The sequence below is a fragment of the Mucilaginibacter sp. OAE612 genome (assembly GCF_041806395.1).
Classification (GTDB): Bacteria; Bacteroidota; Bacteroidia; order Sphingobacteriales; family Sphingobacteriaceae; genus Mucilaginibacter; species Mucilaginibacter rubeus.
The window spans coordinates 5420541-5651226 of record NZ_JBGMUW010000001.1 but is presented as its reverse complement, the minus strand read 5'-3'; the positions used below and the strand labels follow the sequence as shown (position 1 = coordinate 5651226).

At 43.1% G+C, this 230686-nt stretch carries 206 protein-coding genes, 1 tRNA gene, 4 pseudogenes and 1 riboswitch (2 of these 212 only partly in view); of the genes and pseudogenes, 113 read left to right on the top strand and 98 right to left on the bottom strand.

Features of this window, described 5'->3' with window-relative positions; translation table 11 throughout:
• The 3 genes from ABID99_RS23520 to ABID99_RS23510 all read left to right on the top strand — a co-directional run.
• On the top strand, positions 1 to 3026 hold the 3' portion of the coding sequence (locus ABID99_RS23520; protein WP_373615274.1) for a SusC/RagA family TonB-linked outer membrane protein. 286 nt of this gene lie to the left of the window's left edge; 3026 of the gene's 3312 nt are visible here — the last part of the coding sequence; its start codon lies beyond the left edge, outside the window; it ends in the stop codon at positions 3024 to 3026.
• A gap of 18 nt (positions 3027 to 3044) precedes the next feature.
• Complete coding sequence (locus ABID99_RS23515) at positions 3045 to 4613, top strand: SusD/RagB family nutrient-binding outer membrane lipoprotein (protein ID WP_373615273.1); 1569 nt, start codon at positions 3045 to 3047, stop codon at positions 4611 to 4613.
• Between the two features lie 220 nt (positions 4614 to 4833).
• Positions 4834 to 6213, top strand: coding sequence for a serine hydrolase (locus ABID99_RS23510; RefSeq protein ID WP_373615272.1), 1380 nt, complete (start codon positions 4834 to 4836; stop codon positions 6211 to 6213).
• A gap of 19 nt (positions 6214 to 6232) precedes the next feature.
• On the opposite strand, the gene ABID99_RS23505 is transcribed toward ABID99_RS23510, so the two are convergent.
• The 3 genes from ABID99_RS23505 to ABID99_RS23495 all read right to left on the bottom strand — a co-directional run bounded on the left by ABID99_RS23505 (position 6233) and on the right by ABID99_RS23495 (position 8163).
• Positions 6233 to 6847: a YdeI family protein gene (locus ABID99_RS23505; RefSeq protein WP_090530852.1), complete on the bottom strand. Its 615-nt coding sequence runs from the start codon at positions 6845 to 6847 to the stop codon at positions 6233 to 6235.
• 91 nt (positions 6848 to 6938) lie between these two features.
• On the bottom strand, positions 6939 to 7841 hold the full coding sequence (locus tag ABID99_RS23500; RefSeq protein ID WP_354484486.1) for a helix-turn-helix domain-containing protein: 903 nt from the start codon (positions 7839 to 7841) through the stop codon (positions 6939 to 6941).
• 234 nt (positions 7842 to 8075) lie between these two features.
• A tRNA-Ser gene (locus tag ABID99_RS23495) sits at positions 8076 to 8163 on the bottom strand.
• A gap of 260 nt (positions 8164 to 8423) precedes the next feature.
• Here ABID99_RS23495 and ABID99_RS23490 point away from each other — a divergent pair.
• The 4 genes from ABID99_RS23490 to ABID99_RS23475 all read left to right on the top strand — a co-directional run bounded on the left by ABID99_RS23490 (position 8424) and on the right by ABID99_RS23475 (position 11807).
• Complete coding sequence (locus tag ABID99_RS23490; protein ID WP_090530846.1) at positions 8424 to 9395, top strand: polyprenyl synthetase family protein; 972 nt, start codon at positions 8424 to 8426, stop codon at positions 9393 to 9395.
• A 79-nt stretch (positions 9396 to 9474) separates the two neighbouring features.
• Positions 9475 to 9945, top strand: coding sequence for a group II truncated hemoglobin (locus tag ABID99_RS23485; RefSeq protein WP_373615271.1), 471 nt, complete (start codon positions 9475 to 9477; stop codon positions 9943 to 9945).
• 102 nt (positions 9946 to 10047) lie between these two features.
• Entirely contained in the window at positions 10048 to 10839 is a 792-nt protein-coding gene (gene cdaA / locus ABID99_RS23480) for a diadenylate cyclase CdaA (protein WP_090530839.1), read from the top strand.
• A 137-nt stretch (positions 10840 to 10976) separates the two neighbouring features.
• Positions 10977 to 11807, top strand: coding sequence for a sterol desaturase family protein (locus ABID99_RS23475; protein WP_188834303.1), 831 nt, complete (start codon positions 10977 to 10979; stop codon positions 11805 to 11807).
• On the opposite strand, the gene ABID99_RS23470 is transcribed toward ABID99_RS23475, so the two are convergent.
• Complete coding sequence (locus tag ABID99_RS23470; protein WP_090530833.1) at positions 11797 to 12186, bottom strand: hypothetical protein; 390 nt, start codon at positions 12184 to 12186, stop codon at positions 11797 to 11799. The two genes, ABID99_RS23475 and ABID99_RS23470, sit on opposite strands and share 11 nt — an antisense overlap.
• Positions 12187 to 12337: 151 nt before the next feature.
• Between ABID99_RS23470 and frr the strand changes: the two genes are divergently transcribed.
• Both frr and ABID99_RS23460 read left to right on the top strand, forming a co-directional pair.
• Positions 12338 to 12901, top strand: coding sequence for a ribosome recycling factor (frr, locus tag ABID99_RS23465; protein ID WP_090530830.1), 564 nt, complete (start codon positions 12338 to 12340; stop codon positions 12899 to 12901).
• 73 nt (positions 12902 to 12974) lie between these two features.
• Entirely contained in the window at positions 12975 to 14735 is a 1761-nt protein-coding gene (locus ABID99_RS23460) for an ABC transporter ATP-binding protein (RefSeq protein ID WP_176625483.1), read from the top strand.
• 172 nt (positions 14736 to 14907) lie between these two features.
• Here ABID99_RS23460 and ABID99_RS23455 read toward each other — a convergent pair whose 3' ends face one another.
• From ABID99_RS23455 to ABID99_RS23445, 3 genes are read right to left on the bottom strand one after another with little or no spacing between them, the layout of a single operon-like run.
• The gene (locus ABID99_RS23455) at positions 14908 to 15642 is read right to left on the bottom strand and encodes a LytTR family DNA-binding domain-containing protein (protein ID WP_090530824.1); all 735 of its coding nucleotides are present in this window, start codon (positions 15640 to 15642) and stop codon (positions 14908 to 14910) included.
• A 54-nt stretch (positions 15643 to 15696) separates the two neighbouring features.
• Positions 15697 to 17031, bottom strand: a complete 1335-nt coding sequence (locus ABID99_RS23450; protein ID WP_175490034.1) for a DUF1080 domain-containing protein — start codon at positions 17029 to 17031, stop codon at positions 15697 to 15699.
• An 18-nt stretch (positions 17032 to 17049) separates the two neighbouring features.
• A complete protein-coding gene (locus tag ABID99_RS23445) occupies positions 17050 to 18105 on the bottom strand; it encodes a sensor histidine kinase (RefSeq protein ID WP_090530821.1) in 1056 nt (351 codons plus the stop codon).
• A 241-nt stretch (positions 18106 to 18346) separates the two neighbouring features.
• Between ABID99_RS23445 and ABID99_RS23440 the strand changes: the two genes are divergently transcribed.
• Genes ABID99_RS23440 through ABID99_RS23430 form a run of 3 tightly spaced genes read left to right on the top strand, consistent with a single transcriptional unit; the run spans position 18347 to position 20256 of the window.
• Entirely contained in the window at positions 18347 to 18559 is a 213-nt protein-coding gene (locus ABID99_RS23440) for a hypothetical protein (RefSeq protein WP_090530816.1), read from the top strand.
• Positions 18553 to 19452 carry an ABC transporter ATP-binding protein gene (locus ABID99_RS23435; RefSeq protein ID WP_090530812.1) on the top strand — a complete coding sequence of 300 codons (900 nt, stop codon included), beginning with the start codon at positions 18553 to 18555 and terminating at the stop codon, positions 19450 to 19452. The genes ABID99_RS23440 and ABID99_RS23435 overlap by 7 nt, the downstream gene beginning before the upstream one ends.
• A gap of 3 nt (positions 19453 to 19455) precedes the next feature.
• A complete protein-coding gene (locus ABID99_RS23430; protein ID WP_090530810.1) occupies positions 19456 to 20256 on the top strand; it encodes an ABC transporter permease in 801 nt (266 codons plus the stop codon).
• A 28-nt stretch (positions 20257 to 20284) separates the two neighbouring features.
• Here ABID99_RS23430 and ABID99_RS23425 read toward each other — a convergent pair.
• The 5 genes and pseudogenes from ABID99_RS23425 to ABID99_RS23405 all read right to left on the bottom strand — a co-directional run.
• Positions 20285 to 20599: pseudogene (locus tag ABID99_RS23425) on the bottom strand (RES family NAD+ phosphorylase); the annotation flags it as partial.
• Positions 20600 to 20708: 109 nt separating this feature from the next.
• Positions 20709 to 21116: an antitoxin Xre/MbcA/ParS toxin-binding domain-containing protein gene (locus ABID99_RS23420; protein ID WP_373615270.1), complete on the bottom strand. Its 408-nt coding sequence runs from the start codon at positions 21114 to 21116 to the stop codon at positions 20709 to 20711.
• A gap of 56 nt (positions 21117 to 21172) precedes the next feature.
• Positions 21173 to 21895 carry an SGNH/GDSL hydrolase family protein gene (locus ABID99_RS23415; RefSeq protein ID WP_373615269.1) on the bottom strand — a complete coding sequence of 241 codons (723 nt, stop codon included), beginning with the start codon at positions 21893 to 21895 and terminating at the stop codon, positions 21173 to 21175.
• A complete protein-coding gene (lipB, locus tag ABID99_RS23410) occupies positions 21895 to 22650 on the bottom strand; it encodes a lipoyl(octanoyl) transferase LipB (protein ID WP_373615268.1) in 756 nt (251 codons plus the stop codon). The genes ABID99_RS23415 and lipB overlap by 1 nt, the downstream gene beginning before the upstream one ends.
• Complete coding sequence (locus tag ABID99_RS23405; RefSeq protein WP_090530799.1) at positions 22650 to 23291, bottom strand: 4'-phosphopantetheinyl transferase superfamily protein; 642 nt, start codon at positions 23289 to 23291, stop codon at positions 22650 to 22652. Before ABID99_RS23405 ends, lipB begins: the two co-directional genes overlap by 1 nt.
• Before the next feature lie 211 nt (positions 23292 to 23502).
• Here ABID99_RS23405 and dcd point away from each other — a divergent pair, with 211 nt between their 5' ends.
• Together dcd and ABID99_RS23395 are read left to right on the top strand one after the other, a co-directional pair.
• On the top strand, positions 23503 to 24039 hold the full coding sequence (gene dcd, locus ABID99_RS23400; protein WP_090530796.1) for a dCTP deaminase: 537 nt from the start codon (positions 23503 to 23505) through the stop codon (positions 24037 to 24039).
• Between the two features lie 159 nt (positions 24040 to 24198).
• Complete coding sequence (locus ABID99_RS23395) at positions 24199 to 26916, top strand: TonB-dependent receptor (protein WP_373615267.1); 2718 nt, start codon at positions 24199 to 24201, stop codon at positions 26914 to 26916.
• A gap of 152 nt (positions 26917 to 27068) precedes the next feature.
• On the opposite strand, the gene ABID99_RS23390 is transcribed toward ABID99_RS23395, so the two are convergent.
• Positions 27069 to 27968, bottom strand: coding sequence for a hypothetical protein (locus ABID99_RS23390; RefSeq protein WP_373615266.1), 900 nt, complete (start codon positions 27966 to 27968; stop codon positions 27069 to 27071).
• 69 nt (positions 27969 to 28037) lie between these two features.
• On the opposite strand from ABID99_RS23390, the gene ABID99_RS23385 reads away from it, so the two are divergent.
• Both ABID99_RS23385 and ABID99_RS23380 read left to right on the top strand, forming a co-directional pair.
• Positions 28038 to 28319 (top strand): ATP-dependent Clp protease adaptor ClpS, encoded by a 282-nt coding sequence (locus ABID99_RS23385; RefSeq protein WP_090530789.1) that lies wholly within the window; start codon positions 28038 to 28040, stop codon positions 28317 to 28319.
• A gap of 19 nt (positions 28320 to 28338) precedes the next feature.
• Positions 28339 to 28887 (top strand): histidine phosphatase family protein, encoded by a 549-nt coding sequence (locus ABID99_RS23380; protein WP_373615265.1) that lies wholly within the window; start codon positions 28339 to 28341, stop codon positions 28885 to 28887.
• A 203-nt stretch (positions 28888 to 29090) separates the two neighbouring features.
• Here ABID99_RS23380 and ABID99_RS23375 read toward each other — a convergent pair whose 3' ends face one another.
• Together ABID99_RS23375 and ABID99_RS23370 are read right to left on the bottom strand one after the other, a co-directional pair.
• Positions 29091 to 30161, bottom strand: a complete 1071-nt coding sequence (locus tag ABID99_RS23375; protein ID WP_373615264.1) for a branched-chain amino acid aminotransferase — start codon at positions 30159 to 30161, stop codon at positions 29091 to 29093.
• 128 nt (positions 30162 to 30289) lie between these two features.
• Positions 30290 to 31244 (bottom strand): annotated as a pseudogene (locus tag ABID99_RS23370) (tryptophan 2,3-dioxygenase family protein).
• An 84-nt stretch (positions 31245 to 31328) separates the two neighbouring features.
• On the opposite strand from ABID99_RS23370, the gene ABID99_RS23365 reads away from it, so the two are divergent.
• Positions 31329 to 31811, top strand: coding sequence for a universal stress protein (locus ABID99_RS23365; RefSeq protein WP_373615263.1), 483 nt, complete (start codon positions 31329 to 31331; stop codon positions 31809 to 31811).
• Here the strand turns inward: ABID99_RS23365 and ABID99_RS23360 are convergent.
• A complete protein-coding gene (locus ABID99_RS23360) occupies positions 31808 to 33097 on the bottom strand; it encodes an HAD-IB family phosphatase (RefSeq protein ID WP_373615262.1) in 1290 nt (429 codons plus the stop codon). The two genes, ABID99_RS23365 and ABID99_RS23360, sit on opposite strands and share 4 nt — an antisense overlap.
• A 69-nt stretch (positions 33098 to 33166) precedes the next feature.
• Positions 33167 to 34135: an NAD-dependent epimerase/dehydratase family protein gene (locus ABID99_RS23355; protein ID WP_373615261.1), complete on the bottom strand. Its 969-nt coding sequence runs from the start codon at positions 34133 to 34135 to the stop codon at positions 33167 to 33169.
• A 166-nt stretch (positions 34136 to 34301) separates the two neighbouring features.
• On the opposite strand from ABID99_RS23355, the gene ABID99_RS23350 reads away from it, so the two are divergent.
• The 3 genes from ABID99_RS23350 to ABID99_RS23340 all read left to right on the top strand — a co-directional run bounded on the left by ABID99_RS23350 (position 34302) and on the right by ABID99_RS23340 (position 37960).
• Positions 34302 to 35483 carry a formimidoylglutamase gene (locus ABID99_RS23350; RefSeq protein ID WP_091167431.1) on the top strand — a complete coding sequence of 394 codons (1182 nt, stop codon included), beginning with the start codon at positions 34302 to 34304 and terminating at the stop codon, positions 35481 to 35483.
• A gap of 57 nt (positions 35484 to 35540) precedes the next feature.
• Complete coding sequence (locus ABID99_RS23345; RefSeq protein ID WP_090530765.1) at positions 35541 to 36728, top strand: TlpA disulfide reductase family protein; 1188 nt, start codon at positions 35541 to 35543, stop codon at positions 36726 to 36728.
• A gap of 101 nt (positions 36729 to 36829) precedes the next feature.
• Positions 36830 to 37960: a redoxin domain-containing protein gene (locus tag ABID99_RS23340; protein WP_373615260.1), complete on the top strand. Its 1131-nt coding sequence runs from the start codon at positions 36830 to 36832 to the stop codon at positions 37958 to 37960.
• Positions 37961 to 38058: 98 nt separating this feature from the next.
• On the opposite strand, the gene ABID99_RS23335 is transcribed toward ABID99_RS23340, so the two are convergent.
• A complete protein-coding gene (locus tag ABID99_RS23335; protein WP_373615259.1) occupies positions 38059 to 38835 on the bottom strand; it encodes a hypothetical protein in 777 nt (258 codons plus the stop codon).
• A 251-nt stretch (positions 38836 to 39086) separates the two neighbouring features.
• On the opposite strand from ABID99_RS23335, the gene ABID99_RS23330 reads away from it, so the two are divergent.
• Complete coding sequence (locus ABID99_RS23330) at positions 39087 to 41165, top strand: TonB-dependent receptor (RefSeq protein ID WP_373615258.1); 2079 nt, start codon at positions 39087 to 39089, stop codon at positions 41163 to 41165.
• A 262-nt stretch (positions 41166 to 41427) separates the two neighbouring features.
• Here the strand turns inward: ABID99_RS23330 and ABID99_RS23325 are convergent, their stop codons facing one another.
• Both ABID99_RS23325 and ABID99_RS23320 read right to left on the bottom strand, forming a co-directional pair.
• Positions 41428 to 43986: a family 20 glycosylhydrolase gene (locus ABID99_RS23325; RefSeq protein ID WP_373615257.1), complete on the bottom strand. Its 2559-nt coding sequence runs from the start codon at positions 43984 to 43986 to the stop codon at positions 41428 to 41430.
• A gap of 132 nt (positions 43987 to 44118) precedes the next feature.
• Positions 44119 to 45045 (bottom strand): cobalamin-binding protein, encoded by a 927-nt coding sequence (locus ABID99_RS23320; RefSeq protein WP_373615256.1) that lies wholly within the window; start codon positions 45043 to 45045, stop codon positions 44119 to 44121.
• Between the two features lie 168 nt (positions 45046 to 45213).
• Between ABID99_RS23320 and ABID99_RS23315 the strand changes: the two genes are divergently transcribed.
• Entirely contained in the window at positions 45214 to 45837 is a 624-nt protein-coding gene (locus ABID99_RS23315; RefSeq protein WP_373615255.1) for a LysE family transporter, read from the top strand.
• Positions 45838 to 45921: 84 nt separating this feature from the next.
• Here the strand turns inward: ABID99_RS23315 and ABID99_RS23310 are convergent, their stop codons facing one another.
• The 5 genes from ABID99_RS23310 to ABID99_RS23290 form a co-directional block, all read right to left on the bottom strand.
• Positions 45922 to 46848: a bifunctional riboflavin kinase/FAD synthetase gene (locus ABID99_RS23310; RefSeq protein WP_373615254.1), complete on the bottom strand. Its 927-nt coding sequence runs from the start codon at positions 46846 to 46848 to the stop codon at positions 45922 to 45924.
• Between the two features lie 75 nt (positions 46849 to 46923).
• Positions 46924 to 47655 carry a tRNA pseudouridine(55) synthase TruB gene (gene truB, locus ABID99_RS23305; RefSeq protein WP_373615927.1) on the bottom strand — a complete coding sequence of 244 codons (732 nt, stop codon included), beginning with the start codon at positions 47653 to 47655 and terminating at the stop codon, positions 46924 to 46926.
• A gap of 146 nt (positions 47656 to 47801) precedes the next feature.
• On the bottom strand, positions 47802 to 48596 hold the full coding sequence (locus ABID99_RS23300) for an undecaprenyl-diphosphate phosphatase (protein ID WP_090530738.1): 795 nt from the start codon (positions 48594 to 48596) through the stop codon (positions 47802 to 47804).
• Positions 48597 to 48691: 95 nt separating this feature from the next.
• Positions 48692 to 48976, bottom strand: coding sequence for a DUF3098 domain-containing protein (locus ABID99_RS23295; RefSeq protein ID WP_090530735.1), 285 nt, complete (start codon positions 48974 to 48976; stop codon positions 48692 to 48694).
• Between the two features lie 92 nt (positions 48977 to 49068).
• Positions 49069 to 49947 (bottom strand): ABC transporter permease, encoded by an 879-nt coding sequence (locus tag ABID99_RS23290; protein ID WP_091167461.1) that lies wholly within the window; start codon positions 49945 to 49947, stop codon positions 49069 to 49071.
• Positions 49948 to 50316: 369 nt separating this feature from the next.
• Between ABID99_RS23290 and ABID99_RS23285 the strand changes: the two genes are divergently transcribed.
• The gene (locus ABID99_RS23285; protein ID WP_091167464.1) at positions 50317 to 50517 is read left to right on the top strand and encodes a hypothetical protein; all 201 of its coding nucleotides are present in this window, start codon (positions 50317 to 50319) and stop codon (positions 50515 to 50517) included.
• Positions 50518 to 50596: 79 nt separating this feature from the next.
• Here the strand turns inward: ABID99_RS23285 and ABID99_RS23280 are convergent, their stop codons facing one another.
• The 3 genes from ABID99_RS23280 to ABID99_RS23270 form a co-directional block, all read right to left on the bottom strand.
• Positions 50597 to 52345, bottom strand: coding sequence for an ABC transporter ATP-binding protein (locus tag ABID99_RS23280; protein ID WP_188834377.1), 1749 nt, complete (start codon positions 52343 to 52345; stop codon positions 50597 to 50599).
• A 209-nt stretch (positions 52346 to 52554) separates the two neighbouring features.
• Positions 52555 to 53337, bottom strand: coding sequence for a tRNA pseudouridine(38-40) synthase TruA (gene truA, locus ABID99_RS23275; protein ID WP_373615253.1), 783 nt, complete (start codon positions 53335 to 53337; stop codon positions 52555 to 52557).
• 55 nt (positions 53338 to 53392) lie between these two features.
• Entirely contained in the window at positions 53393 to 53914 is a 522-nt protein-coding gene (locus tag ABID99_RS23270; protein ID WP_167516312.1) for a DUF892 family protein, read from the bottom strand.
• Positions 53915 to 54043: 129 nt separating this feature from the next.
• On the opposite strand from ABID99_RS23270, the gene ABID99_RS23265 reads away from it, so the two are divergent.
• Both ABID99_RS23265 and ABID99_RS23260 read left to right on the top strand, forming a co-directional pair.
• The gene (locus ABID99_RS23265; protein ID WP_373615252.1) at positions 54044 to 54511 is read left to right on the top strand and encodes a DUF4293 domain-containing protein; all 468 of its coding nucleotides are present in this window, start codon (positions 54044 to 54046) and stop codon (positions 54509 to 54511) included.
• Between the two features lie 375 nt (positions 54512 to 54886).
• Positions 54887 to 56722, top strand: a complete 1836-nt coding sequence (locus tag ABID99_RS23260; RefSeq protein WP_373615251.1) for a DEAD/DEAH box helicase — start codon at positions 54887 to 54889, stop codon at positions 56720 to 56722.
• Between the two features lie 236 nt (positions 56723 to 56958).
• Here the strand turns inward: ABID99_RS23260 and ABID99_RS23255 are convergent, their stop codons facing one another.
• The 10 genes from ABID99_RS23255 to ABID99_RS23210 form a co-directional block, all read right to left on the bottom strand.
• Positions 56959 to 57279 carry a hypothetical protein gene (locus tag ABID99_RS23255; RefSeq protein ID WP_188834324.1) on the bottom strand — a complete coding sequence of 107 codons (321 nt, stop codon included), beginning with the start codon at positions 57277 to 57279 and terminating at the stop codon, positions 56959 to 56961.
• A 48-nt stretch (positions 57280 to 57327) separates the two neighbouring features.
• Positions 57328 to 57639 (bottom strand): hypothetical protein, encoded by a 312-nt coding sequence (locus ABID99_RS23250; protein WP_188834325.1) that lies wholly within the window; start codon positions 57637 to 57639, stop codon positions 57328 to 57330.
• A 30-nt stretch (positions 57640 to 57669) separates the two neighbouring features.
• Positions 57670 to 58677, bottom strand: a complete 1008-nt coding sequence (locus ABID99_RS23245) for an NAD(P)H-dependent glycerol-3-phosphate dehydrogenase (protein WP_354484435.1) — start codon at positions 58675 to 58677, stop codon at positions 57670 to 57672.
• 270 nt (positions 58678 to 58947) lie between these two features.
• A complete protein-coding gene (locus tag ABID99_RS23240) occupies positions 58948 to 61104 on the bottom strand; it encodes a DUF2231 domain-containing protein (RefSeq protein WP_373615250.1) in 2157 nt (718 codons plus the stop codon).
• 25 nt (positions 61105 to 61129) lie between these two features.
• Positions 61130 to 62155 carry a 6-bladed beta-propeller gene (locus ABID99_RS23235; protein WP_112651206.1) on the bottom strand — a complete coding sequence of 342 codons (1026 nt, stop codon included), beginning with the start codon at positions 62153 to 62155 and terminating at the stop codon, positions 61130 to 61132.
• 190 nt (positions 62156 to 62345) lie between these two features.
• Complete coding sequence (locus tag ABID99_RS23230; protein ID WP_091167486.1) at positions 62346 to 63803, bottom strand: DUF1501 domain-containing protein; 1458 nt, start codon at positions 63801 to 63803, stop codon at positions 62346 to 62348.
• Positions 63804 to 63807: 4 nt separating this feature from the next.
• A complete protein-coding gene (locus tag ABID99_RS23225) occupies positions 63808 to 66126 on the bottom strand; it encodes a PSD1 and planctomycete cytochrome C domain-containing protein (protein WP_373615249.1) in 2319 nt (772 codons plus the stop codon).
• Positions 66127 to 66361: 235 nt separating this feature from the next.
• On the bottom strand, positions 66362 to 66718 hold the full coding sequence (locus ABID99_RS23220; protein WP_373615248.1) for a hypothetical protein: 357 nt from the start codon (positions 66716 to 66718) through the stop codon (positions 66362 to 66364).
• Between the two features lie 193 nt (positions 66719 to 66911).
• Positions 66912 to 67586 carry an energy transducer TonB gene (locus tag ABID99_RS23215; RefSeq protein WP_373615246.1) on the bottom strand — a complete coding sequence of 225 codons (675 nt, stop codon included), beginning with the start codon at positions 67584 to 67586 and terminating at the stop codon, positions 66912 to 66914.
• Between the two features lie 193 nt (positions 67587 to 67779).
• Entirely contained in the window at positions 67780 to 68202 is a 423-nt protein-coding gene (locus ABID99_RS23210) for a VOC family protein (protein ID WP_373615245.1), read from the bottom strand.
• A 176-nt stretch (positions 68203 to 68378) separates the two neighbouring features.
• Here ABID99_RS23210 and bshA point away from each other — a divergent pair, with 176 nt between their 5' ends.
• The 3 genes from bshA (at position 68379) to ABID99_RS23195 (ending at position 71441) form a co-directional block, all read left to right on the top strand.
• Positions 68379 to 69533 carry an N-acetyl-alpha-D-glucosaminyl L-malate synthase BshA gene (bshA, locus tag ABID99_RS23205; protein WP_090530693.1) on the top strand — a complete coding sequence of 385 codons (1155 nt, stop codon included), beginning with the start codon at positions 68379 to 68381 and terminating at the stop codon, positions 69531 to 69533.
• Positions 69534 to 69627: 94 nt separating this feature from the next.
• On the top strand, positions 69628 to 69819 hold the full coding sequence (locus tag ABID99_RS23200; RefSeq protein WP_090530691.1) for a hypothetical protein: 192 nt from the start codon (positions 69628 to 69630) through the stop codon (positions 69817 to 69819).
• A 109-nt stretch (positions 69820 to 69928) separates the two neighbouring features.
• Positions 69929 to 69993: riboswitch (Fluoride riboswitch) on the top strand.
• A gap of 188 nt (positions 69994 to 70181) precedes the next feature.
• Complete coding sequence (locus tag ABID99_RS23195) at positions 70182 to 71441, top strand: voltage-gated chloride channel family protein (RefSeq protein ID WP_373615244.1); 1260 nt, start codon at positions 70182 to 70184, stop codon at positions 71439 to 71441.
• A gap of 3 nt (positions 71442 to 71444) precedes the next feature.
• Here the strand turns inward: ABID99_RS23195 and ABID99_RS23190 are convergent, their stop codons facing one another.
• Positions 71445 to 72191, bottom strand: a complete 747-nt coding sequence (locus ABID99_RS23190; RefSeq protein WP_373615243.1) for a class I SAM-dependent methyltransferase — start codon at positions 72189 to 72191, stop codon at positions 71445 to 71447.
• A 195-nt stretch (positions 72192 to 72386) separates the two neighbouring features.
• Between ABID99_RS23190 and ABID99_RS23185 the strand changes: the two genes are divergently transcribed.
• The 4 genes from ABID99_RS23185 (at position 72387) to ABID99_RS23170 (ending at position 76093) form a co-directional block, all read left to right on the top strand.
• Positions 72387 to 73235 (top strand): helix-turn-helix domain-containing protein, encoded by an 849-nt coding sequence (locus tag ABID99_RS23185; RefSeq protein ID WP_373615242.1) that lies wholly within the window; start codon positions 72387 to 72389, stop codon positions 73233 to 73235.
• Between the two features lie 95 nt (positions 73236 to 73330).
• Positions 73331 to 74026, top strand: a complete 696-nt coding sequence (locus ABID99_RS23180; RefSeq protein WP_373615240.1) for an alpha/beta hydrolase — start codon at positions 73331 to 73333, stop codon at positions 74024 to 74026.
• Positions 74027 to 74132: 106 nt separating this feature from the next.
• On the top strand, positions 74133 to 74990 hold the full coding sequence (locus tag ABID99_RS23175; protein WP_373615239.1) for a helix-turn-helix domain-containing protein: 858 nt from the start codon (positions 74133 to 74135) through the stop codon (positions 74988 to 74990).
• A gap of 308 nt (positions 74991 to 75298) precedes the next feature.
• The gene (locus ABID99_RS23170) at positions 75299 to 76093 is read left to right on the top strand and encodes an alpha/beta hydrolase (RefSeq protein WP_373615237.1); all 795 of its coding nucleotides are present in this window, start codon (positions 75299 to 75301) and stop codon (positions 76091 to 76093) included.
• Between the two features lie 284 nt (positions 76094 to 76377).
• On the opposite strand, the gene ABID99_RS23165 is transcribed toward ABID99_RS23170, so the two are convergent.
• Complete coding sequence (locus ABID99_RS23165) at positions 76378 to 77001, bottom strand: polysaccharide deacetylase family protein (RefSeq protein WP_373615235.1); 624 nt, start codon at positions 76999 to 77001, stop codon at positions 76378 to 76380.
• A gap of 101 nt (positions 77002 to 77102) precedes the next feature.
• On the opposite strand from ABID99_RS23165, the gene ABID99_RS23160 reads away from it, so the two are divergent.
• Together ABID99_RS23160 and ABID99_RS23155 are read left to right on the top strand one after the other, a co-directional pair.
• Positions 77103 to 78548, top strand: coding sequence for a TolC family protein (locus ABID99_RS23160; RefSeq protein WP_373615234.1), 1446 nt, complete (start codon positions 77103 to 77105; stop codon positions 78546 to 78548).
• Positions 78549 to 78584: 36 nt separating this feature from the next.
• Positions 78585 to 79922 carry an efflux RND transporter periplasmic adaptor subunit gene (locus ABID99_RS23155; protein ID WP_090530676.1) on the top strand — a complete coding sequence of 446 codons (1338 nt, stop codon included), beginning with the start codon at positions 78585 to 78587 and terminating at the stop codon, positions 79920 to 79922.
• Positions 79923 to 80203: 281 nt separating this feature from the next.
• On the opposite strand, the gene ABID99_RS23150 is transcribed toward ABID99_RS23155, so the two are convergent.
• Positions 80204 to 80764 (bottom strand): RNA polymerase sigma-70 factor, encoded by a 561-nt coding sequence (locus ABID99_RS23150; protein ID WP_091167536.1) that lies wholly within the window; start codon positions 80762 to 80764, stop codon positions 80204 to 80206.
• A 241-nt stretch (positions 80765 to 81005) separates the two neighbouring features.
• On the opposite strand from ABID99_RS23150, the gene ABID99_RS23145 reads away from it, so the two are divergent.
• The 5 genes from ABID99_RS23145 to ABID99_RS23125 all read left to right on the top strand — a co-directional run bounded on the left by ABID99_RS23145 (position 81006) and on the right by ABID99_RS23125 (position 91085).
• Positions 81006 to 82070: a FecR family protein gene (locus tag ABID99_RS23145; RefSeq protein WP_373615233.1), complete on the top strand. Its 1065-nt coding sequence runs from the start codon at positions 81006 to 81008 to the stop codon at positions 82068 to 82070.
• 220 nt (positions 82071 to 82290) lie between these two features.
• Positions 82291 to 85791 (top strand): TonB-dependent receptor, encoded by a 3501-nt coding sequence (locus ABID99_RS23140; protein ID WP_373615232.1) that lies wholly within the window; start codon positions 82291 to 82293, stop codon positions 85789 to 85791.
• Between the two features lie 23 nt (positions 85792 to 85814).
• Positions 85815 to 87596, top strand: coding sequence for a RagB/SusD family nutrient uptake outer membrane protein (locus ABID99_RS23135; RefSeq protein ID WP_373615231.1), 1782 nt, complete (start codon positions 85815 to 85817; stop codon positions 87594 to 87596).
• 172 nt (positions 87597 to 87768) lie between these two features.
• On the top strand, positions 87769 to 88896 hold the full coding sequence (locus ABID99_RS23130; RefSeq protein ID WP_373615230.1) for an acyltransferase family protein: 1128 nt from the start codon (positions 87769 to 87771) through the stop codon (positions 88894 to 88896).
• A gap of 281 nt (positions 88897 to 89177) precedes the next feature.
• Complete coding sequence (locus ABID99_RS23125; protein WP_373615229.1) at positions 89178 to 91085, top strand: beta-N-acetylhexosaminidase; 1908 nt, start codon at positions 89178 to 89180, stop codon at positions 91083 to 91085.
• Between the two features lie 305 nt (positions 91086 to 91390).
• On the opposite strand, the gene ABID99_RS23120 is transcribed toward ABID99_RS23125, so the two are convergent.
• The 3 genes from ABID99_RS23120 to ABID99_RS23110 form a co-directional block, all read right to left on the bottom strand.
• Entirely contained in the window at positions 91391 to 93007 is a 1617-nt protein-coding gene (locus tag ABID99_RS23120; RefSeq protein WP_373615228.1) for an aminopeptidase P N-terminal domain-containing protein, read from the bottom strand.
• 318 nt (positions 93008 to 93325) lie between these two features.
• Positions 93326 to 94321 carry a glycoside hydrolase family 43 protein gene (locus ABID99_RS23115; protein WP_373615227.1) on the bottom strand — a complete coding sequence of 332 codons (996 nt, stop codon included), beginning with the start codon at positions 94319 to 94321 and terminating at the stop codon, positions 93326 to 93328.
• Between the two features lie 203 nt (positions 94322 to 94524).
• Complete coding sequence (locus ABID99_RS23110; protein WP_175490032.1) at positions 94525 to 95754, bottom strand: DEAD/DEAH box helicase; 1230 nt, start codon at positions 95752 to 95754, stop codon at positions 94525 to 94527.
• Positions 95755 to 95917: 163 nt separating this feature from the next.
• On the opposite strand from ABID99_RS23110, the gene ABID99_RS23105 reads away from it, so the two are divergent.
• A complete protein-coding gene (locus ABID99_RS23105; RefSeq protein WP_373615226.1) occupies positions 95918 to 96448 on the top strand; it encodes a GNAT family N-acetyltransferase in 531 nt (176 codons plus the stop codon).
• Positions 96449 to 96484: 36 nt separating this feature from the next.
• Here ABID99_RS23105 and ABID99_RS23100 read toward each other — a convergent pair whose 3' ends face one another.
• From ABID99_RS23100 to ABID99_RS23075, 6 genes are all read right to left on the bottom strand, one after another.
• Positions 96485 to 96925 carry a low molecular weight protein-tyrosine-phosphatase gene (locus tag ABID99_RS23100; RefSeq protein ID WP_373615225.1) on the bottom strand — a complete coding sequence of 147 codons (441 nt, stop codon included), beginning with the start codon at positions 96923 to 96925 and terminating at the stop codon, positions 96485 to 96487.
• 93 nt (positions 96926 to 97018) lie between these two features.
• Positions 97019 to 97813 carry a S1/P1 nuclease gene (locus ABID99_RS23095; RefSeq protein WP_373615224.1) on the bottom strand — a complete coding sequence of 265 codons (795 nt, stop codon included), beginning with the start codon at positions 97811 to 97813 and terminating at the stop codon, positions 97019 to 97021.
• Entirely contained in the window at positions 97813 to 98253 is a 441-nt protein-coding gene (locus ABID99_RS23090) for a fumarate hydratase (protein ID WP_176625408.1), read from the bottom strand. The genes ABID99_RS23095 and ABID99_RS23090 overlap by 1 nt, the downstream gene beginning before the upstream one ends.
• Positions 98254 to 98439: 186 nt before the next feature.
• Positions 98440 to 99837, bottom strand: coding sequence for a class II fumarate hydratase (gene fumC, locus ABID99_RS23085; RefSeq protein ID WP_373615222.1), 1398 nt, complete (start codon positions 99835 to 99837; stop codon positions 98440 to 98442).
• 542 nt (positions 99838 to 100379) lie between these two features.
• Complete coding sequence (locus ABID99_RS23080) at positions 100380 to 101039, bottom strand: DUF6624 domain-containing protein (RefSeq protein WP_373615221.1); 660 nt, start codon at positions 101037 to 101039, stop codon at positions 100380 to 100382.
• 39 nt (positions 101040 to 101078) lie between these two features.
• Positions 101079 to 101684: a hypothetical protein gene (locus ABID99_RS23075; protein ID WP_090530639.1), complete on the bottom strand. Its 606-nt coding sequence runs from the start codon at positions 101682 to 101684 to the stop codon at positions 101079 to 101081.
• A gap of 196 nt (positions 101685 to 101880) precedes the next feature.
• On the opposite strand from ABID99_RS23075, the gene ABID99_RS23070 reads away from it, so the two are divergent.
• The 5 genes from ABID99_RS23070 (at position 101881) to ABID99_RS23050 (ending at position 106387) form a co-directional block, all read left to right on the top strand.
• Positions 101881 to 102489, top strand: a complete 609-nt coding sequence (locus tag ABID99_RS23070; protein ID WP_090530637.1) for a DUF4142 domain-containing protein — start codon at positions 101881 to 101883, stop codon at positions 102487 to 102489.
• A gap of 121 nt (positions 102490 to 102610) precedes the next feature.
• A complete protein-coding gene (locus ABID99_RS23065; protein WP_373615218.1) occupies positions 102611 to 103627 on the top strand; it encodes a Gfo/Idh/MocA family oxidoreductase in 1017 nt (338 codons plus the stop codon).
• A gap of 39 nt (positions 103628 to 103666) precedes the next feature.
• A complete protein-coding gene (locus ABID99_RS23060) occupies positions 103667 to 104155 on the top strand; it encodes a thioredoxin fold domain-containing protein (protein WP_091167572.1) in 489 nt (162 codons plus the stop codon).
• Positions 104156 to 104355: 200 nt separating this feature from the next.
• Entirely contained in the window at positions 104356 to 105441 is a 1086-nt protein-coding gene (gene gcvT, locus ABID99_RS23055) for a glycine cleavage system aminomethyltransferase GcvT (RefSeq protein WP_176625398.1), read from the top strand.
• Positions 105442 to 105631: 190 nt separating this feature from the next.
• Entirely contained in the window at positions 105632 to 106387 is a 756-nt protein-coding gene (locus tag ABID99_RS23050; protein WP_188834342.1) for a 2-phosphosulfolactate phosphatase, read from the top strand.
• 138 nt (positions 106388 to 106525) lie between these two features.
• Here ABID99_RS23050 and gltX read toward each other — a convergent pair whose 3' ends face one another.
• On the bottom strand, positions 106526 to 108058 hold the full coding sequence (gene gltX / locus ABID99_RS23045) for a glutamate--tRNA ligase (RefSeq protein WP_090530624.1): 1533 nt from the start codon (positions 108056 to 108058) through the stop codon (positions 106526 to 106528).
• 169 nt (positions 108059 to 108227) lie between these two features.
• Here gltX and ABID99_RS23040 point away from each other — a divergent pair, with 169 nt between their 5' ends.
• Together ABID99_RS23040 and ABID99_RS23035 are read left to right on the top strand one after the other, a co-directional pair.
• Complete coding sequence (locus ABID99_RS23040) at positions 108228 to 109445, top strand: sensor histidine kinase (protein ID WP_373615217.1); 1218 nt, start codon at positions 108228 to 108230, stop codon at positions 109443 to 109445.
• On the top strand, positions 109420 to 109935 hold the full coding sequence (locus tag ABID99_RS23035; RefSeq protein WP_373615216.1) for a DinB family protein: 516 nt from the start codon (positions 109420 to 109422) through the stop codon (positions 109933 to 109935). Before ABID99_RS23040 ends, ABID99_RS23035 begins: the two co-directional genes overlap by 26 nt.
• Positions 109936 to 110036: 101 nt before the next feature.
• Here the strand turns inward: ABID99_RS23035 and ABID99_RS23030 are convergent, their stop codons facing one another.
• On the bottom strand, positions 110037 to 110411 hold the full coding sequence (locus ABID99_RS23030; protein WP_090530618.1) for a DUF6249 domain-containing protein: 375 nt from the start codon (positions 110409 to 110411) through the stop codon (positions 110037 to 110039).
• Positions 110412 to 110556: 145 nt separating this feature from the next.
• Here ABID99_RS23030 and pdeM point away from each other — a divergent pair, with 145 nt between their 5' ends.
• The 4 genes from pdeM (at position 110557) to ABID99_RS23010 (ending at position 115078) form a co-directional block, all read left to right on the top strand.
• Entirely contained in the window at positions 110557 to 111240 is a 684-nt protein-coding gene (gene pdeM / locus ABID99_RS23025) for a ligase-associated DNA damage response endonuclease PdeM (RefSeq protein ID WP_373615215.1), read from the top strand.
• A 181-nt stretch (positions 111241 to 111421) separates the two neighbouring features.
• Positions 111422 to 112213 carry a succinate dehydrogenase cytochrome b subunit gene (locus ABID99_RS23020; protein ID WP_373615214.1) on the top strand — a complete coding sequence of 264 codons (792 nt, stop codon included), beginning with the start codon at positions 111422 to 111424 and terminating at the stop codon, positions 112211 to 112213.
• 42 nt (positions 112214 to 112255) lie between these two features.
• Entirely contained in the window at positions 112256 to 114190 is a 1935-nt protein-coding gene (locus tag ABID99_RS23015; protein ID WP_176625388.1) for a fumarate reductase/succinate dehydrogenase flavoprotein subunit, read from the top strand.
• A gap of 102 nt (positions 114191 to 114292) precedes the next feature.
• Positions 114293 to 115078 carry a succinate dehydrogenase/fumarate reductase iron-sulfur subunit gene (locus ABID99_RS23010; protein ID WP_373615213.1) on the top strand — a complete coding sequence of 262 codons (786 nt, stop codon included), beginning with the start codon at positions 114293 to 114295 and terminating at the stop codon, positions 115076 to 115078.
• Between the two features lie 182 nt (positions 115079 to 115260).
• On the opposite strand, the gene ABID99_RS23005 is transcribed toward ABID99_RS23010, so the two are convergent.
• From ABID99_RS23005 to ABID99_RS22980, 6 genes are all read right to left on the bottom strand, one after another.
• Positions 115261 to 115578 carry a 2Fe-2S iron-sulfur cluster-binding protein gene (locus tag ABID99_RS23005; protein WP_091167599.1) on the bottom strand — a complete coding sequence of 106 codons (318 nt, stop codon included), beginning with the start codon at positions 115576 to 115578 and terminating at the stop codon, positions 115261 to 115263.
• Between the two features lie 2 nt (positions 115579 to 115580).
• Positions 115581 to 116591: an NAD(P)/FAD-dependent oxidoreductase gene (locus tag ABID99_RS23000; protein WP_354484386.1), complete on the bottom strand. Its 1011-nt coding sequence runs from the start codon at positions 116589 to 116591 to the stop codon at positions 115581 to 115583.
• Positions 116592 to 116668: 77 nt separating this feature from the next.
• The gene (locus ABID99_RS22995) at positions 116669 to 117568 is read right to left on the bottom strand and encodes a LysR substrate-binding domain-containing protein (RefSeq protein ID WP_218117180.1); all 900 of its coding nucleotides are present in this window, start codon (positions 117566 to 117568) and stop codon (positions 116669 to 116671) included.
• A 578-nt stretch (positions 117569 to 118146) separates the two neighbouring features.
• Entirely contained in the window at positions 118147 to 118686 is a 540-nt protein-coding gene (locus ABID99_RS22990; protein WP_373615212.1) for a DUF4199 domain-containing protein, read from the bottom strand.
• Between the two features lie 110 nt (positions 118687 to 118796).
• Complete coding sequence (locus tag ABID99_RS22985; protein WP_373615211.1) at positions 118797 to 119264, bottom strand: response regulator transcription factor; 468 nt, start codon at positions 119262 to 119264, stop codon at positions 118797 to 118799.
• A gap of 144 nt (positions 119265 to 119408) precedes the next feature.
• Positions 119409 to 119777, bottom strand: a complete 369-nt coding sequence (locus ABID99_RS22980) for a hypothetical protein (RefSeq protein ID WP_176625378.1) — start codon at positions 119775 to 119777, stop codon at positions 119409 to 119411.
• A gap of 163 nt (positions 119778 to 119940) precedes the next feature.
• Between ABID99_RS22980 and ABID99_RS22975 the strand changes: the two genes are divergently transcribed.
• The 3 genes from ABID99_RS22975 to ABID99_RS22965 all read left to right on the top strand — a co-directional run bounded on the left by ABID99_RS22975 (position 119941) and on the right by ABID99_RS22965 (position 124288).
• Positions 119941 to 121884, top strand: a complete 1944-nt coding sequence (locus tag ABID99_RS22975; RefSeq protein ID WP_373615209.1) for a DUF1800 domain-containing protein — start codon at positions 119941 to 119943, stop codon at positions 121882 to 121884.
• Positions 121885 to 121902: 18 nt separating this feature from the next.
• Complete coding sequence (locus ABID99_RS22970; RefSeq protein WP_373615207.1) at positions 121903 to 123174, top strand: DUF1501 domain-containing protein; 1272 nt, start codon at positions 121903 to 121905, stop codon at positions 123172 to 123174.
• A 613-nt stretch (positions 123175 to 123787) separates the two neighbouring features.
• On the top strand, positions 123788 to 124288 hold the full coding sequence (locus ABID99_RS22965; RefSeq protein ID WP_373615206.1) for an RICIN domain-containing protein: 501 nt from the start codon (positions 123788 to 123790) through the stop codon (positions 124286 to 124288).
• Positions 124289 to 124402: 114 nt separating this feature from the next.
• Here ABID99_RS22965 and ABID99_RS22960 read toward each other — a convergent pair whose 3' ends face one another.
• Positions 124403 to 124984: a YceI family protein gene (locus ABID99_RS22960; RefSeq protein WP_373615205.1), complete on the bottom strand. Its 582-nt coding sequence runs from the start codon at positions 124982 to 124984 to the stop codon at positions 124403 to 124405.
• 123 nt (positions 124985 to 125107) lie between these two features.
• On the opposite strand from ABID99_RS22960, the gene ABID99_RS22955 reads away from it, so the two are divergent.
• From ABID99_RS22955 to ABID99_RS22940, 4 genes are all read left to right on the top strand, one after another.
• Positions 125108 to 125983: a winged helix-turn-helix domain-containing protein gene (locus tag ABID99_RS22955; protein ID WP_354484368.1), complete on the top strand. Its 876-nt coding sequence runs from the start codon at positions 125108 to 125110 to the stop codon at positions 125981 to 125983.
• 332 nt (positions 125984 to 126315) lie between these two features.
• On the top strand, positions 126316 to 127137 hold the full coding sequence (locus ABID99_RS22950) for an alpha/beta fold hydrolase (RefSeq protein ID WP_176625370.1): 822 nt from the start codon (positions 126316 to 126318) through the stop codon (positions 127135 to 127137).
• A gap of 140 nt (positions 127138 to 127277) precedes the next feature.
• Positions 127278 to 127856 carry a Crp/Fnr family transcriptional regulator gene (locus tag ABID99_RS22945; RefSeq protein ID WP_373615204.1) on the top strand — a complete coding sequence of 193 codons (579 nt, stop codon included), beginning with the start codon at positions 127278 to 127280 and terminating at the stop codon, positions 127854 to 127856.
• 75 nt (positions 127857 to 127931) lie between these two features.
• Complete coding sequence (locus tag ABID99_RS22940; RefSeq protein ID WP_354484364.1) at positions 127932 to 128828, top strand: SDR family oxidoreductase; 897 nt, start codon at positions 127932 to 127934, stop codon at positions 128826 to 128828.
• 153 nt (positions 128829 to 128981) lie between these two features.
• Here the strand turns inward: ABID99_RS22940 and ABID99_RS22935 are convergent, their stop codons facing one another.
• The 4 genes from ABID99_RS22935 to ABID99_RS22920 all read right to left on the bottom strand — a co-directional run bounded on the left by ABID99_RS22935 (position 128982) and on the right by ABID99_RS22920 (position 131862).
• A complete protein-coding gene (locus ABID99_RS22935; protein ID WP_373615203.1) occupies positions 128982 to 129164 on the bottom strand; it encodes a LytTR family transcriptional regulator DNA-binding domain-containing protein in 183 nt (60 codons plus the stop codon).
• Positions 129165 to 129528: 364 nt separating this feature from the next.
• Positions 129529 to 130035 (bottom strand): hypothetical protein, encoded by a 507-nt coding sequence (locus ABID99_RS22930; RefSeq protein ID WP_373615202.1) that lies wholly within the window; start codon positions 130033 to 130035, stop codon positions 129529 to 129531.
• Positions 130032 to 130613: an RNA polymerase sigma factor gene (locus ABID99_RS22925; RefSeq protein WP_091171604.1), complete on the bottom strand. Its 582-nt coding sequence runs from the start codon at positions 130611 to 130613 to the stop codon at positions 130032 to 130034. Before ABID99_RS22925 ends, ABID99_RS22930 begins: the two co-directional genes overlap by 4 nt.
• 208 nt (positions 130614 to 130821) lie before the next feature.
• Positions 130822 to 131862 carry an IS110 family transposase gene (locus ABID99_RS22920; protein ID WP_091169225.1) on the bottom strand — a complete coding sequence of 347 codons (1041 nt, stop codon included), beginning with the start codon at positions 131860 to 131862 and terminating at the stop codon, positions 130822 to 130824.
• Between the two features lie 716 nt (positions 131863 to 132578).
• Between ABID99_RS22920 and ABID99_RS22915 the strand changes: the two genes are divergently transcribed.
• The 3 genes from ABID99_RS22915 to ABID99_RS22905 all read left to right on the top strand — a co-directional run bounded on the left by ABID99_RS22915 (position 132579) and on the right by ABID99_RS22905 (position 134976).
• On the top strand, positions 132579 to 133499 hold the full coding sequence (locus ABID99_RS22915) for a hypothetical protein (RefSeq protein WP_373615201.1): 921 nt from the start codon (positions 132579 to 132581) through the stop codon (positions 133497 to 133499).
• Positions 133500 to 133502: 3 nt separating this feature from the next.
• Positions 133503 to 134324, top strand: coding sequence for a TerC family protein (locus ABID99_RS22910; RefSeq protein WP_090530554.1), 822 nt, complete (start codon positions 133503 to 133505; stop codon positions 134322 to 134324).
• Between the two features lie 184 nt (positions 134325 to 134508).
• Positions 134509 to 134976 (top strand): phosphatidylglycerophosphatase A, encoded by a 468-nt coding sequence (locus ABID99_RS22905; RefSeq protein ID WP_373615200.1) that lies wholly within the window; start codon positions 134509 to 134511, stop codon positions 134974 to 134976.
• A 142-nt stretch (positions 134977 to 135118) separates the two neighbouring features.
• Here ABID99_RS22905 and ABID99_RS22900 read toward each other — a convergent pair whose 3' ends face one another.
• The 3 genes and pseudogenes from ABID99_RS22900 to ABID99_RS22890 form a co-directional block, all read right to left on the bottom strand.
• Complete coding sequence (locus ABID99_RS22900) at positions 135119 to 135811, bottom strand: response regulator transcription factor (RefSeq protein ID WP_090531325.1); 693 nt, start codon at positions 135809 to 135811, stop codon at positions 135119 to 135121.
• Positions 135812 to 135929: 118 nt separating this feature from the next.
• Entirely contained in the window at positions 135930 to 137741 is a 1812-nt protein-coding gene (locus tag ABID99_RS22895; protein WP_373615199.1) for a sensor histidine kinase, read from the bottom strand.
• A 223-nt stretch (positions 137742 to 137964) separates the two neighbouring features.
• Positions 137965 to 138347: pseudogene (locus ABID99_RS22890) on the bottom strand (DUF3127 domain-containing protein).
• An 87-nt stretch (positions 138348 to 138434) separates the two neighbouring features.
• On the opposite strand from ABID99_RS22890, the gene ABID99_RS22885 reads away from it, so the two are divergent.
• The 5 genes from ABID99_RS22885 to ABID99_RS22865 all read left to right on the top strand — a co-directional run bounded on the left by ABID99_RS22885 (position 138435) and on the right by ABID99_RS22865 (position 142646).
• On the top strand, positions 138435 to 139610 hold the full coding sequence (locus ABID99_RS22885) for a class I SAM-dependent RNA methyltransferase (protein ID WP_090530542.1): 1176 nt from the start codon (positions 138435 to 138437) through the stop codon (positions 139608 to 139610).
• Positions 139611 to 140108: a hypothetical protein gene (locus tag ABID99_RS22880; RefSeq protein ID WP_373615198.1), complete on the top strand. Its 498-nt coding sequence runs from the start codon at positions 139611 to 139613 to the stop codon at positions 140106 to 140108.
• A gap of 250 nt (positions 140109 to 140358) precedes the next feature.
• Positions 140359 to 140598: a helix-turn-helix domain-containing protein gene (locus ABID99_RS22875; RefSeq protein ID WP_090530535.1), complete on the top strand. Its 240-nt coding sequence runs from the start codon at positions 140359 to 140361 to the stop codon at positions 140596 to 140598.
• Positions 140599 to 140651: 53 nt separating this feature from the next.
• Positions 140652 to 141302, top strand: a complete 651-nt coding sequence (locus ABID99_RS22870; RefSeq protein ID WP_373615197.1) for an HD domain-containing protein — start codon at positions 140652 to 140654, stop codon at positions 141300 to 141302.
• Positions 141303 to 141338: 36 nt separating this feature from the next.
• Entirely contained in the window at positions 141339 to 142646 is a 1308-nt protein-coding gene (locus ABID99_RS22865; protein ID WP_373615196.1) for a carbohydrate porin, read from the top strand.
• 116 nt (positions 142647 to 142762) lie between these two features.
• On the opposite strand, the gene ABID99_RS22860 is transcribed toward ABID99_RS22865, so the two are convergent.
• The 3 genes from ABID99_RS22860 to ABID99_RS22850 form a co-directional block, all read right to left on the bottom strand.
• Positions 142763 to 143158 (bottom strand): HIT family protein, encoded by a 396-nt coding sequence (locus tag ABID99_RS22860; protein ID WP_188834380.1) that lies wholly within the window; start codon positions 143156 to 143158, stop codon positions 142763 to 142765.
• 135 nt (positions 143159 to 143293) lie between these two features.
• On the bottom strand, positions 143294 to 143767 hold the full coding sequence (gene greA / locus ABID99_RS22855; protein ID WP_090530524.1) for a transcription elongation factor GreA: 474 nt from the start codon (positions 143765 to 143767) through the stop codon (positions 143294 to 143296).
• A gap of 347 nt (positions 143768 to 144114) precedes the next feature.
• Complete coding sequence (locus ABID99_RS22850; protein ID WP_373615195.1) at positions 144115 to 145650, bottom strand: carboxylesterase/lipase family protein; 1536 nt, start codon at positions 145648 to 145650, stop codon at positions 144115 to 144117.
• 224 nt (positions 145651 to 145874) lie between these two features.
• On the opposite strand from ABID99_RS22850, the gene pafA reads away from it, so the two are divergent.
• A complete protein-coding gene (gene pafA / locus ABID99_RS22845; protein WP_373615194.1) occupies positions 145875 to 147557 on the top strand; it encodes an alkaline phosphatase PafA in 1683 nt (560 codons plus the stop codon).
• Positions 147558 to 147666: 109 nt separating this feature from the next.
• Positions 147667 to 148293 carry a thiamine phosphate synthase gene (locus ABID99_RS22840; RefSeq protein ID WP_373615193.1) on the top strand — a complete coding sequence of 209 codons (627 nt, stop codon included), beginning with the start codon at positions 147667 to 147669 and terminating at the stop codon, positions 148291 to 148293.
• 8 nt (positions 148294 to 148301) lie between these two features.
• On the opposite strand, the gene ABID99_RS22835 is transcribed toward ABID99_RS22840, so the two are convergent.
• Positions 148302 to 148715 (bottom strand): hypothetical protein, encoded by a 414-nt coding sequence (locus ABID99_RS22835; protein ID WP_373615192.1) that lies wholly within the window; start codon positions 148713 to 148715, stop codon positions 148302 to 148304.
• Positions 148716 to 148869: 154 nt separating this feature from the next.
• Here ABID99_RS22835 and ABID99_RS22830 point away from each other — a divergent pair, with 154 nt between their 5' ends.
• The 6 genes from ABID99_RS22830 (at position 148870) to ABID99_RS22805 (ending at position 155124) form a co-directional block, all read left to right on the top strand.
• Positions 148870 to 149442: a thiamine diphosphokinase gene (locus ABID99_RS22830; RefSeq protein ID WP_373615191.1), complete on the top strand. Its 573-nt coding sequence runs from the start codon at positions 148870 to 148872 to the stop codon at positions 149440 to 149442.
• A 150-nt stretch (positions 149443 to 149592) separates the two neighbouring features.
• Positions 149593 to 150711, top strand: coding sequence for a DUF6515 family protein (locus ABID99_RS22825; RefSeq protein WP_176844523.1), 1119 nt, complete (start codon positions 149593 to 149595; stop codon positions 150709 to 150711).
• A gap of 149 nt (positions 150712 to 150860) precedes the next feature.
• Positions 150861 to 151205, top strand: coding sequence for a four-helix bundle copper-binding protein (locus ABID99_RS22820; RefSeq protein WP_373615190.1), 345 nt, complete (start codon positions 150861 to 150863; stop codon positions 151203 to 151205).
• 248 nt (positions 151206 to 151453) lie between these two features.
• On the top strand, positions 151454 to 152734 hold the full coding sequence (locus ABID99_RS22815) for a replication-associated recombination protein A (protein ID WP_090530496.1): 1281 nt from the start codon (positions 151454 to 151456) through the stop codon (positions 152732 to 152734).
• Positions 152735 to 152927: 193 nt separating this feature from the next.
• A complete protein-coding gene (locus ABID99_RS22810; RefSeq protein ID WP_373615189.1) occupies positions 152928 to 154403 on the top strand; it encodes a DUF5687 family protein in 1476 nt (491 codons plus the stop codon).
• 4 nt (positions 154404 to 154407) lie between these two features.
• A complete protein-coding gene (locus ABID99_RS22805) occupies positions 154408 to 155124 on the top strand; it encodes an ABC transporter ATP-binding protein (RefSeq protein ID WP_188834367.1) in 717 nt (238 codons plus the stop codon).
• Positions 155125 to 155242: 118 nt separating this feature from the next.
• On the opposite strand, the gene ABID99_RS22800 is transcribed toward ABID99_RS22805, so the two are convergent.
• Both ABID99_RS22800 and ABID99_RS22795 read right to left on the bottom strand, forming a co-directional pair.
• The gene (locus tag ABID99_RS22800; protein WP_188834368.1) at positions 155243 to 156484 is read right to left on the bottom strand and encodes a peroxiredoxin; all 1242 of its coding nucleotides are present in this window, start codon (positions 156482 to 156484) and stop codon (positions 155243 to 155245) included.
• A 57-nt stretch (positions 156485 to 156541) separates the two neighbouring features.
• On the bottom strand, positions 156542 to 157681 hold the full coding sequence (locus ABID99_RS22795) for an acyl-CoA dehydrogenase (RefSeq protein ID WP_188834369.1): 1140 nt from the start codon (positions 157679 to 157681) through the stop codon (positions 156542 to 156544).
• Positions 157682 to 158088: 407 nt separating this feature from the next.
• Here ABID99_RS22795 and ABID99_RS22790 point away from each other — a divergent pair, with 407 nt between their 5' ends.
• Positions 158089 to 158328, top strand: a complete 240-nt coding sequence (locus ABID99_RS22790) for a helix-turn-helix domain-containing protein (RefSeq protein WP_090530481.1) — start codon at positions 158089 to 158091, stop codon at positions 158326 to 158328.
• 88 nt (positions 158329 to 158416) lie between these two features.
• Complete coding sequence (locus tag ABID99_RS22785; protein WP_188834370.1) at positions 158417 to 160471, top strand: M13 family metallopeptidase; 2055 nt, start codon at positions 158417 to 158419, stop codon at positions 160469 to 160471.
• A gap of 217 nt (positions 160472 to 160688) precedes the next feature.
• Here ABID99_RS22785 and ABID99_RS22780 read toward each other — a convergent pair whose 3' ends face one another.
• The 4 genes from ABID99_RS22780 to groES all read right to left on the bottom strand — a co-directional run bounded on the left by ABID99_RS22780 (position 160689) and on the right by groES (position 165705).
• The gene (locus ABID99_RS22780; RefSeq protein WP_090530475.1) at positions 160689 to 162314 is read right to left on the bottom strand and encodes an NADP-dependent glyceraldehyde-3-phosphate dehydrogenase; all 1626 of its coding nucleotides are present in this window, start codon (positions 162312 to 162314) and stop codon (positions 160689 to 160691) included.
• A 177-nt stretch (positions 162315 to 162491) separates the two neighbouring features.
• Complete coding sequence (locus ABID99_RS22775; protein WP_090530472.1) at positions 162492 to 163283, bottom strand: mechanosensitive ion channel family protein; 792 nt, start codon at positions 163281 to 163283, stop codon at positions 162492 to 162494.
• Between the two features lie 364 nt (positions 163284 to 163647).
• On the bottom strand, positions 163648 to 165279 hold the full coding sequence (gene groL / locus ABID99_RS22770) for a chaperonin GroEL (RefSeq protein WP_274986259.1): 1632 nt from the start codon (positions 165277 to 165279) through the stop codon (positions 163648 to 163650).
• Between the two features lie 150 nt (positions 165280 to 165429).
• Complete coding sequence (groES, locus tag ABID99_RS22765; RefSeq protein WP_090530466.1) at positions 165430 to 165705, bottom strand: co-chaperone GroES; 276 nt, start codon at positions 165703 to 165705, stop codon at positions 165430 to 165432.
• A 411-nt stretch (positions 165706 to 166116) separates the two neighbouring features.
• Between groES and ABID99_RS22760 the strand changes: the two genes are divergently transcribed.
• On the top strand, positions 166117 to 167181 hold the full coding sequence (locus tag ABID99_RS22760; RefSeq protein WP_176629135.1) for an IS110 family transposase: 1065 nt from the start codon (positions 166117 to 166119) through the stop codon (positions 167179 to 167181).
• Between the two features lie 580 nt (positions 167182 to 167761).
• On the opposite strand, the gene ABID99_RS22755 is transcribed toward ABID99_RS22760, so the two are convergent.
• Both ABID99_RS22755 and ABID99_RS22750 read right to left on the bottom strand, forming a co-directional pair.
• Positions 167762 to 168523 carry a hypothetical protein gene (locus ABID99_RS22755; RefSeq protein WP_373615188.1) on the bottom strand — a complete coding sequence of 254 codons (762 nt, stop codon included), beginning with the start codon at positions 168521 to 168523 and terminating at the stop codon, positions 167762 to 167764.
• A gap of 173 nt (positions 168524 to 168696) precedes the next feature.
• Positions 168697 to 171435: a DNA gyrase/topoisomerase IV subunit A gene (locus ABID99_RS22750; protein WP_373615186.1), complete on the bottom strand. Its 2739-nt coding sequence runs from the start codon at positions 171433 to 171435 to the stop codon at positions 168697 to 168699.
• A gap of 295 nt (positions 171436 to 171730) precedes the next feature.
• Here ABID99_RS22750 and ABID99_RS22745 point away from each other — a divergent pair, with 295 nt between their 5' ends.
• A complete protein-coding gene (locus ABID99_RS22745; RefSeq protein WP_373615185.1) occupies positions 171731 to 172435 on the top strand; it encodes a hypothetical protein in 705 nt (234 codons plus the stop codon).
• A gap of 274 nt (positions 172436 to 172709) precedes the next feature.
• Positions 172710 to 174609, top strand: a pseudogene (locus ABID99_RS22740) (DNA topoisomerase IV subunit B).
• 216 nt (positions 174610 to 174825) lie between these two features.
• On the opposite strand, the gene ABID99_RS22735 reads toward ABID99_RS22740, so the two are convergent.
• On the bottom strand, positions 174826 to 175287 hold the full coding sequence (locus ABID99_RS22735; RefSeq protein ID WP_090530450.1) for a DUF4019 domain-containing protein: 462 nt from the start codon (positions 175285 to 175287) through the stop codon (positions 174826 to 174828).
• A gap of 116 nt (positions 175288 to 175403) precedes the next feature.
• Here ABID99_RS22735 and ABID99_RS22730 point away from each other — a divergent pair, with 116 nt between their 5' ends.
• Together ABID99_RS22730 and ABID99_RS22725 are read left to right on the top strand one after the other, a co-directional pair.
• Positions 175404 to 175895: a cytidine deaminase gene (locus ABID99_RS22730; RefSeq protein ID WP_090530447.1), complete on the top strand. Its 492-nt coding sequence runs from the start codon at positions 175404 to 175406 to the stop codon at positions 175893 to 175895.
• Positions 175895 to 176554: a GDSL-type esterase/lipase family protein gene (locus tag ABID99_RS22725; protein WP_373615184.1), complete on the top strand. Its 660-nt coding sequence runs from the start codon at positions 175895 to 175897 to the stop codon at positions 176552 to 176554. The genes ABID99_RS22730 and ABID99_RS22725 overlap by 1 nt, the downstream gene beginning before the upstream one ends.
• A 68-nt stretch (positions 176555 to 176622) precedes the next feature.
• Here ABID99_RS22725 and ABID99_RS22720 read toward each other — a convergent pair whose 3' ends face one another.
• The gene (locus ABID99_RS22720; RefSeq protein WP_176625312.1) at positions 176623 to 177051 is read right to left on the bottom strand and encodes a nuclear transport factor 2 family protein; all 429 of its coding nucleotides are present in this window, start codon (positions 177049 to 177051) and stop codon (positions 176623 to 176625) included.
• A 173-nt stretch (positions 177052 to 177224) separates the two neighbouring features.
• Between ABID99_RS22720 and ABID99_RS22715 the strand changes: the two genes are divergently transcribed.
• The 4 genes from ABID99_RS22715 to ABID99_RS22700 all read left to right on the top strand — a co-directional run bounded on the left by ABID99_RS22715 (position 177225) and on the right by ABID99_RS22700 (position 179457).
• A complete protein-coding gene (locus ABID99_RS22715; protein WP_188834532.1) occupies positions 177225 to 177737 on the top strand; it encodes a YdeI/OmpD-associated family protein in 513 nt (170 codons plus the stop codon).
• A 48-nt stretch (positions 177738 to 177785) separates the two neighbouring features.
• On the top strand, positions 177786 to 178121 hold the full coding sequence (locus ABID99_RS22710) for a winged helix-turn-helix domain-containing protein (RefSeq protein ID WP_188834531.1): 336 nt from the start codon (positions 177786 to 177788) through the stop codon (positions 178119 to 178121).
• A 170-nt stretch (positions 178122 to 178291) separates the two neighbouring features.
• Positions 178292 to 178786, top strand: coding sequence for a molybdopterin-dependent oxidoreductase (locus ABID99_RS22705; RefSeq protein ID WP_373615183.1), 495 nt, complete (start codon positions 178292 to 178294; stop codon positions 178784 to 178786).
• A gap of 221 nt (positions 178787 to 179007) precedes the next feature.
• Positions 179008 to 179457, top strand: coding sequence for a hypothetical protein (locus ABID99_RS22700; RefSeq protein ID WP_090530430.1), 450 nt, complete (start codon positions 179008 to 179010; stop codon positions 179455 to 179457).
• A gap of 178 nt (positions 179458 to 179635) precedes the next feature.
• On the opposite strand, the gene ABID99_RS22695 is transcribed toward ABID99_RS22700, so the two are convergent.
• Both ABID99_RS22695 and ABID99_RS22690 read right to left on the bottom strand, forming a co-directional pair.
• Entirely contained in the window at positions 179636 to 179938 is a 303-nt protein-coding gene (locus tag ABID99_RS22695) for a DUF4286 family protein (RefSeq protein ID WP_090530427.1), read from the bottom strand.
• Between the two features lie 122 nt (positions 179939 to 180060).
• The gene (locus ABID99_RS22690; RefSeq protein WP_373615181.1) at positions 180061 to 181869 is read right to left on the bottom strand and encodes a tetratricopeptide repeat protein; all 1809 of its coding nucleotides are present in this window, start codon (positions 181867 to 181869) and stop codon (positions 180061 to 180063) included.
• A 184-nt stretch (positions 181870 to 182053) separates the two neighbouring features.
• On the opposite strand from ABID99_RS22690, the gene ABID99_RS22685 reads away from it, so the two are divergent.
• The 3 genes from ABID99_RS22685 to ABID99_RS22675 are packed head-to-tail and all read left to right on the top strand — an operon-like array spanning position 182054 to position 186265.
• Positions 182054 to 183916 carry a prolyl oligopeptidase family serine peptidase gene (locus ABID99_RS22685; RefSeq protein ID WP_175490029.1) on the top strand — a complete coding sequence of 621 codons (1863 nt, stop codon included), beginning with the start codon at positions 182054 to 182056 and terminating at the stop codon, positions 183914 to 183916.
• 6 nt (positions 183917 to 183922) lie between these two features.
• Complete coding sequence (locus tag ABID99_RS22680) at positions 183923 to 185569, top strand: HAMP domain-containing sensor histidine kinase (RefSeq protein ID WP_354486787.1); 1647 nt, start codon at positions 183923 to 183925, stop codon at positions 185567 to 185569.
• Between the two features lie 3 nt (positions 185570 to 185572).
• The gene (locus tag ABID99_RS22675) at positions 185573 to 186265 is read left to right on the top strand and encodes a response regulator transcription factor (RefSeq protein WP_090530416.1); all 693 of its coding nucleotides are present in this window, start codon (positions 185573 to 185575) and stop codon (positions 186263 to 186265) included.
• A gap of 180 nt (positions 186266 to 186445) precedes the next feature.
• Here ABID99_RS22675 and ABID99_RS22670 read toward each other — a convergent pair whose 3' ends face one another.
• The 6 genes from ABID99_RS22670 to ABID99_RS22645 form a co-directional block, all read right to left on the bottom strand.
• Entirely contained in the window at positions 186446 to 187069 is a 624-nt protein-coding gene (locus tag ABID99_RS22670) for a bifunctional 2-polyprenyl-6-hydroxyphenol methylase/3-demethylubiquinol 3-O-methyltransferase UbiG (protein WP_188834529.1), read from the bottom strand.
• A 19-nt stretch (positions 187070 to 187088) separates the two neighbouring features.
• A complete protein-coding gene (locus ABID99_RS22665) occupies positions 187089 to 187964 on the bottom strand; it encodes a hypothetical protein (protein WP_373615180.1) in 876 nt (291 codons plus the stop codon).
• Positions 187965 to 187997: 33 nt separating this feature from the next.
• Complete coding sequence (locus tag ABID99_RS22660; RefSeq protein ID WP_188834528.1) at positions 187998 to 189290, bottom strand: metallophosphoesterase; 1293 nt, start codon at positions 189288 to 189290, stop codon at positions 187998 to 188000.
• 15 nt (positions 189291 to 189305) lie between these two features.
• On the bottom strand, positions 189306 to 190811 hold the full coding sequence (locus ABID99_RS22655) for a sigma 54-interacting transcriptional regulator (protein WP_373615179.1): 1506 nt from the start codon (positions 190809 to 190811) through the stop codon (positions 189306 to 189308).
• Between the two features lie 117 nt (positions 190812 to 190928).
• Positions 190929 to 192026, bottom strand: coding sequence for a VWA domain-containing protein (locus ABID99_RS22650; RefSeq protein WP_090531322.1), 1098 nt, complete (start codon positions 192024 to 192026; stop codon positions 190929 to 190931).
• A gap of 188 nt (positions 192027 to 192214) precedes the next feature.
• The gene (locus ABID99_RS22645; protein WP_090530401.1) at positions 192215 to 193093 is read right to left on the bottom strand and encodes a carbohydrate kinase; all 879 of its coding nucleotides are present in this window, start codon (positions 193091 to 193093) and stop codon (positions 192215 to 192217) included.
• 163 nt (positions 193094 to 193256) lie between these two features.
• Between ABID99_RS22645 and ABID99_RS22640 the strand changes: the two genes are divergently transcribed.
• Both ABID99_RS22640 and ABID99_RS22635 read left to right on the top strand, forming a co-directional pair.
• Positions 193257 to 193676, top strand: coding sequence for a DUF4440 domain-containing protein (locus tag ABID99_RS22640; protein WP_090530398.1), 420 nt, complete (start codon positions 193257 to 193259; stop codon positions 193674 to 193676).
• 124 nt (positions 193677 to 193800) lie between these two features.
• Positions 193801 to 194283, top strand: coding sequence for an adenylyltransferase/cytidyltransferase family protein (locus tag ABID99_RS22635; RefSeq protein WP_090530395.1), 483 nt, complete (start codon positions 193801 to 193803; stop codon positions 194281 to 194283).
• 39 nt (positions 194284 to 194322) lie between these two features.
• On the opposite strand, the gene ABID99_RS22630 is transcribed toward ABID99_RS22635, so the two are convergent.
• Positions 194323 to 195174, bottom strand: coding sequence for an AraC family transcriptional regulator (locus ABID99_RS22630; protein ID WP_090530392.1), 852 nt, complete (start codon positions 195172 to 195174; stop codon positions 194323 to 194325).
• Between the two features lie 124 nt (positions 195175 to 195298).
• Here ABID99_RS22630 and ABID99_RS22625 point away from each other — a divergent pair, with 124 nt between their 5' ends.
• The gene (locus ABID99_RS22625; protein WP_223266092.1) at positions 195299 to 196276 is read left to right on the top strand and encodes a phytanoyl-CoA dioxygenase family protein; all 978 of its coding nucleotides are present in this window, start codon (positions 195299 to 195301) and stop codon (positions 196274 to 196276) included.
• A 148-nt stretch (positions 196277 to 196424) separates the two neighbouring features.
• On the opposite strand, the gene ABID99_RS22620 is transcribed toward ABID99_RS22625, so the two are convergent.
• From ABID99_RS22620 to hemW, 4 genes are all read right to left on the bottom strand, one after another.
• Complete coding sequence (locus ABID99_RS22620) at positions 196425 to 197306, bottom strand: cupin-like domain-containing protein (protein ID WP_090530386.1); 882 nt, start codon at positions 197304 to 197306, stop codon at positions 196425 to 196427.
• Positions 197307 to 197431: 125 nt separating this feature from the next.
• The gene (locus ABID99_RS22615) at positions 197432 to 198310 is read right to left on the bottom strand and encodes a cupin-like domain-containing protein (protein ID WP_176625303.1); all 879 of its coding nucleotides are present in this window, start codon (positions 198308 to 198310) and stop codon (positions 197432 to 197434) included.
• Between the two features lie 268 nt (positions 198311 to 198578).
• Positions 198579 to 199121 (bottom strand): fasciclin domain-containing protein, encoded by a 543-nt coding sequence (locus ABID99_RS22610; RefSeq protein ID WP_188834526.1) that lies wholly within the window; start codon positions 199119 to 199121, stop codon positions 198579 to 198581.
• Between the two features lie 100 nt (positions 199122 to 199221).
• The gene (gene hemW, locus ABID99_RS22605; RefSeq protein WP_354486798.1) at positions 199222 to 200343 is read right to left on the bottom strand and encodes a radical SAM family heme chaperone HemW; all 1122 of its coding nucleotides are present in this window, start codon (positions 200341 to 200343) and stop codon (positions 199222 to 199224) included.
• 106 nt (positions 200344 to 200449) lie between these two features.
• On the opposite strand from hemW, the gene ABID99_RS22600 reads away from it, so the two are divergent.
• Positions 200450 to 201157 carry a hypothetical protein gene (locus tag ABID99_RS22600; protein ID WP_373615178.1) on the top strand — a complete coding sequence of 236 codons (708 nt, stop codon included), beginning with the start codon at positions 200450 to 200452 and terminating at the stop codon, positions 201155 to 201157.
• A gap of 129 nt (positions 201158 to 201286) precedes the next feature.
• Here ABID99_RS22600 and ABID99_RS22595 read toward each other — a convergent pair whose 3' ends face one another.
• The gene (locus ABID99_RS22595) at positions 201287 to 203164 is read right to left on the bottom strand and encodes a glycoside hydrolase family 97 catalytic domain-containing protein (RefSeq protein WP_373615177.1); all 1878 of its coding nucleotides are present in this window, start codon (positions 203162 to 203164) and stop codon (positions 201287 to 201289) included.
• A gap of 384 nt (positions 203165 to 203548) precedes the next feature.
• Between ABID99_RS22595 and ABID99_RS22590 the strand changes: the two genes are divergently transcribed.
• The 7 genes from ABID99_RS22590 to ABID99_RS22560 all read left to right on the top strand — a co-directional run bounded on the left by ABID99_RS22590 (position 203549) and on the right by ABID99_RS22560 (position 211096).
• Positions 203549 to 204535 (top strand): DUF4271 domain-containing protein, encoded by a 987-nt coding sequence (locus tag ABID99_RS22590; RefSeq protein WP_373615176.1) that lies wholly within the window; start codon positions 203549 to 203551, stop codon positions 204533 to 204535.
• An 18-nt stretch (positions 204536 to 204553) separates the two neighbouring features.
• Positions 204554 to 205312, top strand: a complete 759-nt coding sequence (locus tag ABID99_RS22585; protein WP_090530369.1) for a uroporphyrinogen-III synthase — start codon at positions 204554 to 204556, stop codon at positions 205310 to 205312.
• Positions 205313 to 205564: 252 nt separating this feature from the next.
• Positions 205565 to 206881, top strand: a complete 1317-nt coding sequence (locus tag ABID99_RS22580; protein ID WP_090530366.1) for an SUMF1/EgtB/PvdO family nonheme iron enzyme — start codon at positions 205565 to 205567, stop codon at positions 206879 to 206881.
• A gap of 62 nt (positions 206882 to 206943) precedes the next feature.
• Entirely contained in the window at positions 206944 to 207744 is an 801-nt protein-coding gene (gene gldL / locus ABID99_RS22575; protein WP_090530363.1) for a gliding motility protein GldL, read from the top strand.
• Between the two features lie 40 nt (positions 207745 to 207784).
• Positions 207785 to 209305 carry a gliding motility protein GldM gene (gene gldM / locus ABID99_RS22570; protein WP_176625297.1) on the top strand — a complete coding sequence of 507 codons (1521 nt, stop codon included), beginning with the start codon at positions 207785 to 207787 and terminating at the stop codon, positions 209303 to 209305.
• Positions 209306 to 209311: 6 nt separating this feature from the next.
• Complete coding sequence (gene gldN / locus ABID99_RS22565) at positions 209312 to 210289, top strand: gliding motility protein GldN (protein WP_373615175.1); 978 nt, start codon at positions 209312 to 209314, stop codon at positions 210287 to 210289.
• 411 nt (positions 210290 to 210700) lie between these two features.
• Positions 210701 to 211096 (top strand): hypothetical protein, encoded by a 396-nt coding sequence (locus ABID99_RS22560; RefSeq protein ID WP_112653237.1) that lies wholly within the window; start codon positions 210701 to 210703, stop codon positions 211094 to 211096.
• Positions 211097 to 211179: 83 nt separating this feature from the next.
• On the opposite strand, the gene uvrC is transcribed toward ABID99_RS22560, so the two are convergent.
• From uvrC to ABID99_RS22545, 3 genes are all read right to left on the bottom strand, one after another.
• Positions 211180 to 213003, bottom strand: coding sequence for an excinuclease ABC subunit UvrC (gene uvrC, locus ABID99_RS22555; protein WP_112653236.1), 1824 nt, complete (start codon positions 213001 to 213003; stop codon positions 211180 to 211182).
• Between the two features lie 182 nt (positions 213004 to 213185).
• The gene (locus ABID99_RS22550) at positions 213186 to 215450 is read right to left on the bottom strand and encodes a transglycosylase domain-containing protein (protein ID WP_188834520.1); all 2265 of its coding nucleotides are present in this window, start codon (positions 215448 to 215450) and stop codon (positions 213186 to 213188) included.
• A gap of 3 nt (positions 215451 to 215453) precedes the next feature.
• On the bottom strand, positions 215454 to 218420 hold the full coding sequence (locus ABID99_RS22545; protein ID WP_188834519.1) for a tetratricopeptide repeat protein: 2967 nt from the start codon (positions 218418 to 218420) through the stop codon (positions 215454 to 215456).
• A 70-nt stretch (positions 218421 to 218490) separates the two neighbouring features.
• Between ABID99_RS22545 and ABID99_RS22540 the strand changes: the two genes are divergently transcribed.
• From ABID99_RS22540 to ABID99_RS22485, 12 genes are all read left to right on the top strand, one after another.
• Positions 218491 to 218721, top strand: a complete 231-nt coding sequence (locus tag ABID99_RS22540) for an AtpZ/AtpI family protein (RefSeq protein ID WP_188834518.1) — start codon at positions 218491 to 218493, stop codon at positions 218719 to 218721.
• The gene (locus ABID99_RS22535) at positions 218718 to 219104 is read left to right on the top strand and encodes a hypothetical protein (RefSeq protein ID WP_188834517.1); all 387 of its coding nucleotides are present in this window, start codon (positions 218718 to 218720) and stop codon (positions 219102 to 219104) included. Before ABID99_RS22540 ends, ABID99_RS22535 begins: the two co-directional genes overlap by 4 nt.
• Positions 219105 to 219118: 14 nt before the next feature.
• Positions 219119 to 220198 (top strand): F0F1 ATP synthase subunit A, encoded by a 1080-nt coding sequence (gene atpB, locus ABID99_RS22530; RefSeq protein ID WP_188834516.1) that lies wholly within the window; start codon positions 219119 to 219121, stop codon positions 220196 to 220198.
• Between the two features lie 47 nt (positions 220199 to 220245).
• On the top strand, positions 220246 to 220455 hold the full coding sequence (gene atpE / locus ABID99_RS22525) for an ATP synthase F0 subunit C (protein ID WP_110585792.1): 210 nt from the start codon (positions 220246 to 220248) through the stop codon (positions 220453 to 220455).
• Positions 220456 to 220565: 110 nt separating this feature from the next.
• On the top strand, positions 220566 to 221057 hold the full coding sequence (gene atpF, locus ABID99_RS22520) for a F0F1 ATP synthase subunit B (protein WP_176625293.1): 492 nt from the start codon (positions 220566 to 220568) through the stop codon (positions 221055 to 221057).
• A gap of 120 nt (positions 221058 to 221177) precedes the next feature.
• Entirely contained in the window at positions 221178 to 221720 is a 543-nt protein-coding gene (atpH, locus tag ABID99_RS22515) for an ATP synthase F1 subunit delta (protein ID WP_373615174.1), read from the top strand.
• A gap of 43 nt (positions 221721 to 221763) precedes the next feature.
• On the top strand, positions 221764 to 223338 hold the full coding sequence (gene atpA, locus ABID99_RS22510) for a F0F1 ATP synthase subunit alpha (RefSeq protein WP_112653231.1): 1575 nt from the start codon (positions 221764 to 221766) through the stop codon (positions 223336 to 223338).
• Between the two features lie 146 nt (positions 223339 to 223484).
• The gene (gene atpG / locus ABID99_RS22505; protein ID WP_090530320.1) at positions 223485 to 224372 is read left to right on the top strand and encodes an ATP synthase F1 subunit gamma; all 888 of its coding nucleotides are present in this window, start codon (positions 223485 to 223487) and stop codon (positions 224370 to 224372) included.
• A gap of 119 nt (positions 224373 to 224491) precedes the next feature.
• On the top strand, positions 224492 to 224968 hold the full coding sequence (locus ABID99_RS22500) for an SMI1/KNR4 family protein (protein WP_176625292.1): 477 nt from the start codon (positions 224492 to 224494) through the stop codon (positions 224966 to 224968).
• Between the two features lie 239 nt (positions 224969 to 225207).
• The gene (locus ABID99_RS22495; RefSeq protein WP_354486813.1) at positions 225208 to 225510 is read left to right on the top strand and encodes a transposase; all 303 of its coding nucleotides are present in this window, start codon (positions 225208 to 225210) and stop codon (positions 225508 to 225510) included.
• Entirely contained in the window at positions 225507 to 225650 is a 144-nt protein-coding gene (locus ABID99_RS22490; protein WP_373615173.1) for a hypothetical protein, read from the top strand. Before ABID99_RS22495 ends, ABID99_RS22490 begins: the two co-directional genes overlap by 4 nt.
• A gap of 158 nt (positions 225651 to 225808) precedes the next feature.
• Complete coding sequence (locus ABID99_RS22485) at positions 225809 to 226006, top strand: hypothetical protein (RefSeq protein ID WP_090530314.1); 198 nt, start codon at positions 225809 to 225811, stop codon at positions 226004 to 226006.
• Between the two features lie 66 nt (positions 226007 to 226072).
• On the opposite strand, the gene gldB is transcribed toward ABID99_RS22485, so the two are convergent.
• Positions 226073 to 227110, bottom strand: a complete 1038-nt coding sequence (gene gldB / locus ABID99_RS22480) for a gliding motility lipoprotein GldB (RefSeq protein WP_373615172.1) — start codon at positions 227108 to 227110, stop codon at positions 226073 to 226075.
• Between the two features lie 145 nt (positions 227111 to 227255).
• On the opposite strand from gldB, the gene ABID99_RS22475 reads away from it, so the two are divergent.
• Together ABID99_RS22475 and ABID99_RS22470 are read left to right on the top strand one after the other, a co-directional pair.
• Positions 227256 to 228905 carry an NAD+ synthase gene (locus ABID99_RS22475; protein ID WP_090530308.1) on the top strand — a complete coding sequence of 550 codons (1650 nt, stop codon included), beginning with the start codon at positions 227256 to 227258 and terminating at the stop codon, positions 228903 to 228905.
• 109 nt (positions 228906 to 229014) lie between these two features.
• On the top strand, positions 229015 to 230686 hold the 5' portion of the coding sequence (locus ABID99_RS22470) for a S8 family serine peptidase (RefSeq protein WP_373615171.1). The gene runs 2069 nt beyond the window's last position; the window shows 1672 of its 3741 coding nt (coding positions 1-1672); it begins with the start codon at positions 229015 to 229017; its stop codon lies off the right edge, out of view.

The window sequence follows — 230686 nt, the reverse complement described above, 5'->3', positions numbered from 1 at the left end:
CATTGGCTGCAGGTAAAGGCGAATTAAATGAAGTGGTAGTTACCTCATTTGGTATCAAACGCCAGGAAAAATCTCTCGGCTACGCCACTACTACAATTACTGCAAAGCAATTAACAGAGGCCGGTAATACCAACTTTGCTTCAGCATTGTACGGTAAAGCTCCTGGTGTTAAGATCACTACGGCCCCGGGTGGTTCAAGCAGTGCTGTAAATGTGCAGATCCGCGGTATCAACTCACTTAACTATAACACGCAACCCCTGTACGTTGTAGATGGTGTTATTATCCGTAATAACAGCGAGACAGGTGCTGGTGGTTCAAATAACGGTGGATACTGGTCTGATCAGCGGATCAGGGGTAACGGGATCCTGGATATCAACCCACAGGATATTGAAAGCCTTACCGTATTAAAAGGCGCGAGTGCTACAGCGCTTTACGGATCTGATGCTATGAGCGGCGCTATCGTGATCACTACCAAAAAAGGTTCAAGATCAAGAGGCCTTGGTGTTGATTTCAACTATGTAGGTACTGCAGAGCAGGTGGCCTTTACACCAAATTTTCAAAACGTTTACGGTCCTGGTTATGACCGTGCTACCAACCTTGCAGGTGGTTTTACCGAAGATGGCTGGTTAGCTGATCCTAATTCACCATCAGGATACAGGCCGCGTTTTAGCTCATACGCGCAATTTGGCCCTAAAATGGAAGGTCAAAAAATCAGGTGGTGGGATGGCGAGATCAGGGATTACACTCCGCAGCCAAATAACTACAAGGATCTGTTTCAAACTGGCTATAGCTCAAACGCCAACATTGCCATATCCAATCAAACAGATAATGTTAACTACCGTTTGTCGGCAACCCGTTTGGATTATACCGGTATCCAGCGTGGTCAAAAACAACAAAAAAACTCATTTAACTTAAACACTACTGTTAAGTTAAGTAATAAAATTAGCGCGGATATCGTTGCGAGCTATGTAAATACCTTAACCCATAACCGTCCGTACCAGTTGGGCCGCGTTTTAGCCAACTTTGGCGGCTTCTTAAACCGTTCGGAAAAAGCAGATGTATTGCTGGATAACTACCAAACATCGGAAGGTTATAAATATGTAACGCTTGCTAATGCAGCCAGAAACCCAGCTGAAGCGTTTAAATATAATATGAGCGGTGCGGATATTATGGACTTTTTCTGGACGCAGTTAAAGAACAGCGAAGATGAAACAGAAAACCGTTTAATCACCAGTGCTACTTTAAACTGGGATGTACTTAAAAATGTAAAGTTCCGTGGACGTATCGGCAGTGATTATACAGGCCGCAACACCGACTCGAAACAGTATAACGAGTACCCTACGGCCTTTAATGGTTCATCAAGTACCGGTTATTATGGCGTTACCAAAGGTCAATATTCAATTACTTACGGCGACTTATTATTAACCTATTCGCCAAAATTGACTAAAGATCTGAGCATGTCTGTTAGCGGTGGCTATACTTCACGTAGTGAAACTTATCGCGACCAATCTTCTGGCACAAATGGCGGTTTGGTAACCGAGAATTTCTTTTCTTTATCAAATTCATACGGTGTACAAAATACAACGGCTACCCGCGGTTTCTTGAAAAGCCAGGCATTTTTTGGGGTCTTAAACTTTAACTATAAAAATTATTTGTTTTTAGAAGGTACTGCACGTAATGAGTCGGCTTCAACGCTTCCTCCCAAAAACAATACCTATTTTTATCCATCGGTAAATGCGGGCTTTGTGTTTACAGATGCCTTTCATATGCCCGAATTTATCAGCTATGGAAAATTAAGATCATCGTACGGTGTGGTTGGTAACAGGGCGCCAAGGTATGTGGCAAACGTGCTATATAATCAATCATCATTGCAAACACAAACAGCATCTGTTACCCAGCTTACCTATGATTCGGCCTATGGCAACTTACAATTGAAGCCAGAGATGAAATATGAGCAGGAATATGGTTTGGAAACCCGTTTCCTAAGAGATCGCTTAGGATTTGATTTTACTTACTACAGCAACAAAGTTAAAGACGTAATTATGGCGTTAAACGTTGCGCCATCTAACGGAGCAGCCAACTTATTGGCCAATGCTGCTACTTTACATAGCAACGGCTTTGAGGTTGCTTTAAACGGTAAACCGATTACCGGTAAATTTAACTGGGACGTGCGTTTAAATTTTGCCATAAACCGTTCTAAAACAAACAACCTGGCCCCTGGCTTTGATAAGCTTACCTTCTACTACGGTGATCAGTCTGCATTAGCGGTGGTAGCCGAGGCCAACCAACTTATAGGTAATATCCTGGTTTACCCGGTTGCCAAAGATGCTAACGGCAACAAGATTGTAAACGGCGATGGTTTGTATACTATTGACAAATCAAAATATGTAAATGTAGGTAATATCCAACCTAAAATTGTAGGTGGTATTGCCAACACATTCAACTACAAAGGCTTCTCTCTTGATGTGTTGGTTGATTATCGTTTTGGCGGTAAGATGGTGTCAAATCCATTGAAATATGGTACTGCTGCAGGTATGTACGAGAGTACTTTACAATATCGTGATGCAGCTCATGGCGGTTTGGCTTATTACATTGATGGCAATGGCGGCAAGCATTTGGGTGCTGCGCCAAACGGTGGTAAAACCTATAATGATGGTGTTGTACTGGCAGGTGTAAATGAAAACGGACAAAAAAATACCACTATTGTTGATGCTGCTTCATATTACCTGAATACTTATGACTGGGGCGAAAATTCTGTAAACGAAAACGCAGTATTTAAAAACAACTATGTGAAATTGCGTGAGGTTGTGCTGGGATACAGGTTGCCCGCAAGCGTAAACAAAGCGCTTCACCTGAACAATTTAAGGTTCTCATTAGTAGGAAGAAACCTATTGTATGTATACCGCACACTTAAAAACCTTGACCCGGAAGCGCCGATTGGCGACACTTGGTACAGGCAAGGTGTTGATGAAGGTTCATCACCTGCTACCAGGAGTTTTGGATTTTCATTAAACGCGAATTTTTAATAGTACAAGTCATTAATTATGAAAAAGAATTTTAAAAATATAGGATACGCGTTTTTGCTTGCTTTATCATTAGGAAGCTGCAAAAAAAGCATCGACGAGAAATTTAACAACCCGGAAAAGACATCCGTGGTAACTATCCCGTACATGTTTACCGGTATGTTAAATAATACCAGGGTAAGGGCCGAATACTGGCACTACAGAACGTTTGTACTAACGGCTACAGCTGATTTTTCACAAACATGTTTCCTACCTAATACCAATACCGTTTACCAGCCTAATGACGGATACATGGGTAATCGTTGGGAGGATTTTTATCATCCAAATGGTTCGGCTAATGGTGTAATGGCTTTATACCGTACCATGGAAGTTACCTATAACCAAATGTCAGCTACAGATAAGGCTGCTAACGACGTCGTCATGAATGCTGCCCGGGTGGTTTTATATGACCAAGCATCAGAAATGGTTGATTGCTGGGGTGACATTCCATTTAGCGAAGCAGGCAGCCTTGAAACAAGCGCTACTGTAAAAAATCCAAAATTTGATGATCAGATAGCGCTTTACAAAAGCTTCATCGCTGGTTTGGATGCTGCTTCAACATATTTTAAAACTGCTACTTTATCTGGCCAATCAAGCAAGGCATTTACACAACAGGATATCTTGTTAGGCGGCAGTGTTGATAAATGGAGAAGGTATGCTAACTCTATCCGCTTGCGTATGCTGATGCGTATGTCTTTTTATGACGAAGCTGGTTCAAAAGCTGAGGTAGCCAAAATGCTTGCTGATCCAACATCGTATCCATTGATTGATGGCGGTAACGTTGCAGCTTACAACCCGGCGGCTACCGACGTTTTATTAACACCGTTAACTACTTACACCGGGTCGTTACAAAATGCGCTTACCGAAGGTGGCAGTAACTATGCACCAGACTACCTGTTAAATACCGTATTGTTACCAGCTAATGATCCAAGGATCCCTGTATTGTACGACAAGAACGGTAACAAAACATACAAGGCAATGCCGGTAACTTTCACAAGCGAGCAAGCCTCAACTGAAGCGCCTAATTATTCGGTAGTTGATTCAACCACTTTCTTAACCAACAACAAACTTCCGGGTATCGTAATCACTGCACCTGAGGTTAATTTCCTGAAAGCTGAAGCTTTTGAACGTTGGGGCGGTGGTGATGCTAAAGCAGCATACGAAACCGCGATTAGCCAGTCTGTTTACTATTATTTTTATCTGAACAGCTTAGGTACCGGTAGTAAACCAACTTTAAACGCAGCTGATATTGCGACTTTACTAAGTTCGGCCCCAGTTGCTTATACCGGTACGCAAGCCCAAAAGCTGGCCAAAATATGGACACAGAAATGGGCGCATTTTGGCTTTATGCAAGGCACCCAGGCCTGGAGCGAATACAGGCGTACAAAATATCCTGTATTGAATTTCCCAAGCACCGGTAAGTTGGCCAATTACACTACGCCACCAACCCGTTTAGTATATCCAAGTGTCGAAACTGGCCTTAACAGTCATTATAATGATGTAAAAGCAAAAGATACACGTACAACAAAGATCTTCTGGGATGTAAAGTGAGATACCAGATAATAGTTGATTGAGGAGCTGCCCACGCTTGTGGGCGGCTTTTTTGTGCTTGTATCTCACCGCCTGATGCGAGGGTATACCTTGCAGTTAGTTATCTCTTTAATCGCAAAATATTTATGACTTAAAACTCAACACATGTTGATATAAACTTATCCGGAAAGTTGAGTGAAACGGTAACGTTTTGAAAAATGAAACGTCTTTAATCCACCATATGAAGAGATTAATTATCCTGCTCCTGATCGGCACGAACGCTGTTTTAAGCGAAGCCCAGTCTTTAACACAACGTATAGATTCTGTAATGCAACTGGCCTATCAGCGAGGCATTTATAACGGCAACATCCTGGTTGCAAAGGGCGGCAATATCATTTACCGCCATTCATTGGGTTTTGCCAACGGCAACAAAACTACCCCGCTGCATGATTCCCTGCGATTTGATATCGGTTCGGTTAGCAAAGAGTTTAACGGTGCGGGTATCATGATACTAAAAGAAAAAGGCAAGCTTTCGCTGGATGATCCCTTGTCCCTCTATTTTCCCGAATTTCCGAGCTGGGCCAGGCAGGTAAAGATCAGGCATCTTATTAATTATACCAGCGGCATTCCGCTGCCGCAGTCAACAGTAGGCGATACAGATTCGGCCTTATATAACTATCTCCGGTCTGTAAAAGAACTTGCGCTTGCTCCGGGCACCGGTTACATCTACAATCACGCCAATGTTTACCTGCAAATGCGCATTATTGAAAAGGTTAGCAAAAATAGCTATGCCCAATTCCTGGCAAAAAACATTTTTGAACCGGCAGGTATGAGCCATACAGTGGTAGATTATCCTGTAGGTTCGCCGGGGATGGCGCAGGCTTTTGACAACAACGGACAAAATACACCTTACGGCCAGGTAATGAGCGGTTGGGTGCGTCTGCCTATAGACGATTTGTACAAATGGACACAAGCGCTGGAGCATTACAGGATTTTGTCAGAGAAATCTTTAGCCGAACTGGCAGTTAATTTTCCGGGCGGAGAAAGCAGTCTGGGTTCAACCGGTTTTGAGAATGGCAAACTCATCTGGCATCAGCATCAGGGCTCCAACAGCAACTATGAGGCTACTATTTACAGCTGGCTGCCCGATAGCATCACCATTGTGATGATGACAAATAACCAGCAGATGAAAGTGCTCCCACTTAAAACCGCACTGATGAATGTTCTGCAAAACAAACCGGTAATCGTGCCTAAGAAATCTTTTTACCTGGAGATCAGGGAGAAGATGCTGACCAGCGCCGACAGCGGTTTAGCTTACTATCATGAACTGAAAGCATATCATCAGGACAAATATGATTTTAGCTTCGAGATAGGCGATCTCATTAGCACCGGAAAATATGTGGGCCGCCGTGCGCACTATGATGATGCCATCCGCATCTACCGCCTGGCAGCCGAATTACCGGCAAGGGCAGGAGATAAATCTTATGCATACGAACTTATCGGGCAAGCTTTTCAAAGCAAGAATGATAAAGAACAGGCTTTGCTTAACTATAAAAAAGCACTGGAAATCGATCCTGAAAATAAGAACGCAGCAGGGATGATTGAGGCGCTCAGGCCTTGAGGAGCAATCGCTTAAATGTCTATTTTTGGTGTTTCCAAAACCTGCCTTTTCCTTCAGCAATCCATTCTAACGCTTCATTGATTCTTTTTTGCCGTGTTTCGTCGGTTTTTGCATCGGTAATCCAAACAATATACTCCTTGCGGAAAGAGTTAGATTTACTTTCAAAAATCTCTTTTGCTTCGGGCTTAGATGCTAACGCGGCAAGCAGGTAATCGGGTATTTCCAAAACCCTTGGTTTATCAGATCCCGGCTTCTCTCTCTTTATTTTAATACCTTTTTGGTTTATCTGTATGGCTTCTTTAAGCATAGCTATAAGTTCATCATCAGGCGGCAGATCCGATAGCTTTGTTATCTTACCCAAAAATCTTTGGACCGGCTTTAAGTCTTTATTCGCCTTTAGGCGCGGATCAGTCATCAGTTCCGCCTTCAGGAATGTGAAAGAGCAATGATTTTTATAGGAAGCCGCTACACACATATTGTCACCATTGTAATCAAAATGAGGCAAGCTCCATTTTATTGTTTCTTTAACACCCGGGCAATTTTCATGAATAAGCCTTCGTAAATGCTCAAGGATCGGTTTTGCAAAATCTTCTGAGTTAGCTATGTAAACATCCACAGCCGAATTATGGTCCATAAAGTTAAATTTTAATGTTAACGATTGCGAGAACAAAAAAACTAAAACTGATGCAGACGATTTAGTCGAAAACTTGGATAAACTGGTCAATTTAATTCCTGCGTCGTTTCCGGAATTCTGAAGCCGACACACCTACCTGCTTTTTGAAGAATTTGCCAAAGTTAGTTGGATCTGAAAAGTTGAGTTGATAGGCAATTTCAGCGACCGAAAAGTCGGTGTATTGAATAAGCGATCTGGCTTCGCCGGCCAGGCGTTCGGCAATAAAAGTAAGCGCATTTTTGCCAGAAACATGCTTTACAGATCGGGAGAGATGGTTAGCGGTGACAGAGAGCAGATCTGCGTATTCCTGCACGGTGCGCTTATGGATGTAGTGGTTATCAATCAACTGAGTAAATTTACGCAACAATACTTGCTGCGCTGTAGCCCGGGGAATATCCTTTTTGTTTTCTAACGCAAAGTCTTCCAGGTAATAGAGCAGGCCAAGTAACTTTATCTTTGCTTCAATATGTTGTTCCCTGGCCGATCTTTCATAAGAAGTAAATACAGCTTCAAAATGTGGTGCGAGGTGGTCAAATACGGCGTGGTCAAACTTGAACAGGTTAGTATGCAGCGGGTCGAATAAAGAGAACTGTTGATGGAAGTCAGGTTTGAAGAATGAGAAACACTCCTGCGTAAAATAGATTATATACCCCTTCAAGGCATTGTTATGAGCAAAACTATATACAAGGTTGGGAGAATGAAAAACGAGATAGGAATCGGGGTTATGAACCGTCTGATCGCCATAGTTAACCTCAACCTTGCCGGAATTGGATAGCAGCGCGAAAAAGTAAAATGAACGTTTAAAAGGCGGGCGGTATACCTGCAGATCCTGATCGAGGGGTTTTAGCCTCAAACAGTAAAAGTCTGGATCGGTTGTTCGTGCGGGCCATGGAATAGAAGCCAGAAAATCGTTGATTTCTGTGTAATAAGAAAGGGCATTTTTTATTTTCGCCATAACATGCACTACAATAAGCGCTGCTCCTAAAGTAGGAAAAGAAAATGTTTTTCATTTACCGGTGTAACATAAAGCTCACCGACTGCAACCGCTAATATTAAATGATTTTCACGTCTATATGTGCTGTTGTCAACGTGTTTTGAAATGGGCGAAGAGATTTAGAACATATCCGGATTTTTTGTCGAGGTTATAAAACACCAAAGCCCAGCTATTGCCGGGCCTTAATTGGTTAAGCGGAGAGGGAGGGATTCGAACCCTCGATACCCTTTTGGAGTATACACACTTTCCAGGCGTGCTCTTTCGACCACTCAGACACCTCTCCGTGTAAATGCGGATTGCAAAGGTAAAATATTTGCCCTTACTATCAATAAAAAAGCGAAGCCCGTTTTAACCGGCTTCGCTTTCACAAAAACTTAACTCTACTTATAAAAATTGCACTCGCACAAGTTTGACAGCTGTGGCGTGCTTTGGTTTAATTTGAGTAAAAAATATTAGGCTGCAATGCAGATACATAATTTTAGCTTATGTTTGCTCCGCACTGTCACATGGCGGTGGTTAACATAAAATACTGTTTTGGTTGCAATGCTGAGCATCAACGACATTAAAAAACCTATTGCTGCTGATATTGATGCGTTTGAGGAGAAATTCAGGAACTCAATGAAAAGTTCCGTTCCGCTGCTTGACCGCATCACACATTACATTGTAAAGCGTAAAGGCAAGCAGATCCGCCCAATGTTCGTGTTCTTTTCGGCCAGCATTTGCGGGGGCATCAATGAGGCAACGCACCGCGGGGCGGCATTGGTTGAGCTGTTGCATACGGCATCACTTGTGCATGACGATGTGGTTGATAACTCCTACCAACGCCGCGGCTTTTTCTCTATCAATGCTTTATGGAAAAATAAGATAGCTGTTTTGGTGGGTGATTACCTGCTTTCAAAAGGCTTGCTGCTTTCTATCGATAACAACGACTTCCAATTATTGCGCATCGTATCTGACGCGGTTAAGCAAATGAGTGAGGGTGAATTGATGCAAATTGAAAAGGTACGCCGTATGGATATTGGCGAGCCTGTTTATTACGAGGTGATCAGGCAGAAAACCGCTTCGCTTATTGCATCCTGCTGTGCCTGCGGTGCTGCGTCGGCAGGGGCCAGTGACGAGGTGATTGAAAAAATGCGCCTCTTCGGCGAGAAAATAGGTATCGCGTTCCAGATCAAGGATGATATGTTTGATTTCGGAACTGATGATGTGGGTAAGCCGTTAGGTATCGATATCAAAGAAAAAAAAGTTACCCTGCCGCTTATTTACGCCCTGGCCAATTGCAGCAGTTCAGAAAAAAAGAGGGTGATCAACCTGGTGAAGAACCATAATGAAGATCCTAAAAAGATTGCTGAGATCATCAAATTTGTGAAAGATACCGGGGGCTTACAATACGCCGAAACCCAGATGAAAAAGTACCAGGAGGAGGCTTTCGAAATCCTGAACACTTTTCCCGACAGTGATTCGCACCGCGGGCTGGAGCAACTGGTTAGGTTTACTACCGAACGGGACAAATAATCAATTTTATTGCTGCGTATAAATAACTGGTTTTTTAAAGATGCACTCCCTATCTTTATCACAACCGGTTTTTACACTTATGACAGCTACAATCCCTACATTGTTTGAATGGGCGGGTGGTACACCTGCTTTTGAACTACTTTTCAATGAATTTTATGATAAGGTTTTGGCCGATGAGCTGCTGGAACCCGTATTTAAGCATATGTCGCCCCAGCACCGGATTCATGTGGCGCATTTTGTAAGTGAAGTTTTTGGCGGCCCAAAAACCTATAGCGAAACTGAAGGCAGCCATTATGCCATGATCAATAAACATTTGCAAAAGCATTTAACCGAAGCGCACCGCAAGCGCTGGATTGAACTGTTGCTGCAAACTGCTGATGAACTTTCACTGCCCGATGATCCGGAATTTCGCTCAGCTTTTATGGCTTACCTTGAGTGGGGTACGCGGATAGCAATGCTGAACTCCCAAACAGATAATACTACAGAAAGCCCGGATACGCCTATGCCAAAATGGGGCTGGGGCGTGCCGGGAGGGCCATACATTCCCTGAAATAATAAAACGCGTATGTAAAATGACCGGTGTTCAAGAGTAGCACATCATAATTACTGCTCTTTCGGCGTTTATGTTCGGGTAAACTTATTAACTTCGTAAATGCAGTCCATACAATCCCTCTTCCCTAAAATAGGTTTCTTTTCTATTCTTGATGTATTGCTGGTGGCTTTGATCATTTACCAGTTGTATAACCTTATCAGGGGAACCATTGCAGCTAATATCTTTATTGGGTTTGCAGTGATCTTTGCCCTCAATTTTGTGGTGAAGGCTTTGGATATGAAGCTGCTTACCATTATCCTGGGCAAATTTGTTGATGTGGGGATCATTGCCATTATCGTGGTTTTTCAACAGGAAGTAAGGCGATTTTTATTATTGGTAGGTAAAAATGCTTCACTCCAACGCAATAAAGCCTGGTGGCAATATTTCTTCGGAAAATCGGAAGTTGAGAAAAATAATTACGCCAGGATCAAGCCAATAATTGATGCCTGCAAAAGCCTGAAGCAAACCCGCACGGGGGCGCTCATTGTTTTCGCCAAGTATTATGACGAACAGTTTTATCAAAACAGTTGCGAGGTGGTGGAGGCCAAAATTTCAAAGCGATTGTTGGAAAGTATTTTTCAGAAAACCAGTCCGCTGCATGATGGTGCGGTGGTGATTTCGGAGAATAAGATTAAATCGGCAAGTTGTATTTTGCCGCTTACCGAAAAAACTGATCTGCCGGCGCAGTTCGGCCTGCGCCACAGGGCAGGTATTGGTGTTACAGAGGCAAATGAGGCCACGGCGATCATTGTATCTGAAGAAACCGGTGAGATCTCGTATGCCAAACAAGGCCGGATTAAAATGAATATCAGCTTCGCAGAGCTGGAAAAAGTTTTAAATAAGGATTTTTAATCGGATAAAAATAAGACAGGATGCGCCTTTAACTGGCGCAAGTATTGTGTGGTTGCAAGAGCGGGGCGTACTTGTGCCCTCTAAGCTAATAAAGGATTGCTATATTGTGAATCAAAATAATCAGTGTTAAATTAACAATGCCGCTGCAACCCTCCATCGATAAAATAACAGAAATCTCCCGGGTCCTGCTTTCGATAGCAGGGCGTTACCTGGTATTTGCCGGGGCATTATACTTCTTTTTTTACGTGTGGAGAAGACGAACATATTGGTATTCAAAAATTCAGCAACGCTATCCCGAAAGCAAGCATATCCGTCGCGAAATCGTTTATTCGTTTTTTACTATACTGATATTTGGTGCGGTGATCCTGTTGGTGATCTACGCCAGTAAGCAGCATTTAACAAGGATCTATCCCAACATCAGCGATAAAGGATATGTTTATTATTTTTTGAGTATAGGGCTGATGATCCTGATGCACGACACCTACTTTTACTGGACACACAGGGCTATGCACTGGAAGCCTTTGTTTAAGCTGATGCATAAAACGCATCATTTGTCAACTAATCCGACACCATTTGCCGCTTATGCTTTCCATCCGCTGGAAGCCGTAGTGGAGATTGGGATTGTACCGCTTATCGCCTTTACTATTCCCTATCACGGCACAGCGCTTACTATATTTTCTTTGTATTCGTTGCTATTAAACGTGACCGGTCATCTGGGCTATGAGCTTTTTCCCCAGGGGTTTACTACGCATAAACTGTTTAAATGGCACAATACTTCAACGCATCATAATATGCACCACCGATTAGTTAAATGCAATTATGGTTTATATTTCAATATATGGGACAGGCTGATGGGCACTAATCACCCCGATTATGAAAAGAGCTTTGAACAGGTGGTTGAAAAGCGCGAAAAAGTGAAGTGTAAAGGAGACCAGGGACTATTGTCAGACGAACTGGCTACGGAGTAACTTTTTCCTTTTTTACCCCGGCAGTATCCGGATTAACAACATCTATTCTTTTAATGAGCATATGGTATTTTATCCCGGGTTCGTCAGTTTTAACAATCGGCATGTTGTCGTTTGGGTAAGTTTTAACAATCGGCATCCGGCTGTAAACGGGCTCATCTGCAATAAGTTCGTGGGTGTTCAGTAGTGTATTGTTATGATTAAAAAAAACGTTTGGGGGAAGCGTTGGGATAAGTTTAGACAGATTAGTATCAGCCTTTAATGGTTTCAAGTTAAATAGCTTATCGGCAGCGTTATTGTTTTTAGGTGCCTTATTGAGGTTTTGTGCTTTAAGCTGGCCTGCACAGGCTATGATAGCAGCAAGGATTAAGGTTTTTTTCATGGTGATATTATTTTATACTAATATACCTATCATTCAATAATATTTAAATGTTAAATAATGTTATTAAATGTTAAATGCTTTTGAATTGAACCCAAATACCAAAGCCATAAACTGATAGATTTTATTACTTTTGTGGAAAATTTAAAAACCGATGAGCGAACTCATTAAAAAACAAGTGAACGATGCAAAGGCCTTGATGGAAAAGGCCATTGACCATGCAGATAGCGAATTAAATAAAATACGTGCAGGTAAGGCAAGCCCTTCATTACTTGACGATATCAGGGTTGATTACTATGGTACCCCAACACCACTAAGCCAGATAGGTAGTGTTAACACCCCTGATGCCCGTACCATTGTTGTTCAGCCATGGGAAAAATCATTGTTAAACCCTATTGAAAAAGCCATTAAAGAAGCTAATTTAGGTGTTAACCCTCAAAACGATGGTATCATTATCCGTATTAATGTACCGCCGCTTACCGAAGAGCGCCGCCGTGATTTGGTTAAAAAAGCTAAAGCCGAGGCTGAGACCGGTAAGGTGGCTGTTCGTAACATCCGTAAAGATGCTAACGAAAAGATCAAAAAATTAAAATCAGAAGGTGTTTCTGAAGACGAAATAAAGACAGGCGAAGCTGAAGTTCAAAAACTTACTGATGCTTATATTGCTAAAGTTGATCAGCTTTCAGAAGCTAAAGAAAAAGATATCATGACGGTTTAATATTAACCTTGTGTCAAATTAAAAGGGAATGAGCTACTTAGCCATTCCCTTTTTTTATGTTTGCCGTTGAAACATGAATGTATTAATCTCTTACTTAAAAAAACACCGCTGGATAGTTGTATTTGCACTTTTCCTGGCGGCGATGAATATAGGCTTCTCACTGCTCGACCCATGGATAACCGGGCGTATTGTTGACCGTGTTATTGAACAACGCAGTAAGCTACAATATGACGCATACCTTAACCAGGTGCTGATGCTGGTTGGCGCTGCTATTGGTGTTGCCATGATATCGCGTATAGCTAAAAACTTCCAGGATTATTTTACCAATATCATTACCCAAAAGGTAGGCGCTGAGATGTATGCCGATGGTTTAAAGCACTCGCTTGAGTTGCCCTACCAGGTATTTGAAGACCAGCGAAGCGGCGAAACTTTGGGCATATTGCAAAAGGTACGTTTAGATTGCGAAAAGTTTATCACCTCTTTTATCGGGATCCTTTTTGTGTCGCTCATCGGGATGGTATTTGTTATCGTTTACTCGGTGAGCGTGAGCTATAAGGTTACCCTGGTATATTTCGCCGCGATACCCATCATCACTTTTGTGAGTATGGCCATGAGCCGGAGAATTAAGAAAATCCAAAAGACAATTGTGGCCGAAACAACAGCGCTGGCAGGTTCAACAACCGAATCGCTAAGGAATATCGAGCTTGTAAAAAGTTTGGGCCTGGCAAAACAGGAAATAGCACGGTTGAATAATACTACCTACAAAATTCTCGACCTGGAACTGAAAAAAGTGAAGTATGTACGCAGCATGAGCTTTGTACAGGGTACTACCGTAAACTTTGTGCGCAGTGTGATGGTGGTGGTTCTGCTGATGCTCATTTTTAAAAGCACTATCTCTCCGGGCCAATATTTCAGTTTTTTATTTTACTCATTCTTTTTATTTAACCCATTGCAGGAGTTAGGCAATGTAATCCTTTCCTGGCGTGAGGCTGAGGTTTCCCTTGGTAACTTTAACCGGATATTGAGTATTCCTATTGATAAAAAGCCCGAAAAACCTGTATTGCTTGAAAAAGTGAATACCTTAACATTTAATGACGTTAGCTTTAAACACTTAACCGCAAATCGTAACGCGCTTAACCATATCAGCTTTGAAACCAATTCGGGCGAGACGATCGCTTTTGTTGGTCCTTCCGGTTCGGGCAAAACTACGCTCGTTAAATTATTGGTTGGTTTATATCAGCCTTTGCAGGGCGATATTTTATACAACGGCACATTAAGTAAAGAAATCGACCTTGATCAGCTGCGCGAAAAAATAGGCTTCGTAACCCAGGATACGCAACTATTTTCGGGTACCATCCGTGAAAACCTGCAGTTTGTACGCCCGGATGCTACCGATGAGGAATGTATGGATGTGCTGCAGCGTGCCGCATGCCAAACCCTGCTGGCCCGGGCCGATAAAGGTTTAAGCACTGTAATTGGCGAAGGTGGTGTAAAAGTATCTGGCGGTGAAAAACAACGCCTGTCAATAGCCCGTGCTTTATTACGCCGGCCGGATATCCTGGTATTTGACGAAGCTACGTCATCCCTTGATTCTATCACTGAGGAGGAGATCACCGAAACTATCCGTAACGTATCTGAAAAAGAGAACCATATTACTATCCTCATCGCTCACCGGCTATCAACCATTATGCATGCTGATAGTATTTACGTATTGGAGAAAGGCCGTATTATTGAATCGGGCAAGCATGCCGATCTCATTTCCCAGAAAGGGTTATATTATGCTATGTGGAGGCAACAGATAGGGGAAAAGGATACGGTAGACGCACTGGATTAAAAGCACAAAAAGCAGATTGATATTAGGAAATCCAGACTTACGAAGTTTCAAAAACTTCGTAAGTCTTCTACGTTTTTGCTATTTGCCCGTAACAGCTTCTATATACTAATGTCATTTTTCCTTCAATATTTATTGAGTTTAAAACCGCATTAGCAATCCCAAATACCCAAGTTTAAATATTTTTATTCTCAATCATCCTGAAAAACTCATCGCGATAAGTATCGCCTACAGGGATGATCTTGTCGCCGATCTGGATGCGGCTCCGTTCAATACTGTCTATTTTATTGAGGGCTACAATGTATGATTTATGTACACGTACAAAATGTTTCTCGGGCAGCGCATCTTCCATCTTTTTCATGCCCTGCAGGGTAATAATCCGCTCGGCAGAGGTGAAAATGCTTATATAATCCTTTAAACCCTCAATAAACATAATATCATGCAGGTATACCTTCTGGATCTTATGTTCGGTTTTTACAAAGATAAAATCGGTTGAAAAATCATCCTGCTGCACGGGTTCGGCCTGCATCACTACCTGTGGTTTGGCTGCAACCGGCTGGATAATGCTTTGTGCTTTTTGTACCGATTTAAAAAAGCGATCAAATGCGATAGGCTTTAACAGGTAATCAACTACATCAAGCTCATAGCCTTCAAGCGCGTACTGCGGGTAGGCTGTAGTTAAAATAACCTTGGCTTTGCCGTTGGCGATCTTCAAAAATTGAATGCCGGTAAGCTCGGGCATCTGAACATCTAAAAACACAAGGTCAGCTTCGGCGGCCTGCACCATGGTAAGCGCTTCGATGGGGTTGGTTGTAGCTTTAACCAATTGCAAAAAAGGCATCTTGGAAATATAATCTTCCAAAATATGCAGCGCCAAAGGCTCATCGTCAACTACCAAACATCTGATCATAGCGTAAAAATAATGTAATAATGGTTATTCTAAATTTTTTAATGTGCTGTTTTGTTATAACGGCGTCAATTCAACAGATTTATACCAGATTTCGGCGCCTTCCGATTGTAAAAGGATGCGACCGTGCGATAATGAGGCTATTCCCCAGTTCACCAAATGTCCGTTAACATAATGTTCAATCTGGTTGCCATTGCAAATGATTTCGATGGTGTTCCACTCGCCGCGCGGATTTTCAAAATTGGCGGTGCGGTAAACACGCTGCTGGTCCCACTCAATGGCCGATTTATTGGGCGTAACCACATTAGTATGTTGTACGCACCAAATATCGCCGCAATCACCTTCCTGGATCTGGCATTCTATCGATCTTGGCCATACGATATCTTTATCCCCCTCTCCAAAATGATATAAAATACCTGCATCGCGTACGCCCTTTTCGCGTGGGTGATATTGCTTGCTCCCCCATTTAAATACTACTTTCAGGTAATAATTATCGTACGATTTTTTGGTGGCCATATAACCAAAATACTTGCCCATTACATGCACCATGCCATTTTCAATGGCAAAGTTGTTATGTACATCATTATCCTTGCCTAAAGTATCCAGGTAGGTATACCAACCCTTTTTATCCTTGCCGTTTAACAATTTTTGAACCCCAATCTCCCTGATCCAGATATTGCGGAATGATACCGGAAACTCATGCTCCTGCAGCAACAAGGGTAAGGCGAAGGCGTGTTTTTGATATTTGGGCTGACCAACATGCGCCACTGTTCCTTTTATAGCTACATGGTTTTGTATCAGTATGCCATTGTGTAATACGGTAATGTAAGCCGGTGTTTTAACAGAGCTGTCGATATTAAAGCGTGGGGCGGTATAAATGATATCATACTTTTGCCACTGGCCTGGTTTAAGCGAGGCATTTACCTGCGGCAGGTATTGTTTATAAACAGAACCGGCCTGCCCGTTTGAGTAGGTGCGGTTTTTATAACTGTCGAGGATCTGCAGTTCGTAGCGGCTTTGCATAATTACGCCGCTGTTGCCACGCTCCTGTCCTTCGCCTTTAACAACAGCCGGGGTGCGCCATTCAATATGCAGCTGGCAATCGGCAAAGTTTTGTTTGGTGATGATAGAGCCGCTGCCCGGCTTAACGGTTACAATACCGTCCTTTACTATCCAGCCCGGTTTGTTACCTTTCTGATCTGTCCATTTGTCCAAATTTTTGCCATCAAACAAAATAATAGCATCAGATGGCGGCTTGTTGCCGGCGCCCGGTAAAACTACTTCAGGCTCAGGGTCCCAAACTTCGGTTGCTTTAGGATCGGTTTGTGCAGATGCGGTAATGGCCGATGCTGCAAGAAACAGGGTTGGGAGCAATTTTTTCAAACAGGTCATGGTTATAATGGGTTATAACTATAAATCTATTGATAATTCGCAGGTGTAAGTATATTCTTCATCCCTTATTTTTAAAGAGTACCTGTTGGGGTAAAGCAGGTTGAGCCGGCGCTGCACATTTATCAAGCCAATTCCACCTACAGCATCACGGTTATTGTTATGTTTTTTATTTTGGATGTAGAAATGCAGTTTACCATCCGCCACGTTAATAAGTAGCTTTATAGGTGAGTTGATATCATTTGCAACGCCATGCTTAAAAGCGTTTTCGATAAAAGCGATCAGTAGCAAAGGTTCTATTTTTTGATCGGTGATATTGCCATCTACCTTAAAATCAATAAAGGCCTTACTGCCAAAGCGGATCTTTTGCAGGTCGATATAGTTTTGAAGGTATTGAAGTTCTTTGCTCAGATCAACCTTGTTATCGTTACATTCATACAGCATATAACGCATAATTTCCGAAAGCTTTAAAATAGCCTCGGGGGTAGTTTCTGAGCGCTGATAGGCCAGTGAATAAATACTGTTTAAGGAGTTAAATAAAAAATGCGGGTTGATCTGCGATTTCAGAAAAGCCAGCTCGGCAATAAGGCGCTGATTTTCCAGGTCGCGCTGGATGCGTTCATTCAGGAACCAGTCTGTACTGAATTTTAGTGCAGTGCTCAAAAATACAAATATAAGGCTGGTAAAAATACTGCTGTAGAAATAAGTAGCAAAACTGGTGACATGACCTTTTTGATGCACCAGTACAATATCTTTAAATAAAAGCCCCACGCCGTATTTGGCTACGCCGTAAACTATGATGCTTGTAAGCACAAAGGTGGCGTATTGCCAGTAGCGTTTTTTATTTAGAAATTTAGGTATAAAAACCAGGTAGTTAAGATAAAATAAGCTGATATTAATAGTAGGATAAAGCAAAAAAATCACTAGTAACTCCTTGGTACTAAGCATGGCATCATTAAGCCGGGCCAAAAAAACAAAAAAGGATATAATGGCCGCCCAGAAAAACAGGTGCCAAAAAATTATCCAGGCGGTTTTTATTCCGGTTCTGGATTTAGGTAATGGTAATGAAGCCTCCATTCGCTGTTTTTAAATCCCTTTTATGTTTAGGGGTGTGGCATCTAATTTAATATTTTGATAATGATATCGGCCTGTTATTTATATATAGCGGCCCATTTTTTCGATGAACTGGCTTTTATTATCGATGAACTGGTTAAAAGGTGCATAAAAGCGTTCATCTATAAACAAAGTGTGTTGGTCTAAATGATTTTAGCAGGTTATTTTTTTAATATTCCTTTGTTGTATAAAATCACCACTCACAATGAAAACGCTTATCAAAAATTCAAATCCTTTTATCATGTTATTGATCCCGGTAATGTTTGCCCTTATTTTGGGTGTAAGCTACCAGTTCGAGCAAAAAAAGGAAACAGCAATAATTGGCCGCACAGCAGTACATGCTACCTCATTGTTTCACAAAGGTTTTGTAATGGTTAAAACTGTTTGCTCAATAGCAAAAAACAATAACATATGGTAATTACTACCGAAGGCCTTTCCTTCACCTTTGGTAAGCAGCAGGTAGTTAATTCACTGGCGCTGCAAGTTCCGGAAGGAAGTATATATGGTTTTCTCGGTCCCAACGGCGCCGGGAAAACCACTACCATCAAACTCCTGCTTAACCTGTTAAAACCCGATGCAGGTAACATCCACATTTTTGAGCAGGATATCAAAACAAACCGCATCAGCATACTTTCGCAAATAGGTTCGCTTATCGAACAGCCTGCTTTATACCAACACTTAACCGGGAGGGAAAATTTATTGAACAGGGCCTTATTATTGCAGGTGCCTGCCCAGCGCGTTGAAGATATGCTTGACCTGGTACAGCTAACCGCCGCCGCCAATAAAAAGGCCGGGCAATATTCATTAGGGATGAAGCAGCGCCTCGGTATTGCGCTGGCCCTGCTGGCCGATCCTAAATTGTTGATTTTGGATGAGCCAACCAACGGCCTCGACCCAAACGGTATCATCGAGATCCGCGAGCTTTTGAAAAAGCTTGTTGCCCAACATGGCAAAACTGTTTTTATATCAAGCCATTTGCTTGGTGAGATTGAACGGATGGCCACGCATGTGGGCATTATAAATAACGGCGCAATGCTTTTTCAGGGCAGTGTTGCCGACCTGCAGGCCATCAGCAAACCACTGGTGCGCGTTGATGCCGAAAATACCGTTGACGCCGCCAACCTTTTAACCCGCCACCATATTAATGTTACCGAAGTAACCGACGAGCATTTACTGGTACCCTACATCTCCAAACAGCAAATGGGCGAGATCAACGCACTGCTCAATAAAAACGGGCAAACGGTTTACAGCATCAGTAAACAACAAAAGGACCTGGAAAAACTATTTTTAGATATCACCCAAAGCGCCTAAGCCATGAAAGGATTTATATTGTCATTCCGTTCGGAGTTTTACAAAAGCCGTAAAACGCTTGGTTTCTGGGCCTCTGTAATGCTTCCTTTATTTATAGGGGTTTTGCTGTTCGTGGGATTTTATACCAAAAGTGAAAAGTTGGTGTCAATGCCGCCGATGATGCTTTGGCTACAGTTTGCTGGTGCTATTTTGGGTATCATGGGCTCATTGGTGCTGCCAATGTATATCATATTTATAGCATACTCCGTAAACAGTATCGAACACCGGGCCGATACCTGGAAAACCTTGTTTAATCTGCCAATCCCCCGCTGGTCGGTTTATGCGGCTAAATTTTTTTATGCGGTTTTCCTTGTATTTCTTTGTCTTGCATTGTTTGTGCTGTTTACCATTGGTTTCGGCAATTTGTTAAGCATCGTAAAGCCAGAGTTACGGTTCGATAATTTCCACATGGAGAAAGAACTGGCACAGATCTATTTTAAATTGTTTTTATCATCATTAGGGATCCTCTCCATTCAGTTTTTACTCAGTTTATTTTGGGCCGATTTTTTAAAGCCGATGGGGATTGGTTTTATATGTACTATAGCCGGTGTTGTAGCTGCTTCAAAAGGCTGGGAATATAGCTACCTGTTTCCATATGCACACCCCATGGCCGCCATCAGCAGCATGCTGAAAAATAATCATGGTGATCCTGCTAACCAGTTACAGATAGATGTTTTCACTAAAGATGTATTTGTAAGTATGGCTATAGCAGTTGTAGTATTTGTGGCAGGATATTTTATTGTGCAGCGTAAGAGCGTGAAGTAGATGTTAGTGATTAGAGGCTGGAGGTTAGTTAATCCTCGATATTAATAATTTTTACGGCTTTAAAATCGGAGTGTAAAGGGTTGAGCAGGTAGTTAAAATCGCCGGTAACAGTGGCGGATGGTACGTGGAGTGCTAAATATTTGTTGGCTTTTACAAAGCCGTCACCAATTTGCTGTGTTGCTTTGATCAGTGGGTTACTATCCACTTTTCGGGCAACTGATCAGTGTGAGGCTTAAAAATCTGCATTATCAGGCAGCTCAATCGTCGCCATAAAATAATCAGCAGGCATAAATCCAAGCGGTGTATGTACAGCAACTTCAAGTACTGCCAGGGCACGTGATGATGAGGTATAAACTACAGCAGTTCCTTTACTGTTCCAGCGCCCGCCGTTTAGTTCAGCCCCCTGCCGCTCAAGTCATGAATGTAAGCCTGCTTACTTAAGCGATAAACGATCATGCAAGTATGCCATGTTCAATGCGCCCCAACTCATCGCGGATCATACTGATCCCAAAGGCTGTATCCAAAAGTTCTTTAGGCTTTACTCCGCCCAGGGGGATGCTTTTATAATCCATCCAGGCGTAAAAATTATTTTCATCGCCAAAAACCTCAATACCCCTTTTATAGAGTAATTCAATCATGATTATCTTTTCAGAATATATGGGATCAAAGGTTTTGTTTTCCTTTTTATAACGTTGAATAGTTCGCTCGGAAAGATGAAGGTACGAAGCCCAGTCATCAATATTAAAATGGATATGATTTGATAATTTGGTAAGATAAGGAAATGATATGCCCTCCCTTACCATGAAGGTTAAATTAACCTCATCATCATCAAGAAATTTATAGGGTTTTGGAGTACTCATGGCCTTTATTGTAAATTGACCATAGATTTACGACAATTGTCGTCGAAAAGCAAATCTTATTTTTTAGCAAAAATAGCCCTTACTGCCGCCTTCAGTTTATCAACCCACATTCCATACATTTTACCGGATGGATGCAAACCATCATCAGCCAATAAGGTAAGATCATTGGCGGCCAGTTTGGAGATCCCTGTTATTTCAACATAATTAACCTTTGCATTAGCACTTATTTTACGGTTAATATCATTGAACTGATCTATCTCAGGGCCGATAGCGGCATCCTGCCCTTGAGCAAAAGGTGTAACACCATAGTCGGGGATAGACAGCACAAACACATGCTCGCTGATACCCTCAGCAAATTTGATGGCCGTATTTAAAACCTGCTCAAACTTAACGCGGTAATTTTCCTGGCTTAAGCCATCATATTGATCATTTACACCTATCAGCAGTGTGACTACATCATAAGTATTGCTTTTGATGCTGCTTTGATCAATAGCTTCAATGAGTTGATCGGTTGTCCAGCCGGTGCGGGCTATGATAGTCGGCGTATTTACTTTGAGGCCTTGTAACTGGTTAGCCAGTTGATTAGGAAATGCCTGTTCAGGAGGCACAGACTGGCCTATGGTATATGAATCGCCGAGGGCAAGGTATGTTAGGGTATCCTGTATCACGGTAACTGGTTTTGACGGGGGATTATTATAGCTAACCGGCGCCGGTGTGTTTTTGCCTGCACAGGCCGATAATGTAATTGCTGTGAGTAAACTGAAAATTATTCCCTTCATTATAATATCTCCATACCAAAAAGTACGGAAATATGGTGTTTAAGGATTTTTTTTACTTCATTAATATCAACCTCATACCCAAGTTCCTGCTGCATGGAGGTAACAGCCTTATCGTCAATACCGCAGGGCACTATGTTTTTAAAATAGCTCAGATCGGTGTTTACATTAAGCGCGAGGCCGTGCATGGTTACCCAGCGACTGCAGCGTACGCCCATGGCGCATATTTTACGGGCTTTGTCATTATCGGCATCAAACCATACGCCGGTATAACCTTCATAGCGACCGGCGTGCAGGCCAAAATCGGCGAGGGTAAGGATCACTGCTTCTTCCAGCGTACGCAGGTACAGGTGTATATCAGTAAAAAAATTATCAAGGTCCAGTATCGGGTATGAAACAATTTGCCCCGGCCCATGATAGGTAATATCACCGCCCCTGTTTATCGGGTAATAAACAGCCTGCTTTTCTTTCAAGCCTGCCTCATCTAACAATAGATGCTCGGGCTTGCCGCTTTTACCCAGGGTATACACGTGCGGGTGCTCGCAAAATACCAAATAGTTAAAAGTTTCGTCGGCTTCGATAGTATCGTAGGCTACAGCAGTCCCTGCGTTTTTAGCAGCTGCTTCGTAAGCCGTTTCACGATTACGGTTGTCTATTTTAGTTTTAACCGTTTCACTAAAAAGGGTTTCCTGTTTATCCCAGGCCTGCTGATAATCAACCAGGCCCCAATCCTGAAAAAATACTTTCTTGTTTTTCATTACTCGCCCTTTACGTACCCTATCATATAATCTTCATATTGCAGATAGCCTACTGTATAATCAATGGTGGTATCTTTTTTATTCAATTGCGCATTCACCACGCCATGATGCTCAAACTGGAAAGGCTCCAAAAAAATGTTATCGGCAAATGAAACCTCTTTTTGCCCGTTACATTTATAAACAGCCTCCTTGGCGCACCAGCAAACATATAGTTGTTCAATTTTTTGCGGGCCATTTATAAATTTCAACTCTTCCTTACGCATAAACTTATTGGCAATGCGCTCAACTTTTTGCTTAATCTGCTCAATATCAATCCCAACCTTATATGTTTTGCTGATCATCACAGCGGCATAATCAAACGAATGGCTTAAGGAGATGTGGTAAGGGAGGTTTACCAGGTAAGGCTTGCCATGCTCATCAACTTTACAATCAATATACTCATCGGTACGGAGCATTTTACGCAGCAGCACGCGGGTACCCAGCCAGTGCAGGTGGCGCTTGCCATTGCTCAGGCTTTCTACAAAATCCTTTTCCTGCTGATCAAGTTGCAATTGGCTGTACAGGTCTGTAGCCTCCTCCTCGATACGCCAGAGTGCAAACTCAGTGTCATCATCAATACGCTGCCTGTATGCTATCGCCATAAAAGTAAAATTGCAAAATAGGTTGCAAACATATGTCAAAAAAAATTAAATAATATCAGCGCAGCTACATATTCGTAATCGGCTGAACCATATCAGGTTTAGGAATTGTTTCTGCGCTATCTGAACGCATTTCACCGGTCAATATTGTTTATAAAAGCCGGCGCCGATTAGGCTAATTTTCATAATTTAGCGCCAGCAATAACCTGCCTGTATGATACTATCTGATAAGCGCATCCTCGAAGAAATTGAACAAGGCCATATTATTATTGAACCATTTAACCGCGAATACCTGGGCACTAACTCGTACGACGTTCATTTGGGCAAATATTTAGCTACTTACCGTAGTCGGGTGCTTGATGCCAAAGTTCATAATGAGATAGATGGCTTTGAAATTCCGAAAGATGGTTTTGTGCTTCAGCCCAATACCCTTTACCTGGGCGTAACGATGGAGTACACCGAAACACACCGGCATGTTCCATTTTTGGAAGGCAAATCAAGCACCGGGCGTTTAGGGATCGATATCCATGCGACAGCGGGTAAAGGTGATGTTGGTTTCTGTAATACCTGGACACTTGAAATTTCATGTGCCCAGCCTGTGCGCATTTATGCCGGCATGCCCATCGGCCAGCTTATTTATTTTGTAGTTGAGGGCGAGATTGAAACACTGTACAACAGTAAGGCCAACGCCAAATACAACAACCCTACTACACGCCCTGTTGAAAGCATGATGTGGAAGAATAAGTGGTAGGTTTAAGCCACAAGTCTTAAGTCGGGAGTCTCAAGTCGGTAGCCTTAAGTACCAAGTAGGAAATATAAGTCAAACTTTTGACCAAAGACTTCGAACTTCAGACTTAATATGACTTGGTACTTTTTTTGCGTATCTTGGTAGTTCAAGATTTATCTTTCTATGAACCTAAAACGCCTATCGGTTGGAATCCTGATCACCTTAATTGCCGGTGCTACCTTAGCTTTTATAAAACCCGACGATGAACTGGTAACAAAAATCATTGCCCAGCTTGATAAATGGCGCACCGATCATCCGCAGGAAAAAGTTTACCTGCACTTTGATAAGCCCTATTATGCCATTGGCGAGGATATCTGGTTTAAAGCCTATGTTACTATAGGCAGTGAGCATAAGCTTTCGGCTTATAGCGAAACCCTGAATGTTGACCTTATTGATGATAACGATTCGGTAAAACGCAGCCTTAAACTGCCGTTAACAGCCGGCCTCGCCGCGGGCGATTTTGCCCTGGCCGATAGCATGACTGAAGGAAATTACCGCATCCGCGCTTATACCAACTGGATGCGAAACGAAGGCGAAGCTTATTTCTTCAATAAAACCATCACTGTGGTAAATGGCATCAGCAACAAGGTTTTCACCAAAACAGCCTATAGCTACAGTACCTTAAATGGTAAACCAAAGGTGACTGCCGTAATTACCTATACCGACCTGAATGGTGTAGCCTACGTTAATAAACCAGTAAGCTATGAAGTTGAAATAAACGGAAAATCAATCTCCCGGGGGAAAGGTATAACTGATGATAAAGGGAACCTAACAGCCGGTTTTATTACTAATCAGGCCGTTGCAATAACATCCGGCCATATTAATACCGAAGTGAAGCTTGATGAAAAACATACTGTTGCGAAAGCCGTGCCCATAAAAACGCTATCAAATAAGGTTGATGTTCAGTTTTTCCCGGAGAGCGGAAGTTTAATTAATGGTGTTTTTGAAAAGGTAGCTTTTAAAGCCGTTGGAGCCGATGGAGTAGGGGTTGATATTAAAGGCTTTATTGCCGACGATCAAAACAACCAGGTTGCGCCATTGGGCGATAGCCATTTTGGCATGGGTACTATAACCTTTGAGCCTGAAAGTGGTAAAACTTATAAAGCGCACATTACTTATGCCGATGGCTCTGAAGGTGTTTTTGATTTGCCCAAGGCAGTTGATAATGGCTATGTATTAAGTGTCAACAGCATGCGCGACGACAAGGTATTTGTATCCATCATCCCTGGTAAAAACACCGGTAACGGTACAGCCTCATTATCGGGTTTAACGCTGATAGCGCAATCGGGCGGTGAGCTTTGTTATGCAGGCAAAAGTAAGGATGGGGCAACATCCTTTTCGGCTGCCATCCCTAAAAATAAATTCCCATCGGGCATTGTACAGTTCACGCTGTTTTCGGCAACCGGTGAGCCTTTGAACGAGCGCCTCATCTTTGTTCAAAACCCCGATCAGCTTAAGCTTGCCGTTACTTCCGAAAAGCAGAGTTATAAACCCCGCGAAAAAGTTACTATTAATCTCAATGCTAAAAACAGTGAGGATAAACCCGTTGTGGGGAGTTTTTCAGCATCGGTTATTGATGAATCAAAAGTTAACACAGACGAGGCAAGCGAAATTTCAATCTATTCATCCTTACTGCTTACCTCCGAGCTGAAAGGGTATATTGAAAAGCCGAATTATTACTTTACTAATGTAAGTAACGAAACCAGGGACAACCTTGATGCACTGATGCTTACCCAGGGCTACCATCGCTTTGAATGGAAACAGCTGCTTGCTGATAAATTTACCCCAATAGTCTTCAAGCCCGAAAAATCACTGGAAGTAACCGGGCACCTCAAAACTTTTGGTGGCAAACCGGTACCAAACGGCAAGGTTACCCTTTTTTCAACATCGGGAGGAACTTTTATTATTGATACCGTGGCTGATGCCGAAGGTAAGTTTACTTTTAAAGACCTTGTTTTTAGGGACAGTATCAAATTTGTGATCCAGGCACGTACGGCCAAAGACCGCAAAAATCTCGATATCACGCTTGACAACGTAACCCCGCAACCCGTTGGGCCTAATAAAAACGCGCCCGATATCCAGGTCAACATCAACGATGGCACATCGGCCTACCTTTTAAACAGTAAGAAGCTTTATGACGAACAGGTAAAATACGGTATTGGCAACCACACTATCATATTAAAGGAAGTAGTGATCCGCGAGAAACGGGAAAACCCTTTTAAAAATTCGGCCAACCTTAACGGGCCGGGCAATGCCGACCAAACACTTACCAGTAAAGACCTGATGTATGGCGGAGGCCAGCTTTCTCAAATCTTACAGGGTCGGCTGACTGGTGTAATATTCCGCGGTGGTATCCCCTATTCAACCCGCAGTCCGGGTAACCCAATGCAAATTGTGCTTGATGGAACCTATGTGGGAAGCGATTTCCTGGATAACTTAAATGTAAATGATATTGCCACTATTGAATCTTTACGTAGCATTGGCAATACCGCTATTTACGGATCAAGGGGAGCGGGTGGCCTTTTGGTTATTACAACCAAGCGCGGCGGCGAAAGTGTTTACAATAGATACGCGCCGGGCATTGTCACCTATGCTCCTAAGGGATATTATAAAGCGCGCGAATTTTATTCGCCTAAATATGATGATCCTAAAACCAATGCCCAAATGCAGGACCTTCGCAGCACCATTTACTGGGCACCAGGCTTATTAACTGATAAGGATGGCAATACATCCATGAGCTTTTTTAACGCCGATGCTAAAGGTACATATCGTGTAATAATTGAAGGTATTGATGCCGACGGTAATTTAGGCAGGCAGGTTTATAGGTATAAGGTGGAGTAAAGTTAAGTCGGAAGTCCGCAGTCGGAAAGTCCGAAAGAAGTAGGGACAGTCGGCAAGTCCGAAAGATGTAGAGGTAGTCCGAAGTCTCAAGTCCGAAAGATTTAAGCAATGCTAATGTTTAAACCTTTCGGGCTTATTGTTGACAAGCAAACTTATTTACTGCTCAAATAATACTTCTCCCAAAAATCAACGGATTTTGATATTTCGCCTGCACCGCCCGCCGCACCACGGCCCATACCGCCTCCCATGCCACCGCGACCGCCTCTTCCGCCACGGCCACCACCCATGCCGCCTCCGCCCATGCCACCTCGTCCGCCTCGACCACCGCCGCCGCCAAAGCTGCCGCCGTCTTGCTCGCCCCCACCTGTGCCTGCCGGGCGCTGGAAACCGTTGATCTTAAAATTAAAAGCCCACTCATTTTTAAAAGCATCATTACCAGCATGGAAAAACCTCAAGGGTATGGCCGCTTCATAAACCAAATCGCCATTGGCATCGTAATTTATGGCTGTTTTAATGCCATAGGTATTTGATGTGGTGATCATATCGCCATCAATATCCTTAAACCCAATAACTTTAATATATCGCAGCTTAGTTATCCGCTCGCGCATCAGCTCGTCACGGTCGGCCTGGGTAATTTCGCCGTTATCATCTTTTGGCCTGGCAAACTCGGGCTTTTCATCCGGGGCTGCCAGTGGAAAAGTAAGCATAAAACTATCTTTCTTTTTTCCTTTAGGATCAATGCTCAACGTAATCCCTGCATTTAACACTTTCATTTTATCAAGCCTGTCGCTAATGCGGATAGCTGCATACAGGTAATCCTTATCATTGGCCAGCGCGTAGTTCAGTTTCTTCTCTTCATTATAGTAACGAAGGCTGTCGCCCCAGTCTTTCAGATCGCCATCAATGTTAATATTAGCAGGCGGGCCCTGTAAGCTGTTTTGAGTGCTTTGGGCCGATAAATTGTGAGCGGTTAAAAGTTGTGCAGTTAATGCTAAAACAAAAGCCGGGGACGCTTTTTTTATGTGAAGTTTTTTAGGGGTTTTATGTAACATGATTTTTAAGACCATGGAACACGATTTTAACTTTTTTATTATTGTTTTTGAGTAAATTTGTAGTTACGTATGCCAACTGAAGTACAGGAAGAAACATTTACCCTCGAAGAGTTACTTGCAGGACTTAAAGAGATGCATCGTTTAATACTCTGGAACGATGATTTTAACACTTTTGACCACGTGATCCACTGCATGATGAAGTACCTGGATTACTCCGAACCCCAAGCCGAAAAGATAGCATGGAAAGTACATAACGAAGGCAAATGCGCCGTACTGGAAGGCTCCTTTACCGAAATGGAGATCTACCGAAAAATCCTTCAGCAGGAAGGGTTAACAGTTTCAGTAGAATAAAACACTAAAAACAACCGACATGTTAAAAAGATCATTTTTATTTTTTTTATTAGTCGGTTGGGCAAGCCTGACCGCCTGCGGCCAGGGCAAAAACCTGAAACTGGTAATTATCCGTCATGCCGAAAAGCCCGATGTTGGGGATAACCTTTCGTGTGCCGGATTTAACCGCTCGCTTAAACTACCCGAAGTTTTAAAAGCCAAATTCGGTTTGCCCGATCATATTTATGTGCCGGCAATGCACCAGGGTAAATCAACCGCGAGGGTGCGCATGTTCCAAACCATCTCGCCGTTTGCTGCAAAATATAACCTTTCTATCAATAGTAATTTTGAAGAAGAGGATGATAACGGCGTTGTTAAAGAGCTTACCTCAAAAAAAGGCACCATCCTTATTGTATGGGAACATAATCAAATTAAACCTTTACTGAAAGCTTTAGGTATGAAAGTTAAAGACCTGGAATGGCCCGATAGTGATTTCGACAGCATCTGGATAGTGACTTTCAAAAAAGGCAAACCGTCGTTAACGATGGATAAAGAAGGGATTACACCGGCTTCGGGGTGTAGTTTTTAAATTAATCCACCTCATCGTTTACGCCGCCGCTCGGCTCCAGCCGAGTGGCAACTATTAAGCGGCCTCCCGACCGCCGGATAACGCAGGCCGGAGGCCTTGGAATAATAACCACTCGGCTTGAGCTGAGCGGCGGCAAAGTATAACATAAAACACAAAACGCCCCGGATTTTCCGGGGCGTTTTGTGTTTTATGTTAACTGATAATTATTCGCTAACCAGGTAATTCCAGTTATGCGTATCCGGAACATTACCATACTTAATGGCATCCAGTGTATCAAATACCTTGTTCGAAAACTCGCGTGTTTTCGGATCGCTCAGGAAATATTCCTGGCCTTCGTAGCTGATTGAAGCTACAGGAGCTATAGTTGCGGCAGTACCGGCACCAAAGGCATCGGTAAGTTTACCATTTTTAGCGCCTTCAACAATCTCGGCTACAGAAACTTTGCGTTCCTCAACAGTGATACCCCACTCTTTGGCTAAAGCTATAACGGTATCGCGGGTTACACCATCTAATATCGTGTCTTTTGCTTCGGCCGTGATCAGTTTACCATCTAACAGGAACATCGCGTTAGCAGCGCCCATTTCTTCAATAAACTTATGCTCTTTGGCATCAGTCCAGATCAGTTGATCAAAACCTTCTTCGGTTGCTTTGCGGGCCGGCAGCATGGAGCTTCCGTAGTTACCGGCAGCTTTGGCATAACCCATACCGCCTTCGGCAGCGCGGGTGTAGTGTGTTTCAATTTTAACACGCAATGGTTTTGAAAAGTATGGGCCAACGGGGCCAATCAATACCATGTATTTATAAGTTGAAGACGGTGTTACCCCCAGGTAAGGATCGGTAGCGAACATGAACGGGCGGATATACAAAGCATGGTTTGGCTTTGAAGGTACCCAATCGCGGTCAAGGTCAACCAGGGTAGCTATACTTTGCAAAAAGATTTCTTCGGGCAGGGTTGGCATGCAAAGGCGCTCGGCCGATTTGTTGAAACGGATAGCATTCTTATCAGGGCGGAAAACGGTGATTTTTCCATCCGCATGTTTATAGGCTTTCAGTCCTTCAAAAAACGCTTGTCCGTAATGAAGTGCTGAAATTGCAGGGCTTAGACCAATTTCGCCGTAGGGAATGACCGAGAGATTTTTCCATTCACCGTCCGCGTAATCGGCCACAAACATGTGGTCAGAAAAAGTTTTTCCAAAAGGTAAGTTGTCAAAGTCCGTTTGCTGCAAACGGGAAGCAGGTGTCCTGCTGATCTTGATGTCCAATGTCTCGGTCATGGCATTAAAAATTAATAAATTATAGAAAATGGCAAGTTAGGCATTTTTATGGCCTACACCAAAAAAATGCATAGTTAAATGGTGATTATCACATATAAAACATCATTTTGACAATATGATTGCCAGGCTCAATTACTACTCAGCACATCATCAACCCAGGCCTTACCCCAGTTCTCTTTTTCCTCTTCGCTCCATACCCAGGGATAAAAGATTCGCTTTTGAAAACGCGGCGGCAGGTACTTTTGCCAGTTGGTGCCGCCTGTTGCCTTAATATCCTCCGGCTCACGATTAAGGTAACGCACCGCCGATTTATAATGTGAAAGCGGCCAGTTTACGTTGACATTGATATCCAGTTGGCGCAATTCGTTACGCAATTCAGGAGTCAGTTGTGATGACGAATCAAATTGTTTAGCCAGCGTATTAAAGTTATGCTTAACAGCGGCCTTGCCCAGTTCAATAAATGTTTTTGAATATTTTTTCTCGAACTGTTTAAGCGTCAAAAGTCTTTTTACCGGTGGAGAGTTCGGTAGCGCCAAACTTCCAGTACAGGTATTCAAATTGTGCTTCAATAGTTGCATGTTGCAGTTCCTCACGTTTATCTTTAGCAACCAGGTTTATAAAATCCGTAGCGTAGATCTCAATCATGCGGTACTGTCCCGATTGAAAACCGCTTGCCGGTAATAGAGACATCCTGAATTTCAAAAACTGTTCCTTTTCCATGCCGTCAACCATGATCTCGAACGAGTGGGTTAAGGCACCAAAATATCTGTTGATCCTTTTTAACCGCGCTGTAAAAAACTCGGCTGTCAGCGGCGCTGCTTCAGCAATTTGCCTGCACTCATGCAGGGCAAGCTTAAAATACAGCTCGGTGATCTGGTGATAAATGATAAAGATCTCCTCGTCGGGAAATGGGGTTTTAGGGTTTTGTAAGCTCAACAGGGTATCCAGATGGATATAATCCCAATAGGTTAAAAAATCGGCATAAAGCAGGCCATCAAGGTATGAGTTCATATCCTGGCCCATGGCTTCGTACTTTTCCTGCAGCTGATTTAACCGGTCTTCAATTTCGGGAGAGAAATGCATACTTCAAAGGTAATAAAATAGTGTACTGCTAAAACATATCCGTATTAGGTTGTTATAATGGATACAAGCCTTATAAATATTATTATGACGATCAGGAAGATACTCATCGGTATTGATGAAAGCGAATTTTCACGTTATGCAGCGGCCTACGCTTTTGATATAGCGCATACCTATAATGCCGAAGTTGGTTTGGTACACATAGTTGAACCTATTATTGTGCCCACTGATACCCAGGACGGTTTATTAGGAGGGATGCCATATGATCCTAATATAAATCTGCCAGGTACAGAATTAGAAACATTGCAAACCGACCGTTCTGCCGCACTGCTGGATCAGACTGCAAAAGAATGGGGCGAGGGACTGGAAATAGCTCACTTCACCCAATACGGCTCAACAGCCGAGGGTATTATTGAATGCAGCCAGGAGTTTAATGCCGACCTGATAGTTTTAGGCACCCACCGCCGTACCGGTATCGATAAATTCTTTTTAGGAAACGTTGCCGAGCAGGTGGTCAACAAATCATTGATTCCTGTATTGGTTGTGCCTTATATTGAAGCGAAAAATTAATATAAAAGCCTGAACTTAATCGTATGCTCAATCGCTTTTAACTCGTTCAATACTTCAGTATCATAGCCTGTATTAACATCGGTGATTACATAACCTATTTGCGGGTTGGTAACCAGGAACTCGCCCACAATGTTAATATTATGGCGGGCAAATACATCGTTAATTTTAGCCAGTATCCCCGGTACGTTTTTATGGATATGAATTAAACGGTGGGCATTGTTCACACGCGGCGGCTGCAGATCGGGAAAATTACAGCTGGTATGTGTTTTACCCTCGTTCATGAATGCCATTACCCTTTTCGGAAGAAAATCATTACTGTGTGGGTTATGTCTTGGGTCGTCAAATATAATAATTCCGTTTTCGGCAGCGGCATCGGCCAGCTTGCGGTTACATTTGCCAAAAATACCAATCACCTTTAACCTGCCTGCATTTTGAACTTGTTCGGCACTTGGCTGATGTTCTTCGTCACAAAATAACACACCGGCTTCCTCAAGATATTTTTCTTCAACATCGTCGCGGTGGCGCATGTTGTAGCCCTCTTTTTTAAGCTGGTCTAAGGCATCCTCATCCACGTTGCCCACAACCAAACATTTAATACGGTTTTTAGGGTAGGAGATGGCACGCGGCAGTTTATTCAGATAGAGGAACTCGTCAAAGCTTGGGGTAATATGGTCGGCCTTTTCGGCTACTGATTTACGTTCGATGTTTTCGGTAAAAGCGAAGAATTTTTTGATCATACCCGATTCCTTTAACTGGAAATCAGAATAACCATCACCGATGCCATAGATATCGCCCGGTAACTGAAGCTCTTTCAGCAGCTTTACCTTGCCGCCTTCCTGCGAAAGCGGGTTTTCGCGGTCGTAACCTATAATATTGCCTTCCTCGTCAAACACGAAAGTGTTGGCGTAGATATTTTCTTTTTTAATGTGGTACTCGGTTACTACCGGTGTAATGAACTCTTTGAACCCACCGGATACGATCAAAACCTCGTCCTGGTGATTTTTAAAGAAGATAGTATTCCGCGAAAAAGAGGTAGAAACTTTCTTTTTAAGATGGCTGATCAGTTGCTTTAAATGATCGCGATTGGCATTGAGCAATTTTACCCTGCGCTCTAAACTTTCGGTAAAGGACAGTTTACCTTCCATCGAGGCATTGGTCAAATCTTCTATCTGTTTATAGATATCTTCGCGGTCCGGCCGATTTTTGAGAGAGATCCGGGCCAGTTCATCAAGGGCCTCAACCTGTGTAAAAGTGCTATCGAAATCAATAATAAAGTACTGTTCCATCTTGGGTGCAAAGGTGCAAAAAATTTGCTGATAGAACAGGTAGAATTTATAGGTAATTGAAAGCTCTTATTATTTTAACGCCGCACAAATTTCCGCAATCGTTTTGCTGATAGGCTTAAACTCAAAGCCTATAGCCTTTTTTATTTTTGAATTATCAAACTCGCGGGTTAATGAAGCCGTTTGTGCAGATGTTTTATCAATAGCCGGATCATTGCCGGTTATAGCCGCAACAAAAGCGGCCCCGCGCCAGGCCAGTTCCATCATCCAGGGTTTAGCAAAAATAGCGGGAGGCTTGATGTCGAAACCTTTTGCTATCTCGGTAACCATACCTTGGTAGTCCCGGTTTTCGGCACTGATGATGTAACGTTCGGCTTTAATATCGCTATTCATTAAACCCACCATGCATTTGGCAACATCCTCCACATCAACAAAACCTATAGTACCCGAAGTATAAAATTTGAGCCCCTTACGTACCGTGTTGAATAAAGCGCCGCTGCCCTGGGTACCGGCACTGGCGCCAATTATCAACGAGGGATTAACAATAACAGCGTCCAAACCTTCGGCAATGCCCCGCCAAACTTCCATTTCGCTTTCTAATTTGGATATGGCATAGCCATCATTTTCTGTTGATTGCTCCAGGTGATGGTTTTCGGTAATTAACTCTCCGGGTTTGGCGGCGCCAATAGCAGCTATCGAGCTTACATGTACCATTCTTATACCGCGCTCGTTGCAAAGGTTAACCAAATTGGCAGTCCCCATAACATTGGTGCTGATCATCGGCTTTTTATCCGCCTGCTTTAATGATACCCAGGCGGCACAATGGTAAACTTGGGTAATACCGTCGAGCGCATCGGCCAATGCAAAAATATCCATTATATCGGCGTCAACCCAGTCGATGTTTTCCTGGTATGGCAACAGTAACCTTGGGATAACTGAACTTGCCCTTTTGGTGCAGCGGATTCGCTGCCCGGTAGTGGTAACCAATAGTTTTGCCAGTTCGGCCCCGAGAAAACCAGTTGCGCCTGTTATTAAGATCATGATGCAAATGTGATTATTTTTTAGCTTAAAGCAGAAAGCATAAGGCCGAAAGCTTTCTTTTTTAAACTTAAGCAACATGGTAAGAAAAGCTTTCTGCTTTTAGCCTTAAGCTTTAGGCTAAAAAATCTGCACATTTGCACATCTGAAATCTGCACATTAAATAATTATGTCATTAGCTGATTTTTTTACGCCGATTGATCTTAAAAAGATAGCTCCTAAAAAAGGCTATTATACCAGCCAGCTTGGCGATAAAATTGTGCATTATTCTGTCGATTTTCCTGATTTGGAAGAGAAAACTGATATCGCTATTATTGGTGTTATGGATGATCGTAATGCAATTGGCAACCCCGGTTGTTCACTTGGCCCTGATTACATCCGCGAAAAATTATATCAGTTAAACGAAGGCGGCTATTCTGTAAAAATTGCCGATCTGGGCAATATCCGTGCCGGCGAAAAAGTAACCGACACCTACTTCGCTGTTAAAACGGTAGTGAGCGAACTGATCAAAAAAGACATCATCCCCGTTATTTTAGGCGGGGGGCAGGATCTTACTTACGCCCAGTACCTGGGTTATGAGGAGCTTGAACAGAAGGTTGACCTGGTGGTGATCGACTCACATTTTGACCTGGATGAAGATAATCACGGCGAAAGTATTGAAACTACTTCTGCTTCCTATCTCAACAAAATATTCCTGCATGATCCCAATTACCTGTTTAACTTCAGCAACCTTGGCTACCAAACCTATTTTGTAAGCCAGGACAGCCTCCGGGTAATGGATAAGCTTTATTTTGATGTACACCGCTTAGGCGAACTGAGCGGCAATATTGCTGTTACCGAACCTGCCATCCGCAATGCCAGCATGGTAAGTTTCGATATCGGCGCAATTCGCGCTGCCGATGCCATGGGGAATGCCAATGCCACGCCAAATGGTTTTTATGGCGAAGAAGCCTGCCAGCTCTGTCGTTACGCGGGCTTTAATGATAAACTTACCTCGATAGGTTTTTATGAATTTAATCCGGCTTATGACAGTAACGGGCAAACCGCCTGGCAACTGGCGCAAATGATCTGGTATTTTATTGACGGTTTTTATAACCGTAAGCGCGATTTTCCACTTAACCCTAAATCACAATACCTTATTTATAAAACCAGCTTAACCCACGACGACCAGGAAGTAATATTTGTAAAAAGTAAAAAATCCGACCGTTGGTGGATGCAGGTGCCCTACCCGTCGGCAGGTTCGCCTAATGAGCGTTTTCATTTGGTACCCTGCAGCTATGCCGACTATAAAACGGCAACATCAGGCGAATTGCCGGACCTTTGGTGGCGTACCTATCAAAAATTAAACTGATATTCACAATTTTAACACTTGCTTAAACGTTAGCAGCGTAGAGTTTTATATATTTTAATGAAGAAATTATTTTTTTACATAGCCGCCATGCTGCCGGTAACGGCGCTTGCACAGGCTACAGACACCTTTGTTATTAATGGTAAATTAGGCAATGTCACTACACCTGCCAAAGTATATTTATCGTACCAACTGGGTGCTAATAATGTTACCGATTCGGCCAATGTGGTTAACGGGGCATTTTCATTTACCGGCACTATCTTTAACCCCGTTAATGCCACATTAGCCGTTAACTACAAGGGCTTACCCCTCGAAAAATTTATCGACGGCAACTATAAATATGCCGATAACGGCAGCCTGATTTCAAAGACGGCCGACGACATAGATTTTTTCCTGGAAAAAGGGACCATCACCATCACCAGCAAAGATTCGATAGATAAAGCGCAGATCACAGGTTCGCAACTTAATACAGATAATGTAAAACTCCAGGCACAGTTAAAAGCCATCAATCAAAAAGGCGAAAAGCTAATGGCCGACGCCAAGGCAGCAACGCCGGAGCAGCAAAAATCGGCAGCTTTCAGGAGTGCCATGCAGGCAAGGTATAAAGCCCTGCAAACAGAGCAAAAGACAACTTTAAAAAGCTTTATTGCAGCCAACCCTGATAGTTATTTAAGTTTACTTGCACTAACCTCGGTAAGCGGTCCTGCTCCCGACCTTAGCGAGGTTGAGCCATTATACAATTCGTTATCTCAAAAAATCAAAGATACCGAAGCCGGTAAAATGATGAAGGTGCAGCTCGACGCCCTAAAAGTTACGGCTATCGGCTCCGAAGCTCCTGATTTTATACAAAACGACGTTAACGGAACTCCTGTAAAGCTATCGTCGTTCAGGGGCAAGTATGTATTACTTGATTTTTGGGCGTCATGGTGCGGTCCCTGCCGCCAGGAAAACCCGAACGTGGTACGTAACTATGCAAGGTTCAAAAATAAAAACTTTACGGTAGTTGGGGTTTCGTTGGATAGGCCCGACGGCAAATCGGCCTGGCTTGCTGCGATTAAAAGCGACGGATTGGAATGGACGCAATTATCTGATCTTAAATTCTGGAACAACCAGGCTGCTGCCTTGTATTCAGTAACATCTATCCCTCAAAACTTCCTGATCGATCCGCAGGGAAAAATCATTGCAAAAAATTTGCGCGGCGAAGATCTTGATGCCAAACTGGAACAGCTATTTGGAAAATACAATTAATTGATACTATGGCCCTGCCAGGGCAATATTAATTAATATGTCATATTCACCGTTGAATTAGCCGGATATTTAATACCCGGCTAATTTTATTATATTGCGATATGAACTTGACCTCAATTAAAAAAATAGCTTTAACAGCAATTGCAAGCGCCCCTGCTTTAGCTTTTGCTCAGGATGCCCAATATACCGTGCAAGGTAAAATTGGCGCCTATAACGCACCGGCGAAAGTCTATGTGCAATATCGTAAAGATGGAAAAACGGTTGTCGACTCGGCAGTATTGAACGGAGGAACCTTCAAATTTACCGGTAAAACAAGCACAACAACACCCGTAAGCGGTTATATTTTGTTTAACCCCAAAGGTACCGGTCTGCATAGCTCAGAAGATTATCGTTCCATTTACCTTGAACCGGGTACCATCAACGTAAGTGCAACTGATAAAATTGCTGATGCCAAAATAGAAGGCACCAAAACCAATAACGATAACGACAAATATAACCTGGCCGAAAAACCGATTAATGATGCCTATGAGGCGCTTTCGGCAAAACGTAAAACCGCCACGCCGGAGCAAATGGCCGAACTAAATGCTGAGGAAAAAAAGATCGACGACCAGGATGCGCAGGTAAATAAAAAGTTTATCCAGGAAAACCCCGATTCATATGTAAGCCTTAACGCGCTTGAATCATATGCCTACAGTGCCGATTACGTAGATATTGCCCCATTGTTCAACAGCTTCAGTCCTGCTATTAAAGCAACGGAAGCAGGCAAGAAATTTGCCGAACGCCTGCCAAAATTAAAAGCTGTGGCATTAGGTGCAACCGCACCCGAATTTGCCGAAGCTGATACTGCCGGTAAAATGGTTAGCCTGTCATCATTTCGTGGTAAATATGTACTAATAGATTTTTGGGCATCATGGTGCGGCCCTTGCCGTCGTGAAAACCCTAATGTGGTAAAGGCTTACAACGCTTATAAAGGCAAAAACTTCACCATACTTGGCGTGTCGCTTGACAGGCCGAACGCGAAAGATAAATGGCTGGCAGCTATCCACAAAGATGGTCTTACCTGGAACCATGTATCCGATCTTAAATTTTGGGACAGCAAAGCAGCCGATCTGTATGCGGTACGCGGAATCCCTCAAAACTTTTTATTAGATCCTAACGGAAAGATCATCGGTAAAAACCTAAGGGGCGAAGATCTGCAAAACAAGCTTGCCGAGATCTTTGGGAAAATTTAATAATACCAAATCATTGATCAAAGGAAAGAGGCTAATAGCCGCTTTCCCTTGATTTTTGCACCAATCAGTTGAGATTTGGTTTGCACTTTATATGTTCCCTATCGCGCCAGCACCTTTGGTGAAATAGTTATCCCTGTTGAATCGTCCCAGTGAAAAATGATCTGTGTTGCGGTCACTTCCATACTGCCCTCGTAGTCCGTGTTAATATCCTGGCCAAAGCCCGCATAAAACTTATAAACACCTTCCTTTAATACGGGTTGATAAAATGCATAATTATTATGTGCTGTCAATACCGCTGTACCAGTGCAAGTGGTATTAGCCAGACTCTTTATAACAGCACCGATGAAATTTATATAATACTTATCATGTAAAGGAAATGGTACAAAAAGGCTATAGGTAAACATAAAGTTGGTGCAATATTTTTTTTTGGTGCTTATGGTAAATGCAAGGTATGCTGAATCAGACTTGGCGCTTTTTACATACTGCGGCACAAAGGTGATCGAATCACTTTTATCGAACGGAATAAAATACACCGGAGGCGCATATACAGAATCGATAACAGTTATAACTATACTTTTCGAAGTAATATCACTATTTTTAGCGCTGATGGTATAATTTCCGGCTTTGGTGAACTTTATCCGGGCAGCATTTTTTGCAGTGCGAATGGTATCAAAACCTGAAGGGGCTACCATCCAGGTAACCTCCTTGTTATCTGCTCCCACCAGCAGCATCGAGTCCGGCTCGTTTATTTTTACCTTTAATTTACTAACGGCAATTTCTCCCTCAGGAGCGTTAGGCTCGCCATTCTTTTGGCACGAGGATACTACACAAAAGCACAATGCAAGTATAGCAAGGTAAAATAATAACTTTCTCATTATAAGGGATATGAATGAACGAATTTAAAAAAATAACTATAATTGGGATTAATAAATTTTGAGAGAAAGGGCCTTTTCAGTATTGTTCCGCTCTATTCTGACAAATCTGCAATACATGTGTAATATAGTTGCAGCGTGATGATCAGATGTCCGGAAAGAAAAAGTTAGCAACATCAAGATATTTACAAGCGGGCGATATCCTTTTACAAGTATAAAAACTATTTTTGAGGGTCATCCCTGATTGTCAATCTATGCTAAAACGCTTTACTCTTATAACTCTTATACTTGCTGCTTTTACTGCAACCCACGCACAAAATAAGATCAAACCTAAGAGAGACACCACCGAACTTAAACCGGTGATCATCAAAGGTTACCTGAGCGACCAGCCTGTGATAAGTGTACCGGCGTCGGTAAGTGTGCTTAATGCAGCCCAGCTCAGGATCCAGCCTGATAATTCATTTGTAAATGCCTTAAATACGGTTCCGGGAGTACGTACCGAGGAGCGTTCGCCGGGCAGTTATCGTTTATCCATCAGGGGTAGTTTATTACGTTCGCCTTTTGGCGTGAGGGACGTAAAGATCTATTTTGACGATATCCCGCTTACCGACGCCGGCGGCAACAGTTATTTAAATGCTATTGATATTGCTTCGATACAAAAGGTTGAAATATTAAAAGGGCCGGATGGCAGCTTATTTGGGGCTAATTCGGGCGGTGTCGTGATTCTTAGTCCGCTTAACCGTTATAACGACAGCACTTATATTTCGGCGGGGGTAAACGGTGGTTCGTACGGGTTGTTTCATGAAAAAGCAGCAGTACAATTAAAAACTACCAATTACCTGCTCAACATTAACCAAAGCTTTCAAACCTATCATGGTTACAGGCAAAACAGCGATACCCATCGCAACTATCTGCAACTGGCTGATAGCTGGAATTACAGCGGTAAAAACACATTAAAAGCGTTGGGGATTTATTCCGACTTGGCCTATCAAACACCCGGAGGCTTAAACCTGGCCCAGTATACTGCTAATCCGCGATTAGCCCGCCAGCCTACGGCAACTTTGCCGGGAGCCATTCAACAGCATATTGGAATTACTACCAAAATGTATTTAGGCGGCCTAACCAACGAATATCATTTTAACGACCACATTCGCAATGTACTGGCTGTGTTTGGCAATCACGTTGATTTCGCCAATCCGTTCATTACTAATTATGAGCAACGCAGTGAAAATACCTATGGTTTCCGTACTTATTTTGAACTAACCGGCGATAAGAAACCCAATTTAGACTGGAAAGTTGATCTCGGTTTTGAATGGCAGCAAACCAACTCGCACATTGCCAACTATGGCAATAAGAAGGGGGTAAAAGATACCGCCCAAACCATTGATGATATCCACACCAACCAGCATTTTGTATTTGCCCGTTATGCTGCTGATGTGTACAAACGCCTGCATATAGAGGCCGCGGTAAGCTTAAATGATTATGGTTATGACTTCAAAAACCTGTATCCGCTTAATCAAAACAACTTTACTAACCGAAACTTTAGCGTGCAATTGATGCCGAGGCTGGCTTTATCATATCAGATAAGTAATGATTTTGTATGGAGGGCAACTATTAGCAGAGGGTACTCAACTCCCACAACTGCTGAAGTAAGGCCAACCGATAACGTTGTTAATACCAGCCTGCAAGCCCAATACGGTTGGAATTACGAAACGGGGTTTCGTTTGCGTAACCATGATGAAAGTTTGATGTTAGACCTGTCGATCTTTTATTATCGTATTACTAATGCTATTGTACGACGCCTAAATGCCGATGAAACGGAACATTATATTAATGCGGGCGGCACTAACCAACCTGGCACAGAAATATCCTTTTATTACTGGATAATAAAACAAAACAGGAGTTCATTTATCAGAGGACTGCTATTTAATGAATCATATACGTTCAATCAATTTAAATTCAGAAGTTATGCCAATGCAACCAGCACTTACAGTGGTAATAGCCTTACAGGCGTACCTGATTTTGTTTACGTAACAAGCCTGCAAATCAAGCTCCCTCAATATTTGTCATTGTTTATTCAACACAATTATACTTCCAGTATCCCCCTTAACGATGCTGGCTCTTTTCGTGCAGGGCATTATCATCTTTTGCAATCAAAAATTAGCTATCAACCAATCATAGACCGTAAAACACGCTTTGAAATATTTGCTGCCGCGGATAATCTGTTAAACCAGAAATATAGCCTGGGTAATGATCTGAACGCAGTAGGCAACCGTTACTTTAATCCGGCTCCGTTAAGGAATTATACAGTTGGGATGAATTTTATGTATTAGATGGCTAATGATGGTTCATAGATCATAGTAATCGCGGACTACGCTCGCCTTAATCAATAAAAACCCGGAAGGTAAAACCATGTCATTGCGAGGAACGAAGCAATCGCACGGAAGCAGAGCGGCTCTGTAATGTATGCGATTGCTTCGTCGTTCCTCCTCAATGACATGATTTTAATATGAACCCGGCGATTGTTATTAAAAAAAGGCCGGTTTTGCTTCGCAAAACACGGCCTTTTTTAAAGCTTGCAAACTGCAAACTGAATTACGGATTCAAATTGTTATTACCTCCTTCAGCTATATTGCTTCCCCTGCCTTTCGGATCAAAAGCGCGGAATTTGATAACGCCGCCATTGTAGTTAACAGGGCCAGTGTAAACCTTACTGCCAGCGTCAGGATCTTTGCCATTGGTTGTATACCGGATAGTTAAACCCGGGAACTCCACATTGCTCAGGTATTTACCATCCTGCAGGTTAATGCCCGGTTTTGGCACACGGTAATCATAGCCACCGTTATAATAAGACAGGCGGGGCAGTTCACGTTTACCTAACACATTCAGGAAATTTGACCAGGCCGCCTGGTATGCCTCTTTACTTTTTACAGGGTCTTTTTCGGTGGCCCATGCCGGGTCGTGCGCCCAGGCACGTTCGGCCAGGCCAAGCAGCTTCGGAAATATCATGTAATCCATTCTTTCCGGGCCTTTCACTGTTTCGGCCCACAGCGCGCCCTGCAAGCCCACGATATTGCTTTTACCATAATCGGTAAGGCGTTGCTCGCCGATGAAGATATTCCTGTTTATAGGGTTGCCTTGCTTATCAACGTCGGCATTTTTAAAATAATCGTAGGGGATAAATGAGAAGAATTTATCAATGCCTAAAAACGCGCCCCAGTAATAACCAGGCTCGTCAAATGATTTGTAATTGGCCATATCAAAATACAGGTTGGTAACGCAGGTTAACACCACCTTGTAACCACCATTAGCCAAACGGTAGGCCAGATCTTCCTGTCCCCCGCCTAACACGTTATTCCAAACATCAACCTGTAAGTGTTCTTTTGTAAAATCCGGATTTGGTACGTAAGCCGGCTGACCGTCGAGCGTAGTTTTACGAAGCGCCATTTCTTCCCAACCCGAAAGCAGGATGCCTTTTGCTTTCAGGATTTCATTAATCCTTCCGTAGAAGTAATACCAAAGATCATTGGTACTTTGTATTTCGGGATGTGTAACCCTGAGCGCCGCATAAGCCGGTGATTTTTCCCATACATTCGCAGGAACCTCATCGCCACCAAAATGAATGGTTGATAACGGCGCTCCTGCTTCTTTATAAGTGCTGATGAGGTCGTTTACCACGGTCTCTACAAAGTTATAGGTTGAAGGGAGCGACACATCAATCACGTTATCGTTCCAGTATTGTACCGAGCGATATTCAGATTTATCGTTCAGGTCATACAGTAAATACTTTACTGCTTCTGCCTTTTTGCCTTCGGCCATCAGGCGGTCATAGCGGGCGTTCATTGCCTTGATAGCTGCACGGGCATGACCGGGTGTTTCAATTTCAGGGACTACGGTGATATGGCGATCATTGGCGTATTTCAGGATCTCGATATAATCTGCTTTCGTATAATAGCCGGTGCCAAAAGGGTTATTAACCTCCGGGCCAGAACCGTGCGATGGAGGCAGATGGTGTTTACTATCCAGTGTATGGCCTCGTTTGGAAGCGACGGCAGTAAGGTCGGGTAGCGAGGGGATCTCTATTCTCCATCCCTCATCATCCGTTAAATGCAGGTGCAACACATTAAGCTTGTACAGGCTCATCGCTTCGAGCAGTTTCAATACCTGCTGTTTTGACTGGAAGTTACGGGCTATATCAAGCATCACAGCCCGATAAGAAAAACGTGGCGCGTCTGCAACCTCTACACAGGGGATCTGTACCGATGGCGGAGTTTTTGCCAGGGCAGCAGCTGGGATCAGGCTTTTGAATGACTGGATGCCATAAAACATGCCGGTGGTTGTTGACGCGCGGATGGTAACGGCCGCCTGCTTTACGCTTATTTCATAGGCCTCATTGCCCAAACCTGGTTTGTATTGTAAGGAGATAGCGTTTTCAGAGTATCTGTTAGCACCTTTTTTACCAAGCAACGCTAAAATGTAATTATCCAACAATGCGGCTTCCTTACTAAAACGGGAATCTAATGCAGTGATATGTATATTAGAAGCAAAAGTAAATGTGCCATTGCCCAGCACATAGCTTACCGGTGTAGGAAAAACTTTCACCAATTGATCGGCAGGAATATCGCTAACCGTCTTATTCCTGTCGAAAACAATTTCGGGTGTAATCAACCCCTGGTAAGTTGGTTTGTACGGCGTAATGTCATACGAGCCGAAAGAAAAGCCTTTTTCGGGAGCATTGTCCCAAACAAGGTATGGTCCTTCAGGCGCATCGGTAATGTTTACAACAGGATCATCGCACACAAATTCAATGCGGACAGTTTCGCCGGGTTTCAGGTCTTTGAAGCCGGATGTTGGGGTTATGCTGTATAAGTCGCCGTTAACCTGTTCAATCAGGGCGTTATTGCTAACGGCCGTTTTGGTAAAACCGCGCCCGGAATTAAAGTAGATCTTCCATCCCACCGCAGGTAAAACCTCATGACTTTTATTGGTTATCACCAGTGCAGTGAGCGCTTCATTTTTATTTTGATAGTTATTATCCATTACCTGCCAGGTGAGGTGCAGGTTGGTTACGTTCGGTTTTTTATCATCACTAATTTTAAAACCGCTGCATACAAAAACCGCGGCGATAACCACCAGCGTAAAAATTTTGTTCATAATTGATCCTGTGCCTGGGAGATAGCAGACAGGTAAATATATTACTTTTTAAATTATTTTAATAAGTGTTTTTTGTGGAGACACACCACAGGTTACGCTATCGCTAAACCTGCGGCAGTAGTGACTCAAGACTTAAAGAGAAAACTTAATCCACCCTTCACCTTCATAACCAAATATGAACTGCTTGGGGCGGATGATCTCGGCCAGGATCTCTATTGAGTCGACAATCCTTGGGCCGGGACGATTGAAATATTGGTTGCCATCGGCAATATAAAACCTGTCGTTTTTTACGGCTTTGAGTGATGCAACACCCGGGCGGTCCAAAAGGAGGTTGATCTCCCGCATGGTGCGTTCAATACTGAAGCCGCAAGGCATCACCACAATAATTTCCGGGTCCTGCTGCAGGATCTCATCCCACTCAATATAGGGCGAGTGCTTCCCTTCCTGTGCCAAAACGGGCGTTCCGCCTGCTATGTTTACCAGGCCTGGTACCCAATTACCGGATATCATTAAAGGTTCCAGCCATTCAATACAGGCAACGGTGGGTTTGCTATCTATAAACTTCAGTTTATGCTTAATGATGTCAACCCGTTCCTGCAGGCTTTCAAGCAGTTCGGCACCGGCCGCGGGCACGTTCAGTGCATTGGCAACGGTAACAATGTCGTTAAAAATATCATCGAGACTGTTAGGTTGCAGCGATATAATTTGTGCCTGTTTATCCAGGTAGTTTTCAAGCGCATCTTCAACATCTTTTAACGATACCGCGCAAACCTCGCACTGGGCCTGGGTTACCACCACATCCGGCGCAAGGGTTTTAATTTGTTCGCGCTTTACGGTATAAACCGATAGTGCATCGGCCAGGATCTCTTTCACTTTCACATCAATATCGGCGCTGCTCAAACCATCCGGAAAATTAGCTTCGGTACATACGGGTAATTGTTTAACAGATGCCGGAAAATCGCACTCGTGCGAGCGCCCCACCAGGTTTTTCTCTAATCCTAAAGCACAAATTATTTCGGTAGCGGCCGGCAGTAATGAAACTATTTTTTCAGTTGGCATGTTAACGCGTTTAAAGTTTGCAAATGTAAGGAAGATTCTGAACCGGGATTAAACGGATTTGTCAGATTATTGGATTCTAATGCAGATATCCGGGTAATCCCCAAATCCTATAAATCATAGGTTCAGACATTATTTGCCAACTCCAATTAACAACCTATCTTTGCTGCGATGATATTTCTAACATTTTTCATCGGGATCATAGCCAACTTTATAGGCTACATTCCCCCTGGCAACATAAACCTAACTTTAGTACAGATCACTATAAACCGTGGCATTAAGGAAGCTGTGCGCTTTATAACCGCTTTTTCGGCTGTTGAATTTTTCTTTACTTATTTCATCATGCATGCTGCCCGCTGGCTTTCGGGGCAGTTGCAACTCAATACAGTTATCGACTGGATAATGGTAGTGCTGTTCGGCGTTATGGGATACATCACCTGGATCCATCGTAACAAGCCGCCTAAAGCCAATTACTCCGAACATGCCAGTATCAAATATGGTATTTTATTAGGCTTTTTAAACCCCATGCAGGTACCCTTCTGGATGGTGACCGGCACCTACCTCATCACACATGAATGGATTCTTGACGGCCGGGTAGCCCTTGTTATTTTCAGCCTGGGCTCGGCGGCAGGTGCTTTTTTATGCCTGTTTATCTACGCCAAATTTGCCAGGTATATACAGCAACGATTTGCGCTAAGCACCAGGCTTATCAATACCAGCATAGCTACATTATTTTTCGCTTTCGCGATGTATCATATTGTGAAACAGATCTACTTGTCGTTTTTTAAGCATTAAACTAAACCTTCATTTGCTTGATTTAAGGATTGCCTGATACTAAATTCAAGGAAAATCTTCAAATCCAAAAAATCAGGGTTCAGTTCAGAAGTCAAGATTCAGCACATCTGCCTTATCCTGGGCAAGCTGCACTTTTAACTCTTCAAGGGATGAGAATTTGACATCGCCACGAATGTAATGGTGAAACTCCATCCGGATAGTTTGATTATAGATCTCTTCGTTAAAGTCAAAGATATTTACCTCGATGTTGCGTGTAAGGCCATTAACCGTTGGGCGGCTACCGATGTAGGCCATCCCTTTATACTTCTGATCAGCTATGATTACTGTTACCGCAAAAATACCATCGCATGGAATAAGCTTATATTTTTCTTCAACCACGATATTGGCTGTTGGATAACCAAGCTGACGACCGATCTGATCGCCGCGGACAACCTTTCCGGTAATAAAGAAAGGATAGCCTAAAAAGGCATTAGCCAAATGAATATCGCCGCTCAACAGGGCGTTACGGATGCGGGTTGAGCTGATAGCCACCTCGTTAATATCCTGTTCGGGAATTTCTACCACATCAAAGCCATACACAGGGCTAAGGCGTTGCAGGTCTTCAAAGCCGCCCTGCCTGTCTTTACCGAAGCGATGGTCATAGCCTATTACTATTTTTTTTGTGCCAATTTTGTTAACCAGCACATCGCGGATATAGCTCTCGGCAGATTGATTGGAGAAATCTCTTGAAAAAGGGGTTATAATAAGATGGTCAACCCCGATGCGCTCCAGTAGTTCGGCCTTTTCGGCAATGGTGGTTATCAGTTTCAGGCTTTCATCTTCCGGGTGCAGGATCATGCGCGGGTGCGGAAAAAAAGTAAGAATCACCGTTTCGCCTCCTGTGCTTTCGGCCAGCTCCTTAATGCCTGATATGATTTTACGGTGCCCTAAGTGTACCCCATCAAATGTACCGATGGTGACTACTGCATTGTTTACCGCTGTAAATTCGTCGATATTATTGTAAACCCTCATTTATGAGTAAAACACAAAGTTAATTTTTAGTTGATAGGATTAAAAACCGGAGTGTTTGAGCTTTGTAAATTTCCTTTACCGTGCTGTATGTACATCTGATACTTTTAATTCCCTCACAGTATTTACCAGTTCCATCACTTCCCAGGCATCTTCAATTCTGAAGTTACCGCTCCGTGTACGTCTTAGTTTTGAAAGATAAGCCCCGTTTCCTAAAGCCGAGCCAAAATCATTCACCAGCGAACGGATGTAAGTGCCCTTACTGCACACCACTCTGAAATCAACCTCGGGCAGCTCAATACGGGTTAGTTCAAACTCAGTTATAGTGACGTTACGCAGCTTCAGTTCCACATCCTCGCCCCGGCGTGCCTTTTCATATAAACGCTCGCCATCAACTTTTATGGCCGAGTGCGCCGGCGGATATTGCTGGATATCGCCAATGAACTGTCTGCAGTTGTTACGCAGCATTTCTTCAGTGAGTTGGCTGATGTCGAAACTTTTGTCCGGTTCCGTTTCCATATCATATGAAGGCGTAGTTGCGCCCAATACCATGGTCCCGGTATATTCCTTTTCTTCGGCCTGGAAGGTATCTATCTGTTTGGTCATTTTACCGGTACAGATGATTAATAACCCTGTAGCCAGCGGGTCAAGCGTGCCCGCGTGACCGACCTTTAACTTAAGCGGTTTAAACGAATTGCGAAGTTTGCCAACCACATCAAAGCTTGTCCATTGATACGGTTTATTAACCAGCAGGAGCTGACCCTCAGCAAATTCCTCTATTTTAGTGTACGTGTTCTTCAAATCTTTTATTTATGTCGGATCAATTTATCCGATTTTTCGCAAAGGTACGATTTTCGACCCTATTGCCTGACAAGCTATAAATTACTACGCCGGATCAATCTCTTTTGATATGAGAATGATCCGGCGCGGCAAAATTAAGTGATATACTTAAAGGCTTAAATCGTTTGTAATTGGTGCCCGCTCAAAATTAATCCTATAATAACAGCTCCAACCACGATACGGTACCAGCCGAAAATCTGGAAGCCACGGCGCTCAAGAAAAGTAATGAATGTTTTAATAGCCAGCATGGCAACAATAAAAGCAATGATATTACCTATGGCCAGCAGTTTAATTTCTTCGCCGGTAAATACATGCCCTTCTTTATGGAAGTCGTATAGTTTTTTTGCAGTCGCGGCAAACATAGTGGGCACTGCCAGGAAGAATGAAAACTCGGCAGCTGCAGTACGGTTTAGTTTTTGCGCCATGCCACCAACAATAGTAGCAGCCGAACGCGATGTACCGGGGATCATGGCTAAACACTGAAAAAAGCCTATTTTAAGTGCCGTTAAATTGCTGATATCCTTTTCTTCTTTAATCACCGGCTTGTTGAACCATTTATCAACAAACAATAAAATAATGCCGCCAACAAACAGGGTAATACCAACGGTGAGCGCGCTCTCCAATAAAGCATCTATCTTTTTGCTAAACAATACGCCAAATACCGCTGCAGGTATAAAAGCGATAAACAGTTTTAAATAAAAATTAACCGATTGCAAGAACCTTCTCCAGTACAGGAACACTACCGATAAGATGGCGCCCAGTTGTATGGCAATAGTAAAAAGCTTAACAAAAGGATCGGCTGCTATGCCCATTACTGATGAAGCAATGATCATGTGCCCGGTTGATGATACAGGTAAAAATTCAGTTATCCCTTCAATAATTGCAAGGATAATAACATGGATTAAATTCATTGGGGTTTTAAGGGGTTGAGGTAGAGATATACGTTATTACAGTAGATATCTTTCACTAAAACATATCTACTGTAAAATTCAGCATGGTTACTGTATTAATTAGCCGAAGGCTTTTTAAGGATAGCGAAGAAACCCAAAGCAAAACCGCCCAAAACTACTATTGGGGCGATAACTATTTTGGTAGTGCTGTAAATGTCAGTTGTGCCCGACATCAGGACAAAACCGAAGGCAACAACCGCCACGCTGATGATCAGCATACGGTAATTGCTTTTATCAAATATAAATTGTACCGGCGCAGTAGCTTTTGCGGCACCGGTAGCTGCCGGCGATGTTGCAGCAGTTGTTTTTACAGGAGCCGCTGGTTTAAATTTTTGTGCCATATATCTTTTTAATAAGTGAATTATTGATTTAGTGAATTAGTGATTGAAAGTTCAGATCAAGCATTTAAGCTTTAACCTTTGGCCTTTAACCTCTATCTGTACAGATCGTATATTTTTAAACGTAAAAACTTGTTAACTGCTAAAAAGGTACTGAAGCCTGATATAAAAATACCCAGCCCAACTACAACTAAAAACACGATGCCAAACTCGGTGTAGTTTTGCAAAAATACAAGGTCGGGTACGTTGTCATAAGCAACATATAAAGTACCTATCAGCAGGATAATAGCAATCAGGCCGCCTAATAAGCCATGCCAGATCCCGTACAGTAAAAAAGGCTTGCGGATAAACCCTTTTGTAGCCCCAACCAGTTGCATTGACTTGATCAGGAAACGCTGCGAATAAATCGCCAACCTGATGGTATTATTAATCAACGCTACCGAAAGCACTACAAAAATGCCCGCAAATGTAAGGATGATCAAACTAATTGTTGTCACATTCTGGTTCATCTGGTCAACCAATGATTGCTGATATTTAACCTCTTTTATCAATGGATTTTTCAGCAATTCGGCTTTAAACTTTTCGATATCCTTGTTGTTGGCATAATCCGCTTTCAGATAAACATCAACTGACTGCGATAGCGGGTTATAACCTAAAAACTTTACAAAGTCTTCGCCAAGATCTTTTTGCAGGTTGCGGGCGGCAAGCTCTTTACTTACGTATTGGGTTTGTTTTACCATTACGTTGCCATCCAACTGTTTTTGAAGTTGCAATACATCGCTTTCGTGGGCGGCATCATCAACAAAAATATTAAGCACGATGTTTTCTTTAACATAGCTCGAAATATTTTTAGCGTATACCAGTATTAAACCCAGCAGCCCTACCATTAACAGCACCATGGCAATACCAAATACAGTTGAAATGTAGATGGTTTTTGTCTTTTTAGAGGATGCGCTTGCTTCAAATTCTTCCATTTACTTTTGTTAGATGTTAGATATTAGACGTGAGATTTGAGATCATTATCCCAATCAAGTTAACATCATATTTCTGCGAAAATAAGAAACCCTCCCTAAAGGTAAAAGTTTATTGCTTATAAATATGTTTAATAACGCTTTAGCTTAACAGATTTAACATTTATTAACAGCTGACCGTTGATTTCTGTCAGAACTCGAATTAAACGAATTAGATGAATTAATGAATTGCTTTGCATTCGATCAATTCCTTAATTCAAAAAATTCGAGTTCAGACAAAATCCCCCCAAATCCCGGTTCAGACAAATTAAGCATCAAATTCTGATCTAAATCTGAAGTTAAACAAACCGCCATTGCCATTGTTATTAAAACATGACAAAGCCAGCAAACGAAAAGGATAAACCTTCACCATCAGATACCCCGACCCACAGGCCAAATGACAACGGGCATAAAAGCAAGGTGCGTAAAGAAGATAAACAATATCACGCCGATAATCCGCATGGAGGTGATATCGCCAAAAAGCATGAGAAAGAAGAACAACCGGTTCATTCGGTGAAGAGTGTACCGAAATAAGCCCCTTCTAAATCTCCCCCGGAAGGGGAGACTTAATTAAGATCTTTAAGCCCTCCCTGCTGGGGAGGGTTGGGTGGGGTTATCTCGCAATCCCTGCCGAATTAAACTGCAAATCATACAATTTGCGGTAGTGCCCGTTCTCAATTTTGAGCAGCTCCTGGTGGGTACCCATTTCCATGATCTCACCATGGTCAAGTACAATGATCCTGTCGGCGTTTTGGATGGTTGACAGCCTGTGTGCTATCACTATAGCTGTGCGCCCTTCCATTAATTTATTGATGGCATTCTGGATCAGGATCTCAGTTTCAGTATCAACAGATGAGGTGGCCTCATCTAAAACCAAAATCGCCGGGTTATAAACCAGCGCCCTGATAAACGAGATTAGTTGCGATTGCCCGGCCGAAAGTGTTGAGCCGCGTTCCATCACATTATAATCGTAGCCACCGGGCAGGCGTTCGATAAAATCATGCGCGCCAACATCTTTGGCTGCAGCTATGATCTGCTCGCGGGTGATATTGGGATTATTGAGGCTGACATTATTGGCAATGGTATCGCTGAACAAAAACACATCCTGTATCACAGTTGCTATCTGCGAACGCAGGTAGTTTACGTCATAATCATGGATATCGTGCCCATCAACCCTTACACAGCCTTTGCCAATTTCATAAAAACGGTTCAGGATATTAATGGTTGATGATTTACCTGCGCCGGTTGCGCCTACCAAAGCCAGGGTTTCGCCGGGCTTGATATGGAAGCTGATGTTTTTCAGCACCCAGTTTTCATCATTATAGGCAAACCATACTTTATCAAAGCTGATATCGCCCTGCAGCCTGCCTGTTGTAAGTGTGCCTTTATTTTCGGCCACCTCGTCGGTATCCAATACTTTAAAAATCCTGTCGGCACCTACCATACCCATTTGTAGGGTGTTAAATTTATCGGCCAGCTGGCGGATAGGCCTGAACAACATATTCAGCAATACAATAAAGCTGGTGATCAATCCTGGAGTAATACCCTTACCTGAAGCAGAGATAGTTAACATTTGACTATCAGACAGCATCCTTTTGCAGCCATACCAAACCAGCAAGCCCATACATATGGCAAACAGGATTTCCACCACCGGAAAAAATATCGAGTAATACCAGTTTGAGCGGATATTGGCATCGCGGTACTTTTCATTCACGGCTTTAAACTTGCGCATCTCCTGGTCTTCACGGGCAAAGATCTGGATCACGCTGATACCTGAAATATGTTCGGCCAAGAAAGTATTGAGCCGTGCCACCTGCGTACGCACCTCCTGGAATGAGGACTTAATAGCCTCCTTAAACACATAGGTTGAAGCAAACAGGAAAGGCATCGGAATGAGCGTAATCAGGGCCAGTTTCCAGTCTTGCCAAAGCATATAGCCTATCACAGCAACCACCAACAGCATATCACCCATGATAGAGATCAACCCTTCCGAAAAAATATCGGCAATAGTTTCCAGGTCGGACACCGTACGGGTAATAAGCATACCGATAGGCGTACGGTCGAAGTATTTTAATCTTAAACTGGTAATGTGGTTAAAAATATCGATCCTCAAATCGCGGATCACATATTGGCCCAGCGCATTGGTTAAATAAGTTTGGTAGTACTGCGCAATAGTTTGAATGAGAAGCTGTGCTATCATGAGCTCAACCATAAAAACCAACCCATTATAATCATCGTTCAAAATATTAACATCCAATGTACGTTGGATCAGGATTGGCTGCAGCAAAGCATTGGCTGCTATAAAAATGGTGAGGAAAGTAGCTATAACAAAGGTTTTATTATACGGCTTAACGTAATGCATTACCCGGCCCAGTAGCTTCCAGTCGAGGGCCTTTCCGGTTACGCCCCCCCCGCCCCCTGAAGGGGGTGCTGCCTGTTTAGTTGCTTCCCCATTTGTTGCTGCGGAAGCTTCCTTCTTATTATCTTGTTTATCTTTAGCCACTATCTCAAAGTTAAAGTATAATTATATATCACCAAATCCATCTACTATTCTTCACCATAGTTCCCCCTTCAGGGGGTTAGGGGGAAAGGATATTTAACTTCCGTCAAATACAACCCGCAAGCCGGTACGCTGGTGCCGGCATTGGAGCGGTTTTTACTTTCAATAATTTCACGGATACCTTCCGGTTGCATTTCTTCCCGGCCAATCATCATCAAGGTACCCACAATGGCCCGTACCATGTTACGCAAAAATCTGTCGGCAGTGATGTGGAAAACAATGCCGTTTTCGGTTTTCACCCATTCGGCACGGGTAATTTTGCAGTTATTGGTTTTTACCTGGGTGTTTGATTTGCTAAAACAACTAAAATCGATGTACTCCATCATAATAGCCGCGGCCTGGTTCATCAAATTAATATCAGGCACATCGCGCAATTGCCAGGAAGCCCCTTGCAAAAAAGGGTCTTTATTAAAGTGAACATGATACTGATACGAGCGCGATGTGGCATCAAAACGGGCATGCGCATCGGCATGTACCGGGACAATATTTTTTATGGCGATATCAGGTGGAAGCAGGGCGTTGAGCCCCCCCCGCCCCCTAAAGGGGGTGCTTTCCAAAGCGCTAACTCCCCCTTCAGGGGGTAGGGGGGCATCGAAATGCGCGAAGAACTCTTTGGCGTGCACGCCCGTATCTGTGCGGCCGCAGCCAGTTGTTTCTATGGGTTGCCGTAAAATTGTGCTTAGTGCCTTGTTCAGCAATTCCTGTACACTTACGGCATTTTGCTGTATTTGCCAGCCGTGATAGGCAGTGCCGTTGTAGGCCAGTTCAATAAAATAACGCTGGTTGTTGCTCACGACGGCAAAGTTAATAATCTGCCGCCTATGCCGGGTTCATAATTTGGTCATAGTATTATGCGGGTTCGGTTATATAGGCCTTATAGATAGCCTCAAACGCCAGTTTATTTTTAACAGCCAGATTAAAAGGCTTATTGATAAAGGAATTGCTATAGCCAATGGTTTTTGCCAGGTTACGCAAAACATCAAAATAGGTTATTTCAATCCCTTCGATGATCTGCACATAAAATACAATGAACACATCACGCTCCATGGCAGTTTTCCCGGTTTTAATTGCCGATATATAAGCTTCAAGCGTCATGGCTTTTATGCCAAGTACCGTCGTTTTTGATGGCGTTTCATTAATGGCGCTGTAAATAGAATCGAGATGGGTAAGCTGCTTTTGGGTAGCTTCATAACATTCCTGTACGGCCTCCTTTAAATAAGCTAAGGATGCAAGCTCTTTTATCTCTTCAAAAAAATCAATCAGATGTTTTTTACCAAAATAAATACTGTTCAGGTGCTCAAGGAAAATCCTTTTTAAATGGACGTTCTCAAATTTAACATCTTCGGGGTTTTGTTCACTAATGCGGGGCATTTGACAATTGTTTAAATACAAATAAATATACATTAAATAATTATCATTCAAAGCAAGCGATATCGCTATTAAATTAGTGCTTCTCCAATAAGCAAAACATTTATATTTGCCTTTATAATTTTTAATATCATGCTGCAACGCATCCAAAGCATTTACCTTTTGTTCGCCAGCCTTGTGCTGTTCGCCCTTTTCTTTTTTCCGCTTGCCCACAACGTCTATGTTAATGATAAACCATCCAGCATTATGGTTACCGGTATTTACCAGGATGTGAACGGCGTACAGCAACATACCCAAACATTTGTGGCACTCGCCGCTATAACAGCTATTGTTGCCTTCATTCCCCTGGTCATCATTTTTCTATATAAAAACCGAAAACAGCAAATAGCCTTCTGCTACAGCGCTATACTGGTACTTATTGGCTACAGTTTCTGGATGGCACAAACTGTTAAAGGCGCAGCAGGCAGCATTACCCTTGACACACGCACGATGGGTATTGGCCTGTTCCTTACTTCATTAAGCATCATACTGATCATCTTCGCACAAAAAAGCATAAAAAAAGATGAGAAGCTGGTAAAATCGGCCGACAGGTTGAGGTAACCCGGGTTAGCGTTAAGTCGACAGTACTAAGTCGGAAGTTAAAAGTCTGGTTTTTCTTTTTCATGCCTGGAGCTTGTGGCTGAAGCCTTAAGTCCCTTTTTTGCAATCCCGGTGTAAAAACCAGGTAATGGATTGATGATTTTCATGCTTACTAAAGCCCCTTATTATCAAAAATCGGGCTTTAAAAACCGGAGAAAAAAGTAATCCTTGTTATGAAATTATTAATTAACTGGTTTTTTTTCAGTCAATTAGTGGCTTATTCTCAATAATACTACCAAACTTCATTTTATCTCAACCCGCCTATTGGAATTATAAAACATTAACACTATCTTTGCGCCCGATTTGACGATGTTGTCAAATTCGTTATTTAAATTCATGAACAACCCATTTATTGAACTGGGAATCCGTCATGATATTGTTAATGCCATCTCTGAGTTAGGATTTGAGAATCCTACACCAATCCAGGAGCAGTCAATCCCGGTATTGTTAACAGGCAGCAACGATTTTGTCGGATTAGCCCAAACCGGGACCGGAAAAACTGCTGCCTTTGGCCTACCATTGTTGGAACTGCTTGATTTCGAAGAAAATCATCCACAGGCACTTGTTTTATGCCCAACACGCGAACTTTGTTTACAAATCGCGAACGACATTAAGAACTACTCCAAAAAAATGAGCAACGTACACGTTGTTGCTGTTTATGGCGGAGCAAGCATTATGGATCAGTTACGCCAGATCAAACGCGGCGTACAGATCGTAGTTGCTACACCAGGGCGTATGCTTGATATCATTAACCGTAAGGCTATTGATTTTTCGGCTGTGAAGTATGTAGTATTGGATGAGGCTGACGAAATGCTCAATATGGGCTTTCAGGAAGACATTGATAGTATCTTATCTACCACACCCGAAGAGAAAAAAACCTGGCTATTCTCGGCCACTATGCCTGCCGAAGTAAGGCGGATTGCGAAAAAATACATGACCGATCCTTTCGAGCTTACCATGGGCGCAAAAAACACCGGCAATGCCAATATCGAGCATGAGTACTATATAGTACGTGCGCGTGACAAGTATGCCGCGTTTAAACGTATTGTTGACTTTAACCCTGATATTTTTGGTATCGTATTTTGCCGTACCAAAATTGAAACCCAGGAAATTGCTGAATCACTGATCAAAGACGGCTATAATGCCGATTCATTGCACGGTGACCTTTCACAGCAACAACGCGATAAAGTGATGAAACGCTACCGTGAGCGCAGCCTGCAATTATTAATTGCTACTGACGTTGCCGCACGTGGTATCGACGTTAATGACGTAACACACGTTATTAACTATTCATTACCTGACGAAATTGAAAACTACACCCACCGTAGCGGCCGTACCGCCCGTGCAGGTAAAACCGGTGTATCTATCTCTATCGTAAACGCTAAAGAATTAGGCAAAATCCGCCAGATTGAGCGTGTTATTGGTAAAAAATTCGTGAAAGCTGAGATCCCTACAGGTTTTGATGTTTGCGAAAAACAATTATTCTCTATCGTTCACAAGGTACATAACGTAACTGTAAACGAAGAGCAGATTGAGCAATACCTGCCGCGCATTTATGACGAGTTTAAAGATTTCACCAAGGAAGATTTCATCAAACGATTTGCTTCAATTGAATTTAACCGTTTCCTTGATTATTACAAAAACGCTCCTGACCTGAATGCCAGCGTTGAAGAAGGCCGTAACAGGTTCGAAGATCGCGGCGAACGCGGCAATGGTGTACGTGGCAACTTTACCCGTTTATTTATAAACTTAGGTTCGGTTGATGAATTTAACCGCGGCGATTTGTTAGGTTACATCTGTAACACTACCAAAATAAGCGGCCGTACCGTAGGTAAAATCGATGTTAAAGGTGTGTACTCTTTCTTTGAAGTACAAAACGAAGATGTTGATAAAGTGATGGCCAGCTTTAAAGAAGCCGAATATAAAGGTCGTCCGGTAAGGATCGAGATCTCAGGCGAAGGCACCAGCGAACGTCGTGAAGGCGGATATCGTGGTGGTGACCGCAGAGAAGGCGGATACCGTGGCGGAGATCGCCGTGAAGGTGGCTACCGTGGTGGTGACCGCCGTGAAGGCGGATACCGTAGTAACGAACGCCGCGAACACAGTGGTGGCTTCCGTGATTTTTCAGGCAAGCCCCGTGAAGATCGTCCTGAGCGCAGAAGGAGATTTTAATCATCCATCATAAAAAAACCACCATGTGCAAAGCATGTGGTGGTTTTCATGAGCTTCCTTTAGTAAGAAGCATTAGTTTTAGTTTAGTTTTGTTAACAAAGCCTTTTTACCGCTGCATACGGGAACAAAGGCTTTTGTTTTATATATAAGCCCGCCTTTTCTGGTCATAAGCAAACTTCAACCCATCCATTAAACTTATGAGCTTTCGGTTTTAGGCATTCAGCTTTCAGCCTACATTAACGGCTAAATTCAACGATATCCGAATCAGGATAACAAAGCGTTAGCTTACTGTCGGTAAGTTCCTTAATAAAAAACTTGGTATAAGGCCTGCTCCCCTGGTATGAGGTATAAATGGTATCATTTTTTACAAAATAATCCTCTTTGCTGGCCTGTCCGTCGTCCATAATAAAATCTTTATCCGTTATCGAAAGCTTGGTAGCACCATCTTTTGATTTCCAGTTACCTTCCAGCTTTTTATTGGCAGCCGGCGGCTCAGAACAAGCGTATATCAATAACATGCCTGCAACTGCAGCAAATATGGGAGCAAACTTTTTCATGACGGATCAGGATTTTTTTTGAAAGGCTTACACCTTTGTTGAATTTAATTATTGGGTAGGTTTATCAATCAGTTCAGATTTTTTCAGATAAACCCGGTGACCTTTTTTATTCACATAAAAATAATGCGAATATTTATCAATGTAAATGGTTTCGCCATTAGGGCCAGCCTTGCCGGCATATTTCTTATCAGCTACCGTAGCTGCGCCTTTAGCCGCAATTTCGGATGTTTTATGGCCTATTTTTTTTGTGGTTTTGCTTATCTTACCCCCTAGGGTTGAATCCTTATGCGTTTGGGCAAAGCCCGGGCTAACCATAAATGTACCGGCAGCAAACAGGGCTATTTTAAACAGATTTTTCATATTGACAGTAATTAAGTTTTTTTAATAAAATCAACTCAATTTCTCGGCCAAATTTCTCATTTCTACTACAGGTGAGCGTTTTTGATATAAAATAGCATAAACAGCTTCGCATATAGGGATGCTCACGCCGTATTGCTTATTAACCTCGTGTAGGCAATTTACTGCATAGTACCCCTCGGCAATCATGTTCATTTCCAGTTGGGCCGATGTCACTGTATATCCCTTGCCTATCATGTTACCAAAGGTGCGGTTACGGCTAAATTGCGAGTAGGCGGTAACAAGCAAATCGCCCAGGTAAGCCGACTCTTTAATATCCCTGTCGATAGGATGTACAGCGGCGACAAAACGCTCCAATTCGCGAATGGCGTTTGATATCAGCACCGCCTGGAAATTATCTCCATATCCCACACCGTGGCAAATACCACTGGCGATGGCGTATACATTCTTCAAAACAGCCCCGTATTCTGTACCATAGATATCATCAGAAATGTTTGTTTTGATATACCGGGTATTGATCATTCCCGCAAACTGTGAGGCAAGTTTTGTATCTCCGGAAGCTATAGTTAAATATGATAATTTTTCGAGCGCCACTTCCTCGGCATGGCACGGACCGCTGATCACCATAAAATCATCAAACGATATATCGTATTTTTGATGAAGAAACTCGGCAATTATCAGGTTTTCATCGGGCACGATACCTTTTATAGCCGATACTATCTTTTTACCTTTCAGATCGGCAGTGGTAATGTCTTTTAGTGCGTCTTTCAAAAAAGCAGCCGGTACATTAAGCAACACAATGTCAGCAGCCGCTATGAGTGGTTTCAGATCGGTAGATATATTTTGTTCGGGAAGTTTGATCTCCACCGAACTCAGGTAATGCGGATTACGCGCAAACTTTTTCAAATGTTCCACAGCTTCGGCGTTACGCATCCACCAAAAAATTTCTTTTGGGGTGGTGTTGTCGATAAGCATTTTGATATTAGCCGTAGCCCAGCTCCCCCCGCCAACAACTGTGATCTTGTTTAATTTTTTATCCATCAATAAATAATAGAAATATCGCTGCCTGGTTTTAATCGGCCAAGCAAATTAATGAAATATTATGCAGATTGGCGAATGAGAGAAAAAGTGGGCCGAATTACTTTTCTGAACCTTTTTTGCAAGACAATAACCTGGCTCCGGGCCGATGCTTCCGTTTTTCTTTTCTAAGTTAAGGCGTTTAAGATAGCTTGCATGCTCCAGGGTTTTTTTTGTCGGGATGATTGGTTAAAGAATAGCAGGGGAGCGCAGGATGCTATTAGTTGTTAAGCATCAATTTAAAAACACCTCATCCAAAAACACCCAGCCCGGTTTGCCTTTGGCCGGATGCCATGCCGGCACGCTTTTAAGCGGTTGGGCAACCAGTTTGATGCAGGATATCTTTTGTTCGGATTTTAACTTACATTCCAATGGGATCAAAGCAAACGGATCGGATTTTTTTGGTGCCCCTGTTTTAAGTGTGCTCAACAGCTTGAGATGGTTTTGATCGGTGCCTCCCCAAACGTCAACCCCGGCGGGCAAAAAGATCTGGGAACCTGTATTACGCATTACATTGAGACTAACCGAATGCAGATCAATCGGTTTATTAAACCACATGATCACCGCCAGATCCTTTTGTGATGCAACCCATTTTCCGTTGCCAAAATTGTCGCTGCCTAATTCTTTATCAATAATTGTTTTAGCGCCATCGCCTTTGTATTTGTCGTCAGGATATTTGACAAAGCTAATGCTATCGGGCGTATAGGCACATTTATAAACATTGAATTGTACGGTATCGCTGCCAACCCATCCGGCTTTAAATGCCCTTGTCCTGATCGTAGTACTTCGGGTAAGTATAATTCCCGGTTTGTAAGATGCAGCCTTGATACTATCAGGCACCGAACCATCAGTAGTGTACCGAATATCCGCGCCTTTTATAGGGTTGCTAAGTAGTAAAGCATAACTCTGTTTAAATATAACTGCCGTGTTTTTTAACTGCGGACTGGTGAGCTTAAGCGCCTTACCATCATCCTTAAAGCCGGTTAACAGGCTAAGTTTGGGGTTTTGTTTTTGAAGCAATTGGAGGTCGGCCGGGTTCAGGCCGCTATCCCATACCGCAAGTTCATTAAGGCTTTTTATAGCGACGAGCTGTTTTACATCGGCTATATTAAGTTTAACACCCGTTAATGAAATACTTTTGAGATATTTTAAACCTGCTAATTCCTTTAAGCCTTTGCCCGTAACATCACTGAAGTTAAGGTTTAGCCTGCGAAGGTTTTCAAATTTGGCAATCGTTTTCAGGTCGGCATCCTTTACGGGCATCTTGTTCAGATCGAGCGATACCACCTGTTTTTTTATAGAACTTAACTCATCCAGCACTTTTACATTATAGGTGCTTTTATTGTAGATATTAACCGCTAACGCCGGCGACTCGCTGGCCAGCGGATAAACCACCCGGTAGTTGTTGTTCAGCTTTTGAATTTCTTTTTCATTGGCTGCCGAAAAGTCATAAACCTCTTCTTCGCTTTCGGCGGGTTTTAAACGGGTGGCGGCTATCATCCGTAACGAATCGTTAGCTGGCAGGTCGATCACTTTTTTGCCGAAGCGTGCTTTACTTTTTATCCAAAGGTAAAGCAGCATTTTTTCATCATCGGTAAGCTGCGTTTTGCCGGTAGGCGGCATGTGTTTCTTTTCGGTTTCGGGCAGGTGCACACGTTGCAGCAGCAGGCTCATGGCCGGGTCGCCGGCGATGAACAGTTTGCCGGTTTTTCCACCCTTCATGATTGCTGCCGAATCGGTAAGCATTAAGCCGCCTTTCTTTTTATCGATATTATGGCAGCTTTGGCATTTTACCTCAAATATAGGGCGGATCACATCGTTATAAACCAGGGCCTGGTCTATCGGTACAGCGTTCTTGCTTTTATCCATCACCGGGCCCAAAACAAAATCCTGCCCGTGGGTAAGGTTGCCGCCAAGGTGCCCGGCAACAATCAAACAAAAAACAGTTATCACGGCTCCGGCTTTAGCCAGCGTTACGGTATATTTTGATGTATGGCGAATGAGATATACACCATAGCCGGCAAAGGCCACGCTTACGCCAAACCATTTATGCCATTGTAAGGTATCACCTTCGTATCCCGGTTCTCTTGAAAGGAACAAGCCCATGATCACCGTTATTGATGACAGTAATGCACCCAACAGCAGCAGGTAACTTGTAAAGGTTTGATACAGTTTTTCGTTAATAAACTCGGCCCGGTAACGGAAAAACTCCATCACCATGGCCAGCATCAGTATCACGATGGGAAAATGCAGGATCAGCGGGTGCATGCGGCCAACAGGTTGCAGCCAGCGGGGCACAACCAGGCTATCGCCGGCTATAAGCAGCACTACAATAAAAATATTAAGGGCAAATAATGTCCCTTCCGCAAAACCTTTGTGGCTGCTTTTCATATACGCCGGGCTGTATGTGTATTAATTAAACCCTTGTGAATTTATAAGGATATACCTTGCCCGATGCCCATTGTGCTACATACAAATTCTCGTCGTTATCCACACAAACATCATGAGGGTTCAGGAAAATCTTTTCGGCCTGTGCCATGGGTTGCAGTACGCCATCGGTATAAACCGGCTCGGTGCCGCCAAGGTTGGATACCACTTTGTTGTTCTTGTCTAATATGGTAGTGAAGCCGGTATTTTCCTTGCTCAGATCGGGCGAACGCAGTACTGCAGCATATAAATGATCGCCCTTAATCACCGGGCGGCAAACGCAGGCTCCCGGAAGCTTAATTACTTCCTGTAGTTTTCCATCCATACTGAAGCGTTTAAAGCAATTGCGGGTGCGGTCGGTAACCAGCAAGGTAGGTGTGTCGTATCTTCTGTCGATCACGATGCCATGGGCATTATCCAGGTGTTCGTCGCCCTCGCCTTTACCACCGAAGAAACCTTTTAGTTTGCCATCTTTATCATAATGGGTGACATACTGCGCACCGTAGCCATCGGCAATAAAAATATCGCCATTGCTGTCGATAGTAGTTTCGGTGGGAACAAATTCTTCGGCTTTTTTGTAAACGCCGGTTTCGAGAGGCACATTAATGGTCATTAAAATACGGCCATCAAGCGTGGTTTTATAAACCTGGTGTTTTACGGTATCGGTTATGAACAGCACCTCGGTGCCGTTTTCATTAAACAAGGTGAGGCCATGTGCACCGGGGAAATCATGCCCCCAGGTACTTAGCAGCTTGCCCGATTTATTATAGATGAGCACATTATTTTTGGTTTCGTTAGTGAGCAGTAAAATGCGGCCTTTTGAATCCTGCACCATCTCATGGCAATCATTCACCGGATTTTTCTGCGAATCGGCCTTGCTCCAGTTTTTATCCATGCGGTAGCGCATATTGCCATGACCGTAAATTGGGCCGTCGTCTTTCGCTAACAAATCTTTGGCTATAAAAAAGCCTGCTGATAAAACTGAAGTGTGCTTGATAAATTCTCTTCTTTCCATACCGTTGATTTTTATGATTGCGTTGATTTCGCTGATATTTTATTGATTTACTTTAATTGCTGCCGCGGGGCTGTGCCCCGTGGTTCGCATCGTTTCAGCTTTCAGCTGAATGTGTAAGCTGAAAGCTTACTTTATGGTTCACCACGGGATACGCTGCGCTAATCCCGCGGCAGTATTGGTTTAGAGGGGGCTACGCTATTATCCCCTTCACCACGTTTCCCGCAACATCCGTTAATCTATATCTTCTGCCCTGGCTTTTATAAGTTAGTTTTTTATGGTCGATACCCAATTGATTTAAGATGGTGGCATGGAAGTCATGCACATGTACCGGGTCTTTTACAATGTTATACCCAAACTCATCTGTTTCGCCGTAAACTATGCCGGGTTTGATACCGCCTCCGGCCATCCAGATGCTAAAACAGCGGGGATGATGATCGCGCCCATAATTAGCTTTCTCCAGTTTACCCTGGCTGTAATTGGTGCGACCGAATTCTCCGCCCCAAATCACCAGTGTTTCATCCAATAAACCACGTTGTTTCAAATCGGTAACCAGCGCTGCCGATGCCTGGTCGACATCCTTGGCCTGCCCTGCCATTTCCTGTGGCAGGTTGCTGTGCTGGTCCCAGCCCTGGTGATAGAGTTGTACAAAGCGCACGCCGTTTTCTGATAGCTTACGGGCCAGCAAACAGTTAGCCGCATAGGTACCAGGGATAAGGCACTCTGGGCCATACATCTTCACAATATCGTCCGACTCCTTGCTTACATCCATAATTTCGGGTACGGCGGTTTGCATGCGGTAGGCCATTTCATATTGCTGTACCTTGGTATTTATTTCCGGGTCGCCAAACTCTTTGTAGTTCATGTCATTGAGCTCGGCCAGTTTATCCAGCATTTTACGGCGCTCGTGACGGTTCAGTCCTTCAGGATCATTCAGGTACAGGATTGGGTCTTCGCCGCTGCTGAACTGTACACCCTGGTGAATGGAATCTAAAAAGCCATTGCTCCACAGTTTGGAATAAACACCCTGCCCGTTTCCCTTGCCTTTAGAGAGCAATACGGTGAAAGCCGGCAGGTTTTTGTTTTCGCTGCCGAGGCCATAGCTTACCCACGAGCCCATGCTTGGGCGGTTGCCCTGCTGTGCCCCTGTCTGGAAAAAAGTTAGCGCCGGGTCATGGTTGATGGCATCGGTGTTAAGTGATTTAATAATGCAGATATCATCGGCAATTTTGCCTATGTGCGGAAACATATCGCTGATCCAGGCGCGCGACTCGCCATATTGCTTAAAATCATAAAATGAACCTACCAGCGGGAACGAAGCCTGTTTAGCCGTCATGCCGGTAAGGATCTGGTTGCCGCGTACCGATGCCGGCAGTTCCTGTCCCATCATCTCGCGCAGCTTGGGCTTATAATCAAATGATTCCAGCTGTGAGGGCGCTCCATCCTGGAACAGGTAGATCACCCGCTTTGCCTTTGGCGCAAAGTTGGGAATGCCGGGAATAAAATCAGCCTCGGCTTCATCGCCCTTGCCACTAAACAGATCAGGAATGAGCAATGAACCCAATGCCACGCTGCCAATGCCCAAACTGAGCCTGGAAAGAAACCTGCGCCGGTTGATGTTAAGCCTGTTTTCTAAAAAATCTTTTTCCATGTGCTCAGGTTTTTGTTATGGCTTCTTCCAGATTATACATGGTATCAACCACTTTCATCATAGCTGCCAGTGTTATTTTATCCAGATTGGCCGGTACCGGGTATTCGCCTACAGTGAGCAGTTTTTCGGCATCCGCCTTTTTCATGCTTTTTAATTCATCGGCATAGTATGAGGTTAAAATGGCCAGTTCTTTTTCTTGTGGATGGCGGCACAGGATCAGCCGGAAAGCTTTGGTGATCTTTTCTGTCGATGTGCTTTTATCCTGCAAAAGTTTCGCTGCTAAAACCCGCGCACTCTCTAATACTGTAGGATCGTTAAGCATAACCAAAGCCTGCAAAGGGGTATTGGTACGCAGGCGTTTTACTTCGCACTGGTCGCGGTTGCTGGCATCAAAAATGCCTAATGATGCAGGCGGTACAGTACGTTTAATTAACGTATACATGCCCCGGCGATATAGGTTAGGGCCATGTACCTGTTTGTAATTTGCCAAAATCCCCCTGCCCGATGTGGCATTTTCCCAAAGGCCGGGCGGCTGGTAAGGGTTAACACTCGGGCCGCCGATGGTTGGATTAAGCAGCCCGCTGCTGGCCAGCACCAGGTCACGAACAAATTCGGCAGGTAAACGGCCCCTTGGGCCCCGGGCTAATAAAGTATTATCCGGATCTTCCTTCAGTTTTTCGGGTGTGGCTGCTGCCGATTGCCGGTAAGTGGCCGACATTACCATCTGTTTTACCAGCCGTTTAATATTCCAGCCATGATCGCGGAAATCAACAGCCAGCCAGTCCAGCAGTTCGGGGTGCGACGGCAGATCTCCCTGCATACCGAAATCTCCAGAGCTTTTTACGATGCCTTTGCCAAAAAACTCCTGCCACAGCTGGTTTACAAATACGCGAGCAGTAAGCGGGTTGTTTTTGTTGAACAGCCATTCGGCCAGGCCTAAGCGGTTTTTAGGGTAATTATTGGTAAATGGCAAAATGGATTTGGGCGTACCGGCCTGCACCTCATCGCCATGGGCATCGTAGTTACCTCGTTTGAGGATGTAGGTTGGCCGCACCTTGTCACTATCCGTCATGATGGATACGATGAGCTTATCGGTATCGCGCTTGTTCACAAAAGTCAGGATCTTTTTAACATCGTCATTGCTGATCTGCATCATGGGATTCTTGGCATAGGTTTCGGGCCCGCCCACGGTTGACTGTAGTCCCACTTCCTTCACATTGTTAAAAAAGGCATAAACCTGGTAGTACTCTTTTTGCGAAAAAGGATCGTATTTATGGTCATGGCAATGGGCACATTCCAATGTAACGCCCAACATAGCTTTGCCAAAAGTGTTGGTACGGTCGGTTACGTAGCTTACACGATATTCCTCGTCAATTACGCCGCCTTCTTCGGTTATTTTGTGATTGCGGTTAAAGCCCGTAGCCAGCAACTGCTCCTTAGTGGCGTTGGGTAGCTGATCGCCGGCCAGCTGCCAGGTAATGAATTTATCGTATGGCAGGTTCTCGTTATAGGCATGGATCACCCAATCGCGCCACGGCCATTGGGTGCGGTAATTATCATCCTGATAACCGTGCGAGTCGGCATAGCGGGCAACATCCAGCCAGTGCAGCGCCATTTTTTCGCCGTATTGCGGAGCTGCCATCAGCTTGTCCACCATTTTTTCGTAAGCGTTGGCGTTTTTATCGGCTAAAAACTCATCCATTAAAGCAATGGATGGCGGCAGACCGGTCAAATCGAGTGAAATGCGTTTCAGCAGACGTTCTTTATCCGCTTCGGGATTCGGTTCCAGGCTGGCCTGCTCCATTTTTTGCAGTACGAAATTATCGATAGCATTTTTAGGCCATGCCGCGTTTTTTACCTGCGGAACCGGGTAATTTCGCGGAGCGACGAAAGCCCAGTGCTTTTCATATTTGGCGCCCTGTTTTATCCACTTGTGAATGAGTTCAACTTCATAGGGCGATAACCTTTTTAAATTGGATGACGCCGGCGGCATCTGCTCGGTGGTGTCTTTGGTAGAGATTCGGCGATAAACCTCCGATTGCATAGGATCTCCGGGTACAAGCGCGTGCGAAGATGGGTTATCTTTTAATGCCTTATAGGCGCTCTCCGGAAGATCAAGCCTAAGGTCGGCTTCACGATGTGACGCATCAGGGCCGTGGCATTTATAGCACTTGTCTGAAAGTATTGGGCGGATATTAAAGTTGTAGCTGATGGTATCGGGCACCTGTTCTTCGGCTATCCCGCCGGATGAATGGCAGGAATAAAGCGTGTACAGCATGCAGATGGCTATTGTAAGCCACACATAATACAACTTCCGGTACATGGGTTTAAAATTGGTTAAACAGAAATTAAAGTTATATAATTTATAGCACAATTTGCAAATACATATTTATGTACTCAAATTGATTTAGCGGGGGCAATATAGCATGAAAAATGATATGTTCATACATTTTGTACAAATGTTTTAACATATGCGCAAAGGAGGGCATTTTTAAAAGAGTAAAAACGGAATAGCCGATGAACAATAAATTGAATTTGACCGGCCAATATTTGTTTTTTTAATGTAAAGGAGCAATGTTCTGATTGATCATCTTTTCCAACTTTTTAATATCCCGGTAAACGATATATAAAGGGATGATCCCAAAAATACCGAAGCAGCAGTCAATGAACCGCCAGTAAACGGGGATACCGCGGATTTGGCCGGCAATAAAGGCCAGCGGGAACACCATTACACAGGCAATCATGCCAAACTCAATTATCCAAATGTTTTTAACCGGATCTTTCAGCGGGCCAACAAATGCCATAGCAATAACAAGGTGACCGAAAGCCAGCCAGTCGGTACCATACGCCAGGTAAGGATAGTTTTGATTGGTTGTTTTTACAGCGAGATAAACATTGGTTAGCCAGTTCTGCATAAATCCCGGAAATACGGAGGCATGATTAGCAAGCCAGGCAAGCTCAGTTTCGATAGGGAAAGCGGTTACACCACTTAGTACCAGACCGATGATAAATACAATTACCCAGGTTTTTATTTTTTGCGAAGTTCAGGTTCGGTTTTCATAACAAGGGCAAGTTAGGAAATTTGGTGGTACATTCTCCCTTTAGGGGTTAGTGGGCGCAATACTTCTTTATAAAATTATCGGCCTTATCGCTGCCTATGTTGCGGATAAAATTCCAGTCATGACAGGCACCTTCTTTGTCGCCTTGTTTAAATTTTTCGCCGGCCTGGCTTAGTACATCGTTTATAAAATCATCATCATAGCCAAGTTGTTTTTTGAGGTTGATAATGATAGCCTCTTTGGTGGTATCGGCCTTGCCTTTGTATTTGTTGCTGTAGTAATTGGTAACCGCGTTTTCCAGTTCCTGCTGAGCTTTATAGCTGGCAATAGCGCTTTGCATATCGCGAATGCTGGCAGGCCCGCAACGTGCGGGATCAGGGTCAAAACGGATGGGTTGAACGATATTGGTTTTAAGATTATATCCCGCCGGGACTACCCACTGGCCCGATGTAAGTTTAATAACCCTCAAAGCTTCGTCGTCGAGGTCGATACCGGGGCCATCCTGTATTTTTGCATCATGTACCATACCATCTTTATCAACCATAAACGAAACATTGATGGTTCCCGAAATACAATTTTGCCGCGAGTATTCAGGATAAATGATCTTTGTCTTGAGGAAATCATTAAACGCCTGCTGTCCGCCTTTAAACGCAGGCTGCTGGGCAGGCAAATAACCCGCTGTAAAAATGATGAACGCGATATGGAGACAAAGCGCTTTAAGCATAGTATAAATATCGACAAGAAATTGCGGATTATGTTTAGATAGCCTTAGAAAGAATTGTGGCTGAGTAACTAAACGGATAGTCATATTGGTTTCAGTACCCCATTTGCAAGCGGCTTACCAATCAAGTTGCTGTTATTTGCTGACCACATGTTTTTATATAACTAAACCGAAATCGAAGATCCGAATTCCCAAATCAAAGTACCTGGTTAAACTCCAACCGTTCGCCATCCGGCCCGGTGATGTTGAAATATTTGCAGCCATTTTTCCAGAATTGTAAAAACACGGGCTCTGGTTCGATCACGTTGAAGCCGGCTTCTTTAATAGTTTTAAAGGCGAGGTTGATATCATCAACATCAAAGGCTACGTGATCAATGTGCCCGTTTGATCTTGAACGGATCCCGGCCAGCGAAGCTTCAGGCAATTGGTAAAGCTCCATGATCATATTGCCGCGCTGCATCATAACGCAGGTGCCGGTACCGCTATTATCGGTAAAAGGGGCTTGCATTACATTGTTAAAGCCCAGTCTGGCGTAAAATTGTTGTGATGCTTCAATATTGGTTACCGGCACGCCGATATGTTGTATTCCGTTTATTACTAAATTTATATGATTGCTCATGCTGATAATCAGTTGTTTATTATGGATCTAATGTATGTTTAAACACCCGGTAACAGATATGGTTGGCAACGCCGGCAAAATAAATATGCAGTAATTATCATCCATCCATCATTTTACACAAGCTTAACACATTTGATGTAAATTGCAGTTAAACTTGCACCAATTAAAACATATTAATGAAGATCGGAATTGTTTGTTACCCAACCTTTGGCGGAAGCGGGGTTGTTGCCACTGAACTTGGTAAAGCCCTTGCAGACCGTGGTCACCAGGTTCATTTTGTGACCTATAACCAGCCGGCGCGGTTGGATCTCTTTTCCGAAAACCTGTTTTATCACGAAGTTTCGGTTTCCAACTATCCGCTGTTCGATTTTCCGCCGTACGAGCTGGCCCTGGCAAGCAGGCTGGTCGATGTGGTGCGTCATGAGCAATTGGATGTACTGCATGTGCATTATGCTATACCCCATGCTTCGGCCGCGTTTATGGCCAAGCAAATATTAATGACCTATGGCATTTACATCCCGGTGGTAACTACGCTGCACGGTACAGATATTACGTTGGTTGGTAAAGACCGCACCTTTAAACCGGTTGTTACTTTTTCCATTAACCAAAGTGATGGTGTAACAGCCGTATCGCAAAACCTTAAAGAGGATACCTATAAGTTTTTTGATATTAAGAAGGATATCCTCGTGATCCCTAACTTTATTGACCTTAGCAGGTTCAGCCTTAAACCTAAAGATCATTTTAAGAAAGCGATTGCACCTTCGGGCGAAAAGATCCTGGTACATACCTCCAACTTCCGTAAGGTGAAACGTACCGAAGATGTAGTGAAGATTTTTGCTAAAGTGATCAAAAAGATCCCGTCGAAACTGCTGATGGTAGGCGACGGCCCCGAACGTTCCATGTGCGAGCAGCTTTGCCGCGATTTGGGCGTTACCGATAATGTGCGCTTTTTAGGTAAACAGGATGCTGTTGAAGAGATCCTTTCTGTATCCGATTTATTCCTGATGCCATCGCAATCAGAAAGTTTTGGCTTAGCGGCTCTTGAAGCTATGGCTTGTAAAGTACCGGTGATCAGCAGTAATGCCGGTGGTTTGCCCGAATTAAATATTGATGGCGTAACAGGCTTTTTGAAAGAGCCAGGAGATGTAGAAGGTATGGCAGAAAAAGCAATATTTATTTTGGAGGATGAAGAACGTTTAGCTAAATTTAAAGAAAATGCACTGGCACACGCCAAAGAGTTTGAATTATCTACTATTTTGCCCAAATATGAAAACTTTTACCTTGAGGTAATTGAGCAAAATAAAGCTAAGCTGTTTAACCAACAGTTGTAATAAACCTGATACAATTCAAAAAATATTCTTTAAAAGTTAAATTTTATCGGTTTCGTTAATTAATTTAGTTTTTCACTCCTAAAAGTTAAAACTTATGGCAAAGCACACACTAAAAAGCGGACAACTCCTTAAGTACATCGGAAAGAAATGGAAAAACCTGCACATTGGTCATCCATTAAAATTTATGGGGTACGATGAGAATAGTTTCGCCGACATCTGGGTGGAATACCAGGGTAAATTAATGCTTCTGGCACTTAAGGATGTGGAAACACTAAGCGTTGCTTAAGTAAATAACTTGAGCCGGTCTGTTCAAACGACAAGGGAAAATAGCCTTACTCATGCATACGTGCTAAGTAAGGCTATTTTATTTTTATCAAAAAGAAACCTATATTAGCGTCACAAAAGGAAATGGTGTCTTCCTACTTAACCGCCCTAAAAAGCTGATGGCGCCTACAGACAATTAACTCACAGGCTTTTATCCTGTGCTAATTTTTTGTGGGTACATAAATATCAGCAACATGCAAAATCAAAACCAACTTTTTTCTTCGCAACATTTCGCAATTCTTAAAAACGCCCTCCGGTGGACGGTCATTATCATCCCCATAGCTGTTGTTATTGGCAGCGCGGTTTGCTTTATTCTTGTGGTTGTTGAGTTGGGCTATCCATTTTAGGTTTGCACATAACTGGCTGTTGTTTTTGCTGCCATTGGCAGGTATCGCGATATTTTTCATTTATAAATTTTTTGGTGGCCCGGCCGAAAAGGGGAATAATTTAATTATTGATGAAATCCACAACCCCGGTGGCGGGGTCCCTAAGCGTATGGCCCCATTGGTGCTGATTACCACTATTATCACTCATTTGTTTGGCGGCTCGGCCGGGCGCGAGGGTACGGCGGTACAAATGGGCGGCAGCTTAGCCCAAATGATCGGTAAATGGCTTAAGTTGAATGAAGCTGATACCCAAACAGTACTTACCGCAGGTATAGCGGCGGGTTTCGGTGCGGTATTTGGTACGCCGTTAACAGGTGCTGTTTTTGCAATGGAGGTGCTGACGATAGGCCGGGTGCAATATAATGCGCTGCTGCCCTGCCTTATTGGGGGCGTTGCCGGCGATATTACGGTGGCCGCCTGGGGTGTTCATCATACGCCTTATCATATTGATATTATTCCCGTTATCCCGCATTGGTTTTCAGGCTATGTTTCAACCGACTTGTTAATGATCTTCAAAACTATAGTAGCTTCTATCGCTTTCGGGCTGGTCAGTTACCTTTTTGCCAAAATGGTACATGGCATCAAAAGTTTTTTTACACAATACATCAAAACGCCCTGGTTGATCCCGTTTATTGGCGGGCTGATCATTATCGCGCTTACTTTTGTTAATGGCAAACCCGATTACCTAAGTTTAGGGGTAGATGCCGAACATGCTGGCGCTGTTACAATCCCTTCAGCTTTTCATGCCGGCGGTGCCGATACCTGGAGCTGGCTCTGGAAAACCATTTACACTACCGTAACGTTGGGTACAGGTTTTAAAGGCGGCGAGGTAACACCGCTGTTTTATATTGGCGCTACTTTGGGTAACACTTTATCCGGTTTACTTGATGCGCCGGTTAGCCTGTTTGCTGCTTTGGGCTTCATAGCCGTTTTTGCAGGCGCGACTAATACACCGCTGGCCTGTACTTTTATGGGGATAGAACTTTTTGGTGGCGAACACGCCCTGTTGTTTGCCGTGGCCTGTTTCACAGCCTATCTTTTCAGCGGGCATACGGGTATATATGGCTCTCAAAGAATTGGAGTTACCAAGTTAACCGGTGGGCCGGCCGATGGCAAAACACTTTCGGAAGCGATGAAAAGACGCGGATATTTATACCATAAACTGGCAAAATATAGTTTCCTTAAAGCGAAGGAATAAGCATTATTTAGTGGCGGTAACCACAATATAAGGAGATAATAGCTTTGATTCTACCGGGATGATTTTGGTAAAAACCTTGCCTGCTACCCAAACCAGCTTGGTGATCGCTTTAGCAACGGCAGGCTTGTTAGCCTTATCTTCCAGCCAAACCGAAAATTTGCCGTAATAATATGCCTCAACATTTTTTAAGCCAAGTTCCTTGCAATAGCTGGCCAGTAATGGAGGGTTCATACTATTGATGTTGTGCTTTTCGTAGTTATTAAGGTCGTAGTTGCGTTGTACCCATCCGTTAACACCGGTAAAGTTAGGCAGGGTAATAAACAGTGTGCCTCCCGGTTTAAGGAAAGAGAGGTGTTTTTCAATAATGCCTTTGGTATCATTAAAATGCTCTATCAATCCGCATGAAAGTACCAGGTCATATTCGGTTTCGGGTCGGTATTTGAACAGGTCGCCTTCAATAACTGCAATATCCCGATCATTAAGCTGATTGGCATCCAGTACTTCCTTTAAAACTTTTGGGTGGACATAAAAATCGAACAGCGTAGTTTTTAACCCGAAATACTTCTTTAAAAAAATGGCAAAATAACCCGGAAAACCTCCAAGCTCAATAGCCGACGCCGGTTTGTTGGTATCGATGATGCTTTTTAGCAGCTTATGAAAAGTATAATTAGCCGGCACATTGAAAGCCAGGTCTTTTTTTGATTCCCAGTAACCGGCCCAAAATGCCTTGTCGGTGAGTTCGTTGCTCATGGGTGCAAAGGAAAGATAATTCGGCAATAGTTCAAAACACTGTTATTTTGTAAAGCATGGATTTGAGATGGTAACATCAACAGGAAATAATTACAATCATCCGGGAATTGTACATAGATATATCATGTGATGAATAAGCAACTTTGTGTAATTAATTAAACAACAGTGTAATAACTGTATTAAATTTTAGCATTCATGAGCAATGAACTTATTCCTACAATCAAACTTGATGAAGTAATTGAGCTTGGTTTGCAAGTGGTTGATTATAGAAAAGCGGGCGATCTCCATTTTCTTAAAAGCCCTCACCGCAATGAGCATTATCTTTTTGTATTGGTAAAAGAAGGTAGCTTGAAGCTCATTGTTGATTCGCGTGAAGTGGTGATACCCGCTCAATCTGTTTATTATATTTTGCCGGGGCAGGTAATGCAGCATTTTGACACAGAAGCCGATGCCTATGTTATTGCTGTGGATGCCTTTTTGCTTAATCAAACTTATAAATATATCCTTGATGAAGGCTGTTTTGTACAAACGCCTGTGGCGATAAACGCAGAAAGGGGCGGCAGGCTAAAATCAGCGATTTCACTGCTGGGCGCTGAAGTGAAAGATGCAAGTGTTAATAGCTGTAAGGAACATATAAAACGGGGATTGATTGATGCTGTAGCAGGCATGTTTGCCGGAGAATACGCTGATAGTACAATAGCTCACGGGAGGAAAGACTCAAGCGCTGTCAGGATCACTACGGCTTTTAAAAGGCTGATTTTTGCAGAATATAAAACATTGAAAAAGCCCTCTTCATATGCTGCGGCCTTAAATATATCTACCCCATATCTTAACGAAGCGGTTAAAGAAGTATCCGGGCAAACGGTTAGTTACTGGATTCAGAATATGATCATGTTTGAAGCAAAGCGCCTGCTGATTTATACCGATAAAACCATTAAGACTATTGCTTATGAATTGGGTTACGCCGATTACGTCTATTTTTCGAAGATGTTCATTGGGATGGTAAAGATGTCGCCGGGGGCTTTCCGTAAAAAATACCGCTAATTGTACATGTACTTCCGCTATTACTACATTGTTTAAGCTTGAAACAGTTTGTTGCTTTGTGATAAATCAAATCATTATAAAACAACAAATTAACCATGGAAAACTTAAAAAATGTAGTGCTGGTACACGGCGCGTTTGCAGACGGATCTGGCTTTAAAGCACTCTATCAAATTCTTACTAAAAAAGGTTATAACGTATTGGTGGTGCAAAACCCGCTAAGCTCATTGGAAGATGATGTAAAAGCAACCCACGTTGTATTAGACAAGATTAATGGCCCCGCCATCCTTGCCGGGCACTCGTGGGGTGGCGCTGTAATTACCGAAGCCGGTAATCATCCAAATGTAGCTGCGCTGGTGTATATCGCGGCTTTTCAGCCGGATAACGGCGAATCAGCACTGCAGTGGCTGCAAACCGCCCCGCCTGCACCGGAAAATGGTGTGTTACCTCCCGATGAAAAAGGTATTGTATACTATGATAAAGACAGATTTCACGCTGGATTTTGCGCTGACATTGATGCCGATGAAGCCGCTTTTATGTATGCATCACAAGGTGCATTTTACGCAAAAGGTTTCGTTTCGCCGATAACTGACGCGGCCTGGCGTCATAAACCAGCTTATGGTTTAATTGCTACCGAGGATAAAAGTATCAATCCGGATATTCAACATGCTATGTATAAGCGATCAAACACTATTGTAACCGAGGTAAAAGGCAGCCATGTGATTTTTATGTCGCAACCAGAGATTGTTGCCGATGTGATTATTGAAGCAGCCAGAAAAGCTTCGGAAGTGTAAAAAAACAGTTTAAATACTGCATGAACATCCGTGTGCATTAAACCGTATGCGGATGTTTTGTTTAAAACCTCATCGATCTGCCTTATCTTTAGCACCAAAAAAATTAATGAAGTTAATTGTTTCCGACCATAAAACCGGCGGCGATCTGTTACTGATCAGCGGGGAAGAAAATTTTGACCGCTTTTTTTATACCCGCGATAAAGCAAAGAAGTACTTTACCATAGCCTGGAATACCGGCGCAAGCCAAATAATCAATATAGATGGTGCAGATCATGTATTTAACGCGAATACGCTGTTACCGCTCATGTTCGACCAAACCTTTACGTTCGAAAGGTCGGCTGATATTATCGCCTGGCAATTTAACAGGGAGTTTTATTGTTTGATAGACCATGATACCGAAGTAAGCTGCGTAGGTTTTCTTTTTGGGATGGGCGATCTGCTATTCATTCCACTGGATGATCCCAACCAATCGAAGCTTAAAGTATTACTGGACATTTTTACGCAGGAACTGCATATTAAAGATAAAATTCAGAATGACATGCTGATCATGTTGCTAAAGCGGCTGATCATCATGGTAACGCAGATGGCCCGTACAGAATACATCCCCGCAGAAAATAATCAGGATCAAAAACTGGATATCTTCCGGAAATTTAACCTGCTGGTTGAAATGAATTTCAAAAACGAGCATTCGGTTAACTTTTATGCGGGACTGATGAATAAATCGCCCAAAACGCTCTCAAATATTTTCTCCCTTTATAACGACAAAACGCCACAACAGGTGATCCAGTCCCGTATTATTGTTGAGGCGAGGCGGTTGTTGAGCTACACTACAAAGTCGGTTAAGCAAATTACTTATGAACTGGGTTTTGAGGACCCTGCCTATTTCTGCAATTTTTTCAAACGACATACCAGGCAGTCGCCTGCTGAGTTCAGAAATGGGAAAGAGCAGCCGGTGGCAGCGTAAAAGGAAGCAAATGTGTTGAACTAAAAAGGTAAAAAGTGGGGAGGGAAGGTGCGATTCCCTCCCCTGGGAAGGTGTAGGGAGGGGTTTCATAGCCCGATATATCCGTTGCATGGCGTACAAACTCCTCCCTGCCACCGCAAACCAGCCGCACCCCTCCCCAAGGGAGGGAATTGAAGAACTTTCCCAACTCATTTAAGCCACTCCGGGAAAAAATTACAATCTTTCGGGAACTGGCAACATTTCCTGCCCGCCACATTTGGGGCACTTTTGTATTGTTAAATCAAACACAACATTTAAGACAAAACAATATGAAAACTACAACATTAAAAAACAGCATTAAAGCGGGCATGCTTAGCCTGGCATTAACCTTTGCAGCCGTATTAGGTTTTACTATTTCATCACAGGCCCAGGCCGTAAAAAATGTAGTGCTGGTACACGGCGCATTTGCTGATGGATCTGGCTATAAGGCATTATACAATGAACTTACCAAAAAAGGATATAATGTTACCGTGGTGCAAAACCCACTCTCTTCTTTGGAAGACGATGTTAAAGCTGTAACAATAGCGTTGGACAAACAAGACGGACCTGCGGTATTGGTAGGCCATTCATGGGGCGGTACGGTAATTACCGAAGCAGGTAACAACCCAAAAGTAGCAGCCCTTGTTTATATCGCGGCACTGCAGCCGGATAAAGGTGAAACATCTGTTCAATGGTTGCAAACCGCTCCTCCTGCTCCCGAAAATGGTGTTCTGGCACCTGATGATAAAGGCATCGTTTATTACGATAAAGCTAAATTCCATGCCGGCTTTTGTGCCGATATCAGCAAAGAAGATGCTGATTTCATGTATGCTTCACAAGGTGCCTTTTATGCAAAAGGATTTGGTACCCCTATCACTAATGCAGCCTGGAAAACTAAACCTGCTTACGGCATAGTTGCTACTGAAGATAAAAGCATCAATCCTGATATAGAACGTGCTATGTACAAACGTTCAAATACAATAATAACTGAAATAAAAGGAAGCCATGTGGTTTTCATATCGCAACCTAAAGCAGTTGCCGCTGTAATTATAAAAGCAGCCGAAAATGCTTCTGCAAAAAAATAAGCTACCGGTAGCTTTTAAAAACTCAAAAAACCGGGTGCCGATATTGGCATCCGGTTTTTTTATTGCCAACTGTTATTCCTCCTTTAGGACATAGCCGTCAACTTAAAGAATAAAAAGCGCAGGAACGTGCGATTCCCCTCTTGAGAGGGGTGGAGGGGTGTGTATCTGCTTTGATAAGTCTACCGCAGAAACACACCCCTGCTACCGCTCATTCCCCCGCGCCCCCTCTCAAGAGGGGATTTAAGGTCTTTTATCAATCGTTTCTTTAAGTTGACGGTAGCCCTTTAGGGAGTTAGGCGGCTAAAACTATACCCTTCCTTACTCCAAACCTCCAAAGCCCGCGGCAGTACATACTCCAATCGATCAAAAGCTTTGATGCTGTCATGAAATACTACCATCGATCCTGCTTCAGTATATTTAAGCACTCCTTTTAGGCAATCTTCAGGTTTAAGGGCCGCATCAAAATCGCCGCTGAGCACATCCCACATAAAAATATTTAGATTGGGTCTCGCTGCTTTCAGCGCCCGGATCTGCGCCCTTTTTATCCGCCCGTACGGAGGACGAAACAACGGCGTATCCAGCAACTTATCGGCCTGTAAAAAATTATCAAGATAGGTTTGGGTATCGGTTTCCCACCCTTTGAGATGATTGAAAGTATGATTGCCTATGGCATGGCCGCCGGCTTTTACCTGTTCAAAAATATCGGGGTGCTTGCGTACATTGTCGCCAATGCAAAAAAAGGTGGCTTTGGCATTGTATTGTTTTAAAATATTTAATACAGCCGGTGTAACAATTGGTATAGGGCCGTCGTCAAAAGTGAGATAAATGCAACGGTCAGTTGATTTTATATCCCAGGTAAGTTGGGGATAAAGCTTTTTCAGCAGCCAGGGGGTTTTAACCAGGTACATACAGATGAGGTAGTTTGTGTTTTATCCCTATTAACAACATTTAACAAAAATAAACACTGCAATGTAATGAACAGTTGCTTACCATTGTATAGAAAAACCTTATGAAACTAAAATTATTACTATCAGTTAAAGCAACGCTCATTTGCACAATTATATTTTCGGCATGCAGCTTTAATGCCGGCGCGCAGGAAGTAATAGGCTTGCAAAAGGCAGTAGACCTGGCCCTTGAACGTAACCTTACTATTAAACAAGCCGAGTTCACAGCTGCCATCACCAACGAAGATCTTAAACAGTCGAAATATAATCAACTGCCAAATTTAGCCGTAAGCCCACAGGGCTCATTCAACTTTGGCCGTAATATCGACCCTTCAACCAACCAGTTCAGTAACCAGCGGATCCTGGCGGTTAATGGTAACTTCACCTCACAAGTTACCCTCTTTCAGGGCGGACAATTGCGTAATACAGTAATTCAGAACAAGATTTTGCTTGATGCCGACAAAACCAACGTTGCCAAAGTAAAAAACGACCTGATATTGAACGTGGTTACTACCTACCTGCTGGTGCTAACCAACCAGGATTTGGTAAAGGCTGCGCAACAGCAAATTGATGTATCAAAAATAGCTTTGGACCGCGCCCAGAAAAGCTTTGATGTGGGTAATCAAACCCTTGCCGATCTGTCGCAAGCCAAAGCGCAGCTATCAACCAACGACCTTAACTATACCAATGCCGAAAATCAGCTGGAGCAATCCTTATTGACCTTAAAGCAATACATGGAGATGGACCCTAGTACCGACATTAAAGTTGAAAGGCCGGATATCAGTAAGTTAAATAATGTAAAAACGGTGTACGATGCTCAGGAGGTAGTAAAAACCGCTCTTGCAGTAAATCCTGATGTGTTATTAGCCGAACAGCGTCAAAAAGCCGCTGCACAGGGTGTTAAAATAGCGAGAGGAAATTATTATCCGTCGGTGGTTTTGTTTGGTGCTGCCGGCTCTTATTTTTCTGATGCCAAGAACACGCCGTTCGGCGTTACGCCAACAGGTAAATTTGACACTATTGGTTTTGTGCAAAATTCGCAACAGGCGGTTGTAGTGCCTAACTATAAAGTTGGCTATAAAAGCAACCCATTCTTCAGGCAACTGAGCGATAATTTTAACCAATCGGTAGGGGTGAGCTTACAGATCCCGATTTTTAACAGGTTTCTGTCACGCACAGCGGTTAGGAAAGCAAAACTGCAAAATCAAAATGCCGAGGTTACAGCACAGCTGGCGCGGAATAACCTGAGTAAAATCATTTACCAGGCAGTATGGGATTTGCAGGCCGCCGATAAGCGTTATGCATCGGCAACTCAAACCTATAACGCAAATAAAGATGCATTTAACATTATACAGCAACGCTACACTGTAGGTTTGGTTAACTCGCTTGATTATAATACATCGCTAACCAATCTTAACAAATCGCAGTTTGATATGATTGAGGCGCAATACCAGGTGATTTTCAGAAGCAAAGTCATTGACTATTATTTAGGTAACCCTATAACACTTTAATAAAATCTTAACCGTAAAATATCCAAATTCACCGTCATGGGAAAAACTACTAAATATATTCTGATAGGTCTTGGCGCACTGATTGTCCTGCTGATCATTGCTAAGGTTACGGGCCTGATAGGCAAGCCCGCGCTAACCCAGGTAGCTACCGAAAAGGCCGAAACACGCGAAATAAATGAAACCGTATCGGCCAGCGGAAAGATCAAACCACATGTTGAGGTTAAGATAAGCCCCGAAGTATCGGGTGAGGTGGTTGAGCTGCCAATAAAAGAGGGTGATGTGGTTAAAAAAGGCCAATTGCTTTGTAAGATCAGGCCAGATATTTTAAAATCAGGGTACGACCGGGCTATCGCGTCATACAATACCCAAAAAGCAAGCGTAGGTAATTCAAGCCAGATGCTTAAACAAGCCGAAGCTACTTATGCTAACCAGGCCGGTATTTACAAGCGCAGTAAAGAGCTTTATGATAAAAAAGTGTTAACGGTTTCGGAATTTGAAAATGCCAAAGCTGCATATGAAGGCGCTAAAGCATCGCTTGAAGCTGCCAAACAAAATGTGGTAGGCTCGCAATATGGCCTGGCACAATCACAGGCATCGGTTAAGGAAGCACAGGATAACCTCGCGAAAACAACTATCTATTCGCCGGTTGATGGGGTGGTTTCAAAGCTATCTGTTGAAAAAGGTGAGCGTGTTTTGGGGACCCAGCAATTTGCCGGTACCGAGATCATGACTATCTCTGATCTGAGCAAAATGGACGTGAATGTTGACGTGAATGAAAACGACATCAACCGTATCTCCCTTGGCGATTCATCAAAAATTGAGGTAGACGCGTTTTTAGGTAAGAAATTTACCGGTGTGGTAACTGAAATAGGCAGCTCGGCAAACGTGGTGGGTACATCTGCCGACCAGGTAACAAACTTTACTGTAAAGGTGAGGATCAATGCCGATTCATATGCCGCCCTGTTAAAGAAAACAGCCGATAATCCATCACCTTTCCGTCCGGGGTTGACAGCCACTGTTGATATCAGCACTAATTCGGCCAAAGCGCTGTCAGTACCAATCCAATCGGTAACCACCCGCGAGGAAAAGAAAGAAAATAATGGTCCGCCGAAAGCTGATGAGGATAAGAGTAAACCACAAATCAGTCCGGTAGCCAAAGAATACGTATTTGTACTAAACGCAGGTAAGCTTAAACAGGTACAGGTAACTACTGGTATCCAGAACGATAGTTACATCCAGATCTTATCCGGCCTTAAAGGTGGCGAAGAAGTTGTATCAGCTCCATATTCGGCTATTTCAAAAACGCTTAGCGATGGGCAAGCTGTTCAGAAAGTAGATAAGTCAAAATTATTTAACGCTGATAATACTAAGTAATTGATATGCATATGTGCAGGATTCAAATGTGCATATCAATTAGATTTTCAGACGCCCGGTTTCGCCGGGCTTTTTTGTGAACGGAATTTCCGATGATTAAACCCATCGTTAAAAATGGGCGCGAGTTTAAGATGAACGGCGGTCATATCCCTGCCGTCCACGCTTGGACAGGCTCAGGCTTGATAGGCCTCTTTTTGTTATTTTACCTTCACTGTTCGCCGGTTTTCGACACCCGGGATGACCAACCTTTCGACAACTATATATAGTAACTCACCGGCAATTTAAAAAAGCATATAACTCACATGCTTCAACACCTGGCGTAATTTTTCGAGGGCGATGCTCATCTGACGCTCTACTGTTTTAGGGGAGATATTAAGCTGTACGGCAATTTCGCGATATTTCATATCGCTGAAACGGCTCAACACAAAAATCTCGCGGCATTTTTCGGGAAGGGTAGCTATGGCAGCTTCTATCTGCAGGGCGAGTTCTTTTTCCTCCAGTCCGTTTTCGAGCGTATTGCGCAACTCATCAAACAGGTTGTTTTTTTCGAGGTAATTAACGTAAAGGTTTTCTATTTTCTGGCGCTTAAGGTAGTTAAGGCTTCGGTTTTGCACCATTTTAAAAAGATAGGAACTTACTGATGAGCAAAAATTGACCTCATGCCCGCGCTCCCACAGGTGAGTAAATACATCGGCGGTAATTTCTTCGGCAACGGTTAAATCGTTTACAAAACGATTGGAGAACAAAGTTAAGCGGGTATAGTATAGCCTGAACAGGGTTTCAAACGTTTTCGCGTCACCCTGTGTAAATGAGGTTATAGGTAGTTTGTTTTCCTGGATCATTAATCCCGCCTTTAATTAATCCGAATACTTTTTAAAAAACTTTAACAAGTTACAGAGTTTTTCATTCTGTATCAAAATTAATATGGAAATAATGAAAAGCTAATTACAAACATTCTGTAAAAAAACAGTTACGCGTAATATGAAGGGGACGTTCAGGTTACTCGCCGAATAAAATTGAAAAATATTTCTTTTCGTTTTGAGGGTATCTGTTTTTTCGATTGTCTTAACGATAATATTACAAATGGATAACGAAGAAGTAAAACTGCTACTGGTAAAATACATAACCGGCGAAGCTACCCCACAGGAGCTTGAGCAGGTTAAACAATGGATAAGTGCGCACCCCGAAAACGAGCAGTATTTTGTACAACTGTATGATACCTGGCATAACATGCTTTACCTGCAGCCAGCGGTTGTAAATAAAGATGATGCTTATAACAAGCTTTCGGCCGATATCGAGCCAAAGCAGCCATCGCGCTATGTAAGGCTGATCACTTGGGGCAAAGCTGCCGCGGCTATTGCTTTGCTTGCGGCTGTTACTGTTACCTTATATAACAGGTACTCAAAAAATGTAGAAAGTGTAAGGCAAATAGCCGCTAACCCTGGCGCTATTAAAAAAATTGTTTTGAGCGATGGTACGCAGGTTTGGCTTAACGCGGGCAGCAAGCTTAATTATACGGCCGATTTTGGTAAAACAACCCGTACCGTTTACCTGGAAGGCGAAGCGTTTTTTGATATCGCCCCCGGCAAAAAAGAGGTCCCTTTTATTGTAAATACGAAAAACTATACCATAAGGGACATAGGTACAAAGTTTAATCTTAAGGCCTATGCCTCCGACCCGTTCTTTGAAACCACAGTAGTAAAAGGCGAGGTATCTGTAGAGGGAAATATAGATAACAATGCGCATGAAATGAGCCGCATTTATGTAAAGCCGCGGCAGGTGCTCCGCATTTATTATCATCCCAAAAAAGAAAACTATAGCTATACCACACCAGATCCAAAAAGCCTGAATGAGATCCAGGTATCGGAGATTGATTCGGCAAAGCTTGACCGTTATGATGGCTGGAAGGAAAACCTGCTGGTATTTGACGGCGCTACCCTTAGCGAAATAGCTAAAGTGCTTGAACGCAGATATAATGTAACCATCAACATGACCGATGCCGAACTGAGCAGTATCCGCTATTCGGGCAGTTTTAAAAATATCCAAAGCATCGAAAAAGTGCTGGCTATTATAAAAGCTAACACCGCTATCAATTATTCGGTAAACGGCAACACAGTAAACATTACACGAAACAACAATAATGATTAACGACTAAAAAAACAAAAAGGAAACTATGATCAAAAACTAACATTCTCTTTTACATAAAAAACCCGGATGTGCTACCAACACGCCCGGGCCTAAAGCAATCAAAGCTAATACCCTACGCTTGGGGAAGCATCGTATTAACTGATTAACAAACAAATTTATGATTAATTTTTACAGAAAGTCCGCTCTGGCCGTCGGCCCGTGGCAAAAAACGATCAAAATTATGAAGCTGGTAACCGTTCTGCTCTTAACGGGCATTATGCAAATACACGCTGCCGCTTATTCACAAAACGTTTACAACTTTAGTGTAAACAATATTTCTGTTAAGCAAATGTTTAAGCAAATTGAAAAAAACAGTAAATACACCGTTTTTTACAGGCTTGACCAGGTTGATGTCGACAAGAAAATAAACGTGGATGTGCAGGACGCGCCTATTGAAACCGTAATGCAGAAGGTGCTGCAAAAACAGCCTTTAACCTTCCAGGTGGTTGATGACATCATCATTATAAAACCTGCCGATGCAAAGCCTGTTGTCACGGTAACTGTAACCGGTGTAGTTAAAGATGTGAGCGGTCAGCCCTTACCGGGCGTTAGCGTAAAGCTCAGGGGCAGTAATTTAGGCACAGTTACCGACATCAACGGTAAATACAGTCTTACCCTGCCCGATGGTAACGGCTCACTTGAATTTGGTTTTTTAGGCTTCACCACGCAGGTTATTCCGGTAAACGGACAAACAACCATCAACGTAACTTTGCTTGAAGAGTCAAAAGCGCTGAATGAGGTGGTTGTGGTTGGTTATACCACGCAGAAAAAGAAAGACCTTACCGGCGCCGTTGCGGTAGTTAACGTTAAAGATCTCAACAAACAGGCATCGTCATCAGTAAACTCGCAATTGCAAGGCCAGGCATCGGGCGTTACCGTTACCGGATCAGGACAACCCGGTGAAGAGCCGCAGGTACACATCAGGGGTTTTAATACTTTCGGAAATAATACTCCCTTATACGTAGTTGACGGTGTGGAAACATATGATGTAAGCACGCTGAACCCTAATGATGTGGAGACCTTCCAGGTGTTAAAAGACGCAAGTTCGGCATCAATATATGGTGCAAGGGCGGCAAACGGCGTTATCATCATCACTACCAAACGGGGTAAGGGCAAAGTAAATATTCAATATGATGCCTACTACGGTACGCAAAGACCAAAAGGCGGCAATGTCTGGAATACCATTACGCCGCAACAAATGGCCGATCTGAAACTTACGGCTAAGAAAAATTCGGGCGATAACAGCATTAAAGATGCCTTGTACAACCCAACCGGTACTGGCTCGGCTTTTACACTGCCTGATTATATTACCCCGGCAGGTGCTAAAGAAGGTGACCCCTCTGTCGATCCATCAAAATACTACGTAAATCCTTTTTATACATCAGCTGCAGACCTTGGCAATTTTTACAGGATAACAAGGGCCAACAAAGCCGGTACCGACTGGTATCACGAGTTGTTTAAATCGGCCCCGATGAATAGTCACAATATATCGTTGAGCGGCAGTACTGATAACGCCAGCTATTTATTTTCCTTAAATTATTTTAACCAGCAAGGTACACTGATTGATACTTATCTTAAACGGTACACACTGCGCTCAAATACCACCTACAATGTAACTAAACACATCAGGGTGGGCGAAAACCTGGCTTATTCTATAACCAGGCAGCCGCAGGTAAATGACGGAACATCACATTCGCAGGTTAGCACTAATGACCCGGACGGCGTTATTGCACATGCCCTGCGCGAGCAACCTATCATTCCGGTTTATGATATTAAAGGTAACTACGCAGGCAGTTACGGCACAGGCCTCGGCGATGCCAACAACCCGGTTGCCATACAGGAGCGTACAAAAAACAACCAGTCAACAAGTTATCGTTTGCTTGGTAACGTATTTGCCGAAGCCGACATTATTCCCGGCCTTACCTTACGCACCAGTTTTGGCGGCGATATCATCAACAGCAACAACCATTCGTTTTCGTTTCCTACCTATGAAAACGTTGAAAACTCTTCAACAAATACTTACAGCGAAGGCTCGGACAATAGCTACACTTATAACTGGACCAACACCCTTAGCTATCAAAAAGTATTTGGCAAACACAATGTTAACATAGTGGTAGGTACCGAGGCCGTTGAAGACCATGACCGTTATGTTGGCGGCAGCATACAGGGATTTTACACTTTTGATCCTGATTATGTAAACCTGTCTACCGGTACTACCAATAAAAACACCTACAGCGGCAAATCTAACAACTCGTTATTTTCGGAGTTTGCCCGTTTAGATTATACTTATAACGACCGCTACCTGTTTAACGCCACTATCCGTCGTGATGGCTCATCAAAATTCCCGGTCGACCAACGTTACGGTTATTTCCCGGCATTCAGCGCAGGCTGGCGGATCTCGCAGGAAAACTTCATGAAAAATATTACCTGGCTTACCGACCTTAAGCTAAGAGGCGGCTGGGGTATTATGGGTAATCAGATCAATATGGGCAGTAAAGATGCTTACGTTACGTTCAGCAATGATATTGGCCAGTCGTATTATCCTATCGATGGTTCACTTAACCTGACCCCTGGCTTTTACCAGGATCAAACAGCCAACCCTCACGCGCTTTGGGAAAAAGATATTAACTCCAATTTTGGTTTTGATGCAACCTTATTTGGCGGCAAAATAGCCGTAACCGCCGATTACTATCGCAAAGACATTAAGGACTTGTTATTTAACGCTACTCAGTTAGGTACTGCGGGTAATGGTGCTTTCCCGGCACAAAACGTTGGTAAAATGAAAACCGATGGTCTTGACCTTTCTGTTACCGGCAACTTCAGGGCCAGCAGCGATCTGAGCTTTAATGCTACCGGTACTTTAACCACTTATAATAATAAAGTATTAAAAGTATCTGATGACAGGGATTACTTCCCCGGCTCGGCAACAAGCAGGTTTGATAACCCGATTACCCGCAGCCAGGTAGGTCATTCTTTAGGCGAGTTTTATGGCTACCAAATCATGGGCTTCTGGAATTCGCAGGCCGAAATTGACGCAGCCGACAAAGCTGTACAAACCCGCACCGGCGATCCGAATGCTTACTACCAATCAGATGTAAAGGTTGGCCGTTTCAGGTATAAAGACGTAAACGGTGATGGTGTCATTACCGATGCCGATCGTACTTTTATCGGTAATCCAAACCCGAAAGTTACTGCCGGTTTAAACCTGGGTGTAAACTATAAAAACTTTGATGCCAGCATATTCCTTTACGGCTCATTTGGCAATAAACTATGGAACAGCGTTAAATACTGGAGAGACTTCTATGCTTCATTCGGCACAGCAAAAAGCTATACCGCGCTTAACGATTCATGGACACCAACTCATCAAAATGCAAAGGCACCTATCCAGGAGCTCGACGCATCAACCAGCAGCGGCGCTACACCAAACTCATACTTTGTTGAAAATGGCACTTATGTGCGCATGCGTAACGCACAGGTTGGCTACACCTTTAACATTGCAGGGCTTAAAAAGGCAGGGATCCAAAAGTTAAGGATCTATGTATCGGCAACCAACCTGTTTACTTTAACAGGTTACAGCGGTGTTGATCCTGAACTAAGCGGCAACACCAAAGATTTTGGTATTGACGAGGGTAGCTACGCCAGCCCGCGCACCTTCATATTCGGAGTTAATTTTTCATTATAACAGCAATATTTAAACGGATTACAATGAAAGCTAAAAAACTTATTTCCATAGCGCTTTTAAGCACACTATCGCTTGGCGCGTGTAAAAAATCATATCTCGATAAGCCTATTAACGGCGCCCTCGAGCCTCAATTTCTCGAAACAGAATCAGGAGCTAATGAACTGCTTGTAGGTGCATATGCGGTGTTGGATGGTCAGCAGGGCGGCGATGCCGCTGTAGGCGGCGGCGGTGCCTGGGAAGCCTCGCCGGATAACTGGGTATATGGCGGTGTAGTAGGCGGTGATGCATCAAAAGGCAGTATTGCCGGCGATCAGCAACCGATAGAGCCGATGATGAAATACAACGCAGATGCCAGCAATGGTTTTTTTGACAGCAAATGGCGGGCCGATTACGAGGGGGTATCACGCACAAACAACACCATCAAAATAACCAATAAGGTTACTTCGATATCAGCCTCAAATAAAACTAATATACTGGCACAGGCCCGTTTCTTAAGAGCGCATTATTATTTCGACCTGAAAAAGATGTTCAATAATGTGCCTTATCTTGATGAAACAACAACCGACATTAATCAACCTAACAACACAGATATTTGGCCAAAGATTGAAGCGGATTTCAAATTCGCTTACGACAATCTGCCTAATACCCAAACCGAAGTTGGTCGCGCCAATAAATGGGCTGCCGGTGCATACTTAGGTAAAACATACCTGTACGAGCATAAATATGCTGAAGCAAAGGTTGTATTTGATGCGGTTATTGCGCAGGGTGTAACTTCCGATGGTAAAAAGTATGCACTTAACGCTAAATTCAACGACAATTTCAGAACAGCTACCAACAACAGCGCCGAATCTGTTTTTGCTGTTCAGGCTGCTGCCAATACCGATCCTAACGGCCCGTCGCAGGCAAACAACGGCGATATGCTTAACTTTCCGTACGGCAATAGCAGCCCGTTTAGCTGCTGTGGTTTTTACCAGCCATCAATTGACCTTGTAAATCATTTCCGCACCAATTCAACTACCGGCTTACCATATCTTGACGATTATAACAGTCACGCTATAAAAACAGATATGGGCCTGGCATCGGCCGACGATTATACTCCTGACGCCGGCACAATTGATCCGCGCCTTGACTGGACTGCTGGTCGCCGCGGGATCCCTTATCTTGACTGGGGCTTACATCCAGGAGCCGACTGGATCCGCGATCAGCAGTACGGCGGCCCTTATTCGCCTATCAAAAACGTTTACGGCCAGGCCGAGCAGGATGTAAACGGCGATAACACCTCGTGGGCGCCAGGCTCAGGCATCAATTATAACATTATTCGTTACGCCGATGTACTGTTAATGGCCGCTGAGGTCGAAGCACAGGTTGGGAGCCTGGATAAAGCCGAAAGCTATGTAAACATGGTGCGTAACCGCGCAGCTAACCCCGAAGGTTTTGTACATAAATACAAAGATAATGATGATCCTACGGCAGGTTTCACCATTCAGGCAGCAGCAAACTATAAAGTGAGCCCATATCCCGGCGGTGCGTTTGCCAGTAAGGATTTTGCGCTTAAAGCCATTTATTTTGAGCGTAAAATTGAGCTTGCCATGGAAGGTCACCGCTTTTTTGACCTGGTACGCTGGGGCATTGCCGATACCGAGCTTAATGCTTACATAGCATATCAAAGTACGTTGACCAGTGATGTAAAAGGCGGTAAATTTATTAAAGGTAAAAGCGAATATTTCCCGATACCGCTGGTAGAGATTGACTTAAGCGCTAAAGGCGGCACACCGCAATTGAAACAAAACCCGGGTTATCATTAATTAAAGCTGAAAGAAAAAATGCGCAAAGCTAAAAGCTATAAACTGGCGGCGTTCGGTTTTGTAACGGCTTATAACTTACCGGGACAATATGCATTCCCGGTAAGTTTATTATCTTGCCTTAACATCCCTGCTTTTTTTAACAAGCTGATTATAAACATTTTTTAACCCATTTATGGACAAATCATCATCGCGGTTTTTATCGCTGGATGTATTTCGTGGCATGACGTTATGCTTCATGATCATTGTAAATACGCCGGGCAGCGGAGCGGCCCCTTTTTCACCACTTGAACATGCCGCATGGCATGGCTTCACCCCAACCGATCTTGTATTTCCTTCCTTTTTGTTTGCCGTAGGCAATGCCATGAGCTTTTCAATGAAACGCTACCAGGAAATGGGCAACGCGGCCGTGCTTAGCAAAATTTTCAGGCGTACGTTGCTTATATTTTTAATAGGGTACCTTATGTACTGGTTCCCTTTCTTTTCAACCAGTGGCGGCTTTCATTTAAAACCTATTACACATACACGCATTATGGGTGTTTTGCAACGCATTGCCCTGTGTTATTGCTTTGCCTCACTTATGATCCATTTCCTATCCAAACAAACGGTTTTTATTTTATCCGGTTTGTTTTTAGTGATCTACTGGATCATCCTGCTGGTGTACGGTAACCCGGCTGATCCGCTGAGCATGACCGGCAATGCGGGCATTTATCTTGATAAATTTTTATTCGGTCCTGATCATTTATATCATGGCGAGGGCATTCCCTTCGATCCGGAAGGCGTATTGAGCACCCTGCCTGCCATTGTAAATGTGGTGGTTGGTTACTATGCAGGTAAATTCATTCAGCAAAAAGGGAAGGGATATGATTCCACTACCAAATTGCTGTTAACCGGCTGCCTGTTTATCTTTTTGGCCTTATGCTGGAACATGGTTTTCCCGATCAATAAAAAACTGTGGACAAGCTCTTTTGTGCTGGTAACCACCGGGTTGGATTTAGTGATCCTCTCAGCCTTGATATATGCTTTGGAGATCAATAATTGGAACAAAGGTAATTGGGCGCGCTTTTTCACCACCATGGGCAAAAATCCGCTGCCTATTTATGTGCTTTCCGAAATACTGCTGATACCGGTAAGCATGATCATCATAAGCGGAACCAACGCTGTCGACTGGATCAACACCGCTTTTTACCAGGCTATAGCGCCCGGCCCGATTGGATCATTGCTATTCGCTATCAGCTTTATGATGATTTGCTGGCTGGTTGCCTATATACTTGATAAACGGAATATTTATATCAGGGTGTGATTGAAATTTTGGATTTCGAATGTTCGATTTCGGATTTTTTTTTGGGTTTCATCGATTGATTTTTGATTTCACCGATTTTGTCTGAACAGGAATTTTAAGGAATTAAATAATTACAGAACGCTCTGCAAATTCAAAAAAGAATCTAAAAATTCTTTTAAAATTTGAGTTCAGACAATATCCTGGTCATCCTCAAATCCTAAAAATCATGGTTCAGAAAATACACTTCTTAATATTATTTAAAAAGTTTAATTTGCGTACATCCAATTAAATAACAATTCTTTATGAAGAAATTATTCTTATTGCTTTGCGGCTGTATGGCACACCTGCTTTCTGCGGCCCAAACAACCAAACCAGCACTCGCGCTTATTCCGCAACCGGTAAAAGTTACCCAAACTACCGGCCAGTTTGTATTGCCCAAAACGGTTGTTGTAGAAGCCGGTTCTTCGGCTGATGTGGCAAATGTAACTGCCTATCTTAAAAGAAAACTTTCTACAGCTACAGGTGTATTTATCACCGTAAAAAGTGTAGCGCCAACAGCGCCCATCAGGCTGATTCTAAATAAAACAGCCGATACCTTACTCAAAACCGAAGGCTATAAACTATCCGTAACTCCTAAAAAAGTAGTGATCCGTGCTAATGATGCCGCGGGACTATTTTATGGCATACAGACGTTTTTCCAGTTGTTGCCTAAAGAAATTGAAGGACTGGAAGTAGCCAGGGGCGTAAAATGGACTGCACCAGCAGTCGAAATTACCGACTATCCAAGGTTTGGCTGGAGAGGGTTGATGTTTGACGTATCCCGTCACTTTTTTACCAAAGCCGAGGTTAAGCAATACATCGATGCCATGGTTAAGTATAAATTTAACCTGCTGCATTTACACCTTACCGATGATGAAGGATGGCGAGTGGAGATCAAAAGCCTGCCAAGGTTAACCGAAGTAGGATCGCACAACGTTAAAAAAGTAGGGCAGTTTGGTACGTTTACTCCACCTACACCTGATGAGCCACGTACCTACGGCGGTTTTTATACCCAGGAAGATATCAAAGAGTTGGTACAATACGCCAAAGACAGGTTTGTGAACATCCTGCCCGAAATTGACGTACCGGGCCATAGCCTTGCTGCGATAGTTGCCTACCCTGAGCTTTCATGCACACCGGGTGCCGATAAATACGTGGTGAACTCCGGCGAACCTTTTATGGACTGGAGCGGGCCGCATAACCGCGCTATTGTTGATAACACGCTTTGCCCGGCCAATGAAGCGGTTTATACCTTTATGGATAAGGTGGTTACTGAAGTTGCCCAACTGTTCCCCTTCGACTATATCCATTTAGGGGGCGACGAGTGCGCCAAAAACTTCTGGGAGCAAAGCGATGCCATAAAAGCATTAATGGCTAAAGAAAACCTGAAAACGATGAGCGAAGTACAGGCTTATTTCGAAAAGCGACTTGAAAAGATTGTAGAATCGAAAGGTAAAAAATTCATGGGTTGGGACGAGATCATTGAGGGCGGTCTGGGCCCTAATGCAGCCGTGATGAGCTGGCGGGGTATTCAGGGAGGTATCACCGCCGCTAAAGCAGGTCATGAGGTGGTAATGAGCCCAACAACGTTCGCTTACCTTGACTACATGCAAAGCGACCGTGTAAACGAAACAAAAATCTACGCAACTCTTCGCCTTAACAAAACCTATTCATGGGAGCCTGTACCGGATAGTGTTGATGCGCGCCTCATTAAAGGCGGTCAGGCCAACTTATGGACTGAGCAGGTATACAACATCCGCCAGGCCGAATATATGACCTGGCCACGTGGAATGGCTATTGCCGAGGATGTATGGTCGCCAAAGGGCCCTAAAAACTGGGATGGATTTTTCAGCAGGGTAGAGAAACACTTCCCGCGCTTTGATGAAGCCGAAACCAAAATAGCCCCAAGTGCTTACGACCCGTCATTTGATGCGGTGTTGAATCCTGACAGCACGTTAAAAATCACTTTAACCAATGAGGTAAACGGGCTGGACACTTATTACAGCTTCGACAACTCGTTCCCCGACAGGTTTTATCCTAAGTACACAGCGCCGATAGATGCCCCTAAAGATGCAACCACGCTAAGGGTGATCACCTATCGCGGTAAAAAACCGATTGGCCGTATGGTTACCATGCCGTTGGCTGAATTAAAAAGCAGGATAAAGAAATAAGAATAATTATAAAACGAAAGCCCCCCGGATTGAATTTCGGAGGGCTTTCGTGTTTAAGTACGCTTATACTATCGCCAACGCTCGGCTCCAGCCGAGTGTTTACTATCAAACGGCCTCTGGCCGCCGAAGTTCTGTTATTTTCTTGCGGTCGTTTGCAACGAGCGCTTAATATGGTTCGGCGATTGCATCGCGGATATCGCATTACAAACGAGGCAAGGTATTTTCGCTTCGGCGGCCAGAGGCCGCTTAATAGTTGCCACTCGGCTGGAGCCGAGCGGCGGCGGCTTTTTCTATTGGCTTCATTTTTATTTCAGCTCCGGAAATTTGGCAGCCTCAAAAATACTTTTCTCGGTAGCAGCTTTTTCAACATCCTGCCATTTGCGAGGTGCATCCATTGATAGGATAGTACCCTTATCTTTACCAATCACCACGTCATCTTCAATACGTACACCTATATTCCACCATTTTTTATCACATGGACTGCCGGCAGGGATATAGATCCCCGGCTCAACGGTGATCACCCAATTCTCTTCCAAATTACCGCGACCGCCTTTGTCATGCACATCAAGCCCTAAATGGTGCGAACAGCCATGCGGGTAATATTTACGCACTTCTGACGCGTCCTTGATGATACCGAGTTTAATCAGTCCGGCCGATAATACTTCTACCGATTTTTGCTCAAGACTGGCATAGGGCACACCGGCTTTACACAATTTAAAAATCTCTTCCTGTGCGTCGTATACCAATTGATAAATAGCCTTTTGCTCTTCGGTAAATTTGCCGTTAGCCGGTACGGTGCGGGTAACGTCGGCAGAATAACCATGATATTCGGCACCAACATCCATGAGTAATAACTGGTTATCAATTTTTGTGGCCGAGTTTTCTTCATAATGCAGGATACAGCCATTAGCGCCTGCACCTACAATTGGTGGATATCCCTCGTCTTCTGCTCCGTATCTTTTATGCACGTAGGTCATGATGCCTTCAACCTCGCGCTCGCTCATATTGGGTTTTACCGATTTCATTACTTCCAGATGGGCAAGGCTTGAGATCTCAACCGCTTTTTTCAATACGGCTATTTCTTCGGGTGTTTTTACGCCGCGGAGTTTTGAAGTAAATTCAGCATATCCGGTGTTACCGCCGTAAGTTGTGCCAATCTTTGCCTTAACATAGGCAAGCGTTGCAGAATCGGGCTTGGCCGCCAATTGTTGTATAAGCGGATTATTCTTGTGATCCTCATCAGCAAACTTATCTTTAAAATAAGTCATGAAACGGGCTAAATTTTGAGGAGTAACCATTCTTGCTATCAAATTAAGATCACTCATAACCTGCCTGTTGGTTTCTGTTATACCAGCCTTATTTTTAAAAGCTGCGATCAGTTTTTTTAGCTCGCCGGTCGATCCATCACCGGTAACATCTTCGGGCAGTGCATCATAATACACATTGGCAAACTTTTTAAAATCAACCGGGAATTTCGCGAAATCCTCGCTGTTGTAAACCCGCTTAAAACCAAGCTGCGATTTAGCGCCCTCAACGCCTAAACGCCTGCCTGTCCATTGCTCACGAGCGGCATCCCGGTGACGTACAAATAGCACCTCATTATAGCTGCTGTCGCCCCCAGCCTGCATGTCTTTAAACACTAACAATACCGAGTTGGGTTCTTTGTAGCCTGAAAAATAATACAGGTCGGGATTAGGATGATAAACGTAGTTAACATCGTTCGAAAACACCTGTTCAGGGTACGAGAAGATCACCATCACCGAATTGGCTGGCATCAGGTTACGCAGGGCCTGTCGCCTTCCGGCATGAAATTCTTTGCTTAAATAATCGGTGGGTAAGTTTTCGGCGGCTTGTCCGAAACAGCGGTTGCTGCCAGTAAGGGCAAGTAAAATTACTAATGCCCGAAAAATTGATCGCGTCATAATGATAAAGGAATAATGTCAGTCAAAAAAACGGTTTAAGATACTAAATATCAGGGATTATCATGCTCACCCTTTTAGGGGGAAAAGATTGATGTGCAAATGAAAAGATTTCAGATGTGCAAATTATCAACGACAATATCAACGCTGAAACCACAATGGCTACAAAAAACCAACTATGTCATTGCGAGGAGCGGCCCGGGTTTGTGCCTGGGGCGACGTGGCAATCTCGTCGCATAGACAGCAAACCGGCATAGCGAATAGCATTAGCTATGAGATTGCCGCGCTATCGCTCGCAATGACATATTAAATTTGAACGATCTATTTAATCTTCCTTGCCGTTACACCTTCATTGGTGATTTTCACCGGCAGGATCTTGCCATCCTTATCAAAGTACATTTTATCGATGCAGGTAACGCGGTGGTTGCCATCAGTTTCGGTCAAGGGGCGGCGGTGATAAACAATATACCATTCATCCTTACCCTGCACCTGGATCACCGAATGGTGACCTGCTCCTGTAGCAATATTCGGGTCCTGTTTTAATATTGTCCCGATACGGTTAAAAGGACCAAACGGCGAATCGCCGATGGCATAAGCTACGCGGTAATCCGGGCCGGTCCAGCCGCCTTCGCTCCACATAAAGTAGTATTTGCCTTTGCGTTTAAACATCACCGGGCCTTCTACATAATCTTTGGGTGTGATGAGTTTGTAGGTTTCGCCATCTTTAAACGGCTCAATGCCGGTAAAATCATTTTTTAGCTTTACGATATTACATTGGCCCCAGCCACCATATATCATATAATACTGACCATCGTCATCCTTAAAAACAAACTGGTCGATAGGTTGCGCTTTATTGATGATCTGGCCAATGAGTGGTTTGCCCAAAAGGTCTTTGAACGGGCCTTCAGGTTTATCGCCAACGGCAACACCTATACCACCAATTTCATTGTTGTTCTGGATATCGTTGGCGCCAAAAAAGATATAGTATTTGCCATCTTTTTCGGTTACAGCGGGCGCCCACATGGCACGCTTTGCCCATTTTACAGCAGTGGTATCAATAATATGCGGATGCTTAGTCCAGTTAACCAGATCGGGTGATGAAAAGGCATCCATAAATACCTGGTCGTTATATTTAGCCGAATAGGTTGGATATACCCAGTATTGTTTATTGAAGATTTTGGCTTCCGGGTCGGCATACCAACCTTCAACAATAGGGTTACCTGATGTTTTCTTCTCTTGTGCTAATGCCTTATTTTCAGATATGATAATTGCCGCACCAAACGTTGCCAGTAAAACCAGTTTTTTAGGAATGATCATTGGGAAATAGATTTTTGGTCTAAGATATTAAAATAGATAAAACGTTTTAGTAATGAAACACGAATTTATTCGAATTGAAGCGAATTACACGAATTAAGAATCCTGTTCCCCGCCGGCATCCTCTGTGAGAGCCCTAAAGGAACAGAGTTCGTGTAATTCGATTAAATTAAATCAATACCCCAAATGGTATTCGTGAAAACTTTTTAATTACCCGTATTCTGCTGTTTCGGCTTCTTTTTGCCCCAGCGACGGTTAGGTTTCCTTTTGGCATCTCCTTGAGGCTGTTCGGGCTTCAGGGGCTGTATCGTGGCCAGTTCATCCGGCAGCGCCATCAGCTTTATCGGTTTTTCAATCAGTTTTTCAATATTTTTAAGCTTGCGCTCATCGCGGTGGTTAACGAAGGTTATTGCGGTACCGGTGGTAGCGGCGCGGGCCGTACGACCAATACGGTGAATATAATCTTCCGGATCTCCGGGGACATCGTAGTTGATCACCAGGTCGATACCCTCTACGTCAATACCGCGCGAAAGGGCATCGGTACCGATGATAACCGGTAATTGCTTGTTTTTGAACTTAAGCAGGATCTCTTCACGCTCCTTCTGTTCCAGATCGGAGTGGAACGACATGGCGTTAATCTTGATAGCCTTAAGTTCTTTGTATAGCGCTTTAACGATCTCCTTGCGTGATGCAAAGATGATGATGCTTGTAAATGCCGAATCTTTCAGAATATGCTGTACCAGCGGCGTTTTTTGCTGATCATGAACCCGGTAAACCTGCTGATCGATCCCTACAGCCGGCTGTGAGATAGCGATATTGATCTGCTCCGGATCTTTCAAAATAGCTTTTGCCAATGAGCGGATGCGGCCGGGCATGGTGGCAGAAAACAACAGCGTTTGCCTTTCTTTAGGCAGATAGCTGATGATCTTCATGATATCATCAGAAAATCCCATATCCAGCATCCGGTCGGCCTCATCAAGCACCAAATGAGTAAGGTGATTAAGCTTCAGCACGCCCGATGTAAGGTGGGCTATCAGTCTGCCGGGGGTAGCAACAATAATATTTACATTGTTTTGAATGCCGCGGCGCTGTTGTTCGTAAACAATGCCGTCGCCGCCGCCAAAAACAGCGATGGAGCTGATGCCGGTAAAATAAGCAAGGCCTTCAACCTGCTGATCTATTTGTTGGGCAAGCTCGCGCGTTGGGGCAAGTATAAGGGCACTGGTATGGTGTTTATTTGTTTTGCTGATGCTGTTTAAAACAGGAAGCAAGTAAGCGCCGGTTTTACCTGTACCGGTTTGAGCGCATGCAATCAGGTCGCGCCCTTCCATAATGGCCGGGATGGCCATAGATTGTATGGGTGTGGGGTTTACGAAACCCATGCTCTCTACACCTTCAAATAATTGCTCGTTAAATTTAAAATCCTGGAAAGTCACTATATCTTATAAGTAAATTATGCAAGGTATAAAAATTTAACGGCAAATGAGGGTTTTAGCATTAATTGACCTTCCCTTAAAGGGGCAAAATAAATCCGGTCACCTTTTATATGACACTCAACTTACCTGTACAATCAATTCAAAAATATATTTTTGAAAACCTATGAATATTATCACTCAAACACCACGCTTGCTGATCCGTGAATTCACAGCCGAAGATGAAGAACTTGTTACCGCAATAGATGCCGATGACCGGCTTACTCAATATGTGAAAAAACGTACTCCGCAAGAGAGTAAACAGGTTTTTAAAGATACGCTTAAGGAATACCAGAACGGATCGGGCCTGGGCAAATGGGGGATTTTTAATATCACAGATAACGATTTTATAGGTGTTTGCGCCCTTAAACCAAGCGATTACGACAAGAGCCGCATTGAACTGGGCTACCGGCTGCATCTCAAATACTGGGGACAAGGCATAGCTACCGAACTTGCCGAAGCACTGATCAGTTATGGATTCAATGATATAGGGCTAAAAGAGATTTGCGCCGTTACCCATCCTCAAAACGCAGCATCACAAAGGGTGCTGATTAAAGCCGGTTTTGTACGGGAAGGGATTGTGTTTTGGTATGGGGAAGATGTGCCGTTTTTTAGGGTGAAAAACCCCACCCAACCCTCCCCGGAAGGGAGGGCTTAAAGACATTTATTAAAAGTCTCCCCCAATGGGGGAGATTTAGAGGGGGTGTAACTCTTTAATAATATCCCTACACCCGTTTTCAATTAATTCAAAAACCGGTTCAAACTGGTTATCGTCGTAGTATGGATCGGGAACAACCTTATTACCTAAAAGGAGTTTTACTTTAGCAGCCTGTGCTTCGTTGCGGGCCATATCAAGCACATCGCTCAGGTTATTGCGGTCCATCACAAAAATATGGTCGAACTCGTCAAAGTCGCTTCGTTTAAACTGGCGGCAAATTTGTTTGCTGATATCAATGCCGTGGTTCCGTGCTGCGCGGATTGAACGTCTGTCGGGCGCTTCGCCCACATGCCATCTTCCGGTACCCGCCGAATCAACATCCCAGCCAAGTCCATTTTCATCTGCCAGGTGCTGCATAACCCCCTCCGCCAGCGGCGAACGGCATATATTACCCAGGCATACCATTAGTATTTTCATTTTTTTGAGGTAAAAGGCGAAAGGATAAAGGCAAAAGGTTTAGGCAGAAAAGCAACCTTTTACCTTTCAGCTTTAACCTTTCACCTCAAAGAACTATCCAAATATCTGGTTCAGTAAACCGGCCAAACGTACGCCGGCTTTAACCATTTGCTGGTTAAGGGTTGCTATATGGCTAAAGTTGTATTTGTAACCAAGTTTATCACCGGTTTTAGTTTCGGAATACAGTTTATCTGCCATCTGGTTGCTTTCGTATATCCACTGGCTCATTGGCGCTTTTTGTAGTTCAGTACGCTGAGCGGCTGTTGTGTGGTTTATCATCGCGGTATACTCGGTGTAGCTTAATTGCTGAAGGTCAATCAACTCGCTGTCCCAAACCGAATGCAGGTTGCTCTCTTTACCAAACCATTGTACCTTTACATCGTTACCTCCCTTATCGCTCAGGTGACCAGTGTGCAGCGGCTGGTGCACATCCTCAACAATATGGATCAGCATGCGCAGGTAAAGCAGCTTGTTGGTTTTGGTAGTAGTTTTCTTTTTAAGTTCGGTCACCAGGAAATTCATTTTGGTATAGGCATCGGTAATCGTATCAGCCTTTAAATAGCCCTGTAGCTCAGGATAAGTGTAAGCTTTTTCCAGGTTGATAAAATGCCAGTTATACAGGTAATTGTAAGCCGGGTCTGATTTAATAAAATCGGCCCAGTTGCTGGTAATGGCAATCGACTCATTACCCAAAATGGCTTGAATAGCTTTACGGGCTTTGGTGGTTAGGTAGCTATCCGCAACCTGGCCGCAAATGCGGTGCCCATTAGTACCCCAGGCCATGCTTTGCAGGGGGATATAAAATATCGCCACCAGCAATAAAAGTTTTTTTAAGGTTCGTGTTTTCATTACAATGGTTTTGGAATGCAGCTTGTTCTTTTTATTAAATGCGCGTTAATAGGTATTACGTTGGATGTACTTACAAACCGGATCAGCGAGTCGCTTTGCTTATGAACCTTAAAATATTCTTCATAATCACCAAACCTGAAACAGCCCTGTTCATTTTTATATGAGCCATCGGCATTGCAAAATTGCCCCTTAATGTGGAGAGTGTCCCGCCGTTGCGAGTACGTTCCGCGTACATATTCATCCCAATGGCCTTTGCTCATACACGTATCAGCCCCGTAATTAACCTTGCTAACGGTACTAATCTTCAAAAGAAATGAATCACAGCTGAATTTAATATCATATAGCGAATATGTTACCAGGCTTTTTTGCGCAGGTACGGAATCTTGTTTCCACTCGCCCTGCAAATAACCCTCGCCGGGCGTTTGTTTATCCGGGTTCATGGTACAGGAGGTTATTATGAGGCAAAAGGCGAAAGGTAAAAGGCGAAAGGCTTTTTTTAAGCTGAAAGCTGAAGGCAGAAGGCTTAAAGCCTTAGTTATTGAGAGATAGCGCAAATTAAAGCGTTTTGGCATAAACTGCATGCATTAAAAAGCCCCTCTCCATCCGGAGAGGGGTTGGGGTGAGGCTTATTTTAAACTGCCTATCATATTTTCGGGGCGAACCCACTCGTCAAACTGCTCGTTGGTTAGTAAGCCTAAACCAATAGCAGCTTCGCGCAGTGAACTGCCGTTTTTAAGGGCTGTTTTAGCAATTTTTGCCGCGTTTTCATAGCCAATATGCGGGTTAAGCGCAGTTACCAGCATTAATGAGTTTTCAAGGTGCTTTTTAATACCTTCGTAATTTGGCTCAATGCCTACAGCGCAATGATCATTGAATGACACGCAGGCATCACCAATTAACCTTGCCGATTGCAGGAAGTTTGCCGCCATAACGGGTTTAAATACATTCAGCTCGTAATGGCCGTTTGAGCCACCGATAGAAATAGCCACGTCATTACCCATAACCTGTGCAGCTACCATGGTAACCGCTTCGTTTTGGGTTGGGTTAACTTTACCCGGCATAATTGATGAACCCGGCTCGTTATCGGGGATATGGATTTCGCCGATACCCGAACGCGGACCTGAAGCCAGCATCCTGATATCGTTAGCTATCTTCATTAATGAAACCGCGATTTGTTTCAAAGCGCCATGACTTTCAACAATGGCATCATGAGCGGCAAGAGCTTCAAATTTATTTTCTGCTGTGATGAACGGCAAGCCGGTAAACTGGGCAATGTACTCAGCAACTTTTACATCATAACCTTTAGGCGTGTTGATCCCTGTACCTACCGCGGTGCCACCGAGAGCAAGTTCAGAAAGGTGATCAAGCGTATTGCGCAGAGCTTTTAAGCCGTGGTTCAATTGCGATACATAACCTGAAAACTCCTGGCCTAAAGTAAGCGGGGTAGCGTCCATCAAATGGGTACGACCAATTTTTACTACCGACTTAAAGGCTTCTGATTTAGCCTGCAAGGTATCGCGCAGTTTTTCGATACCCGGGATGGTTACGTCAATCAGGATCTTGTATGCCGCAATGTGCATGGCAGTTGGGTAAGTATCGTTTGATGATTGTGATTTATTCACATCATCATTTGGGTGAATGAAGGTTTTGCCTTCGCCCAGTTTGTTGCCTTGTAATACGTGGGCACGGTTAGCAACCACCTCGTTCACGTTCATGTTTGATTGCGTGCCCGAGCCTGTTTGCCAGATCACCAGCGGAAACTCCGAAGCCAGTTCGCCGGCCAGGATCTCGTCGCAAACCTGTGCAATCAGGTCGCGTTTTTCTGCCGGCAATACACCTAAATCGGTATTGGTAAAAGCGGCAGCCTTTTTCAGGTATGCGAAAGCGTCGATAATTTCCTTCGGCATTGACGCCTCCGGACCAATTTTAAAATTATTGCGTGAGCGTTCGGTTTGCGCTCCCCAGTATTTGTCGGCAGGTACCTGTACCTCGCCCATGGTATCGTGTTCGGTTCTGAAACTCATGGTATTAAATTTTGCAGGGGCAAAGTTATGTTTTTATATGATGCGGGGGAATGCAGGGTGTAAACTTTTTGATAGGATAAATATATAAAGCCAAGCACAGGGAAACTGCTTTTAACCACATACGAATTGAAAAACAATAAATGAAAATTTTTCACACTAATTTTTACGTATTAATCGAATTACACGAATTGAATCAATTTAAGATTCGTGTAATTCGATTAATTGTGGAGCGCTTGCAAAGCATTTGTGTTGAAATTTTTCAGCATGAGATTAGTAATAAAGAGCGAATTATTTTAAATGCTCTTTCCCTGTAGCCAAGCACAGGGAAAGAGCATTGCGATTTTTACTATGCCGGTTTAAAAATTGACATAAAAATCCTAACAATCCCAAAATCCTAAAAATCATGGTTCAGATATGGGCGTTGCCTCCGGCCGGGCTTTCCGCTCATACGCCTGCAGGCATTATGCTCGTGGGCCGGTATCCGCTTCAATCCCTAACGCAAATTGGGATTTAATTGAGCAATTCCATTTATTAAATCATGGCTACCACTTCACATCCTCAATTTTCACAACCTTGTAATCAAAGCCCAACCTTTTAGCGTTCTGTTCAACAGTTTGATCAAAACCGGCTTGCTTACGGCGTTCATTTACACCTGCCGCGTCTTTTATCGGCCAAACATAATAACCAATTTTTTGGCCGTTACGTAATGGCTTTGACGTAGCCTGCGAACCGTAGATTTGCTCTTTACCTTCATACATCAGCTGCCTGTCGAGCATCATGGCGTACAACCTGAAAGGCAGTTCTTTGTTTTCGGCAGCGGTTTTCATGAGGGGCATGTATTGATTTATTTTAGGTGAGTGCTGGATTACGTACCAAGCTGCCTCATTGGTTAGTTCTCCAACAAGCGATTTGCCGGGATAGCCGTATTTCGCAAATACATTCTCGATAAAAATCAAATTGGTCGAATCGGCCTGGCTCTGAAGCTTCCAGTAATAGCCTGTAGCTTCTTCCGGTTTAACCGGTAATGTTTTCAACACCGAATCCTTTTTGCTCGGATCCATCAGATAAGTTAAGATCTCGCGATATTTCTGATCAAGTGCCAATACGCTGTCAAGCTGTCTCTTTAAAACAGGGTTAAACTTTTGTTGAGCAGATGCTGTGCCTGCCGTTATAATTAACAACACGATGATCAGGTTTTTCATGGTCAATGAGGTTTAAGCAAATAAACGCAAAAACCTGTATTACAAGTATAAGCTATCCGCCTTTTCAAATAGCTTTTTGTTGCATTCGGTAGCCCCTAACGAATAGTTAAACCGCGAAAGCGCATACAGCAGCGGCAGCTTGGCCGGCGCTATTTCATTTTGCTGCAGATCGTTGAGCCAGTCGGCCCCGTCAAACTCTGCCCGGTATTTTTTTTCGAGGCGATCATAGATCCGGTAGGCATCATCATAGCTAAGCCACTCCGGTTTGATGTACAGACCGGTGAGGTCGCCCATTTTTTTTCGTTCCTCCGCTTCTGCCGTATCGGCGCTGCCAAATACAAAATAAAAATATAACCACAGGGCCAGGCCAATGGCCCCGATTAACAAAGCGGTTGAATCCCTTTCGCTAAAAAAGAAGATGAAAGCAATAAAGGCTATGATCACCGAAAACATGCGGGCGTAGCCTGCAATGATGCTTTGATGGTTGAGCGGAATATTAAACCCGTTACGGCTTCGCCAGGCCGATCGGGTTACCAGCATGGAGCTGGTTGGGAACAGCGGAATGCCAATAACCACAAATTTGGTCTCTATCCACTGCCCGTTAACCTCATGCACTTTGCCCAAAAACAATGATCCTATTAACATATCAGGTATAATTTAGTCGCGTTATTATAAACCACAACTTATAAAAGTGCTTTTAAACAAATGTTAAATATTTATTAAAAACTAAATATTAGTAAACGGCACTCCAATTACCTGTGTTTCTTATTTTACAAATAAGAAAATCAAACTTAATTAACTAAAAAATGTTAACTGTAAAAACAAATACATAAACACTACTATGAAAAAGTTAAGTTTAATTGCAATGATGGCCCTGGCGGCATTATCATTCCAGGCCTGTAAAGGCGGAGCAAAAAGCGGTAGCGGCGATAGCACAGCAGCTGCAACAACTGACACTGCCGACAGTGCCAACAAAGTAAAAGACACAACTACTACCGGTGCTACAGGCATTGCCGTTACCGCCGATGATGCAAAATTTGCAACCGAAGCGGCCAATGCCGGCTTAGCCGAAGTTGCTGTTGGCCAGTTGGCCAGCGAAAAGGCAACCAATGCCAAAGTAAAAGATTTTGCTAAAATGATGGTTACTGACCACAGTAAAGCAAACGACGAACTAATGGCCATAGCCAAAACCAAAAACATTACCCTGCCATCGGCACCTGATGATGAGCACCAGAAAATGAAAGCCGACCTGGCAGCCAAAACAGGCGCTGATTTTGACAAGGACTATGTTGATGCTATGGTTAAAGGCCATAAAAAAGTTGAATCATTGTTTGAAGATGCTTCAAAAAACTGCAAAGATGCCGACCTTAAAGCCTTTGCAGCTAAAACATTACCTGTTATCCAACACCATTTAGCCGAGATTGAAGCTATTCAAAAAGGCATGAAGTAATCAGCTATTGATTAATTCAAGACAGAAAAAGGGAGATGTAACAATCTCCCTTTTTCTGTTTAATTCCCTTGTACAGGTGTAGCTAAAACGATACTTTTAACACAGCAAAATCTACTTTAATATGTCGAAACCAATAGTAACCGGCCTCATGGCCTATGGAATGTCGGGCAGGATTTTTCATGCCCCGTTTTTAACTACCAATCCGGGCTTTACTTTTAAGGCCGTGGTTGAGCGCCATGAAAAAAAAGCCGGCAAAAAATACCCGGATGTGATCAGCTATGATAGCATCGACCAGCTGCTGAATGACGAGGAAATAGAGCTCATCATCGTTAATACCCCTAACAACACCCACTTTGATTATGCTGTACAAGCTCTAAATGCAGGTAAACATGTATTGATTGAGAAGCCCGCAGCCGTAACTTCAAGCGAGGTGAAAGCGCTGTATGATCTGGGTAAAAAGCTTAATTTGAAAGTGATGATCTATCAAAACCGCCGTTATGACAGCGGTTTCCTTTCGGTAAAGGAGGTGATTGAAAGCGGCAGGTTAGGTGAGTTGATCGAGGTTCATTTCAGGCTGGACAGGTACCGCATGGCCATCGGTGCAAAACAATTCAAGGAAACGGCGGGCGTTCCGGGCGGTGGCCTTACCTATGACCTTGGCGCCCATTTGGTTGATAACGCTATCAGTATCTTTGGCAGGCCGTTGAGCTATGAAAAAACTACCGCTGCATTCAGGCCAAACTCGCAGGTTGATGATTATTTCAATATCCACCTTAAATATCCTAATCAGCTTAATGTATACCTAACCTCGGGGTTGCTCATTGCCGAGCATACTTATGGCTTTGTGGTACATGGCACATTAGGCAGCTTTGTAAAAATGCGTACCGATGTACAGGAAGCACAGCTTGATGCCGACATGATGCCTACCGACGAAGGTTTTGGCATCGAACCCGAAGGCAGCGACGGTAAACTGGTGCTCATGGGGGCCGACGGGCAGAAGACCGTGGAATGGATAAAGTCACCCAAAGGTAATTATAACGGCATATTTGATGCCGTATATCATACCGTGCGCGAAAATGCGTTATTCCCGGTAACCGAGGAGCATGTTGCATGGCAAATTGAATTGCTTGAAAGCTAAAAATGTTGTAACTATGCTTATTAAATGCTAATTAAAATAATGAAGAAACTGTATTTACTGCTTTGTCTGATTATTGCCGCCGGGTGCAGCCAGGCACAAACGCCACCTGCTAATTCCGGCTTGCCGCCATATCACATCCTCACTACAGACAGTGTTTACGTTACTCCTGCCAACCTGAAAAAAAACAAACCGGTAATGGTGATCTATTTTTCGCCCGATTGCAGCCATTGCCAGCACCTGATGTATGATCTGAAACCCGAGCTGCCCAAATTAAAAAATGTGCAGATAGTGATGATCACTTTTATGCCGATGCTTAAAGGAATCCAAACTTTCCAGCGCGATTTTGATCTGGCCAAATACCATAACATCACCATTGGTACCGAAGGTTATACCTACCTGGTACAAAAATTTTATAGTGTACAAACCACTCCATACATCGCTATTTATGATAAGTATGGTAAATTATTTCAGTCGTACCCAAAAGTGCCAAAAATTCCGGTGCTGATGGAAACGCTTAAAAAGGTATAAAGTATTCAACGCTTATAAAAACCGGTTAAATAATATTGTTTAACCGGTTTTTTTGTTAACGCCCTGCTATCAGGGCAATCCTTCAATCCTATAAATCACGGTTCAAAATCAATCGGTGTAATCCCCAAAAAATCAAACCAATCAACGGTACCGATTACGCTTCATAATAGTTACCTTTGCGGCCAATATTTAAGTTGACGATGAAGAATACCGCATTAACCGATATCCACGTAAAAGCCGGTGCCAAAATGGTTCCATTTGCCGGTTACAACATGCCCGTTCAATACACAGGCATTAACGCCGAACACGAAACCGTGCGCAAGGCAGTTGGTGTTTTTGACGTAAGCCACATGGGCGAATTCATTTTAAAAGGAGAGAACGCGCTTGATCTGATTCAGCGGGTAACCAGTAACGATGCATCAAAACTATACGATGGCAAAGTGCAGTACTCATGCCTGCCGAATGAAAACGGCGGTATTGTTGATGATCTGCTGGTTTACCGGATCGACGAAAAAACCTATATGCTGGTGGTTAACGCTTCAAATATTGAAAAAGACTGGGACTGGATCTCCAAATACAATACCAAGGGTGTAGATATGAAAAACATATCCGACCGGACTTCATTGTTGGCTATCCAGGGTCCCAAAGCTGCCGAAGCTTTACAAAGCCTAACTGAGGTTGATCTGGTATCCATGGAATACTACACCTTTAAAAAAGGAACTTTTGCAGGTGTTGATAATGTGCTAATATCAGCTACTGGCTATACCGGTGCGGGCGGTTTTGAGATCTATTTTGAAAACCAATATGCGGAGCAGATCTGGGATGCAATTTTCAAAGCCGGCGAGCCTTTTGGTATTAAGCCAATTGGTTTAGGCGCACGTGATACCTTACGTTTGGAAATGGGTTTCTGCCTATATGGTAACGACATTGATGATAACACCTCACCGCTTGAAGCCGGCTTAGGCTGGGTAACCAAATTCAATAAAGAATTTACCAACGCTGAAGCATTGCAAGCTCAAAAACAAGCTGGTGTAAACCGCAAACTGGTAGGTTTTGAAATGATAGACCGCGGTATTCCACGCCATGATTATTTAATTGTTGACGCTGATGGCAATACCATAGGTAAAGTAACTTCAGGCACACAATCACCATCATTACAAAAAGCTATTGGTATGGGCTATGTAGATACCGCTTTCGCCAAAGAAGGCACCGAGATCTACATCAGCATCAGGGATAATAAAATTAAAGCGCAGATTGTAAAACCTCCGTTTTATAAAGCCCCCTAACCCCCTAAAGGGAGGAACGCTTTCAAACTCCCCTCTCGAGAGGGGGCGCGGAGGAAAGAGCGGTTGCAGGGGTGTGTTATACATCGTTTATTAGCGAATATTAACACACCCCTCCACCCCTCTCAAGAGGGGAATCGCGCAGCCCCGGCTTTTTATCTCTTTGTTATAATTCATTAATTTAAATTAAAAGATGTCTGAAAATACAACTACCCAAACTCCCCCTTCAGGGGGCTGGGGGGCACACGTTTGCCTAACCCCCGCATTACTGCCGCTTTTTAATGTGGAGGATTATATTGTAGTGGTTATTGATATTTTCAGGGCGACATCATCTATATGTTATGGTATTGAAAACGGTGCTGAGGCTATTATACCGGTATCACAAGTTGAGGAGTGTGCCGCGTATAGAGAGAAAGGGCTGGATTACCTTCTTGCCGCCGAGCGCGACGGATCGGTAGTTGATGGTTTTGATTTTGGCAACTCGCCATTTTCATATACTAAAGAAAAGGTAGCCGGTAAAACAATAGTGTTAACCACTACCAACGGCACACATGCACTGCATTTATCGCGCAGCGCAAAAAGAATTGTTATTGGTTCGTTCCTGAACCTTTCCGCTTTAAGCAACTGGATTAATACCCAAAACGAAAATGTGCTGCTGGTGTGTGCCGGCTGGAAAAACAATTTCAATTTGGAGGATACCCTGTTTGCCGGTGCCGTAATTGAGCAGTTAAAAGATAAAGGATTTGTACTGGACGATGCCGCCTTAGCCGCTAACGATCTTTTCCAGGTTGGTAAAAGCGATATCAACGGATATCTCAAAAAAACATCACACGGCGAACGCCTTAAAAAATTAGGCATCGAAAAAGATATCGAGTTTTGTTTACAGGTTGATTTGACAACTGCCATTCCTGTTTTGGAAGGGGAGAAACTGGTGAAGTTGGCGGTGTAATAAAAAACGTCATTGCGAGGCACGAAGCAATCCCAAACGATACAGGGCGGACCTGCCAATAGGGGATTGTTTCGTGCCTTACAGCAAAAATAGAAATCGTTGATGCCTCGAAAGAGCCGGCGTAAGTAAGCACCCCCTTTAGGGGGCGGGGGGGGCAGCAAACTCCACAAGCGCCTTTTCAATCCTGCTGATGGTTTCTTCTTTACCAAGCAGGGCGACAATATCAAACACATGTGGACCAAACTTGCCGCCAACCAGCATAATGCGGAAAGGCAGCATTACATCCCCAACTTTTAAACCTTTTTCTTCGGCAAGGGCTTTGAATTTAGCTTCCAGGTCATGCGCTTCAATAACTGCTTCGTTATTTAGCAAGGCGATAAACGCATGATAAAACGCTGTTTTGGCATCAGTCCATTTAGGTTTTACCGCGTTAAGGTCATACTCCCTGGGCTGCTCAAAAAAGAAACCCGCCTGCTGGTAAAAATCAGGCATTAGTACGCAACGGTCTTTAATTAAACCGATAACCTTGGCCAAATACTCATCATCATTAACGTTAACACCCTTATCAGCAAATACTTTTATAACATCTGACTTCAGACTTTCGACTTCAGACCTCTTAATCCACTCGGCATTGAACCATTTGGCTTTCTCAAAATCAAACTTGGCGCCCGATTTGTTAACGCGCTCTATCGAGAATTTTTCTATCAATTCGTCAAGCGTAAAAATCTCCTGCTCGGTACCGTCGTTCCAGCCCAAAGTTGCCAGCAGGTTCAGGAAAGCTTCCGGTAAAAAACCTAATTCACGGAAACCCGGCGTCAACTCGCCTGTTTTTGCATCAAACCAGTTCATGGCATACACCGGGAAACCCAGTCGGGCTCCATCACGTTTGCTCAGTTTACCGTGACCATCCGGTTTCAGGATTAACGGTAAATGCGCCCATTGTGGCATATCGGCCTTCCAGCCCAGATATTCCCAAAGCAGCAAATGTACCGGGGCCGACGGCAGCCATTCTTCGCCACGAAAAGCATGCGTGATCTTCATCAGATAATCGTCAACCACAACGGCCAGGTGATAAGTAGGCATGCCATCGGCTTTTAATAACACTTTATCATCAACCAGGCCGGTTTCAAAGCTCACATATCCGCGAATCATATCATTGAAACTCACTGTTTCACCCTCCGGCATTTTAATGCGGATCACATGCGGCGTACCTGCATCAAGCAAGGCATCAACCTCGTGCTGAGGCAATGAAAGCGAGTTTCTTAGGGTATGGCGATAGGCCAGGCCGTACTGAAAATTGGGGATCTCCTTCCGGTTTTTGTCCAGCTCTTCGGCGGTATCAAAGGCATAATAAGCATGCCCTTCCATAACCAGGCGTTCGGCATATTCGCGGTAAAGTGGTTTACGCTCGCTTTGGCGATATGGCGCGTAAGGGCCGCCGGCAACCGGGCTTTCGTCGGGCTGAAGGCCGCACCATTTAAGGCAATCTAAAATATATTCTTCGGCACCTTCCACATAGCGGGTTTGGTCGGTATCCTCAATTCGCAAAACAAAATCACCGCCATGTTTTTTGGCGTATAAATAGTTAAACAACACGGTGCGCACACCGCCAAGGTGTAAACCACCGGTAGGGCTTGGCGCAAAACGGACTCTTACTTTTTTATCGGTCATGATGGGGGCAAAGATATGTTATTAAGCGCAAAGCTTATAGTTGATAGATCATGGTTCATGGCATTATAAAAGAAATGGCGCTGCTATGAACAATGATCCATCAACTATGAACTACTAACAAAAATTATATTTTACAAAGCAATTTTACGTTATTTGGGCTGTGCCCAGCATGAACCCATATCAACAGAAAAAACGTTGGAAATATTTGCTCCTTGCCTTTGCAGTGGTAATTGCCAGCGGTTCGTTATTTTACACCAGCTACCTGGTAAAAAACATTGCCCGTTCTGAGCGTACCCGTGCCCAGGTTTGGGCCATGACTATGAGGCAGTTACTAAACTCAGACGATGACGATTTTTTTAGTTATGTAATTTCTGTTCGTGACAGTTTAACCGTCCCCGCAATTATCACCGACGAAAAAGGCGAAATTATTCTATGGCGCGGATTAGACACCACCAAAACCTACAACAAGCTCGAAGCCGAGAATAAAAAAGGAAAAAAATACGACCCAACATATTTTGAGAATGAGCTGCAATACATGAAAGGCCAGCACGCCCCCATAAAGTACAAAGTTTTGGGCGACGACAATTATGTTTACTATAAAGATTCTCCTTTACTTACGCAGCTCCGGCTATTTCCCTACGTACAGTTAACAGTAATTGCTATATTTCTATTGATGGCTTATACCGCCTTCAGTTCCTCACGTAAATCGGAACAGGACCAGGTTTGGGTGGGCCTGGCCAAAGAAACAGCACACCAGTTGGGGACCCCCATATCATCGCTCATGGCCTGGATTGAGCTAATGAAGGAAAAATTCCATGCCGAAGACGATGTTCTGATGGCGGAAATGGAAAACGACGTAAAGCGGCTGGAAATTGTAGCCGACCGTTTTTCAAAGATTGGCTCCAAGCCGGTATTGGAAGAACATGGTGTTTATGCCGTAGTAAAAGATTTTGTTGATTACTTCAAGGTACGTGTCAGCAAAAACATCAGTTTTGAAATGACAGGTAATCCTCACCTTAGGGCCGGGCTTAATATCCCCCTGTTTGACTGGGTACTGGAAAATTTACTGAAGAATGCCGTTAATGCCATTGACGGTAAGGGAACCATTAAGGTTGAGATTAGCGGCAATAAAGTTAAAAACCAGATTTTTATTGATATTACAGATACCGGCAAAGGCATTCCGCGCTCTAAGTTTGATACTGTTTTTCAGCCTGGCTATACCACCCGTAAACGCGGCTGGGGGCTGGGTTTATCGCTCACCAAACGGATCATGGAGAACTACCATAACGGGCAGGTTTTTGTAAAAGATTCGGAAATAGGTAAAGGAACAACTTTCAGGATAGTACTAAAAAACACGCGCAATGATAACAAAACCAAAACCAGGTGATTATTCACCATTTGCAGCGGGATATGTGGGCCTTGTTGGCGACAACGATGTAATTAACATGCTTGAACAGCAAATGGATACCAGCTACCAGCTATTCAGTGGTTTAACCGATGAGCAGGGACTATATGCTTATGCACCCGGCAAATGGACAGTTAAGCAGGCGTTGGGCCATATGATTGATACCGAACGTACCTTTGCCTATCGTGCCCTCGTATTTTCGCGCAATCATATCGAACTGCCAGGCTTTGACCAGGATGTTTATGTTAACAATACCGATTTCAACAGCCAAAATATACAAGACCTTGCCGAAGAGTTCCGTGCATTGCGCCAGGCAAACCTTTATATGATTAAAGCATTCAGCAATGAGCAGCTAAATCGTAACGGTATTGCCAGCAACCATTTGTTTACCGTTGCCGCATTTGTATTTATGCTGGCCGGGCATGAGCGCCACCATTTAAATCTATTTAAAGAGCGGTACGGGATAGGGTAAGGTATTTATATCGCACATCGTAAGGCCATTAAACATAAAGACTTACGAAATTTTTAAAACTTCGTAAGTCTGGGCTCTCCAACCTGCCCGGGGGCGATTTTTTATTTCTCTTTGTACAATTCTTCTTTATCCAGCACTTCTCTTTTCTCGATGCGGTATGATAAAAACAAGCCGGCCCCTCCAAAAATAGCGATCAATGCTACGTATAAAAAGAAAACATCATCGTCAAAACTATTGAATATGCCACGGTTTAAAACGTAGGCCAAAAATAGCCCGATACCCGAACCAATAAGCAGTAAGCCCCATTTTAAATTTTGGTAAGGAGCCGATTGCGGTTTATAACTCCTCGGATCCATGTTTCGTTCAATCATAGCTAATTTCTCCCGTTTGTTTAAGTAAACGATCCCGAAGATCATTGCGAATAAGCTGAGGGGTATTATAATTCCTGCTAATACGCCCAATTCACCTGCGCCCATAATATTTGTTTTTTTAATTAAGTTAATACTGTTTTTTCTCTCTATAAACACGCCATTGCGGTGTATTTGTAAGCTATGACCACATGTTTTTTAAACAGGTTACACCCTGATTGAAAAAAATTATTACTCCCTTTTAGGAGGGCGGATGGCATTTATTAACTTTGCTTTAATGATAAGTGCGGCTACTCCTTTTAACCTGCTGGGGCAGGATCTTTTATTATTACCACAAAAAGCTATTTACTGGCAGCAGCAAAGCGCCCTGATAATTGCCGATGTGCATTTGGGCAAAGTGGGCCATTTCCGTAAGGCCGGCATAGCAATACCGCGGGATATGGAGCAAAGTGACCTGGCCGTACTTTCCGATCTTATTTATGAACACAAGCCGGAAAAGTTAATTTTTTTGGGCGATCTGTTCCACAGCGATATGAATAACGATTGGGATTGGTTTATCCTTTGGCGCAGCCAGTTCCCCGCGTTACAGATCATGCTGGTCCGCGGCAACCATGATATCATTGCAGATAAGCATTATCATAACCTGAATATCGAACTGCACGACGAACTGTTGATCGGCCCCTTCCTCATGATGCACCATCCGATTGCCAATGACCGGGACGAAAAAGCGGGTTACGTTTTTTGCGGGCATATCCACCCTGGGGTAAACTTAAGCGGCCGGGCACGTCAAAGCATTACATTGCCTTGCTTTGCCTTCGGCAATAAACAGGGAATTTTACCATCCTTCGGAAAATTTACCGGGCGGGTAGCTATCCGGAGCCTTCAAAACGACAGGATCTTTGCCGTTTTGAAAGATAAGGTTGTGGCTATAGCCTGATTTTTATCTACAAAATGCACTAAATCCATCGAATTCCCTGTCATAGTATTGTATTTGGTTGTTGAATACCAGGACATTATTTTAGATTGATTCTAAATAGCTTTTTGGTCTCCAATAAGCCAAAACCTCTTCTATGTTTTGTTATTTAATAAATACTTTTGCCTAATAAATCCAATTCATAATGAGCGAATTCAAACAAACCTTAAACTCGTCGCTGGGCAAAAAGCTGATCATGGCTTTAACAGGCTTGTTTCTGTGTACCTTTTTAATTGTGCACGTAGGCGGCAACCTGTTGTTGTTTAACAACGATAACGGTTTCAGTTTTAACGTGTATGCCAACTTCCTTACGCATTTTCCGCCTATTGAAGTTATAGCATACCTGTTGTACCTTTCCATTTTAGTGCATGCACTATACGGTTTGATCCTGACTGTCAAGAACCGTAAAGCCCGCCCTGTACGTTATGCGGTAGCGGCAAAATCTGATGCCTCATGGTCATCAAAAAACATGGGCCTGCTTGGTTCAGTCCTGTTCCTGTTCATAGTTATCCACATGGGCGATTTCTGGTTCCGTTACCATAACGACAAAACCATGGGCTTTAAAGAGTACCGTACCGATTTGGCAACAGGCGAAACAAAGGTTAGCGATTACACACCGGCCAATGCCGAATTCAGCCACTCGGTATCAACCGAAAACAATGTGGAAGTTGTAAGGTTAAAAGACCTGCACGCGCGTGTTGCTTACAGTTTCAGCAACATTATCTACGTTATATTTTACGTAATAGCCATGGGTGCTGTAGCATTTCACTTGTTACATGGTTTCCAGAGCGCGTTCCGTACGCTGGGCTGGGTACACCGTAAATATACACCGGTAGTTTACTTTATTGGTACATGGCTGTTTGCAGTTATCATTCCGCTGCTTTTTGCCGCCATGCCGGTTTATTATTACTATTTATCAACCCAGGGAGCTCACTAAGTTTAGCTGGCCAAAAGCCACAAACATAAATACAAAGAAGAGATGACATTAGATGCTAAAATTCCTCAAGGCCCATTAGCCGAAAAATGGAGCAAGCATAAATTTGATCTGAAGCTGGTTAACCCCGCCAACAAGCGTAAATACGATATTATCATTGTAGGTACCGGTTTGGCAGGCGCTTCGGCAGCTGCCACTTTAGGCGAGCTGGGTTACAACGTTAAGGCATTTTGTTTCCAGGACAGCCCACGCCGTGCACACTCTATTGCTGCACAGGGTGGTATCAATGCCGCTAAAAATTATCAGAATGACGGTGACAGCGTTTTCCGTTTATTTTACGATACCATTAAAGGTGGTGATTACCGCGCCCGCGAAGCCAACGTTCACCGTTTGGCCGAGGTTTCGGTAAACATCATTGACCAGTGCGTTGCACAAGGTGTACCTTTCGCCCGCGAATACGGCGGCTTGTTAGACAACCGTTCATTCGGTGGTTCGCAGGTATCGCGTACATTTTACGCGAGGGGACAAACAGGACAGCAGCTTTTATTAGGTGCCTACTCTGCCCTTAACCGCCAGATCCATGCGGGTAAAGTAAAAATGTACACCCGCCACGAAATGTTAGATGTAGTAACTATCGATGGCCATGCCAAAGGTATTGTTACCCGTAATATGCTCACCGGCGCTATCGATACGCATGCAGGCCACGCGGTATTATTATGTACCGGTGGTTACAGCAACGTATTCTACCTGTCAACAAACGCCATAGGTTCAAACGTAACGGCAGCCTGGAGGGCACACAAACGTGGTGCTTTCTTTGGTAACCCTTGCTATACTCAAATTCACCCAACCTGTATCCCTGTAACCGGCGATCATCAGTCTAAGTTAACGCTGATGTCTGAGTCGCTGCGTAACGACGGTAGGGTATGGGCCCCAAAAACTGTTGAAATTGCCGAGCAACTGCGCAAAGGCACATTGAAGGCAGACCAGGTTAAAGAGGATGACCGCGATTACTTCCTTGAACGTAAATATCCTGCTTTCGGTAACCTTGTTCCGCGCGACGTGGCTTCACGTAACGCCAAGGAAATGGTTGAAGAAGGCAGAGGTGTAGGAGGTTCTGGTTTCGCGGTATTCCTTGACTTTGCCGATGCTATTAAACGTTTAGGCGAAGAAACCGTTAAAGCCAAATACGGTAACCTGTTTGATATGTACATCCAGATCACCGACGAGAACCCATACAAACAACCAATGCGTATTTACCCTGCGGTTCACTATACCATGGGCGGCCTTTGGGTTGATTATAACCTGAGCACTACAATCCCTGGTTTATATGCTTTAGGCGAATGTAATTTCTCCGATCACGGCGCAAACCGTTTGGGTGCATCTGCATTGATGCAGGGTTTATCAGACGGATATTTCGTGATCCCTTATACCCTTGGCGATTACCTGGCTAAGATTGGTCCTAAAAAGGTTGATACCAACCACCCGGCGTTTGAAAAAACCAGGCAGGATGTAATTGCCCACGTAAACAAACTATTGTCGTTAAAAGGCACTAAAACCACTAACGAATACCACCGCGAACTTGGCCACATTATGTGGGAGTACTGCGGTATGGCCCGTACCGAGGAGGGCCTGAAAAAAGCCAAAGGCCTGATCCAGGCTTTGAAAGCCGATTTCTGGAAAAATGCTATCGTAACCGGCGAAAACGAAGAAGTAAACGCTTCGTTAGAAAGAGCTGGTCGCGTGGCCGATTTCATTGAACTTGGCGAGCTGATGATTGACGACGCTTTAATGCGTAAAGAATCATGCGGTGGCCACTTCAGGGTTGAATCGCAAACTGCAGATGGTGAAGCACTTCGCGATGACGAAAACTTCGCGTTTGTTGCAGCCTGGGAATTCAAAGGTGAAAACCAACCAGAAGAGTTACATAAAGAGCAACTGACATTTGAAGCAGTTCACCTGTCTCAAAGAAACTATGCTTAATTAGAGAATGGTTGATTAGGTGGTTGATTAAGTTAAAACCACTCACCGAATTAACCACTCACCCAATCAACAAAACAACGATAACTCAAATCTAAAACAAAGATGAGTAACGGAAATATGAACCTGACGCTTAAAGTATGGCGTCAAAAAAATGCTCAAACCGCGGGTAAATTTGTAAGCTACAAAGCCGAAAATATTTCGCCTGACATGTCGTTCCTTGAAATGCTCGACGTGGTTAACGAAAGCCTGATTCACAAAGGCGATGAGCCAATTAACTTTGATCACGACTGCCGCGAAGGTATTTGCGGGATGTGTTCATTATATATCAACGGTCACCCGCACGGACCAAAACGCGGTATCACTACCTGCCAGTTGCACATGCGTACCTTTCACGATGGCGAAACTATCACCATTGAGCCATGGCGCGCTCAAGCATTCCCGGTCATAAAAGACTTAGCGGTTGACCGCTCTGCCTTCGACAGGATCCAACAAGCTGGTGGGTATGTTTCGGTAAACACCGGTGGTGTACCTGATGGTAACGCTATTCCAATTCCTAAAGTTATTGCTGATGAAGCGTTCAACTCGGCTACCTGTATTGGTTGCGGAGCCTGCGTTGCTGCCTGTAAAAATGCCTCGGCTATGTTGTTCGTATCGGCTAAGATCACCCAGTTAGGCTTATTACCGCAAGGTCAGCCGGAGCGCTATCGTCGCGTGCAATCAATGGTTGCCCAGATGGACGAGGAAGGTTTTGGCAGCTGTACCAACACCGGTGCCTGCGAAGCCGAGTGCCCTAAGGAAATTAAATTGACTAACATTGCCCGTATGAACAACGACTATTTTAGCGCGAAACTGTTCAGGGAAGAAGAAGTACATGAGCAAGGTCATTAATTGATCTTCTGTTAGGATATAGTAAACGGCCCGGCTTGTCCGGGCCGTTTTATGTTTTATTCAGTAGTTGTTAAAACGGGTTTAAATAAAGTAAGACAATAAAAAACGCTCATCCGTTTTTGGAAATAAGCATACAAATCTTTTTTTATCCGGCTTAAGGCTTAAAACTTAAAACTTCCGGCTTACTCCTCTCCAACCAGCTTAAATACCATCCCATCCATGTCTTCGGAGATCCTGATCTGGCAGGCCAGCCGACTTGCAGGTGGAGCGTAGGGGAGCGTATCCAATACGTCGAGCTCGGTATCCGTAGCAGTAAAATATTCCTCGGGGCCTTCTATTACCTGTACGTGACAGGTAGCACAAAGCGCCATGCCGCCGCAGGTGGCCAGTATATCGTATTCAGATGCCTTCAGTACTTCCATCAGGCTCAGGTTTATGCCTTCCGGAATTTCAACGGCCCTGCTGCCTCCGTCGCGGTCAATTATGGTTAAATTTATCATGGCTAAAAAGCGCTTACACCGTAAACGGTGGTGTATTTAAAACTCAGTTTTTGCTCGGGGTAAACATATTTGAAAGCACTTTGGGCCATTAAAGCACTTTCATGAAAACCGCAGAGTATCAGCTTAAGCTTACCCGGGTAGGTATTGATATCGCCAATGGCATAAATGCGCTCAATATTGGTGCTGTAATCAACTGTATTTACCGCGATGGCTGATCTGTCGATATTCAACCCCCAATCGGCAATAGGGCCGAGTTTGGGGCTAAGGCCGAATAAAGGAATGAGATGGTCGGCTTCAATATGGCTTACCTGCTGATCCCGGTCAAGCAGGGTGATCTCCTGCAGGCGGTCATCGCCAGTTAAGGCAACTACATTTGATTTAAGGATCAGGTCGATTTTGCCTTCCCTGGCCAGTTCAAATACCTTTTCGGCACTATCAGGTGCTCCGCGAAAAGTATCCCCCCGATGAACCAGTGTAACCCGCTCGGCTACATTGCTTAGAAAAACGGCCCAGTCCAGGGCGGAATCGCCGCCACCTGCAAGCACCACTTTTTTATCCCGGAAATGTTCGGGATTTTTCACCATGTAGGCTACGCCTTTTCCCTCAAAATCCGTAAGACGGTCAATTTCTGGTTTGCGGGGTTCAAAACAGCCAAGGCCGCCGGCAATTACTACTACCTGGCAATGTACGAGCGTACCATCGTTAGTAATGATGTTATAGGAACCGTCATCATTGCGTTGCAGGTTTTCTACCCGCTCGCCCAAACTAAAGGTTGGGTGAAACGGGGCTATCTGCAGCATCAAATTATCCACCAGTTGCTGTGCGGTAACATCAGGATAACCTGGAATATCATAAATAGGTTTATGCGGATAAATTTCGGAAAGCTGGCCGCCAACCTGTGGCAGCACATCAATAAGGTGGCAGCGCATTTTTAGCAGCCCGGCTTCAAAAACAGCAAATAAACCAACAGGCCCCGCGCCTATAATGCAGATATCGGTAGTAATTTTTTCCATGTATGATCGCCTTTGATTCAGCAATCAAATTTGCCGCTAAACTAACTGGCAATCAAATGATATAAAGTAATATGCGATTACTTTAAGTTATAATTAGCAAGGCAAAAACGTTTGAAAAGCTCAATCAATTTACTGTGTTTGCCATGCAATTGAATGAACTGAAAAGTGCGGAAAATCTCTAATCCTTTAACATCAATAATGGTGAGCTCGTTGTACTTTAACTCGCTTACTACCGATTGAATGGAGAGAAATGTCGCTGTTTCTGAGTATAAAAGGTATTGTTTTATGGCGATGCTACTCTCCAGTTGAATCTCGATGTTCAGGTCTTTAGGGTTGATCTGCACGGCGGCCAGGGCATTGAAGATAACATCCAGGGTACCCGATCCGGCTTCCCTTAAAACCAGCGGAATGGCAGGTAATTGTTTAGGAGTGATCTCGGTCTTTTTGGATAACTTATTGTTAGCACTGGTCACCAGTACAATTTCATCTTTAATAAAATCGGTATAGGATAATTGCGGCGAATGGGCAGCCCCTTCTACAATGGCAATATCTATTTTTTCGGCCAGTACCAGCTGCGAGATCTGATCGGTATTGGCCTGGATAAAATTGAAAGTAACCTTGGGATATGTTTTTTTAAACATAGCCAACAGTTTGGGCAAAATAGTTTGCGCCACGGTGGTACTGGCCCCTATGTGCAGTGTACCGGCTTCCAGGTTGTTAAGCTGTGCCAGTTCAGTTTCCAGGTCGGTATAGGTTTGGAAAATCTTTTCGGCATATTTTTCAAGGATCTTGCCGGCGGTGGTAAGGGAAATATTATTGCCGTTTCGCTTAAACAGCTGTACGCTGAGCTGCTGCTCCAGTTCCTTGATATGCTTAGTGACCGCGGGCTGGGTAATAAATAACTCGGATGCAGCTTTGGTAAAGCTTAACCGTTGTGCAACCGTATAAAAAACCTTCAGCCTGAAATCAAATATCATTGGGCCAATTTAGGAATAAATAGTTTATCCGGTATGGCATTGTGAGTAAGCATCAAGGCAACCTGAAAAAAAATAGTTATGACATAAGGAATTTATTTTAAGGATGTTCTGCGAGGGCAGCGTTAGGGATTGCAGTGAAAAGCCCACAGCGTGGGTTGGGATTGTGTGAAGGAAAAGCGAGGACTTGTAACGGAAAGCCCGGGCCGCAGGCAACGCCCATTTTATAAAATTGATTTAAAATATACCGATAATCAATAATTTGCAATCACGTCATTATGCGGCGCGGCAATCACATACTATACGGAGCGGCTATGCTTCCGTGCGATTGCCAGGCTGCTTAATGACATAATTAAAAAATGGGGTCATGCTGAGCCCGTCGAAGTATGGCTGGCAGGCCTCTCCGCACGAGTCTTCGACAGGCTCAGACTGACAGGCCCTCTTTTGTCATTTCACCTTCAGAGGCCCCGGATTTAAACACTCAGCATGACAAGCCCTCCACACCTATTGTCATTTCACCTTCGGAGGCCTCCGGATTTTACCTACTCGCGGACGAAATAAAGTTACACCGATGTGCTTATTTAACTTGTAGCCAATTGCGGGCTGGCATTCTTACGTTTCAGGATCAAAGCTGCTATCAGCGCAATCACCAGGCCAACGGGCAGTATCTCCATGTAAGTAAGCACGATTACGCCGAAGGGGCTTTTGTACATATTAACATAACCGGCCATGCTTGCTTCCTGTTGCTTAAGTTCGGCAGCCGTAGCACCATGGGCTTTGGCTTCCCTTAAAACATGGGCGACGTATTTGGTCATAAAATCGGGGTAAAAGTTATAGAACTCTATTAACCACACAATCACATAAACTGTTGAGGTGATCAACACAATGTAAAGACCGATCATAAAAGCTTTGCCGAAACTAATTATGCCTTCGTTGTATTTGTCACGGTAATTTTTGATGGCTACAAATATCAGCGAAAACGCCAGCAACATGGAGCCATAGCCCACCCACATGTTGCCCTGAAAGTTGGGGTTGTTATAGCAAAGGGCTCCCGAAATTCCCCCGGTAGCAGCAATGATCAGGCCGGAGATTGATCCAAAAACAAATACATTCTTTTTCATATCGTTTATATTTTGATAGAGCAAATTTGGCTTGTCAGAAACTTTTCCGGCTCATACTTTAGGGTGATTTTGGAAAATATGCTGCCATTAGTACTAAAGTATGAAGCGGGTTAAGGAATAATGCTGAGCCGCTTCCCCATTTCCACGGCCTGGGTGCGGCGTTTAACCTCCATTTTTTCAAACACCTTTGCCGAATGTGTTTTGATGGTATTCAACGATACAAATAAGCGCTCTGAAATTTCCTGGTTACTAAATCCTTCGGCCATCAGCTGCAAAACTTCCAGCTCGCGTTTACTGAGCCCGAGTTTATCAAGTTCGGTTTGATTGATGGTAAATTCGGGGCCGTTGTTAATGTAAACCTGCTTTTCTACAACAACTGTTTTGGGTTTGGTAAGTTTAAGTGCCAGCCAAATTCCTAATACGGTAAAAAATACTGCTATGGCACCCATGTAAATTTCATAGGCATTATCAACAATGATCAGTTTAAGTTCAAGCCATTTCAGCAAAAACAATAGCAGCGCGAGTGCTACCGCGTACAGTATGGTATGTTTGTTTTTTGCCAATAAATTTGAAGCCATGTTATGATCACCGATTGATCTTAAAATTAGGATTATTTAAGATAACCAGAAAAGCACACAAAACAAAAAAGCGGAAAAACATCCCGCTCTTAAATTTATAATCTGTCAAGGGCAATCCCTTAATCCTGAAAGCCCTGGCTTCGTTTATTCATCAGCTTTAGCCGCGTCTTTCTTAGCTTTTTTATCGGCTTTTAATTTTGCATAGGCTTTTTGTTGTTCGGGGGTGAAAATCTTGTTTAAGCCGGTGGCAGTACGTTGTTTAATCTTTTGATCGGCCAGGTGGCTGGTCTTTTTATCCTGTTTCAGTTTTTTCAGGCTATCGATACTTGTTGCCTGGGCAAGCAGGATAACGTTCACTTTTTTAGCCTGGTCGGCGGTAAGTTTTAAGTTTTTTTGCAGGTGCTCGGTTTTGTTGGCCGCTTTTTGAGCAGGCGTTTTTTCAACCTTTTGTTGTGCATTGGCTGCGAAATTTAGTCCGCAGGCAAGGGCCAGCAGCATCAGTAGTTTTTTCATATTTTTTGTTTTTTGCAGATAATTAATTTATTGACAATATAGATGAGTTTTAGTTTAAATAGACATGCATATAAGTTTCTTTGACAATTAAATTAAACCAAAGGGCTTTTTCATGGTCACACTAATGCAAAAGTTAAATTTTTAATTTAATAACCCGGATACTATGAAAAAGGCTGTTAAGTACTGGTGTGGCTTTGTTATGTTGTTGTGTTTGTTTACCGTATTTACTGCCTTTTTGCCGGGCTATCCTATTGCAAGTTTAAAATTTCCCTATAAACGGGCGGGTTTAACACCCGAACAGGCCGCGGCTCATTTACTGAGCCGTTTTACTTATGGGGCAACCCCGGGCGAGGTAGAAGAGGTATCCAAAATTGGCCCTGAAAAGTGGTTTGCCCAACAGTTGGATGCCCAACTCCCGGATGATTCCCTCAATCAACTTTTAAATAAATATGATGCCGTAAAACTGAGCAATACAGAAGTTGTTGCCCAATACCCCAAAGGCGCGCAGATTTTGCGAATGGCTATCAGAGATGGGGTAGTTAACAAAGATTCGGTAAAAACAGATCGCAAAGCTTATCGCGATCAGTTGCAAAACTACATGCAGCAAAATGGATTAAAGCCCGAGCAGGAGCTGTTACGCCAATTCATCAATCAAAAAATATTAAGAGCAGGTTACAGCAATAATCAATTACAGGAAGTAATGACCAGTTTCTGGTTCAATCATTTCAATTTATCTATAGTAAAAAACGACTGTTCGCAATATATCCCCGCTTATGAGCGCGATGTGATCCGCCCGAACGCGTTAGGGAAGTTTAACGATCTGTTATTGGCCACTGCCAAATCGCCGGCCATGCTATATTACCTGGATAATTTTAGCAGCTCGGGGAATAAGGACAATATGGAGCAAAGTAACAGGCCAATCCGCCGCCGGCTGATGCAGCAAATGCAGGGTGCGGATACAGGTCGTTTTGCCAATATGCCCAAACTAAACAAAGCGAAAAAAGCACAGGGGCTTAATGAAAATTATGCCCGCGAGGTAATGGAACTGCATACCCTTGGCGTTGACGGCGGCTATACCCAGCAGGATGTTACCCAGGCGGCTAAAGTACTTACCGGCTGGTCGGTTTACCCGATGGGCACTTACGGACAAGCAGGCCAAAAACTCATGAACCGTATTGGGGATGAAAAACTGCAAAGCCGTGGTTTTGTACATGAGGGCGATTTTCTGTTTAACCCTGACAAGCATGATAGCGGCGAAAAGACGGTATTAGGCCATCATTTTGCTGCCGGGGGCGGGTACGAGGAGGGCGTGCAACTGCTTAATATGCTGGCACATCAACAAGCTACGGCAAGGTTTATAGCAAAGAAAATAGCTGTGCGCTTTGTGAGCGATAACCCGCCGCAAAGCCTTATTGATAAAATGGCCCGTACCTTTATGAATAAGGATGGTGATATTAAACAGGTACTGATCACCATGGTTAATACGCCTGAATTTTGGAGCGCTGCAGCCGTAAGGGAAAAAACTAAATCGCCTTTTGAACTGGCCATAGGCTCGGTACGTTCATTGCATGCCGATATTATCCAGCCTTACCAGTTGTTTAACTGGATCAATAAAATGGGCGAAAAAATGTACTATTACCAGGCCCCAACAGGCTTCCCCGATAAAGGCCAATACTGGATTAATACCGGCGCGCTGCTTAACCGTATGAACTTCGGTTTGGCGCTGGCATCGGGCCGGATCCCCGGCGTAAAGGTTGATCTTGCAGCACTCAATAATCATCACGAGCCCGAAAGCGCACAAGCCGCACTTGTCACCTATAGTAAAATCATTATGCCGGGCCGTAAGCTTGATGAAACCATCAAACGGCTTACCCCCATGCTTAACGATCCCAAACTTATGGAAAAGGTTGGCGAAGCCAGCGCTAAAACTCCTGCAGCAACCTCGGTACCAGTAGCTGCCAATGATGAAATAATGGATCAGCAGGCGGGTTTAAAAGGCAAACGAAAAAATAATTTTATAGCGATGCAAAGCACCTCCGGCAATAATTCTATGCTGGCGCAGGTGGTTGGCGTTATCATTGGTTCACCCGAATATCAGAGGCGTTAATTGCAGGAGGATTTAAAAATGGTATCAAGAAGAGGCTTTTTAAAATCGGGCGGACTGGCCCTTTTAGGTGTAGGATTGCTGGGCGGCATACCCGGTTTTTTAGCCGAGGCAGCCGCAAGCGAAAAAATTTTATCGCCCTATAAAAAGAAAAAAACGCTGGTATGTATCTTTCAGCGGGGAGCTATGGATGGCCTGATGGCCGTTACCCCGTTTACTGATGATTATTTGAAAGCTGCCCGGCCAAACCTGTTCATGTCGGCTGCCAAAAGTGGCACAGGTAATCCGCTGATAGACCTGGACGGGCGTTTTGGTTTGCACCCCGCCATGAAGGCCTTTGAACCCATGTTTCGCGAAAAACGTTTGGGCATTGTTCACGGCATAGGCTCGCCTAATAATACCCGCTCGCATTTTGATGCGCAGGATTATATGGAATCGGGCACTCCATTCAATAAAGGTACCTCAAGCGGCTGGCTTAACCGGGCTGTGGGTTTGCTTGGGCATGACGCGCTTACCCCGTTTACAGCCGTGAGCATGACATCGGCCATGCCACGTTCTTTTTATGGCGACAATCCCTCGGTAGCCATCAGCAATCTCCAGGATTTTGCCATTCAAATGCGGGGCAACCCTGCCGGAGCCAATATCGCGGCAAAAAGTTTTGAAGATCTGTATGATCAAACCGCGTCAGGCTTACTGAAACAAACCGGAAAGGAAAGTTTTGAGGCGATGAAAATGCTGCAGAAAACCGATGTTAAAAATTATACACCGGCCAATGGCGCTGTTTACCCCAGCTCGGCATTGGGCAATTCGCTGAAACAAATAGCCCAGCTCATCAAAATGGATGTGGGACTGGAAGTTGCCTTTGCCGAATCAAACGGTTGGGATACCCACTTTAACCAGGGAACCGAAAACGGCATCTTCGCCCGGAACGTTGCCGACCTAAGCAACAGCATAATGGCCCTGTGGACCGACCTGGGCACCTACCAGGACGATGTTACCATAATGACCATGACCGAGTTTGGCCGTACCGTGCATCAAAACGGGACTGGTGGTACCGATCATGGTCGCGCTTCATGTAACTTTATTTTAGGTAATGATGTAAGCGGCGGTTTAGTGTATGGCGATGTAAAGCCGCTCGCCGTTGAAAACCTTGAAGATGGCCGCGACCTTGCGGTAACTACCGACTTTAGAAGTGTGTTCAGCTCAGTAGCTGATAAGCATCTTGCGATAAATAATGATCATATACTGTTTCCTGACTGGAAAGGGGATAGGGTGAATGTAATGAAGGGATAAAAGCAGGCTGCCGCGGTTTTAGCGATAGCATAACCCGTGATTGGATATCCCCGAAGTTTCCAACTTCAGCTCATTCACTGGCCCAAGTTGTGCGATAACGTAAATCGGCCTAAAACCGGGCAACGCATTTTGCCTGTGAAAGCAATAACTTTTAGCCATTAAAAATGGTGGCGCCGTTTTGTCAGTACTTTTTTCCAAAAACATTTTAGGTTTATTTTTGCTCAAAAAATATCAAAAAATCAGTAGCATAAAAGCCTTCGAAAAAACACTGTTGAAATATTGACTTTATATTCTCTAAAGTTTTAATCATTGATTGTCAGTTATTTAAAGATGTTTCACTAAAAATATTAAAGCATTGATTATCAGTGCTAATAGTGTTTTAATGCGTTTCGTGTTTCACTCTTAAAATTTGGAACATGATGTTGTTTCTGAAAAAGGGCCTGAGGGTTTTTCTAATTTTTTATGGGGAATTAAAATTTGGGGACACCGCATTTGTTACAATCGATTCGTATGCACACCTCAACCGCTTTGATACATATCGACTAAAAACTGAATCAGTTTTGATAACAGCTGTTTATAGTTTGTATCTAAATTTGTTTAAATCGATACGCCCATGAAAAAATTTGCCTGGCTGTTATGCTTCCTGTTACCCGGCCTGGCGGTTTCGGCCCAACAAATTAAGGGGAGCTATGCTATAAAAAATGAGCAAACCGGGATGCTGTTACGGGTTAAAGACGCACATTCAGAAAATGGTACCCCACTGGTTGCTTACTATCCCGAAAACTGGAAATGCATGACCTGGAATTTTAAACATGTTGCAGGGAATACCTATCAGCTTCAGAATTTGCTTACCAATAAAACATTCCAGCCTAAGGGCGATGCTGATGTAAACGTAGCTTTAGAGGAACAACCGCTTAACACGAACAGCGCCATTCAGCAATATGAGTTTGAGGCGATAGATAATGATACTTTCATGATCAAATTGAAAGGGACAGACTTATACATTACGCCATCTGATAAAAAGGGGGCAGTTAACTCACAGATAGTTTTAGCTAAAAAGACAAATACAAAAGACCAGTATTGGGATATTTACGAACAATCGCCTACCATGTGATGCACTATTAAAGATGCTGTGTGCTAACCGGTAATATTATAACCAGGCCTTGAAATAGGATTGCGCAACTGTATCTGCCTGCAACAGTATGTTAATCAGCCGTAAATATAAGACTCAAGAAACCGCTATCTCGTCGGTAACAACTGTGTTTTTTACCGCCGAAAAGAAATCCCACGCTTCCCGTTTGGGCTGCATATCGATTTTCCACTTGATGCGGTCAATTGTGGTATTTGCCTTAGCGCTGATGACATCGTTCTTTTTAATGATAGCTGCCATAAATTCAATGGGGCTGTTGATCCCTTTTATGGTAAGGATGCCGGTCACTTTAAAGTTGGTTGATTGGCCGACGCGTGTAATTTCTTCAACAACCATGGTTGCTTCCGGGTACCGGTCTACTGCAAAAAAGCCTTCTTTTTTCAATTCTTCATCTACCTTTTTATTCCCGGCCGCATCGGCATGATCGGTACTTTGCATGGTATTCATATTCAGGCTAAAGGTGCCGTTTTTTGGTTCACCGCCAGCCGTATACCCCAGGCTGCCCGATTTAAAAAGCAGATAGCCGTAATGGCCGCCCATAGTTTTGCGGGTATCCCATAAAACTTTACTTTTTTTAATATCTAAATGGTAGGTTTGCTGTGCAGAGGCCGGGAGCAGGGCCATGGACAGCAACAGGATAATTGCGTATTTTCTTAACATACATAAGTGATTTATTTGGCAAACCTACTCAGCTTCAGCGCGTTTGTTATTGTCGATATTGTAAATAAAATTGTAAACTTTGTAAATTAAATCTCCGGGAATATGGCCGGTTCCAAACTACCAATGAATAAGACAACCAAACGCTTGCTGGGGCTTGGGTCCCTGCTGCTCATGACCCTTGTATGTGTTGCTTTCAGCTTTACCGGTAAGGACGACTTTGATATGGCCCGGCAGGAAATTCTGCTCCGGAAAATTGGGCATGAGGTGCTATTATATTCGGGGGATAGTACATCGCGGGTGATGCCGGTGCAAAAGGTTGCTGAAAATGAGTACGAGTTACGGTTTGAGAATGAGTTTTCTTTTCAGCCCGATTCGCTCGAAAAAGCAATTAGCAGCGCGCTGGCAAAAGACAACCTGGCTAACGACTATATTGTGAGCGTTTTGAATTGTACAGGGAAGGATGTGATATTTGGCTATGCTATATTCAAAAATAAAAAAGATAACATAATGCCCTGCTCCGGGCGAAAACAGCCTAAAAGGTGTTACGTGATCAACCTCAAATTTAAAAGCCAGGGATTGAATATGCCCTCAAAAGGCTATCTAATTGGCGGGATACCTTTATTGGCATTTATCGGACTTGTAATTTCAATGTCGGGTAAAGGCCGGAAAAATACAGTTGTAAACAGCCCTGCCCCGGATAATGGTTTTAAAATAGGTAATATTATATTTATCCCGGCCAGGCGGCAGCTGCAAAGTGACGGAATAATTACCGAACTTACCTTAAAAGAAAATAAACTGCTGCTCATCTTTGCCCGGTCGCCAAATGAGATCATTGAAAGGAGCAGGCTTCAAAAAGAGATTTGGGAGGATGAGGGCGTAATTGTTGGCCGGAGCCTTGACATGTTCATATCAAAACTGCGAAAAAAACTGGAGCATGATCCGGCTATTAAACTGGTGAATATACACGGCAAGGGATATAAGCTGGAAATCAACGGGTAATTACTTTTGTAACTACAAGCTTCACTGTATATATGTACAGATAAGTTGTTACTGTTTAAATGCAATAACGTGGTTTTATAAATGATTTGCAGCGACGATAAACGTCATCAAGCTTTCCGTCAAAAAAAATAGCCGATTTATCGCATCCAGGTAAATTTCGATACGATTTTGAAAGGCTCTTCCTTAATTCACTATTTTTGGATGCCGGCCAGCTTTACTTGCGGATATAATAAACATCTAAAGAAAAGCCTAAAGGCATTACATTGATAATCATTTGCTAAAAACGCCCTGCATCTTCAGCGCTTTATTAATCACCATAATTGAAAAACAAAATGAGTAAAATTACAGTAAAAGACGGAACCGAAATTTATTACAAGGACTGGGGAACCGGGCAACCATTAGTTTTCCATCACGGCTGGCCTCTATCTGCCGACGACTGGGATGCCCAGATGTTCTTTTTCCTTGAGCAAGGTTATAGGGTGATTGCCCATGACCGCCGCGGCCACGGACGTTCAAGCCAAACCGCCACAGGTAATGAAATGGATACCTACGCAGCTGACGTTGCCGAGCTTGTTGAGGCGCTTGACCTGAAAGGTGCAATCCACATTGGTCACTCTACAGGTGGCGGAGAGGTTATCCACTACGCTGCGAAATATGGAAAAGGACGCATCGCCAAAGCTGTGCTGATCAGCGCGGTTCCTCCGGTTATGGTTCAAAGCGAAAGCAATCCAGATGGTGTTCCGATTGCAGTATTTGACGGGATCCGTGAAAGCACCGCAACCCAAAGGAACCAATTTTACCAGGACCTGACTATTCCGTTTTACGGCTATAATCGTGAAGGTGCTAAAATTTCACAAGGCATCAGGGACAACTGGTGGCGTCAGGGTATGATGGGCGGAATAAAAGCACATTACGACTGTGTTAAAGCTTTTTCGGAAACAGATTTTACAGAAGACCTTAAAAGTGTAGATATTCCCGTACTTGTTTTACACGGGGAAGATGACCAGATCGTTCCGTTTGCAAACTCGGCACTAAAGTCTATCAAACACCTGAAAAACGGTAAATTGATCTCCTATCCGGGTTTCCCGCATGGTATGCCTACTACCGAGGCTGCAACCATCAACAAGGATCTTTTAGCTTTTATTAAAGAATAATTTTTTCATCAATTACTGTATTGCATAAGGTCGCCTCTTTTGAGACGGCCTTTTTGTTTGTATTGACATATCAATAATCTATCCGAATCTCATTTTATGCACATCTGAAAACTTGCTGTTGAAATGTTTATTATTTTTGGATGATGCATCCGGAATTTGAAACATATCTGCGAAGGAGCGACCTGGCTGAGGAGGCTGTCCGCAAGATCAGTGATCTGGCAGTGGCAAGAAAATTGCGCCGTAATGAGCTCCTTTTTAGCGCAGGCGAAATTTGCCGGCACAAGGTATTTGTTGTAAACGGGCTGCTGTACACCTTCAATATTTCTGCCGGGGGCAATCAGCATATTCTGCAATTTGCGCCGGAAAACAGCTGGACGCTTGATGTTGAAAGTTATGACCGGCAGATACCCTCGCAAATAAGTATAGGAGCAGTAGAACCCAGCACGATACTCTGCTGGCAAAAAAAAGATTTCGATATGTTGCTGGCGGAGGTGCCGCAACTAAAAAAATTTGCCGAGGGCCTTATTGCCCGTAATATTCATTACAGCCGGAAGCGAATCCTGATTTCATTAAGTGCAACGCCCGAAGAAAAGTATGAAGATTTTATCCAAACCTTTCCGGACTACCTGGCTCGTTTGCCCCTGCGTATGATTGCCGCTTATTTGGGCATCTCCATAAAAACCCTTACCCGTATCCGTCACGCGCAGCTTCAGCGCTAATTTAAATTATGGTCAACTGACCATCTTTAGCGGGATTTTATTGGAGAATTTTGTGTCAAATAAAATCATTGACTTATGCGTGTATTTGTAACCGGAGCCTCAGGATTTGTAGGCTCAGCAATAGTAAAAGAACTTTTAGGGGCAGGCCACGAGGTACTTGGCCTTGTCCGTTCAGATAAAGGCGCTGAACAATTGGCATCAACCGGTGCCGAAGTATATCGTGGCGATATCAACGACCTGGAACTTATTCAGCAAGGCGCCGCCGCGTGCGATGCTGTAATCCATACGGCCTTTAATCATGATTTTTCACAGTTTAAGACCAATTGTGAAGCCGACCGGAAGGTAATTGAAGCTCTGGGCGATGCACTGGCCGGAACAAAAAAACCTTTAGTCATTACCTCCGGAGTAGGGCTTTTGAATTATGGCCGGTTGGTTACCGAAGATGACGTGCCGCCTGCAGGATCAGATGTTATTCCGCGCGTAGCTTCAGAAGAGGCCGCCACGGCTGCCGCGGCAAAAGGTGTAAAAGTTTATACGGTGCGCCTGTCGCCGAGTGTGCATGGTGAGGGCGACCATGGTTTTGTACCGATGATCATTAATATGGCCCGGGAAAAAGGAGAATCGGTCTATATAGCTGAAGGGAGCAATCGCTGGCCTGCCGTTCACCGTTCAGACGCCGCAGTTCTATATCGCCTGATTATAGAAAAGCAACCTGAGCTTCGTGTGTTTCACGCCGTAGCTGAAGAAGGTATCGAATTTCGCGAAATTGCCGAAGCAATTGGTCAGGGTCTGCATTTGCCTGTACTGAGCAAAACAGGTGATGAAGCGGCGGCACATTTTGGCTGGTTTTTGCACTTTGCCTCATTGGGGTGTCCCTCATCCAGCGAAAAAACACGCGCTGCCCTAAATTGGCAGCCTAAAGCTGTCGGGTTAATTGCTGATATGGGAGCTGCCGGTTATTTCCAGCAATAACATTGACCAAAACTTTAAGTTTACTCAAAGAACAAAAGCCGTCGTATACTTTTGCGATGGCTTCTGTTCTTCGGTTATTGGGTGATGAGTAAAAAACAAGCTTAGGTAACCAAACCACGGATAACTTCATAGTAAGCATTGCTCACCGGCAATTCAATACCTGTTAATTGCACTTTTATGATTTTGTGAGGATCTTATTTTACCTACCGGAACAATATACCTGTGGTGAATGCGCTGAAATTTTGCAGAAGGCAGCTTTTTCAATACCTCTTTTAATGGCATTAGCGTAAGTATGGGCTTGTCATTGGTTGAATGGGTCCGGATATAATTTTCCATGTTTTCATATGCCCGATGGCGCTCAAATCAATTTTTACAACCCGGTATTCCTATTCGGGGAAATTTTAAATGGAATTTGTTATTGGTTTAAGGGAAGGATCGCCTTTAAAAAATAAAAGCCTCCCAACCTTGCGTCGGGAGACTTTCAACCTAAACCTTATCACAATTAAACCGGTAAGTTTACCAGTTCGCTGTTGTTATTACAATCACTGTGCCAAAACCCGAAACTTTTTAAATTTTTTGTTAATGTATCCTTGTTGATACATTAACAATAGGTTAAAAGGGAATTTACTTTACAAAAAGTGTGTAACTAAGTGTCAAAAAGACACCGTGATTTTTATTGGCATACAGAAAAGTGAACACTTTATGCCTCTTTTGCAGCTTTTTTTCTACGCAGATAACTGTCAGTTAAAAATAGCGCCAAAATTACATCAAACACGAAAAAACTTTTCATGAAAGCGCTATTGAAAATGGCGTTGGCTGCAGGCAATTTTAAATTTGCAGGTAGTTTAATGTTTACAACACTGAACGGATTTCCTGAAATTTGGACATTTGAAAGGGTGATTGCCAGCAGGGCCAATATGCTTAGCACAAAAAAGGCCGCAATACCCAGTATAATCTTTTTATTTATAGTTGATTTTAGAGGTGCCAGTGCCTGATCTGCCCTGATAGCCTCCATTACATTATAGGTAAAGGCCATTGATGGTTCATCAAGTTCCAGGCCGGCAAACTCCTGGTTTAGCACAAGCAGCTCTGTGTACTTTTGTTTGTACAACTCGTCTTCCTCAATAAGCCGGGAAATGGCTTCCTGCTCAGCCGGTGTGCAGGTACCATCAATATAGTTCCAAAGTTTTTCTTCGATGGTGTTCATATCAGTTCTTTCACCTCGTGTTTTAAATTGCGCTCCAGCTTCTCTTTCAAACGCTGCCGTGCCCTAAATAGTTTAACCTTAACGGTATTTGTTTCAATCCCCATTGTTTGGGCAATTTCTTCTAACGATTGCTCCCCCTTATAAAACAAGGTAATAATAGTGGCATCATCGGGCAGTAATTGCTCAATTGCCTGGTTCAGGTAATATGACCGCGATTTGTTTTCCGCATTGTTGGTATCATATGCCGATTCATGGCTCTCAACCTGTACAAATGTACCTTCATCATCAATCGAATCGGTATCCACCCGTTTTTTTCTTAAAAATGTCATAGCTGTAGTATAAACTATACTATACAGCCAGGTACTGAATTTTGACTGCCCCTGGAACGAAGCCAGCGAGCGGTACGCTTTCACAAAACAATCCTGCGCAATCTCTTCAGCATCTTCCCGGCCCTTTGCAAAACGCAGGGCCAGCGTAAAAACAAAACGCTGGTGCCGCTTAACCAAATCAGCGTACGCGAACTGGTTACCAGCCAGGGTTTGCTCAATAAGTTCGATATCTGAAAGCTTGCTCTGCATTATATAACCCCTGTGACCACACTTTTACAGATCAGGTTACACCTTTATGTAAATATAATTTATTTTGATGGGAATAGATTGGTATCAGGGATTATGCGTGGGCCGCGTTAGATTCTGTGTTGATATGCAAAAGTTATTTTTTATTTTTGAGTCTTAGGCAGCTTTATGTTAGCCTGTTTAGGGCAGTCCTTCAATTGAAGCGACTGCTCTAACTATTTTCGGATATGTGTGCATTCTGTTGAAGGTAGTCTTTTTCGAATGGTTTGTTGGTTTTGTATATAGTGTATACCATCTCCAATAATTTTCTTTGTACTGCTACAGTAGCTTTCATTTTCACGCTATTTCGGGATACGATCCGGACAAATATAGCTTTATATCTTTCTGAATGTCTTATGGCCGCTAATGCAGGTAAGTGCATGGCTTTTCGTAAATGCTTGTTCCCCCTTTTAGATATCTTGGGTTTGCCCTTAACGGATGAGCCGGATTCTTTTTCCCTGACATCCAGCCCGGCGTAACTGGTCAGCTGCTTTTTACTCCTGATCAGCTCAAAGCCGTTTGTTTCGGCTATGATCACAGTGGCCGTTAATAAGCCGACTCCAGGAATAGTGGTAATGGTAGCCAGTGTTTGTTTTAAATGTTTGTCCTGTGCTACAGCTGTTCTAATCTCAGTAAGTATTTCTTTAAGTTGTTCACCAATCATCTTTATCCTGTCCATCATTCTGCGGATAGTATCTTCCCCCGGAAAAGCTTCGGACTGTTCAGCATGTAGCTGGTTCTTGATCATGGTTCTTTCTGCAATAAGTTGTTCTCTTTCACGGGTTATCTGCCGCAGGGTCCTGAACACCCTTTTGGGTTGTACCCAGTTATCCAGTTTCTTTTCAAGTCCGAACATGGCTATGGCAAAAGACATTGATTTATCGGTAATTGTTTTGATCTCCAGTGTCTTGAAGAAGTTTGAGATCTTGTTGGGCATGACAATACTTACAGCATACCCTTTGCCGGCCAGATAATAAGCAAGGCGCTCGTGGTATACACCTGTGGCCTCCATTACATATCTTAATGGATATTGGGGGATGCTTTGCTTGTTTATCCATACTTCCAGGTTTGCAAATCCTTTTTCATTGTTTGGAAAAATCTTGTTCGCATAAACTGTTATAACTGCCTGCTCATCCATCTTGCCGATAGAAACCACCAGCTCTTTTTGAGCCACATCAATACCTACTACTTGTTTTAATAATCTGCTTGCCATTGATCAAAGTTTTTAACTGTTATAAGTGAAAACCTTTCTTCGTTTTTCCTCCTGTTGGTTATCCTGGATATACTGCCTGGTCGTATTCCTTACATTCTGTTCAAACTCAAAAAAGTAAAGGAGTGAGGCTATATCTAACGCTCAACATGCTCAAGGCTGTTTGGGATTGCTGTGCTCTCACTCTTTTCACTCATAAAATCATTACAATAATATTAGATGTAAACATAGGAGGGATTGCAGTGGAAAGCCCGCAGCGCGTATTAGGATTGCGGGTAGGAAAGGTGAGGACTTGCAACGAAAAGCCCGGGCCGTAGGCAACGCCATTGTCTGAATCAGAATTTACAGAATTTGATAATTGATCGAATGCTAAACCAATAAAAAATCCTTAGTTCATTTAGGTCAGGTATGATATTAAAAGAAATCCGAATTCGAAAACCCCAACTCCGAAATCAATCATAGCGTTGCCTGCGGCCGGGCTTTACGCTCATACGCCTGCAGGCATTACGCTCCAGGCCTGTATCCGCTTCAATCCCTAACGCAAATTGGGGTTCAATTTAGATTCTGTTGTTTAAACTCAATAATCCCAATATGCTCCCTTTATTCGTAACATACGCCCCAACATTCAATCTCATAATTTTGTATTTTTACATTTATAAAAGGGATATTGTACGTTGATGGATGAAAACAGGCTAAATATTTTAAATAGCTCAAACAGGATGCTCAGCAAGCTTCAACTGCTGTCGGTATTTTTTGAAGACGAGCTCATTTACAAGATCTATCTGCGCACACAGGTTATCCACAAGCTTTTTGAAACCAATCCCGAAATCGATATCAACAAGCTGGAACTTTTTCATGTGCAATTTACCACCAGTCTGGTCGACCTGCTCCGCAAGATCAAGAAGAACAATGAGAACAATGTAAGCCTTGTGCTCGACGAGATCCAGCTTACCCGGGAGATGATTGATAAGATGGACGACAATGTGCTCACCGAGCAGGATTTTAAGATTGACAGGCAAAGGCAGGCGCTGAAAGTAAACCTTTCGTTGCGGAAGCTTTACCAGGTACTTTCAGATAACTCAACCGATTATCCTTTCTCCAAAAATATCAATGCCTTCAGCCTGCGCTATGGTTCCGATTTTTTTTATAACATAACTCCCGAGCTGTATAATGAACTTGTGCAACATAACTATAATGATACCTATCATAATAACTACGCTACTATTCAGCGTAAGCTGATGGGAGTATTGTTAAAACGCGAGTTCCGTACAGAGTTTTACTGTGGGTTAAAAGCCGGTAACCTGATACTGGAAGTGTATAAATTTATGGATGAAGACAGGCACTTTTTATTTTCGCCTGCCAATAATTTATTCCTATTTTGCGATGTTACAAAGCTTTCGGGCATCGAGCATAATAACAATCTGTCAAAAAGGGAAAAACTGATGCATGAGCTGCAGGACAAAATTGATAAGCTGCAAAGCGATGTAGTTACCATGAAAGCTTACATGCCGCCCGAAATAAAAAGCCTGTTAGCCGAAAACTACAAAAAAATAGCCGACATCAACTTTTTACAAAGCCTGAGCGATGTGGACGTGCAGGCCAATATTTTAAAAGCAATGCTTAATACCGATATTATATAATTTATGGAGTTTTTACATTACCTGCTTGGCCCCGACCTTAAGGCCGGCCTATTGATTGTCCTAAACCTGATTGTTATTGAGAGCCTCCTCTCCGTTGATAATGCCGCCGTACTGGCTACCATGGTACTTGACCTGCCCCCGCATCAGCGTAAAAAAGCACTACGTTATGGTATTATAGGTGCATATGTTTTACGGGGTGTTTGTTTGTTTTTAGCGGCATGGCTGGTATCTGTTTGGTGGCTGAAACCACTTGGAGGCCTTTATTTGATATACCTGAGCTTCAATTATTTTAAAGGCAAACTGAAAAAGGCCGATGGCGATGCTGAAGAGGAAACGGTTGATAAAAACAAAAACTGGCTTTACCGCTCAACCGTTGGTTTGATAGGTAATTTGTGGGCAACCATAGCTTTAGTGGAGCTAATGGACCTTGCCTTCTCTATTGATAACGTTTTTGCGGCTGTTGCTTTTACCGACCATAAGATGTTAATTTATATTGGCGTGTTTATCGGGATCCTGGCTATGCGATTTGTTGCCCAGGCTTTTGTAAGGCTGATGGAAAAATTCACTTTCCTGGAAACTGTAGCTTTTATCGTGATTGGCGTACTGGGGATTAAACTGGCCTCATCGTTATTTGTCCACCTTTATCCTGAAGCGGGATTTTCAAAATTGATGGAAGGAGAAAGCGCTGATATTTTCACTTCGGTGTTTACTGTGGCCCTATTTATTATCCCGGTATTAACGTCACTGCTGTTCAACTTCCCTAAAAGGCACACCACTGAACCAAAAGTAGCTGAGGCAGCGGAGGATGTGCTGGATAAACAGTAGTTCAGTTGGCAGTGGCAGTTAGCAGCAGGCAGCAGTAAAAAACGCCTTTGGGAGGGTGTAGGGAGGGGTTTCCTGAACTGTGTATGATTTTGCAAAGCGGATAAACCCCTCCCTGCCACAATACCGCCAGCCGCAGCCTCCGTGGGGAGGGAATGAAACATTAATGACTTGATATATAAATTAAATGTTCTTAAATAAAACAATAGCGTCCATTTTCGGCATCGGCTTTTTAAAAGGCGGGGGTACTTACGCCGCTATAGTTACCTGTGGCTTTATCTGGCTGCTGTGGCAGAACCCGGCTTTGCAAAATCCCTGGTACCTGTTGGCTATTACCATATTTGTTACCGCACTTGGTGTATTTGTAGGCAATAAGGTTGAATCCGACTGGGGCGAAGACAGCTCGCGTGTGGTAATTGATGAGGTTGCCGGAATGCTGATAGCTATGCTTTTTATCCCCGCTAACTTATATTTCCTTTTAGCCGGACTGGTATTGTTCCGCTTTTTTGATATTGTGAAACCGCTTGGCGTACGCAAAATGGAAGATCTTGGCGGCGGTTTGGGTGTAATGATGGATGATGTGCTGGCTGGCGTTTACTCCAATATCCTGCTTTGGATAGGATATTTTGTGTGGATGAAATTTGGAGCACATTAGTGAAAGGAGCGGATTTGTTCGGTTTCCTCTTCCGGGTTTAAATTAACCCATAAAATCAAATATGCGGCATAGCTAACTTTGGTTAAACTCCCCTTGAGGCTTATATCACAAATATTCTTTCAAAATAAAATTAACACTGAGATCAGTTGATCAGCAGCTTATACCCCCGCCCGTGTACGTTGATGATCTCTACATTGGGGTCATCTTTCAGATACTTACGAATTTTGCTCAAAAATACATCCATGCTGCGGCCGTTAAAGTAATTGTCATCATGCCAGATGTTCAGCAGCGCTTCTTCGCGGGTAAGTACTTCGTTTTTATGCACACACAACAGGCGCAGTAATTCGGCCTCTTTGGTAGATAGCTTTTGCTGGTTGTCTGCTGTCATGATCATCTGGGTGGTATAATCAAACGTATATTTCCCAATTTTAAAGGAGGTTTGTTTCTCCTCTTCCTTTTTGCCGATATTATCGGTACGTTTTAGCAGGGCATTTATACGAAGTAATAACTCCTCAATGCGGAAAGGCTTGGTGATATAATCATCTCCCCCCAAATTGAAGGCCTGGGTTTTATCTTCAATCATGCCCTTGGCCGTCGCAAAAATGATTGGCACCTGGGCATTGATCTTACGGATATCTTTACCAAGTGTAAAGCCATCCTTTTTGGGCATCATCACATCCAGTATCAGTAAGTCATATGTTTGTTTGGTAAAGGCGCGTAGGCCTTCTTCGCCATCCTTACATAAAACCACGTCAAACTTACCTTTCAATTGCAGGTAGTCTTGCAGTAACAGGCCCAAATTGGCATCATCCTCAACCAGTAGTATTTTCTTCATATGTTTTTTAGTCCGGAAGTCCGAGGTCGGAAAGTCCGGAAGTTCTTTAATCATGTCGGGAGATAGGCTGAGCTTATCTTACGGACTTTCGGACATCCCGACTTTCCGACTCGTAGATCTACGCCACCGCAAACTTCAGCTCAAACTCCGAGCCCTTCTCTTTTTCTGATTTCACGCTTATGGTGCCGTTCAGGCGTTTTACTATGGTATTAACATAGCTTAAGCCCAGGCCAAAACCTTTAACGTTGTGCACGTTGCCGGTAGGGATGCGATAAAACTGTTCAAATATTTTTGATTGCTGGTCGCGGCTCATGCCTATACCTTTATCAGCTACTTTAATAACAATTTGGCCGTTTTTAACAAAAGTACTTATAGTTATATCAGGCGCTTCGTTGCTGTATTTAATGGCGTTATCAACCAGGTTGTATAATACGTTCGAAAAATGCAGCTCATCGGCAATGATATAGGCTTTTTCGGCATCAAGGTGCAGTGTGGTTTTAGCATTGCATTTTTGCAGTTTGAGCGCCATACTGTCAAGCACTATGGTAACCATTTCATTTACATCAACCGGTTTTTTATCCAGTTTAAAATCGTTACGCTCAATGCGAGCAATGTTTAATACGCGCTCTATATGGCTGCCCAAACGGGCGTTCTCTTCAAAAATGATGTTCGCTAAACGGGCTACCCGGTTTTTATCTTCGGCAATTTCATTATCCCTTAAAGCTTCACTGGCAATCATGATGGTTGACACCGGGGTTTTAAACTCGTGGGTCATGTTGTTGATGAAATCGATCTTCATTTCCGAGATCTTTTTCTGCCTCAATATCGAAAAGATAGTGTAGCCGAAACAAAGGATCAGCACCATGGTAAGGCCGCCGGTTGTAGCCATAGTAGCCGTCATATTGCTTAAGATCAGCGAGTTTTTTTGCGGAAACGAAAGCCTGATCTTTCCGGGATCGTTGATTACCTCTTTGGTGAAAATAGGGGTTTGATAAGTATTTGCCGCTACAAACACAGGCAGCTTTTCGCCCTGGCTGTCGCTGGCATTTGAAAATATGAGCGAGTCGCTGTTGGCGGTTGTAACTTCGTAGCTGAAAGGCAGAAAAATGCCTTTATTATGAAGCTCAAAACGCAGTAACGAATCTATCCAGAAAGGGTTGATCCGTTTATTCAACGGCTCGCCCGATTTACGGTATTCTTCAGCCAGGTTCTCAATAACGGTGGGCTTATTGCTCAAACTGTTAGCCTTTTCAAGCGAATCGGTCTCCAGCATTTTTTTTATTTGTTGAACCTGCCGTTCCTTTTGCTTACGGGTTTGTTCCTGTACCCACAACGGATTGATCCGCGGTACCGAGATCATTTGTTTGCCAAACTGGGGGTCGACGTAGACATACCTCAGGGTATCATACTTATGAAGTTTTTTAGGATGACCTACCCTGCGGGTAATACGGGTATGCACTATCTCGGGTGTAAGTTGCTCATGTACTACACCAAACTCGTCTGTATATTCTTCAACACGTACTTTAAAATCAACCGTACCTTCTGTTTGTAGTAAGCCGTTAAGCTCATCATCCATTTTTTTACGCTGGATCATGCGCTGCAAACTATCGCGCAGTAAAGCAATCCGTTTTTCGCGGGCAGATGAGTGTTTTTTTGTTTTTGGTATTCCCGCTACTTTTATTGTGCTGATGTCCTGCTCTTCATTATCGGTGCTGATGGAAGTTTGCTGGGTTTTGGTTTTCAAAAAGTTATTCGCATCCTGGCGGGTAACCTTATCTACCACGTTGTTCATAGCTTCCCTCACCTGGCGGTCGAATGAATCGGACTGCATCTGGTAAGATTGCCTCAGAAAATAAAATTGCATAGCCATTACGCCCAACAGCGCAAAGCTCATTAAGCCAATAATTAAACCTATGCTCCTTTTCTTCATTTATTAACAAACAAAATTATCCTAAATCCGCACACAAAAATTGCATTTAACAAAATTTAACAAATGTGCATTCAATTTAAAACTCTGCTGCTTAATATTTTATTGTATCAATTAGTGAGATGTCTGTTTAAGGCTGCGGGTTATGACGGGAAGCCTATAAACAACAAAAGACCCCTTTTAAAGGGTCTTTTGAAATATTTTACTCAAGCTTTTCTCTATTTTATTAGAATGGCAGATCGTCATCATCGGCCGATGAGCTGATATCAGCTGAAGGTGCTGCGTATTGCGGAGCAGCTGTTGCATTGTTAGCAGCAGCAAGCGGAGTAATTCTCCATAACTGCAATGAGTTAAAATAGGTTTTTTTACCCATTTTATCTGTCCACGGGCGACCTTTAAGATTAAAAGAAACCTCTACATCTAAAAACATTCATCATCCCCAACCTTCACGTTATCCAGTAAATTGCAACGATCCTGTATAGCTTCAAACTTTAAATATTCAGGGTATTGAGGGTTCTCAATATATTCAAGTATAAGTTCGCGTTTTTTAAGTGAATCGGTTACTTGCTGAGTGGCCGACACTTCATGTACCTTACCTTTAACTTCCATAATTAGTCTTCAAATAATTTAAAATGTAAAGTTAATAGTAAGAAATTAAAATAGGGGCTTTTTAATTCTTAATTTTGCCGAATTAATATGCAAGTTTTCCACACCGAAAGTAAAATCATAATTACATGTAACAAAAGGCTTTCGCCTTACCTGCAAAGGGAGGTTGAAGCTTTAGGCTATGAGCCGGTCCGCGTTTTCCCTACCGGGGTCGAACTAAAAGGTACCGTTACAGATACCATTCCGCTTAATTTGAACCTGCGCTGCGCAAGCCAGGTACTGTATTCGTTAAAAACTTTTACCGCCCGCGATCCGAAAGAACTTTACGAAGAGCTGGTAACCATTGAGTGGGAAAAGCTGATTGATTTTACCGGTTACTTTTCGGTATCATCAAACGTAAATAACGAACACATCCTTACCCCGCTGTTTGCCAACGTAAAGGTAAAGGATGCTATTGCCGACAGGATCAAATCCATTAAAGGTATCAGGCCCGACTCTGGCCCGGAGGTTAATAAAACCCTGGTACATCTTTACTGGCAGGATGACCGCGCCGAAATTTTCCTGGATACATCGGGCGAAACACTGGCCAAGCACAGTTACCGTAAAATACCGGGTAAAGCACCAATGCTCGAAGCTTTGGCAGCGTCAACCATTATGGCTACCAAATGGGATATGAAAAGCACATTCATTAACCCTATGTGCGGCTCGGGTACCCTGGCTATTGAAGCAGCATTGCTGGCTACAGATAAGTCGCCGGGTTTGTTTAGGATGAATTATGCTTTTATGCATATTTTAGGATATGACGAAACGGTATTTTTTGCAGAGCGGCGAGCATTGAAAGATAAATCCAAAAAAGAAACCGGCTTTAAAATCATCGCTACGGATATTTCTGAAGACGCGGTTGACATCGCCCGCAAAAATGCCAGGACAGCCGGCGTAGAACATTTGATCGATTTTGCCGTTTGTGATTTTGAAGATACCGAGGTTCCGGCAGAAACTGGTGTTGTAATGTTTAATCCCGAATACGGTGAGCGTTTGGGCGTACACACTAAGCTGGAGATCACCTATAAACGTATGGGCGATTTTATGAAAAAGAAATGCCTTGGGTATAATGGTTACGTTTTTACGGGCAATCCCGACCTGGCCAAAAAGATAGGCCTGAAGGCAGCCCGAAAAATTGAATTTTATAATGGTAAGCTTGATTGCCGCTTGTTTGAGTATGAATTATACCAGGGCAGCAAACGCGAACCGAAAGAAGAAAATTAAATGAAAAAGATCCTGTTATTTATAACACTTATTTTATCATCAGTACTGGTTAAGGCACAAGCACAATTAGCATTTCCGTTTCAGGGCGGTAGTCCTATTATGAACCGCTTTTTTAAAGACAGTCTTGTTGTATCACCCGAAATTATTAAAAAGAAAGCAAGCGGAACAGCGGTGTTTAAATTTACCGCTGATGAAAAAGGTTTGATCAAAAAAATAATTGTTTACTATGCGGATGATGCCATACTGGTAGTACCCATCATTGAAGCGCTAAAAAAATCAAATCATAAATGGATCATCCCCGATCATGAAAAACTGCATGATTTTATTTTGCCGTTTTCCATTAACTTTAATGCGCCGGCAAATACAAGCAACGCTACTATAAAAGCGGCATTTGATTATTACAGCAAACGCAAGCCAATCATATCTTATAACCAGGTACCGCTTGAAACGGCTACTTTATTGCCCACGGTAATTGTTAGTTACAATTTAGGCGAGTAGTTTTTTTAATAAAAAGCAATTTGAAAGCGACAGACTTTGCGGCCTGTCGCTTTTTTTGTTTTTATTATTAATTAATATGGTTGTTAAAACCTATGTATTTATACCGGCTCTTATAAAGGGCTATTAATTTTTAATTAAAAAAGTATAAAATATCAGCTTTTCAATTGGTTAGCCATTAAAAAAATTAAAAATTTTGAAATCCATAACCCCATTATTTTCGTTATTTATAAACGAATTAATATGTAAATGGATGAAAGATATGCTAAATTTAAAGATCAAGGCCATAGCTGCTAACATAAGGCATACCAGGGAAGGACTAAATTACACCCAGGAATACCTTGCAGCCAAGCTGGGTATATCGCAAAACGCGTATAGTAAAATAGAGTTAGGCTATACAAAAATAACCGTGGAAAGGCTTTTTCAGATCGCCGCTATTTTGGAGATTGAAGTTGTCGAACTCATCGATACAGAAAAAATAGCCGCTGCTTAACGTTTTATACACAACCCCGTTGTTCTGTCTTTTGCTTAGTATCTTTGCAAAAGATGGAACATAATAAACTCATTGAAGCCACTGCAAATTTTGTGCGCAATACGCTCAGGGACGTCGAAGGTGGTCACGACTGGTGGCATATTCACCGCGTTTGGACAAACGCGAAACTCATCAACCAAACAGAAAAAACCGATCAGCTGATAGTTGAACTTGCTGCCCTGCTGCATGATATTGCCGATAGTAAGTTTCATAACGGCGATGAAGAGATTGGCCCGCGTACTGCTGGCAATTACCTGCAAAGCATGAATGTTGATACCGGGGTTATTGAGCATGTGCAGCAGATCATCAGGCATATGTCGTTCAAAGCCAGCTTTGATAAACAGTCCTTTCATTCGCCCGAACTGGCTGTAGTACAGGATGCCGACAGGCTGGATGCCATTGGAGCCATCGGCATTGCGCGTGCCTTTACCTATGGAGGTTTTAAAGGCCGGGAATTGTATAATCCCGAGATCTCGCCAAACCTTAACATGACCAGGGAAGAATATAAAAACACTACCGCACCAACTATTAATCACTTTTACGAAAAGCTATTATTACTTAAGGATAAAATGAATACGCCTGCCGGCAAAGCGCTCGCCGCGCAAAGGCACGCTTTTATGGAAGATTATTTAAAACAGTTTTTTGATGAATGTGGTTCAAGTTAACGCGAAAGCTTACTTTTGCGCCAAAATTGACAGCCCATGAAAAAACTTATACTTACTATAATACCCGTATTAATTACCGCCGCCGCTTTGGCGCAGGATACAGTTAAACGTCAGCGGTTCAACTTCCATTTCCAGCAAACGGTAATTACTCAATACAAACCATCGTTTCATGCCGATTATAATGGCGATAACAGTTTACTTACCAAAGAAGAAACACAAAGCTCAATTACCACTACGCTTTTTGGCGGTGCAAGGCTCTGGAAAGGCGCCGAAGCCTATTTTAACCCCGAGCTTTCGGGTGGATCGGGCCTGAGCAAAACGCTGGGTGCGGCAGGTTTCCCTAATGGCGAAACTTTTCGTGTAGGCGGCGCAGAGCCGAAGATCTACATCGCCCGGTTATATTTTACCCAAAACTTTGAATGGGGCAAGGATAAAGACACCATTAGCGATGATGCCAACCAGTTAGCCGGTTTAAAAAGCAAGCGTTACTTTTCGGTTACCGTAGGTAAATTTGGTATGGCCGATTTTTATGACGGCAATGAATTTAGTCATGATCCGCGTACGCAGTTCATGAACTGGAGCTTAATGGATAACGGCGCATGGGATTATCCCGCCAATACCCGCGGGTATGTTATGGGGATCCATACCGAATTAGGGCAACCTAACTGGACTTTGCGTTTCGCCTTAACCATGTCAACCACTACCGCCAACGGCGCCATTTGGGATCAAAAAATTGGTAAAGCAAACACCCAGACCTTAGAATACGAAAAACGCTATACACTTAACGGCCAAAAAGGTACCTTCAGGATCTTAGGTTTCCGTAATAATGGCAAAATGGGAGATTATCGCCTGGCAATCGCGCAAAGCCCTGTTGCCCCCAATGTTGATACCACACAAGCTTATGGCAGGCACAAATATGGTTTCGGCATCAGCGCCGACCAATATCTGACCAAAGATTTTGGGGTATTTGCCAAAGTGAGTTATAATGATGGTAAAACCCAAACATGGTATTTTACAGAGATTGACCGTTCATTGAGTTTTGGCGGTGTACTTAAAGGAAGTTCATGGAACCGCGGCGATGACGAACTGGGCCTGGCTTTTGTAGCCAACGGCATCTCAAATGCCCATCGTGATTATCTTGCAACCGGCGGCTACGGTTTCATCATAGGCGATGGCAAGCTTAATTACGGCACCGAATTTATTGCCGAACTTGATTATAAAATAAACGCATATCAAAAAAAGTTCTGGCTTACACCCGGTTACCAGTTTTTGCTAAACCCCGCCTACAATAAGGACAGGGGACCGGTAAATGTCTTTTCGCTAAGGGCGCATGTGGAGTTTTAAACATAAAAAGGCCTCGTCACTTATATTATGATGAGGCCTTTTTGTCTATATACACAAGCTAAAAGCAGCATGAGCAAAACTTATAGCTAATAGCTTGATTAATGTTATCCCAATTGTTAACCGATTGCCTGTCTGATCTTCTCGGCGGTAGTGTTAAATTGTTCGGGGGTGAATTTTTGTTTGGGGAGCGAAAAGTTAATGCTGCTCATATCATTCATGGGTATAAGATGGATATGCGCATGAGGCACATCAAGGCCCATAACTGCTACTCCAACCCGTGGGCAGGGAACAGCCTTTTTTAAACCGAGGGCTACTTTTTTGGCAAATACCTGCAAGCCTATATAAGTATCATCGTCCAAATCAAAAAGATAATCAACCTCCTTCTTTGGGATCACCAGCAGGTGACCTTCCGTAAGCGGAAAAATATCCAAAAAAGCCAGAAATTCATCGTTCTCGGCCACTTTATAAGCGGGAATCTCGCCTGCAACTATTTTTGAAAAGATGGTCATTATTGGTGAGTGGTTGATTATGTTGATTGGGTGAGTAGTTTGTTATGGCATTAATTAAAAGGGTGAGTAGTTAATAATTGATTACGATATCCGGAAAAACCATTCTCTTAATCAATTATTCACTGCTCACCCAATAAATTACCTGCTTATTTCCAGGATCTCGAATTCAATTTTACCTGCAGGTACGGTGATCTCGGTTTTTTCACCAACCTTTTTGCCAAGCAGGCCTTTAGCTATCGGCGACGCTACCGAGATTTTACCGGTTTTAAGATCGGCTTCACTCTCTGATACCAGCTGATAACTCATGGTAGCTCCATTTTTCAGATTCTTGATCTTTACTATCGACAATGCAAGCACCTTCGAAACGTCAAGTTTTGATTCATCAAGCAGGCGCGCATTGGCCAGTGTTTCCTGCATCTGGGCTATTTTGGCCTCATGTAAGCCCTGCGCTTCTTTAGCTGCATCGTATTCGGCATTTTCCGACAGATCGCCTTTGTCACGTGCCTCAGCAATAGCTTTTGATATATCGGCACGGCCGGTTGTTTTTAATCTCTGTAGTTCTTCTTTTAATTTCTCTAAACCATCTTTGGTATAGTATGATACCTCTGCCATAACGCAAAAATTAATTAATATTATTACTGTTAATCAACCAAAAAAAACCGCCCTTCCCTGTTTTAAGAAAGGACGCAATGCTTATAAAAGCAAACAAGACTATGTAAGCCCTCTGCTTACATAGTCTTGCGTTTTGGTAATTAACGAAGATAAGTGATTTAAGTTTTATTATCCAAATTTTTAAGAGGGGAATTTTTTTACATTATTCCGGGTTTATACCTTTTTGTTTTATGGTATCCACTAACATTTCAAGCCTGGCTGTCTCATCAGTTTATTAAGCGGGTGTTTAAGACTTCCCTACCTAAATGTATCTGGCAGCGTTTATTATCTGGGTCTTTACCTATGTATTACTTTCCGTTGGCCTTCTTCACCATAAAATCCAAAGCGGTTTTATCCGGCAAAGGTTTTGCGCCCGGCTTCTCACCCAATATCATTATTTTATGATCACTTGTTGTATAAGCCGGCCATGCAGGTACGCCTTTCCCGTTCGGGTTACCGGTTTTAACAAAATTAGCCCAGTAAGTGCTCATTGTATTGGCCAGTTGCTGATCGACAGGTTCCCATGGCCGGTTCAGGAATTTGAGGTTGTCATAGGCATAAGCAACCTCGCCGGTATGGAAAGCGCCGTATTTAACAAAATCGGCAGTGGCTGGCAGGCGGCGGGTAAAACGGTAAACATAGATTTTCGACTTCGCCTTTTTACTTTGCACATTGGCCCAGGTATAATTCTGAATCCCGAAGATCTGATCGCGGTTTATCCGGGTTTGGGAGGTCGCGGCTTCCTGGTCTGAACCCGCCGGGTATAGTTTTGAAAATGCATCAGCATCGGCACCATATTGGCTTTTTATCATCTTTTTATACTCTTCAGCAGTTTTTGGCGGACCTACAAAAGCGTCGTCTTCGTTCCAACCGGTAAGTACAGGCACATCGTTTTGTTTGTGCTCATTAAAAATATCAGCGATGGTTGCGGGTAAAACATAGCCGTCGATAACCGGGCGGCTTTGGCCTTTGCCAAGCAGTTGGGCGGCGGGTTTGCTCCTTAGTTCGGCAATGGTGCTTGCACCCAAGGCAGTCGCTGTTTTTACACCGGCTGCCTCTGCTTCCCGCAACCCACCAGATCCTTGCTGACTAATAAAACTGGCCCCGCTTTCGGCAATTGCACCCCTGAACAGCCCTTTACCTAATGGCGATGCCACCAAACAATTTACACTCATGGAACCTGCCGATTGCCCCGCTATGGTAACCTTATCCGGGTCTCCACCAAAAGCCGCGATATTCTTTTTCACCCATGTTAATGCAGCCAGCTGATCCATCAAACCATAATTTCCTGATGCATTATGCGGCGACTCCCGGGTTAATTCAGGATGCGCGAAGAAACCAAAAATCCCGACGCGGTAATTAATAACCACAAATATGATCCCCTTTTTAGCCATCGCCTCGCCATCATAAATTGGTACGCCTGCTCCGCCACTTACAAATCCACCGCCATAAATATAAACCAGCACAGGGCGTTTTTCTGACGGTGTTTTTGCGGCAGTCCATACATTAAGGTACAGGCAATCTTCGCTGATGGGCTCATAGGGGATGAGGAACTCGCGCGTGTAAACACCAAAGGGGTCTGGTTTACTCTGCATTGGGCTGGCCGCAAAATCGGTGCATTTTTTAACATCCTCCCAGGGCTTTACCGGTTGCGGTTCCTTCCAGCGTAAATCACCAACCGGTGGCGCTGCAAAGGGAATACCTTTATAAATACGCACATCGCCCGCCTGGTTGGTTAAGCCTGATACTTTACCTGCATCAGTAGCAACAACATCAAGATTTTTATTTTGAGCGATGACAGAACAGCACAGCAGCAAAAGCGGCAATAAAAGGATGCGTTTCATTGATTATAGGTTTAATGATTGGTTTGCTAAACTTACAAAGTTTTGGGCATTTTGTAAACACAGCCCCACCCAAACCCTCCCCGGAAGGGAGGGCTTTAAAGTCTCCCCTTCCGGGGGAGATTTAGAGGGGGCTTCTGTAACAATCCCCTATAATTAACAAAAGCATCACATTGCATTTTAAATGCTTTGTTGATATTTGGCGAAATCAAAAATCTTTTTTCGCGATGAAGTTTAAACATCTGCTGCTTATTTCCCTCTCCTTCGCTACCGTTTCGGTATCGGCACAAAAAAAGAAAACTACGACAGCACCCGCTGCGTCTGCATCAATTCCTCGCCCAAAACTGGTTGTGGGTTTAGTAGTTGACCAAATGCGCTGGGATTACCTGTACCGCTACTATGACCGTTATCAAACCGGTGGCTTTAAGCGCATGCTTAATGAAGGCTTCACCTGCGAAAACACCAATATCGACTATATCCCAACGGTAACCGCTGCCGGCCATACTTGTATCTATACCGGATCTATCCCCGCCATACATGGTATAGTGGGTAATGATTTTATTATCCAGGCCACAGGCAAATCCATGTACTGTACGGACGACAGCACTGTTGTAGCTGTTGGCAGCACTTCAAAAGCAGGGCAAATGTCGCCCCGCAACTTGCTGGTTAGCACAGTTACTGATGAGTTGAGACTGACTACAAACTTTCGCTCAAAAGTTATCGGTATAGCATTGAAAGACCGCGGCGGCATCCTGCCTGCGGGGCACTCAGCCAACGCTGCCTACTGGTTTGATGATGCCAGTGGTAACTGGATTACCAGTACTTATTATATGAATGACCTGCCTGCCTGGGTTAAAACTTTTAACAATCAAAAGATTGCTGAAAAATACCTAAAGCAGGACTGGAACCCGTTATATCCTATTAATACGTATGTACAAAGCGCACCCGATAACAGCGATCGTTATGAAGGTAAATTTGCCGGTGCCGCTACACCAACCTTACCGGTCAAAACATCCGAACTTTATAAGGGCCATATTGGCATGATCCGTTCTACTCCGTTCGGCAACACCATGACGCTCGACCTGGCTAAAGCTGCTATTGAGGGCGAAAAATTGGGTAAAAATACCGTAACCGACTTTTTAGCCGTGAGCCTTTCATCAACAGATTATGTTGGTCACCAGTTTGGCCCTAACTCGGTTGAGGTTGAAGATACTTATTTAAGGCTTGACCAGGACCTGGCCGCGTTTTTCAATTATTTAGATGCAACTGTAGGTAAAGGCAATTATTCGGTTTTCCTGAGTGCTGACCATGGCGCTGCCCACAACCCTAACTTCTTGAAAGATCATAACATCCCGGCAGGTGTTTGGGATGAGGGAAAAGCTGCAAAAGAAATGAACACGATGATCAGCGATAAATACAAAGTGGATAACCTGATCATCAGTATGGATAATTATCAGGTTAATTTTAACAACGCGGCCCTTGCAAAAGCAGGCATTAACGAAGAGGCTATAAAGTTAGACTGTATCGAATACCTGAAGAAACAACCAGGCATTGCCTATGCAATTGACCTGCAAAAAATACAGGAAGCCAATATCCCCGATGAGCTGCGCAGTATGATCATTAACGGTTATAATGCCGAGCATAGCGGTGTTATCCAGATCATACTGAAACCGGCATGGTATACCGGTCATGGCACTAATGATCGCGGCCCAACCGGTACCACCCACGGTACATGGAACCCTTATGATTCGCATATCCCATTGGTATTTATGGGCTGGGGCATTAAGCATGGTAGTTTGACCCGCCAAACACATATGACAGATATTTCGGCTACTGTAGCATCGCTACTGCATATCCAGGCCCCTGATGGCTGTGTAGGTAAAACTATCAGCGAAGCACTGAAAAACTAAGTCTGAAGTCAGGTAAGTCCGAAAGTTTACAATACAAAACTTTCGGACTTTTCGGTTAATAATTAAAAACTTTCCGACTTTAGGGCTTGACCGAATTCGGATTTATAAAATGAAAAAATACATTTCTAAATTTCATTATCTTACACATGACCTGCCTGGTTTTAGCCACGTACAACAGGTGCAGATGGCTTGCGGCGCGGGTGCAAACTGGATACAATACCGTTGCCTTACCAAGCCCGAAGATGAGCTGATTGATGAAATAAACGAGATAGCCGAAATTTGTGACGACTGGGGCGCAACCCTCGTCATTGCCAACCATTATGACCTGATTGAACGGGTTGATGCGCAGGGTGTGCATATAGATAATAGTGATGCCGATCCGGTCAGTATCCGCAAGATTATCGGCCCGGATAAAACTCTTGGTGTATCAGCCGGAGGTGCTGATGAATTATTGAAATTACAAGACACCGGAGTGGTTGATTATTGCACTTACGGGCCTTTTGCATCCGCATTAAATGATGTGTCCAGCCTACATAAGGTGCTTGGTTTTAATGGGTATCGTGAACTGGAGAAACTGGGCATCAATATCCCGGTGATAGCAGCAGGCGGCATCCAACCGGATGATGTTGAGCCCTTGCTTCAAACGGGCATAGATGGTATTGCAATATCGTCGGCCATTAATTTGGCTGCAGACCCGGCTGAGAAGTTGAAGGAGTTTTACAGGAAGATGTATTGATTCAGATCCTATCGGTATTTGATCTGCCAATCGACCTTTTTTAATTCATCAAGCGTATAATCGAGTCTTTTTAAATACCTTTTATTTCCAAGCAAATAACTCATATCGGCACCTCCCTTTTGATATTTATTTAAGCTATCGATGTCAAAAAAATAAGCGTACAGAGTTTTGGTTTTCCCTTTATTAATATACTCAAGCCAGGCATTTTTTCCCGACTTTGTTATAAAAGAGGTGTCATTAGGTGCTACCACATGCGATTGATAATATGGAATGCCATTTTCTGTTCGCACAGTTGTATCGTTAACTATCTCCACAGCAACGTGAACCGACGATTTATTAATAACAGATAAACGCCGGTCGTAATAATCCGTGATGCAGCCGGTAAATAATAAAGGCACTGACAATAAAATTTTTGTTTTCATGATGAGGTTTATTTATCATTAATACCCTGCAAATAAAAAGGTGACCTTTTTATATTATTCTACCGTCATAAAACTTTGATTTGGTTTCAGCAATCAATAAAAACCTCATCTTTATATTTTCATTTAATATTCATCTGTTCCATCTACATTAGCAATGTCATCACATCATATTGTTCGCGAAAAACAGGAGCCGGCTTTACTGGTTTTAAGTATGGATACTTTTGAGGAGGAAATGCTGGGGCAGTTGCTGGAGTGGAGCCCGACTGTGATCTGCACTACCGGCACCGCCGAAAAGCTGGACGCATCGGGTATTAAAATCGACTGGATAATAAGTGATGGTGATTCGGGTGATTTGCAGTCGGACGTGAAGGTGATGCCTTCGGGAGGCGACAATGCGGCAGGCGCAGCTTTAAAATACCTGGTAACGCATAATTACCCGGCGGTTAATGTAATTACCGATGTGCTGGACCTGAAAGATTTTTTGTTTTATGCTGATAAAATAAACCTGGTGATTTTTAGGGAACGGCAAAAGATCTACCCGGTTAATTCGGGCTTCAGTAAGTGGAAACCCGCAGGTGAGTTCATTGAAGTACTTTCGCATCCGTCGGGCTTACAAATAAGCGGGCTTGAAGCCACAAGCACTAATAGGTATAAAACCACCCACGATGGTTTTTTTACCCTGCAGTTTGAGCAACCTTTTTTGTTTATTGCCGAGGATATAACGTAGCGAAAACAATAACCGGTACGTATAGCTGGTATTGGTTCGCTTTTTGAGTGAAAAATAATTAAAAACGCGTTAAACCGTTTAAACATTTAATAGTCTATATATTTATATCAGCAAAAAATACCATGCTGATCTGTTAAAAAATCTTTCATCATGAAAAGGACATATAAAAATCTATTAACAATTGCATTGGGGGGCTTATTGAGCTTATCCCTGGCATTCAATGCTGATGCACAACGTGGCGGCGGTTCTCGTGGCGGCGGTGGCGGAGGAGGCGGTGGTTCAAGACCGTCAGGCGGTGGTGGCGGAGGCGGTAGTTTTTCCCGTCCTTCCGGTGGTAGTTTTTCGCGCCCCTCAACTTCATTTAATGGTAGCACACGCGGCGCTATCGCGGCTCCGCAACGGAGCTATGGAACTGACTCTCGCGGCAGCATAGGCGCTCCTCAACAACGCAGTTATGGTGGTCGTGATTACGCAATAAGGCCAAATGGCACATCCGTAGCACCCCAGCGTAGCTATGGTAGCACCGGTCGTACCGTATACAATGGTAACCGCAGCTATACTACTGTAGACAGGCGCGTTTATAATGGCGGTCGCGGTACTTATTACAGAGGTGGTTCATATGCATACGGTGGTCGCAGGGTTTATCCCGGTACTTACCATTACGGTGGCCGCGGGGGGTATTTTGGCAGTCACTACTATTATCCATACCGTAACTACTATAATTCATTCTATTATCCGCGGTTAGGTTTTAGCATAGGTTTCTTACCATATGGTTACTATCCTTTCTGGTGGGGCGATTACCAATATTTTTACAGCGATGGTTTGTACTATCGTCAATACAATGACCAGTATACCGTTGTTGAACCGCCAATAGGGGCCGAGATTAAAACCCTGCCTTCAGGTGCTGAATCTATCATGATCAATGGCGAACAGTACTATGAGTTAAATGGTGTTTACTACCAGCCATACACCAAAGATGACGGCTCAACTGTTTACGTTATTGCAGGTAAAGATGGCCAATTAACTACCGATCAGGGCAACGGCGATGGCAGCAGTGTTGATCAGGGCCCGCAAATTGGTGACATTGTAACTCAATTACCACCGGATTGCCGCAAGATCAAGATCAATGGTGAAAAACTGTTTGTATCCCCTGATGGTTATTACTACCAGGAAACTCAGGATGACGGCAATAAAGCTTACAAAATTGTAGGCACCCCATCTGATGATCCTGAAAATAACGACAGCGATCAAAACCCTAACCAACAGTAATTAATAAAAATTCAATATATATATATTAAAAGCTGCTTCCGTAATGAAGGCAGCTTTTTTTGGTTATATTAAGTATGCATTTCAAATTAATACAAACTTTTTTTAACTGTAATGGGTAGTACATTAAGTAAAACTTAAAATTTACCATTATGCAAAATCATGATCACCGCGCCATTATTCAAAAACTATTGGATTGCGCTTTAGCTTGCGAACATTGTGCTACTGCATGCCTGCACGAAGAGGATGTTAAAATGATGGCCAACTGCATTAGTCTTGACCGGGACTGTGCTGACATATGTATCCAGGGGGCCCGCCTATTGCAAAGAGATTCAGTTATTGCCCACCAATATCTGGTTTTATGCGAGGAGATCTGTCGCCTTTGCGCCGCTGAGTGCGGTAAACATCAGCACGACCATTGCCAGGAATGTGCCAAAGCTTGTATTGATTGCGCGGAGGCCTGCCACGCACATCATGAACCTATTACGCAGGATTGAGGTAATTACATTTAGTTCCCGTTTGAGAATAGTCGTCAAAAAGCGGGAGGGTCGTGCGATTCCCCCTCGAGAGGGGGGAGGGGTGTGTCTCTGCGTTAGAGTTAGTCGAAGAAACACACCCCTGCCATCGCTCTGTCCTTCACGCCCCCTCTCAAGAGGGGATTTAAAAATCTCTTTATTATCCGCAACGCTCACTATTTTACTAATTTTTTTAGGATTTAGCGTTTTCTTTTCTGAATTTTACTTTTATGAATAACCTCCCGCCATTAGCCGAACGTATGCGCCCCAAATCGCTTGATGATTATGTTGGGCAAAAACATCTTGTTGGGCCGGGAGCGGTATTACGCAAAGCTATAGAGTCGGGTTCATTGCCGTCGATGATATTTTGGGGCCCGCCGGGAGTAGGTAAAACTACATTGGCTTATATTATTTCGCAGTCATTGTTTCGTCCGTTTTTTGCTTTGAGTGCTATTAACTCGGGCGTAAAAGACGTAAGGGAGGTGATAGAAAAAGCGTCGTTGTTAAAGAAACAAGGCGAGGTGCTACCGATATTATTTATCGATGAGATCCACCGCTTTTCCAAATCGCAGCAAGATTCATTGTTAGGCGCTGTAGAGCGGGGCACTGTTACGTTAATAGGCGCAACGACTGAAAACCCATCTTTCGAAGTGATCTCGGCTTTGCTGTCGCGTTGCCAGGTGTATATTTTACAGCCGCTATCCGAGACTGATCTCATCGATCTGTTGAACAAAGCCATGAAAGAGGATGTGGTTTTGCAGGGTAAAAACATCACCATCAAAGATCATGAGGCTTTGCTGCGCCTTTCGGGAGGCGATGCCCGGAAGCTGCTCAATATTTTCGAGTTGCTGGTAAACGCTTTTGACACGCCTGAGATAGTACTGACCGATGAAGTTGTACTGGAGCATGTACAGCAAAACATGGCCCTCTATGATAAAACCGGCGAACAGCACTATGATATCATTTCGGCCTTTATCAAATCCATGCGGGGCTCTGATCCTAACGGTGCTGTTTACTGGCTGGCGCGCATGATAGTTGGCGGCGAAGACCCGCTTTTCATAGCCCGGCGCATGCTGATCCTGGCGTCCGAAGATATTGGCAACGCCAACCCAAATGCATTACTACTTGCGCAAAGCTGCTTTGAGGCTGTAAATAAAATAGGCATGCCCGAATCGCAACTGATATTATCGCAGACGGCTATTTACCTGGCAACATCGCCCAAAAGTAATTCGGCTACAACAGCTATTGGTGCGGCTATAGCATTGGTGCGCCAAACCGGCGATTTACCGGTGCCGCTGCACTTACGTAACGCACCAACCAAATTCATGAAAAACATAGGCTACGGCAAGGATTACAAATACGCCCATAGCTACGAAGGTAATTTTACCGACCTTGATTTTCTGCCGGATGCTATCCGCGGAACAAAAATTTACGACCCCGGTAACAATGCGCGCGAAAACGAATCAAAAGAAAAGTTAAGAAAACTTTGGGGCGACAGGTATAAATACTAGCTTAAGCTTCGCTTTATAAAGCGTGTTAATTAATATCATATAACAAATTGACCAATATTAATTAATTTATAACTTTAGGCTTTGCGCACCGTACCTATAGCTTTTATATAGAACATTTATAGCTTTGGACTTTGTGCAGTCTGCTTTTAGCTTTATATAAAACCTATACCTTAACCTTTAACTGTCTATACTTATGATCACTACCTTTCTCGGGCACGAACTTAAAGCTTTCTGGCGGTCAAAAAACACAGGTAAAAGTATTGCTATCCGTGTGGTGATGGGCTTACTTATCCTTTATCTTTTTGGATGTATCTTGCTTGCCGGTTTGTTTTTGAATGAAATTTTGGGGCAGGTTTTTCCGCATGATGACATAGTGGTTTCTTTTTGCGGTATCATCCTGCTTTATTTTTTGTTTGACCTCATGATGCGCATGCAATTGCAGGAACTGCCTACGTTAAGAGTGCAACCATATCTTCATTTACCTATAAAAAGGAATACGGTGGTCGGCTATCTGGCCTTTACGGCCATGCTTTCGGTTTTTAACCTGTGGCCCATTATACTTTTTGTACCTTTTATTTTAAAAGTGATCCTTACCGATTCGGGTGCTTTGCCTGCGCTCGTTTTTATATTGGCTATTATCGGCTTCATGCTTTTCAATAATTACATGGCCTTGTTTATTAAACGTAAGGCCAATCTTAATGGCTGGGTCTTCCTGGTTTTCGCAGCGGCTCTCATCCTTATTATTACCGGCGATTTCAGGTTTCATCTGTATTCGGTGCGTAATATTTCCTATCTGTATTTCGGCCATTTGCTCACTAAACCGGTATTGGTATTACTGCCTGTTGTGCTTGCTGCAACCATGTACTACATCAATTTTGCCTACTTAAAACAAAACCTGTACCTCGAAGAGCTGAGTTCGCGCAAGGCATCGGCTTATAAAAGCAGTACGGAGTTTCCGCTGTTAAACAGGTTTGGTAAGGTTGGCGACCTTGCCGCAAACGAGCTGAAACTGATCTTCCGTAATAAGCGGCCACGATCGGCATTGGTTATGGGGTTGTTCTTTATGTTTTACGGGCTCATATTTTATACCAACAGCCATTACGGACAAACCTGGTACATTTTTGTGGGCATGTTCATGACGGGTATTTTTATTATCAGTTATGGGCAGTTCATGTATAGCTGGCAAGGCGCTCATTTTGATGGCCTGTTGGTAAGCAAGATCAATTTCCGCGATTTTTTAAAGGCAAAATACCTGCTATTTACTATGGTATCAACCGTGGCTTTTATATTGACTACGCCTTATGCTTATTTTGGCTGGCGCATTGTTTTGGTACATTTTGTAATGTACCTGTGGAACATCGGCGTCAACACAACCATTGTGCTGTTTTTTGCTAACCGCAATGCCAAACGGATAGATCTGTCAAAAGGCGCGTCGTTTAATTGGGAAGGGGTGGGGGCAACGCAAATGCTTATTTCGTTTCCCTTGATGATAACGCCGTATATCATTTATCTTCCCTTCTCACTGTTCAAACACGCCGACGTCGGCCTGGCCATGCTGGCTGGTACCGGGATCATATTCATCTTAACCCGCGATTTTTGGGTTAAAAAACTGGAAGAGGATTTTATACAAAAACGTTACACCGTTGCCGAAGGCTTCAGAAATAAATAATTCTATGATTGAAGTAAGAAATTTAAAAAAGGTTTATAACGGGATTACCGTTGTGGATGTACCCGCCCTGCAAATTAACAAAGGCGAAAGCGTTGGCCTTGTAGGTAATAACGGCGCTGGTAAAACCACACTATTCCGGATGGTGCTCGACCTCATTCGCGCCGAAAGCGGCGAGATTTTATCCAACGATGAAACTGTAGCTGGTCATGAGAAGTGGAAAGATTACACCGCTGCTTATCTCGACGAAGGTTTCCTGATAGATTACCTTACACCTGAAGAGTATTTTTATTTTATAGGAGGGCTACATAGTCATAACCGCACATATGTTGACGAGGTGTTGGTTGGCCTGACCGATTTTTTTAATGGCGAGATCCTGAAGAAAGGGAAGTACATCCGCGACCTGTCAAAAGGTAACCAATGCAAAGTTGGTGTAGCGGCCTGCCTGTTGCAGGAACCTCAATTGCTGATGCTGGACGAGCCCTTTGCCAATATCGACCCAAGCACCCAGTTTAGGCTTAAAAATCTGCTGAAAGATCTGAACAGGAATAAAGGTGTAACTACCATAGTATCCAGCCATGATCTTAACCACATTACCGATGTATGCGACCGGATTCTGCTGATGGAAAAAGGCGTGATCATTAAAGATATTGCAACCAGCTCATCAACGTTAAATGAGTTGGAAGCGTACTTTGGCGTTGAGGTCGCCCCTCCTGCCCATTAAAAGGGTGACTACCTTCAAGCCCCTTTTTAAGCATAAACAAAAAAAGCATTGCCGACAGCAATGCTTTTTTTGTTTAAAATCTTCTTTTGAAAAGCGTGCGTGCATACAAGCACTTCCTTTAGGGGGCTGGAGGAGCTTGTATTAGATCATCAGTCAGCTTCTCAAACTCGTTGATAAACTCTGTATAATGCTCCCCCGTTCCCGGACCACTAAAACCAGTATGGATTTTTTGTACGTCGCCGTTTTTATCGATAATAATGGTGGTAGGGAAACCAACCACTTTGGATAACATAGGCAGGCTTTGAGCGGTTTGTTTTTTATCGCTGGTATAGCCGGTCACCAACAATGAGTAAGGTACTTTAAACCTGTCTTTTACTTGCTGCAGCGCTTTCTTTGATTTTTCAAAATCGGTGGTGCGTTCATAAGCCAGGCCAATTACCTCAACACCTTTATCGTGATATTTGTTATAGTAGTTGACCATATAAGCAGTTTCGTCCATGCAGTTTGGGCACCATGAGCCCAATATCTGCACAATTACCACTTTGTTTCTGAACCTGGCATCCTCAAGCGAAACAGTTTTGCCATCAAGGTCCTTAAAGCTGAAAGCTATTTTTTTATACCCCGGTTTTAATGAAGTGAGTGAATATGCATCTGGAAGTTTGGCGTTTTCATCCTTTACAGCGGTCCAGGATTGAACTGCCGAATATCCGGCGTAAAATTTACCGTCGGTAATGGCTTTATCATTGCCGATAGTAGCAGTAAAAGTATAGGCATGACCGCCGTCGAAAGTAGAGAGGTAAAGTTTATTACCACTTACCGAGCCTTCTAAATAACGGTAATCACCGGTGGTGGTTAAGAAAGTACCTGTAAGTTTATTACCGTCCTGCTTAAACTCGCCAACGGTGGTATCGCGGCCCTCGCCCTCACCAAACACTGCCGACCAGCGGCCTCCGATATTAAACGCCGGTTGTTCAGTATTCTTAAAAAAGCGCCATGAAGTATTAGGCCTGGCGCTGAACGGAACAAGGAGATCATTATCCGCCAGGTGCCTTACCCAGTTGCCGTTAAGGCTATCTCCGTTAAGTTTCAGCTTAAATTCTGAATTGAACAGCGGCATATGGATAAAAACAGAATCGCCTTTGGTAGCAACATCTGTTACCTTGAAATGCTCGGCACCGTTAATGATAGCTAATTGTTGTTTGCTCCCGCTATTGTTGACCTCGAAATTAAAAGGGATTTCGGTGCCTGATTTAGTTTTAAGTGCACCGCGCCACACACCTGTTTTTAGTTTGGTTTGAGCAAAGCCGGTTTGCAGAAATAGTAATCCGCAAATACCAGCTATAATATTTTTGAAAGTCATACTTAAATATATAGTCTACTTAATCTATATACTTTCAAAGGTATAAAAACAGCGCCGTTATTTCAACAATCCGCGCGAAATGACAATTCTTTGAATTTCAGATGTTCCTTCATAGATCTGAGTTATTTTGGCATCCCGCATCAGGCGTTCAACGTGATATTCTTTCACATAACCGTACCCGCCATGAATCTGCACCGCTTCGGTGGTGGTGCGCATAGCTACTTCAGATGCATACAGTTTTGCCATTGAGGATGCCTGGGCATAGGGTTTTCCATGATCTTTAAACCACGCTGCTTTAAGGCACATCAAACGGGCTGCCTCAATTTCAGTAGCCATATCGGCCAGCTTAAATTGGATAGCCTGGTGGTCGGCAAGCGATTTACCAAAAGTTTTGCGCTCCTTAGCGTATTGCACTGCAAGTTCGTAAGCACCTGAAGCAATACCTAAAGCCTGCGAAGCAATACCTATACGGCCACCATCCAGTACGTTCATGGCAAACTTAAACCCAAAGCCGTCTTCGCCAATGCGGTTCTCTTTAGGCACTTTAACATCGGCAAACATCAGCGAGTGGGTATCCGAGCCGCGGATGCCCATCTTGTTCTCTTTAGGGCCAACAGTAAAGCCCGCCATTCCTTTTTCAACAATAAAAGCGTTGATACCATGGTGTTTTTTTTCGGCATTGGTTTGTGCTATTACAATATAGGTAGATGCGCTGCCTCCGTTGGTGATCCAGTTCTTAGTACCATTAAGCAGGTAATGATCGCCCATATCAATTGCTGTAGTGGTTTGTGATGTAGCATCAGAGCCGGCTTCCGGCTCCGAAAGACAGAACGCGCCAATGCATTCGCCTTTGGCCAGCGGTACCAGATATTTTTGCTTCTGTTCTTCGCTGCCATATTTCTCCAATCCATAGCATACCAGCGAATTATTCACTGAAACAATTACTGATGTGGATGCGTCAATCTTTGAAAGTTCCTCCATCACCAGCACATATGATATGGCATCCATGCCAGCGCCGCCATATTGCGGAGATACCATCATGCCCAGGAAACCCAGTTCACCAAGTTTCTTAACCTGGGCAGCAGGGAATTTTTGCTGTTCGTCGCGTTCAATAACACCTGGCTTCAATTCTGTTTGCGCAAAATCACGCGCAGCCTGGCGAATCATTTTTTGTTCTTCGGTCAGTTCAAAATACATGGTATAATTAAAAGCATAAATATATAAAAATTACTATGCATGCATAGTAATTTTTATAAACAAAAAAAGAGAGCTTTTTTTGAAGCTCCCTTTCCCCTAATTAATTTAAACTATTGATTAAACCCAAAACAAAGAACAAAAAATCTCAACTTGGGCGTCTGAGAATTCAATTTAATTTTTCACAGGTAGATGTTACTAAATCTTTTATTTTTTCACAGATGATACAGGGCGAATATCTATATACAAATCCTTTGCCATAATTATAAAATTGTGGCATTAATATTTCATGTTTAAACGTTAGTTGCTCATTTTTATAAAAGAATAATATCTGTATATAAAATGTAATGGTGTTATTTTATATTTAGCTTGCACAAAAAATACAATGTATCATATTAGCCGATCCAGTCATGCTTTTAACTGATTTTGAATATCTTAACGACACTAATAGCGCATTTAAACGCAAAGTTGCCTTACAGATTAAAACTTTACGCAAGCAAAATCAGGTTACCCAGGAGAAGTTTTTTAACGAAACGCACATAAATATTGCCCGGCTCGAATCTGGTATTATTGATATCAGGTTGGAAACACTTCGTAAAATTTGTTATTATTTTAACGTTTCCTTAGCAGGTTTTTTCCAGGAGATATAATAAATTATCATATTTTAAAAAATAAGCTGTCCTAAATTCTATTTTACCATACAGTTGTTGTATTTTAATTCATACACACACCTAAAAAATGAACAGAAAAACCCAATCCTTATCCATAGTTGCCGCCGCGCTTGGCACCTTACTTAGTGCCTGTAGCCAAACCGACAAAACAAAAGCTTACGAAGCCGGCGACCCAGTGATCCATAATATGGATACCACCGTAAAACCGGGCGATGACTTCTTTAAATATGCCAACGGAACCTGGCTTCGCAAAAATCCTATTCCGGCGGCGTACGCTGCCTGGGGCATCGGCAATGTTGTGCAGGAAGAGTTGCGCGACAAGATGAAAAAGATCAACGAGGATGCGCTTAAGGCTAATGCTCCGAAGGGCAGCAACACCCAAAAAATAGGCGATTTTTATTTCAGCGGGATGGATACCGTTAACATCGAAAAACAGGGGCTTGCACCTCTGAAAGATGAACTGGATAAAATTGACAGGATAACGGATATCAAAAGCCTGGTTGAGGAGTTTGCACACTTACAACGGATTGGCGTTACGCAGCCTATCGGCGCTTATGTTGGGCAAGATGCTAAGAACAGTGCAAAGATGGCTTTGGGTTTATACCAGTCGGGCATTGGTATGCCAAACCGCGATTACTACTTTAATAAAGATGAGCATAGCGCAGCCATCCGTACCGACTATCAAAATAATTACCTGCCCGCCATATTCAAACTGGCAGGCCTGCCTGTCGATAAAGCAATTGCCGGCGCTAAGAAAACTTATTCGCTGGAAACTTTCCTGGCTGATAGCAGCCGGAAACTGGAGGACCTGCGCGATCCTTATCATAACTATAACAAAATGCCACTTGCCGCGCTGAGCAAGCTGGCCCCGGATATTGACTGGAAACCCACTTTTGAAAAGATGGACTACAAAAATGCGGATACCGTAATTGTAGGACAGCCTGAGTATTACAGGGCGCTTAATAAAGCACTAAAAACTTTTACTATAGATGACTGGAAGAATTACCTGCGCAAGAACCTGGTCACTGCTTTTGGGCCATACCTGAGCAAACCGTTTGATCAGGAGGTGTTTCGGTTTTATGATAAGGTGATTTATGGCAGTACGGCCCAACTTCCACGCTGGAAAAGGGTGTTGGATACTGAAAACGGTTTGATGGGCGAGGTATTAGGACAAATCTTCGTAAAAGAATATTTCCCCGAGAAAACAAAAGAGCGCTATGTGAAATTGGTTGAAGAAATGCGCGCCAGCTTTAAAGAGCATATTGAAAAGCTGGATTGGATGAGCCCCGAAACCAAGGAGAAAGCTTACTACAAATTATCAAAAGTTGTCCCTAAAGTTGGTTACCCGGATAAATGGAAGGATTTTTCAACTCTGGAAATTAACCGGGGCCCTTACGCCCTCAACGTATTACGGGCAAACGAGTGGTGGCATAATTTCAGCGCGGCTAAATTAGGCAAACCTGTCGACCGTACTGAATGGGACATCACGCCTCAAACCTATAATGCTTACTATAACCCATCAAACAACGAGATTGTATTGCCTGCCGGCATTTTTACCATTCCCGGCTACAAGGATGAGAATATTGATGATGCCGTCATTTACGGTTATGCTGCCGCTTCAACTATTGGCCATGAAATGACCCACGGTTTTGATGACCAGGGCAGGCAGTTTGATGCTGCCGGAAACCTTAAAGCCTGGTGGAAACCGCAGGATTCGGTAAAATTTAGTCAGCGTGCCAAAATGCTTATCGACCAGTTTAATGGTTACAGCATTTATGGTTTGCATGTAAATGGCAAAGCCACTCAGGGGGAAAATATTGCCGATCTCGGCGGAATAGTAATAGGTCTTGACGCGTTCAAAAAAACACAGCAATATAGAGAGGGTAAACTCATTAACGGGTTAACACCCTTACAGCGTTATTTTTTAGGATACTCATTAGGCTGGCTTACGCAAGACAGGAAAGAATCACTTTCGAGCCAGATCCTAACCAATGAACATGCGCCCGGTTTTATGCGTGTTAACGGGCCGTTTACCGATGTGCCTGAATTTTACGAAGCCTTTCATATTAAGAAAGGTGATAAGATGTGGATAGATCCGGATAAACGAGTGAAGATATGGTAGCGGTAATGATGTAACTGGCCGTTACATGATCACAATGATTGCGTTTAAAACAGACGAAGCAACTCCAAACCATACAGGGCGACTGTAAATCGGGATTGCTTCGTGTCTTATAGTTGTAGTTGTATAACTGTAAGTTGTTAATTGTCATTCGTAATATGTATTGTAGCCCTTTTTCAGGATTGTCCAGGGCTACTTCTCATGACGTCCTAACGGTTCCCTACAATATAAACTTCGTGCTTAGGAAATTGGAATCATTGTCATTCACAATTTCATTGATGATGTTTTTGTTGGTTTCGGTCATTTTAGTGGTAACTAATGAGCGGATTGAGAACGACCTTAAGGCATCATGTACCGAAAGTGTACCCTCGGCACTGTCCTTACGCCCGGTGAACGGAAATACATCCGGACCGCGCTGACACTGACTGTTAATGTTTACGCGGCTTACTAAATTCACAAAGGGATCGATCAGTGACGAAATTTCCCTGGCATCATTACTGAAAATACTCACCTGCATACCATGTGGCGAGTCTATCTGGTAAGCGATAGGCTCCTCAATATCTTCAAATGGAATTACTGGGATCACCGGTCCAAATTGCTCTTCGCGGTACAGTTTCATGTTTTCATTAACCGGGTAAACTATGGCCGGGAAAAAGAACGAAGCCGATGTTTCACCTCCGTTTTCGTTAATCACTTTTGCGCCGCTAGCTAAGGCGTCATTTACAATATCGGTAAGGTAAGCCGGTTTATGAGGTTCGGGGAGCGGGGTAAGTTTTACATCCTTTTCCCAGGGCAGTCCGAACTTAAGTTTGGCAACCGCCTCGCTTAATAGTTTTAAAAACTCATCAGCAACGGCTTTATGTACAAATATCACTTTAATAGCAGTACAACGCTGGCCGTTAAATGACAGCGAGCCTAAAATACACTCGCTCACAGCCTGCTGCAGGTCGGCATGTTTGGTGACTATGGCTGCGTTCTTGGCGTCCAGACTTAAAACAGCTCTTAAGCGATTAATTTTAGGGTGACGCTTTTTCAAATCATTTGCTACTTTGCTTGAGCCAATGAAAGCCAGCACATTCACCTTGCCCGATGACATCAGCCCGGGTGTTACCACTGCGCCCCTGCCATAAATGGTGTTCACCACTCCTTTAGGGAATGATTCCTGGAAGGCTTTCAGCAATGGATAATGCAGCAGTGTACCGTGTTTAGGCGGTTTAAATAAAATAGTGTTCCCCATGATCAGAGCGGGGATCAGCGTAGTGAAAGTTTCGTTTAACGGGTAATTAAACGGCCCCATGCAAAGCACTACTCCCAGGGGCGAACGACGGATCTGGGCCACCAGCCCCTCGGCCATTTCAAAGCGTGACGACTGGCGGTCAATATCTTTTAACGCGTCGATGGTGGCATTGATGTATTCAATAGTACGGTCAAATTCTTTAGCCGAATCAGCGTATGATTTGCCTATTTCCCACATCAGCAGTTTTACCACCAGCGTACGTTGTTCGCTCATTTTGTAAATAAAGCGCTCCATACATTTAATACGGTCGGCAATGCTCATGGTGGGCCATTCGCCGCGGCCATTGTCATAGGCTTCAAGGGCGGCATCCAGAGCTTCAAAAGCTTCTTTTTCGGTGCAAACCGGGTAGGTACCTATGAGCTTACGGGTAAAAGTACCGTCTTCCGCCCAAAAACCAACAGGTGAGTAAACTTCACTTACTTCGCCGTTCCATAGTTTCATTTCGCCACCGCTCAGGTATTCGCGCTGGTGTACTTCTTCAATTTGGAATTCGGGGGGAATATTATTTTCATCAATAAAAATTGAACTGAGCTGGGTTTTAAAACTCATATTTTTTCAAGGGTTTGATTTCCCTAAGATAAAAAAAGCCTGCTTTAACAAGCAAGCTTTATGTGTTATAATGTTTACTGATTTTTAATAGCCGAAGGCATTATTGATGATCCGATCCGCCTTCGTGAAAGAATTATCCTTTTGAAGGGCCTTTGATTCCCGGTTTCCTGCTTCTTTTCAAAATCCTGGTTTAGGGAAATTAACGCCACCCGCGGCAAGCTCTTTAAGCATTTGTTCCTGAAGGTTTATTTTAGCATTGAGGAAATCGGCAGGATCAACCCAAACATTAATAGTAAACCTTACGCAATCGTTATCCAGGCTGATAACGCCCACCCGCGCGGCCGGGTCATGAAGGATATCTTTATTGGCATTTACTACGCCTGTCATGATGGCCTTCGCCTTTTCTATATCATTGTTATAGCCTACCCGCAATTCAAAATCAAGACGGCGGCGGCCTTCGCGCGTTATGTTTACAATAACTTCATTAAAAAGCTTTCCGTTAGGGATAATGACGGTTTTGTTATCGGCGGTAATAAGTACGGTATAAAACATCTGTATAGATACCACCCTGCCATCCTGGCCTTGGGCTACAATGCTGTCATCTATTTCAAAAGGTTTTAATAACAGGATCAGCACACCCCCTGCAAAATTTTGAAATGTGCCCGACAAAGCCAAACCGGCTGCTACCGAAAATGCGCCGATGATGGTAGTGAAGATACTCATCTCCAGCCCTATGATGTTCATTACCCAAATAATGAGTAAAACATATAAAGCTGTAATGGTTAGGCTTAAGAAAAATGGCTGTAGTGATGAATGAATGCCACGCTTCATCATACGCATGCGCAGCCTTGCACGTAAAAACTTAATAAACCATAACCCAATAAAAAATATGATTAGTCCACCTACATAATTGGGGCCGCGGTTAATAAGCCAATGGTGGAACTCAGTGTAAAATTCGTCCAGTTTCATAACTGGGCGCAAAGTTAATAATTATCTATTAACTGTACAGGGAAACGAAGAGCTCGGGGCCCTTAAACAACACCCACTCAACCAGTGTGCTTTGTATTTGTTTTGTTTTTTGAGATAGACGTTTCATGACCTGCATTGTTCAAATCCTGTGCCTGATTAGTGCTGTATCAGATTTGTTATGCAAAACTACGTATTACTAAGCCCCGCGAAGTTGAAAATTAATCAAATGATTAATTAATGACCATTGAATTACCTTAGGATGACTATAAAGCCTCTTTTAAAGCACAAAACCCTGTATGCTTTTGCATACAGGGTTTTGAAAGTATATAAGTTTCTATACACCCCTTCAGGGGCTTGGCGACTCTTACATCATGCCGCCCATGCCGCCGCCCATTGGTGGAGCGCCTGCTTTTTCATCTTCAGGATCATCAGCTAATACAACTTCGGTAGTTAATAACATGGAAGCGATTGAAGCTGCATTTTCTAAAGCAACGCGGCTTACTTTAGTTGGGTCGATAACACCTGCAGCAATCAGGTTTTCGTATTTATCAGTACGTGCGTTGTAACCAAAGTCGGCAGTGCCTTCTTTAACTTTTTGCACAATGATTGAGCCTTCGATACCAGCGTTTTCGCAGATCTGACGTAAAGGCTCTTCGATAGCGCGACGGATAATCTGGATACCAGTGTTTTCGTCTTCGTTATCACCTTTAAGATCGGCTAAAGCAGCAACAGCACGGATGAAAGCAACACCACCACCAGCTACGATACCTTCTTCAACGGCGGCACGTGTAGCGTGTAAAGCGTCGTCAACACGGTCTTTTTTCTCTTTCATTTCAACTTCGGTAGCAGCACCTACGTAAAGTACAGCAACACCGCCAGATAATTTGGCTAAGCGCTCTTGCAATTTTTCGCGGTCATAATCAGAAGTTGTTGATTCGATCTGAGATTTGATCTGGCTTACGCGGCCTTTGATCTCTTCTGCAGAACCTGAACCATTGATGATAGTAGTATTGTCTTTGTCGATAACGATTTTCTCAGCAGTACCTAAGTAGCTAAGGTCAGCGTTTTCTAATTTGTAACCTCTTTCTTCAGAAATTAAAGTACCACCGGTAAGGATAGCGATATCTTCTAACATAGCTTTACGACGGTCGCCGAAACCTGGCGCTTTAACAGCAGCAACTTTCAGTGAACCACGGATTTTGTTAACTACTAAAGTAGCTAAAGCTTCGCCGTCAAGATCTTCAGCAATGATCAATAGTGGTTTGCCGGTTTGCACTTGTTTTTCAAGGATAGGAAGCAATTCTTTCATTGAAGAGATCTTCTTGTCGTAGATCAGGATGAAAGGATTTTCTAATTCGGCTTCCATTTTGTCAGCATTGGTTACGAAGTAAGGAGAAAGGTAACCACGGTCAAACTGCATACCTTCTACAGTTTTAACTTCGGTTTCAGTACCTTTTGCTTCTTCAACAGTGATTACACCATCTTTACCAACTTTTTCCATTGCTTCGGCAATTAACGAACCGATAACCTCGTCGTTATTTGCAGAGATAGCAGCAACTTGTTTGATTTTGTTATTGTCTTCACCAACAGTTTGTGACTGCGATTTCAGGTTTTCAACAACCGAAGCAACAGCTTTGTCGATACCACGTTTCAAATCCATTGGGTTTGCACCGGCAGCAACGTTTTTAATACCAGCTGTTACAATAGCCTGAGCTAACACGGTAGCTGTAGTAGTACCATCACCTGCAATATCGGCAGTTTTTGAAGCTACTTCTTTAACCATTTGAGCACCCATGTTTTCAAGGGCGTCTTTTAATTCAATTTCTTTAGCAACAGTAACACCGTCTTTAGTGATGGCTGGTGAGCCAAATTTTTTGTCGATGATTACGTTACGGCCTTTAGGGCCTAAGGTTACTTTTACTGCGTTAGCAAGGATATCAACACCGCGTTTCAGGGCGTCGCGTGCTTCAACATTGTATTTAACTTGTTTTGCCATGATGTTTTAATTATTGAATTATTGAATTAGCGAATGAGTGATTTGATTTCGCTTTCAATAATCTATTTTTTTTAATTTCTTTGATTTTAAACCAGCGGTTTGAACAGGAATAAATTCACTAATTCAATAACTCACTAATTCACTAATTGGTTAAAGAACTGCGTATATGTCTGATTCACGCATAATTAAGTACTCTTTACCTTCATAGGTAATTTCAGTACCTGCATATTTACCATATAAAACCTGGTCACCAACTTGTACGGTTAAAGGCTCATCAACTTTTCCCTGTCCAACAGCAACGATGGTTCCACGTTGAGGTTTTTCTTTGGCAGTATCAGGAATGAAGATACCTGAAGCGGTTTTCTCTTCGGCTGCTGCAGCTTCCACTACAACCCTATCGCCGATCGGTTTAATGTTTAATGACATAGTTATAACTGTTTATTTTATTTAAGTTTTTCAGCCCGATATGCAACATCAATTATGCCAAGCGGGTATTATGGCAAGTATTGACAGGCTAAACTGTTTTAATGTCAGCAAAAGGTTATTTGCGTTTTGTGGCTTAACAATTTTTTAACCCGATGGTGTCAGGTTGTCAGTATGACTTAGGGATGACGGTAGGGGGATGATGCTTTAAAAAAAATGTCATTTCGATAGAGCAGGGGGGAGGAGTGCGCGGTAGGGCGAAAGAGAAATCTTTTAGGCTTTGCAGAGCGATAATGTATGATTTATACAAGGCGTATAAGATCGTATGCATGAAACAGTTAAAGAAGAGTTCTTGAAAAAAAGGTTGTAGATTAAAGTAAACAACTAAGAACAAACACTTTAAATCAAGAACTCATGCAACAAGTTACACAATTAGATTTTAGCGGGCAAAAGATTTTTGCGGGGATAGATGTCCATAAGAAATCCTGGAAGGTAAGCATCCGTAGTGAACAAATGGAACTCAGGACGTTTTCGCAGAACCCATCGGCGGGAGAATTAAGTACTTATCTTAAGCGTAATTACCCATCAGCGGACTACCACGTAGTTTATGAAGCCGGATTTTGCGGTTTCAGTCATCAGCGGGAATTTAGTAATGCAGGGATTAACTGCATCGTTGTAAACCCGGCCGATGTACCCACGACAGGTAAGGAAAAACAGCGTAAATCAGACACCGTTGATTGCCGGAAATTAAGTCAGTCACTAAGTAAAGGAGACCTTACCGGTATTTTTATTCCCTGTATTGAACAACAGGATGACCGGGATATTATTCGCACATACAATCAAACGGTAAAAGATCAGACGAGATATAAAAACAGGATCCAGGGTTGGCTTCACTTCCAGGGGATAACGTTCGGTGAATCAGAGGGCCGTTATTGGTCAAATAATTTTACCAACTGGCTTAAAAATCTGTCATTGAGTCCTTCGGCAAGGACAGCCCTTGACCTTAAACTTCAGGGTTACCTACAGGCCAGGAGCATGGTATTGGCCGCCACCAGGCAGGTGCGTATTTTGTCCAGGCAGGCGCGTTATAAGGAAAGAATAGCCCTGATCAGGACAATTCCCGGCGTGGGCGAGATTACCGCTTTGTTATTTGTAACAGAAGTGGGCGATGTGAACAGGTTTAAATCGTTCGATGCTTTATGCGATTACGTTGGCCTTGTGCCCAATACTCACAGCACTGGTGATAAAGAAAAAGTATCAGGTCTGACCAGGCGGGCCAATCATCAGCTCAGGGAAAAACTCATTGAAGCCAGTTGGACAGCCGTACGTACAGATCCCGCCTTGACGATGCCTTATAATAATTACTGTAAAAGGATGAAAAAGAACAATGCCATCATCAGGATAGCTAAAAAAATGCTTAACCGGATTCGGTATGTAATGAAAAACGAATGCCCGTATGTAATAGCGGTTGTGAAATAATAAACAACAAAAGTGCAGGATAAAACAATCTGTTTTGTTATCAGATGATAAACCGGAATGAGAAATCCGCAGCCCCTTTTGAGGTGTCTGCTTTGTATAAGACTACGGTTATCATTTTATCAAATAATTTAAACGCGATGCTGCGGCCCGTAATGGTGTCTGCTTATAGGAGATTGATTGGTATTTATCGGTGCATTAACGTAATTGAAAATCGGTGAAGGTTTTCTTAGCCATAGGCGAAAAAGATAAAATAAAAAAGTCTCCTGTTACAGAGACTTCTTTTATCTGATTCGGCAGATCATATTGCTGGCAGGTTGCTCCCCAGCAGAGCCTGTTTCCTCTTCTGATCTGCAAAGGAAAATTAAGAAAACATGGTCACGGTTTGCTTAGTCATTTATATATTATAACTTTATATAATCTATTACCACGCTTTTTAGGACTTTTTGCCTTTCTGTAGCAGATTTTCATCATAGGAGATTTCTCCTCACTCCCACACGTATTCCCTCACTTGTTCGTCGAAATGACAATCAGTTTTATTGGTCGGGAGCGATTAAGAAAGAATGTTGTATCTGAACGAGTCTTACGCCGTTTTCCTCGCCGCTGATAACTTCTTCACTTCATCCTTCGCCTTGGCAAACCACACTTTATTGCTTTTACGTTCAACCGGGCTTAACTGCGATTGTTCATTGAGCATATCGGTAAAAATTTGCCAGGCATCGTCCTCCCGGCCGGCACGGGTAAGGAACATGCCATATTCATAACGGGGCTCAAAGTAGGAGTAACGGCCCTTCATTAGTTTAAACTCATTCTCAGCCTGCTCTTCCTGGTAAGTAAGCTCAAGCGATTTGGCATATAGGATGTGCGCTTTTGAGCGTGCGAACTGTGGTAGTTTATAAAGCTTTTTAGCGATAGGAATAACCTCGTTGTACATTCCTTTTTCAAAGTATGCTACAATAAGTTGCCCCATTACATGTTCGTTTTCGGCAAAGGCGCCGGTAAGGCTGTTCTTATAGCTCTCGAGGGCTTTATCGGTAAGCCCGGCTTCCAGGTAGGCATCTGCCAATTTTACACGGTTGGCAAACGTATCGGTAAACCTAACTTCATCTTCGAGGCGTTTAATTTTGGCCCCGGGGTTGATTACTGCCTCAACGTTTATTTTGGGTGCACGGATACCGCGATTGGACAGGATCTCGCTGTAGATATAATACAAACATCCGAATAAAGGTATTACTATAAGGATCCAAAGCCATTTTTGCTGGGTACCGCGCCGTAGACTGTGAATGATACAAAATGCCTCTAATATCAATATAATATAATAATAATTGCCACCGCCGAAGTACATGCCTGTTTATGATATAAGATTTAGTAATAATCAAAAATAATGAAAATGTACCTGTAAACAAGGGTATTTATAGCTGTAAAATGATTTTTTTGCTAATTGTTTGAGTATTGGATAAACGGGATTAATCGGCAGGTAAATAAAAGCCACCGGTTATTGTTGCCGGTGGCTGTATGTTAAAATAGCCCTAATTGTCCCTGGTCATCCATGTCGATATCGTCGGGGTTAGTGATCTCAAAATCGATCTTTTTAGGTGGCTTTGGCGACTCTTCAGATTGATTGGCTGGTGTTGCCGGCCCGTCTTCCTGAGAAACTACAGGCTCATCTTCATTTGTATCTGTTGATGCAAGAGTAGCTACTTCGTTAATGTCGGTTTCGGTAGTTTCAGTTGCCTGGTTAATGCCATCACTTATCAGCTCAACTGATTTTACCGGATGTTGTGAAAGGCGGTTGCCCATGGCTTTCATCCCTTTTACATCAATAACATCTGCTAAATTCAGTTCGAGGGTTTCAGGTGTTTGATCTTTGCCTTTCAAGTGTGTCATGCTGATTACCGGCGCGGTGTGACCGATCAACACCATTTTTGATCCGGCTTCTTCACTGATCAGGCTTACCTGCTTACCAACGGCTATGTTTTCAAAAGAGAAACGCTTAACGAGATAGTTTTTGGATTTACCCTCGATGTGCACGATCGAGAATACCGCCTGCGGCTCATACTTTTCGATAAGAATCATCTTATCATCAAAGTGGTTGTTAAGATCAAAGCTGCTTAATTCATAAACGCCATTGCTAAGCACGGTGAGAATGCGGTCGTCACCATCAAATTCGCCCAGGTATTTGCCGCGGCCATCTGCGTTCAGGCGCTTCAGGATATCATCATACCAGATCTTACGTCCGGCCAGCGTTGACACACCCTTGCTTTTCAGTATGATTTTTTTAACCGGGTATTTGGTAATGATATTACCCATCGAACCGCGGCCTTTGATAGCTATAGATGCGAAATCCTCATCAAACTGTAGTTTTTTAAGTTTGGAATGAGGTTTAAGCTGTACGTTCACCACTTCGGCCTCGCCGTTAGGGTTGGCGGTAAAGTACAATACTTTTGAGCCTTTGGTGCCTTTGGTAAGGTCGTATTCCTTATCGCGGGTTACACCCACTACCGAGAATCGTTTGATATAACTGATGCCGCTCTCGCCGTCTTTATATATCATATTATAAACGGTGCGTTCGTCATTCTTTTTAAATACGGCAACGTGAATGATGTCCTTACCTACAAAAACCTTGTCCTGCACTTTGGTAATCATACAGCGCCCATCGCCCCTAAAAACAATGATCTCGTCAATGTCTGAGCAATCGCCAACGTATTCAACCGAGTCATCTTTCTTCAGGCCAGATCCAATAAAGCCGTCGGCCCTGTTAACATATAGCTTGATATTAGCCAATGCTACCTGTGCAGCTTCAACCTTATCAAAGGTGCGCAGTTCGGTTTTGCGCTCTCTGTCCTTACCATATTTATCCTTCAGTTTTTCGAACCAGGCAATGGTATACTCGGTAAGGTGTTTCAGGTGATGTTTTACCTGTTTTATCTCATTTTCGAGCGCCTTCATTTGCTCATCCGCTTTTTTAACATCAAAGCGGGTGATGCTGCTCATAGGTTTATCTATCAGCTTTTTATAATCTTCGGGCTGTATGGTGCGGTAAAACTGCGGAAAGAAAGGCTCAAACAAGCGGTTCAGCACTTCAAGCACAACCTCAAAATTGCCCGAGTTTTCGTACTCAGGATTTTTATACATCCCCTCCTGGATAAAGATCTTAAGTAATGAACTGAAGAAGATCTTCTCCATTAAATCTTTCAGCCTGATCTCTAACTCCTGTTTAAGCAAATCTTTGGTGAAAAATGTGCTTTCGGTAAGCATATCGTTCACGCTCATGAAGCGCGGCTTATCATCCTGGATTACGCAGGTGTTTGGTGATATGGATACCTCGCAATCGGTAAAGGCATAAAGAGCGTCGATGGTTACATCGGGCGAGATGCCCGGAGCCAAGTGAATAATGATCTCTACATCCTTAGCCGTATTATCTTCAATCTTTTTGATCTTGATCTTACCTTTATCGTTGGCCGAGATCACGCTGTCAATTAAACTGCCGGTAGTAGTAGTAAATGGTATTTCGGTAATGGCAAGCGTTTTTTTATCGCGCTCAACAATTTTAGCCCTTACCCGTACCTTGCCACCGCGCTGCCCTTCATTGTATAAGGAAGCATCGGCCATGCCACCTGTAGGGAAATCAGGCAGCAGGTTCGGGCGCTCGCCTTTTAATACGGCTATGGAAGCGTCAATCAGTTCAATAAAGTTATGCGGCAATATTTTGGTAGCTAAACCTACCGCAATACCTTCGGCTCCCTGTGCAAGCAGCAAGGGGAACTTTACCGGCAGGGTAATAGGCTCTTTATTACGGCCATCATAGCTGGCCTGCCAAACGGTGGTATCCGGGTTAAAAACAACATCGAGCGCAAATTTTGATAACCGCGCTTCAATATAACGCGGTGCCGCCGCCGAATCGCCGGTTACTGGGTCGCCCCAGTTTCCCTGGCAATCAATCAGCAGGTTTTTTTGACCAATCTGCACCATGGCATCACCAATAGAAGCGTCACCATGGGGGTGATATTTCATAGTGTTACCGATAACATTGGCGGCTTTGTTAAAACGCCCGTCGTCCATTTCCTTCAACGAATGCAGGATGCGGCGTTGTACGGGTTTCAAACCATCGTTAATATGCGGAACAGCCCGGTCGAGAATTACATAGGATGCATAATCAAGAAACCAATTTTCATATAACCCATCGAGTGAGGCAACGGTGTGGAGTTTTTCTTCATTAGGGTTTGGTGTATCGTTTTGATGCAGATCTTCACTCATTATTCAATAAAAACTTTTGGATTGGTAAAGATACGGATTATGTGTTGATGTGCAGATGAAGTGAACTACATTTTAATGTCTTGTTAATATTGGTTTATAACAAAATTGTTACGTTTAGGTGGGTTTGCAACAATTACCAATCACGCCCGTATTAATTATTAATGTAACAAATAATTGATTGATATTGTCGTTAAAGCATAGCGGTTATTTGAATGCGTGAGGGTGTTGATTAATTAATTTGTTTATATATTTACCTATGGTGCTTTACCCAGGTTTTTTCCTGGTTGCCCCTTAAATGAAAACTATTTTGAAGTTAACCCGGCCCTTATTGCTTATGGCTTTGTCGTTGTTGTGCTTTACAAAAAGCATAGCTCAGATAAGTCCAAGGCCGTTATATGCCCAAAATAACAAGAAACATACAACTGCGAAGGTTAAGCCTGGCTATACAAAGCCCAAAACAGCAGGTACAGATCAGTTTAAAGAATTTACCAAGCTTTTGGCCCAGGCCAATGTAATTTATACCCCACCCAGGGGGTTTAAAGAGATTCCCGCTCCCAATGATGAGGATTTTTCATTTGATTATGCGTTGCAGTTGCCGGGGCAGGATTTTGAAGTATGGTTCCAGGTAAAATCCCAGAAACAGAATTATACCAGTTATGAGCAGGGGCAATATGATATTGACCGGGAAACCGAAAATCCCGATTCGATATATATAAACATGAGCAGGGCGCACGCCATAGCCTTTACCGGCGAAAGAGATAACTTTATGCGGAGCATACCGGTTAACGTTTTAAAGAGATATAAAGCTGATGCCGGTAAGTCATACCTGTTAAACCTGCTCGATTTGCCTGCTACCAAGCATTATAAATACGCACTGCTGATCGCATTACAGCGTAACCATACCGGCACCATTATGGCTGTTTGTTTTACTAATGATAAAGGCCCCGAGTTTTTTAAAAATGTGGACAGGGCAAGTAATTGTTTGAAGTTTAAGCCGTAGTCCTCAGTGTCATACTAAGCAAAGTTCCCCTCTTGAGAAGGGGCGCGATGGAAACGAGTAATGGCAGGGGTGTGTATTCGATTAGTTTATCAAAATAGAAACACACCCCTCCCGCCCCTCTCAAGAGGAAATCACACAACCCTCTCTTTTTTCTAAGGGTTCCCAATTCCCCAATGTTGATAAGTTGATATTTGCTCTCCGTTAATTCAGGCGGGAAGTTTTATTTTTGCAGTTAGGCGCATTTTTACGCTGTTTAATTTTCTACTTTATATACATGGCAGAACCAGTTAATTATAGTGAAGATAGTATCCGCTCCCTCGATTGGAAGGAGCACATCCGTTTACGCCCCGGTATGTATATTGGTAAGCTGGGCGATGGCTCTGCTTATGACGATGGTGTATACGTACTGCTTAAAGAGATCATTGATAACTCGATAGACGAGTTTGTAATGGGATCGGGCCGTACCATTGAGGTGAACATGAGCGACCATAAGGTATCGGTGCGCGATTATGGCCGCGGTATCCCTTTGGGTAAAGTGATCGACTGTGTATCCAAAATAAATACCGGCGGTAAATACGATAGCAAGGCCTTTCAAAAATCGGTAGGTTTAAATGGGGTGGGTACCAAAGCGGTTAACGCGCTTTCTAACTCATTTACAGTGCAATCATATCGTGACGGTCGCACCAAACTGGCCGAGTTTGCCAAAGGTGAACTGATTCGTGATGAGAGTGAAAAAGAATACCACCCAGCGTAATGGTACCGCTATCAATTTTATACCCGATGATACTATTTTCAGGCATTACCGGTTTATCCCGGAGTTTGTAGAAAGTATGATCTGGAACTACGTGTTCCTGAACGCGGGCCTTACTATCAATTTTAACAATCAAAAGTATTTTTCGGAGCGCGGCCTGTATGACCTGCTTACCCGTAATACGGATGCTGAAACTTTACGGTACCCAATTATCCACCTTAAAGGCGAAGACATTGAGATAGCCATGACCCACGGTCAGCAATACGGCGAGGAATATTACTCATTTGTTAACGGTCAAAACACTACTCAGGGCGGTACGCACCAGGCCGCCTTCCGCGAGGCGGTAGTAAGAACCGTACGCGAGTTTTATAAAAAAGAGTTTGATGCGTCGGATATCAGAGCTTCAATTGTTGCCGCTATTGCTATAAAAGTGCAGGAGCCGGTGTTTGAGTCGCAAACTAAAACCAAACTGGGCTCACAAAACGTTGGTCCGGATGGTCCGTCTGTGCGTGGCTTTATTAACGATTTTGTTAAAAAAGAGCTTGATAATTATCTGCATAAAAACACAGAAGCTGCTGATGGCTTGCTAAAAAGGATCCTGCAATCAGAACGGGAGCGTAAGGATATTGCAGGTATTAAAAAACTGGCCAACGAGCGTGCAAAAAAAGCATCATTGCATAACCGTAAACTGCGCGATTGCAAAGTGCATTTTGACGATACGCACGAACGTAAACAAGATACAACGTTGTTCATTACCGAAGGTGACTCGGCCAGTGGTTCGATCACTAAATCGCGTGATGTGATGACCCAGGCTGTGTTCAGCTTAAAAGGTAAACCCCTTAACTGCTTTGGCCTAACCAAAAAAGTGGTGTACGAAAACGAAGAATTTAACCTGCTGCAACACGCTTTAAATATCGAAGACGGCCTCGATGCTTTACGTTACAATAATATTGTGATAGCTACAGATGCCGATGTGGATGGAATGCACATTCGCCTGTTGTTAATGACCTTTTTCCTGCAGTTTTTTCCCGACCTGGTGAAGGCCGGTCACGTTTCGATTCTGCAAACGCCGTTATTCCGTGTGCGTAATAAAAAGGAAACCATTTATTGTTACAGCGATGAGGAACGCCGCAACGCCATAGCTAAATTGGGTAATAAACCCGAGATCACCCGGTTTAAAGGTTTAGGTGAAATTTCGCCCGAAGAATTTGGTTTATTTATTGGTAAAGACATGCGGCTTGACCCTGTAATATTAAGGGATGCCAATGTAAAGGCGCTCCTCGAATATTTTATGGGCAAAAATACTCCAGCCCGCCAAATGCATATCGTTAATAACCTGAGGGTTGAAAAGGATGATGAAACCATCAACCCAACAATAGCTAAAGAAACTGAAGCTGAGGAAGAGTTGCCAGTGGCTGTATAAACCTTGATTTGCCTGATTAGGGGATTTTCCTGAGTTGTGTAACTTAAGAAAATCCCCTAATTTATTTCAAGCCAGTGGTCAGTGTTTTCACCATACCGCACGATGTGGGGCACGATTGCAATAATTGAAATAGCCGTAAAAGTGGTGCGGTGATAACATATACCACGAGCCCAATTTTTTGCAACGCCCTAATTTTTTGTTTTGATTAGGTGCTTTTTATTTAAAGAAGCCGTCGGAGTTGATATTATAGGCGAGGATTTTAATCGAACCATCTTTTTCTTTTACAAGCCTGATCGATTCAACCGCTTTATATTTGCTGTGTTTGGTGTTGTATGCAAAAACATATTCTGCAGATGGGTTAGTCCCCACAACCCTGCGTGTTTCCCATTTGTTTACCGTTGTTGAGTCAAGGTCGCCAAGTTTGTTTTCTGTTGCGGTGTATAACTCAAGTAATTTATCCTTTGTTGTAACCGCCCAAAACTGATTACTGTAAAGCTTAAAAGTGTCGTTGTACTTTTTAGCTTTTATAAGCGCAAAAAGTTCATTCGTTACTTTTTCACCGTCCTTTTTATCTTCTTCCCTGTTTATATAAGTATTGTTAAAGCTGCATCCATTTAAAGTAATGACAGTTGTAAATAAAATTAAGTAGCGAAATTTAAGGGATTTAACAAATTGCATGAGCGTGAGTGAGTTTAGATAATGGAATAAATGTAAATAAATCTTTTCAAAATTTTAATCCTGTTAAAATTTCCTTATCTTGTTTCCCCCGATTTTTTAACAAGGGTTGATAATATATGATAAGTCACGAAATTAAAATAGCCTTTGACGAATATGAGTCACTGGCCGATCTCCATAAAGCCGACAGGCAGCTTTGCCTTGAAGCACAAAAAGCGTTAAAAAATTCCCATTCTCCATATTCCAAATTCCGTGTTGGCGCGGCACTTCGTTTGCAAAGCGGTAGAATTATTTATGGCAGTAACCAGGAAAATGTAGCCTATCCATCAGGTTTATGTGCCGAACGGGTGGCATTGTTTAACTGGGGCGCCAATCACCCCGACGATCCTATTGAGGCTATGGCGGTAACCGCACATTCGGATGATTTCCCTATTGTAAAACCAATTACCTCTTGCGGATCATGTTTACAGGTATTAGCCGAATGCGAAAAGCAGCAAAATCAATCAATAAAAATTATATTGCATGCCGAAGATGGACCGGTTTGGATCATCAAAGGCATTGAAAACCAATTGCCGTTTTTATTTTTTGAAGAACGTATAGCTACTCCATAATGAAACTGAAGTTTTTTTTACTCTTCATCGGTATTGCATTCAGCGCCGGTGTATCGGCGCAACAGGGCTTCCCGTTTGATAATGAGATCAGGGCCTTTAAACATCAGGATAGCCTGAGTTTTCCAAAGCCAGGTGGTATTTTATTTATCGGCAGTTCATCTATCCGTATGTGGACTGATCTGGAGCAACGTTTTGCTGGTAAGCCAATCATCAGAAGAGGGGTAGGCGGTTGTGAATTATGGCAGATAGCTGATTATTACACGCCGTATATCCTGTTTCCTTACAAGCCGCGCAAAATTTTTGTTTATGCAGGTGAAAACGATATTTCAGCCGGTAAATCGGCACAGGCTGTAGTAGCTTCATTTGCAAAGCTGTGGGAGCTAATCCATCAGAGACTACCGAATGCTGAGGTGTATTTTATGTCGATTAAACCGAGCCCGGTGCGCGCTAAATATTATGATGTGGTTTATGCCGCGAATGAGCTGGTGAAAAGCTATCTGAAAGGTAAACCAAAAAGTTATTATGTCGACCTGGTTCCGGCTATTTACAAACCGGGTACTACAGCCCCGGATTCAAGTTTGTTTAATAACGATTACCTGCACCTTAATAGCAAAGGTTATGATAAATGGCAAAAGGTACTTGATCCGCTGGTGAAATAAAATAAAAAAAGCCCCGCACCAACGGGGCCTTTACCTACTTACATATTAAACACTAAACTAAAACTTACTTATTTAAAAACGCTGTACACGTTTGTGATTTTCCAGCCGCTGCCGGTGTTGGTAACGGTTACATAGTTGCTACGGGTAAAAGTGCTGTATTTCATATCAACTTTTACTACGGCCAGGTCGTTGTTGCTTTCAACAATTGAGGTGCTGGTAACGCAGTCCTGCTCAGTATTTTTATTGGCTTTTAATAAGTCAACTACTTCGTTTTTGGTAAAACTTAATACTTTAGTACCGCGTAACATGCTGAATTTTGCCGATTGATCTACCACTTCGTTAAAGCCCTGTATTTTGCCGCGGGTCATGGCATCTATATAAGTGTTGATGGCGTAGTTTTTGGTTAAATTGTCGCCTTCTATTTTATCTGTTGCTTTTGCAGCAGTGCCTATTACTAATAAGGCTAAGCCAAGCATGATTGATTTTAAAGTTTTCATATTGTTGTTGTTTTTTAGGTTTTTAACTTTTAAATTGTTTTTATACTCATAAGACATCGGTACCATGCATTACGTTACAGCCGATACAACTAAATATGACGATTTAACAAACATTTAACATTTTCGCATATTTTTTAGGCATGATGGTAACAATATGCCGTTAAATAATACTTATGGTTGATTTTAATACTATTATATTACAGTTTGCCGAACAGGGTGAAAAAACAGGGTGGACATACATTGAGATTCCGGCCGATATAGCGCAGGAAATGAAACCCGGCAATAAAAAGTCATTTCGTGTAAAAGGTAAACTGGATGAGTTTGAGGTGCGCGGTATGGCCCTGATGCCTATGGGCGAAGGGAATTTTATCATGGCTTTGCGAAAAGAGATCTGTAAAGCTATCCATAAACATCGCGGGGCCACGCTCCGGGTACGCCTTGAACCCGATGATGATTTTAAATACATTGTTCCGGATGATCTGCTGGAGTGTTTTGAATATGAACCTGAAGGCGGCGAGTTTTTCAATAGCCTGGCCGGAAGCCACCGGGGATATTTTATAAAATGGATTGAGAGCGCTAAAACGGAAGTTACCCGAGCTAACCGTATAGCACAAACCGTTAACGCCATGGTGCGCCGCATGGATTATGGCCAAATGCTACGCGCTCAAAAAAAAGCAAGGGAGTAACATGAGTTATGTGCCAACATTGATAAATTTGGTGATTAACAATTATTAATGGAAATCCCTTCATTTAAACTTAACGGCCGCATCTGGATAGAAATAGCCGAGGAAAAAGTACTTGGCCATGGCCGGGTCGAGTTACTTGAGCGCATCCATGCATCCGGCTCTATCAGGCAGGCCGCGTTACAAATGAAAATGTCATACAAGCAGGCCTGGGATTTGGTGAACCACATGAACGATGGTTTTAAGCAGCCGCTGGTAATTTCAAAAAGAGGAGGAAAGGGTGGTGGAGTAGCCTTGCTTACACCATTTGGGCTGGAAATTATCGGGGAGTTTAAAGATCTGCAGAAAAAATTCTCTCAATTTTTAGAAAGGAATAGCAAAAAGTAAAAGTTTTTTCTGGGTTTCGTATTGAAAATTAAAAAACGGTATTCGTGGTGGATTGATTTGTCGATCCTATTCTGCATTTTTGCGTTGTGTTTTTTAAAATATAACGAAATCGCTATATGATATAAGCGTTTTGCAGATCTACAGCAATCAACAAATAACTAACATCAGCCATGAAAAAATATACCCTTGTATTGTTTTTACTGATTGCCGGTTTAGCAACCCATGCCCAAACCGAAACTAAAGAGTCAGTAGTAAAAGTAACCGGAGAAGTAACAAATCCACTAACCATTGGCCCTGCCGAGTTGCAGCAATACAAGCAAACCACAGTTACCCGTAAGGACAGGGACGGAAAAGTCCGCATCTATTCGGGCGTAATTGTATCCGAAATACTGACTAAAGCAGGTGTTACCCTGGGCGCCGACTTACATGGTAAAAACCTGGCTAAATATCTTTTAGTTGAAGCCAGTGACGGTTACCAGGTACTTTTTGCTCTTGCCGAGCTGGATAAAGCTTTTACCGATCGCATGATCATTCTTGCTGATAAAGTTGATGGACAGCCCTTGGCCCCAGCCGATGGGCCATTCCGAATCATTGTTCAGGATGAAAAGAAACCTGCGCGTTGCATAAAGCAGGTAACGGCGATGAAGGTTATGTTTGCGAAGTAAATCTTGCTTTGTTAATTCATTCTGTTTAGATGGAACATAGGCAGCGTTCAAGTATCGTGAACAAAAATGAATTGGCGCAAATTGTATTCAATCGCAAAACTAAACAGCTTGCAATAGCTAACGGTGAAAGTATTGAAATAGCCTATAATAATTATGCAGGAATGTTACAGATAAATTGCTGCTGAATGCTATCTTAGTTCGTTAATTAATTTAAACCTTTCATGATTCCATATAGCCAGGCTGTAGAGCAACTCGAAGAAGAGAAACCTAAAATATATACCCTTAACTCAATCAGGGTAGCAACATTTATATTCGGGCCATTAGCCGCGGGGTATTTGGTATCTCAGAACTACAAAGCGTTTAACCAGAAAGATAAATCAACCACAACCTGGATAATTGCCGTTGTCGCATTGATCGCAATTATTGGCCTGGCTGTTATTACTTCAAATACAGAGCGGTTTCCAAGATTTATATTTCCATTGGCTTATGCCTGGGGGACTTTCCTGCTTGTACAAAAGTTTCAGGGCGAACAAATGAAGGAACATTTTGCCACTGGAGGTAAAACCTTTACTATTTGGCGTGCTTTGCTTGCCGGGCTAATTTGTTTAGTTGTTACACTGGTAGTAATATTTTTGATCCTTTTAATGATACCCGGTGCTCTTGACGAATAGGAGCATGAGAGTTTCTTAATAGATCATGAACTATCAAACTATATCATAGGATATATACAATCTCTGAACAGCGAGCCAGCACCAGAGGTGCTAAAGGTTTGTAGAAAATGAAATGAACAGATTTTCAGCGTGCCAGAGATACGCGACCTCAACGCCACCCATCGCTGGCACAATTAGTTTATTCCACCTCTTCCATCAGGGTATTGAACATCACAAATTTTTCGTTAAATTTTTCCTGGTGGGTAGCCTGAAATTTATGCAGATGGTTCATGTAAAACTGCTGAAAATGCTCAATGCTATCAGCATTGTATTGAATACAGTAGGTAACTCCTTCGTTAGGCGAATCAATAACAGTCAGGATGCGGTACGAGCTGAAATGTCCGGTAGCCATGATAGCCGGGATATGGATGGTTTTGATATAGTTAAGCCATTCGTCATGAATGGTTTCGTCAATTATTATGGTATCGTTGTATACAATCATTTTCAAAAATAATCATTTTTGATTAGTCACTAAGTCATTTGGTCATTATGTCATTGGTCAGGCATAAAAGTAAAGTCCGTTTGCTAAGTAATAACCTAATGACGCAATGAAACAATGACCTATCAGGACGCATCCGGTTTATCGCCCCTTAATACTCTGAAACGTTTGCGGGCTTCGTTGATCCAGAGGCTGCCGGGATAATCAGTTATGATTTTTTGGTAGTAGTTCCTGGCAGTGGTTTTATCGTTCAACCTGTTTTCATAAATGTCGCCTAACATAAATACGGCATCATCGGCCCAAAGATCGGCGGGGTGCTCTTCAACAATTTTCTTTAATAAAGGTACCGCTCCGGCATAATCCTTCTGCTGGATCAGAATGCGAGATTTTGACATCATGATATCATCATCTAAAGCATTATTCGGGAACTTTTTGCCAATACTGTCTAATATCATTACTGCCTTTTCGGGATTTTGGGCAAAAATCTGCAAATCGGCTCGGGCGTACACTTTAAGCGCCGACCCGCTGCTATCGGCAGCAAGATTATCTTGGATCAGCAGCAATAGGTTAAGCGCATCATTTGCTATTAATTGCGATGTAGCAACTTTCAGCACATCCAACTGTCCCTTTGCCCAGGTGAAATCTCCGGTATAATAAGCCATTTTCGCGTTTCTGAATAAAGCATCCTGCCCAATGGCAGTAGCCGGGAAATCTTTCTCAACCTGGCTGTAAAGCAGCGTGGCTTCCCAGGGTTGGTTGTTAAGCAGGTAAATATCGCCTAAATCAAGCTTGCAATCGGCTAACAGGTTTGGCCTGATATCATTTAGCCTGGTAGCTTCTTCCAGCAGTTTTTGGGCGTCCTTAAGTTTGTGAAGCTTAAAGGCTTGCAGGTTGGCCAGTTTTTGCATGGCAAAAGCGGTGCTGCTGTTACGGCCAAATTCGGTGAGCAGGTCGTTATAATCCTTTTCAAGTCCAAGCAAATCTTCGGGCAGGTATTTGCCCGATGTTACTTTCAGGTTTTTGGTGTTGATCAGTTCAATTTTTGAGGGGATGTACAATGGCGTTGTTTTCCCTTTGCTGATGATATATTCATATCCCCGGATAGCTTCGTCATAAGCCTCATTGGCAATGAAGGTACGGCAGAGATCATAGATGCTGTTACCATCGTCATTTTGCCGGCGACTTAAGGCAAGTGCCTGGTTAAGGGCCAGATCAAATTCTTTTTGCTGCAGGTATTGCCAGGTAAGCAGATCAGCATAAATGGTTTGCTGCGGATCTTTTTGGATGCGCCTCAGCAAAGCTGTTTTAAGCATATCATAATCGGCGCTACCTTCGTATACATTTGAAAAAGCATTTTCGGCCTGGTTTATAAAATTGGGGTTTTGAGGTAAAAAGTTCAGGTATTCGTCGGTGAGGGATATTTTGTCGCGCTTAAAACGGTAAAGGTTAATAAGCTCATAAGTAAACATGTTATCATTTTTAAGCAGTTTCCGTCCTTGCTGAAAAATTTTGATTGCATAATCAATATTAGCGCTTTGGTAAAATTGGGATGCCCGGGCGGCTATTTCACCCTGGTCGGCCGGGAGGCTTTTGATCAGGTCGTCATAAATAGCGTCAGCTTTGGCCATATTGCCCTCCTGCGTGTAAATGTTACCCAGCATTATAGCATACTGGTGATCATCAGGATGGCGGCGGATCAGTTTTTTGGTGATGTTTTCGGCTTCATCAAATTTTTTAAGGTTGAGCAGTGTATTTACGTATACGCTATAGTAATTCTCGTTGTTTTGCTTGTATAACTTTTGATAAATTTCGAGTGCTTTTTGCGGTTCGCCGTTAGCATTGTATTGCCTGGCCAGCAGCAGTTCATTGTCCTGTGCAAGCAGCCTGCCGCTAAAGCAAAAAGCAAGAATAATAACAATATATAAAGCCCTCATCTGTTCAAAAATAATCAATTAATAGGATTGCTTAAGCCGGTTTGCCATATTATTTATATAACGGTATATAAGGGTAAAATTGTAGTGACATCTTGATAACATCGAACTTATTTATCTAATTTGAGTACGTGAATAAAATGGGGTATTTGTAGCTATGTTGAGCCGGGTCAGATTTTTTCTTATTGTGAGTTGCATTGTCGTCTTCTTTTCCTGCAACAGGAGTAAAGTAAGGCAAATACCTATTATTGACTTTTTTAAAACACCCGAAAGGAGCTTTTACCGAATTTCGCCCGATGGTAAATATGTATCATACCTTAAGCCATTTAAAGATAAGCAAAACATATTTATACAGTCATTAGCCGATGGTAAGGAACGAATGGTTACTCAATTTGAGGACTATTCAATCAGAGGTGATTATTTCTGGACATACAATAACCAGCTTGTTTTTTCGCAGGATCTTATCGCTACCGATTCGGTTAAGATGTATGCTTTTGATGTGGCTACCAATAAAAGCCGGATTATATTATCGTTCGGTAATGTGAGGATTGGCCTGGTTAACCGTAACCGGCAGCAGCCAGATATCATCACTATTAAAACTAATGAGCGTGATCCGGGTAACTTTGATGTTTACCGCCTCAACGTAAAAACCGGCGAAATGAAGACTTACCTGCTTAACCCGGGTAATATTACTGAGTGGTTTGCAGATGCCGACGGCAGGATCAGGCTTGAAAGGGCATCAGACGGGGTTAACGAAACCATCTTATTTCGCCCCGATGAGGATAAGCCATTTAAGCCTATAATCGAAAATAATTTTAAGAATGCAGTAAGGCCTATAGCTTTTACAGGTATAAAAAATTATTTCTATGCGCTATCAAACGTAAACCGCGATAAGACGGCCCTGGTTGAGATCAATGCGGAGAATGGCAAGGAAGAAAGGACAATTTTTAGCTGCAGCAAAGCGGATATCACCAGTTTTGAATATTCAAAAAATAAACACCGGATAGAGTTTACCGGCTGGGACGAATCAATGCCGCGTAAGCATTTTCTGGCACCTGATGTTGAGCAGATGTATCAAACCATTCAGCAACAGCTTAAGGGTAATGAGATCAGGGTGGTTGACCGCGACAGCTCTGAGAATAAATTTATCCTCAACACTTACACCGACCGTAATCCCGGTTCATACTATCTTTTTGAAAAAAACAATGGCAGGTTAACCAAGCTAAGCGATATTAACTCAAGCCTTGTACCTGCCGAATTATGCGCCATGAAACCTATATCATACCATGCGCGCGATGGCTTGCTGATTAATGGTTATTTAACCCTGCCAAGGGGCGATAAAAATGAAAACTACCCTGTAGTAGTTATGCCGCACGATGGCCCATGGGGACGCGATACCTGGGGATATGATGACCAGGTGCAGTTTTTAGCCAATCGTGGGTATGCCGTGTTCCAGGTTAATTACCGTGGATCAACAGGCTATGGCAAGGCCTTCCGAAGTGCGGGATATAAACAGGTAGGCGGCAAAATTCAGGATGATATTACCGATGGGGTACACTGGCTTATTGATACTAAAGTTGCAAACCCTAAAAAGATTGCCATTTTTGGCGGGCGTTTTGGCGGCTTTTCAGCGCTTTATGGTGTGTCTTTTCATCCCGAGTTATATAGTTGTGCGGTGGTACAATACGGCCTTATTAACTTTTTTACCTATATCAAGGATGCACCGCCGTTTGTTAAGCCTTATTTAAAAATGACTTACGAAATGGTTGGCAACCCCGAAACTGACGCAGATCAGTTGAGGGCGATATCGCCGGTTTTTCATACCGATAAAATTAAGGTTCCTCTAATTATATTCCAGGGTGCCAAAGATCAGCGGGCTAATATCAGCGAGCTTAACCAGTTTGTACGCGAGCTGCGTAAACGTAACGTTGATGTGAAATATTTTTTAAAACCCAATGAACGTGCATATTTCAGGAGCGAACATAACCGTATGGAAATGTATGCCGAAATAGAGAAGTTTTTGGATAAGAATATGCGGGTTAAACCATAAGCCGACATGGCATTACAGAAAAACGCTTACCGGCAAAACTTTACGCTGATCACCATTTTCCTGGTGTTCATTTCCATAACTTTTGTGGTAGCCTTGTTTATATCTTATAATCTCACCGCCAAGTATGTTGAAAATGAGTTTTCCTCAAAAAAGGTTGAGGTACTGGAACAAACCATTAAGCCGTATTATGAGTTTTTTCAGAATAAGATCCCTGAAATAACCTCCTACCAGGGTTTTCTTGATTCGGCATCGGCAGGTAAATATGCGGCCTCTGTTTTTCATGATTATAATTTTGTGCGCCGGGTTATCTTTTATGATGCCCTCATTGGCGGCAAAACTACGATGACCGTACGCAAAAATAATTTGAACATAGCTGCTAAGGCGGTTTATCAGTATTGGCACGTTAATGACAAGGTGTACGGGGCTGAGCAGCGGAGAACAGTCAATGAAGATGATTTCAGAGAGATGGCTATTAAATTAAGTAATTATATAGCCTTTTCAGATACATCACGCGTATCAAGTCAGGATGAACTTTTTAAAGCTTTTTGGGATGTGAAACCCGACAAGATCAGTTATACAAATGTTCTCAGGCGCGAGGATGTACGTATCTATCGTGACATGCAAATGTTGGGTAACAGCAAAGGGGCTTCATACAAGCAAAACATGATGACCTTTTACCTCGACCCGTACCTGATCAAGGTGAAAAATACGCATCCCGAGCTGTACGAAAATGTATCCATTCAACCCGTAGTATATGACCCTATTGACAGCGAGGGCGATAAACTGATAACCGAAGTGTCATTACCAGTGGCTTTTTCTGATTATAAGCTCTTCTTTAGTTCGGCACAGGGTTATTTAACTGCCGAAATTAACCGCCGCTTTATGCCTATTGGAGCTATTGTATTATTAATGACCCTGTTTTTAATGCTGATAGGCTGGCTTATATACCGTAACCTGAACGTGAATATGAAACTGTTCAAGCTTCAGTATGATTTTATCAACAACTTTACCCATGAGTTTAAAACACCGGTAAGCGTAATCAAAATAGCCGGTTCAAATTTGCGCGGCGATGGCGAACTTACCGAAAGGCAGCGCCGTCATTATGGCAAAATATTGGATGAGGAAGCTGATAAGCTAAACGAGCTCATGAACAAGCTGCTTTCCTTTACGCAGATTGAAAATAAATCCATTACTTTAAAAGAGGAAGAAATTGATATAGAGAGCTTTATTAGCCGGTATATTGATACCTTTAAAATAAAGTACGCTGATTTTAATATTAAATTTAAAATCAACAGGGTTGAAACTTTTTATACTGATCCTGTATTATTAGGGAGTGTTTTTCAAAACCTTATTGAAAATGCATACAAGTATTCGCACCCTCAGCAAAAGGAGTTGTTCATCAATATTTCACAGGAAAAACGGAATATTGTGTTTTCGTTTGCTGATAAGGGGATAGGGATACCGAAAAATGAACTGAATAACGTTTTTAAGAAGTTTTACAGAATAGAAAACCAATACAATCAAAACGGGAGCGTTGGCCTGGGTTTGGCATTTTGTAAAGAACTGGTTAATTTTATGAACGGTGATATAACTGTTTACAGTAAGGTTAACGAAGGTTCGGAATTTATAGTTACGCTTCCATACGAAAATTAAGATATGAACAAAGAAATTAAAATTGCGCTGGTTGAAGATGACGAGAACCTGCGTTTCCTGGTTTCAGAGCGTTTGCAATCAGAGGGGTACAAGGTACTGGAAGCCGGTAATGGCAATGAAGCCGAAACCATGATATTGGCCGAGCAGCCTGATATTGTACTGTTAGACTGGATGCTGCCGGGCAAACCGGGCTCGGAAGTTTGCGGCAATATCCGCGAAAAAGGGTTCGATAAACTCATCATTATGATGACCGCTAAGGCCCAGGATGTTGACAAGATAGAAGCCTATAACTTTGGGGTATCTGACTATATCACCAAACCATATAACATGGACGTATTGGTGGCCCTGATTGAAAACAAGATCAAGTTTTCTCTTAACAGCGAAAAGCCCGAATCGTACCGTTTTGCCAACATGGAGCACCTGCCTAACACGCATCTGCTTATCCGCGATGGCCGTAAGATAGAGCTAACTATCCTCGAAAACAGGATCCTGCTTTATTTTCTCAAAAACAAAAACAAGGTTATCAACCGTGAAGAACTGATGATGGAAGTTTGGGGCTACAACGCCGATGTAAATACCCGCACCCTTGACATGCACATCGTTCGCTTGCGTAAAAAAATAGAAACCAATGCCGATTCGCCGCAATACCTGCAAACTGTAAGGGGGATAGGATATAAGTTTGTTTATAATCAGTAGTTTTCAGTTTGCGGTTTCAAGTAAGCTGTTTGCAGTTTTGTAAATAGGCTTTTTTGAAAATATGTCATTGCCAGCGAAGCGCGGCAATCTCGTATCTAATGCATGTCCGACCTGCATAGCTACGAGATTGCCGCGTCGCCCTTGACACTTTAGCCCATGCTGCTCCTCGCAATAACATATTCAAGATAATTGCCGATATACCCTTGCTACAATAAAATTACCAAAAAAGGTTTTATCCTCAATAACGCCATATTCAGCATTATTAAAGCGCTTTTCAATGGCTGGCAACCTGCTGGCCTCTATCCCGCAAAGCAGCCTGAAAAAAACAAACATGCTTTTGAGCAGCACGTTTTGCCACCAGCGGCCGGTAAGCTGAAAATCGGCATTGAGCCAGAGGCCACCGGGTTTGAGCAGGTTGTGCAAATGGTTAAAAACATTGTCAACCGTTTCTTCCACAAAATTATCGAACAAAAAAGGGGTGATTACGATATCGAAGTCGGCGGCGAGTTTCACATGTTCAACTGCATCATTAATAAAGATCACCTCGTTTTGCCCGGTTTGTCTTTTTTGCGAGAGTGCAATCATATTGGCCGAAATTTCAACGTAAGTGATGTTTAACCCTGCCGGGTATATTTTGGCAAGTTCTTCAAGGATCCAGCCGGTGCCGCCGCCTGCTATCAGTATTTTACTTTTTGGTGGAATAAAGCCTAATAAATAAACCTGCGCGTTTATCAAAGCTTTGCCGTAAACTATTCTTGAAAGCCGATCATAAAACCATGCCGAGTTGTTATAATTGGCAGCCATGTTTTAATGGAGAAAATATTTAACAGCATTGAATACTACTACAATTACGTACTGTAAGATCAGTACCCCATCCATATAAAAAAAGTAATAATACTCGTTTTTTTTCCCAGGCCGATCTGAAGATGAGCCAGCCGGTAAGGAACATAGTAAATGTGAGTGCAAAGAAATCAAGGCTAAAGCCATTTTGCCTGAACAGGAACATGAGTACAATGTAGCCGGTGAGCAATACCTGGCAAAACAGATAAGCATTTTTTTCGCCCCAAACTACCGGGATGGTCTTAAGGCCTACTTTACGGTCGTCGAAAAGGTCCCGGATATCAAAAGGTATTGTCAGCGCTCCTATAAATAAAAAGCGTTTGGCTATGAGTATAGTGGTATCGCGCATGCTGATATCGGTTAGATGATTATGCATTGATTCCAATACCGGGAACAGTACACAGCTCATTGTCCATACCAGGGTTATTAAAAACGGTTTTAAACCGGGGATATTTCTTAAACCAAATTTATGATCGCCTACACTGAACAATGGTAAACCATAACCAAACGATAAAACGCTCAGAAATATGAGCAGGATCTTTGATTCGGTAGTGATGATAAAGAACAGCGGGATCAGAGACAGCAGCGAAACTATAGTAAAGGTCACCATCAGCCTATAGTGTGCAAAAAACCATCGCACCCTTTTGTAAGGCGACCGTTGTGGTTTAGTTGGACGGGTGATGAGGATACAAAAATTATAGATACCCAGTGTTGAAGTAAATAACAAGCCCAAAACAGGGAACACTGGTTTTGATCCTATTAAGTGAAAGGTTAACAAGGCCTGTGCTACAGCACAAAGCGACATGAAAATATTACTGAAGAGCAGAAAATCTAATACAGACTGTAGTAATTTCTTCATCGGTAAAAGGATAGCAGCTTCTGCCTGGATCTTTTAGGAAATTGGTAATGAGGGATCGCGGCCTGCTTTTAATGTAAATATCGTAATCTCCGGCAATATTCCAACCCTGCCGGTTAAACCAACAAAACCAAAACCTACATTTACATATAATTGTTGTTTGTTTTCCTGGTAATGACCGGCCCATTCATTATAAACATATTTTATAGGGCTATATTGAAAATGCGGGGTACGTACGCCAAATTGCATGCCATGGGTATGCCCGGCAAACATGGCATCAATTTGCGGGTATTTAGGTAAAACCTCGGCCCGCCAATGCGATGGATCATGCGAGAGCAGGAGCTTTACCGGCAGGTCATCGGTGTTTTTTACTGCAAGGTCCATGCGCCCGTATTTGGGGAAGCGGCTGTATTCGCTCCAGTTTTCAATACCTAAGATCCCTATTTCTTCTCCGTTGATTTTTAGACGGCGATTTTCGTTCCTGAGCAGGTTCCAGCCCATGTTTTTATGGGTGGTTATCAGGTCATCATGATTTTTCTTTTTATCCGCCGGGGAGTTCCAGTCGCCATAGTCGCCATAATCATGGTTACCCAGGGTTGAAAAAACACCAAGGGGGGCTTTTACTTTAGTGAAAATGTCCTGGTAGCTGGTCATTTCCGATGCTTCATCGTTAACCAGATCGCCGGTAAAAAATATCAGGTCGGGTTTTTCATTCAACAGCATTTCAACACCACCGAGCACCGCTTTTTTATTATAAAAGCTGCCTGAATGAATATCTGAGATCTGCCCGATCCTTAAGCCATCAAAGGCCTTTGGCAGATTAGGCAGATACATAGTTTGATACAGTACATGATAATCATACGAACCTTTAGGCATGGCCTTTTTTATAGCGGCCAGGGGAACGGTTGCGGCAAGCAAGCCTGCTTTTAAAAGAAACTCGGAACGGGGAATGGCATCATCAATATTAGTAGTAGAGGCAGGAGCAGTAGGGAGAGGAATTGAGGTGTCATTTTTTTTCCTTTTCAGCGCAATTTTTTGCCTGATATCATCGGCAAAAATGAATGGTATAAAAGTAAATTTACAGATGAGCAGGATAAATGTTACCAGTAAACAGGCTGCGCGTACACCCGTACCTGCTATGGTAATATAACCTGCAGTTAAAAGCGCGGCCACACACAAGGCCGAAAAGCCCCAATAAAAAATGGCGAATGCTTTTGATTGAAGCAATCGCCATTTTTTGAACGCGCCTCGGATACCGTATAAAACATACCGGTCGGCCAGCAGCTCAATTATGATCCAGAACAATATGCTTAGCGCCTTAAAAATCATAGAGCGCCATATATTTTAGTACCGGTCGTCGTCAATATCAAGGTCATCGTCATCGGGCTGCAAGTTAAATAAACTGTTAAACATATCCGAAAACGCGAAGCCATTATCCAGGAAACCTTTGTTCAATTGTGAAAATTCCGACAGGCCGTGAAGTACAAATTCCATCAGCAGCAATTGCTGGCTTTCGCCCAAACGCGGGTGGATCTTTTTTACAAGGTCTTTCAACCCCACAACTTCTTCCAGCGATTTTTTGTATTCCTGCATGGGCATATCATCAACGAAAGCTACATTGTTGCCATCGCCAAACCAGTTAATGATAGCTGCATATGGGTTAGGGGCTTTGGCTTTCTTAGCCTTTTCCGGGTCAGGGAAAAACGATAGCAGTAAGCTTTTGATGGCTTTACCTATCAGGATATTGGCCACTTTGCCTGGTCCCTCCAGTTCACCCTCATAAACCAGCTCAATTTTACCGGTGATGGCAGGGATCACACCTAAAAAGTCGGTAATACGTACAAAGGTAGTTTTTTCGTGGTTGATGATCATCCTACGTTCGGCATTACTGATCAGGTTTTCATAGGCCGAAATGGTTAAACGCGCAGATACACCCGATTTTTTGTCGATATACTCAGAGTTACGGGCTTCAAAAGCAATCTGTTCCACCAGGTTTTTAACCAAACCATCAGCCTCAATAGCGATACGCTGATCATCGGTAAGGGACGCTTCCTGTTGCGTGATCTTGCGTGAAATCTCAACCGAACGGGGGTAATGTGTTAAAATCTGGCTCTCAATGCGGTCTTTAAGCGGTGTTACTATCGAACCACGGTTGGTATAATCTTCAGGGTTGGCGGTAAACACAAACTGGATATCCAGTGGTAAGCGTAATTTAAAACCACGGATCTGGATATCTTTTTCCTGTAGTATGTTGAACAGCGATACCTGGATCCGGGCCTGCAAGTCGGGCAGCTCATTGATCACAAAAATGCCGCGGTGCGCACGTGGGATCAAGCCGAAGTGGATCACACGCTCATCCGAATAGGTTAATTTTAAAGTAGCGGCTTTGATTGGGTCAACGTCACCAATTAAATCGGCTACGGTAACGTCAGGGGTGGCCAATTTTTCGGTATAACGCTCAGAGCGGTGGATCCAGCCAATAGGGGTGTCATCGCCTTTTTCGGTTATGATGCTATGACCATACCACGATATGGGGTTGTAAGGGTCATCAAACAATTCTGATCCCTCAATATATGGGATATATTCATCAAGCAGGTTAACCAGCAAACGGGCAATACGGGTTTTTGCCTGGCCGCGTAAGCCTAACAGTAAAATATTGTGACGTGACAGGATAGCAGTTTGCAGATCGGGGATCACAGTATCTTCAAATCCGATGATGCCCTCAAAGCCGCCTTCGCGTTTTTTAAGCTGTTCAATAAGGTTAGCACGTAATTCGTCTTTAACCGAACGGCTTTTATAGCCTGTTTGCTTTAACTGGCCGAGGGTTTTTATATCTAATAATTTACTCATTCTGTTTTTGTAGTCCGGAAGTCGGAAAGTCCGCAAGTCCGAATGTTTATTTTTAATTTAAAGGACAGTTGTTATTCGTATTTCAGACTTCCAGACGTCGGACTTCCGACTAAAGACTTACCTCACAGTCCTTCTTCTGTTTCTGATATAATCCTCAAAAATGTACTCACCAAGACCGTTCAGGGAACTGTAAAAGGCTTTGCCTCCGTTTGTTTCTGTGAATTTACGAACAAACTGCTGCAAATAAGGGTCTTTAGCTATCATAAATGTAGTAATAGGTATTTTTAACCGCTTACATTGGGCAGCCATGTTAAGGGTTTTGTTAACCACTTTCCTGTCCAAACCAATGCTGTTTTTATAATACCTGGTGCCTTCCTTTAAGCAGGTTGGCTTACCATCCGTAATCATGAAAATCTGCTTATTGTGCGTTTTACGGCGTCGGAGCAGATCGGTAGCCAGCTCCAAACCTGCATAGGTATTGGTATGGTAGGGGCCAACCTGCAAGTAAGGTAAATCCTGCAAGGTTATTGGCCATGCATCGTTCCCAAAAACAACAATATCCAGCGTGTCCTTAGGATATTTGGTGCGGATCAGTTCGGCAAGGGCCATAGCTACTTTTTTGGCCGGAGTGATCCTGTCTTCGCCATAAAGGATCATGGAGTGCGAAATATCGATCATGAGTACAGTTGAAGTAAGGGTTTTGTAGTCCATTTCCTCTACCTCAAGATCGCGTTCGGTCATCATGAAATCGCCTATACCGTGATTAACCTGGGCGTTGTGGATAGACTGGGTCATGTCTATCTGATCAAGGCTGTCGCCAAACTCAAACTCGCGGCGTTCGGCATTTTTTTCATCGCCCTGGCCTGATTGCGGCGAGCGGTGGTTGCCTTTGCCTGATTTTTTTAGCTTGCCGAAGATCTCCTCCAGAGCAGATTGCCTGATGCTTTGCTCAGTTTTTGCCGTAATCCGGAACTCGCCATTCTCATTATTTTCGTCGAGATAACCCTTTTGCTTTAGTTCATCGATGAAATCGCCCATGCCATAATCATCGTTAGTAAGGTTATATTGTTTATCGAGTTCGTTAAGCCAGGCTAAAGCTTCGCCTGCATCGCCCGATGTATAGTTGAGCAACTCGAGGAATAATTTTAACAATTCGTCAAATCCGCCTTTAGGGATTTGGTTGGGCTTAAATTTGGAAAATCCAAAACCACGCATATTTTGTCCTTTCTGTACATAAAGGAACGGAATATTTTTAGGAAAAGTTTCGCTGCGGAAGTGATAAAATAAATTGTTAGTTAAGTATGACAATTAGATTTTTGATTTCGGAATTGGGATTTCGGATTAAAAAGTCATTTTCTATCTCCAAAAATAAATCCGAAATCGAACATTCGAAATCCGAATTCCTAAATGTAAGCCAAGCTATTCAGGAGCTCAGGCGGGTACACCGGGTTGGCGCCTCGCTGGCTGGCTACGTATGAGCCAACGGAGCACGCTTTATCTACCACCTGCTGCATGGGTTTTCCCGAAAGGAGGCCGGATACAAATGTTGCCAGGAAGGCATCGCCGGCGCCTACCGTGTCTGCAACTTTTACCGGACACCCGGGACTGTCATAAAATTCATGGTCGTGCCATACCAGTGCGCCATGCTCGCCGCGGGTTACGCAAATTGTTTGGCTATGGTATTTGGAACGGAACTCGCCAATTTGATCGCGCAGGGAAGCACTACTTCCACCGATGAGCAGGTTGGCTTCTTCCTCGTTCATTTTTACTACGTCGGCCCGGGCTACCAATGTTTCAATAGTTGACAGGGTGTAATGCGGCGGGCGAAGATTTACATCAAATATTTTTAGCGTCGGGGTTTCATCAAGCAGGTTTAATAAGGTTTCGCGGGTAGTAGCGGTACGGCAAGCCAAACTGCCAAACACAATGGCCCTGGCTGCCTGGGCTGCTTTAGTGAGTGCAGCCGATGGTTGTATGTTATCCCATGAAACGGGTTGGGGAATAATATAAGTAGCGGTGTTGGTTTCATCAAGCTGTACTGTAACTTCACAGGTTGGAAATTCATCGTCCTGCTGAATCAGGTCCGAATACAGGTCATTGCTTTTTAAAAAGCCTATCAGTGCATCGCCCGAGTTATCCATACCCACAGAGCTCGCAAACGCTGTTTTTACGCCTTGTTGTACCAAATGCCTGGCTACATTCATAGGGGCGCCGCCCGCTTTTTTTCCATCACCAAAAGCATCCCATAAAACTTCGCCAAAACTTAATACCTGATTTCCCATAGTTAAGTTGTTTTTAGTGTCGATGAAATCCAAATATACTGTATTGTCTGAACCGGAATTAATCGAATTGAAGAATTAATTGAATTTTCTCTTTTTAATTCTGTTAATTCGGGCAATTCTTAAAATTCAGGTTCAGACAAAAACAAAAAGCTATCTTTATTATATGAGAAAAATATTACTGAGTTTAGCGTTGATGCTTGTGGCCGTGTATTGCTTTGCACAGGACAGGCAGGCCATCCTGAAAGTAATGCATACACAGGAAGAAGCCTGGAACCGCGGCGATATTGAAAGCTTTATGACGACCTACTGGAAATCAGATTCGTTGGTTTTTGTGGGGAAAACAGCCCCCGCCTATGGCTGGCAAACAACACTTGAACATTACAAACAAACTTATCCTGATAAGGCTGCCATGGGGCAGCTTAGCTTTGAGATCATACAGCTAAAGGTATTGGATGCAACCAATGCTTTTGTTTTGGGAGGATGGAAACTAACCCGTGAAAAAGATACACCAGGCGGCTATTTTACGCTATGGTTTAGGAAAATTAAGGGTGAGTGGAAGATAGTTTGTGACCACACCTCGTAAGGAGATTAGGGGTGGAGATAAAAGGTTAAGTGGATAAATACGGGGATTTGGAAGCGTGGGAATTAGCGATTCCTCTCTTAAGAGCGGAATTTATAAAGATACCGGATCGCAAAAATACTACTGCATGAAAAGAGGTTTAGTAATTGGGAAGTTTTTGCCGCTCCATATTGGGCATATGGCTTTGATTGGTTACGCGCTTGACCATTGTGATGAGCTTGTAGTGGTTATTGGTGCCAGTGATGATGAGCCCATTGATGGAAATATCAGGCTTGACTGGCTCGAAAAAACTTACGCAGGTAATGACAAGGTTAAACCTGTATTATTAAGCTATGATGAAGCTATGCTGCCGGGTGCGGGCGACTCGATAGAAAATATGTCGAGACTTTGGGCCAGCTATCTTAAAAAGAAGCTGCCGCCTATTGATGTGATATTTGCTTCAGAGGCCTATGGCGCTTATATGGGGCGGTTCCTGGATTGTGAAAGCGTTATTTATGAAGAACCCTGTAAAATTGTACCGGTGCCAGCGGCAAACATCAGGGAAGAGCCTGACTTATACCTGCATCTTTTACCCGATGTGGTTAAGGATTACTATAAAAAATCAGGCTGAATAATTCTGGCGGCAATATTTTACAGGCGTTATTCCCGATCAATCCTTAGCAAACCAGTTCCGCTTAAAATCGGAGGGATTCTTTCCAACTATCTTATTAAAGAGTTTATTAAAATATGATAAGCTTTCAAATCCCACGGCGTAACAGGTTTCAGTAACGTTTTTATCCTGCATGAGCAGGTTTTTGGCTACATCAACACGGTATTGGTTCACGAAATCGGTGAAGGTCATTTTAGTTTGTTTTTTAAAATAGCGGCAAAAAGCCGCTGTAGTAAAGTTCACTTTAGCCGCCACTACATTTACATCGGGTTTAAGATTGTAATTACTGCCGATATATTCATAAATAGCCCCCATCCTGATCTTATCTTTTAAAAAAAACTGCAGGTTCGGCTCGTCGTTGTTTAAAATCGTAAATTCTTTTGAACCAGCCAGTATGTTAAAGATCTCCATTAACCCCATTAACTGCTGAAAAGAATCCATCCCCGGTAAAAGTTTCAGTTTTCGCACTGCTGTAGTCCTGGTATCTCCATAAAAAGCAATACCGTTGGCGGCTTTTTTGAAAAGCTGCCCGATGGTCGAAAATTCGGGAGTGATGCCTATTGCCGTTCCCATGAAATCTTCTTTTAGCTGCACCACTATCTGATGGTATTCGCTCCGCAGCCGGTAATCAAAGTTGAGGTGGGGGAGGTTACTGCCAATAAGCACCAGGTCATGCTGGGTGTAGCCGGAAATGTGTGAACCTACGTGCCTTATCCCTGCATCTGCCTCAACATAAACCAATTCGTATTCGGGGTGATAATGCCACAGAAAAGTGTTGCGAAGCCGGGGTGAAAAGAGTTTGAACGATTTGCCAGGTTCAAAATTAATCTTCTCTAACTGGATCTTATCCATGCTATATTGAGCATTAAGTTTTAGTAAAGGTAAACAAATGATCAATATAGAGCAAATTTTGGTCATTGTACAGGATAATCCATCTTCCATGCCAACCTAAATTTGAGTTATAAATCAAAAAAAAATGATGAAGACCGAAAACGCAACCATGACCATGGCAACCACGCCGGCGAATGCACATAAAGAGATCCCTGGTAATCCGTCAACCGCTAAATCAAGCCAGATCCGCCTGAATGAACGTAAAAACAATGCACCGCTGAAAGTGCTTAGCGAGGCCGATTGGCAATTTTGGATAGAGAATGGTTATGTGATCATCAAAAATGCAGTACCTAAAGAGCAGGTGAAAAAGCTGGCTGATTATCTGTGGCAATATGAAGATAAGGATGCCAATGATATCACTACCTGGTATAAAAAGCCCAATGCCCAAATGCAAATGAGCGAGTTGAACAATACGGGCATGGTTGAAATTTATAATCAGCAGTTTATGTGGGATAACCGGCAATATCCTAAAGTACATGCGGCTTTTACAGATATCTGGGGTACCGAAAAGCTATGGGTAACTATTGACCGGGCCAATCTGAATTTTCCGCTAAGGCCTGGCTTTGAATATAAAGGTTTTATTCATTGGGATTATGACCCGGAAACCAAACCTCAAAATGTGCAGGGCGTACTGGCCCTTGCCGATCAGACTGATGAAAACATGGGTGGTTTTCAATGTATCCCGGAACTATACCGTACATACGATACCTGGAAATTAACCCAACCCGAAGATAGGGATCATTATAAACCTGATACCACCGGTTTTGAGACTGTGAAAGTGAAACTGGAAGCAGGTGATCTGCTGATATTTAACAGTTTGCAGCCGCATGGCATAAGACCTAATACCAGTGCAGATAAAGTGCGTATAGCGCAGTATATATCCATGATGCCCGCCCAGGAAGACAATGAAGAGCTAAGACAATGGCGCATTAACAGTTGGCAAAGCCGCGAAGCCATGCAGGGCTACGCTTTTCCGGGCGATCCGCTGGAACGGGAAAAGCAAAATCCGGTAGCTGAGCTTAGCGATCTGGGCAAAAAGCTATTGGGGTTGGAGCGATGGTAGATTGTATCTCATATACACGCTTTCGGGAGTATTTGATAAACAAGCCGGTTGTGAAGACTCGGTCGTGGGTATAAAACAAAATAGCGATGGACAAATCCATCGCTACTCAATATCATGCCTTAAGACTAAAAACGTAAGACTTTCGACTTTAAAAAGGTTTCCCTGCGGCAAGCTCTCTATTAGCCCATTTAACGGCCAGCCCTTCGCGGTATTTAGCATATTTGCCTTTGAACATCATTTTTAGAGCGCTATCAACACCACCTTTAACGGCCAGGTTATACAAGCTTGCCGCTTTACGGCTTATACTGGCATCCCATGCGCGAAGGCTGAGTGAGTATGAACCATCCACATATTTCATCCAGTGCCAGTAGCCGGTTGGCATAAACAGGGTATCGCCATGTTCAAGGAAAACTTCAATACCTTCTACACCGTCAAGCGCCGGGAATTTTTTGACATCAGGATTTAGTACATCATAATCCTCCAGTGCATACGTGGCATTGGGGATACAGTACAGGCGGCGCTTCCACTTGTTTTCAAATAGGATCACATGCTTACGCCCTCCAAAATGGGTATGGAAAATATGCGGAAGGTCAATATCGTAATGTAAAAAAGTAACCGAGTTTGAACCGCCGAAAAACATGGCGGGCATGCTTTCCAAAAAGCCCCCCATCAGGTCCTTAGGTAATATGATATCATCCAAAAGTTGGGGCGCTTGCTTAAATATGTTAAAGAAAAAAATCCTTAACTCGGTTGGTTTACTGCGGATAAGGTCGATATATTCATCAAAGGGCATTTCAGTTGCCGACGAATTGATGGGTTTTGAAGGATCGGCCTTTGAATTATCGTACAATGGCACTACTTTATTGCCAACAACCTGCTTTAAATATTCGGGTGTCCATTTTTCGCGGGCAGGCCAGCTTTTGGTAAGCCCTTTGATAACCAACGGGCGACGAGGGTCTAAATAATTCTTCTTGAAGTCTTCGGGAGAAATATTTTCAACCGTATCGATCGGGTTAAGAATGAAGCACATAATAGTTTATTACTTTAGGGGGATTACGCTTATTTTAAAATAAAGTTACAATATTGTTTCTTACTCGTTTAAAAGCATTCAAAATAACGAAATAAACCCCAAAGTAGTATAAATATATCTTAATATTATGGCCTGCCTGATACAAGGGCGTTGTTAGCGCGTTTGATAGCCAGGCTCTCCTTCCAGTCCATATAATCCTTTTTAAAGCGGGCTTTCATCAGGTTGTCAAACTTGCGCTGCACTGTTAAGTTATACAAGCTTTTGGCTTTAATGGCCCATGATTTATCCCAGGCGCGTAACGATATCGAAAATGAACCGGTGAGGTATTTCATCCAGTGCCAGTACCCGGTTGGCATAAACAGGGTATCGCCGTGCTCCAAAATGGCCTCTTGTCCTTCAATGCCGTCAAGTGCCGGAAATTTGGTGAAATCTGGGTTTTCAATATCATAATCTTCCAAAGCATAGGTAGCAAAGGGGATGCAGTACAGACGTTCGGTCCATTTCTGATCGAACAGCATTACATGTTTGCGGCCATTAAAATGTGTATGGAAAATGTGTGCAAGATCGATGTCGTAATGTAAAAATGTTACGGAACCGGCGCCGCCGAAAAACATATTGGGGTATTTATCCAGAAAACCACCCATTAAATCGGATGGCGAACGATAATCTTCCAGCAGTTTTGGGGCATGTTTAATTGGGTCGAAGAGGAAAATTCTTAAATCAGTAGGCTGTTTTTGAATAAGATCGATATAATCGCCAAACTTCATTTCAGTTGCAGATGCATTGATAGCTTTGGAAGGATCGGCCTTTGAGCTGTTATAAAGCGGAACGGTTTTATCTCCAACTACCTCTTTCAGGTATTCAAAAGTCCATTTTTGCAGTGCGGGCCAGCTTTCAGTGGCTTTGCGGATAATAAGCGGTTTACGCGGATTTAAGTAATTGTTAACAAAATCCTCCTTGCTTATATTGTCTACACTATCAATAGGTGTAAGCGTTATACTCATTTTCACAAATTAATTAACGAGCAAAATTAATTCTTTGTAAATAATATGTAAACGATTTGAGCCGATTTTGAAATTGTGCTGACAGTTGTATTTTAGTTGCAGTATAAAGTTGCAGTGGCAATACGTAACTGCAGGCAGTATAAAGTTGCCGGTGCAGTTTCATGGAGTGTAATAAAAAGAGTATATTTTGCCTATCTTCCTCTAATCAGTGTACCGCTTGTACAACTACCGCTGCCAACTGCTTCTGCCATTACAAACTGCAACTGGCTTAATTAGGTTTCAAAACTGAATTAACTACCTGAATAACACCGTTGCTTTGGGCAACATCGGCTATGGTGATGAATGATTTGCCCCCTTTTTCGTCAACAAGGTAAAGTTTTGCCCCCTGCGACATCACTATAAGTGTACCGCCGCTCAATGTATTAAGCTCCAACTTGCCTTTGCCCTCTTTTACTTTGGTTAACAAGTCGGCCGAGGTTAATTTGCCGGGCACCACATGATAAGTAAGCAGTTTAATAAGATTGGCCTTGCTTGCAGGTTTCATCAGGTTGTCAACCGTGCCTGCAGGAAGCTGGGCAAAAGCTTCATTAGTAGGTGCAAAAACAGTATACGGACCGGTCGCTGATAGGGTAGGCGCCAAGCCGGCAGATTTAATAGCGTTTACGAGCGTAGTATGGTCTTTTGAGCCGGATGCGTTTTGTACAATATTTTTAGCAGGCGACATAACAGTCCCTCCAACAGTTTTTTGGGCGAAAGCTTTCGGGGCTATAATAGCTATAAACGATAAAGCGATAATGAGTACTTTTTTCATAATTGCAGGTATATAACACAATACGATTTGATAAATATAAACAGTTTTTAAAACCATTTTGCTTTGTAACAAAGTACTGACTGTAAAAAACCTCAAAGGTTTAGAAAAATAATCCGGCGGCAATATGATCGGCATACAGTTTACCCGTTGGGCTAAGATAAATAACATTATCTTTTTGTATGATCCATTCCCTGTCGAGATATTCGGCGGCAGCTTTAAGTAATTCGTCTGATGCGCCTTTAGCTATCTGGTTCAGCTTAGTTAGTTCAAGCCCCCACATGGTACGTAGCGACGTCATGATATATTCATTCAGACGGTTCGCTTCAGTAAGTTCCTCTGTTTCGGTCGATAGTTTCCCGCTTTCGAGCGCCTGGATGTATTTGGCATTATTAGCTATGTTCCACTGCCGGGTATCGCCATTATAAGAATGCGCCGAAGGACCGATCCCTAAATATTTTACACCCTTCCAATAGTTGGAGTTATGGCGTGAATATTGGCCAGGCTTGCAAAAGTTAGATATCTCGTAATGTTCAAACCCCTGTGCATTCATCGCATCCATTAATACCATAAACTGTTCGGCGCTTTGATGCTCGTTCATGGGTGGCTGCTTCTTTTTATTGATGAAAGCTGCTAGGGCAGTTTGCGGTTCAACCGTCATGGAATAGGTAGATATGTGCGGAACGTTAAGTTCAAATACCTTATCGAGGTTTTGCTTCCATTTGGTATCGCTGAGCATAGGATAACCGTAAATGAGGTCGACCGTAATATTTTCAAAACCGGCGTCCTGGGCGCGTTTTACCGATGATTCGGCTTCCTGGCCGCGGTGTATACGGTTCATCCAAACCAGGTCCTCGTCAAAAAACGACTGGATCCCTATGCTGAAGCGGTTAACCGGTGTTTGTTTAAGGGCTTTGAGTTTGTCGGGTTTCAGATCATCGGGGTTGGCCTCCAGGGTTATTTCTGCCGCGGACGACACGGTGTGGAGTTCGGTTAGCGTGTTGATGATCCTGCTGATTTCATCGCCATCCAAAACAGAGGGGGTGCCGCCACCGAAATAAATAGTTTCGATGGTTTCACCGTTGAGGTAACCTTTTTGCAGTTTGATCTCACTGATCAAAGCATGCAGCATTTCATCTTTGTACTTTAACGATGTACTAAAATGGAAATCGCAATAATGGCAAGCTTGCTTGCAAAAGGGGATATGTATGTAAATGCCGGCCATGCGGCAAAGGTAGTGCAATTATTTTTTTGACTAAAGCCGGTATTTGTGCAATAAGGGCAGGGGACATTTAAGCTTTGTTTATCTTTAGTTCCCAATTACAACAACCATGACCTTTAAATACTTTATTTTCTTATCTGTGTGTTTGCTGGCCGGCAGAGTTGCCAACAGCCAGCACAGCAATAAAACCATTCAAATAGATATCCAAAAACTGTTAAATGCCCGCCCTGTAACTACAGTTACCGATGGTAAATTGCAAACCTGGGTAACCGGCATTGATGGCGGGGGCAAAGGGGATGGTTATCTTACCGCGGATGCAGCAAAACTTAATGGCGATCATGATACGCATGCTTTGCCTGATAATCCATTGATCCCGGCTAATTCGTTTCACCCAGCCACCTTGCTTCATTATAAAAACGGTGACAACGGTAACCAAAGCCTAAATGTTGCCGGCATTGATAGTTTTAGCTTCGATGTTCCTCACAAAAAATATTCTGGTTTGTATCTGAGCCTTACCAGTTCCGAAGGGCCTTCGCAACTATATATTACACTAACTTATAGCGATGGTAGCGAGTTTAAAGATTTTAAATTGCCCGATTATTATGATGATATACCTGAAGGTAACTCAAACCTGAGCTACTTAGTACATGATCTGGCTAAATGGGGGCAGGGAAATAAGATAACAGAAAATGATCATCATAATATCGATGTATTGAATATTCATTCTGATCCCGGGCGCATTCTAAAAAAAGTTACTGTAAGTAAAGATAAAGCCGGATACCTTGTTTTTTGGGCTGCTACAGGCGTTACGGAATAACGTATTTACTAAATTGAACATGTCTTTTGTTTTGTGTCGATTCTGCATTCTTATACAAAACAAGCGTTTAACATGGCCTGGCATGTGCTCATGCGCTATGCACGCCACATGCCATATAACGCCTTGCTTTTAATGTAGCATAGCTACAAAGCCACCACCCGGCGATAATTTTATAGTAAGCGTGTCTTTGGGATTGACTAATCTTTCTTCACGGTGGATAGATGCATTGGTATCTTCTCCGTCATATATCAGTACCCCTTTTGTTGCGTGCTGTAGAAAGTTTAAAGGAATTTTAATTTCACGTGCATCTGCACCATTCATTACGCCAACCCACCAGCTGTTTCCTTTTCGGCGTGCATAAGCAACAATTTCCCCCATTTGGGTACAGCTTAAAACTTTTGTCTCATCCCAGGTTGTAGGTACCTGTTGAAATAAATCAAACATCGGGCTCTCCAGGTAAAATTTATATTCGTCCGCGAAGTGTGTAATAGGAGAAAGATATACTATGGATTGAGCAAATTCATGGGCCCAGGTGAATTTTTGCGATGTAAGTTGCTCCGGGTTCAGTATTACCGGAGTAAAATCTGCAGAACCGGCTGTAAAACGCGTAAATGGTACAGATACGTCATGGTCTAATGGTGCCACTCTTTTATACCGGGTCATGTGATATTCGTTACCCCTAACGGCTTCTCTTGTAATATCCATGGGATAGGTTCTTGTCAATCCCGTTGGTTTTACGCTTCCATGAAAATTAAGCATTAGTTTGAGGTCTGCACAATCTTGCATGGTACCCATGTACCATTGTATGATCGAAGAGGTTGCAGGGGGGATAAAGTCTATCTTAATACCTGCTGCTCCCAATTCTTTGATCCGCTTCAGATACGAATAACGGGCTGCCGCTGATCGCATTTCTTTAGAGTCAACCCAAACAATTGATTTTACGCCAATACTTTTTCCGTATGCTATCACATCTCCCAAAAGCTGCCACTGATCTTTACCCGGCTCGCTCCAATTTCGCCATCCATCATCTACTAAATAATATTCCCATTTTAATTTAGCTGCCGCATCATACCAATTTTTTTGATCGGCAAACCGGGGAGCCCCAACGCTCCACCATTGCCATAAACAACGGCCTGGCATTACCCAACTAAAGTCATTGCCTTTTTGTGGTGCCGGGCACAGATTCGTGAGCAGGTCTGAGTTTACAAGTTCAGTTAAATTTTTCGCTATGATGGTTGTTCTCCAGGGAGATACTTTTTGGTTTTCATAAGCACCTTTAAGTACAGCATGTCCAGCATTGCTATCCGGTTGTACATCCCAGCCGTTAGGGGCAAAGGGGAAATTTGCTTTAAAAGAATTTTCATGGTGTATAAAAGACATGTCTGAAAAGTCTTCGCAATCAGCTTCTGAAACCGAGGCAAAAATCCCGTTTACATTAAAAGTTAAGGGCCCCATTATTGGTGTATTTTGTGGAACTGATGGTAATGGAGTTACATGGCTTAGGCCCTCATAACCTTCATTATAATCCGACCAGGCAACCTGCGTTACTTTTCCGGAGAATTCCCAGGAGGTTGAGTCAGCATTGATGTGTTTTGTATTATAAGGTAATGTGTAACGTACAGCTATACCATCATTGTAAGCGCGCACAATTAAGTTGAATTTCTTCTCTGCTGTTAGCAAAGGAATTGTAGTTTCATTCGCTTCGTTACGTGCCGTTTTGTGAGCGCCGTTGATAGTATAGGTTTCTTTTATCTTTTTATTTGAAGGGGCACCTGCAAATTTGGTTTCAACTCCAAGATCGATACCATCAACAGTTAAACCCAGGCGCGATGGTGCTATCAACATCGTATTGTTAACTGCCGCGTTGTATGATAATTTGCCTTTGGCGATGAATATGTGGACATTAATTTGTCTGTCGGGGCTGCTAATGGTGATGGTTTTTTGCTGGGCATATCCATTGTAATACAAACACAGCATAAGTAGTAATAAGCAGGTATTTATTTTCATAATTAGCGCTTTTGTCATTTAAATAAACAGTACAAAGAATTTAAATATTCCAGATCGGTATTTAGGTTAATTGTTAATTATCGGTTTAATGTCGGCGTTGGGTCGTTTAACTAACGGTTTGGCAAATAATTTACATGACTGCTTAATATTAGCTGAATTTCAGCCATCCCTTAAATAGTTAACCACCCCGGCTTATCCTGCAACAAATATATTTTACCAGCTTTTACCCAGATTGTATTAATTAGACTTTTCTTTATAGGAATCCGACTTTTTAATGAATAGCAAGTGATTAAGGTCAAATAAATTCAAAAAAATATTAATTGATAAAATTCTGGTTCAGATAATTACCCTACTTTTGCAAAAAATAATAGCCCTTTTTAAGCTTTGAGGATCTGTTTGGTTATTTGGTGCTGCCTGCTGTTTTTATTGAATTGTACTGCTGCTTTTGCGCAACAGGATTCAATAGTGGCTGATACGCCTTTAAAATCAGCAACACGCGCTTTTCGTCCCGGTAATTCGGTGCTTGATTCGGTAGCTTATGCCATGCAAAACAGAGATAAATTTATTGCAGACTCTATTGCTATGCGTTACCTCAGGGTGCCTGACGCGGCCATGCGTGCCCAATATACCGATTGCGTTTTTGCCCACGAATTATATCATGGCTACGGCTTTCTTGATCTCCATTCCAGGTCAAAGAGCAGGGTAATGGAGGGGCATAACCGCCCTTCGCGTGATCCCTGGGTTATTGTGCTCATTATTGCCATGCTTTTGTATACAGCTATTCTTAACCTTGCCCTGGGCAAAGATGTAAGCAATGTATTTGCCTCTTTTTACAGCAAACGCGTACTTTCGATAGCCGGTAAAGAAGAGAGTCCGGTTAGTTCGTGGGCTTTCCTGGGTTTGTTTTTGTTATTTTGTGCTACGTTCGGTTTGTTTTTATATCAACTGGCTGCGTACAAAGGCGTTTATTATAAAATAGCGGGAAGCGGCCTGTTTACTTTTCTTACCATAGTCATTATTGTATTATTTTCGCTCAAATTTCTAATACTCAAGTTTTTAGGGTTTGTGTTTGATATTAATAAGCTGGTGAGCGAATACCTTAATATTCTGCATCTTACCTATTTTAATATCGCGTTTGTTTTTTTGCCGGTGGTTATTTGTTTTAGCCTTCTTGGTGCACAATACATTCCTGTACTACTTACAGTTACGCTCATTATCATCATTATAATTTTTATATGGCAATACATCAGGAGCAGCGTAAATATAATTTCTACCTTTCGATTTCATAAGTTTTATTTATTTACGTATCTTTGTGCCCTCGAAATTTGCCCTGTTTTGATTTTAATAAAGGCATTGAATATTAAAATTTAGGTTATTAAAAGCACTGAATTGGAAGATAGAAAGAAAAAGGTTAAAAGCATACTGGTTACTTTGCCCAAGCCCGAAAATGATAAAAATCCTTATGCCGAGCTGGCTAAAAAGCTTAACCTGAAAATTGATTTCAGATCATTTATTCATGTTGAGGGTGTGCCCGCAAAGGATTTCAGAAAAGAGAAGATCAACTTAGCTGATTTTAGCGCTGTGATCTTTACCAGTCGTAATTCGGCCGATCATTTTTTTCGCATATGCGAGGAGATGCGCTTTGAGGTGCCTGTTGAAATGAAATACTTTTGCCTTTCGGAAACCATAGCGCTTTACCTTCAAAAGTACATTCAGTACCGTAAACGTAAGATCTTTTTTGGCAAGCAAACCGCTGCTGACCTGGCAGAAGTTTTGAAAAAGCATTCGTCGGAAAAATTCCTTTACCCATGCTCGGATGTAGCTGCCGAAGAAACGCAGCGTTTTTTGCTGGAGAACGGTTATAACTTTACCCCAGCGGTGCTTTTCCGCACGGTTTGCAGCGATCTTTCTGACCTCGCCGATGTGTTTTATGATGTTATAGCATTTTTTAGCCCGTCAAGTATACAATCGCTGTATAAAAACTTTCCCGATTTTAAGCAAAACAATACGCGCATCGCCGCTTTTGGGGCGACTACTCATAAGGCAGTGCTTGAGGCTGGCTTGATTTTGGATATACCAGCTCCAACCCCCGGCGCGCCGTCAATGACAATGGCTATTGAGCAATATGTTAAGCTTGTAAACAAATAAATTGGAAATTTATTTAACCAGGCTGCAACTTTTTACCATATTTACCCGTATAACCGCTAACTAATTGTCATGTTAACAATTGGTTAGCGGTTTGTTAATTATATAGCGTTTTGTGTGGCATTGAGAAGATAAGTACACAGTTTATCGGTTCAGGAAGCCAAATTATCGTTTTTTATAGCTTACATTGCGTAAAATGTAATATATTCGGACGTTGCATTGTGTTATAGTTATATAACTGATTTTGATTGTAAAATGAAGCAGATCTACTTTTTAATAATTGTTTTAGCAGGTGGTGTATTAAGTGGTTGTGGCCGCGGAGGCGGTGACCGGGGGGAAGTTGTAGGGGTTCCTGCAAGATCATTCAGGGCCGAGGTGCCTTACGGAATGGTTTATATTCCTGGTGGCAGTTTCCTTATGGGGCAAACTGATCAGGACGTAACCTTTGCCCAGATAGCCCAAACTAAACAGGTTACTGTTTCTCCGTTTTTTATGGATCAAACCGAAACCAGCAACAGTCAGTACAAAATGTTTGTGAACTGGGTGCGCGATTCGATAGCCATTACCAATTATATCAACGATAATAAGTATTTCATTCAGCCCAAAGCTGGCGCCGGTAATAATAATGGCGGTAAAAAATTCATCAACTGGGAGTTTGTGAAGAAAAATCCTATCTGGAGCAGCAAAGGCAACCAGGCAAACAATGCTCAAAAATTGCAGGGTATGTACTACCAGGGTGATGACCGTGTGTTTGACCGTAATGAGGTTGACGTGCGCTTACTTAAATATAACTACGCTTTGTTTACCCTGCGCGATGCTGCAGATCATCATAACGATAAAACAAAACATCGTTCCGACTTCATTGTTCGTGATACCGTAGCGGTATACCCTGATACGCTTGTTTGGTTAAGCGATTTTTCATATGCCGCCAACGAGCCTATGGTTGAAAGTTATTTTTCACATCCTGCATTCCGTAATTACCCTGTTGTAGGGGTAACCTGGAGGCAGGCCAGAGCTTACAGTGTATGGCGTACGCGCTATAATGACGCTTATAAAGATAAGCGCCATTTACCGCACCGTGCACCTTACAGTTTGCCTACGGAAGCCGAGTTTGAGTACGCGGCACGTGGCGGCAGGATAGGTACCGATTATCCATGGGGAGGGCCTTACATTAAAAATGCAAAAGGTTGCTTATTGGCTAACTTTAAGCCAGGGCGTGGTAATTATACCGATGATGGCGGCGCGTATACTGTGCCGGTACGTTCATATTTCCCTAATGATTATGGTTTATACAATATGGCGGGTAACGTAGCCGAATGGACATTATCTGCTTTTGACGAATCAGCGTCAACATTTGTACATGACCTCGCACCAACATTCAATTACGAAGCTAAGTCTACCGACCCCGAAATATTGAAACGTAAAGTTGTACGCGGGGGCTCATGGAAAGATATCGGATATTTTCTTCAAAACTCAACCCGGACCTACGAATACCAGGACACTGCTAAATCATATATCGGTTTCCGCTGCGTCACCAAATATTTAGGGCGCGACATTACAGATAAACGCTAATCGAGAGTTAGTTAAACGCAAGCAAATCAAATTAAAAAATAAAAGTTTACTTCTGAATTATTATGGCTGGAAAGAAAAAACCTTACGGAATAGGCAACATCGTATCATGGGGTGCTACTGTGGTGATTATAGGGTTAATGTTTAAGATTTTGCATTGGCCCGGTGCCACATACTGGATAGCAGGGGGACTTATAACTGAGGCTATACTGTTTTTTATATTAGGATTTCAGAGAGAAGATAAAGAAATTAACTGGGCACGTGTGTATCCTGAATTAAATGAAGACTTTCAGGGAGAACTTCCAAAAGCAACTGTAAGGAGCGTCGGTAATACAGGCCCTTCAACAACTGCTGCGCTGGATAAAATGATGGAAGACGCAAAAATTGGCCCTGAGCTGGTGCGCAGCCTTGGTGATGGTTTACGCACATTTGGCGATAAGGTAGCCGCTATATCACGTGTTACTGATGCGGGGGAAGCTACTATAGCTTTTACAAGCAAAGTTAAAGATGCAACCGCAAGCTATGAAAAACTAAGTGTTTCTTTTGAAAAGGCATCGGCTAATTTAACAGAAATGGCTAATTCAAATGTTGATTCAAAAGCTTACCATGACCAGGTTACCCAATTAGCTAAAAACCTGTCGGCGCTTAACGCGGTTTACGAGCTGGAATTACAGGATTCAAGCGCGCACTTAAAATCAATGAATAAATTTTACCAGAACCTTTCGCTTACCATGAACAACTTTAATGAATCAATGGATGATTCAAAACAGTTTAAGGAAGAGGTAGGTCGATTGGCTAAGAACCTGGCATCATTAAACGCCATTTATGGTAACATGCTTACAGCTATGAACCAGCCGCGTGTTTAATATAATTAATTAATTGATTACCAGAAAAGATTTATAATAGATGGCCGGAGGTAAGGAAACCCCAAGACAGCGAATGATAGGTATACTATACCTGGTACTATTGGGCCTCATTGCCCTTAACGTACCGGATAGCCTGTTGGACGCGTTTAAGAATATTACGAATAGTTTGGATGCATCAACCAGGAATGTTAATACTGGTTTGCAAAACACATACAGCGCTTTTGAGGCTACAAAATTGAAAGAACAGGCTGAACGGGCGAAACCAATTTATGATAAGGCTAAACAGGCAAGTGCTATAGCTGCAGAATTAAATACCTACGTTGAACAGCTGAAAGCAAAGCTGATTCAGGAAGGCGGCGGCATTAACCCGGAGATTGATGACGTTGACGCACGGGATAACCTGGATATATCGCCCCGTATCATGATCAATCAAAAAAATGGGGAGAAACTGAAAGCTAAAATTGATGAAACCCGCCAAAGGTTAATGGTAGCTTTAGGTAAGGACAGTGTAGGCGTACAGTTTTCACTAAATACCGTAGCGCCTAAACCGCATGGGGATGTTAGAAAATCATGGCAGGAAGCTAACTTTGGGGATGGCATACCTTTAGGCGCGGCCCTCACTACTTTAGCCAAAATTGAAGCTGATAGCAAAAACGCCGAAAACGAAGTAGTTAAGAAATTATTAGGTAAAATTGACCAGGCCCAGGTTACGCTCGATAAGTTTAGCGCAGTAGTGGTAGCTCCAAGCAGCTATGTGATAGCAGGACAGCCATATACTGCCCAGATCTTTTTGACAGCATACGATTCAAAATCAAACCCTGATATCACTGTTAACGGTAGCAGGGTATCTGTTACAGACGGTAAGGGTAATTATACCATTACCGCGAGCGGCGAAGGAAAACATACCGTAGAAGGTTTTATCACGGTTAAAAACAATACAACCGGTAAAAATGACTCTTATCCTTTCAAGCAGGAATATACAGTTGCAAGGCCTTCGGCAGTTATTTCTCCTGATAAAATGAATGTACTTTATATCGGTGTACCGAATCCTATTTCGGTATCTGCGCCTGGCGTAGCAGCCAGCGACTTAAACGTGCATTTTAGTGGTGCCGGTTCTCTTAGTGGTTCGGGCGGGCATTACACAGCAATTGTAAACAGCATAGGCAAAGCTACAATTTCTGTTAGTGGTGCAAAAGGAGCGGTATTGGGTTCAACACAGTTCCGTATCAAAAGGATCCCTGACCCTAAGCCACAGTTTGCAGGTAAAAGTGGAGGTAACACCAGTTCGGCTAATATCAGAGCACAGGACAGGCTTTTTGCCCAGCTAGATAACTTTGACTTTGATGCTAAATTTAATGTAACGCACTTTACTATGCTGGTTGTAAAACCGCGCCAGGATGCCATTATTTTATCAGGCTCGGGCGGTGAATTAACCGGCGCTATGCATAGTGCTTTAAATACAGTTACACCAGGAACTACTGTTATATTTAAGGATATCATCGCGGTAGGTCCTGACCATTCACCGAGGTCACTTGACCCGATTGTATTATCCGCAAATTAAACGCGTATGAAAAAGAGAATTTTAGTTGTTATCCTGTGCCTGGCTTGTGTAAGCGCTTATGCGCAAAAAAAGCGCACCAAAAGGCCGCCGGCAAAAAAGACCCCCACCGCCAGGCAAACAACTCAGAAACCTGTGCAGGTTCAGCCGGATAATGTTACCAGCCAGCAGCCCCTTGATACTGCAAGTAAAATTGCTGCAAAACCTTTTGACAGGCCGCTTGATGGCTATTACAAAAAGAACAATATTTTAAACGCCAAGGTTACACCGTATCCTAATTTGCGTGAAAATGATGTGGCATTTGCCAAGCGTGTTTGGCGCGAAATTGATGTACGCGAAAAGATGAACCAGTACCTGGCTTCACCCAAGGGCCGTTTAATTGATGTATTGCTTGATGCCATAGCCAAAGGCGAGCTTACCGCATATGACCCTACCCCGGGTAAAAAGGATGACCCCAATGGCGATGGTTTTACTACTCCTTTAACAGGTGCACAGGCCCGTGGCCGTTTAGCATCTGACAGCAGCGTGGTTGAAAAACGCGATAAGGATAATAACGTTATATCATCTACGCTTGTTGCAGGTGAGTTTAATCCTGATAGCGTACTTAAATTCCGCATTAAGGAAGATTGGATCTTTGATAAACAGCGCTCCGTATTTGAGCCCCGGATTATAGGTATTGCTCCTTTAGTTAAACCTAAAGGTACAGGTACGCTTGATATTGATTTTCAGCCTGCTTTTTGGATTTATTTTCCTGAAGCACGCGCGGTACTTGCAACCAAAGAAGTGGTGAGCCGTAACAGTGATGCCACCGGCTTAAGCTTTGACGACGTGTTTATAAAACGCATCTTTACCAGTTATATCGTAAAAGAAAGTAACGACAAAGATGAGCGTATAAAAGATTACGCTCAAGGCATTGATAAGCTTTACGAATCAGAAAGGGTTAAGAAATCCCTTCTTGACTGGGAGCTTAATCTTTGGCAGTACTAATACATTAAGATTAAACAAGATTATAAAAGAGGCGATGAATTTTCATCGCCTCTTTTGTTTTAAAGAACTGTTTTCTTGTAAAGGCGGTTAAGATTTCGTCGCGCTTCTTGCCGTGCTTATTTAGCCGGTAAACATTTAAGAGGATAACAATTGCTTATCTCTTTTCATATGCGATTTTCACCTCAGACCTGACCAATGGCTTACTCCTTTCTACCAACTCCCCAAAAATTCCGACCAACGCCTGAGATGTGGGTAAATAAGGCGTTTTTCGGGTTTGCCGAGTGCTTTCGAGGCTTTGTCTATTTATATCAGCAACTGGTATAACTCTTTTTAGCAGTCAAAATATATGTTGTTCATTTGATCATTGAAAACAACAACACAACATATTTAAAACATTAAAACCTTACGATCATGAAAACCTCAATAAAATTATCAGCCTTATTTGTATTATTAACTGCAGGTGTATTTGCTACTACAGCAGCCAAAGCCGACGAAGACAAAATCGATGTTACCCCTAAAGCCAAAGAAGTTGTAAGCTTTAAAGCCCTTGATCATGATCGCGGTTTGAAAGTGAACTTTGCAAAAACTGAAAATGGAAAGTCAGTAGTAAAAGTTTACAATAAAGAAAATGAGCTTTTATTGAAAGACATTGTGCCAAGCAAAACCGATGTAAGCAAAGGTTATGTGTTAACCGGTTTAGAAGATGGTGAATACACTATGGAGATCACTACCGACAAACAGGTAGTTAAAAAATCAATCCATGTTTATCAGGATGGCGATCAAAAATCATTTTACATCGCCCAGTAATAAAAATCACAAACATCAATATATAAAGAAGGCCTGGTTGGTTGAACCAGGCCTTTGTTATTTTAGGCGTAGTAATCTGGGGGCTATCCTTGCTTAATTTCTGCTCCTGTATTAAAATACGTCAATATGGCTTTGGCCTGTTTAAGATTTACTACTTCGAGTAGCATTTCCTCGTTAGCTTCGCGAATCTTCTTTACCGATTTAAAGTATTTAAGCAGCTTTTCGGCTGTGGTTTTGCCTATGCCCTCTATCAGCTCAAGTTCTGTTACCAATGTGCCCTTATCGCGCTTTTTACGGTGGAAGGTGATCCCAAAACGGTGTGCCTCATCACGCAGGTGCTGGATCACTTTAAGTGTTTCCGATTTTTTGTCGAGATACATGGGGTACTGATCGTTGGGATAATAAAGCTCCTCCAGGCGTTTGGCAATGCCTATCACGGTTACCTTTTTATCTATACCCAATAACTTAAGGCTATGCATGGCCGATGATAACTGGCCCTTACCTCCATCAATCACGATCAGCTGCGGTAATTCTGTTCCTTCATCCAGCATGCGGCGGTAACGGCGGTGTACAGCTTCTTCCATAGTGGCAAAGTCGTTAGGACCTTCAACGGTTTTTACGTTAAAATGCCGGTAATCTTTTTTGGAGGGCTTTCCATCCTTGAACACTACAATGGCCGATACCGGGTATTTGCCCTGGAAGTTAGAGTTATCGAAACATTCAATATGGCGTGGCAGCTGGTTCATGCGCAGATCTTTCATCATCTGCGTGAGCAACCGTTCGGTGCGGATCTCGGGGTTCAGTTTCTCGTACTGGTCAATCTTTTCCTTCTTAAAGAACTGTACATTCTTTTGCGAAAGGTCAAGCAATTTGCGTTTTTCGCCCAGTTTTGGTACCGTGAATTTGATGTTTGGATGGTCCTCAAGATCGATATCAAACGGTACGATGATTTCCTTGCTGTCGCTGTTATAACGGCTCCTGAACTCGGATATGGCCAGTGTAAGCAACTCTTCGTCACTTTCATCCAGTCGCTTTTTTAGTTCGATGGTTTGTGTTTGGATGATGGTACCATTCATCACCTTCAGGAAGTTTACGAATGCCAGTTTTTCCTCTGACGCAATGCTGAACACATCCACGTCGGTTATAGATGAGTTAACAACGGTTGATTTGCTTTGGTAGTTTTCAAGGAGTTCAAACTTACGTTTAAGCCGGTGGGCCAGCTCAAAATTCATTTCCATAGCAGCCGCTTCCATCTCATTTTTTAAGCGACGAAGAACTGCACCAATCTTCCCGTTCAGAATATCCTTAATTTCTTCGATGCTGTTATCATAGTCTTCTTCGGTTTGATAGTTTTGGCAGGGGCCTTTGCAATTACCCAATTGGTATTCCAAACAAACTTTAAACTTGCCCTTATCAATATTTTCGCGGGTAAGCTGCAGGTTGCAGGTACGTAGAGGATAAGTTTCCTTAATAAGCCCTAAAATGTTATGCATCATGCTTATCGATGCATAAGGGCCAAGGTATTTGGAGCCGTCTTTGATTATACGGCGGGTCCAGAAGATGCGTGGGTAATTTTCGTTTTTAATGATGATCCATGGATAGGTTTTATCATCCTTAAGCATGACGTTGTAGCGAGGCTGATGCTTCTTGATCATGCTGTTTTCCAGCAGCCAGGCATCAACCTCGGTGTCAACGATAGTAAAAGTTATAGCACGGATTTTGGATACCAGTACCCGTGTTTTGGCATTGATATGAATATCCTGGTTAAAGTACGACCCAACCCGATTGCGCAGGTCCTTGGCCTTACCAATATATATCAGTTCCTGCTCACTATCCCAGTATTGGTAAACCCCGGGTTTGTGAGGAATGTTTTTTAAAGCTGCCCTATAATCAAATTTCTCACTCACTGAATTATTGGTTTTAATGAAAATGTCATTACTAATCTAAAATATGTCATTGCGAGGAGGAACGACGAAGCAATCGCATGCTATACAGGGCCGACCTGCTTAGTTCGCGATTGCCACGCTATCGCTCGCAATGACATATTTTAAATTGACAATGACGATGGGGATTACCCGAACAAAAATAATTAAAATCCCAATTTCTTATCCACCTCAGTAGTTCCCTGCTGCTGCTGGTTATAGGCTCCGCAATCCAATATGATGCTTACACCGTTTGCAGGAGCATCAAAATCAACATTCTTTTTAATACCTAAGGCTGCATTGGCGTATACCTTTTTCATATACATGGCAAATATCGGCAGGGCACTGTTGGCACCTTCGCCCAAACGGGTGCTCTGGAAGGCGATGTCACGATCTTCACAACCTGTCCATAAGCCGGTAACCAACTGTGGAGTTATACCTATAAACCAACCGTCTGAATTGTTTTGGGTTGTACCGGTTTTACCACCTATTGGGTTGCGTAACCCGTATTTATAGGTTAACCTTGAACCGGTACCATCTTCAATAACACCTTTAAGCATATAGGTCATCACATAAGCCGTTTGCGGGTTCATGGCTTGCACCACGCGCGGAGTATGGGTATACAATACGTTGCCGTTTTTATCTTCAATGCGTAAAATATAAGTAGGCTCTGTCCACAGGCCGTGGTTGGCAAAAGCGGAGTAAGCGGCGGTCATCTCAAACACAGAAGCATCAAACGTACCCAGGCAAATTGAAGGATAAGGCGGAACATTGGTTGTAATACCCATCTTTTTGATCAGATCAACAACAGGTTCTGGTTTAACCTCGCCCATAACGTGGGCCGTAACCCAGTTTTGTGAGTGCGCCAGTGCCTGCCTTAAAGTAATAAAGCCCGGCAAAGTTTCGGATGGCGACGAGCGCGGGCACCACGGCGCGCCATAACCACGGATAGTATCAGGCACGTTATTGATTTTCATACATGGAGAGTAGCCGTTGTCGATAGCCACAGCATAAGTAAATGGTTTGGCTGTTGAACCTACCTGGCGGGTGCCATTCTTTACCTGGTCGTATTTAAAATGTTCAAAGTTGGTGCCGCCAACCCATGCCTTAACATAGCCGGTTGTGGGATCCATACTCATGAGAGCATTACGCAAAAGCATTTTACAGTAGATAATACTGTCAATTGGCCTCATCATGGTATCGATATTGCCGTGCCAGGTAAACAGGTTAAGCATGGTTTTGGTCTTGAAGTTTTCTTCAATTTCCTCGTCAGATTTTTCCTGTTGTTTCAGTTGTTTGTACCTGTCAGATTTTTGCATGCCCTGGTCAAGCAAAAATTTGAAGTTGTGGATGCTTTTGTAAAGGTTACGGCCGCGCCAGTGGTCATTGAACTGTGCCTGCAAATCTTTCATATAATCACGCTGCGCATCCTCCGCATATTGCTGCATGGTGGCATCAATGGTGGTATATATTTTTAAGCCGTCGCGGTCAAGATCGTAAGGGGTGCCATCAGGGCGGTTAATATTCTGTTCTTTAAAGATCTTTTGAAGCTCTTTCTTCAATACCGAACGGAAGTAAGGAGCCAGTCCGTCAAAATGATTGTTCTGGTGAAAATCAAGGCCAAGTGGCTTGCGTTTATATTCTTCAACCTGGCCTTCGCTCAGGTAATTTTGTTCGGCCATACGGTTTAGCACCAGGTTACGCCTTTTAAGCGCGTTATCCGGGTGGCGGATAGGCGAATAAATGCCGGGGCCGTTAACCATGCCTATTAACAGGGCAGCCTGATCGGGTGTTAGTTTATCTGGCGTAGTGTTAAAATAAGTGCGCGCGGCCGATTTGATGCCATAAGTGTTATAAGCACCAAAGTCGACCGTGTTGAGGTACATGGTGAGGATCTCTTCTTTGGTGTAATGACGTTCAAGCTTAACAGCTGTAACCCACTCCTGTAGTTTTTGAATAATCCGCTTAAATGGATTGGCAGATCGTTCTGAAAAAAGGTTAAGCGCCAGCTGTTGTGTTATGGTACTGCCGCCCTGCTTTTGCCCAATGAGCAAATGCGCGAAAATGGTAAAGCTTCGGCCAAAATCAATACCTGAATGGTCATAAAATCGTTTATCTTCGGTAGCAACCAAAGCGTTAATTACGTTTGGTGACAGTTCGCGGTAAGTAACGTTGGAACGGTTTTGAATATAGTAAGTCCCCAATATCTGTTTGTCGGACGAAATGATCTCTGTAGCCTGGTTGCTCTTGGGGTTTTCCAGGTCGCGGAACGAAGGCAGCTGACCAAACACATCAAAAATAGTGAGTGTTATCATCATAACAACAAAAGCAAAAAGGCCAAGCACAATTCGCCATATGTACCAGTTGTATCTTCTTATATCTGCAGGCTGGAGTTGATTTTTCGAGTTAAACCTTGTGTTAGTGGTTCTCATTTTCTAATAAAATTTCTGATAGTAGTCAAAATAACTATCCAATATACTTTGGGTTGCTAATTTATCCAGATTTTCTTTGGTAATGATAAAAATGCTGTATTTATCCTTTGGAACCTTCATAATATCGGGTAGCAGAGGTACAATGGTACGTGCATAATCTTTAGCATCGGCAAGGCTGTAAAAACGGCCAACGTATATCAGCTGGTTATTTTCGCCAACGCTTTTAACGTGGTGGATTACTTCGCTACGGGTGTATCGTGTACGGTTAAACTGCCCTACTCCAAAACGTGTAGAAGCCAGATTAGTTGTACCACTGGATACATTTATCACAAAGTAATAGTTGCTGCTGTCGCGCTTGCTGAATATGTAGTTTACCGCTGGTGTATTGTTAATGGCGGCCGGGTGAACCGTAGCCACAGTATCTTTTTGTTTAGGTGCCGGCTGCGTGGCTATATCCCTTGAAGTATCCGGCATTTGGTGTTGCGGTAAAGGGATCTGGCCTACGGCAAGTTGTTTTGGTTGTTGAATTGCAGCCTGCTGAATTTGTGGTGCCGATGTTTTAGCCCCGGCTATTATATGCGTGTCCCGTTCGGGCAGGCGCTCCTGGGGAGTTACATTTTGTGCCGATGGGGTATATGGCGGACGGTATTCTGTTTGTTTTTGATATGCTACCGGTGGGGTAAAAGGGACCTCGTTAGGATCATCATTAAATAATACCACCGGACGCGCAGCTATTTCGACCTTGTTCGAATCGATATAGGCCAGGTGTTGGTTTACCAGTGGGGCGATGAGCTTATCCTGCGGATATGTTGCGGCGATTAACTGCAGATCGGCCTGAAATGGCGGCAACTTTTCCATATGCCCGGCAGCAATAGCTTTCAGATAGTATAACTGCGCTGCATACCGGTTGTCAGGATATTTGTTAAGCAAATCATTTGCTTTCTCAATCACTTTTGCGTATTGCTTTTGAGCATACTGATCGTACACTTCGTTATAAAAGCCGTTAAATACAGCATCTACATCTGCCAGCTTGCGTGCATAATCCGGATCGAGAATTACTTTAGCAAATACACTTTCCGGATACTCTTTAAGCAGCCTGTTCTTGTAATCGTTTGATTTTGTCGCATCGATATCGGCATAAAGTCTGTAAAGGTTATAATAGATAGAAGGTTTATCGCTGCTTTGAGGAAAGCGGCTAAGCAAAGTTTCGTAAGTGGCAATGGCTTCCTTTTTATCTTCCAATACATCACGATAAAAATTGGCCATTTCAAAATAAGCGTTGTAGATCTTGAAATTGGATTGCTGCAAAAGGGCAGGGGTGAGAGGCAGGTTTTTAACCAAGTCCTGCCTGAAAGTACCGGCCGATACATTTGTGCTATTGTACGCTACGCTACCAACCGGAGCATCCGGATCATTAACCTGTGAGCCAATGCCGGTATTGGCTGTAGGAATACCAGTATTTGAACGCCGGCTGCGGCGCCAGTTATCTTCAAGCTTTCGGTTGCCCCATAAACGCTTAAAGTCGTTATAGCCCTGGCTTACGGCGCTGTTGTTGTAAAAGTAAAATGTACTACCGCTGTTTTTATTGGAGGAAGGTGAATTACTGTTCCTGTCGAAGGTATTTGGCATAGTGCCGTTATTGACATTGGCAGCGGCACCGGTGGCTTCCAAAGCGGCCTGTTGCTGCTGACGTGTTTTGCGGGCTACCATTTCATCTATACGGGCATCGCGGGTTTTATCATCCAAAGCAGCAAGCATTTGCAGGGTATCCTCGCGCGAGATGGTTTCAAGCAGGCGGGTAAGGATCTGCAGGTTATCGGCCTTTTTGCGGATGATCCGGTATCCCGGGTAATTTATCGACAGGTTATTGAGCGTACTGTCATAATAAAGCCTGGCACTTACGTAATCGGCCTTGTTTTTAAAGTTGATATCGGCAATACGTAAATACGAAAGCCCTTTTTGGTTTTGATTTTTGGTGCTAACCCGCACCGATTTCTTGTAACTTTTCAGGGCGTTGTCGATTTCGCCGGCTTTGAACTGTTGTTCACCAATCTGGTAATAGATCTGGTCGTAAAAATCGGTATTGTCTTCATTCTTAAGCAGGGCACGTAGCAGATCGATCTTACTGGCTTTAACACCGTTTTGATTGTCGCGGATGCGGATCCTGTTAAGGTTAGCATTAAATGCCATTTCAAAACTGGCGTTGCTTTTAACTATGCGGGTATAGCTTTCATAGGCATCGGCCGGCTTGAGGTTGAGTTCCTGTAATTGGCCCAGGATAAATATCCAGCGGAGTTTGAGATTGCTGACATAACTGTATTTAATGGCCAGTTTAGCCATCTCTTCGGCTTCGGCATAGTTTTGGGTTAAGATATCATATTGCAGCTTGGTGGCGTAAACATCAGCAGTAATATTTTTTTTAGGGTTGATATCCTGTATGGCCGAATCAATTACCAGTTTAGCTAAAGGTAACTGGTTAAGGTACATAAGCCCGCGGGCTTTCCATACCAAAGCCTCCTGTTTTAAATTAGCTTGCTTGCCGAACGAACGGGTTACGTAGTTGAAGTATTCTACCGCATCAAAATAATTAGCTTCTAAATATCTTGCTTTTCCCAACACCAAATAGGCATCACCTAAATAATGGCTCTGCTCTTTAATGCTGATGATCTTGTTGGCTTTTACAATAGCTTCTTCCAGGTCCTTATCAGGTGTACCTGTTTGTACGGTGGTATCGGGATATACATTTAATAGCTCGCTATAAGCATCGGGAAAGGATGCTGCATAGCTTTCCTGCTTGAGCCTTAAAATTTCGTTAGCATTAAATAATATGTTGTAGTGGGCAGTGAGGTTTTGCACGGTGCGGTTAAACCCGCTTTGTTTTTCAAGCGAGCAACCGGCCGCTATCAATACAACTGCAAACAGAAAAAAAATGCTGGTGTTTGGTTTATAGGATGATGATAATCGCTTCAATGCTATATGGTAGTTAAAAAAGCATTGCTAAAATACTAAAGATTATGCAATAGGTTTAATAAATTTGCGCATGTCCGAAAATGAACAAAATAACGAAGATGAGGTAGGCAAGCCTTTAAGCGCTTATGCTAAATACAGCAGCATCGGTTTTCAGATGGTGGTTATCATCGGCATTTTTACATTTGCCGGTTATAAAATTGATGAAGCCGGCAAACATCATGTAAAATGGGCGACTGCCATACTTGCCCTTATCGGGGTATTCATTGCTTTGTTTATCGTTATCAGATCTGTTAAAAATTGAAACTGCGCACTGTTATTTTATCATTCCTGCTGTTTGCGGTTATCATGGCTGTGCCGCCATTACTGTTAAGCAAATCAACCCATGCCGCCTGGCTCGATCCTCATTTCTGGATGATATATGCTTTTGTAACCGGGCTCACATTTATCACCATTGTTTCCATATTGATGGTAACCAAAATTAACAAGGAAATATATGCTCAAACCTTCCTTGGGGCAACCATGATCAAGCTTTTGACCTGCATGTTTTTTTGCCTGTTTTTTTTAGTTAAAATCAAAGTAAATGGGGTGATATTTGTTGCTAATTTTTTTTACGTATATTTCTTTAACCTCGCCTTTGAAATTTACGGTTTGTTACGTACCTTGCGCAACCAAAAATTAAAGTAAAAATCTCTCTGCTAATGGATTTTAGCCATATTTTGAACTCAAAAAAAATTACCTTAAGCATCATTTTAGGCGTTTTTTCGCTATTTGTAACGTTAAATGCTAACGCTGTACAAGAAAAAAATGAGTCATCAACAACTGTTGAAAGTAAAGAAAAGGAAAAATTTGACCCTAATGAAGCCATTCTTGAACACATTGCCGATTCGCACTATTTTCACATAGGTGGTAAGGTTGCTATTGGTTTGCCTGTTATACTTTATACAGACGGCGGACTGGAAGTATTTTCGGCTTCTGAATTCGAGCATGGTGAGAAAGCCCACCAGGGTAAATACCACAATTATGCTTTAATTAAAGACAAAATTAAAGTTGTTGGCGCCGATGGTACAACCGTTGATGAAACCGCAAAGATTTTTGATTTGTCAATTACCCGCAACGTGTTTTCCATGTGGATGTCGGTAATATTGCTGATCATCATATTTGTTAGCGTTGCCGCTTCATATAAAAAGCGTGTAGGTAAAGCACCTAAAGGTTTACAGTCATTGCTGGAGCCGCTTATCCTGTTTATCCGCGATGAGGTTGCGTTGCCAAACATTGGTTACAAATACGCCAAGTTTATGCCGTTGCTGTTAACCATGTTCTTCTTTATCCTGATCAATAACCTGATTGGTATGGTGCCGTTTTTTCCCGGAGGTTCAAACCTTACCGGTAATATAGCGGTAACCATGGTGCTTGCTGTTATTACCCTTATCGTAGTTAATTTTAATGGTAACAAATACTATTGGAAACACATTTTTGCACCTGACGTTCCGTTTTGGCTTTACCCTATCATGTGGATAGTTGAGCTTGCCGGTATCATTTCAAAGCCTTTTGCGTTAATGGTGCGTTTGTTCGCAAACATCATGGCGGGCCACGTTATCGTATTGGCATTGATTTCATTAATCTTTATATTCCAGACACTTTGGGTATCGCCGGTATCAATAGCTTTCGCTTTGTTTATCGATGTGCTTGAGTTGCTGGTAGCTTTCTTACAGGCCTTCATCTTTACAATGCTTACCGCGTTGTTTATTGGCAGCGCTGTTGAAGAGCATCATCATTAATAATTTGTAATTAATAATAACACTATATTCATTTAAATTTAAAAACAATGGTTGGAAGTATTGCTGCATTAGGTGCAGGTTTAGCAGTTATCGGTGCTGGTATTGGTATCGGTCAAATCGGTGGTAAAGCGATGGAAGGTATTTCTCGTCAGCCGGAAGCTGCTTCAAAAATTCAGACTGCCATGATCATCGCTGCGGCACTTGTTGAAGGTGTTGCTCTTTTCGGTGTGATCGTTGCACTTTTGGGTAACAAATAATTTTACCCGAAAAAAATAAAAACCGGGTGGTGTAACGGTTGGTTACACACCGGTTTTTACTTGAATGAATAATGTTAATTAGAACTATAGTCACAACAATAATATAAAAGATGGATTTAGTAATGCCTGATTGGGGTTTGGTTGTATGGACATCCGTAACCTTTTTATTCTTACTTATTTTACTGAGGGCATTTGCCTGGAAACCGATCATGGCCGCCATTGGCGATCGTGAGCGTTCAATTGAAGATGCGTTATTGAAAGCAGAAGCTGCCAAAGAGGAAATGAGCCGTTTAACCAATGAAAACGAATCATTGATTAAACAAGCCCGGGCCGAGCGCGACCTGATCCTGTCTGAAGCACGTAAAGCGAAAGAGCAGATCGTATCTGATGCTAAAGAGGCTGCACACAAAGAAGGTGCACGTATGATTGAGCTTGCCCGTGTTGAAATTAACAACCAAAAAGCTATCGCTTTGGCTGATGTTAAAAACCAGGTAGCTACTTTATCTTTAGAGATTGCTGAGAAGATCCTTCGCAAGCAATTTGAAGATCAGCAGCAACAAGACGAATTGGTTAGCCAATTATTGAAAGAAGTGAAGTTATAAGATTTCGGATTTGGGATGTGGGATTTCGGATTTATTCCGGTACTCGCTAACCAGTTTAAATTCCGAAATTGAATATAAAAATTCCGAAATCGAAAATTCGAAATCCGAAATTAGAAAGAAATGTCAGAAATAACAGTAGCATCGAGATACGCCAAATCACTTATCGACCTTGCGCAGGAACAAAACATTGTTGATGCGGTGAAGGCAGATATGGATCTTTTTTTACATACCTTAAAAGGAAGTTCTGAACTGGCCGCTGTTTTGGCTAACCCTATTATTTCACAGGCTAAAAAGATCAATGTTCTTGAAGCTGTGTTTGGTGGTAAGGTAAATAAAGCCAGCATTATGTTCTTTAAGCTAATGATAAATAAAGGTCGTGGCGAGGTTTTGTATTTTACTGCCCAGGAGTATATCAACCTTTTCAATATTAAAAGGAACATTACTAAGGCTAAAGTTACATCAGCTACAGCATTATCTGATGCCAATAAAAAGACGCTGGTAGATGAATTGCAAAAAGCTATTGGTGGCACTGTAGTGTTGTATACTAAGATTGATCCGTCACTGATTGGCGGTTTTGTGCTTAACGTGGGCGACAGGCAGGTTGATACCAGCATTGCTGCAAGCCTCAGGAAGATGAAAAAAGAATTTGCTGCAAAAGCATAGTTAATTAAGTATTAAAAGTAAAACTCTAAATAAATTTTAAACAATGGTAGAGGTAAGACCAGACGAAGTATCAGCAATTTTGCGTCAGCAGTTGGCCGGCTTCAAGTCAGAATCTGAATTAGAAGAAGTGGGTACTGTACTCCAGGTGGGTGACGGTATCGCACGCGTTTATGGATTAACTAAAGTACAGTCGGGTGAGTTGGTTGAGTTTGGCACAGGATTGCAAGGCATCGTACTTAACCTTGAAGAAGATAACGTGGGTGTGGTATTGTTAGGTAAATCTGACGATATTAAAGAAGGTGATACCGTTAAACGTACCAACAGGATTGCATCAATCAACGTAGGCGAAGGCATGCTTGGCCGTGTTGTTGATACCTTAGGCGCCCCTATTGATGGTAAAGGCCCAATCACCGGTCAAACTTACGAGATGCCGCTTGAGCGTAAAGCGCCAGGTGTAATCTATCGTCAGCCGGTAACCGAGCCATTACAAACCGGTATCAAAGCTATCGACGCGATGATCCCTATCGGTCGTGGCCAGCGTGAGTTGGTTATCGGTGATCGTCAAACAGGTAAAACTGCGGTTTGTATCGATACCATCATCAACCAAAAAGAATTTTATGATGCAGGTAAACCTGTAATCTGTATATATGTAGCTTGCGGACAAAAAGCATCAACTGTTGCTAACATCGTTCGTACGCTTGAAGAGAACGGCGCTATGCCTTACTCTATCGTAGTTGCTGCTAACGCTTCAGACTCTGCTACCATGCAGTTCTTTGCTCCGTTTGCAGGTGCAGCTATCGGCGAGTACTTCCGTGATACAGGCCGTCCGGCTTTGATCATCTATGATGACTTGTCAAAACAAGCTGTTGCTTACCGTGAGGTTTCATTGTTGTTACGTCGTCCACCGGGCCGTGAGGCTTATCCGGGTGACGTATTTTACCTGCACAGCCGTTTATTAGAGCGTGCCGCTAAAATCAACTCAAATGATTCTATCGCGCAGCAAATGAACGACCTTCCTGAGTCTATCAAAGGCATCGTTAAAGGTGGTGGTTCATTAACAGCTCTTCCAATCATTGAAACACAAGCTGGTGACGTATCTGCATATATCCCAACCAACGTAATCTCTATCACTGATGGTCAGATCTTCCTGGAGTCTAACTTGTTCAACGCAGGTGTTCGTCCGGCTATTAACGTAGGTATCTCTGTGTCACGTGTAGGTGGTAACGCGCAGATCAAATCAATGAAGAAAGTTGCCGGTACTTTGAAACTTGACCAGGCTCAGTTCCGTGAGCTTGAGGCTTTCTCAAAATTCGGATCTGACCTTGATGCTTCAACCAAAAACGTGTTGGATAAAGGTATCCGTAACGTAGAGATACTGAAACAAGGTCAGTACTCTCCGGTAACTGTAGAAAAACAAGTTGCTATCATTTACCTTGGTACTAAAAACTTAATGCGTAACGTACCGGTAAATAAAGTAAGGGAGTTCGAAACCGAATTTACCGATCAGTTAGAAGTTCGTCACCCTGAAGTTTTAGCGGCCCTTAAAGCAGGTAAATTTGACGACCAGCTTACCGGCGTACTGGAAACAGTAGCTAAAGAATTGTCAGCAAGGTATTAATTTTTAGATTTGAGATGTTAGATGTGAGATATGAGACTGGTCTCTTCCACATCTGACATCTTTATATAAATTAGATAAACAGATTGAAAGTGCAGATGTGAGGCTATCTCAAATCTCATATCTCAAATCTCACATCTCAATAAAGAATGGCTAATTTAAAAGAAGTAAGAAACAGGATCAAATCTGTATCATCAACCCAGCAGATCACCAAGGCTATGAAAATGGTTTCGGCTGCTAAGTTGAAACGTGCTACCAACGCTATTATTCAGCTGCGTCCTTACGCAAGTAAGTTGAAGGACCTGCTGGCTAACTTATCTGCAAGTTTGGAGGATAACACTTCGCCTTACCTTCAGGAGCGTGAGCCGGTACGTGTATTGGTAGTTGTGGTATCATCAAACCGTGGTTTGGCCGGTGCTTTCAATACCAACGTTATTAAAACTGCCAATAATCTTATTGCCGAAAAATATCCTAAGCAACTTGCCGCCGGTAACGTATCTATCGTTGCTATCGGTAAAAAAGCACAGGAGTTTTACCAAAGGCGTAAGTACAACGTAATTGGCAACAACAACGACCTGTACTCGGACCTTAACTTCGAGAACGCTTCAAAAATTACCGAAGCTATTATGCAGGGCTTTGTTAACGGCGATTACGACCGTGTGGAGCTGGTGTATAACCATTTCCGCAATGCTGCGGTACAATACCTGATCACTGAACAGTTATTACCAGTGCCAAAGGCCGAGAAGAAAGAGGAAGTAAAAGCAGCTAATGTTGATTACATCCTTGAGCCATCACAACAGGAAATTGTTGAGCAATTGATCCCTAAAAATATCAAGATTCAACTTTACCGTGCGGTGTTGGATTCAAATGCATCTGAACACGGTGCCCGTATGACAGCGATGGATAAAGCGACCGAAAATGCCGGCGAGCTTTTGAAATCATTGAAACTTTCATACAACCAGGCCCGTCAGGCAGCCATCACTACCGAGCTTACCGAGATCGTGAGTGGTGCGGCAGCCCTTTCAGGCGGTAACTAAGTTTAAAATACTTTTATATAGAAAAGGCTTTCCGGGAGGAGAGCCTTTTTTGTTGGATGTGGATTACTATTTTATTACTAAATTTTGACCTTTATTAAGGCCACAAATGGATAAAGAAAATGAGGATAAAATATTTAAAGCTTTTGAATAGAAATCCTATTGTAAGAGCGCAGGGTTCTGAATACTTCTTGAGAAACGAACCTCTTTCGAATGCTGAAATTAAGAGTCTTGAAAGTTCATACAATAACGGGCGGGATTTTCCATCTTCATTAAAGGAGTTATTATCGATAGCTGGTGAAAGCTGTTATGTTTTGGAATACGGTGCATTTGATTCTTTAGAAGATATGCAGCAAGAAGCGCGTAGTTGGTTGATCGATGATGATCGAAATCTTAGCATAACCCGGCCCTTCTTTATAATTGATGTGTATAATTATGGAGAGAAGTTTCTATTTGTTTATTTGGATGAAGATGACGATCCATTTGTATATCAGGCTTTATTGGATAAAGATCCTTGGATTCATGAGCTCGGTTCGACGCTTTCAGAATATATAGAATCGAGTGTTAAGATTGTGCTTAAGGGTTACAATCCATTTTAGAAAGGATGTCTCGAAAACTGGTCGAAGTTTAGCCCAAAACTGGTTGAAGCTTAGCGACAGCGTAACTTCGTCCTAAAACAATGCAAGCATCCTGCTTGCGAAATCAATAACCTAAATCTATATTCGTATAAATGGGCCGCAAATACACTTTCCACGAACATGATCAACTTTATTTTGTAAGCTTTGCCACTATAAACTGAATAGATGTTTTTGTACGGCGTATTTATTGCGACATCGTTGTGGACAGCCTTAAGTATTGTATTGAAAACAAAGGATTAGAATTGTATGCCTGGTGTATTATGTCGAGTCATGTACATTTGATCATTAGTACTGAAAAAGGTAACTTATCGGATATTTTGCGTGATTTAAAAAGACATACTTCTAAAACAATTTTAAAAGCCATTGCCGAAAATATTCAAGAGAGCAGACGAGAATGGCTGTTATGGATGTTTGAACATGCGGGGAAGCGAAATGCTAATAACGAGCAATACCAATTTTGGCAGCAAAGTACCCCCCTATTGAATTATCAACTCATCAAATGATGGTTCAAAGATTAGATTATCTCCATAATAACCCGGTTGAATCTGGCGCGGTGGATTATCCGCCAAATTACTTATACAGCGGTGCGAAGGATTATTATTTAGATGAGGGTGGGTTGGCGCCGGTTATAAAGTTAAGCTGAAAGCTTAACCCATTTTAGGACGAAGTTATGCTATCGTTAAACTTCGACCAGTACTTGTAAACACCCAACCTGGTTTGCAAGCGGCATAAAATCATAAAAACTTTATCGCTTTTTCGGTAAACATTTCTATTTTTGCGCAAACATTAAAAATCGGTACCATGGAATCAATGGAAAATGCTAACGCAGAAGGTCATTACAAATTATTAACTGTAGCTATTGTTATCGGTATAGTAGGCGTGTTCCTGCGTTTTGCCGGCGATGCCAACACAGGCTTCATGTTTACTTCTATATCAAATATTATTTTGATCATTGGTATCCTGATCGCTTTGAAATGCGTTTTCGCAATTATGAAGTAATAAACCTGTAACAGGGAAATGATATAAAAAAAGCGCTTTCATTTGAAGGCGCTTTTTTTGTGCTTTTTATTTGGGGTGATACCCCGATTCGTTAAGGAGCTTTTGGGCATCTTTATCGGCCATCAGCTGCGGTAGCGTTACATCAGGGTGCTTATCCATATATTTCCTTACTATCTGCCAGCCCGTCCACACAGCAAGTTTCGGTGCCGATTCATTCTTTTCGCCAAGGCCGGGAGTGAAGGGGGCTTCTGTAAGATATTTTTGGATTTTTTGATAATCAGTTTCGTACAGCAGGTTTTGTTCTAAAAAGTATCCCCAGATTTTACTTTCAAATTCATGGCACCATTTTAGTTGTTCGGTAGTGTACCGGATCTTGGTGCTATCAGCCACATCGGGCAGTATCTTGTCCATAAAGTACATGATCTTGCCGTTATAGATCATTTTATTCAGGAGCGCTTTATCATTATCATCTTCCGGGAACATATCTTCTCGCGCTATGCCTTCAACCACTCGGGGTGTAATGTTATCAGGCGTAAACCATCTGGAAAGATAATGCGGAAAAGCATTGGTGAGCGAAGGATAAAAACGTGAATCCGCACCCAGAAACAAATCTATTCCGACGCCGAAGTAGCCATCGCCAATGGTAGTTTGTGCCTGGAAACCGGAAATATAAGCATATACCCGCGGGAGCGGTTTTTGAGGGTAATAATATTTAATGTATTTAAAAGCCTCGGTAAGGCTGGCGTTCTGCCGGTCCATATTAGGGAAGGCGGCATCGGCGTCGTGCTTGAGGTCGTTATAGGCTTTGCCCGCGAATACCTGCCGAAGTGGTTTAAAATAGGTGGTATCCTTAGTACTGCCAACCTGTAAAATGCGTTCGATAAAATCAGGGTAAAAACTGCCGTATTGTTTTTGCAGGTAGGAAGCTTGCAAGACCATCGGTTTATTGTGCATGGCATCAAAATCATGGTCGAACCGTTCAATTTTGACATTAACGTTAATATTGCTTACATCAATTTTTTTGTTGCGGGTACAACTGCTTGATATCAGGCCGATGGAAAAAATTAAGTAAATTTGCTTTGCTATATACCGGGTAGGGTTCATCTTTATCCTTTAAGGCAAAAGTAAATTTATTTGCATTAATGTTGTTACTATTGTTAAGTCAATAGTCGGTAGTCCTAAATCGAAAGTCTTATTTTTTGACTTTATACTAAAGACTTGCGACTTAAGACTAAAATATACATATACTATGAAAATCGCGTTAGCCCAGCTCAACTATCACGTAGGTAATTTTGAATCGAACACTAATAAGATCATTGATCATATTATCAAGGCGAAAAATAACGGGGCCGACCTGGTTGTATTTGCCGAGCTATGTGTTTGCGGTTATCCTTCGCGCGATTTTTTAGAGTTTGACGAATTTATAGGCCTGTGCGATGAAGCTGCTAAAAAGATAGCTGAAGTATGTGTTGATATAGCCTGCATCATAGGCTTACCAACACCCAACCATAAAACAGAGGGTAAAGATCTGAGCAATTCTGCTTATTTTATTGAGAATGGCGAGGTGAAAGCAGTGGTAAACAAAGCCTTGCTGCCTAATTACGATGTATTTGACGAATACCGTTACTTTGAGCCCTCAACCGAGTTTAATTGTATTGAGTTTAAAGGCAAGCGAATAGCGCTTACTATTTGCGAGGATCTCTGGAATACCATCGAAAACCCGCTATACGTTACCCGACCGATGGATACCCTCATTCATCAAAACCCGCACCTAATGATCAATATAGCTGCGTCACCGTTCGCTTATAATCACGATGAGGAGCGTATTGAGATATTGAGTGATAACGCCAGCCGGTATAAGTTGCCATTGTTGTATGTTAATCACGTTGGCGCCCAAACGGAACTGATATTTGACGGAGGTTCGTTGGTGTTTGATAATACAGGTAAGCTAATTGATGAGATGCCTTATTTTGAGGAAAGCATGGCTTATTATACCTTAACTGAAGATAACACGCTAAGCTTTGATCATCCAACAACGATAAAAACCGAGCGTCCGGGCGATATTGAGCAGATCCATCAGGCCGTTATACTTGGCATCCGCGATTATTTTTATAAATCGGGCTTTAAGCAGGCAATTTTAGGTTTGTCGGGCGGTATTGATTCGGCCGTGGTATGCGCTTTGGCGGCAGAGGCGCTGGGGCCTCAAAATGTGATGGCTGTATTACTGCCTTCACGCTTTTCAACGGACCATTCATTGAAAGATGCTCAGGATTTGGTTGATAACCTTGGTTGCAAGCACGAAATAGTGCCCATTAAAAACATTACAGAAGCGTTTGAAACAGCGTTAAATCCGCAGTTCGATGGCTTGCCTTTTAATATCGCGGAGGAAAATATCCAATCGCGCAGTAGGGCTGTTTTATTAATGGCGATGTGCAATAAATTCGGGTACATTTTGTTGAACACCAGTAACAAGAGCGAGGCCGCTGTAGGCTATGGCACTTTATATGGTGATATGTGCGGCGGTATCTCTGTTATTGGCGATGTTTACAAAACCCAGGTGTTTGAGCTTGCCCGATACATTAATCGCGATAAGGAGATCATACCGATCAATTCCATCGTTAAACCGCCATCGGCCGAGTTAAGGCCAGACCAAAAAGATACCGATTCGCTGCCCGAATACGATGTGCTTGACAAGATTCTGGCCGAGTATATCGAAAATCGCTGCTCATCGGCCGAGATCATCAGGATGGGATATGACGAGGCAACCGTTCGCCGGGTTATCAAACTTACTAATTCGGCCGAGCATAAGCGTTATCAAACACCACCTATTTTAAGGGTATCACCAAAAGCATTTGGTATGGGCCGCAGGATGCCTATTGTGGGTAAATACCTGTCGTAACAGCTAAAATTTCACTCTTTAATTGTCAAGTTTACGAATATTGTAAAGCGTTGGTTGTTTTGTTTTAGTTGAGGTTGATTTTTCTTAAAATTGCCTATCTTTCAAACCAATGATCAAACTTTACACAATTATTTCTTTTTGCTTTTTGCTGTTGTTTGCAGTAAGCGACGCTATGGCTCAACAGCCTTTGATCAGCGAAAAGAACAGGCTTCAGCTTAACGATATTTCACAGCAATCGCTCACAAACTATAAAGCATCTCACGACAAGGCAGTGTCATTAGCGTCCACGCATGGATGGACATTATCCCGCCGTACAAAAAACGGCAACCTGGTTACCTTACAGGGAGTTAATAAATTAGGGTTCCCTATATATCTTATTACGCATAACAATACAACCGCGGCAGCCACCACAGGTACTAATACCCTGCAGCCCGGCGGTTCGTTGGGCTTAAATTTATCCGGCTCATCAGACTTTTTAACCAATAAACTGGCCATATGGGATGGCGGCGCGGTTTACAAAGCCCACCAGGAATTTGCAGGCAAAACCATCACACTAAAAACAACCGAACCGGTAAATGACCATTCATCACACGTGGCAGGTACCATGATTGCCAAAGGTATTTATGCACCGGCTAAGGGCATGTCGTTTGGAGCAACTACGCTTCAGTCATACGATTTTAATAATGATGAAACCACCATGAGTGCCGCTGCTGCCAATCTTCTACTTTCCAATCACTCATACGGGGTAGTAACGGGATGGGATTATAATGATTCGGCCGGCCGCTGGGAATGGAATGGTTTACCAGGCGACACGGTAGATTATAACTTTGGCTTCTACGACTCAAAAACAGCCAACTGGGATAAGATAGCTTATACTGCCCCATATTACCTCATTGTTGAATCGGCAGGTAACGAGCGCACAAGTAACGGCCCCGCGGTAGGCGAAACCTACTATGGTTACAAAAGTAAAACCGATCAAACTTTTGTGAACAAAGGCGCCCGCCCTGCCGGGATCAGCAATAATGATAGTTATGATATTATCAGCACCAGCGGCAATGCCAAAAACATACTTACTGTAGGTGCAGTTTACCCGCTGTTGTATGGGCCAAAAAACCGGAGCGATGTAGCCATCGCACCTTTTAGCAGCTGGGGGCCAACGGATGATGGCCGTATCAAACCCGATATTGTGGGCGATGGTGTTAACGTACTTTCGGTAGGGGTTGATAACACTACCTCATACGCTACTTTATCAGGTACCTCAATGGCTGCCCCTAATGTTACGGGCTCGCTTTATTTGCTGCAGGAATACTATGCTAAACAAAATGGAGGAACATTTATGCGGTCGGCCACATTGAAAGGGTTGGTTTGCCATACTGCCTTTGATGCCGGTAATGTGGGGCCTGATTATATTTATGGCTGGGGATTGCTTAACATGACCGAGGCTGCACAAGCCATAACCAATAATGGTGGTAAAAGCATAGTAAGCGAAAAAACGCTTAAACAGGGACAAACACAAACCTATAACGTAATAGCATCCGGTAACCGCTTACTGGCCGCAACCATATCATGGACCGATCTGCAAGGTACGCCAACCACCGAAGGCGTAATCAACAGCCGAACTCCTAAATTGGTGAATGACCTCGATATCAGGGTGAGCGACGGTACAACAACTTTTACCCCCTGGGTGCTTGACCCTAATAAGCCTGGATTTGCTGCAACTAAAGGGGACAATATCAGGGATAATATTGAACAGGTATATATCCCTAACTCGGTTCCCGGCA

What these genes read in the sequence shown, in the direction of transcription:
- ABID99_RS23440 (WP_090530816.1), top strand. Translation starts at nt 18,347, where the DNA reads ATGAAAACGCTTATCAAAAATTCAAATCCTTTTATCATGTTATTGATC.
- ABID99_RS23260 (WP_373615251.1), top strand. Translation starts at nt 54,887, where the DNA reads ATGAACAACCCATTTATTGAACTGGGAATCCGTCATGATATTGTTAAT.
- ABID99_RS22645 (WP_090530401.1), bottom strand. Translation starts at nt 193,093, where the DNA reads ATGGGAAATCAGGTATTAAGTTTTGGCGAAGTTTTATGGGATGCTTTT.
- ABID99_RS22885 (WP_090530542.1), top strand. Translation starts at nt 138,435, where the DNA reads ATGCAAGTTTTCCACACCGAAAGTAAAATCATAATTACATGTAACAAA.
- ABID99_RS23420 (WP_373615270.1), bottom strand. Translation starts at nt 21,116, where the DNA reads ATGAGTACTCCAAAACCCTATAAATTTCTTGATGATGATGAGGTTAAT.
- atpE (WP_110585792.1), top strand. Translation starts at nt 220,246, where the DNA reads ATGGTTGGAAGTATTGCTGCATTAGGTGCAGGTTTAGCAGTTATCGGT.
- ABID99_RS22760 (WP_176629135.1), top strand. Translation starts at nt 166,117, where the DNA reads ATGCAACAAGTTACACAATTAGATTTTAGCGGGCAAAAGATTTTTGCG.
- ABID99_RS23285 (WP_091167464.1), top strand. Translation starts at nt 50,317, where the DNA reads ATGACAAAGCCAGCAAACGAAAAGGATAAACCTTCACCATCAGATACC.
- ABID99_RS22730 (WP_090530447.1), top strand. Translation starts at nt 175,404, where the DNA reads ATGATAAGTCACGAAATTAAAATAGCCTTTGACGAATATGAGTCACTG.
- ABID99_RS22975 (WP_373615209.1), top strand. Translation starts at nt 119,941, where the DNA reads ATGAAAAAGGCTGTTAAGTACTGGTGTGGCTTTGTTATGTTGTTGTGT.
- ABID99_RS23095 (WP_373615224.1), bottom strand. Translation starts at nt 97,813, where the DNA reads ATGAAAACACGAACCTTAAAAAAACTTTTATTGCTGGTGGCGATATTT.
- ABID99_RS22980 (WP_176625378.1), bottom strand. Translation starts at nt 119,777, where the DNA reads ATGAAAAAACTACTGATGCTGCTGGCCCTTGCCTGCGGACTAAATTTC.
- ABID99_RS23165 (WP_373615235.1), bottom strand. Translation starts at nt 77,001, where the DNA reads ATGTACCTGGTTAAAACCCCCTGGCTGCTGAAAAAGCTTTATCCCCAA.
- ABID99_RS23365 (WP_373615263.1), top strand. Translation starts at nt 31,329, where the DNA reads ATGACGATCAGGAAGATACTCATCGGTATTGATGAAAGCGAATTTTCA.
- ABID99_RS23515 (WP_373615273.1), top strand. Translation starts at nt 3,045, where the DNA reads ATGAAAAAGAATTTTAAAAATATAGGATACGCGTTTTTGCTTGCTTTA.
- ABID99_RS23120 (WP_373615228.1), bottom strand. Translation starts at nt 93,007, where the DNA reads ATGACGCGATCAATTTTTCGGGCATTAGTAATTTTACTTGCCCTTACT.
- ABID99_RS23335 (WP_373615259.1), bottom strand. Translation starts at nt 38,835, where the DNA reads ATGAGAAAGTTATTATTTTACCTTGCTATACTTGCATTGTGCTTTTGT.
- ABID99_RS23180 (WP_373615240.1), top strand. Translation starts at nt 73,331, where the DNA reads ATGGAAAACTTAAAAAATGTAGTGCTGGTACACGGCGCGTTTGCAGAC.
- ABID99_RS22650 (WP_090531322.1), bottom strand. Translation starts at nt 192,026, where the DNA reads ATGCGTGGTTTTGGATTTTCCAAATTTAAGCCCAACCAAATCCCTAAA.
- ABID99_RS22805 (WP_188834367.1), top strand. Translation starts at nt 154,408, where the DNA reads ATGATTGAAGTAAGAAATTTAAAAAAGGTTTATAACGGGATTACCGTT.
- ABID99_RS22630 (WP_090530392.1), bottom strand. Translation starts at nt 195,174, where the DNA reads ATGGATAAGATCCAGTTAGAGAAGATTAATTTTGAACCTGGCAAATCG.
- ABID99_RS22655 (WP_373615179.1), bottom strand. Translation starts at nt 190,811, where the DNA reads ATGAGTAAATTATTAGATATAAAAACCCTCGGCCAGTTAAAGCAAACA.
- gcvT (WP_176625398.1), top strand. Translation starts at nt 104,356, where the DNA reads ATGAAGAATACCGCATTAACCGATATCCACGTAAAAGCCGGTGCCAAA.
- pafA (WP_373615194.1), top strand. Translation starts at nt 145,875, where the DNA reads ATGAAGTTTAAACATCTGCTGCTTATTTCCCTCTCCTTCGCTACCGTT.
- greA (WP_090530524.1), bottom strand. Translation starts at nt 143,767, where the DNA reads ATGGCAGAGGTATCATACTATACCAAAGATGGTTTAGAGAAATTAAAA.
- ABID99_RS22795 (WP_188834369.1), bottom strand. Translation starts at nt 157,681, where the DNA reads ATGTATTTTGAACTGACCGAAGAACAAAAAATGATTCGCCAGGCTGCG.
- gldN (WP_373615175.1), top strand. Translation starts at nt 209,312, where the DNA reads ATGAAAAAGAGAATTTTAGTTGTTATCCTGTGCCTGGCTTGTGTAAGC.
- atpA (WP_112653231.1), top strand. Translation starts at nt 221,764, where the DNA reads ATGGTAGAGGTAAGACCAGACGAAGTATCAGCAATTTTGCGTCAGCAG.
- ABID99_RS23340 (WP_373615260.1), top strand. Translation starts at nt 36,830, where the DNA reads ATGAACTTGACCTCAATTAAAAAAATAGCTTTAACAGCAATTGCAAGC.
- ABID99_RS23040 (WP_373615217.1), top strand. Translation starts at nt 108,228, where the DNA reads ATGAACCCATATCAACAGAAAAAACGTTGGAAATATTTGCTCCTTGCC.
- ABID99_RS23475 (WP_188834303.1), top strand. Translation starts at nt 10,977, where the DNA reads ATGCCGCTGCAACCCTCCATCGATAAAATAACAGAAATCTCCCGGGTC.
- ABID99_RS23265 (WP_373615252.1), top strand. Translation starts at nt 54,044, where the DNA reads ATGCTGCAACGCATCCAAAGCATTTACCTTTTGTTCGCCAGCCTTGTG.
- ABID99_RS23015 (WP_176625388.1), top strand. Translation starts at nt 112,256, where the DNA reads ATGACATTAGATGCTAAAATTCCTCAAGGCCCATTAGCCGAAAAATGG.
- ABID99_RS23470 (WP_090530833.1), bottom strand. Translation starts at nt 12,186, where the DNA reads ATGAAAAAAACCTTAATCCTTGCTGCTATCATAGCCTGTGCAGGCCAG.
- ABID99_RS22910 (WP_090530554.1), top strand. Translation starts at nt 133,503, where the DNA reads ATGGAGTTTTTACATTACCTGCTTGGCCCCGACCTTAAGGCCGGCCTA.
- gldB (WP_373615172.1), bottom strand. Translation starts at nt 227,110, where the DNA reads ATGAACCCTACCCGGTATATAGCAAAGCAAATTTACTTAATTTTTTCC.
- ABID99_RS22680 (WP_354486787.1), top strand. Translation starts at nt 183,923, where the DNA reads ATGGCATTACAGAAAAACGCTTACCGGCAAAACTTTACGCTGATCACC.
- ABID99_RS22820 (WP_373615190.1), top strand. Translation starts at nt 150,861, where the DNA reads ATGCAAAATCATGATCACCGCGCCATTATTCAAAAACTATTGGATTGC.
- ABID99_RS22490 (WP_373615173.1), top strand. Translation starts at nt 225,507, where the DNA reads ATGATGGTTCAAAGATTAGATTATCTCCATAATAACCCGGTTGAATCT.
- ABID99_RS22865 (WP_373615196.1), top strand. Translation starts at nt 141,339, where the DNA reads ATGAAAAAACTTATACTTACTATAATACCCGTATTAATTACCGCCGCC.
- ABID99_RS23030 (WP_090530618.1), bottom strand. Translation starts at nt 110,411, where the DNA reads ATGGGCGCAGGTGAATTGGGCGTATTAGCAGGAATTATAATACCCCTC.
- ABID99_RS22720 (WP_176625312.1), bottom strand. Translation starts at nt 177,051, where the DNA reads ATGAAAACTTTAAAATCAATCATGCTTGGCTTAGCCTTATTAGTAATA.
- ABID99_RS23250 (WP_188834325.1), bottom strand. Translation starts at nt 57,639, where the DNA reads ATGAAAAATCTGTTTAAAATAGCCCTGTTTGCTGCCGGTACATTTATG.
- ABID99_RS22905 (WP_373615200.1), top strand. Translation starts at nt 134,509, where the DNA reads ATGTTCTTAAATAAAACAATAGCGTCCATTTTCGGCATCGGCTTTTTA.
- ABID99_RS23430 (WP_090530810.1), top strand. Translation starts at nt 19,456, where the DNA reads ATGAAAGGATTTATATTGTCATTCCGTTCGGAGTTTTACAAAAGCCGT.
- ABID99_RS23125 (WP_373615229.1), top strand. Translation starts at nt 89,178, where the DNA reads ATGAAGAAATTATTCTTATTGCTTTGCGGCTGTATGGCACACCTGCTT.
- ABID99_RS22625 (WP_223266092.1), top strand. Translation starts at nt 195,299, where the DNA reads ATGATGAAGACCGAAAACGCAACCATGACCATGGCAACCACGCCGGCG.
- ABID99_RS23190 (WP_373615243.1), bottom strand. Translation starts at nt 72,191, where the DNA reads ATGAGCAACGAACTCACCGACAAGGCATTTTGGGCCGGTTACTGGGAA.
- ABID99_RS23485 (WP_373615271.1), top strand. Translation starts at nt 9,475, where the DNA reads ATGACAGCTACAATCCCTACATTGTTTGAATGGGCGGGTGGTACACCT.
- ABID99_RS22950 (WP_176625370.1), top strand. Translation starts at nt 126,316, where the DNA reads ATGAGTAAAATTACAGTAAAAGACGGAACCGAAATTTATTACAAGGAC.
- ABID99_RS22620 (WP_090530386.1), bottom strand. Translation starts at nt 197,306, where the DNA reads ATGTGCTTCATTCTTAACCCGATCGATACGGTTGAAAATATTTCTCCC.
- ABID99_RS22815 (WP_090530496.1), top strand. Translation starts at nt 151,454, where the DNA reads ATGAATAACCTCCCGCCATTAGCCGAACGTATGCGCCCCAAATCGCTT.
- ABID99_RS22925 (WP_091171604.1), bottom strand. Translation starts at nt 130,613, where the DNA reads ATGCAGAGCAAGCTTTCAGATATCGAACTTATTGAGCAAACCCTGGCT.
- ABID99_RS22935 (WP_373615203.1), bottom strand. Translation starts at nt 129,164, where the DNA reads ATGGAAAATTATATCCGGACCCATTCAACCAATGACAAGCCCATACTT.
- ABID99_RS23100 (WP_373615225.1), bottom strand. Translation starts at nt 96,925, where the DNA reads ATGAAAATACTAATGGTATGCCTGGGTAATATATGCCGTTCGCCGCTG.
- ABID99_RS22665 (WP_373615180.1), bottom strand. Translation starts at nt 187,964, where the DNA reads ATGAAGAAATTACTACAGTCTGTATTAGATTTTCTGCTCTTCAGTAAT.
- ABID99_RS23330 (WP_373615258.1), top strand. Translation starts at nt 39,087, where the DNA reads ATGCTAAAACGCTTTACTCTTATAACTCTTATACTTGCTGCTTTTACT.
- ABID99_RS23295 (WP_090530735.1), bottom strand. Translation starts at nt 48,976, where the DNA reads ATGGCACAAAAATTTAAACCAGCGGCTCCTGTAAAAACAACTGCTGCA.
- dcd (WP_090530796.1), top strand. Translation starts at nt 23,503, where the DNA reads ATGATACTATCTGATAAGCGCATCCTCGAAGAAATTGAACAAGGCCAT.
- ABID99_RS23390 (WP_373615266.1), bottom strand. Translation starts at nt 27,968, where the DNA reads ATGTTACATAAAACCCCTAAAAAACTTCACATAAAAAAAGCGTCCCCG.
- ABID99_RS22580 (WP_090530366.1), top strand. Translation starts at nt 205,565, where the DNA reads ATGAAGCAGATCTACTTTTTAATAATTGTTTTAGCAGGTGGTGTATTA.
- ABID99_RS22785 (WP_188834370.1), top strand. Translation starts at nt 158,417, where the DNA reads ATGAACAGAAAAACCCAATCCTTATCCATAGTTGCCGCCGCGCTTGGC.
- gltX (WP_090530624.1), bottom strand. Translation starts at nt 108,058, where the DNA reads ATGACCGATAAAAAAGTAAGAGTCCGTTTTGCGCCAAGCCCTACCGGT.
- ABID99_RS23405 (WP_090530799.1), bottom strand. Translation starts at nt 23,291, where the DNA reads ATGGCGATAGCATACAGGCAGCGTATTGATGATGACACTGAGTTTGCA.
- ABID99_RS23325 (WP_373615257.1), bottom strand. Translation starts at nt 43,986, where the DNA reads ATGAACAAAATTTTTACGCTGGTGGTTATCGCCGCGGTTTTTGTATGC.
- ABID99_RS22715 (WP_188834532.1), top strand. Translation starts at nt 177,225, where the DNA reads ATGGTTGATTTTAATACTATTATATTACAGTTTGCCGAACAGGGTGAA.
- cdaA (WP_090530839.1), top strand. Translation starts at nt 10,048, where the DNA reads ATGCAGTCCATACAATCCCTCTTCCCTAAAATAGGTTTCTTTTCTATT.
- groES (WP_090530466.1), bottom strand. Translation starts at nt 165,705, where the DNA reads ATGTCATTAAACATTAAACCGATCGGCGATAGGGTTGTAGTGGAAGCT.
- ABID99_RS22780 (WP_090530475.1), bottom strand. Translation starts at nt 162,314, where the DNA reads ATGAGTTTTAAAACCCAGCTCAGTTCAATTTTTATTGATGAAAATAAT.
- ABID99_RS23320 (WP_373615256.1), bottom strand. Translation starts at nt 45,045, where the DNA reads ATGCCAACTGAAAAAATAGTTTCATTACTGCCGGCCGCTACCGAAATA.
- ABID99_RS23500 (WP_354484486.1), bottom strand. Translation starts at nt 7,841, where the DNA reads ATGGCGAAAATAAAAAATGCCCTTTCTTATTACACAGAAATCAACGAT.
- atpB (WP_188834516.1), top strand. Translation starts at nt 219,119, where the DNA reads ATGGATTTTAGCCATATTTTGAACTCAAAAAAAATTACCTTAAGCATC.
- ABID99_RS22540 (WP_188834518.1), top strand. Translation starts at nt 218,491, where the DNA reads ATGTCCGAAAATGAACAAAATAACGAAGATGAGGTAGGCAAGCCTTTA.
- lipB (WP_373615268.1), bottom strand. Translation starts at nt 22,650, where the DNA reads ATGAAAAACAAGAAAGTATTTTTTCAGGATTGGGGCCTGGTTGATTAT.
- ABID99_RS23105 (WP_373615226.1), top strand. Translation starts at nt 95,918, where the DNA reads ATGAATATTATCACTCAAACACCACGCTTGCTGATCCGTGAATTCACA.
- ABID99_RS23445 (WP_090530821.1), bottom strand. Translation starts at nt 18,105, where the DNA reads ATGGAGGCTTCATTACCATTACCTAAATCCAGAACCGGAATAAAAACC.
- ABID99_RS22930 (WP_373615202.1), bottom strand. Translation starts at nt 130,035, where the DNA reads ATGAACACCATCGAAGAAAAACTTTGGAACTATATTGATGGTACCTGC.
- ABID99_RS23315 (WP_373615255.1), top strand. Translation starts at nt 45,214, where the DNA reads ATGATATTTCTAACATTTTTCATCGGGATCATAGCCAACTTTATAGGC.
- ABID99_RS23185 (WP_373615242.1), top strand. Translation starts at nt 72,387, where the DNA reads ATGAGCAATGAACTTATTCCTACAATCAAACTTGATGAAGTAATTGAG.
- ABID99_RS22945 (WP_373615204.1), top strand. Translation starts at nt 127,278, where the DNA reads ATGATGCATCCGGAATTTGAAACATATCTGCGAAGGAGCGACCTGGCT.
- ABID99_RS22940 (WP_354484364.1), top strand. Translation starts at nt 127,932, where the DNA reads ATGCGTGTATTTGTAACCGGAGCCTCAGGATTTGTAGGCTCAGCAATA.
- ABID99_RS22810 (WP_373615189.1), top strand. Translation starts at nt 152,928, where the DNA reads ATGATCACTACCTTTCTCGGGCACGAACTTAAAGCTTTCTGGCGGTCA.
- ABID99_RS22600 (WP_373615178.1), top strand. Translation starts at nt 200,450, where the DNA reads ATGACCTTTAAATACTTTATTTTCTTATCTGTGTGTTTGCTGGCCGGC.
- ABID99_RS23065 (WP_373615218.1), top strand. Translation starts at nt 102,611, where the DNA reads ATGTCGAAACCAATAGTAACCGGCCTCATGGCCTATGGAATGTCGGGC.
- ABID99_RS23145 (WP_373615233.1), top strand. Translation starts at nt 81,006, where the DNA reads ATGGATAACGAAGAAGTAAAACTGCTACTGGTAAAATACATAACCGGC.
- ABID99_RS22635 (WP_090530395.1), top strand. Translation starts at nt 193,801, where the DNA reads ATGAAAAGAGGTTTAGTAATTGGGAAGTTTTTGCCGCTCCATATTGGG.
- ABID99_RS23360 (WP_373615262.1), bottom strand. Translation starts at nt 33,097, where the DNA reads ATGGAACAGTACTTTATTATTGATTTCGATAGCACTTTTACACAGGTT.
- hemW (WP_354486798.1), bottom strand. Translation starts at nt 200,343, where the DNA reads ATGGCCGGCATTTACATACATATCCCCTTTTGCAAGCAAGCTTGCCAT.
- ABID99_RS23170 (WP_373615237.1), top strand. Translation starts at nt 75,299, where the DNA reads ATGAAAACTACAACATTAAAAAACAGCATTAAAGCGGGCATGCTTAGC.
- ABID99_RS22870 (WP_373615197.1), top strand. Translation starts at nt 140,652, where the DNA reads ATGGAACATAATAAACTCATTGAAGCCACTGCAAATTTTGTGCGCAAT.
- ABID99_RS23020 (WP_373615214.1), top strand. Translation starts at nt 111,422, where the DNA reads ATGAGCGAATTCAAACAAACCTTAAACTCGTCGCTGGGCAAAAAGCTG.
- atpF (WP_176625293.1), top strand. Translation starts at nt 220,566, where the DNA reads ATGGATTTAGTAATGCCTGATTGGGGTTTGGTTGTATGGACATCCGTA.
- pdeM (WP_373615215.1), top strand. Translation starts at nt 110,557, where the DNA reads ATGGCATTTATTAACTTTGCTTTAATGATAAGTGCGGCTACTCCTTTT.
- ABID99_RS23035 (WP_373615216.1), top strand. Translation starts at nt 109,420, where the DNA reads ATGATAACAAAACCAAAACCAGGTGATTATTCACCATTTGCAGCGGGA.
- ABID99_RS23220 (WP_373615248.1), bottom strand. Translation starts at nt 66,718, where the DNA reads ATGCAGAACTGGCTAACCAATGTTTATCTCGCTGTAAAAACAACCAAT.
- ABID99_RS22690 (WP_373615181.1), bottom strand. Translation starts at nt 181,869, where the DNA reads ATGAGGGCTTTATATATTGTTATTATTCTTGCTTTTTGCTTTAGCGGC.
- ABID99_RS22735 (WP_090530450.1), bottom strand. Translation starts at nt 175,287, where the DNA reads ATGCAATTTGTTAAATCCCTTAAATTTCGCTACTTAATTTTATTTACA.
- atpH (WP_373615174.1), top strand. Translation starts at nt 221,178, where the DNA reads ATGTCAGAAATAACAGTAGCATCGAGATACGCCAAATCACTTATCGAC.
- ABID99_RS22970 (WP_373615207.1), top strand. Translation starts at nt 121,903, where the DNA reads ATGGTATCAAGAAGAGGCTTTTTAAAATCGGGCGGACTGGCCCTTTTA.
- groL (WP_274986259.1), bottom strand. Translation starts at nt 165,279, where the DNA reads ATGGCAAAACAAGTTAAATACAATGTTGAAGCACGCGACGCCCTGAAA.
- ABID99_RS22640 (WP_090530398.1), top strand. Translation starts at nt 193,257, where the DNA reads ATGAGAAAAATATTACTGAGTTTAGCGTTGATGCTTGTGGCCGTGTAT.
- ABID99_RS22560 (WP_112653237.1), top strand. Translation starts at nt 210,701, where the DNA reads ATGAAAACCTCAATAAAATTATCAGCCTTATTTGTATTATTAACTGCA.
- ABID99_RS22920 (WP_091169225.1), bottom strand. Translation starts at nt 131,862, where the DNA reads ATGGCAAGCAGATTATTAAAACAAGTAGTAGGTATTGATGTGGCTCAA.
- ABID99_RS23135 (WP_373615231.1), top strand. Translation starts at nt 85,815, where the DNA reads ATGAAAGCTAAAAAACTTATTTCCATAGCGCTTTTAAGCACACTATCG.
- ABID99_RS23270 (WP_167516312.1), bottom strand. Translation starts at nt 53,914, where the DNA reads ATGCCCCGCATTAGTGAACAAAACCCCGAAGATGTTAAATTTGAGAAC.
- ABID99_RS22745 (WP_373615185.1), top strand. Translation starts at nt 171,731, where the DNA reads ATGAAAACTATTTTGAAGTTAACCCGGCCCTTATTGCTTATGGCTTTG.
- ABID99_RS23395 (WP_373615267.1), top strand. Translation starts at nt 24,199, where the DNA reads ATGAACCTAAAACGCCTATCGGTTGGAATCCTGATCACCTTAATTGCC.
- ABID99_RS22985 (WP_373615211.1), bottom strand. Translation starts at nt 119,264, where the DNA reads ATGGCTTCAAATTTATTGGCAAAAAACAAACATACCATACTGTACGCG.
- ABID99_RS23210 (WP_373615245.1), bottom strand. Translation starts at nt 68,202, where the DNA reads ATGAGCAATCATATAAATTTAGTAATAAACGGAATACAACATATCGGC.
- ABID99_RS22800 (WP_188834368.1), bottom strand. Translation starts at nt 156,484, where the DNA reads ATGACTTTCAAAAATATTATAGCTGGTATTTGCGGATTACTATTTCTG.
- ABID99_RS22775 (WP_090530472.1), bottom strand. Translation starts at nt 163,283, where the DNA reads ATGAAACTGGACGAATTTTACACTGAGTTCCACCATTGGCTTATTAAC.
- ABID99_RS22895 (WP_373615199.1), bottom strand. Translation starts at nt 137,741, where the DNA reads ATGAAGAAAAGGAGCATAGGTTTAATTATTGGCTTAATGAGCTTTGCG.
- ABID99_RS23075 (WP_090530639.1), bottom strand. Translation starts at nt 101,684, where the DNA reads ATGTTAATAGGATCATTGTTTTTGGGCAAAGTGCATGAGGTTAACGGG.
- ABID99_RS22660 (WP_188834528.1), bottom strand. Translation starts at nt 189,290, where the DNA reads ATGATTTTTAAGGCGCTAAGCATATTGTTCTGGATCATAATTGAGCTG.
- ABID99_RS22960 (WP_373615205.1), bottom strand. Translation starts at nt 124,984, where the DNA reads ATGTTAAGAAAATACGCAATTATCCTGTTGCTGTCCATGGCCCTGCTC.
- frr (WP_090530830.1), top strand. Translation starts at nt 12,338, where the DNA reads ATGAGCGAACTCATTAAAAAACAAGTGAACGATGCAAAGGCCTTGATG.
- ABID99_RS23245 (WP_354484435.1), bottom strand. Translation starts at nt 58,677, where the DNA reads ATGGATAAAAAATTAAACAAGATCACAGTTGTTGGCGGGGGGAGCTGG.
- ABID99_RS22755 (WP_373615188.1), bottom strand. Translation starts at nt 168,523, where the DNA reads ATGTACTTCGGCGGTGGCAATTATTATTATATTATATTGATATTAGAG.
- ABID99_RS22485 (WP_090530314.1), top strand. Translation starts at nt 225,809, where the DNA reads ATGGAATCAATGGAAAATGCTAACGCAGAAGGTCATTACAAATTATTA.
- ABID99_RS23215 (WP_373615246.1), bottom strand. Translation starts at nt 67,586, where the DNA reads ATGCTTAAAGCGCTTTGTCTCCATATCGCGTTCATCATTTTTACAGCG.
- ABID99_RS22725 (WP_373615184.1), top strand. Translation starts at nt 175,895, where the DNA reads ATGAAACTGAAGTTTTTTTTACTCTTCATCGGTATTGCATTCAGCGCC.
- ABID99_RS23115 (WP_373615227.1), bottom strand. Translation starts at nt 94,321, where the DNA reads ATGATCATTCCTAAAAAACTGGTTTTACTGGCAACGTTTGGTGCGGCA.
- ABID99_RS23230 (WP_091167486.1), bottom strand. Translation starts at nt 63,803, where the DNA reads ATGGAAAAAGATTTTTTAGAAAACAGGCTTAACATCAACCGGCGCAGG.
- ABID99_RS22675 (WP_090530416.1), top strand. Translation starts at nt 185,573, where the DNA reads ATGAACAAAGAAATTAAAATTGCGCTGGTTGAAGATGACGAGAACCTG.
- ABID99_RS22840 (WP_373615193.1), top strand. Translation starts at nt 147,667, where the DNA reads ATGAAAAAATACATTTCTAAATTTCATTATCTTACACATGACCTGCCT.
- ABID99_RS23010 (WP_373615213.1), top strand. Translation starts at nt 114,293, where the DNA reads ATGAGTAACGGAAATATGAACCTGACGCTTAAAGTATGGCGTCAAAAA.
- ABID99_RS23175 (WP_373615239.1), top strand. Translation starts at nt 74,133, where the DNA reads ATGAAGTTAATTGTTTCCGACCATAAAACCGGCGGCGATCTGTTACTG.
- ABID99_RS22830 (WP_373615191.1), top strand. Translation starts at nt 148,870, where the DNA reads ATGTCATCACATCATATTGTTCGCGAAAAACAGGAGCCGGCTTTACTG.
- ABID99_RS23080 (WP_373615221.1), bottom strand. Translation starts at nt 101,039, where the DNA reads ATGAAAAACCTGATCATCGTGTTGTTAATTATAACGGCAGGCACAGCA.
- ABID99_RS22900 (WP_090531325.1), bottom strand. Translation starts at nt 135,811, where the DNA reads ATGAAGAAAATACTACTGGTTGAGGATGATGCCAATTTGGGCCTGTTA.
- ABID99_RS22790 (WP_090530481.1), top strand. Translation starts at nt 158,089, where the DNA reads ATGCTTTTAACTGATTTTGAATATCTTAACGACACTAATAGCGCATTT.
- ABID99_RS22990 (WP_373615212.1), bottom strand. Translation starts at nt 118,686, where the DNA reads ATGAAAAAGAATGTATTTGTTTTTGGATCAATCTCCGGCCTGATCATT.
- ABID99_RS23090 (WP_176625408.1), bottom strand. Translation starts at nt 98,253, where the DNA reads ATGAACCCGGATAAACAAACGCCCGGCGAGGGTTATTTGCAGGGCGAG.
- ABID99_RS23385 (WP_090530789.1), top strand. Translation starts at nt 28,038, where the DNA reads ATGCCAACTGAAGTACAGGAAGAAACATTTACCCTCGAAGAGTTACTT.
- ABID99_RS23070 (WP_090530637.1), top strand. Translation starts at nt 101,881, where the DNA reads ATGAAAAAGTTAAGTTTAATTGCAATGATGGCCCTGGCGGCATTATCA.
- ABID99_RS23235 (WP_112651206.1), bottom strand. Translation starts at nt 62,155, where the DNA reads ATGGAAAGAAGAGAATTTATCAAGCACACTTCAGTTTTATCAGCAGGC.
- ABID99_RS22965 (WP_373615206.1), top strand. Translation starts at nt 123,788, where the DNA reads ATGAAAAAATTTGCCTGGCTGTTATGCTTCCTGTTACCCGGCCTGGCG.
- ABID99_RS22700 (WP_090530430.1), top strand. Translation starts at nt 179,008, where the DNA reads ATGATTCCATATAGCCAGGCTGTAGAGCAACTCGAAGAAGAGAAACCT.
- ABID99_RS23510 (WP_373615272.1), top strand. Translation starts at nt 4,834, where the DNA reads ATGAAGAGATTAATTATCCTGCTCCTGATCGGCACGAACGCTGTTTTA.
- ABID99_RS23505 (WP_090530852.1), bottom strand. Translation starts at nt 6,847, where the DNA reads ATGGACCATAATTCGGCTGTGGATGTTTACATAGCTAACTCAGAAGAT.
- ABID99_RS23345 (WP_090530765.1), top strand. Translation starts at nt 35,541, where the DNA reads ATGAAGAAATTATTTTTTTACATAGCCGCCATGCTGCCGGTAACGGCG.
- ABID99_RS22550 (WP_188834520.1), bottom strand. Translation starts at nt 215,450, where the DNA reads ATGAGAACCACTAACACAAGGTTTAACTCGAAAAATCAACTCCAGCCT.
- ABID99_RS23290 (WP_091167461.1), bottom strand. Translation starts at nt 49,947, where the DNA reads ATGGAAGAATTTGAAGCAAGCGCATCCTCTAAAAAGACAAAAACCATC.
- ABID99_RS23255 (WP_188834324.1), bottom strand. Translation starts at nt 57,279, where the DNA reads ATGAAAAAGTTTGCTCCCATATTTGCTGCAGTTGCAGGCATGTTATTG.
- ABID99_RS22615 (WP_176625303.1), bottom strand. Translation starts at nt 198,310, where the DNA reads ATGAGTATAACGCTTACACCTATTGATAGTGTAGACAATATAAGCAAG.
- ABID99_RS23200 (WP_090530691.1), top strand. Translation starts at nt 69,628, where the DNA reads ATGGCAAAGCACACACTAAAAAGCGGACAACTCCTTAAGTACATCGGA.
- ABID99_RS23490 (WP_090530846.1), top strand. Translation starts at nt 8,424, where the DNA reads ATGCTGAGCATCAACGACATTAAAAAACCTATTGCTGCTGATATTGAT.
- ABID99_RS23415 (WP_373615269.1), bottom strand. Translation starts at nt 21,895, where the DNA reads ATGAAGGGAATAATTTTCAGTTTACTCACAGCAATTACATTATCGGCC.
- ABID99_RS22475 (WP_090530308.1), top strand. Translation starts at nt 227,256, where the DNA reads ATGAAAATCGCGTTAGCCCAGCTCAACTATCACGTAGGTAATTTTGAA.
- ABID99_RS23155 (WP_090530676.1), top strand. Translation starts at nt 78,585, where the DNA reads ATGGGAAAAACTACTAAATATATTCTGATAGGTCTTGGCGCACTGATT.
- gldM (WP_176625297.1), top strand. Translation starts at nt 207,785, where the DNA reads ATGGCCGGAGGTAAGGAAACCCCAAGACAGCGAATGATAGGTATACTA.
- ABID99_RS22610 (WP_188834526.1), bottom strand. Translation starts at nt 199,121, where the DNA reads ATGAAAAAAGTACTCATTATCGCTTTATCGTTTATAGCTATTATAGCC.
- ABID99_RS22835 (WP_373615192.1), bottom strand. Translation starts at nt 148,715, where the DNA reads ATGAAAACAAAAATTTTATTGTCAGTGCCTTTATTATTTACCGGCTGC.
- ABID99_RS23435 (WP_090530812.1), top strand. Translation starts at nt 18,553, where the DNA reads ATGGTAATTACTACCGAAGGCCTTTCCTTCACCTTTGGTAAGCAGCAG.
- ABID99_RS23300 (WP_090530738.1), bottom strand. Translation starts at nt 48,596, where the DNA reads ATGAATTTAATCCATGTTATTATCCTTGCAATTATTGAAGGGATAACT.
- ABID99_RS22595 (WP_373615177.1), bottom strand. Translation starts at nt 203,164, where the DNA reads ATGAAAATAAATACCTGCTTATTACTACTTATGCTGTGTTTGTATTAC.
- ABID99_RS23280 (WP_188834377.1), bottom strand. Translation starts at nt 52,345, where the DNA reads ATGCATTACGTTAAGCCGTATAATAAAACCTTTGTTATAGCTACTTTC.
- ABID99_RS22915 (WP_373615201.1), top strand. Translation starts at nt 132,579, where the DNA reads ATGCTCAGCAAGCTTCAACTGCTGTCGGTATTTTTTGAAGACGAGCTC.
- ABID99_RS23310 (WP_373615254.1), bottom strand. Translation starts at nt 46,848, where the DNA reads ATGAGGGTTTACAATAATATCGACGAATTTACAGCGGTAAACAATGCA.
- ABID99_RS23000 (WP_354484386.1), bottom strand. Translation starts at nt 116,591, where the DNA reads ATGGAAAAAATTACTACCGATATCTGCATTATAGGCGCGGGGCCTGTT.
- ABID99_RS23450 (WP_175490034.1), bottom strand. Translation starts at nt 17,031, where the DNA reads ATGACCTGTTTGAAAAAATTGCTCCCAACCCTGTTTCTTGCAGCATCG.
- ABID99_RS23455 (WP_090530824.1), bottom strand. Translation starts at nt 15,642, where the DNA reads ATGATCAGATGTTTGGTAGTTGACGATGAGCCTTTGGCGCTGCATATT.
- ABID99_RS23060 (WP_091167572.1), top strand. Translation starts at nt 103,667, where the DNA reads ATGAAGAAACTGTATTTACTGCTTTGTCTGATTATTGCCGCCGGGTGC.
- ABID99_RS23350 (WP_091167431.1), top strand. Translation starts at nt 34,302, where the DNA reads ATGTCATTAGCTGATTTTTTTACGCCGATTGATCTTAAAAAGATAGCT.
- gldL (WP_090530363.1), top strand. Translation starts at nt 206,944, where the DNA reads ATGGCTGGAAAGAAAAAACCTTACGGAATAGGCAACATCGTATCATGG.
- atpG (WP_090530320.1), top strand. Translation starts at nt 223,485, where the DNA reads ATGGCTAATTTAAAAGAAGTAAGAAACAGGATCAAATCTGTATCATCA.
- ABID99_RS22750 (WP_373615186.1), bottom strand. Translation starts at nt 171,435, where the DNA reads ATGAGTGAAGATCTGCATCAAAACGATACACCAAACCCTAATGAAGAA.
- ABID99_RS22710 (WP_188834531.1), top strand. Translation starts at nt 177,786, where the DNA reads ATGGAAATCCCTTCATTTAAACTTAACGGCCGCATCTGGATAGAAATA.
- ABID99_RS23355 (WP_373615261.1), bottom strand. Translation starts at nt 34,135, where the DNA reads ATGATCTTAATAACAGGCGCAACTGGTTTTCTCGGGGCCGAACTGGCA.
- fumC (WP_373615222.1), bottom strand. Translation starts at nt 99,837, where the DNA reads ATGAGTTTCAGAACCGAACACGATACCATGGGCGAGGTACAGGTACCT.
- ABID99_RS23375 (WP_373615264.1), bottom strand. Translation starts at nt 30,161, where the DNA reads ATGACCGAGACATTGGACATCAAGATCAGCAGGACACCTGCTTCCCGT.
- ABID99_RS23130 (WP_373615230.1), top strand. Translation starts at nt 87,769, where the DNA reads ATGGACAAATCATCATCGCGGTTTTTATCGCTGGATGTATTTCGTGGC.
- ABID99_RS22955 (WP_354484368.1), top strand. Translation starts at nt 125,108, where the DNA reads ATGAATAAGACAACCAAACGCTTGCTGGGGCTTGGGTCCCTGCTGCTC.
- ABID99_RS22500 (WP_176625292.1), top strand. Translation starts at nt 224,492, where the DNA reads ATGAGGATAAAATATTTAAAGCTTTTGAATAGAAATCCTATTGTAAGA.
- ABID99_RS23160 (WP_373615234.1), top strand. Translation starts at nt 77,103, where the DNA reads ATGAAACTAAAATTATTACTATCAGTTAAAGCAACGCTCATTTGCACA.
- ABID99_RS22995 (WP_218117180.1), bottom strand. Translation starts at nt 117,568, where the DNA reads ATGATATTTGATTTCAGGCTGAAGGTTTTTTATACGGTTGCACAACGG.
- ABID99_RS23140 (WP_373615232.1), top strand. Translation starts at nt 82,291, where the DNA reads ATGAAGCTGGTAACCGTTCTGCTCTTAACGGGCATTATGCAAATACAC.
- bshA (WP_090530693.1), top strand. Translation starts at nt 68,379, where the DNA reads ATGAAGATCGGAATTGTTTGTTACCCAACCTTTGGCGGAAGCGGGGTT.
- ABID99_RS22705 (WP_373615183.1), top strand. Translation starts at nt 178,292, where the DNA reads ATGAAAAAATATACCCTTGTATTGTTTTTACTGATTGCCGGTTTAGCA.
- ABID99_RS23005 (WP_091167599.1), bottom strand. Translation starts at nt 115,578, where the DNA reads ATGATAAATTTAACCATAATTGACCGCGACGGAGGCAGCAGGGCCGTT.
- ABID99_RS23150 (WP_091167536.1), bottom strand. Translation starts at nt 80,764, where the DNA reads ATGATCCAGGAAAACAAACTACCTATAACCTCATTTACACAGGGTGAC.
- ABID99_RS23460 (WP_176625483.1), top strand. Translation starts at nt 12,975, where the DNA reads ATGAATGTATTAATCTCTTACTTAAAAAAACACCGCTGGATAGTTGTA.
- ABID99_RS22850 (WP_373615195.1), bottom strand. Translation starts at nt 145,650, where the DNA reads ATGAAACGCATCCTTTTATTGCCGCTTTTGCTGCTGTGCTGTTCTGTC.
- ABID99_RS22695 (WP_090530427.1), bottom strand. Translation starts at nt 179,938, where the DNA reads ATGATTGTATACAACGATACCATAATAATTGACGAAACCATTCATGAC.
- ABID99_RS22825 (WP_176844523.1), top strand. Translation starts at nt 149,593, where the DNA reads ATGAAAAGGACATATAAAAATCTATTAACAATTGCATTGGGGGGCTTA.
- ABID99_RS23050 (WP_188834342.1), top strand. Translation starts at nt 105,632, where the DNA reads ATGTCTGAAAATACAACTACCCAAACTCCCCCTTCAGGGGGCTGGGGG.
- ABID99_RS23240 (WP_373615250.1), bottom strand. Translation starts at nt 61,104, where the DNA reads ATGAAAAGCAGCCACAAAGGTTTTGCGGAAGGGACATTATTTGCCCTT.
- ABID99_RS22880 (WP_373615198.1), top strand. Translation starts at nt 139,611, where the DNA reads ATGAAAAAGATCCTGTTATTTATAACACTTATTTTATCATCAGTACTG.
- ABID99_RS22875 (WP_090530535.1), top strand. Translation starts at nt 140,359, where the DNA reads ATGAAAGATATGCTAAATTTAAAGATCAAGGCCATAGCTGCTAACATA.
- ABID99_RS23225 (WP_373615249.1), bottom strand. Translation starts at nt 66,126, where the DNA reads ATGTACCGGAAGTTGTATTATGTGTGGCTTACAATAGCCATCTGCATG.
- ABID99_RS22670 (WP_188834529.1), bottom strand. Translation starts at nt 187,069, where the DNA reads ATGGCTGCCAATTATAACAACTCGGCATGGTTTTATGATCGGCTTTCA.
- ABID99_RS23380 (WP_373615265.1), top strand. Translation starts at nt 28,339, where the DNA reads ATGTTAAAAAGATCATTTTTATTTTTTTTATTAGTCGGTTGGGCAAGC.